Below are 180,987 nucleotides of genomic sequence, written 5' to 3'. Positions count from 1 at the left end.
AAGGGAGCTTAGCTCAGCTGGTTCAGAGCATCTGCCTTACAAGCAGAGGGTCACTGGTTCGAACCCAGTAGTTCCCACTAATAAAAAAACCTTTCAGAAATCTGAAAGGTTTTTTTTATGTTCTGCTGATGTTGATCAATAGTTTTGTATTTTATCGGGTCATGAGGAAAAGTTGTGGGATTAAAAGGTTAAGCATAGATTTTAGCTAATCTGAATAAGAAGAAAGTAGTATCCCTAACACCTCTTGAAGTAGCTCTGAAAGCTTTTATTTTCGCATTAAAAGATTCGGCAGAGGCATTTGTGCTCCTGTTATCAAAGAAATTCAGGATAGATTCATAATGTTGATGAACAGATCTTGCGACGGTCTTAAATGCATCAATTGCGGCATCCTCCACATGATTATACCATAGCGCTAATCTTTTAAAGGCGATTTGCTTGCTTTTGCAGATGGTGAATATATTACCCAATCCTATAGCCAGTTTATAAGCTTTGAGCAGTTCCGGGTATCGTGGAAAAAGCAGATCGGCTCTTTCTTTTTGTGCGGCAGTCCACCTGGACTGATGCTTAAACAACAGGTAGCGGCTTCTGGCAAGCAATTGTTTTAGTGTATCGCCATTGCTGAATAGCTCAGGCTGATAAGATTGCTTGTTTTGCCTGGCTTGTTCAATTGCCCTGCTTTCTGCATCCAGCGCTTCCCACCGATATTTTATACGAGCTTCCTGTAGTGCATCATATGCTAATTTTTGCACATGGAACCTGTCGATCACACGGCTCGCATTGCTAAAACACCTGCGGATAGCTTGATCATGTTTGCCGCCATATCCATCGTCACTTCTTTTACCTTATTCCTTTTACGCAGCGGTATGCGTTCGATAACTTTTATGATCTGCTCCGTTTGTGTGCCCCTTAGCATAGCTACAATTGCCTTCTTGCCACCTTTAGCTTCCTTATTGGTGATAATGGTATAGAGTTCACCATTGCTCAATGCTGTTTCGTCTATGCTTAGCGATGGCCCTATGTTTTGTTCAAACAGCATCCATTCATCTGCATGTTCTTTTTGATCCCAGCTATGAAAATCGCTCAGAAAGTCTTTGTATTGCTGCTGTAGCTGTTTGCCATCAACTGTATAAAGCCGCCCTAACAAATGACAGCTGATCGGGTTATTATCCAAATATACCTTTTAAAAAAGTGCCGAATTCCGTTGTCATTCGCGCTCCTTTTCTAACTAAGTTCCAGTCCCTTGTGATGATCTCACCACTTGCTTTAACTTCCCATCTGCGCCTTTTAATGCAAAGAGCTACTTTGTGGCCCCGGATAGGAAAATCCTGAATAGCCGTCTCCGGTAAGAAGCCTTTTGACTCAAGTTGTTGCTTGCCATAACCTGCTGGCGGAAGATTCTTTTCCTCAAGGTAAATGTTCAATTGTCCGTTCTCAGAGGAAAGGACATCAGTAAGTTCAAAGTATTCCAAAAGCCCTTCGGGCAAGATAAGACGGACAAGGGTTTCGTATGCAGCTGACAAGTGTGGACGTTTTTATTTCTGCCTGCAAAGCAAACACTTTTTTTATTCCCCCACAACTTTTCTGCTTGATCCATTTTATCTCCCCGCAACTCGCTCCTATTGCTGAATAAATGATAACAATTTCGTTTCGGTGACATTATCATCAAATAAAAAAACGGGCATAGTTGTCAGGTAATATATCTTTTGCCCAAATTCAGTTGGATGATGGATATAATCAGCTAAGATATCAGTGTACAGTTTTGTTTGAGGAAGACCTCCAAAAGCCTTATAAATATCTGCAAAAAAACACCCATTTCTTTTGGCTATCTCGTTAAGCTGTAAATTAAAATAAACGGATCGCGGATAGCTTTCATTATTCCATTTAGGGTTTTGCTGTAAAAAACCGACAATAACACAATCAATACCGCTGGCTTTTATGGATTTAACATCAACTTCAATATTATCTAAGTACTCATCCATGTTTTTGCTCCGATCGTGCTCGTTCATTCCAAATTCAATAAAAACCAAATCTGGCTTGTCGGCTTTTATTTTAGTGACGTTGGCAGTTAAAAGTTCACTTGTGGCCCCGCCAACTGCTAAATTTGTGACTGTTACTAAGTTTCCATATAGCTTATTAAGTGCCCTGCCCACAAAATTTGGGTATATTTCGGTTGCCACCTGACCATACCATGTAACTGCGGTATTTGCCCCTGCTGTTATCGATGTACCTATTGAATAAATAGATAAGTCTTTTTTTGACAATATTTTACTTTTCAAGGTATCAGATAAATACAAACTTTGGGAGTGTATTGTGGAATCAGTCTCGATTGTATAGTCAATCATAACTTGCCAAAAAAAAGGGAAGGGTGGATTTTGGGGAGTATAAGAAAACATACCGTTAGAGTCAAAAATTACATTATAGGTAGAGAAATCGGGTATGGCTGAATTAACAGTCCTTTGTATGCCTCCATCCTTAGTCAGTAAATAGTCACTACCTGATTTATAAGTTTTAACAGAGCCCCCGGCACCAATTTTATATACCGATGTTATTTTTGCATCTTTTTTAAGCGGGTAAGAGGTTAGTTGCGATGATAAGGTTATGGTTTCTCCTTTTACAAAAAACATAGGCTTTTCCGGAATCACACTTGCGGTATTTTTACTGCAGCCTTGTAATATTAAAAAAATGAAACTTAGTACATAGACTGTGCTAAACAAGCCCTGGGCTTTCATTGTGATGGTTTGGGTTTAAGATAAAAAGTGCCGGTAATTTGGGCGCAAATATATAAATATTTCTCAGGCCCGGCTGGCGCTTATCCAGCGTATGTGAATACGAGGAAATAATAAAAAGTATTACTCGATTTTATTTTTAAGCTTGAACAGAAAAGCCAGATTTCAGACTAACAATCCAAACAGCTATCAAAAGCCATTTCAATTATTGATCGTATAGTCGTAGTTAATTATCCTTTGAAGAATAAAGAAAAGCTTTAACAGCATTGGCCGTGGTTTGAAAAAATGCCGGCCCGGCAAGTAATGTTATTTGAGTTAAAGGCTTAGCCGAACTCAGCAAGTGATCTTTCAAAAAAGCCTCGGTTTCATAGGCGCTTATAGCGCCTTTAATAATGTTGACAGCAACAACGCCTGTAGGCGAATCAATACCAGCATCCTTTAAATCGCTGGCATGCGAGTAACTGCTTACCCCCAGCCTTAAAGCTTCGCGCATTTCCACGCGGCCAACGCTGATCATTAGTTCGGGATTAAAGGACTTTCGGTCGCCAAGCCCTATGATCAGCAACTTTCCGGCAGGCAAGCTGCCTACTGACGGTGTAATGAGCATTGTTTCCAGGGCCCTGCCTTCAAACCGGCCGCTTTTACGCAATTCGGTGAGTATACCTTTTAAGGCCTCATCTACATGTACAAGGCCGTTAAGATTACGTGGCAATGCGGGCGGCGAATTAAAAATATCGCCCTCCGTGTATTCAAAAACACAAATTACCTGAAGTGGTGTTTGCTGGTTAGAGGGTGATTGAACGGCAGTTGATATTGTTATACCGTCTATTTGGCCAATTGTTGCCGATGTACCGGGAGCGGGTAAAGTTGACGCTTGCGTTTGTGCCCACCCTTTTGTAAAACTTACTAAGCTAATGATTGCCATTGCAAACATCAGCTTTAACAAACCTGTATGCGATTTTATAGCTACTTTCTTGATTATTGTAATATTGTGTTGCATGGATGGCGATGTTTAAATTGATATTATTTATCTCTCTTACTAATACATCAAAAGTGGAGGAAATTGAAAAACAAAAAGATGACGTAGATTAAGAAATAAAAAATCATCTTAAAAGCTAAATCTAAACGCGATCCCACCATATCATATATGAGGCACAACCAAAATGTTAAGCATTTTTTGTTCTTTTGCTTTAGCCTATGCAAACGTTAAAACAGTTACAAAACGGAGAATTAAAAGGAGCAGTATCGCTTAAACTATCAGAAAATCTTTCCCACTTTCCTATTGAAATTTTTGAACTGGCAGATACGCTGGAATATCTTGATCTTTCATTCAATAAACTGGACGCATTACCGTCAGATTTTGGTCGCCTCCAAAAGCTGAAAACCTTTTTCTGTTCAGAAAACTGTTTTACGGTTTTGCCCGAAGTACTTGCCGATTGCCCCTTTTTGGATATCGCAGGGTTTAAATCAAACCGGATAGAAAAGGTACCGCCGGCATCGCTTAATTCAAATCTCCGCTGGCTCATCCTCACCAACAACAGAATTACTGAGTTACCCACTCATATAGGCAACTGCAGCAGGATGCAGAAACTAATGCTTGCGGGTAACAGACTAACAAAACTGCCGGCTACACTCGCTGGCTGTCGTAACCTGGAGCTGCTCAGGATTTCCGCCAATCAGCTAAGTGAATTTCCCGAATGGCTCTTATCTATGCCCAAACTATCATGGCTGGCGTTTTCGGGCAATCCTTTCAGCTATAAACCAACAGTACATTCACTTACAGCGATTGATAGCAGCGAATTGGAAATCAACCAATTGCTTGGCGAAGGCGCATCCGGTGTTATCTCCAAAGCTACCTGGCGGCATGCCGGTGAAACCACTGAGGTTGCGGTTAAAATATTCAAAGGAGCAATTACCAGCGATGGCCTGCCCGAAGATGAGATGAACGCCTGCATTACCGCAGGCAACCATGAGGGATTGGTAGAATTAATAGGCCAAATCGCCAATCATCCCGAAAATAAAAAAGGGCTGGTGATGAAGCTCATACCAGGGAGTTTTTACAATCTCGGCCTGCCTCCCAGCCTTGTTAGCTGCACGCGTGATGTTTTTAAGCCTGATCTGACTCTGACACCCGAACAAGTATTAAAAATTGCAGGTACCATTGCATCCGTGGCGGAGCACCTGCACTGCAAGGGGATTATGCACAGCGACCTGTATGCACACAATATTTTGATTGATGATGAAGCCAACACACTGTTCAGCGATTTTGGGGCCGCATGTTTTTATGATACAGCCAATACAACAGTAGCCGACAAACTTGAACGGCTTGAAGTAAGGGCTTTTGGCTATTTATTAGACGACCTGGCAAGGCTATGCAATGATACAGAACATCCTGATCTTAAAAAGTTATTAGTTTTGAAAGAAAGCTGCCTTAGCGAACAATTAATGAACAGACCCACATTTCAATATTTAAACGCAAAATTTTCCGGATTAAAATAACCAGCCAAACCTGCCGTATTCATCCGAAACGCTACAGCGAATTTCATTTCCCTGACGACCTGTTTTATTTTGGAAAAACAAGCACACGCCCGCAATATTTTTATTTTTTTAGAAAAATTTAAACAAAAAACGATAGTTTTTAATAATCCGTCGATTCATTTAATCTATTCGTCGGTTTTTTTTTGATTTTAGCAATCCATGTATTAGATTTGTAGCTATTTCAATACAAGGTTACCACCTTGATTTGTGATAAGGTTTAGGTTTAAAGCCTCCAAGCAGCGAGTGCAAGGAGGCTTTTATTGTTTAGTCTTATCCATAACGCATCAACTAAAGTTTTAGTATATGAAAAAGTCTAAGTTGAAAGTATTTAGTCGAAAGTATTTATTTGTAACTGCCACCCTTGAGATCAGTGATTTATGATTTAAAATACTGTGGTGGCTCCGGCTGAGCAATGTTGCAATACCTATCCGGGTTTGAACTTACGACTAACAACTCAGGACTTAAGGCTTACTTATTTTCCTTCACCACATCAATAAGCCAGGTTACCAGGCCTATAAAGCCGGCAATAAATAACCCTGCTCCTGCACCGCGCGCGTAATCGTCCCATTTTTCGCCGGGGCCACTGGGAATGGCCATCCCTGCCGAAAACAGAATAATACCTATTAATAAAAGATAAACAGAGCGTTTTGCTTTATTTTTCATCGGCGTAAATTAAAAAAATCATTTTTAATTTCTGTATTTTTGCAACCTCCTAAAAAAGAGGTGAAATTATAGATGTACAAGGAATATAAGCAGTTAAACTTATCGCAAACCGGCAAAGAGATACTGGACTTCTGGAAACAGAAAAATATTTTCGAGAAAAGCATTACCAGCCGTCCGGCAGGTAACCCTTATACTTTTTATGAAGGGCCGCCGAGCGCTAACGGTATGCCCGGTATTCACCACGTAATGGCGCGCTCAATTAAAGATATTTTTTGTCGCTACAAAACCCTTAAAGGCTACCAGGTAAAACGTAAAGGTGGCTGGGATACCCACGGTTTGCCTATTGAGCTTGCCGTTGAAAAAGCCCTGGGCATCACCAAAGATGATATCGGCAAAAAAATTAGCGTTAAAGATTATAACGATGCCTGCCGCAAGGAAGTTATGCGTTATACCGATGTTTGGAACGACCTGACCGAAAAAATGGGCTACTGGGTTGACCTGAACGATCCGTACATCACTTACAAAAACGAATACATTGAAAGCCTTTGGTGGATCCTTAAACAGCTGCACAACAAAGATCTGCTGTATAAAGGTTACACCGTACAGCCATACTCTCCAAAATCAGGTACCGGCCTAAGCTCACATGAGCTTAACCAGCCTGGCACCTACAAAATGGTGAAGGATACCACCATCACCGCGCAGTTTAAAGTTAAACGCGACGGCGATTCGGAGTTTTTGTTCAACGGAATAGATACGGAAGTATTTATCCTTGCCTGGACAACTACCCCATGGACTTTACCATCAAACTGCGCCCTCGCAGTTGGCGAAGCCATTACCTACGTTAAGATCAGCACCTTTAACCCTTACACCTACCTACCGGTTTGTGTAGTTTTGGCTAAAGACCTGATTAAGAAATACTTTAAAGCTGAAGGTGAGAATGCTTCGTTCGCTGATTACAAAGGCGGGGACAAGATCATCCCATGGAAAATTGAGGCAGAAGTAAAAGGCAGTCAACTGGTGGGCATCCACTACGAGCAGTTGATGCCTTATGTAACCAACGAGGATCTGGAGAAAAATGCGTTCCGCGTTATTCCTGCCGACTTTGTTACCACGGAAGACGGTACCGGTATAGTACACACCGCATCTGTTTTTGGTGCGGATGACTTCAGGGCATGTAAGGAAAACAATGTACCATCGGTAATGGTGAAAGACGAGACCGGCAAAGATGTTCCGTTGGTGAACAAACAAGGCCGTTTTGTGGATGAAGTTACCGATTACGCCGGCCGTTACGTTAAGGAAGAATATTATACCGACGCCGAGCGTGCCGAAGAAGGTTTTAAACCGACCGACGTACTCATCTCTATCAAATTAAAAACAGAGAACCGCGCGTTCGACGTTAAAAAATACGAGCACAGCTACCCGCACTCATGGCGCAGCGATGAGCCGATATTATACTATCCGCTCGATAGCTGGTTTATCCGTACCACTGCTGTGAAGGATAAAATGGTGGAGCTTAACAAAACCATCAACTGGAAACCTGAATCAACAGGTACCGGTCGTTTTGGTAACTGGCTGGAAAACCTGGTTGACTGGAACCTATCGCGTTCACGCTACTGGGGCACCCCGCTGCCCATCTGGCGCGAAGAAAATGGAACGGAAGAGATCTGCATTGGTTCAATTGCCGAATTAAATGAAGAGATTGCAAAATCGATCAAAGCAGGTTTCATGCCTGAGGGTTTTAAGTTGGAAGACATGCACCGCCCTTATGTTGATGATGTTGTTTTAGTATCATCAACCGGCAATAAAATGCTGCGCGAGCCTGACCTGATCGACGTTTGGTTTGACTCGGGCGCTATGCCTTACGCACAATGGCATTTCCCGTTTGAAGGTCAGGAAGAATTTAAGAATGCGTACCCGGCAGATTTCATTGCCGAGGGCGTTGACCAAACCCGCGGCTGGTTCTTCACCCTGCACGCTATAGCCGTAATGTTGAGCGAAGCAAGTGACGAGGTGAAAGCTATCAATGAACAGGTTGGCAATAAAGGTATCGCGTTCAAAAACGTAGTATCAAACGGCCTGGTGCTTGATAAAAACGGCAATAAAATGTCTAAACGATTAGGCAATGCCGTTGATCCGTTCGAGACCATCGAAAAATATGGAGCTGATGCCGCCCGCTGGTACATGATCAGCAATGCATCGCCATGGGATAACCTTAAATTTAACGAAGAGGGTATAGATGAAGTTAGGCGTAAGTTTTTTGGTACACTGTATAACACCTATTCATTCTTCACCCTGTACGCTAACATTGATAAGTTCACTTACAGCGAAGCCGAAATTGAAATCAGCAAACGCCCTGAAATTGACCGCTGGATCATATCACTGTTAAACACCCTGAGCAAAGAGGTTGACGGTTACTATGCCGATTTTGAGCCAACCAAGGCGGCCCGTGCTATCCAGGAATTTGTTGATGTGCATTTCAGCAACTGGTTTATCCGTTTAAGCCGCCGCCGCTTCTGGAAATCTGATAATACAGAAGATAAACTTTCCGCTTACCAAACATTATATACCTGTCTCATCGCTATCAGCAAACTAATGTCCCCAATTGCACCATTCTTTGCCGATAGATTATATTGCGATCTGAATGCTGTTACGGGTAAAGAGGAGTTTGAATCGGTACACCTGGCTTACTTTCCTGAGTATGACAGCGCTTTGGTTGATGCCGAGCTTGAAGAGCGCATGCAGCTGGCACAGGATGTTTCGTCATTAACCTTGTCACTTCGTAAAAAGGTGAATATCAATGTGCGCCAGCCATTGAGCAAAATTTTATTGCCAATACTGGATAAAAGCTTTAAATTACACGTTGAGCAGGTAAAAGACCTCATTTTGTCTGAAACTAACATCAAGGATATCGAGTATATTACCGATACCGCAGGGTTCATCAAAAAGAAAATAAAGCCAAACTTTAAGGCCTTAGGCCAAAAAGTAGGTAAGGATATGAAAGTTGTAGCCGAAGCCATCACAAATTTCAGCCAGGAAGATATTGCCGCTTTAGAAACTAACGGTAACATCCCGGTTCTTGATGGCAAATACGAAGTATTAGCTACCGACGTTGAGATCATAGCCGAAGATGTTCCCGGATGGCAGGTGGCAAATTTGGGAAAACTAACCGTGGCTTTAGATGTTACCATAACCAACGAATTAAAACAGGAGGGTATCTCGCGCGAGTTTATCAACCGTGTGCAGAATATACGTAAGACCAAAGGATTTGAAGTAACTGACAGGATAAACGTGCAGGTAAGTAGCACCCCGGCGATCAGAGAGGCCGTGGAAAACAATCTATCCTACATTTGCGCCGAAATTTTGGCCGACAGCATTACGTTTGTGGATAACCTTACCGGGGGCGAACCTGTTACAATTGACGAACAAGAAATATTGATTGCTATTAGTAAAGTATAATGAAACAAGAACAAGAAAAAACCAGATATTCTGAAGCTGACCTGCAGGAATTTAAAGGGATTATCCTGGATAAAATGCGCATAGCCCGCGAAGAATTAAATTCATTGGCTACGTCATTGAGTTCGCCTAATGCCAACGGCACCGATGATACCGCCGGTACTTACAAAACATTAGAAGATGGCTCGGCCACGCTTGAAAAAGAGCAGATAAACCAGTTGGCTGCACGTCAGAAAAAATTTATTGAGCAGCTTGAAGCCGCGCTTGTACGTATTGAAAATAAAACTTACGGTGTTTGCCGCGAAACAGGCAAGCTGATCCCGAAAGAGCGTTTACGTGCTGTTCCGCACACAACCCTCTCTATGGAAGCTAAATTAAAGCAATAAATGAAGGCTGCTTATACCAAACCTTTTTTAACTGCTGCCTTTATTATCCTTGCCGACCAGATCATCAAGACCTGGGTCCGCGCGCACATGCAACTCCAGGACGAAATTCGTTTCCTGGGAAGCAGGGGGATGCTGCACTATACCGAAAACAACGGTATGGCATTTGGTATGGAGTGGGGCGGCGATGCAGGCAAACTGGCTTTAACGCTGTTCCGCATAGTTGCGGTTTGCGGTATAATTTACACCCTTATTTATTTAATTAAACACAAATACCACCGCGGGCTCATCATGAACGTAGCGCTCATTTTAGCCGGTGCCATGGGCAATATTATCGATTCAACCTTTTATGGTATAATGTATAAATATGCCCCTTTATTTCATGGCCGTGTGGTTGATATGTTTTACTTTCCGCTATTGCGTGGCACCTATCCGTCTTGGTTCCCGTTTTGGGCAGGCGAGTCGTTCGAGTTTTTCAGGCCGGTTTTTAACCTGGCCGATGCCTCTATCTGTGTAGGCGTAATTATGATTCTCCTGTACCAGAAGCGCTATTTTAAACACGAAAAACCAGAAGTAGCCAGCCCCAACAGCGAAATGGTTGAAGAATAAAATTATTAAATACTTAATATATTAAAGCCGCGATAAGCGGCTTTTTTGCTTTAACCCAATAATCAGAAGTCATGCTGGACTTGTTTCAGCACCCCACTCGCTAAGCACCAGCATGCTTAACGTCGACTAATTACATGGGGTCCCGAAACAAGTTCGGGATGACGGTAGGTGTTCGTTCCTCAAAAATCCACGTAAACCAACCTGCAAACCTGCTTACTACTCCTGTTGGCATCGGTAACAATCAATGCCCCCTTCTTAAACAGGGCTATACCTTCCCAGTTATTTTTGACACCATCAAATGAACGTACATATTTCCACTGCTTACTTTTACGGGTGTCCAACATCACAATCGCTGCGTAAGGGTTATTATGCAAGTAGTTAGGATCAGTACTCAGTTTATTCCCAAGTTCAGGAATCAGTTTACCCATAGCTGCCTCGGGCTTCTTAACCCAACTGTTATTTAAATAGGCATCATAATCACCATTCCAAAAATAGTTGACACCATAGATCTTCCCATCACCGGCTGCTGCTATGTCCGTGATCCTGAAATACAGGAATGGTGTTGTAATTTGCTGAGGCATCTTACTAAACGAAGTATCTATCAAGTAGCCGCAGCCACCTTTAGACATTGCATTAAACTCATAATAAGCCAGCAATTTGTTTTCTTTAGGGAGATAGGTAACACTTTCAAACCCGGCATTGCTGATGGATGGATATCTTCGCAGGGAAATAAAATGCTCCGGGTCAATTATCACTGCTCCTTTAAAGGTATCTAATTTGCCCTTCAGCACAAAACAGTATGGGTATTTATCGTCCGTTTCGATAGAAAGGAAAACCGTATTATTAGCGATGCTGATAGCTTCAAAGCCTTCATAGTTTGCTTTTACAGAATCGGGGAGCAAGTTCAAATTTTTTACGCTGATGGTTTTAAAGGCTGATAATGCTGTATCCTGTCCGTCAATAACCCTGTTAATACTATCTGCAAGGATACTATACAGGTTAAATGTGCCATCCAATTTTGTTTCTTTATGATCGCCGTATTGCGGTTCGAGGTAAAGGCGACCGCCATAAATGGTCATACCCGAAAATTCTTCGTTTACACCGTTGATGGCTTTTGGCAGAGGGATATTTTTATACCTATTTTGCGCCCTCGCAGCCATTGCCGAAAGGACGGTTATAACCAGCATAAATAACAATCTTCTCTTTTTCATGTCGCCCGGATTATGTTGATTAAAAATAGATAATAAAGTCCGGAAAACTTTAACCTATGCCAATCAATAAAACCCACTTTAACACGTTATATATCACCACAAGCAACTAAATAGTGTATATTGGGACTTAACACGGCCGGATTTAACAATTATTACCAAACATTGTGAGTGTTAAACAGATATATCCGCCGCGATATATAACGATTTAACACTTTTTAACATTTAAGCATGGATTTTAGTTGGCGAAAAATTGAGCGGGTGTTTAAGTTTGCCTACCGAAACAAAAAAAATTAATGGAAGAACAAAATAGTTACACAGGAAATGTTTCATCAGCAGCTCCGGCAGCTCCAACATCGTATTCAACCGATATCAGGGCACTGAATGAAATGATACAAAGGGAAAGCGCGTTTATCGACCTGCTGCTTATGGAGATGGATAAAGTGATCGTTGGTCAGCGTTATATGGTTGAGCGTTTGCTGATCGGTTTACTGGCTAATGGGCACATTCTATTGGAAGGTGTACCGGGACTGGCAAAAACCCTGGCCATCAATACCCTGTCAAGAGCTATTCAGGCTGATTTTAGCCGGATCCAGTTTACTCCGGATTTGCTCCCTGCCGACGTATTGGGTACCATGATCTACAACCAAAAGAAAGAAGAGTTCATTGTGCGCAAAGGACCAATCTTCTCCAACTTTGTTTTGGCCGATGAGATTAACCGTGCGCCTGCCAAAGTGCAAAGCGCGCTGCTTGAGGCCATGCAGGAACGCCAGGTAACTATCGGCGATACCACCTATAAACTGCCCGATCCGTTCCTGGTACTGGCAACCCAAAACCCTATTGAGCAGGAAGGCACTTATCCCCTGCCCGAGGCACAGGTTGACCGTTTTATGCTAAAAGTAGTGATCAAATATCCTAACAAAGAGGATGAGAAAAAGATCATGCGCGCCAATATCTCGCCTTCGGGCATGAATAAGCCAAACGCCATCATCAAGCCAGATGAAATCATCAAGGCTCGCAAAATTGTGCGCGAGGTTTATATGGACGAAAAAATAGAGCAATACATCATCGATATTGTTTTCGCTACCCGTTTCCCCGATCAGTTTAAGCTTGCCAAATACAAAACACTGATCACCTTTGGCGCATCGCCAAGGGCAAGTATCAGTTTGGCGCTGGCAGCAAAAGCATATGCCTTTATTAAACGTCGCGGTTATGTGATCCCCGAGGATGTACGCGCAGTTTGTCATGATGTGTTAAGGCACCGTGTTGGCTTAAGCTACGAGGCAGAGGCCGAAAACATCACCAGTGAGGATATCATTACCGGCATCCTGAACGTGGTTGAGGTACCGTAACCCCACCCAAACCCTCCCCGGAAGGGAGGGCTTTAGAAGCAGGGTATTATTAATTAACTAAAACATTCAAAAGTCTCCCCTACCGGGGGAGATTTAGAGGGGGCCTATGGAAACCAAGGATCTGCTAAAAAAGGTAAGGAAGATAGAGATCAAGACCCGTGGCTTAAGTAACCACTTATTTTCGGGCGAGTATCACTCGGCTTTTAAGGGGCGTGGTATGGCCTTTAGCGAGGTGCGCGAATACCAGATCGGCGACGAGATCCGTACTATCGACTGGAACGTAACCGCCCGCTTCAATGCGCCATACGTAAAAGTATTTGAAGAGGAGCGCGAGCTTACCGTGATGTTATTGATGGATGTGAGCGGTTCTGAAAACTTCGGCACACAAAACCAGCAAAAGCAGGACCTGGCAACTGAACTCTGCGCGGTACTGGCATTTTCGGCCATACAGAACAATGATAAGGTGGGCGTGATATTTTTCAGCGATAAGATCGAGAAGTTTATCCCGCCCCAAAAAGGCCGCAGCCATATCCTGATGATCATCCGTGAGCTGATAGCTTTTCAGCCCGAAAATAAAGGTACCAATGTAGCCGAGGCTTTAAAATACTTCACAAGCGTTATCAAAAAGAAATGTACTGCTTTCGTGATATCTGATTTTATTACGCCCGAATTTGAAAGTGAGCTCAAGATCGCCAATAAAAAACACGATATCATCGCTTTAAAACTGTACGATAAACACGAGGAAGAGTTCCCTAACCTGGGCCTCATTCCGGTTAAGGACGAAGAAAGCGGCCATATCATGTGGGTAAATACCGGTGATAAGGCCGTTCGCGATGCCTTTAAATGGGATGCTGTGAAACGCAACGCCGCCCTGCAGGACGCTTTTCGTCGCTCGGGGGTTGATTATACTACCATTGGCACACATGAATCATACGTTAAACCATTAATGACATTATTTAAAAAGCGGGAAGGCCGGCGGTAAAATATATGAACAGGTACATTAAATACACCCTGGCTATGTTGGTATTGCTTGCAGGCTTTTATCAAACAGGCAGGGCGCAAAACTTTGGGGCTAAAGCTACACTGGATAAAAAATCTATCCTGATAGGCGAGCAAACACAGCTCAACTTAAGCATCCGTTTTCACGCTAAAGACAGCATCGGCTTTCCTAAACTGGCCGACAGTATAGGCAAAATCCAGGTGGTAAAATTTAAAGCTGATACTGCTTTTGACCCGGGCGATAAATCCATCAAAACTGTAACCCGGCATTATACTATTACTGCTTTTGACAGCGGTACTTATGTTATACCGTCATACGTGTTCAAATCGCCGGTAGGTGATTTACCAACGGATACATTAAACCTTGATGTTAAAACAGTTGCGGTTGATACAACTAAAGCATTTTATGATATTAAACAGCCGCTTACCATTAAATATACTTTTTGGGATTGGCTGCGTGATAACTGGAAGCTGATTGCAGGTATACTGGCAGGTTTGATTGTTGGCGGAGGTTCGATATTTTATCTGCTCAAAAAGCCTAAAAAAGAAGTTGTTGTTGAAGAGGTTAAACCCGACATTCCGCTGCATATCCAGGCACTTCAAAAGCTTGAGGAGATCAAAAGCAAGCAGCTCTGGCAGCACGATCAGGTTAAGCAATATTATATTGAACTGAGCGACGTGGTGCGCGAGTACCTCGAAAAAAGGTACACGATACAGGCCCTCGAGCAAACATCCGAAGAAATTTTTGCCAGCTTAAGGCATATGGACATCGCCAGCGAAGACAGGAACCTGCTAAGGCAATTGCTTGTGCTATCGGACATGGTGAAATTTGCCAAAGAGAAACCTGCGGCCCATGAAAATGAAAAGAGCATGGAAAACGCTGTCACCTTTATTAAGGACACACAGCCTCATGCCCAGCCAACCGATGTAAATGTGAAGGGAGATGAGGCAAAATGATTTGGTTTAAAGGAATAGAATTCGCTCATCCAAGCTTTTTCTGGCTGTTCATCAGCATTCCGCTTATGGTGGGCTGGTACATCTGGAAACAAAAGCAGCTGCAGGGTAACCTGGCTATGCCAACTATCAGGGGCTTTGCCATGATCACCAAAAGCATGCTGCCCCGTTTCAGGCATTTGAGCATCATATTACGTTCGCTGGCTATGGCGGCGCTTATTGTTGCGCTGGCAAGGCCGCAATCGTCGTTAAGCTGGCAGGATACTACGACCGAAGGTATTGATATCGTTATTGCATCAGATATCTCGGGCAGTATGCTTGCCGAAGATTTTAAGCCCAACAGGCTTGAGGCCGGCAAAAACATCGCCATCGATTTTATCCAGAACCGCCCTAATGACAGGATCGGCCTGGTAGTTTTCAGTGGTGAAAGCTTTACGCAATGTCCGCTCACCATCGATCACTCGGTATTGGTAAATCTTTATGCCGACATCAAAAACGGGATGATTGAAGATGGAACCGCCATTGGCATGGGTTTGGCAACAGCCGTAAACCGTTTAAAGGATAGCGAGGCCAAAAGTAAAGTAGTGATCCTGCTTACGGATGGTTCAAACAATTCGGGCTCTATCCCTCCGGTTACCGCTGCCGAAATTGCCAAACAGTTTGGTGTAAGGGTTTATACAGTTGGTATAGGTACCAACGGCTATGCCCCCTATCCTGTTCAAACGCCAATGGGTGTACAATACCAGCGCATGAAGGTTGATATTGACGAAGGTACGCTGAACAAAATTGCCACCATTACCGGCGGCAAATACTTCAGGGCTACCAACAACAGCGCATTGAAGGATATTTACGAACAGATTGACAAACTGGAAAAAGCCAAGATTGATGTTACCCAGTACCGCAAAAAAACAGAGCGCTTTTTACCGTTCGCAATTATCGCACTGGCGCTTTTATCGTTGGAATTTTTAACAAGACACACCCTGCTTAAGGGAGCTATAACATAACAGCATGCTACGTTTTGCAAATACAGAATTTTTATGGGGATTGCTTGCTATTCCGCTGCTGCTCTTTATTTTTTTGAGGGTAAACTGGTGGAAACGTAAAGCAATTGCCTCGCTGGGTAATAAGGAGGTGGTGATGCAGCTGATGCCACAGGTATCCTTTTCACGCCCCTGGATCAAGTTCATCTTTTTTATTTTAGCCTATGCGCTTGTTGTTATCGGCATAGCTGACCCTCAGCTTGGTTCAAAAACCGAAGAGGTAAAACGCAAAGGCGCTGACCTGATGATCCTGCTCGACGTTTCAAACAGTATGCTGGCGCAGGATTTGGCCCCTAACCGGCTGGAAAATGCCAAACGTGCACTATCTCAACTGATTGATAAACTGCACGACGACCGTATCGGCATCGTTGTATTTGCGGGCCAAGCCTATGTACAACTCCCGGTAACTACCGATTACGCAGCGGCCAAACTGTTCCTCAATACCATTAACACCGAAATGGTGCCAACGCAGGGTACTGCCATTGGTGCGGCAATTAACCTGGGGATGCAGTCGTTTGATTTTAAGAACGGCACCGGTAAATCCATGATCATTATTACCGATGGTGAAAATCATGAGGATGATGCCGTATCGGCAGCCAAAGCCGCTTTAGCCAGAAATGTTACTGTGAATGTGGTTGGTGTAGGTTCGGAAGAGGGTGCGCCGGTTCCAATTTACCAGGGTGGTAAACAAGTTGGGTTTCACAATGACAGCACCGGACACCCTGTAGTTAGTAAACTTGATGAGGCTATGGGCAAGGAGATTGCCGAAGCCGGTAACGGCGTTTATGTACGTGCCAACAATGCCAACAGCGGCCTTAACATTGTGATGGACCAGATTGCCAAGGTGCAACGCAAAATGACGGATACCAAACAGTTTAAGGATTTTGAAGACAGGTTCCAGTTTTTCCTGGGCATTGCCTTTGTGCTGTTACTGGTTGAGTTCTTCATCTCCATTCGCAAAAACATGCGCTTGAGCAAGATCAAATTATTTGAAGTAAAAAACACATGAAGCAATATATCATAGCCATTTTATTAGTGCTGCAGGCTTCATTTCTTTTTGCCCAGCAGGAAAGAAAATACCTGAGGCAGGGTGACCAACTCTATCAGCAAAAAAAGTATAAAGAAGCCGAAGCCGCGTACCGCCAGGCCATGAGCAAAAAGGCCAAAACCCTGGAGGGTAATTTTAACCTTGGCGACGCCATGTTTAAGCAAAAAAAATATGATGATGCCGCCGCACAGTTCAATAAACTGGCAACTGCATCTATTGATAAAAATGTAAAAGCAGGCGCCTATCACAACATTGGCAACTCCTTTTTAACACAAAAAAAATACCAGGAAAGTATCGACGCCTATAAAAAAGCGCTGGTTAATAACCCTAAAGATGAGGAAACCCGGTATAACCTTGCCTATGCCCAAAAAATGCTGAAAAACCAGCAGAATAAAAATAAAGGCGGCGGGGGCAACAATAATAATAAGGACAAGGACAAAAACAAGGATAAGAATAAAGATAACAAAGACAATAAGGACAAGGATAAAGACAAAAAAGACCAGGATAAAAATAAGCAGGACCAAGACAAGAAGGATCAGGATAAGCAAAACCAGGATCAGAAAGATCAGCAGGGACAGCAGCCAAACCAACTGTCAAAAGATGATGCGCAGCGGATGCTTGATGCCCTCAACAATGATGAAAAGCAAACCCAGGATAAGCTGAAGAATAAAAAATTAAAAGGTGCTAAGGTGCCTATTTCAAAAGATTGGTAAATCTTTGTTGTTTTGTAAATACTAATGAAAATTAAACTTTCCATATTAACGCTGCTGCTGTGTTGCTCAAGCCTGGTTTTTGCACAGGTAAAATTCACTGCGTCGGTAAATAAAACCACTATAGGCACAGGCGAGGTCCTCGAGGTCACCTTCTCCATCAACGCCAATGGCGAGCGTTTTGCGCCGCCTGCTTTTGGCGGCTTCCAGGTAGTTGGCGGCCCCAATGTATCCAACAGCATATCCATGATCAATGGGGTTACTTCGGCAAGCATAGCATATGGGTATGATCTTGTACCAACAAAAGAAGGTGAAATAACCATTGGCCCCGCTACTATTGTAGCAGGCGGAAGGCCTTACAGCACTGCCCCGATTAAAATTAAAGTAGTAAAAGGCCAGGGCGGGCAGGCCAATCAGCAGGCCCAGCAGCAAAGCAGCAACGGGCCCGATAGCCGCAACATTCAAAAAGGGCGTGTAAGCGATATATCCAAATCATTGTTTTTACGTGCCGAGGTTGATAAAACAACCGCCTACATGGGTCAGCAGATCATGATGAACCTGCGCCTATACACCCGGGTTAACATCGCCAACGGCGAACCGGAAAAAATCCCCGATCTTAATGGTTTTTACAGCCAGGAGATCAAAAACACCAATCCAAATGCCCAATGGCGCACCGAAATTTTAAATGGTGTACGGTACAACGTAACCGATATTAAACAAACCGTTCTGTTTCCCGAGCATGAGGGCAATATCACTATTGAGCCTTCTGTCATGAACTTTATAGTACGGCAGCAGGCCGCTTCATCATCAGGCGACCCCTTCGATGCATTCTTTGGCGGATATGAGGATGTGAAGTACAAGATTAAAAGTGCGCCCGTTGTCATTCACGTGAAACCACTGCCATTAGCAGGCAAGCCTGCCGAATTTACAGGCGCTGTGGGCAAGTTTAATATTGAGGCTTCGCTTGATAAAAATGATGTTAAAGCTAATGATGCCATTAATTACACCATAAAGGTAAGCGGCGCAGGCAACCTGAAGTTGTTGAAACCGATAACGCCAACTTTCCCAGCCGACTTTGAGAAGTATGAGCCCAAGATCACCGATACCATTACCATAAATGCCAGCGGGGCATCAGGTAGCAGAAAATACACTTATCTGCTGATCCCGAGGCACCAGGGCGATTTTACTATCGACCCGGTTAAATTCGCTTATTTTAACCCAGCCACCGGCCGGTACGTTTCATTAAGCACCCCGGCATTTCATGTTAAGGTTGCCAAAGGCAGCAGCGATGGCAGTAACGTTACCGCCTTTTCAAACGCCGGCAAACAGGATGTTAAGGTGCTGAGCAATGATATCCGCTATATAAAAACCGGCACTGAATTAAACGAAGTCGGCAGCGATTTTTATGGCTCTGGATTATATTATTTCCTGCTGATCTTGGGTCCGGCAGGTTTCTTAGGCGCTTTGGTTTACGGTAAATGGCGAGATAAAAATAATGCCGACGTGGTTGGTTTAAAAAGTCGCAAAGCAGGTAAAGTGGCAGCCAAACACCTGGCCAGCGCCAAACAGCAACTAAACGATAAAAAGGCTTTTTATGAAAACCTCTTCCGCGGTTTATATGGCTATTTGAGTGATAAACTTAATATTCCTTACGCAGATCTTAACCGTGAAAAGATAGCTTCGGAACTAAAAGCCCGCTCGCTTGATGAAAGCCTCATTAACGAGATGTTGGGCACACTCGATCTTTGCGAAATGGCCCGCTATGCCCCTGTATCAGGCATTACCGAGCAACAGGTATTTGATAAGGCCCAGAACATGATCAATAACATTGAAAATAAAATATAACATGATGAAGCGCATTATATACTTACTGCTCATCATCGTTATGCCGATATCTGCATTAGCTAACGATGAAGCTAACATCCTGTTAAAAAAAGGGAACAACCAATACGCCAAAGGTCAGTATAAGGAAGCCATAACCACCTACCAGAAAATTGTGGACGATGGGCACCAGTCGGCATTGGTTTACTATAATTTGGGCAATGCTTATTTTAAAAATGAGGATGTGCCATCGGCGTTGCTTTACTATGAAAAGGCCCATAAACTTTCGCCGGGCGATGAGGATATCAATTTCAATATCCAGTTTGCCAATCAAAAAACAACCGATAAGGTAGAGGCCGGTACCGAGTTTTTCATTACCAAATGGTGGCACTCGTTTATTCTCCGCTTTTCATTAACAACTTTGGCGGTGATGACGATTCTGTTCTTTATAGCGGGATGTGCATTGCTGATCGTGTACAGGTTTACTAATTCGGTAAGCATTAAAAAATGGTCGTTTTATTCGGCTTTGGTAATCTTACTTTTCGGTTTCGCGAGCATGTTTGTTGCAAGTCGCCAGGATCAATACTTTGATGCCCATCACGGCGCTATCATATTCAGCACGTCTGTTAATGTAAAAAGCGCGCCAACGCCCAACGCTAAAAATCTGTTCCTGATCCATGACGGTACAAAGGTTGAGATACTGGAAAACAACAACGACTGGATGAAGATCAGGCTGGCCAGCGGCAACGAGGGCTGGATCAATGCTTCGGACGCTAAGGAAATATAGTTTTTGAGGAGGTGAAAGGATAAAGGTAAAAGGCGAAAGGTTGCTTTTTAAACTCAATTCTTTCTTTCACTGGTCGAAGTTTAGTGATATCGCAACTTCGTCCTAAAACTGTGGAAGCATTCTGCTTCCGCGGATTATCTATTGCAGATGTTCAGTTAAGCTGAATGGTTACCCATTTTGGGTCCAAGGTTCGCTATCGCTAAACTTAAACCAGGTGTGGCTTGGGCAGCAATTAAACTACGGACATCAAGGAAAATCCAAAAGAATTTTAATATTAAATCAAAATTGATCCCAAAAGTCAGGACTTTGTTGATCCATATCCAAGTCATCATTATAATGCGACCATGATTCATCATTGCTTAAGTCGTTATAATCATAACTAAGAGCTTCACGTTTTCCGTCTTGAATGTCTTCGAAACGATATTTGCCATATAGCACTAATGTTTTTTCAACTTCACGATAGTAACTTAATGAGCCATTCTTTAGTTTATAATTATACTTTAAATTATTAAGAGCCGCTTGACTATTTTCCTGCGAATAATCAAAATCAGGATAAAGATCGCCGATAAAGGCGTCTCCAAAAGTGTCATCCAGAGCTTGATAAGTTTTTATTTCAGAAACCCACTTGTCCCAAAAGTCGATTTCTTCTCTTGAAAAATTTCTAACATCTGGACGATATATATCGACTTTGTTTAAAAAGTAAGCAAACCAATGGCTTAATTCAGGTAATTGATTTTCTTTAAACAAGTCCTGATAGGAGCCTACGTACCCCCGGTCTGTTTCCGGAAGATTGAAAATGCTATCTATCTGTTCAAAAATAAAGCTATCATATTTATTAAAAATGGTTATCATGCTTTAGCCAATTTTTTTTGCTATAAAATCATCTTTAAAGGTATTAAACATGTGCGAGAATAGCTCCATTTGAACATGTTTTCAAACCTTATACTAAAAAATTTAAATAATTGTCTAAAGGAAGCAACACATAAAACCCGCCGTCCGCTGCGTCTAAGGATGACTATTCTATGGCTGTCCGTAGATCTGTCTACGGATTCATAATGCCTGTAGTTTGCAACTACAAGCCATCAATGGGTTGAAGTTCACACTATCGCTAACTTTAGCCAAAGATTTATTTGGTGAATATCGATTCGTTTACTTTTCCTGTACCGGGGTCAATTGTAAATCTAAATCCGCACCAATTAAATGAAACCAATTTCAGATTTTGGATTTCAATACTTATAAAAGGGCAATATCCGATAATGTCAAGATTTTCGCTTCTTTCAATTTGCCATAAAATCTCACCGTTAAAATCTATGGCATACACATTCTGATTAAATTTAGTATCCCCCGAAATATCTAAAAGAACAACAATTTTGCTGTCGAATACCAACGTATCCTGTATCGAAAAATCAAACTCTATGAATTTTCCTGTTTCAAAAATTATCTTCTTTTGGTCTACACGATAGCTTCCTACATTCATAATTTAATATAATTAATGTTAGTAGAATATGGGTGGTCTATTAGTAAGCTCGGTGTTGCCTAAAATAGTTGCAATATCCTATTTTCACGGACTGTGTCAATTGCAGGTATTCAGTTAAGCTTTCAGTTTAATCTATTTTGGGTCCAAGTTACGCTATCGCTAAACTTGAACCAGTATTTGTGTATTTGCTTTGGGCTTAAAGCCTTAAGCTTTCGGCTTTATGCTGTGTTTCGCTAACAGCTCCAGTACATCTTCTTCGGTACCGGTAAAAGGGCCTGATGATTCTATTTTAAAACTGGCCATAGCAGCAGCAAACTCGCCGGCCTCCTGGAAACTCTTCCCTTTGGCGCGTTGGTATAAATAGCCTGCCATGTAAGTATCACCGCAACCAGTGGCATCAACTACTTCAACCGGTTTATACGCCGGGATCTGGTAATAAACACCATCTGTATAAATAACCGAGCCCATACTGCCTAATGTAACCACTACCTCTTTAACGCCCCAGTCATTCAAAACTTTGGCACCTTCATGAATGTCAGTTATACCAGTAAGTACTTCCATTTCATGTTCGTTCACTTTCAGGATGTGGATGTGCTGCAGGGCTTCACGCTTTTCGGGCCAGTCGATGGCTATTACGTTTTTATCTTCTACCTTACGCAGGTAGCCCTGTGCGTCAAGAGAAAGTTTGCCGCGTTGTGCCAAGTTCTTTATAAATTCTACGGAGATATCATCGGCCAGTAAAGGGCCTAAATGATAAACGTCGGCCTGGATCTCGTCAAGCTGTTCAATAGTGAAGGGATCCGCTTTTTGTAACACGCGCTGGGTACGGTGATCCTGGTTAACAGAGTAAATATTTTCAAAGTAAACCGTTTCGCCGCCTGTAGTAGCATGTACTTCGATACCTTTGTTACGGAGTTTTTCAACAACCGGCATTTCGCTCAAAGCAAGCGAGGTAACCAGGGTATAATTCACATCCATGTTACGGATGGCGTTTGAAAAGTAAAAAGAAGTACCGCCAGCCATGTGTTTAACCGCTTGCGGTGTTACCACTTTATCTAACGTAATATGCCCTACACAACAAATATCGTACATGAAATTTCCCTATTATGATTTGATACTCAACCCCTATTATTAAAACAAACGGCAAATGTAAGAAATAGGAAAGGGAGTACAAGAATTGTAGCATATTATAACATCCCCGTTATAATCATTTACTCGCTGTTGAAAGTTGTTGAAGTGTTTTAGCACCCAGCATACCATCCGGAATAAGCTTACAATGTGCCTGAAAAGCCATCACCGCTTTTCTGAATATATCAGATTCTTGCCCGTCTATCGGTCCGGCATAATATCCAAGTGATTTTAACTGCTTTTGCGTTTCGGTTAATAAATCAATCTTTCGATCAGCAGACAGATCGCCCAGCGAGGGTACTTCTCCCGGGTGTTTAATTATTTTGGAAAGCTTAACTCTTAAGCTATCATCATTAACGAGGCCGGTTTGCACTAAAAAGTTCAGGTTTTGCGCAGCTGCCTGTTGATCGCCGTTGGTTTCTATCATTTTTAAAACCAGGTCTGCTTCAAATTTTTGTTTTTCCAGATTTCGATTTGCAACACCCTGTATCCATGCGCCTACTCCGGTACCGAGTAAGGCAAATATCGCTGAGAGGATTATCGGTGCATACTGTGATTTAAGCCACTTATTTTCACTCCTTTTCGACTGATCTTCCTGGTAGTACTTAAAAACTTCAAAGTCAAGCTCTGTTTTTATCTGTGATTTAAACTTGTTAAAACTTTCATCCGGTTGTGTGTCGGCCATAGGTTATTTATTAGCTGTATGATTATAAAATTAGATAATAAAATCTATTTTTTAAACAATCAACTCAGTCGCAAATCTAATAACAAGTTTTTATACTACCCCGCTAAACACATCTACACCTGCCATTTCGGCCAGGTCATCAAAATATACCGATGCCAGATGTTCCCAGCTTAAGCGGCTGCTATATTGGAGGGCCACTTCAATAAACTGTTCCCGCAGGCTTTTACTCTTCAGCAATAATTCAATCCGCTCAACATAGCAGCCGGCATTGTATGGCTCACATTTAAAACCATTAATGCCTTGCTCAATAAAATCTTTTGAACCGCCGCCATTGGCAATAACGCACGGCAATCCGGATGCCATAGCCTCAAGTACAACGTTACCGTAAGCCTCAGATACAGAAGGAAAAAGGAACAGTGTTGACGATGCATACAATACCGAAAGCGTTTTATGATCTACCTTACCGGTAAATACTGCGTTTGGCATTTTTGTCTCACAGGCCTTCCGCGCAACACCATCGCCGGCAATTATGAAGTTAACTTCGGGATTTCTATCCTGCATAATGGTATAGATCTCAAACAGGGTTTCCAGGTTTTTCTCCCAAACCAGGCGGCTCGCAAATAAAATAGTTGGATTATCATTTCCTGTTATCGAGTGCAAACTTTTTTTATGCCTTGGCGAAAACAGCCGGGTATCTATTCCCCTTTGCCATAGTTTCATGCGATAGGTATCAACTCCCATATCAATCAGCTCATCCTTCATAGTAATTGAAGGCACGTATACCTGATCACATTGATTATAGAAAACCTTATGACTCTCGGCCATCATCTGCTTAACCTTATTGATGAGGAAGGGGGTATGTTTCAGGTAATAATCGATGTAGGAAATAAAATGAGTATGGTATATGCTCATAACAGGCAAGCCTTGCTGGGTAGCATATTTTAACGCAAAATTGCCCAAAAGCGATGGCGTGGCGATGTGTACAACATCTGGCGAAAAATTATCAATCTCTTGCTTCAATTCGCCCATCACCAGGGCAGGTATCGCCATAGTGTAACCGGTATTGATCGGCAAGGTCAAAGCCGGCACTTTTAATGATTCAAAACCGGCTATGCTATCCGGCCCGGCACCGTAAACAAACAGAAACTCAAAAATATTACGGTCAATCCGTTTAATGAGCTGATACATGGTACGTACGGCACCATCGAAATCTTCAATAAGTATCTCGGCGAAAAATGCTACTCTAATCTTTTTCATCTTATTGAGTGATTAGTGGTTATTACCTGGTGTTCACCTTCGCGTATCTTACAGGCTCCGGCCCCGTCATCAGGAATTCCCTCAATTCGGCTAATTTATCCGTGTTGATCAGGTCTACCTCACACTCAAGCAGGGCTTTCCATACTTCTTTATTTTCGGGAGAAGCCCACAGGCGCACCCGTTTTTTGTAGTGATGTGCCGTGGCTACATAATCACGAAGCAACTGTCTCTGATCTTCAGGCATCGGACCCTTACCTGTCCAACTGATCAGGCGCGAATATTTGCAGCTGGCAGTTTTATAAACAGTGTTTGAAAGTGTATCGGTATGCACCTGCATCAGGTCTTCATCAATAAAAGCATAGCGTTGCCTTTGTGCCTGAAGCATTTTATAAGGTTTATTGCCGGTTATAACAATTGTTACTTTTCCCTCTATTATTTCGCCATCATTATAACTCGACAGCATAGGCGCATAGCGTTTTAATACTTCCGACAGCTTTGCATAAGTTTTTTCGGCGTCTGATTTAATATCGATCATCAGCGTAACCGGAGAAAGTGGGTATACCACCTCCCTGTTTTTACCCTCGTAACAGTTAAACAATGGCTTTAAATAAAGCTGCTCCAGGGTACGTCTTTTTTGAAAAGCGGGCAGCATATGTGCCACCAGCAATTCGTCATCGCGCAGGTAAATGTCAGCTTCTACGTTTTGAAAACCGTTATCCAGGGCATCGTACAGGGGCCGGTTGTGCCAGTAATCATTATGGGCGAAACCTTTGGAGAGGGGGCTGTTTTGAGCCTGGCAGGTAATGGCTCTGAAGGTAAGAATAACAAAAAACAGAAATTTCAGGTGCTTGTGGCAAAATGCTGCTTGCATCGTAATTTGTATTTGTTGCCACAAATTTATCCTTCAGATATGTACAGGCAGTTATGTCATGGTAAAGTAAAAGCACCAAATGCTTTAATTTATTGTAAATGACTTAACATTTTCATCACATTAAAATATACAAATTGACACCGTTCGATTAAGCTGGAGTCACATTAAATACGCATTTTATAAAGAAGTGTTAATATGCTATGACAAATGGCGAAGAATTGATGCACCGAGCTCCTGCCAGTTACCAGCTTTTTCGGGAAGTGAACAAAGATCTGAGATAAGCATAAATACATCTTCCGCACTTTTGCCTTCCTGCCTTAGATATCTAATCGACGTTGAGCCGGCCGATTTGGATAGCTTTTTACCGTCTTTTTCAAGCAACAGCGGATGATGATAAAATACGATATCATTAAAATCCTGCTTATCCAACACAGCCGCCAACTGGATCTGAGCCAATGTTGACGCCCACAGATCTTCACCCCTCACAATCAGGTCAATGCCATAAAACAGATCGTCAATAACAGAAGTAAGTTGATAAGCCGGGAAACTGTCTTTTTTTTTGACCACAAAATTTTCCATTTCGGCAAGTAGCTGAGTTTGGATAATTTTGCCGGTATAACTTTTCACGAGCAATGTAGCAACGTTATCTGTACGTAAGCGCCAACTCGCTCCAAGGGTATTTAAAGGAATCTGCTTATCTGAGCAGGTACAGCTTCCAATTTCACTCATTTGCTTGCGCGAGCAGGCACAGGCAAATACAAAACCACCTGCGGCTAATTGCTCGAGGGCTTCGTTATACAGATGCATCCGGTGAATTTGTGAAAACCTGGCTTCAAAATCGTCGGCATCCTGCGGTCCTTCATCCCAGGGGATCTCCAAAAATCGTAGCGTATCAAAAATATCAGTCAGGTATTCCCGATTAACCCTTGCCCGGTCGAGGTCATCAATCCTCAATAAAACTTTAGCGCCATGCTTACGCGCCAATGTCGCGGTGATAGAAAAAGACAGCACATTGCCCACATGCAAAAACCCGCTTGGTGTTGGAGCAATGCGGGTTTTATTAAAATGTATCGGGGCACTTGTCAATAGCTTTTAGGATTGATGAATGCTAAGATACAAAAGCTGAAGATTACAGCGATAGTGTGATGAAGATACTTTTTGAGCGACGGCCTGTGCGATTCCCTCACTTGGAAGGGTGTAGGAAGGGGTTTCGTCGACATGCATATACGCTTTAATGACGAACAAACCCCTCCCAGCCACTACGCATTCCCACTACCCCCCTCCCCGGGGGAGGGGGGTAGTGGGAATGCGGAACTCCTCCTATAAACCGTTACGCCAACAAAGTGCCACCGTCGACAACTAAATTGAGGCCCGTTCCAAAGCTCTGTTTCATAAGGTAAACAAAGGCAAGGGCAATATCATCCGCATGGCCAACACGACCAAGCAGTAATGTATCTTTCGCCCAGTTGTAAAGTCCTTCTTTATCTTCGGCAGACATACTGTCCCACAGGTTGGTGTCAATTACCCCGGGTACTACCGCGTTTACACGTATTGGAGCAAGCTCAACGGCAAGTGCCCTCACCAGGCCTTCCATGGCGCCGCAAATACTGCTTGCTATCGACCAGCCGGCAGCTGGTCTTGTTCCCGCCGTGCCACCGGTTAGGTTTACAGAGCCGCCTTTGTTGATGAACGGCACGCCATATTTAACAGCAGCATAAGCTCCCCAGTAGCGCAGATTAAAAAACTTACGCGCAGCCTCGATATCTGTTTGATCGATATTATTCAAATTAAGATTTTCAGCAGCGGTGTAAACCAGGTGATCAAAATTACCGGTCTGCTCAAAAAACGATTTTATATTTTCTTCGTGTGATAGGTCTACCGCGTAGCCCTCAGCATCTTCAGGTAACTGGCTTAAAGCGTTGTTGATCTTGCTTTGATTACCTGAAACTATTATCACTTTAGCACCTTCGTCAGCAGCTGCTTTTGCTGTCGCGAAGCCTATACCTGTACTGCCACCCAATATAATTACCCGTTTGCCCTTTAATGACGATTTACTTTCAATTTGATTGTTCATGATGTTATTCTTTTTTAGACACCACAAATTTCCGCCGTAAAAAATCGGTTCCACTTACCATTTGGTAAAAAGCGATTAGCCTTCAAAATTTATAAATACTAAATTTGAGCTATGACACTTGCAGACCGGATTATCCAATTCAATGAGCAGCTAACCTACACCGGCGATCCTTTACCTGAAGGCATCCGCATTATGAACCCTTTTAAGGAACATCCGCAAACCATGCGTATTGTCGATGAGTTTTACCATAAATATTATAATGATAATCAGCAGCGGCATATCATTTTGGGCATTAACCCCGGCAGGTTTGGCGGTGGCTTAACAGGCATCCCTTTTACGGATCCTAAACGACTGATCTCTGAATGCCACATCAATTACGAAGGCAAAATGTCGCATGAGCCTTCTTCTGTGTTTGTTTATGAGGTGATCAACGCCTTTGGCGGCCCGGAAGCTTTTTATAAACAAATCTATATTAATTCGCCCTGTCCGCTTGGTTTTACAAGTGTTGATGCAAACGGAAAGGAAAAGAACTATAACTATTACGACAGTAAGGAACTAACCAAAGCCGTTTATCAGTTTATGATCGAAAATATCCGCAAGCAGATTGACCTGGGCATTAATACCGAAAAATGCTTTTGTTTTGGTACGGGAAAAAATGAAACATTCCTGCGCAAGCTAAACGATGAATACCATTTCTTTGGCGAGATCATAGCACTTGAACATCCGCGTTTTATTATGCAGTATAAAACGGCAAGCAAGCAATTTTATATTGATAAATATCTTGAAGCTTTTGCAAGTATAGCGGGATAAGTTATCGCCTATTAAACAAAACTTATCAATTCCCCTCTTGAGAGGGGGCGCGAACGAAAGCGCGGTAGCAGGGGTGTGTTTCTGCGGTAGACTTATCAAGCAGAAACACACCCCTCCGCCCCTCTCAAGAGGGGAATCGCTCAATCCCGCACCATTTGTCCCTTATATTAACTATGCAATAAACATCCTCTTGTTTCAGGCTAAAACGCTTATATTGTGTGCTGCAACCAATTAACCTTTAAGCTATGACCCAAAGCAAGTTTTTAGCATTCCTGCTGGTGCTTTTTGTTTTTCCTTTTGTTTCAAAAGGGCAATCAGATGCAAACAATAAACTCATCTCGCCCCGCATCAGGGTGATCATGGATAATGATTTTGGCGGTGATCCGGATGGTTTATTTGCGCTTACTCATCTGGTGCTATCGCCATCGGTTGAAGTTAGGGGGATCATCGGTTCGCACCTGAATGCCAACGATGGGTTCGACAGATCTAAAACCCAGGCGGAGAACGCGGCAAAAAAGGCTGCAGACTTGTTAGCTGTTTTAAAGATTAAAGATCAATTCCCGGTAATAGCAGGCTCTAACACCGCGATGGTAAACGACAGTACCCCGGTAAAAAGTAAAGCTGTCGATCTGATCATTAAAGAAGCATCCCGTACAGACACCTCCTTACCTCTTTACATCCTTTGTGGCGCCGGACTTACCGAAATTGCATCGGCTGTATTAACCGATCCAAAAATTGCCGACAAACTCACACTGGTGTGGATTGGCGGCCCGGAGTACAGCGATCTTGCACTACCCCCACCCAATTACAGCAGCCCCGAATATAACCTCAATATCGATATCAATGCGGCGAGAGCTGTGTTTAACCATTCTCAGCTAAAATTATGGCAGATTCCGAGGGATGGATATCGCCAGGCCATACTTTCCTACTCAGAATTACTGCTTAAAGTAAAGCCGCAAGGCGAAACGGGGAAATATCTGGCTGGCGCACTTGAAAACGTCATGAAGCTCATCCAGCAATATCGTCTTAATTTGGGTGAAACCTATATCATAGGTGATAGTCCGCTGGTGTTGCTTACCGCGCTGCAATCATCCTTTGAAGCCGACCCATCATCAAGTGAATATGTGTTAAAGCCCTGCCCGCTTATTAACGCACAAGGCGGATATGATTACAATGCCCATGGCCGAAATATCCGTGTTTATCGCAGGTTAGATATCAACCTCATGTTTAATGATTTTTTTGCCAAGCTGGAGTTGGCTAAATAAATGCTGCATTTGGCACATTTTTAACCATAAACGGTTTATTTAGTATTACCAAAAGTGCTGTTTTGTAATTATTTTGCATGGTCATAAACCTTTGTTATCATGCTTAAAATAATTGGCAAAAAAACTCAAAATACGCTTCTGCTTACATTACTATTATTTGCGGGGGGTAAAACCCTTGCTCAAACCAATGATACATCGTTACCTAAGCTTATTGAAAAAAATGGCAGGCACGCGTTTTTAGTTGATGGCAAACCATTTTTGATGCTGGGAGGCCAGGCGCATAACTCAAGCGCATGGCCCGCTTTAATGCCAGCGGTATGGAAATCGGCCGGGGTAATGCACCTTAACACGCTTGAAGTACCCATTTACTGGGAGCAGGTAGAGCCACAGCCCGGGAGGTTTAACTTTTCATTAGTGGATACCCTGCTTACCCAAGCCCGGCAGCATAACGTGCATTTGGTATTATTATGGTTTGGCACCTGGAAAAACGGCAGCAACCATTACATGCCCGAATGGATGAAACGCGATGCGGAGAAATATCCAAACATTACTGGTAAAACAGGCAAGCCCATTGACTCGCCTTCACCTCATTCAAAAGCCACTTTAGATGCTGATATCAAAGCGTTTTCGGCAGTTATGCGTTACTTAAAGCAGGCTGATGAGCAACATACCGTAATCATGGTGCAGGTTGAAAACGAACCAGGCTCATGGGACACCGTTCGCGACTATTCAGCCAAGGCGCAAAAACTGTTTGAAGGCGATGTCCCCGCCCAACTGTTAAAACCAGCTGTACTAAAAGCCCTGAATGTATCGGAACACTCAAAAGGCTCGTGGACCAAAGTTTTTGGCGACAGGGCTGACGAATATTTCCAAGCCTGGTCAATAGCCCGGTTCATCGAACAGGTGGCCGCAGCCGGTAAAGCTGAGTATCCGCTGCCATTATACGTAAACGTGGCGCTCCGTGATCCGCTTACCAATCCGCCGGCAACCCATTATGAAAGCGGGGGCGCGACAGATAACGTAATCCCGATCTGGAAAGTAGCCGCCCCATCAATTAACCTGCTTGCTCCTGATATTTACCTGTCGGGCAGCGAAAGGGTGTTGAAAGTAATTGACCTGTATACCCGCGCAGATAATCCCCTGTTTATACCCGAAGCTGGTTTAATTGCTGATAATGCCAAATATTTTTATGATGTTTTGGCCCATGGCGGTATTGGTTTTTCGCCTTTCGGGATAGATGACAATGGCGATAGTTCAAACGATGATCATTTGGCCGAGCTACTTTCCCCTTTTGCGGATAAATATGCCATGGCAGCACCAATGATGCGTGAACTGGCACAATGGGCATTTGAAGATAAGATCAAAGCCGTTGTTGAACATGAAGATGGCGCGGAGCAAAGCATTAAACTTGGTGCCTGGGATGCCATTGTAAAATTTGGCAGCGGTCGGGGTGGTGAACTTAAACCTAATAAAGACCATAACGGTAAAGCCATGATTGTTAGCCTTAATGAAAATAAATTTATCGCGACTGGAACAAACTGTCGCATCACCTTCCGCCCGGCCGGCAGCAACACCGGTACGGCATGGCAATACCTTAAGGTTGAAGAAGGCTGGTATGATCAAGGCGTATTTAAATCGCTTCGCATCCTTAATGGTGATGAAACAGACTGGGGAGGGCCTGCAATTGGCGATAAGCCGAGGGTGCTGCAGATCTCGTTGGTGGTGAGGTAAAATTAATTAATGTAGAGACGCAATTATGCGTCTCTACACGTTAAACCCTCCTATTTCACCTCATAAACCACCGCCTCATACGGCATCAGCGTGCCATTTTTTGATGGCTTTTGATAATTGCCGATTAAAACCGTTGCATTACCCAAATTCATTCCTGTTTGAGCCGGAGCTGTTTTACTTGTAAAATTCAGGAGTACCAGCAGCTTCCTGCCGTTCAACTCCCGGGTGTAGGCATAAGTATCGGGGTTTTGTGCATCGAGCAATGTATATTTTCCGTATACCAGTACCGGGTTATCCTTCCGCAGCTTTACTATCCGCCTGAAATAATTCAACGTGCTATTGGCATCTTTTTCCTGCGCAGCAGCGTTGACACTTTTATAATTGGGATTTACCTTTATCCAGGGTGTACCCGTTGTAAAACCGGCATTGGCCGTGCTGTTCCATTGAAATGGAGTGCGCCCGTTATCACGGCTTTCAAAGGCTATTCGTTTTAAATATGTAGGCAAATCGGCACCAATATTTTTTTGCCGCTGATATTCGTTTAACGTTTGCACGTCACGATAGTCATCAATTGTGCTAAAGCCAGCATTGGTCATGCCCAGTTCGTCGCCATTATAATAGTATGGCGTACCGCGCATAGTCATCAAAAATGTAGTGAGCATTTTTGATGATACAGCCCTGAACTCCGGACTATCATTGCCGAACCTGCTTACCAGCCGGGCCTGGTCATGATTGGCTAAGAATATTGATAACCACCCCTTTGATGCAAAGGCACTATCCCATTTGGTAAATACCTGTTTTAAGTGAACTACGCTATAGCCTTCGGGTTTGGCAATATCCACACCTTCAAATGCGTAAGCCATGTTCAATTCATTTCTGTCGGCATCAACTAAATTATGGCCGTCTTCAAAAGTATTGCCTGCACCTTCGGCTACACTCATTACGTTATATTTACTGAGCACTTCTCTGTTCATTTCCTGCAGGTATCCGTGCAAATTGCCCTGTACGCCGTAATATTGGGTAAAGTTTTTTTCAAACCCTTTCGGAAAGGCCGGAAAGGTAGTATCCTTTGCAGCAAATTGGAAGGCATCCAGCCGGAAACCGTCAATCCCCTTATCAGCCCAAAACTTCATTATGCCGTATACTTCATTCCTCAGTTTTGGATTTTCCCAGTTAAGGTCGGGCTGCTTGTGCGAAAAATAATGCAGGTAATAGGCATTGGTAAGCGAATCATAACGCCAGGCATCGTGGTTTACGTCAAATAAACTGTAGCGATAAGCGGGTTTGCCCTTTTCGGCGTTCCACCAGTGATAATATTCCCGGTACGGATTTTTGCGCGAGCTCCTGCTTTGTTTAAACCATTCGTGCTCATCGCTGCTGTGATTTACTACCAGGTCCATCACCAGTTTTATGCCGCGGGAATGCATGCCTTTCAGCAAAACATCAAAATCATCCATGGTTCCAAAATCCTTCATGATGTTGCGGTAATCGCTTACATCATAGCCATTATCGTCATTAGGCGAGCTGTAAATTGGGTTAAGCCAAACAACATCAACACCGAGGCTTTTGATATAATCAAGTTTGGAGATAATGCCTTTCAGGTCACCAATACCGTCTCCATCGTTGTCCTTAAAGCTTCGGGGATAAACCTGGTAAACTACGGCTTCCTTCCACCATTTGCGGTCAATAGTGTCTGCTCTGCCTTGATTGTTTTGCGCGGCCCCTGAAATGGCAACAAACATAAAAACAATGAAGGCCACAAAACGAATGTAAGGTACGTTCATGATTATAATTGGTTAAGCTTAGCAGGACGAAACAGACTTTCTGTGGTTTCTAACAATAGAATATTAAGATAGCAATATTTAAGCGAAACAAAAAATAATGCAACTAAATCCGTCGGCTTAGCGCCCGTACAAATTTGAAGTTCAAACATTATGCACATTTCGGGGTTTAGAAATGAGCTAACACCAATCACAATTAAACAGTCAGTAAATTGAATTTTTAATATTTATATCCGTTAGCGTGCATCACAAACCACCACATAAAATTTCTACCCTGCTTTTAAAAACAGTTTTATTCATACTATTTACAGGCATATCGGTACATGCTTTCGGCCAGGTACCTGTACCTGCCGATTCGGTAAAAGCCGATTCATTGCGCATTAAAGAAAAAGTAGTAAAACCGGCCAAACCGACCGATACTTTATATAAACAATATGACTTTGGCGATCTGGTGCGTAACATACTTCATCCCGGCCGACCGGCTGCACCTTCTAATAAAAAGTCATCGGGAATTACCATCATACCCAATGTGGCATCCAATCCCACTATCGGCTCACAAATTGGGATCAAGGCTGTAGCCGGAAAAAAATTAGGAAACGATCCAAATACCCTGCTTTCGGTTGCTGCCACATCGGCTTCTATTACTACCAAGGGGATCATCTATTTTTATATCAACCATAACATATATACACCGGGTAATAAATGGAATTTTCAGGGCAGTTTGGTTGCAGCCAAAACGGTATCGCCCGATTATGGTTTGGGAATTGGCCAGGCATCAAGCGGCAGCGAAGCCGACCAGGTGTTGGCCAATCCCGGGCGTAAAGGCAGGGCATTGCATTCGCAATTTTATAATATCCGCGAGAAGGTATACAAAGAAATTGATAAGGGGCTATTTTTAGGCGCGGGCGCTTCTTTTGATATCAGGCGAAAAATTGAGGATACCAAATCAGCAACCGACCTTACCCCATACAATATCTATAGCGACCGTCATGGGTTTGCCCGCGACCATTATGCTGCTAACGGCTTGCTTTTTAACTTACAATACACTACCCGAGACAATCAAAACCGGGCCTACAGAGGGATTTACGTTGATGCCGGCTTCCGCGTTAATCAAAGCTGGATGGGAAGCTCCAAAAACGCGGTGCAGTTCACTACAGATTTCAGGAAGTACTTCAGCCTGTCAGAAACTAACCCCGAACATGTTGTTGCCTTCTGGAACTGGGGATCTTACCTGATCAGCGGTGACATCCCCTACCTTGAGCTGCCCGGCACCGGCAAAGATCCGGGCTTCCGGAGCGGCAGGGGGTATGTGGTACAATATTTTAAGGGTACGCAATACAACTACTCAGAAGTGGAATACCGATTCCCGATACTGCGGAATAAATTTTTAAGCGGCGTGGTATTTGCCAACCTGCAAACAACCAATGATGAATCGGGCACCAAAATATTCCAGGTATGGCAACCGGGTTATGGCGGCGGTTTGCGGGTACTATTTAATAAAGCAACCCGTACCAATCTTTGTCTTGACTATGCCTTTGGCCGGTATGGTTCAAAGGGGTTCTTTTTGGGCTTGAATGAAGCATTTTAAAACGGCCTCTATGTTAATCACGAAGGCCGTTTCGTTAAATCGACTACGATAGTTCTATATAGCTTACTTAGTATAAACAGCGAACTTTGTATTTTTAGCATTGAGCGGTGTCATCCATTTAATATCTTTTCTTTTGATCGTGCCGTTTAGTTGATCTGCAATTACCAATTGTTTTTTATTTATCAATATCGAGTCCTTATCGGAAGATATCACGATCCATCCTGTTTCATCCACCATATAAAACTTATTATCAACCTTAACCAACACATCCTGATTGCCAGCTTTTGCTGCAGATAGTTTATTATCAAATGTTCGGGCGATTTTTATCTGATCAAAATGTTCCAGCGTACTGTGATAATCCAGATCGCCAATCGCCTTGTTTACCAATTTTGAAAACGAGTTTGATCCTGATCCTTTATCTAACCCAAAATACATTAGCGCTTTTGTATTGCCCGGCAAACTGCCCCAATGCTCGCTTTGCATAATGTTATTATAGCCTTTTTTAATGATCTTTAACTTAAACCTCATCTCCCCATCGGCCATAAAACTAAGTGAGATCTTAAAATAGCCCCGCACATCCGTTTTTCCAAGCAGTTTTTCATCAGCCCCGAAAATACCAGCTCCTTCAATTGGCAATAAGGTTTTTGAATCAACAACGAGACCGGCGATGTCTATATTTCTTGTCATTCTGTTATATGTGTTGGCCAATAGCAGAGCCGGGATGAAAAACAGAAGTATCGCAACAAAAGACAACTTTGTTATTAAAAATTTATTCATGACAGTATTTAAGTTTAGGTGAAGATAGGAGTTTAACTAAAGAAAAAAAATACAACATAAAATATCTGTGCTGTTAATTATTATTCTTAATTTTATACTGCAAGCACCTGTAAAACAATCATGTAATACAACTACATGATATTCCTAACCATATCAATAACCGGGAAGCATGGCCAAAAAGAAAACAGCCGATAAAGACAGCATATGGAAAAGCCTGCAATTGAAGCTGGGCGTAATTACTGTTATTTTAGGTTTAATAACTACCGGGTATAATCTGATTAAGAAAGATCCGCCACCGCCGGTTAACCCTGATCTGAAGGCCAGCCTCGAAATTTCGTATATCAGCATGGTCAATGATATTTATGCCCTGGCGGGGGGTGATAGTGCTGTAAGGAAAAAGGATGCCTTTTATCTTGATTATCCCATACTCACTAATGAAATTTCGGATAAAAACCTGCAGAAAACCGATCAGCTTTTTAACGACACCACAGCTAACGATTATGACCTGTTTATCACCTGCCTTATGATCCAGAACAAAGGCAAAGGCGATGCATCAGACATTGAACTTGACGTGAGCAAGCTCAATATTAGCCAGCCGCTTACCATAACTGAAGCCCCTCAAAGCAAAAATGATTATGACAGCCAGATCAGGGCCAAAGGCAACGCTGTGAAACAAATTATAAAACTACCTTCAAGGCTTTCAACCGGGCAAGGAATTTTAATCCCCTTATTCGTGACCTATGATAAACCAAACGCTGTTAATAAAAACAGACAATGGAAAATTGAATCGAAAACCATTTTTCTGCCGGATAATATCCACTATACAGAACCGGCGGATACCGCCCGTAAATCATTAATAATACGAAAAATGCTGAGCCCGGTGAGGCTGGCCGAAGGTGTACAGGGGCGCGGATAGTTCGACAATGATCAGATATTCATAAGAATGGAAAATAACGAAAACCCAGTACCGGCCAAACAACCTAAAAACAGCCTCGCCTTTATCCTGATAGTGGTTGGCAGCGTCCTGATCATTGGCAACCTGTATTTTTATATTGCCCGGCAAAAGCGCAATACTATAAAAAGGCAACAATTAGACAGCCTTGCCAAACAATTGGATACCGCCAATGCAAAATTTGAAATTGGCTATGGCGAAATGAGCATAGCCTCATACAATAAGATGAAAGATGCTGCCGGCCAAAAGGATCACAGCCCTTTAGTTTACCCGGTAATGAAGAACGAAATAGATGATCTTATCGCTGCCGGAAGCTATCACCCCGACTATGGAATCTCTTCCACTTACCTGGAGGAATTTACATCCTTATACAAGAAAAAAAAGCTGAAGCCAATGGGTACGGCAGTTGCCTGCTTAATTATTAAACAAGTTGGAAAAGGCAAAGCAGAATCTGTAAAGCTCGACATCAACCGTTTAAAGCTTGGTGAAGTAAGTGAAATGTTTGACCCTACCGATATCAATAAATTTACAGATCCGGAACGTACAGCTAAATCTTTCCATTCTACTTCCCTGCAAATAGATCTTGGCGCAATGGATACCGGAGACGCATGGCTTATGCCCCTTTACATAAGCGACGGCTTCTTGAGATTAACAGAAGGCGGCGATCCGCCGGGATGGTCGGTTACCGCCGGGCCAATACTTCTCCCGGTTAGTTTAAATTATATCAAAAAAGATAAGCGTATTCAAAAGATCCCGCTGCAAGAAGTACTTAACCGGCCGATAGAGATACTGGATTAAGAAACAGTTGAAGTACGATATGAACTATCTGCCATGGCACTGTATGCCGGTTAAACAAATTTTACAAATAAACAGGCCGCTCTAATCACAAGAAAAGCGGCCTGTTATTTTGTTACTACTGGTTATTGTCCGCTTGTGGCGCTCCAGCCATCACCCCAGCCACTGCCGCCTGCTGCTTTGCTGCCTTTCAAAAGCTTATCATATTTTACTGTTTGTTCTTTAGTTAAAACAGCTTTGATCTTTGAGATGGTAGCTTCCCGTAATGGCTTAATATCAATCATCATTTTCGTGTTATCACCTTTATCAGCAGCTTTGATCTTTTCAAACTTATCGGATGATTCCTGGTATATCACCGCAATTTTTTCGGTTTGTTTATCAGTGAGCTTTAATTGCTTTTGCAGGTCTTTTGATTTTTCAACAGGTTTGGCACCGGGCTTGGTTTGCGCGTTGCCTGCTACAGCCAATCCAATGAACATGCAGCATAGTAATAAGAGTTTTCTCATGGTTAAGATTTATTTTAATTGTTGTTGATATAAATGTAACTATTTTGGTATAAAACCAGAGCTAATATTTTCTATTACAGAAACATGATTTAATTTGTTTTGGCTGCCATTTGCATCGGCATACAACCAGGCATGTTTTTGCTGCGGAAAATCAGTTTTGTTAACTGGGTAGTTTTGTATTGTGCATTACCCTCGGTGATATTTAAGAACTGATTGGGCGCCACATTTTTAAAGTATTGCACAGCGCTGCTGCCTGCCCATTTTATCTCAATCTCATCAATCATCTTTGCCTGGCCAATTCCTATCTCCTGCCGCAAAGGCGACGACCCAAAACTCCCGCCCGAATTAACGTCTTTATAAACAGAACGTTTAACCCCATTTTCGGTAAAAGTGAGTTTGATATGGCTTCCGATGGCTGCATTATTGGCTTTTGTGCCACTCAATTTCAGACTGATCCAATTATTATTGCTTATACCGGGGTTCATGTATAATGAACTGGTGTACGAGTCGCCAATATAAGCCCCTCCCATTTCGGCAAAAATATCCTGATGGCCGTTATTCCTCAAATCGGCAAATGCGATGCCGTGCCCCTTTTGCAAATTACCCGTACGCGATGAAGAAGTGATATCAGCAAAACGTTTACCCCCTATATTTCTGAAAAATTTGTTAGGCACAAGCGATTTAAAATCGGGATTGCCCGTACCAAAATACATATCAGGATAGCCATCGTTATCAATGTCGCCAAAATTGGCCCCCATACTGTAAACTACTTTATCCAGTCCCGCCTCTTTGGTAACATTGGTAAAGGTGCCGTTATGGTTGTTTTTATACAGGTAGATATTACCTGCTTCCGGAACGGGTTTACCGAGGGCGGCGGCGGCGCTGTAAAAACCTAAGGTACGCTCAAAATGGTAATTGGCCACCATCAAATCGGGCCAGCCATCATTATTATAATCATAAAACCAGGTAGTAAAAGTCCGTTGTTTGATCTGGTCAAGGCCCGATTGTACGGTCACATCTTCAAAATCAACTCCGTCTTGGGTTTTGCCTTTATTTCTAAGCAGGTATTTGCGCCCGTCCATGGTTGAAATAAATATGTCGGCAAAGCCGTCGTTATCATAATCGGCAGACGCTACCCCTTTTACAAAAGCTTTGATGCCGCAATGGGCAGCCGTGGTTATGTTGCTGAATGTGCCATTACGGTTATTCATATATAACTGGCAGGTTGATTCATCGGCGTAGTATATCGACTCCGAATTTTCGTTACCAACAAACACGTCCAGCCAGCCATCGTTATTAAAATCGGCCCAGGTTGCGGTTTGAGTAGGGTGAAGCATAAACAAACCACTTATGGCGGTTACATCAGTAAAAGTCCCATCGCCATTGTTGCGCAATAAGGAACTTGGTTGGTTGCCGAAGCCCTTGGTGAGCCATGCGCCACGCAAAACAAAAACATCCAGTTTACCATCATTGTTATAATCCGTTTGCTGGATATTAAGCCCCCCGGTAATCCCTTTTAAACCGGCGGCTTCGGTTCGGTCACTAAACGTGCCGTCCTGGTTATTTTGAAAGTAATGCATCGGATCGCTCAGGTCCCAGCCCGATGTCATGATATCAAGATAGCCGTCGTTATTAAAATCATCAACAATGACCCCGCCTGCCCGGCCGTTGATGTTAAGGCCAAGGCTACCGGCCACATCAACAAAGGGTTTAACCTGTGCTGCAGTATCCGGGTCGGCATTAAGGCCGGGGATTAAGGCATTCCTAGGCACTTTTTGCGGATACTCGCCAAGCGTCATATAGGCTATGTTGATTAACCAGCGCGACTCATAATCATCGGGACGAAGCTTTAACAATGCTTTATACACTTCAATTGCTTTTCTTGAGCCGGTTTGGATCTTGTGTACCCCATCATCTTTAATTGGGAAGATGCACGACGAGCCGGTATGGTTAAGCATACAATTGCTCCGTTCACCCAAACGCATGTAAGCTATGGCCTGTTCAGGCAACGTTTCATCAGTCGACATGAAATCGATGTTATCCATCAGGTACTTATAAATATCAACTGATTGCTGCTCTTGTCCTGCTTTTAATAGCAGTGAGGCCTTTGAAAATAACACCTCGGGGCTTTTGCCAAGCTTTTTGGTTTTAAGCAACGAATCGCAATAAGCCAGCTTCATTTCGGGGTTAAACGGGTTTGAAATGGTATTATTCTTTTTATTTATCTGCTTCAGCACCTGGGCCATCTCCTCATTAGATGAGTTCTGGCATGATGCTATTATGGTAAAGCCGCACAGCAGCACAAGCGCGGCGGTAACTTTTTTCTTTATCATAGGATTTTTATATACCCTCGCGGATAAAATGCCAGGGCTTTTACCCGCGAGATGTGGTATTAAATTGTCAATAGAAATTTCGGACAACACGACCATGGGCATTAAAACAAATGCAGGTCGGTAAATAGACTAAATGGAGAAAATCAGCAGGTTGCTTTGGGTGGTTGTTCGGGAATATCCTGATGAGAACTTACTAACGATTGCACAGGTTGTACAACGTTTTCAGGCAATGGCACTACAGGGCAGTAAAATTCAAATTGCACAAATGAAAGGCTTACATTATCCTTTAAAACCATTTTGCCAAAGGGCACATGCTCTTTGGGAGAAACAGGAGCCCCCTTTATTCCTTTTGCATCAAGCACATTGCTATCGGCAAAGCGGGTAGTTTTATAATTAGGAATGCACATCAGGTGAAGGGCAGTCCTCGTCAATCGCATTTTTACGTAATTGTAGGTGGCGTTTCCAAATGTAACATGCCCCGATATATTTTCAAAAGTTCGCCAATCATGAATAGCAGGTAAGTTAACCGGGATAGAGACTTCGGTAAGGTCATTTACATTATATAAGCCTTTCCCAACCTGTTCATTAAAAAACCGGTCCGATTTATAAACCAGGTATTGATGCAAGGCCAGCTGCCCGCCAATGTTAAGCAGGTAAATATTGAGCAATATTAAAGCAATGGTCTTTTTCAAAGGTTTACAATTATCTAAAGATGAGATTTATAAACGATATTTTCAAGACTTATTTATGCCCATTTAATTTATTATTAAAATCATATAATATCAATGCATAAATCGACTTACACGGTCGGCGCTTCGCCGGACCAGCCGCTTTACCCTTCGGGTGAGAAGGAAAAAGAATCCCCTCTTTGCGCTTGCGTAGAGAGGGGCGACGAGCGTAGCAATCCCGGGTTGAGTTAATACCCATCCTACCCTAATATTATTTAGGCCTTTTTCAGCAGAAAACGATTCTTTAACCACTCCCTAACAGGTTCATCATAGAGCTTGAGGCAGGCGTAGGCGATGGCGATACTCGCTACAAAAAGGTCCAAACCTACAAGCAGCCCTTCTGTCATAGGGATCTTATTATTTGTTACCCAGGCTGTATGAAAATAAATGAGAGGATAATGGGTGATATAAAGCGGGTACGACAGATCACCTATAAATTTGCAAACCCTTACTGAACTTTTACTCTTTAACGTTCCACCGGCGCCGATAGCCACAATTAACGGAAAAACGATAATAATACAAAACGACTCATACAAACCATTCATCCATAAATGTTCGGGCCCTCCTATCCGCGGCACGCATAAAACGGCAATGATTAGAGCACTGCAAACCGTAAATGCGCCTTTAACATGAATGAGCTTACCCATGCGGCACAGCAACATCCCCGCAAAAAAGGGATAAAGCAACCGCGTGAAGCCAATATAGAGTTGTGTTTTATTAACCGACCATCCGCCAATTACATCACCCTGCGGTCCCATTACTGTATAATGGATCAGCAAACAGGCAGATGCAAACACCAATATGGCCAGCAGCGTTTTGGAGAACTTGCGGATCACCAGCGCGTAAAGAATATTAGCTATATATTCAAAAAACAGCGACCAAGCCGGGCCATCCAACGGGTGCATTTCCTGCCAGCCGCGGATATCCATAGAAGGCAGTATCGGTATCAGCGTACAACCAACCAGCATTACCAACAACATTTTCCAAACCGGCGTGTCATGAATAAGCGGAAACACTGCACCGCTTTGCGAGTAAAAAAACAAGGCGCCAATAATTGATCCGGCAATAACCATGGGCTGCAGGCGAATGAGACGGCGCTTATAAAAATCCCATGGGGTCATTTTGCCCCAGCGGTCGTCATAGGCGTAAGCGACTACAAAGCCCGAGAGCAGAAAAAAGAAATCGACCGCCAGGTAACCGTGGTTTATTATTTGATTAAAACGGTTGCCGGAATAAGTTTCAAAAACATGAAAAGCCACTACAAAAAGGGATGCCACACCGCGCAATCCGTCAAGAATTTGATAATGACCTTTTGATTCAAGGTACGTAGGGTTTTTACTCATCAGCAGGAAAAAACAAGTATAATAAATTGGTTAACTCAGCTTCAATAATGCGCAATGCGAACCGGGCGCAATACCATGGCTAAATATCCTTTAATTTATCGGCAAGTCAAAACCCGAAGCTGGGAAAAAAGAAAAGCACCCCGGCAGCCTGAACAAGATTTACGACGTAACGCGCTATAAGCGCGGTTTAGCGGCAAGCACTATCGGAACAGTTTCCACAAGCTCAAGCGATTTAACCATATCTTTTGTGGTGCTTTTGTATTTTTTAAAATGAGCCGTTTGCAAATGGGCCTGGTATGCGGCGGCATCGGCATAGATCTCAAAAACCGTGACCCGGGTTGGATTATTCTTTTCAGCCACTGCGTATAGCGTTAAAACTCCCGGCTCAACTCGTACGGCGGTTTCGGCATGCTCTTTAAGCGCAGCCATATAATTCTGCAATTGAGCAGAATCAATTACAAGTTTGGCTATGCGTACCACATTGTTTTTATCCTGGGCGGCGGCACTATCTGGCGAAGATATCGATAACATAAAAATTATTAAAACTGATAACAACCCACTGCCAAAAGCCGGTATCCAGGCTGTGCGGGTATGTTTTCCTGTTGGTTCTGAAATTTCATTTATAGCTTCCATTTTTTACTTTTTATAAATAACTTAACCACCATTTTCCTTTGTTGGCCTGTTTGTAATCATCATAGCGCTTGCATAAAGGATATAAGGCCATTACTATTCCAATCCAAACAAGATACGCAACCGGTAATGAAAACCCGTAGCCCTTCAGGTTTGTTGTAAACCAGATAGGTTGTTTCAGGAACCAGATCTTCCAGTCCTGCCCGGGCGTAAGCGCCGATGCAATAATTGCTATCAGGTGGATTATATAAATATGAATAAGGTAATAAAACATGGGCACCCTGCCATATACCGAAACTACTTTTACAACAGCTCCTTTTGATTTTTCGGTGAATGACAGGAACAGAAAGGCCGCACCCAGCGTCAACAGGAGGTACAACAACGATGGCGGATATTTATTTACCTTAATAAATGACAGGATGGTAAATAATGTATTTTTCTGTACGCTCCATTTCACCGGATCTCCATATAGATTGGTATAACGTAATACAATAAACAAAGCAATACAAGTGGCGCCGGCTATCCATAAGTTTCTTTGCCTTTTGCCAACCTCATAGCCCGCCGTATACCATCCGCCTAAACAATAACCTAATGACATAACCGCCATTAGAGGTACAATGGGATACCCAACCAATAAAATTTCCTTATGCCAGGTAAAAAACTGCTGGTCATGAAGCAGCGACCAGCCAAAAGCCGGCAAAGTGCTGCCCGGCACATGAACGCCGTCTAAAAGATTATGCCCCAATATGATTATAACGCTAATGCCCAGGATCAATTTTTTAGGCAGATGGATCAATGCCGCCAGTATGATCATGCTTAAGCCCAGCGCCCATATAGTAATAAAGAAAAACATGGGAAACGTGATATTGAAGTTCCAGCCGAAGTTAACCACGAACATTTCGAGAAATATAAGCCACAATCCCCGTTTTACCAGGAATATGGATAACTCTCTTTTAGTTTTCTTTTGCCCGATGAGGTATGCCGATGTTCCGGCAAGCAGCATAAATATCGGGGCGCAAAAATGAGTGATCCACCGGGTGAAAAACAATATGCCGCTTGTTTTTGTAAGGTCAAGCGGATCATAAAAAAATGATCCGGAGTATAAATAGTCCCTCACATGATCAAGTGCCATAATAATCATGATAGTACCTCGGAGAAAGTCAATAGAGGTTATCCGGTTTTTTATAATTGCGCTCATTCAGGTTTTTTATGATGAAGTTACTATTTATATAGATAGATTTTAACGAATGCGTATTTCTTGACATTGGCATTAAGAGCACAATCCATTTTCCGATGCATGATGCATCTTTCCAGTTACCATTTTTATGTAACTATTTTAACTAAAATGATGTCTTGTAGTTATGAAACTACTCCAGGCATTCTTTTTGACCTTATTCACATTGTTGCTACCCGCCGTTTCCGATGCGCAAACCGGAGGTGGTAAAATTTCGGGGATAGTTTTAGATGATGCTAAAAAACCGCTCGATGGTGCAACTATAACCTTGCTTATCGCAAAAGATTCTACGGTTGTAAGTACACTGCTTACCCATCCGGACGGCAGTTTTGCCTTTCAAAATTTAAAAGATGATACTTATCTGGTTAAGGCAACCTACATGGGCTATAAAAATTACCGAAGCGCCCCTGTAGTTCTCAACCAGCAACAACCGGTTAATTTACCGGCATTCATTTTACCCTTAGCGGGCAAAACGTTGAATGAAGTAGCTATAACCGGTAAAAAATCTTATGTTCAGCAAAAAATCGACCGCACAATAGTTAATGTAGGCGCATTGATATCCAATACCGGCGCCAATGCTTTGGAAGTGTTGTCAAAAACGCCTGGCGTGCAAATAGATGCCGATGGCAATATTACCTTTAAGGGGAAAAGCGGGGTGCTGGTAATGATTGATGATAAACCAACTTATCTTTCGGCTGCAAACCTGGCCACGTACCTGCGTTCTTTACCATCTTCATCTTTGGACCAGATAGAGCTGATGGATAATCCGCCGGCTAAGTATGATGCGGCAGGTAACGCGGGCGTAATCAATATCAAAACTAAGAAAAACACCACCAGGGGATTTAATGCGGTAGTGTCTGCCGATTACGCGTTGGGTTTTTATTACCGCAATAATGAAAGTATCAACCTTAATTACCGTTTCGACAAAGTTAACCTGTTTGCTAACCTTGCTTATAATAAACAAAGAACCTACCGAAGGCTTGAAATTGACCGCGATTATTTTGATATGAACGGAGACCAAATCTCCTCGCTAAAAGATATTTCCTATTTCAGGCCGACAAGCAACAATACCAATATTAAAACCGGGATGGATTATTATGCCTCGCCGAAAACAACCTGGGGGGTGGTATTTACCGGCACCTTATCGCACGACCATGACAGCAGCCCTGTAAACAGTTTATTATATGGCAAAAATAGTGAATTAGATTCAACCATTAATACCCTCAATACTTCCAGAAACAGCTTTAAAAGCGGAGGCGTCAACTTAAATTACACCCATAAATTTGATAGTGCCGGCAGGGCGCTCACATTCGATCTGGATTATATCCGCGATGTATCGGGCAGTAATCAATTGTTTGTAAATAATGCCTTTTTGCCCGATGGCACTTTAACAAACTCAACCACGCTAAGTGATAATTTACCAGCTACTATCAATATCTACTCTGCAAAAGCTGATTATTCCCATCCACTCAAAGGCAAGGCAAAGCTGGAGGCCGGCGTTAAGAGCAGCTATGTAAATACGGATAATGCCGCCAATTACTTTAATGTAATTAATAACGTAAGCACTATTGATTATAACAACACTAACCGTTTTTTATATAAAGAGAATATAAATGCCGCCTATGTTAATTTCAATAAAAAATTAGGCCGCTTCGCATTACAAACTGGCTTGCGGTTAGAGAACACCAATGGCAAGGGGCATCAATTAGGTAATGTTCAAAGGGCCGACTCGTCTTTTGCTAATCATTATACAAACCTGTTTCCAACCGCGTATTTTTCCTACAACCTCGATACAGCAGGGCATAAAGTATTAGTTATTTCTTACGGTCGCCGGATAGGCCGGCCGAATTATGGGAGTTTAAACCCCTTTACCTTTTTTGTAGACAAGTTTACCTACTTTTCAGGCAACCCTTTCCTGAAACCACAGTTTACCGACAATTATAAGCTGGCCTATAGTTTCAAAAGCCTGTTTACCGTTGCGGTTGCATACAATTATACCACCGATGTTCAAAATGAAACCATTCACAAAAATGGCAACGTATTCATCAGCACCACCGGTAACATAGGGCAACGGAAAACACTGGATTTTTCTGTCAATACCAATCTTCAGCCAACCAAATGGTGGTCGGTTAATTTATATGCCGAGGTATATAATAACACCTACCAGGGCATGTTTTACTCTGGCTACCTCCATCAGTCTCAAAGCACATTTAGCGGCAATGGCAATAACCAATTCACCTTATCAAAAACCTGGAGTGCCGAATTAAGCGGCTTTTATGATAGCGGCGGCACTTACGGCCAGTTTGTTACGATACCCAAAGGCATGCTCAATGCCGCTATTCAGAAAAAAATATTGAATAACAAAGGTTCAATCAAATTAAATGCACGGGATATCTTTCACTCGTTTCGCCCAAGCGGTACCATTACCAATATTGAAGGAGCACATGCAACCTTCCATAATTTTTTAGATACCCGGGTGGTAACCCTTGCCTTTAACTATAGCTTCGGCAAATTAACAAACGTCCCTAAAAAGCGTGATACCGGCGGTGCGGATAGTGAACAAAACAGGGCGCATTAGTTTCAATATTGCCCGGAAATTAACAAGCGCAGCATATTCTGATCCTGTTAAAAATCATGCTTATTTGCAGAGCGTTTTATTTTACCAAAAAGATAATAAAGAGCCAGGGCAAGCATAGTCCAGTAGAATGCGAACCCGATAAGAAAAAACGGGGGCGGCGTATCCGGCTCTTGCCTTAAAAAGTTAATAAAAGGTATCAAGGGGCCTATCAAAATAACTTTAACAGGTAACAAAACTGTGGAGATCACATTCCTCCAGCCTGTTTCTGATCCCGTTCCCAGGAAAGACTCGCCATTCCCGGGAAAGAGCCTCACTTCCGATAAAGAAAGAGCATTAGTGATCAATTGAAAGGCAAACGCAGAAACGAGGAAGAGCATAACAAACTTTGTTCTTGAAGTTTGAGTTTAACGATACTGTAATTTAATTTAGCTCAATGGAGTTGTTAATAGAAAAAATTAAAAGTTATGTCCCGCTCTCTTTCGATGACGAAGGTATAGCGCGCACTTTATTTCACAAGAAAACTCTTAAAAAGGGCGAGCATCTGCTTAAAGCAGGCGATATTTGCCGCTACGTTGTTTTTATCGAAACCGGGCTTGTGAGATATTATATTAACAATGATGGAGTAGAACAAACCAATTACTTTAACAAAGAAAACGAGTTTGTGTGCGACTATATAAGTTTCCTGCCCCAAACTCCCTCGTACGTTAATATACAGGCACTGGAGGATACCACTATCTGGGTGATCAGTTACGTTGGTATGCAGCAATTTTATAATGAGGTAAAAGCAGGCGAAAGATTTGGCCGCCTGGCAATAGAACAGGTATTTGTAAGTGTAATCAGCCAGATAGGTTCTTTATATACCGATTCGCCCGAAACAAGGTATGCGAAGTTCTTAAGTGAGTATGCCGATATTGCGCAGCGTATTCCTCAATACTATATAGCCTCCTATGTAGGTATTAAACCACAATCGTTAAGCCGTATCCGTAAACGGATCTGGGATAAGCATTAATTAACCTGGGTGAATGGATGGAAGATTTCCATTGCCCAATTTTGTACTGTTAAAAATAACAGTACATGAAAACAATACACGAAACACAGCAATGGGGCATCCGGTCGGCATCCTTTTGGATGACCCTGTTCATTGCAGTGGGCATCATTTTTATTGGTGTCCGCTTTATAATAAACCCTGCCGCCGGCGCTATAGGCTACGGTATTCCCATCATTAATAACGATGATTTACCATTTGGAAGAATAAAAGGCATCCGCGACATTTTTTCGGGAGTGGTCCTGCTACCCCTTTTATTGTTGCGTATGCGCAGGGCAACAGCCTGGGTATTTACATCAGCAATAACTGTTCCGGCAGCCGACTTCCTCATTGTGCTTTCAACAAACGGCCCATCGGATATTTCTCACTTAATGATCCATGGGTTAACCGCAGTTTATATGGCTATCACCAGTTTTTTATTATTTAAATCTTAATTAATTTTATGAATTCCTACACGCTTTTACAAATATGCCTCTTTATGCACCTTACCGGTCTCACGCTAATGGCGGGAACCGATATTGTTGAGTTTGTTGCGTTCAGAAGCATTTTAAAAACCTATCAAACTAATAAAGATGCCGCAGTACACCAAATTGGTATACTATCCAGATTTTCCGTTTTACTACTTATCGGCGGTATATTATTAGTACTTTCAGGAATAGGTTTCCTGATTATTACGCATAATGCCTTCGGCAATCAGCTATGGTTTAAAATTAAGATGATATTTGTACTTGGGCTTGTGCTTAACGGCATGCTAATGGGGCAAAAGAGCGGGAACGGGCTTAAACAAAGTTTGACAACAGGCAACAATGTGAAAGCCCAGCAGGTTGAAGATGCTATCCGTACTATGATCAGGTTTCATTTTATACAGCTTTGCATCTTCTTTATTGTGGTGCTAATGGCCGTTTTTAAGTTTAATTAAGTTGGAAAGTTGCGCCTTCATGCAAAAACAAAAGCCTCAAATCTTTCGACTCGAGGCTTTTGACTTTTTTCTGGTAGCGGGAACAGGACTAATGTCGAACCTTGTGAATGATCTCGAAGCAATATTTAGATTCATGTAGAGCGCCTATTATCAGCATGATACAAACACCTTGATTGAGCGTAAAAAAACAGATGGCATTTTTAGGAAGCGACAGGAATAGAATATTTACAAATACCAAAGTAGACCAAAGATGTTCTCCTTTTATACAGTCAAAGCCAGCGGTACAAAAAAACCGCCGTTGTAAAAAAGCCGATTTTCAGAAAGATTTGTAAGTAATGCAGTCCGCCAATGATTAATCCCGAACTGCCGCTGTAATTGGCGTGCGTTCCCTTGAAGGAATTTTTGAGCCGCAACCTCGCCCCCGCTGTTGAAGGAGTCGGCCAAACCAAAAGCAAATGAAGACATATAATCATTAACCGTCTTCGCCAGCCGGCTATTTAGACCCACGCGTTGTGTTTGAAAACTTAATTGGCCATACAGTTCGGCATTTAATTCTGGTATGGCACGTAGTTCAAAATTCACCTCTAAGGCGTTGTTGGTAATTTTGGTAACCGCGAAAAAGAATTGGACATCTTCTGGCACATCGTCATAATAAAAATGAATAAACCGTTCAGCTGGATCATCACCAGTGACGGCACGTTTTTTATTATTGCATTTATGACAATAAGGAACAAGATTGCTGGAATAAACAGCCAAAGCCTTAAAAACAGATTTTGGCAAATGATGATCAAGCTCGTCCGCTGGCAATATGCCGCAACATGGACATAACCCCGCATTAACTAATAGCCGGTTTCGTAAATCCTCTAAACGATTATTCAGCTGCACTTCGCCATAACCTGCTTCAATGGCTTCTGCCAAACCTATGGTTAAACCAGCGCCTAACAACTTATTATTTGAGACACCTTTAAGCGTTTCATAATTGTCGTAAATTTCCTGAACAATGATTTTATCCGCTGCGGATAAAGGAAACTTGGCTTTCCCATTTTTCAGAGTCAGGGCTGTTTCCAGTTCGTCCAGTGCCGCTTTGTTATCAGGTAATTTTAATTTCCACATTACTTAGCGTACAATTTGGTTAAAATATAGGCCCTGGCCTGCATACTTAATTCCTGGTCGAATATTTTCTCTATCTCTATAATCAATTCGTCGGGGTCGGGCTCCAGAACCCACGAAGTTAAGGCTCCAATAACTTTATCCAGCGTTAAATGATAGTCCGTTATTTCAGAGGAAAGGCCGAAAGCAGTAGCGGTGATTAAACCAATATTTTCTCCAAAAGTCTGAATCTCTGGATGACCGCAGACCAAAGCACTACCCTCACGCCTAACGACGAAAACGTGCCGCTTTAAAGTCTCCTGTAAAACCACTGGTGAATGAGTGGCCACTATCATGAAAGAATTCCGTCTTTCCAATACATGGCGGATCGCCTGCATCAAAACCGCTAAAATGGGTGGGTGCAAATGCGTCTCCGGTTCATCAAACAATAGTAAGGAGCGGGGCGTAGTTAATGCCACGATGGAGGAAAGCGCATGAAATACGAATTTATGCCCGGTACTTAGCTCCATAAAAAAAGCAAAGTTTTCATCCCGCCCCTTTGCCAAAAAGTCAATTTCCGCAATCGTGTGCATAGAAGTTTCCCCGGCCAGGATTTCCATTACTTCCGGGAATAATTCGATCTGTTCAGTCGTACTAATAATGTCCAGGTTTTTGCAAAACTCCTCCGCCAATGTTCGGACGGGTTTTAAAAAAGAATTTTCATGCCTATCTTTTATAATATCCTCTGGCAGTAACTTGCCGTTGTGCCGGGTTTTGAGATTGGGCAAAATATCTTCCAATTCCTTGACTATATCTCTGATGCCACAAAATATATAACGGCCCAAACCCTCCTTCAATTCCTGAACGATCAACTCCTTTTCATTAATATAAATGCCTGGTACCTGGAAACTGTCAAACGCACTGTAAGCTAAATTTATAATTCGGGGAAAACCCAAACCTGCCGGCGAGATGACACCAACCTGTTGCAATGATTTATCGCTACGGTCACTGGCGGAAGCAAAAGCGATCCTTGAAATTTTCGCAAGTAAAGTACTTTTTCCGGAACCGTTTCGCCCAATGATAACCGCGATACGGTTTGGCAAGTGTTTACTATTCCAACCATAGGTTGGGGAATTAAAATCAAACGTTATGGGTTCTGCTAAATCGGGGATTTTAAAATCAAATTGCAGATCAAGGCTTAGTAACTTATTAAAGTCCCGCGAGATCAATAACGGTGCAATGGAGAAGATATCGTCTTTCCGGTTTACAAACCGAAGCAAGGATTTTTCAAACCCCGGCTCCTTATTTAACCCCTCTTCCATATCTGGAAATATTACAATGTCCCGCAACGCAATAAATAAATCATTGCGCAAGTCCTTATCCAACTGGGCAATTCTCTCGTAATAATCCAGCGATTGACCTAAGGAACAAAACCCGTCATCCAACTGTTTCAAGCCGCCTAAGGGAATCAGATAACTTTCCCTTTCCTGCTGGCCCTCCTTCAAAATCTTCAGATGGCCGATCAAAGTATTTTTTCCGCTTTCAGAATGCCTGCCAGATAAATGTAAATAATACGAAGTGCGGTAATGATAGTCGTCCCAATCATCCCGTTCTAAATAAAAGGAAGGCTCCTGACTATAGCTATATAATTTATTATTAGCCCATTCAATAACTTCGATAAACATGATAGGAGGTTTAGAAAGCACTGTTCTATTTTAGCAAGGATAAATATTGTTATTCAAATTCACAAAATATTAAAAACTAATCGTAAACCCTATCGCATTAAAACATTATCAGCCAAAGTCGTTTGTCTGCCGGTCAGCCGACAGATATGAGTCTAACGAGCTACCAACACAGATCAATATAGCTTAAAAAAACAAAAGCCTAAAATCTTTCGACTCAAGGCTTTTGACTTTTTTTCTGGTAGCGGGAACAGGACTCGAACCTATGACCTTCGGGTTATGAGCCCGACGAGCTACCAACTGCTCCATCCCGCACTGTTTTGATAGTGCAAATGTACGATAAGTTATCACATCTGTTTGTCACAAATGGTGGTATACTGTTAATAACTACTTAACATGCTATCACCTAACTCATTAATTTCGTTGACATAAGTCAATTTCTTTCTTACTATAAGTCAATGTGTGGCGTTTGGGTACTTTGCACCTTTGTGATACCCCGACCGATGAACGGACAGGATCATAAAATTTCAAAGAAATGAAAACCGCTAAAGAATTATTGCTCAACTATCTTGAGCAGATCAATAACCCCGATGCAGCTATTGAACTTTTTGCCGACGACGCAGTGTTCGAGCTTCCCTACCTTGCAAGTTTAGGTTTACCCTGGCAATGGAAAGGCCGGGAAGTAATATATAATTTCCTTAAAAACCTGCCCAAAACATTCGGCAACTTTAAATTTCAAAACATCAGGATCCATATTGATACACCTGACCAGGCCTTTGGCGAATATGATGTGAACGCTATAGTCAATTCAACCGGTCGGGTTTATCCGCAAACCTATATGGGACGCGTGGTTGCCGAAAATGGTAAGATCAAGCTCATCCGCGAAGCGCTGGATATGGTTGTAGTGGCCAAAGGAATGTTTCCTGACGGGCTGGCACACTTAGCTTAAAGCTACTTACGAGCCTGGGCCCTTTTATAAAAATTACGCTTTAACCATACCTCTCTTTGTTGTTCAAACCCGCTTTTCTTAAGTTATTACAAAAAAAATGTTTTGACCAACGTTAAAAAGGCCTTAACTAAAATTGTTGAGGCCTTTGCAATAATCAGATACGCTATCATCAATTAGCTACGTCATTATTTTCGATCCCTGTTTTGTTTTTATTGATTCTGTCTTTTAAGCCGCCAAAATTGTAGTTTAAGCTGATGCTGAATGACCTGTAATAGTTCATGCTTTGGTAGGTTTGATTAAATTGAGGACCAAATGTTTTGCTTACACTGTTGCGGTATTTGGTAAACGGATTTTTGATCCCCCCAGAGATACTGAACTTATTTTTTACAATATCCTTGTTGAAATTGAACGCGCTGTAAAAAAAGCCGTTGGTGTGTCCCTGTAAACCTGTAGGATTGCGGCTATTTATACCCAAATCGGCATTCAGGCCCCAGCCATGGTTCAGGCGTACTACGTTTGATAGCGTAGCCCCATACATCAGCACGTTATTGTTCACTACTTTCCCACCGGCCTGGCCCTGCAGCCACAAGTACATCATATTACCATTGAGGCTTACGTTGTAAATTTTAGTTACAGGATAACTAAGGTTAAAATTAACGCCCGCACTGCTGGCCTTGCCTGTATTAGCATAGGTAACTCGTGTAACCTGGGTAGCCCGATCAAAATTAACTACCTGCAAATCGAGGTTGTTCATGAACGAATAGTCGAGCCCGATGTTTACTGATAATTTTTTATTGCTGCCATACCCAAGCTGGATATCGTTCAATAAAACAGGTCTCAGGTTGGGGTTACCGGTAACTTCATAATTAGGATTTGAGCGGTCAACATAAGGGTTAAGCCTGTTGATTCCCGGCCTCCTGATCCTTTGTGAAAAACCGAAGTTGATACTGCTTTCGTCTTTAAATCTTTTACTTACCGAAACAGAAGGAACAATGTTAAAATAGTTTTGATCGGCCACAGATGCTGTACTTATGAAATTGGCACGGATCACAGTTTCTTCAACCCGTACACCGGCATTGATATTCCAGCTGTTTAAAGCCAATTGATAGGAGTTATAAGCGCCAAATACATTTTGGGTATTGGTAAATGCGTTTGACTGCGCTGCATCATGCTCATATAAACCGGTTGTTTCATTTAATGAGCTATAGCTAAAATCGCTGCTGTTATTCCTGAATATAGCTTTAATGCCGGCATCAATGGTCATTTTATTTACCGGGGTAACAAAATCAACTTGTACAGTGTGTTCTTTAAATTTTTGTTTATCGCTTTGTTGAAAATTGGGGCCCGGGAAATTTACCCGGTCAAAAAATTGAACATCGCCATTTTTGTTATTTGTGTTGCTGCTGTACATGTATGAAAATGTAAGCAGCCTGTTTTTAACCCCTTTAAAGCCCAATTCATAATTGATCCCTGCATCAATGCCATAGCTGGTGGCCTTATTATTGTTTTGAAAACGGTATTGCTCAGGCTTACTATCGCCGGTTAGCAGAGACGACTGCCCGTTATGATCGGTTACACGGCTGCCGTTATAATTGAACTGGGCGGTTAATAAATTCAGTGTATCTATCTGCAGGCTTAATTCGGTGCCGAAATAAGCGGTTTTATTATTTGAACGCTGATAACCGTTTTGCGCCAGTGTTGTACCGGCAGCATCAACACGTTTGTTGGTATTATAGGTTTGCGGCGAATTGTTGATGCTGCCACCGCCAAAAGCAGAAACACCAAACTTGCCTTTTTTAGCCGTAACAGAACCTCCGATGCCGGGGCCACCCGTAGGCAAGCTTTCATTGATATTTACAGAACCATTGACACCATCGTTGATTTTTTTGCTGGTGATGATGTTAATGATGCCCGCCAAGCCTTCGGCATCATATTTTGATGGCGGTATGGTAATCACCTCAATCCGCTCAATGGTTGATGCCGGAATGCTTTTTAAAACGGCTTTAAGGTTGCTTTCCAAACTGCCGGAGGGCTTACCATTAATAAGCACTTTAAAGCTTGAATTTCCTTTAAGCAGTAAATTATCATCCCCATCTAATGACAGGTAAGGAATTTTCCTCATCATGCTTAGTATATTATTTCCCTTGCTTTCAGGATCCGCCTTCAGGTCGTAAATTATTCTGTCGGCCTTTTGCCTGATAATCGGTCTTTCGGCGGTTATGGCAACCTCTTTCAGATTGGTCATTACATCACTTAAATAAACCGGTTTTAGCACCAGTATTTGCTGCTGATGCGTAAGATCGAGGGGTATTGTTTTTGAACTGTAGCCAATAGCGTTAATAGACAGCGAATAGTTTGACGGTTGTACCGAAGCAAAACTGAAGGAGCCATCCTCTTTAGTAACAGCAACCATAATGGTTTCATTGGCAGCATTCTTTAGCCGTACGGTTATCAATGACAAAGGTGCTTTAGTTACCGAATCAGCAATATCCCCTTTTACCTGCACCGGGGTTTGGCTATAGCTATTGAGGTTATAAATGATTAACACAGCTATCATCATGATTAACCGTATTGCTATTTGTTTAGTTTTCATATTTGTGAGGGTGTTAGATTTTGGTTGATTTTTTAGGCAAAGGATTCCCGGAGAGAAATTTCTCTCTTTAAAATTTGATGGTACAGGCGGCTAAACCGCCCGCTTAGTACAATAAATCAGGCTGATTATTTAATTCTTACGGCGGCGAAGCAGCAGGTAATAGATTAGAAAGCCGGCTGAGATAAAGATCATTTCAACTCCGTAAGGAACGGGCGAATCTTCGGCACTGTAGGGGATGAATTGCATTACTATAAAACCTATACCGGCGCAAAGAAGGATGAGCCCCCATTTTAAGGCTTCGTTGCCTGAGTTTAACTGGGCCAGAAATTTCACGCTGTTCTCATCCAGCGGCCCCGATTTAATAATGCGTTTTTTCAGCATGTAATTATAAAGGGCAAGTATGAATATAGCAATCAGTATAAAGAATATGATGATTACGATGAATGGCATTAACTGTTTCATGATCTTGTTTGTTTAAGTATTTGCTACAGTAGTCAGCAGATGGCTTGCGCAGGTTGCAATTATTTTAAAATATTTTTTATTCTTTTTTGCAACCGCTAAACCTTATATATTGACTACTGTAATATGTTTAATGAACACGAGGTTGTATCCAGAATATTAAATAAAGATCTCCGGGCTTTTGAACTGCTGGTAAAGCAGTACGAAAAGCTGGTTTTCTTTGTGATAAACCGGCTGGTGCAAGACCAGCAAAACAAGGAGGATATATGCCAGGAAGTTTTCATTAAGATTCACCAAAACCTGCACCGGTTTGAGTTTCAGTCGAAACTATCAACCTGGATAGCACGTATAGCCTACTTAACCGCTGTAAACTATTTAAAAAAGAACAAGAACAATCCCCCTGCCGAATATCCAGAAAATATTGATAATTATCATTTTACAGATGAAAACCCCGAACAGGAACTGATAAAAAAAAATACCGCAGCTTATGTTAACCTGCTTATTGAGCAAATGCCGCATCAATATAAAACAGTGTTAACGCTATACCACCTAAATGAGTTTTCATGTGCTGAGATCGAAGAGATCACGGGTATCCCGGAAGGAACAGTGAAAAGCCATCTTTTCAGGGCGCGGAAATTATTGAAAGAGAAAATTGAAAAAGACCTTAAGAAAGAAAATATATGAAAGAGCTGGATGACGACGAATTACAGGAACTATTGAACAGCGGCTTGGTTCCGGATAACAAAACACTTTCGGAAGAAGATAAGAACGACCTGCTCGCTTATCAAAACTTATTTACCGCACTGGGTACCGAGCCAAAAGAAGGCCTGCCTATGAGTTTTGCCGCTAACGTTAGGAGAAAACTGCAGGAGCAAATCAACCGTAAAAACGATCTGCGCTTTAACTTGTTGGCGCTTGGGATATTTGCAGCGGGTTTGGCCTTGGCCTATGGGTTGCTATCGATAATGAGCCCAGAAAGCGGTGATATGTTTTTAAATGCAATTATCAGCTTTAAATGGCTGTTATTAACACTGGTTGCAGGATTTGTGGGCTATCTTTTTATTGATCAGAGATTGGTAAACAGGAGTTATTAAGAACTGGGAAACGTAGAGATCATCATTGCGGATGAGGGTTAACACAAATCCAGAAACAAACTATCAAGCAACTGATAATCAATTAAATAAAACACAACAGGGGTTACACATCTCACAATGCGCAGAGCGGGCTTACATGTTTTGCAACCTGCAAACGGGAGACGCATGTGATGCGTCTCTACATTAAGATTAACGGGCTTCTTCTAACGTATCAGGAACAGCATCTTCGTCCTCTTCCTGTGGTTGAGGCTCTTCCTTAAACACACGGATGGTTTTAATATACCTGCGCTGGTAACGATCATTCATGGCGGTTTCAGTAACGCCATTTTCATCACCCGATGTAGAATGGATAAACACCAATGGTTCACCAGGTTGTGATATCACAATACCAATATGCCCTGCACTGTGGTAATTGTGACTGCGGGTTCCGGTAAACAAAATCAGATCGCCAAATTTGGCGTCTTTAATATCAATCCCCTTAACCGGCGCAAAATCCGATGAACTGCGGGGAATAGAGATGCCGAAATGAGTAAAAACATAATTAACAAAACCCGAGCAATCAAAACCTTTTTCCGGGTTGCTTGAACCATACCGATACCTGATGCCTTTCAGGGTTTGGGCAAATTCAACCAACTCGTCGGGTGTGGTTTCGCCAGTTTCATAATTGGCCACAACTTCGGCATAATGATGCCTCAACCTTGCATGGCTATGCAATTTTACCGTTTTATTTGCTTTATGTTTTTTTGATGCGTGAAATACGGCAGGCTTTGCCGGCTTCATAAGTGATAAACAAGCTACAAGGAGGAGTTTGGAACCAATTACAACATGCATGTTGTAATGATAGGTAAAAATTTCCACGGATAGTAATCAAAATGTAAAAAAGATGGTAGGGTACTAATACTATTATTTCATCAAAAAAGCAAAACGGGTGTTAAATAACAGCTATTAAAAATCACCTACTTTAGTATGGCCGCGCCAGTAGTAAAACATATCCGTTAAATGATGCACCTGTACTGACAACCAACCAGACCAGTCCTGAAAAATACCTGAAACCTGTTGTCGGAAAATCTCAAACCTTCATTGCGCCTGAACTGATCAGTCCGGCTAAGTTTAAAAACCTGGAACTGATCCCTTTTTACAAATCACATGATGCCCGGTATATGATCTATTGGCACCAGGGGGATTTGAAAGATACCCATTAAGTTATCGTGTTAAGAAGGTTTCATTTTACAATTCCAGCAGGACTAAGCTCAACTCGTCTGTATTCTCATTTGCAAAGTAAAGCATCTTAATTAGCGCTCAAAAAAGGCTTTTTAAAACCAGGATTCCATTACTTGTTTAGGATTATGTGGCTTAGCCTCGTTCATGGCTGTACAAAGGATAAAAGAAGTCGGCATCAGGAAAGTGCTTGGTGCCACTGCTGCCAACTTGGGGTTATGAAGGATATCTACTGATAGTTATTGATTTAACAGGGGCGATTACCTAATTTTAAAACCATAATGGAAACAATCTCCTCAGATAAGTTTTTAACCCTATTTAGCAATGGTCTTGAAGTAATTGATAAAACCATATTGGGGAATATATCGTTAGAAAAAATCAATGTCGAGAATTTATTGGCAGTTAAAAACTGTGTTTTCGAAGGTAGTGTTTCAATAAAAGGAGTCACCTTTAACAATAGTGTAATTTTTGAAAATTGCACTTTAAAAAAAGGGCTGTCATCCACTAATACTATTTTCAACGAGCAATTGACCTGGAACGAATGCAACACCACAAGTGAGATCACGTTTTTTAACACATCTTTTCAAAATTTGCAGTTTAACGGAGGAGAATATAAAGAAATAACATTGAATGGGGCTATTAAATCTCCTGAACATACAACAGGTCAAATACGCTTTAAAAAAGGCTCATACAAGCAACTGAAATTTTCAAGCAGTGATCTTGACTGTTCGATTGAATTAAGAGCGGGCTATTATAACACAGTTTTTTTCGAAAAGAATAAATTAAATCAATATTTTACGATCTCCGAAAATGTCGAAATAAACAATTTTTACATAAGCTCTTCCGAATTTTCAGATAGAGTGGCATTTTCAAATGGAACGATTACCGAAATATTCTGGTTGTCTACAGCTCTTTTCAATAGCCAAGTTGTTGTTGATAAAGAATTTAAAGTAAAGTCCTTCTATTTAAATCATGTATTAGCGAGACAAAATTTCGGAATAAAATATGACGGTAACATCGAAAATTTAAGCATCCATAGTTGCGAGTTTGTCAATAGTTTCAACTGTTATTTTTCAACGGCAATAGAAGCAAAAGAAGATATTTCAGGATTAAGTTTTACCATAGATGGCATAATTAAAGGAAATATTATCCTTGATAATATAACTGTGCCCTCAATTTCCATTTCCGGTGTAAATCTTGGCAACATTATTTTCAAGAAAATAGAAACTCATCTTATAACTATAACTGATTTTTATAACCAAAGTAAATTAACATTTGCAGACTTGAAGTTGGTGTATAAAAATCACGCGCTTATAATTTTCGACTCAAACATTAACACAACGGAGTTTGTAAATGTCGATTTTAGGAAATTTGAAGAACTTGTGATAGCGAAAAGTGAAGTTAGTAGCTTGATTCTTTCAAACTCAGTATTCCCCCCTAAAATTCAAATAGGAACAAAAAATCCTAAATTTGGCTATATCATCAAAGCTGATGAAAAAATTAGTGATAACGTCTACTATAAAGAAACCTATCGTCAACTAAAATTAGCAGCCGATAAACAAGGGAATCGAGCCTCTTCACTTGCATTTAGATCCCAGGAAATGCATTATTTTAGAAAAGAACTTCCATGGGGCTGGGATAAAGTTGTATTATATTTAAACTATCTATCCAATAACCATGGCTTAAGTTGGTCGAGAGGCGTGGTTTTCACGGTAATTATATCTTGGATTCTATTTATTTCTTATGAAGCATCTTTAACAAATCCAGCTTTCTCTTGGACATTCAATGGCTCTTTTAAAGATTTATGTAGTGGTTTTTATTGTGGGCTCCTATCATTTAGTAATTTCTGGGCATCATTTCCGTTGTTCAAAAATTTAGAAAGCGAACACATTACATGGAAAACAAATCTGGTGTTTATTTTAAGCAGAATTTTTATGGGTTATGGAATATATCAAACCATACCGGCCTTTAGAAAATTTGTGATTAAATAGTGGCGGCTGCAAGGAAATCATTCCTCTGCTCAAGAAATTCAGGGAGCAAAACTTCGCCAACCAAAACAAAAAGCCCCAAATCTTTCGATTCAAGGCTTTTCATTTTCTTCGTAGCGGGAGCAGGACTCGAACCTACGACCTTCGGGTTATGAGCCCGACGAGCTACCAACTGCTCCATCCCGCACTGTATTTGTGCTATATATTTGAGATCCGGCCATAACCCCGGAAAGGTGCTTCCAATTATCAAAATGCAAATTTGCACTCCGTTTTAATTGGACTGCAAAGATATAATTCGTTTCTTTGCAGTCCAAATATATTTTTAATTATTTTTTTATGGCTCATCAGGCAGGTTTTGTAAGTATAATAGGTAAACCCAACGCAGGGAAATCAACCCTTATGAACGCGCTAGTGGGCGAAAAAATGTCCATCATCACCCCTAAAGCGCAGACTACACGCCACCGCATTTTGGGTATTGTGAATGACGAAAACTACCAGATCGTGTTTTCGGACACCCCTGGTGTTATCAAACCGCACTACGCCCTGCACGAAAGCATGATGCACCAGGTTGACGGCTCTATTGTTGATGCCGACCTTATTTTGCTGGTTACCGACATTTATGAGGAATATGATGAAGCAGACGTTCTTAAAAAATTGGAGCGTTCATCAGCGCCTCTTGCCGTACTCATCAACAAAATTGACCAAAGCGATGAAGAAACCGTAAAAAAGAAAGTTGAATTTTGGCAGGAAAAATTAAACCCTAAAGCCATCTTCGCCATATCGGCACTGCATGGCCACAACATCAAGGCCATTATGGATTTCGTGATCGAAAACCTGCCGGAGCATGCCGCTTATTACGAAAAAGATGCGTTAACTGACCGTAACGACCGCTTCTTCGCTTCAGAAATGATCCGCGAACAGGTGTTTAAGCAATACAAGAAAGAAATTCCGTACAGCACCGAGGTTATTGTAACCGCCTTTATTGAGGGCGAAAAGCTTTACCGCATCAGCGCCGAGATTATTGTGGAACGCGAATCGCAAAAGAACATCATCATAGGCAAGGGCGGCGAAATGTTAAAAATTACCGGCACCTATGCCCGCCGCGCCATGGAAGACTTTTTTCAGCAAAAGGTTTTCCTGGAAATGTTTGTAAAAGTGATCCCCGACTGGCGTACCAAAAAGAATTACCTCAAACAATTCGGGTACGAATAGAAAGAACAGAATCAAGACTTTTAGAATCAAGATGCAGGATAATCCAACATCTTGATCTATCATTAATAAAAATTAAAAATTTCGTAGAAGCATTTGTTAAGTTAGATAGATTTGTATTCCTGAATCTTGATTTCTTGCATCCTGACTCTTAATAAAAAAGCATGAGTAACATAGTAGCCATTGTGGGCAGGCCCAACGTAGGCAAATCAACATTATATAACCGTTTAACCGAAAGCCGCAAGGCCATTGTTGATGACTTTAGCGGTGTCACGCGCGACAGGCATTACGGCGTTGCCGAGTGGCTTAACCACAATTTTACCGTTATTGATACAGGCGGCTATGTAGCCAATTCCGACGATGTTTTTGAAACCGCCATTCGCGAGCAGGTTGATATTGCCATTGAAGAAGCTTCAGTGATCCTTTTTGTTGTTGATGTTACAACTGGTATTACTGATCTGGACGATGAGATTGCCAACCGCCTGCGCAAAAGCAATAAACCTGTTTTTGTGGTAGTGAATAAGCTGGATAATAACAACCAGGTTGCCGATGCCATGGTGTTTTACAGTTTCGGCCTTGGCGAAATCTACAGCATTTCATCAATGACCGGCTCAGGTACCGGCGAACTGCTCGACGAAGTGGTAAAACACTTTGAAGACGAAGTACTTGAAGAAAACACCCGCCCTAGATATGCCATTGTCGGTCGCCCTAATGTGGGTAAATCATCTATCATTAACGCACTTATCGGTAAGGACCGTAACATTGTTACCCCTATTGCCGGTACCACCCGCGACTCTATCCATATCCATTATAACCAGTATGGTCATGATTTTATGCTGATAGATACTGCCGGGATGCGTAAAAAAACCAAGGTTAAAGAAAACATTGAGTTTTACTCGGTAATGCGCACCATCAAAGCGCTGGAAGAAGCCGATGTAATTATCCTGATGATTGATGCTGTTGAAGGCTTTGAATCGCAGGACATCAATATCTTCCACCTGGCCGAAAAGAACAAAAAAGGCGTGATGATTGTGGTAAACAAATGGGATTTGATTGAGAAGAACAATAAAACCGTCAAAGTATTTGAAGAGCAGATCCGCGATAAAATTGCTCCCTTTAGCGATGTGCCTATTGTATTTACTTCTGTTACCGAAAAGCAAAGGGTACTAAAGGTGTTAGACGTAGCCAACCAGGTTTACCAAAACCGCGCACGTAAAATCCCGACTTCCAAACTGAACGAGGTGATGCTGCCTATCATCGAAAACTATCCTCCGCCATCAATAAAAGGTAAATACGTTAAAATAAAATACATTACCCAAATTGCCGGCACTTCGCCAATGTTTGCCTTTTTCTGCAATTTGCCGCAATACGTAAAGGAGCCTTATTATAGGTTTATCGAAAATAAACTCCGCGAAAATTTTGATTTTTCGGGCGCCCCGGTGCAGGTATGGTTCAGGCAGAAGTAAGAACCTTGATTTTTAGGATTTGAGGATTACCTTGAATTTGATCTATCAAATCCAGACTTACAAAGTTTCACCACCGCGTCATTGCGAGGCACGAAGCAATCTCCTATTTGAAGGTACGCCCTGCTTAGTCCGCGATTGCTTCGTTCCTCGCAATGACGTTTTTTACCCCCTGGTTGTTACGTTTCCATCCCCCGCTCCGTAATACTACTAAACCTCAATACTTTACACTTCATGAAAAAGTTTTACTGTTTAGTACTAATAGTACTGGCTGCTTTTACGGCATGCAAAAAAGGTGAGCTATCGTCTGCCGACGGAGAAGATAATGGCTGCATCAGTCGTGTTAAACGTGATTATAGCGACAGCAACAAAGTTGAGCTGGCAGCAGCCATTAAGCTCCTGCAAAAAAACAACATCCCGGTTAACGGCCTGGTGATATATAGAGTTATTTTAAACGATAGCATAAGCAATAATGGCCCGCTTAATATCTACCAGCATGTTATAGCTTATGAAGAAAGCAAAGGTTTGCCCATCTTTAATTCGGGAATAGGCTATCATTTCAGGAACGAAGTTTTCGCAACTACCATTGGTCGGCGCTATGGCACACTTAGCCTGAATACTACAGCAACGGCTCCGCTGCCCCAAATACGTAAAATTTTTATTGATGCTTTTAAAAAAGATGGCTATACCATTGATAACCATGTTAATGAATCATCATGCCTTAATGCGGAGTTCGGGTATTACAACCTAACGCCGGATACGCCTGACCAGCCTCATTTTGCCAAAGTTTGGAAGGTTACTTTTATGAATTACGATTATCCGGTGGCCTACATTCAGGATGATAACCGAAAACTATTATCCTATTTCAACGGATTATTAACACTGAACAAAACCAATAAAAAATAAAATACCGGCGCAATTGGCATTTCTTTAGCCAGCCGGCCATTCTACTTTGTCAGTTTAAAAACACAAAATGCAACATGGTTGCATTTTGTGTTTTTGTCATTTACCTTTATTCATAATTAACCGCAATATCATATGAAGGATTTTGATGTGATCATTATCGGCGGCAGCAGCGCCGGTTTATCTGCAGGCATGGCTTTGGGCCGTGCCATGCGTAAAGTATTAATTATTGATAGTGGCTTGCCCTGCAACCGCCAAACGCCACACTCACACAATTTTTTTACTCGCGATGGTCAAACTCCACACGAGATTTTGACTATTGCCCGCGAACAAACTTTAAAATACCCAACTATCACGCTGCTCCATAGTGAGGCCACTCAATGTACACCAATAACTAAGGGCTTTGAGGTTAGTACAATATCCGGTGAAACATTCAGCGCAAAGAAAATTATCCTTGCTGCCGGTATTAAAGACCAAATGCCCGATATTCCCGGCTTCGCCGAATGCTGGGGAATATCGATTATTCATTGCCCCTATTGCCATGGTTATGAATACGGTTATCAGCCTACAGGCATATTTGCTAACGGCGAAATGGCTTTTGAGCTGACCAAACTTATTTCAAACTGGACAAAAGATCTCATTCTGTTCACTAACGGAAAATCAACTTTGACAGGAGATCAGCAATCCATTATCAGTCATAATAATATACAAATTATTGAGGGGGAAATAGCAGCGTTTGATCATCATGACGGCCAGATAACTACCATCCATTTGCAAAACGGCTCCGAAATAAAACTTAAGGCATTATATGCGAGGCTCCCATTTGTGCAACACAGTGATATTGCATTACAATTAGGCTGCTCATTTACCGATCAGGGCCATATTCAGGTTGATGCACAGCAAAAAACAACGGTACCCGGCGTTTATGCCGCGGGCGACAGCGCTTCGGGCATTCGCTCCATAGCCAATGCAGTTAACAGCGGCGCATTGGCAGGTGTTATGGCAAATTTGGAATTGATTAATGAGGTTTTCCTACCGGGAAAGTAGCATCAATTCAATTGCAGTGCAGACTTACGAAGTTTTCAAAACTTCGTAAGTCTTTTCCATAATCAGGAAATCCTCAAATCAAGAGAATCAGGGTTCGGATCCTTACTGCTCCAACCCTTTTTTAAAGGTTACATCACCCGTGTTGATCACTTTAAAGTAGGCGTTATCACCCCATTTAAAGCGGGCCGCCTGGGCTTTCAGGATTGTTTTTATCGGCTCCCTGGAGATCTGTACTTCGTGCGAATCCATTTCTTTAATGGTTTGCGAGGCATACAGTATAAATTTATCGACCTCGTCATTACTAACAGCATATTGAGTTAAAAACTCAGCTTCAGTCGGGTATTTTTTAAGCAATTGCTGCTGGCGGTCAACAACGTAAGCGGTAAATAATTGCTGCTGGCTCAGGTCCTGGATAAGCGGGGTGAATTTGCTGGTATCCGCCGGTACAAAAACATCGGGCATAATGCCTCCGCCGCTAAAAACTTTGCGGCCGCTTGAAGTATGGAATGATGGGCTACCTTTAAAAACACTATCATTAAGGTTGGTTTGTTCTGAAAAAAGTTCACCTTTTTGCATGCGCTGGGCAAGTTCATTGCGATAACTGTCAACCCCGTTTTTGTATGATTTCTGGATAGAGCGGCCCGAAGGGGTATAGTACCTGGCCACTGTTAAATTAACTGCTGAACCATCGTCAAAAGCAAACTGCTGCTGTACCAGACCTTTACCAAATGATCGCCGACCAACAATAGTAGCCCTGTCAAGGTCCTGCAGGGCCCCTGCTAAAATCTCACTGGCCGAGGCCGAATATTCATCAATAAGCACGGTAAGTTTCCCTTTCTGAAACATGCCCGAATCGGTGGCAAAGTAATCAGTCCGGGGCTCGTGAATCCCTTTGGTATAAACTATCAGCTTTCCATCAGTTAAAAACTCATCGGCTAATGAAGTAGCAGCATTAAGGTACCCACCGCCATTGCCTCTCAGGTCAAGCAGCAATTTATTCATACCGTCAACTTTTAGCGCCGTTAAAGCCTTTCTGAAATCGAGGTCGGTAGTGGCCGAAAACTTGCTGATCTTGATATAGCCGGTGTTAGCATCGGCCATATAGGCAGCATCAACACTGCTCAGGTCAACATGCCCCCGTTTAACCGTAAGTATTTTTAAATCTTTGCTCAGCGGAGGCACAACACTCAGTTTTATTTCAGCATCCTTTTCGCCCCTGAAAACACTATTTATACGGGTGGCTGTTAGCTTGCTGCCCGAAAACTTTTTATCGTCGACATTGATCACCTTACTGCCCACCAGTAAGCCCGCTTTTTCGGCCGGACCGCCGGCATAAACCTGCGTAATGATCAGTGTATCACGAAGTAACTGGTATTCGATACCGATACCGTTAAAACCACCGTCTAACCGTTCATTGATGGATTGCGCCTGCTGCTGCGGTAAATAAAGCGAATGCGGATCAAGGTTTTGAAGCAGGTTATTTACCGACACGCCTTCAATACTATCGATATTAACGCTGTCAACATAGTTGCGGTCAACCAGTTGCAACACCTTTGCTATTTTACTATTGCTCACAAAGGAGAAGCCAAGGTTATGCGCGGCAAAATCCTTGTTAAGCACCTGGCCTATCATCACCCCTACCAGCAGCAGGATTATTGTCCGGAAAATTACACCCGCGGTCCTCTTCATAACTTATTACACACAAAGTTAATAATTGCAGGGTCAATAATTTTTACCCGCACCCTTGCATTTGATGATTTTTACCGAATTTTGTTATAAATTATTTGAAAATAGGCTATGGAAACCACCACCGAAAGGGAATCGCACTATAAAAACCTCGAAAAACAGACCGTAAGGGAAATTTTAGAAAACATTAATAACGAGGATAAAACGGTTCCGCTGGCTGTGGAAAAGGCATTGCCACAGATAGAGGCCCTGGCAACTATCACCGCAGAAAGGATGAAAAACGGCGGGCGTTTATTTTACATAGGCGCCGGTACCAGTGGCCGTTTAGGCGTGGTTGATGCTTCGGAATGCCCGCCAACATTCGGCGTTCCGTTTGATATGGTGGTGGGCTTGATAGCAGGCGGCGATGGCGCGATCCGCAAAGCGGTAGAATTTGCTGAAGACGATGCTGTACAGGCCTGGAAAGATCTGGAAGCTTTCGACATTAATGATAAAGACGTGGTTATTGGCATAGCCGCTTCGGGCACTACACCGTATGTGATCGGCGGCTTAAAAACAGCTAATGAGCATAATTTAGTTACCGGCTGTATTGTTTGTAACAGCGGCAGTCCGGTAGCGGCTGTGGCACAGTACCCGGTTGAAGTAGTAACAGGCCCTGAGTTTTTAACAGGGTCAACCCGCATGAAAGCAGGCACGGCGCAAAAATTAGTTTTAAATATGCTGAGCACAAGCGTAATGATCCAGCTTGGCCGCGTAAAAGGGAACAGGATGGTTGATATGCAATTGAGCAACCACAAATTGGTGAACAGGGGCACCCGCATGGTAATGGACGAAACCGGGCTGAACGAAGAAGAAGCAGCCGGGTTACTGAAACAATACGGCAGCGTACGAGGCGCTGTTGATCATTATTTAAAAAAATAAACTGAATTTGAAGATGTGTTGATTTGGAAATTTGAAGATGCTTGTATTCGATAAATTCTCAAATTCAAAAAATTCGGGTTCAGACAATTTGAAATCAAAAACATGCACGATATTGAACCATATTACCGCTGGAGAGACGATTACGTGGCATCAGAAGATGAGTTTTCGCCTTTCTACGCGACAGAATACAGCGAGTTTGAATTTGACAAGCAGGTATACAATTACCTGCTGCACCCGCAATGGGACTCATTCGGCTCCAATACCCTTTATTTAAAAGTGCTTTTTGCCGATTATGATAAAGGCTACACTATTATTGAGCTGATAGGTGAATGGAATGACGCCATAAACAACGACATTATGATGCTGAAGCGTGAGCTGCTCGACCTGATGATAGATAATGGCATCAGCCATTTTATCCTGATCGGCGAAAACGTACTCAACTTTCATTCAAGCGATGATTGCTATTACGAAGAGTGGTTCCAGGACGTGGAAGACGGCTGGATAGCAGGCATCAACTTCCGCGAACACGTGATAGACGAATTTAAACACAGCAATATCGACTATTACATCAATTTTGGCGGCGAACTCGATAGCCTTGGCTGGCGTACCCTGAAACCCATACAGGTTTTCAAAAAGGTTGAAGAGCAGTTGATGAGGAGATTGAATTAGGGGTACAGAGTCAAGAAGCAGGAAGAACAGAAATCAAGACTGCAAGAATCAAGAGACAAGACATTTCGGAAAACTTTCCTGTTTCTTGACTCTTGATTCTTGCAGTCTTGCTTCTTCATGCTGTATTCACCTTTTATTTATATATTCGTACTATAATTTTTAACACAAAATGGAATTTAAAGAATCTAAATACAACTTCGATAATGTAATCGAAGTTAGGGATCAATCAGAAGTTGATTCACGCAGGTTTATGGCCGGCGTTTTCAGCTGGATGTTCGTTGCGCTTGGCGTATCAGCAATAACAGTTTATCTATTTTTAAATATGGGCCTGATCAGTCTGATCGTTGCACCAACAGGCGGCCTTACGGGTTTTGGCTATTTTGCGCTGTTTTCGCCACTGGCGTTTTCATTGGTAATGCAATTTGGCTATAACCGAATCTCTTATCCGGTATTGGTGCTGCTTTTCGTAGCTTATGCAACACTTATTGGCATCAGCTTAAGTTTGATATTTCTGATCTACACATCTGCATCAATATTGGGTGTTTTCATTACCGCATCAGTAACTTTCGGTATTATGGGCATTGCCGGTTATACTACTCAGATGGATTTAACCAAATTTGGTTCAATCATGTACATTCTGTTCATTGGGATTTTTGTAGCTTCATTAGCTAATTTCTTTATGCACAGCGAACAAATGAGTTATATTATCAGCTATATTGGCATAGCTGTATTTACCGGATTAACCGCATACTATATGCAAATGTTAAAACGTATTGGCGCTGGTACTGAATATGGCGATGCAAGCTCGAAAAAACTGGCCCTGATGGGTGCGCTAACATTGTACATCACACTAATCAACCTGTTTTTCATGCTCCTCCGTTTATTCGGCAGAAGAAGATAATTTCATTAAGAAATTCAATCAGAAAGCTGCCTCCGCAAAAGGCAGCTTTTTTTGTTTAACAATGTGGCTTAGCTATGATATTTAGCGTACGTTATACACTTGCAAATGATAACTTTATTGCGCAACTTTGCACTGCTTATGGAGAAAGACGGAGGGATTAGACCCTGCGATGTCTTAGCAACCTGTGCTTCACAAGGTGCTACATTCTACCAGGCAGCAATTACGCGCCCGGACAGATAAGCGAAAGTCATAACAACACCCGACTTTTCGAGATAAGCCGTATTTAGATTTAAGATATTAGATTTGAGATTTGAGATAGCCTCGGCTTTTTCCAATTGCTTGTTTAGTATCTTTTTATCAGATATATGGGATTAAAGATTTGAGGATCTGGCAAAGACTTTTTGCCAAGGTCTCACATCTTATATCTCATATCTCACATCTCAAAAAATGGACATTAGAAAAGAATTACAGAAACGCATCCTGGTGATTGACGGAGCAATGGGTACCATGATTCAAAGGTACCAGCTTACCGAGAAGGATTTTCGTGGCGAGCGTTTTCGCGATCATCATAGCGACCTGCAGGGCAATAACGACCTGCTCAATATCACGCGCCCTGATATTATCAAAGCCATTCATGCCGAATATCTTGATGCCGGTGCGGATATCATTGAAACTAACACTTTCAGCACACAGGTAATTTCCCTTGCCGATTATCACCTGGAAGAACTGGCCTATGAACTAAGCTACGAAGGTGCACGCATTGCCCGCGAGGTAGCCGACGAATATACCCGGCGCAACCCTGCAAAGCCGCGTTTTGTTGCCGGTGCCATCGGCCCAACCAACCGTACTGCTTCCTTATCGCCAGACGTTAACGACCCCGGATATCGCGCCGTTACCTTTGATGACCTGGCCGAGGCCTACTATGACCAGGTACGCGGTTTGGTTGACGGAGGATCGCACCTGTTGTTGGTTGAAACTATCTTTGATACACTGAATGCAAAAGCAGCCCTCTTCGCCATAAAACGTTATGAGCTGGAATGTAAAGCTGCAGGTAAGGATTTTCCTGCTTTCAGGGATTCGGGCGGTATCATGATCTCAGGTACTATTACCGATGCTTCAGGCCGTACCCTTTCCGGGCAAACTGTCGAAGCTTTCTGGAACTCGATAAGCCATGCCAACCTGCTATCGGTAGGCCTAAACTGCGCTTTGGGTGCCCGGGAAATGCGCCCGCACCTTGCCGAACTTTCTGAAAAAGCAGGCGTATTTATTTCGGCCTATCCAAACGCCGGCTTACCCAACGAGTTTGGCCAGTACGACGAAACTCCGCATGAAACCGCTCACCAGGTTGATGATTTTATCAAAGCCGGCCTGGTTAATATTGTTGGTGGCTGCTGCGGTACCACACCCGAGCATATTAAGTGCATTGCCGATAAGGCTGCCAAATATCCGCCCCGCCCTATCCCTCAAATTGAGCCGGATATGCGCCTGAGCGGCCTGGAAGCGGTCACCATTAAACCCGAAAGCATTTTTGTAAACGTGGGCGAACGCACCAACATTACCGGTTCCCCTAAGTTTTCCAAATTGATCCTTGCCGAAGATTATGAGGCAGCTCTAAGTGTTGCCCTGCAACAGGTGGAAGGCGGCGCGCAGGTCATCGATATTAACATGGATGAGGGCATGATTGATTCGGAGGCTGTGATGGTAAAATTCCTGAACCTGGTTGCTTCTGAACCGGATATAGCCAAACTGCCTATTATGATCGACTCATCCAAATGGACAGTGATCGAGGCCGGTTTGAAATGCGTACAGGGTAAAGGTATCGTGAACTCCATCTCCCTGAAAGAGGGTGAAGAAAAGTTTAAAGAGCATGCCCGGAAAATCTTAAGCTATGGTGCTGCCACCGTAGTAATGGCCTTTGACGAAACCGGTCAGGCTGATTCATTGGAACGTCGTATCGAGATCTGCAAACGATCATATGAGATCCTGGTGAACGAAGTAGGTTTTCCGCCGCAGGATATCATTTTCGATCCGAACATCCTAACAGTTGCTACCGGCCTGGAAGAACATAATAACTACGCGGTAGATTTTATTGAGGCCACCCGCTGGATCAAGCAAAACCTGCCGCACGCTAAAGTGAGCGGCGGTGTAAGTAACATTTCGTTCTCGTTCAGGGGTAATAATACCGTGCGCGAGGCCATGCACTCGGCATTCCTGTACCATGCCATTAAAGCCGGTATGGATATGGGGATTGTAAACGCCGGCATGCTGGAGGTTTACGAGGAGATTCCGAAAAACCTTTTGGAACTTGTAGAAGATGTACTCCTTAACCGCCGCCCGGATGCTACCGAGCGCCTGGTGGAATTTGCCGACACCATCAAAAGCAAAGGAAAAGAAGTTGTACGCGACGAAGAATGGCGCAAAGGCACCGTTCAGGAGCGCCTCTCCCACTCGCTGGTAAAAGGCATTGTTGAATACCTTGACGACGATGTGGAGGAAGCCCGCCAGGCCTACAGCAAACCACTTGAGGTTATTGAAGGTCCGTTGATGGATGGTATGAACATCGTAGGCGACTTGTTCGGTGCCGGCAAGATGTTTTTACCACAAGTGGTAAAATCAGCCCGTGTGATGAAAAAGGCGGTGGCTTACCTGCTGCCTTTTATTGAGGAAGAAAAAAAGAACAACGTAAATGCCGATCAGCGTGCCAACGCCGGTAAGGTGTTAATGGCCACCGTAAAAGGCGACGTACATGATATTGGTAAAAATATAGTTGGTGTGGTATTAGCCTGTAATAACTTCGAGGTGATAGACCTTGGGGTGATGGTGCCCGCGCAACGCATTATTGAAGAGGCTAAAAAGCAAAACGTTGATATCATTGGCTTAAGCGGATTGATCACCCCATCGCTTGATGAAATGGTGCATTTTGCCAAAGAAATGGAGCGCGAAGGATTTACCATCCCGCTAATCATTGGTGGTGCTACAACGTCGCGCATTCACGCAGCCGTAAAAGTGGCGCCGCAATACTCCGGGGCTGCCATTCACGTTTTGGACGCTTCGCGCAGCGTTACCGTTTGCAGCAATCTAATGAGCAAGGACAACCGGGATGCCTATATCCAGGGCATTAAGGATGAATATGCCAAAGCCCGTGAGGCACATGCCAACAAAAAATCGGACAAGCGTTTTGTAACTATCGAAGAAGCCCGTGCTGGTAAATTCCAGATTAGCCTGGATGGCGATGTGGCGCCGAAACCCGCATTTACAGGCACCAAAGTATTTGAGAATTTCCCGCTGGAAGAGTTGCTGCCTTATATCGACTGGACGCCATTTTTCCATACCTGGGAACTTCGCGGCAGCTATCCGAAGATCTTTGATGATAAGTTTGTAGGCGTTGAAGCCAAAAAACTATTTAACGATGCGCAGGTATTGATGAAACGTATTGTTGACGAGAAACTGTTCACTGCGAAAGGCGTGATAGGTTTCTGGCCTGCCAACGCTGTAGGTGATGATATTGAATTATATACCGATGAAAGTCGCACAACAGTTTTAAATCACATCCATACCTTACGCCAGCAGGCCGAAAAGGTGAAGAATGATCCGTATTATGCCTTGTCAGATTTTATCGCGCCAAAAGAAAGCGGTGTGCCCGATTATTTCGGCGGCTTTGCGGTAACAGCCGGTTTAGGTTGTGATGAATTGGTTGCTGAGTTTGAGGCCGATCATGACGACTATAACAGCATCATGGCCAAAGCCCTTGCCGACCGCCTTGCCGAAGCCTTCGCCGAAAAAATGCACGAGTTGGTACGTAAGGAATACTGGGGCTATGCCAAAGGCGAACAGCTAAGCAATGCCGACCTTATTAAGGAAGAATACCAGGGCATCCGTCCGGCACCGGGTTATCCGGCCTGCCCGGACCATACCGAAAAAACCACCTTGTTTGAATTACTAAAAGCAGAAGACAACGCAAACATGCACCTAACCGAAAGCCTGGCCATGCTGCCGGCCGCATCGGTAAGCGGTTTCTACTTCGCACATCCGCAGACAAGATATTTCGGCTTGGGTAAAATCAGTAAGGATCAGGTTGAGGATTATGCTATCCGTAAACAAATGCCATTGGAGGATGTGGAAAGATGGCTAGGGCCGAATATTAATTATTAGCCCCCCTGCCCCCTAAAGGGGGAGTAAGGGAAGAAACGACAAAGCGAGGGCTTGTGCGGTTCCCCTCTTGAGAGGGGTGGAGGGTGTGTTAACAAAGCGATAATAAACGCCGCATAACACACCCCTGCCAACACACAAATCCACCGCGCCCCCTCTCGAGAGGGGAACTTGAATTGTAATTATAAAACTTAAATAAAAATTCCCCCTTTAGGGGGGGTAGGGGGCAAATGAAAATACCTGAACATATAGCAAACGCCAACGGCAAAACACTTTTTTCTTTTGAACTGATCCCGCCTTTAAAAGGGCAGAGCATCCAGGGCATTTATAATGCTATTGATCCGCTGATGGAGTTTAAACCTCCGTTTATTGATGTTACTACCCTGCGCGAGGACTTTATTTACAAGCAGCACCCAAACGGTTTGCTCGAGAAATTATCGTACCGCAAACGCCCAGGCACTATTGCCATCTGCGCGGCTATCATGAACAGGTATAAGGTTGATACCGTGCCCCACCTGCTTTGTGGCGGCTTTACCAAAGACGAAACCGAGAACGCCCTTATAGAATTAGAGTTTTTAGGTATCGAAAATGTACTTGTGTTGCGTGGCGATGCGCGCCTTGGCGATTCATCATTTGTACCTACGCCTAATGGCCATTGTTATGCTACCGATTTGCTGCAGCAGGTAGTAAACCTTAACAACGGTATTTATTTGCATGAGGACCATGGCAATACAGCCAAAACAAACTTTTGTATTGGCGTAGCCGGTTATCCCGAAAAGCATTTTGAAGCCCCGAACCTTAAAACCGACTTTAAATACCTGAAGCAAAAGGTAGAAATGGGTGCACAGTTCATTGTAACCCAGATGTTTTTTGATATTGGTAAATACAAGGAGTTTGTAAACGGCTGCCGGGCCAATGGTATCAATGTGCCTATTATTCCGGGGCTGAAACCGATCACATCATCAAAACAATTGGTTACGCTGTCAAAGACATTCCATATTGATATCCCGGAAGATTTGAGTGATGCCATCCATGCCTGCGCCACCGAAAAGGATGTTAAAGAAGTAGGTATTGAATGGATGATCAATCAATGTAAAGAGTTGATTGCCTTTGGCGCGCCAGTGCTGCATTTTTATACCATGAGCAACGCCGGGCCTACTAAACGTATTGCTGAAGCGATATTTTAATCGCCGTTAAGGTCGCACACAACCTTCTCAAAGCGTCATTGCGAGGCACGAAGCAACCCCCGACTGTACAGGGCGAACTTGTATCGCTACTCTGTATATTGGGGATTGCTTCGTACCTCGCAATGACGAGAATGATTGGGTAACTGATATTTATAAAAGCAGTATTACTAAAAATAAAACGCTATTTTTATTTTAGTAATAAACTGCCTATGGATACCTTTAGTCACATCAAGGCTGTTATCAGCATTACATTGGGGCTTAGCATTACCCACCTGCTTAAAGGGGCGGCCAAGCAAATTCAGCACCCCGGCCGGGATAAACCTTATTGGGTGCATAACCTGTGGGCGCTTTACGTGTTTATATTGCTGCTGCACTTTTGGTGGTGGGAGATTAGCCTGCACGAAATAAAGCACTGGCTTTTTGCCGAGTACTTTTTCATCATTATCTACATTGTTACTTATTACAGCGTCTGTGCATTGCTCTATCCTGATGATTTAAAAGACTATCAGGACTACAAAGACTACTTTTACTCACGCCGGAAATGGATCTTCAGCATTTTGGGGGCCAGCTATCTGCTTGATATCATAGATACCGAAATAAAGGGGCCAAGCTATGTACATCACTATAACATCGAGTACCCAATCCGCAATATCAGTCATTTTATATTATGTATGATAGCCATTAAAGTAGAGAACCGCAACTTTCACGCGGCATTGGTGATCGTGTTCCTTTTGTACGAGGCCTCGTACATCCTGAGATTATTTTAACGGTTAAAATGAGAGGGCGCCGACATGCAACGGCACCCTCTTCCCCCGTTCACATGCAGGTTACTTGCAAAAGATAACCTGGTTCGTTTTTCCCCAGTCGTTACTTTCGCCGGTGGTTAATTTGCGATAGGTTGTCAGGGTTAGGCTATAGGCGCATGAGGGCCATGCGCTAAAAGGAGGAGTTAAAACAAATGGTGACGGCGAGGCCATGTCAAATTTCTTAGCGTCTCCGCGCGGGGTTGTGCCGCTGGGCAAACCGCTCACAGTACCCGTAGCGTTTGACCATACACCCAGCGACCAGCTGGCAATCAGCTCATGGTCAACTGTGTAATCGGCATGGGCGGTTCCGCTTACCGGAGTGCAGCCACTGCCCCCGCCGGCAAAAAGTTCTTCCAGCTTCAGCAGGTTTACTTCGTTCCAGTTGTTAACATAGATCTTGCCGATAAGCGATTGCGTATTCAGGTTTGGCGAAGCGGCATTAGCCGGATCGTCAGTAGTTTGAAATTGGATGTATAACATTCTGCCGTTTTTCTGATCTGCCACAGGCACAGCTAAACCAGGCGTTAACCCGGCGCTGGCATCGCCGCCTCCAATAATGGTAGTAGTGTTTAAATAAAACAGCGATCCATAAAAACCATTATCCAATGCAGGCTGATCAACACGTACCCAGCCATTGGCGTCAGGGTGCAGCACATGATCCGGGATCGGATTAGGATAATTATCTGCAGGAACGCTATCGGGCACAGAAGCAGGTTTATTGATATCGATCACTACATCCTGAAAGGCAGTTGTACCATTCCAGGTGATTTGCCGGGTGGCAACTTTTAAGGCTGTAGCTTCCATCTGGGCGGTAGTTACCGGGCTGAAGTTCAAGTTATCGGTAGAAAACAAAAAGCGGTAATAAAGTGGGCTGGCCGGCGCGGTGGGCACTTTCTTGGTGGCGTAGCCCCCCAGCTTAACCGAACCAAAGAAACCGTATCCTGTGCCGCCCGCTCCAAATTTGCTCATAAGGGTTTTACCGCTGCCATCAATATCAGATGTAATGCTGAAATTCCCAACCGCGGTAAACCATGGTATATCGCTGGTAATGATGCCGCCGCCTTTAATGCACAGTTTTACGCAGAAACAGTTGTTGGCATTATGCCTGTCGTTCTGGCGGCCCCGGGTACGGTCTTCGGCCAGCAGTACAGTGCCAGATGAACTTTCAACCCTGAAATAATAGTCCGGACCGGCAGGCCATTCTACATTGAGCCATGGCAATAAGGTTTTCCTAAAATTGTCACCGGGATATACGATAGTGAACTTGCCGTTGTTATCGGTATAGGCGTTGCCCAAATAGTCGTCTTGCAGCAGGTCGACATCATAAGCAAAAACCTTAACACCGGGAATTGGCTTTTGGGTTTCACAATCGTTTACATAACCGCAAACTACCCAAATGTCCAATAAGGTAAGGATGCGGCAAAACCATTTGGAATCTATTTTATAATCAAATCTCGCATATTGAGCATTTTCCTGGCTGCTTTTATACAGGGGTTGCAGTGTAGTAATGTGGAACTGTAATAGCGGTTCATTTTTAGGCAGCGGGATTTTGAAAGGTACGTTGCCGCAATACCAGTCTACATCAATACTGCCGCCTTCATAGCCGGATTTGCCGCCATCGATTTCGATAGTAAAATCGCCGTTTCCCTGTACATCGGCCTGTGTAATAAACAACCGCTCTTTCGCTTTCAGTTCATCATCATTTACCTGGTGAAAGGTTTGTTTGGGATCGGCGACAGCAAGCCGGGTTTCATTTTGCTGATCGGAAGGGCGATAAACTTTTACCGATGTGCCTGCAACAGGCAGTTCGCAGTCTGAACATAATAAACCGCGCAGGTTCCCTTTAATAATGTAGTTCATAAGTTTTTGATTAGTATTTGTACCGGCTTACTCTTTAAACTGGATTTTCAGCATACTCCACCGCAAACAAGCTGATGTGCGGCTCATTTGCTGAGTCAAAGTTTGGGCAAAACGGCTGCGCAATCAACGTTGCCAGTACGCTATTATAGCCTGTAGTGGTACGCGATATTAAAACGTATCATCAACATGAACCAAACGTAGAATTACGTTTTAAGGGAAATTTCGGTATAAAAAAGAAAGCGCCTTTCCGGGCAGGAAAGACGCTTTGCAATCACATTTTAGGTTGTTATTGATACAGATATGTTTCGGCGAGATGCTGCATAGCTTCCTGGAACAAGGCAAAAGCAGTTTCCTCATCATTTTGGTTTATCGCGTTAAGCGAAGTAGCAATATATTTATCGTACAGGCCTTTAAATATTGCCCCTTGGTTTGGTGTTTTGTCAATAGCTTCCAGCAGCGATGCAGAAATGGTGTAATATTTCTCAACTTCCACACCACTCAACTTATCGGTTAGTATTTTATCGCGGAACGCGCGCAGTGTATTTAACTGGCCTTCGGCTTCTGTGCCTAACATCGTGGTTGTTATGCGGGTAAGTGCGCATGGATCTTTGCCTGTAGTTGGGCAACCTGTTGAACCTGGACACGGATATGATTGATCTCCGATTAAAAACATATTGCTTTCAGGGTGTATAATTGCTTTATAAGAGTAGTCAGCATCAATACTGTGTCCGAAGTGATAGACCAAGTTATTTACTTTTGTGCTACATACGAGTTCGGTTAATATTTCTCTTCCCATGAACGATCCGCGGTTAATTTGTGTATAAGCCATAGTCGGATCAAGCTTTTTAAAATTCAATACATGATTAAATAATACCTGCCATGTTCTTTCTAATGAAATAACTTCACCAGTGTTAGTCATAAAACCGTGTTGATTAATGATGGAGTTAGGTAAACTGGCAGTTACGGTGTAATTACAAGGAATCAGCACCAACATTCTTGATGAAGGATCATTAGCATCTTCAAGGCCGTTCATAAACTTGATACCGGATACGTTTTCAGCGTTCAAAACAGTTTCAACAACTTTGCGACTAAGCATTACCGATTTAACTTCTGTAGGGAATTTTTGCTGAAAATTTTCGGTTAACTCTTGATAAAAGCTTTCGCTGATGAACTCGCCTACCCGATCAGGGCTGATCTGTGTAATTAGCATTTCTTGTTTCATAAAATTTGGTTTTAGGTTTTTGTAATATTATTATCAAAAGCAATTTAATAAACAATATCCATATTTAGATATTATATTAAAAACTTTTTTTGCATCCTGAAAAACAGGATTATTTAAGCACAAAAGACCTATATAACCAGCAATTTCATGCCACGTAAGATTACAGTTTCTGATACGTAAAAATACGTATAATACAAGCGTGATAAAACGGATTAAATTCACAATCAATTAATAATCAAACAGATAAAAACGAACCGGCAATATATTGTAAGATATATGGCCGGGGCATCTCATTGAAAGAGATACTTATTAGTATTAGTTTTATACAAAACTAAATCCCTACACGCTATTATTTTTTATGGAAACACAAGAAAGAAGACCATCATCACCTATTACCGGAAAAGAAGGCGCACCGATTGATATCAACCTGGCGGCCGAATGGACAAAGAATCACAGGCACCGTAATCCAAAAGATATCATATCACAATTTTTCGGACAGGAAATATTAAACACCATATTAAAGCAGGATGGCTGTATGGGCATCCGTATTTATTATGCCAACGATCAAAAGCTTAATAACTGGCAAAAGTTTTGGGTTTCTGTAAGCAATTTCCTTTTATCTGTTATCGCCGATGTTAGCGGGCAGCAGCATTTTATAATCACTGGGGTAACGGCTGATGGAGAGGATCAACTTCCAGGCAATAAATCAGCAGCGGCTAAAGAGTCTGCCAAAGGTGTTCAAACCTTCGCACTTATGACAGCCGAAAATGACAATATTGTTGGTGAACAGGCCGTGCCATGTCCTGGTACTGCTGGCTGTCCGCAAAATATTTTGACTAAAGACTAATATTAATTATTCTAATCACATGCTTGTAAGCGTTTTATTAATGAATATATCGGTCATGTCCGGTCTATTCCCGTTGCTGGCAGCGGCGCATAACTACAAGCATCTTGACAGCTTAATGAAATTGTTAGCTTTGTTTTTATTGATATCAGCCTTATTTGACTGGTCGATGTGGTTGTCATATCAATTCAAGCCACATACCGGACATCCCTTAAACACTAATCCATTACTCCACGTATATGTTATCCTAACAATAGGATTCTTTGGCTTGATGTATTATAAACTGCTTTCAAAGTCTTTTCTAAAGAAGATAGTTATATTACTCGCAGCTATAACAGTGGCAGTAGTATTATATAACGCCAAAAATTTGTTTGATTATCCATCGGTTTCAAATACAGCATCAAGTCTTTTACTAATAGTATTATCGCTTATATACTTCTATCAACTTTTAAATCCACAAACCTTTATTCATATTGAAAAACAAGGTTTATTTTGGTTTAATTCAGGCGTGCTATTTTACTCAGCAGTCAATATCTTTTTATTTATGCTTTTTAGCAAGATACCTGATAAGGATAAAGCAGATTATTATGTTATCTTTAGCATAACTAATATTATTACGAATCTAATATACTCTGTTGCATTACTTTGCAAGCCACAAAAAAAGGCATAGCAGGTTTGCATATTATGATCATGTATAACAGCCCTATTTTAGAGATAACCCAAAATGGCTTAATCCCGGTACTCATCATCGGGACACTCGTGGTTGTTATATTGATCGGCTTTTTATTCTTCTTCGTGATTATTTACCAGCGGAGGATGCTAAAAAACCAGGCAGAGTTACGCGCCATGCATGATGCACGGCAAACCGACCTCATGAACGCCGTCTTTGAAACCCAGGAAAGTGAACGCAGACGCCTGGCCGAAGACCTGCACGATAGTGTTGGCCAGGTACTTTCAGCTATAAAGCTTAACCTGCACCGGCTGGACAAAAATTGCGTGAGTGAGGTAAGTCAGCCCCTACTGATAGACACCCGTAAACTGGCCGATGAGTGCATCCAGGAGATCAGGAACATTATACAAAATGTGCTGCCTCCTATACTTACCGACTATGGACTACTGATTGCCGTCGAGGCGCTGTGTACCAAGGTGGAAAACAACACCCATATCAAAGTTAATTTCGCTAAAAATTTTGCCGATAAGCGCTTCTCTAATGAAATTGAACTGGCACTGTACCGCATAGCCCAGGAGTTGTTTGGTAATGCTATCAAACACTCGGAAGCTACGATCATAAACCTTAATATGGCCTTACAAGCCGGCTACCTCATTATGGAATTTAAGGATAACGGCAAAGGCTTTAATATGGGCGATGTTAAGCAGGGTTTCGGGCTTAAAAATTTACAAAGCCGCGTGCAACTCATTAATGGCGAAATAAATACGTACAGCAAACCGCTTAGCGGGGCAATCACTATCATTAAATTAAAAGTAGCATAGTTAAAATCAATAGTTTATATTTATTGATAATTTCAATCTTGTTAACAACCTATGGGGCCAATTAAATTAGGTATAGTAGACGACCATAAAATTTTCAGAAATGGTTTAAAAGCTACCCTCGAAGATTGCGGAGGTTTTGAGCTGGTACTCGAGGCTTCGAACGGCAAAGAGCTGATAGGCTTATTGACCGACAAAACCCCCGATGTTATATTGATGGATATTAAAATGCCCGAAATGGACGGCATCCAAACCGCCACCTATGTCCATCAGCATTTTAAGGATATTAAGATCCTTGCGTTATCCATGTTTAATGAAGACAAATACATTGTGGATATGATGAAGGCCGGAGCATCGGGCTACCTGCTTAAAAATGCCGAACCGGAAGAGATCATCGAAGCTGTATCAACCGTTTATAACAAAGGTTTTTATTTTAATGAACATCTCTCTATAACGCTCATCAAACAGCTAGTAGGCAACGATCATGCCGATAATATTCCCAATAACAAAACCGACCTTAACGAGCGCGAAATTGAAGTGCTTAAACTGGTTTGCCAGGAATGCTCCAATCAGGAAATAGCAGATAAAATTTTTCTGAGTGTACGTACTGTTGAAGGGTATCGTGCAAGGCTGTTTGAAAAAACCGGGTCGAAAAATTTAGTGGGATTGGTTATTTATGCCATTAAACGCGGCATTATTAGTGTAAATTAGCCGTAAGCCCTAAGTTGTAAGTCTTAAGCCATTAATTATAAGTAAGAAGTACAAGACCTGACCGACTTCTGACTAAAGACTTCCGACTTAATACTTAATTACGCTGATAACTTTTTATCGCCGGCCAGGTTACGCATAAATCTTTTGCGGTAGTTAAGCGGACTCAGGTTCATTTTGGCTTTAAACATTTTATAAAAGTGCGATACATCGCCAAAGCCGCTCTCATAGGAGATCTCTGAAATAGGCTTATCTGTTTGCACCAGTTGCTGTATGGCATAATTAAGGCGATACTCAATTATAGTTTCCATGAATGTTTTGCGGGTAACTTTTTTAAAGTATTTGCAAAAAGCATTCGGGGTCATATTGGCAATACCGGCCGCTTTATCTAATGATACATGTTTTCTGAAATTTTCAACCAGGTAAGCAAATACCGGGTTAATACGCTCACGCTCGGTATTTGAGCGCTCGCCAATAATGCGGTTCTGATCGAGCAGCACGTACTCTTCTGATGAAGCCATACGGTGCAGGATCTCGAGCAAACCTATCAGCATCCTGAAATTGCTTTTCTCTTCAACCAGGCTAAGCAGCAGTTTGTTAACCTCGGCACGCGTTTCGCCATAAAATGACACCCCGCAACCGCTTTGCTGAAAAAGTTTTTTGATGAGCTGAAGCTCAAATTTGTTAAAAAACTCTTCGCCCAAAAAAGCATCATTAAATTGGATCACCACCGCGCTTGCCTCGCGAAGCACTGTTTCATTGGGTTCAAGTTTCCAGCAATGCGGCAGGTTAGAACCAAGCAACACGAGATCGCCGGACGCAAAATCTTCCATGTGGCTGCCAACATAGCGTTTGCCGGTGCCGCTGATGATACACGTTAATTCATATTCTTCATGAAAATGATAAGGGGCATCAAATGCCAGCTTATCAAATTTCCGTACCAGAAATGACTGCGTATTTGTAGGTTGAAGAACTTCGTACGACGCTTTTATCATTGCATATTTTAACGTAAATAAAATTCTAATTCAAATTACGGATAAAATCATCCATAAATGTACCATTCATTTCATTTTTTTTCAACTAAAGTTAACCTTACTTTGAAATATAAACCTAAAAACTATGGATACACAGATCGCTCATTTACCGTCACTTGATAATTTTATAAAACTATCCAACCACAATATTAATGAATTTCGTGAAAAAGGCCATACCCTTGTACACGAAGTGCTTACAAAAGATGAAATTGCTGCCTATCGCCCCGTAATTGTTGGCGCGGCCGACAGGTACAACACCGAAAAGCGCAAACTGGAAGAGCGCGACACTTATGGTAAAGCCTTTTTGCAGATCATGAACCTTTGGCAGGTTGATGAAGATGTTAAAACCTTTGTAATGGCCAAACGCCTGGCCAAAATTGCCGCCGACCTCATGGGGGTTGAAAATGTACGTATCTATCACGACCAGGCACTCTTTAAAGAGCCCGGCGGCGGCCCTACCCCATGGCACCAGGACCAGTATTACTGGCCCATCGATACCAACAATACGGTAACCCTTTGGATGCCCCTGGTTGATATTGATGTAAACATGGGTATGCTGACTTTTGCCTCGGGTTCATACGTTAATGGCGCTGTATTTAACCATGAAATTTCTGACGAATCGGAATCGGCGTTTGACGATTATGTGAAAGAGAAAGGATTTGAAATAACCCGCGCCCAAACCATGAAGGCCGGCGATGCAACCTGGCACCGGGGCTTCACTATTCACAATGCTCCCGGCAATAACTCAGACAAAATGCGCGAGATCATGACCATCATCTATGTAGCCGATGGTGCACGCGTTACCCCTTACAAAAACGAATGGCAAAAAAATGATCACCATAAATGGCTGATGGGTAAACCAATCGGGGATCTGATTGATTCGGAGTTGAACCCGAAGGTGCTCTGACCTCCTCTAAATCTCCCCCAAAGGGGGAGACTTTAAAATAGCTGTAAAAGCCCCCTCCTTTGGAGAGGGTTGGGTGAGGTCACGCCGCTACCCAAACCGCATCGATAAACCATTTTTTGGTATCAAAAAACTGGCCTACCGGTTGAAAGCCTGTGTTTATGGCTATCTGATCGGTTTGCATAAGGGTGAACTTTTGGGAGATCTCCATGTAGATGTATTCATCCTTCTTGAAATCTATTTTTTCGTTGCCGACGCTTACCTGCTGATCTTGCAAACTGATGAGGTAGCTTTTGCACGCCCCGGTTTCAGGATCGTAGGTTGGATAATGTTCAAACTTGCTTATATCAAAATTAGCATGCAGCTCGCGGTTAATGCGGCGTAACAGGTTGAGATTAAACTCGCGGGTAATACCATCTTTGTCATTATAAGCAGCAAGGATAACTCGCGGGTCCTTCTTCAGGTCCATGCCAATTAACACCATATCCCCTTCTGATAGGTTATTCCTTAGCTCACGGCAAAACTCTATGGCCCCATCAAGTGGCATATTGCCAATGTTTGAACCTAAAAACAGCACCACTTTACGCCTTGGCGAAATAGCGGCGGCCTTTTTCAGCATCTCAAAATATTCGCCATTTAGTCCGGTGATCTTTAAGCCGGGCAAAGTTACGGGCAGGGTTATATTGAGATATGATATTACATTATCTGAGATATCAATAGGCAAATAAGTAAAATCAGCTTTTTTATCCAGCAGATATTTAAGCAGGTAAGAGGATTTTGTGGCATCACCAGCACCAAGTTCTATCAGGTCAAAAGCATCTCCATCGGCAATCAGCGCATCGCAGATTTCAGCGGTTTTTTCTGAAAATATCTCCAGTTCGCAGTTAGTCGGATAGTATTCAGGGCAGTTCATGAGCTCCTGGAACAGCTTATCGCCATTTGCATCATAAAAATACTTTGAATTGAGGTGCTTTGGCTCCGCCTGCAGCCCTGCTACAACGTCGGCATAAAACTGCCTGTTTTCGGCACTTATGTCACAATTTACGGCTGTGGGTGTAAAGGCTTGGTTCATAGATGTGGTGGTGTTTTGTGTCAATTTACCTCGCAAGTCTTATGCCAGTAAATTGCCATCGTAAATTTGTCTGAAAAAAATTGCGATAAGTTGCACGACTATGACCCGGAGGTGTAACTTCTGACGCGCCGCGCAAAACTTTCTGGTTAACCATAAACTTGCCATTGTATTCGCCTATGGCACCCGGTGCTTTGGCAAAACCCGGATAAGGAAGGTAGGAACTTTCTGTCCACTCCCAGCGGCGACCCCAGTTAAATTTCGAGGATACCGCTTCCCATTCAAACTCCGTTGGCAATCTCAATCCTTTCCACGATGCATAAGCGTAAGCTTCAAAATAGCTGATATGTGTAACAGGATCTTTTAAATGCAGTGGTTCCAATCCGTGAAACGTATAGTTATGCCATTCATTATCTATCAAATGCCAATACAAAGGCGCTTCTACTTTATTGGTTTTCACCCAATCCCAGCCTTCGGCATGCCAGTGCCGGAAATCATGGTAACCGCCGCTGTTAATAAATTCCAGGTATTCGGCATTGGTTACCAGTTTGGGACTTATTTCATAGGCATTGAGGTATACTTTATGCCGGTTGAGTTCATTATCAAAACAAAATCCATCGCCGTTAAAGCCTATTTCATAAATGCCTTCATCCATGCTGATAAAAGCATCATCCTCCCCTTCATCAATACGAGGCGCTGTATAATTTTTATTATAGGCAGGAAACAACGGATTATGGCCCAGTATGAATTTAATATCGGTCATTAAAAGCTCCTGGTGCTGCTCTTCGTGGTTAAAACCGAGAATAAGGAGTTCTTTAACATAGTCACTTACTTCGCCGCATAAAAAGCCCTCCATGGCCTCGTCAACATATTTACGGTAACTGTAAATTTCAATAACCGTTGGGCGGCTCAGGTTGCCACGATCTGTACGGATAACGCGTGTGCCAACAGTTTCATAATAGCTGTTAAAAACGTAATTGTAATCGGGATTGTACTCCTGATAGCCCATAAAGTAAGGCTTAAGAATAAAAGTTTCAAAAAACCAGGTAACATGCCCGATATGCCATTTAGGCGGACTAACATCTACCACGGGTTGCACCACATAGTCTTCCGTTTGCAAATACGAACAAATTTTCTCTGTACGTTGGCGTACCTCTTTGTACCGGGCTATTAAATCCATCGATGTTATTTCTTATCCAAAAACTGTTTTAAGTTTGAAATTGTTTTAATCCCCAATTGCCTGGCCTGCTGCTGCCTCATCATTAAAGCGTAAGCATTGTTAAAACCAATGGGTTTAAGCCATTTAATTTGATACCTGCTTTCAAACTGGCGTTGTACATAATTGTATGTGCTATCCCTGTTTACTGTTACCTCATTAACCGTTTTTGGCGATGCCTGTAAAATTGCCAGCAAACCCGTACCTGTGTATTCGGGGTAAAAATCTATCTGGTTATTGGTTAGGGCGTCAAAACAAATCTTGGTGCCTCCCAAACCTGTTTTTGTTGATACATCATGGCCTGTATAACCCTTTATCAGCATGCTGTACATATTAGCCAGGATGTATTGTTCACCAAATATCTTTGAACCTATCCGCACTATACCATCGTTCCCGCCCCGTTCCGGTCGCCATAATTTATTGGCAACCAAAAAATCCTTTGCAACACGTTCGGGGCTTTGGTGAAGATAGTCGGTACGGTAATTTAAAACCGTCATGACTGAATCATTTATTTTGCCCGAAAGCAGATTTAATGTCGGCTCAAGGTCAGGAAATTTTTTCAGGGCATCATCGCGAACAATTGGCGCCGCATAGTATGGCGGAAAAATGTGCTTATCATCATCCAGCACAACCAAATCGTAAGCTTTTAGCCTGCCATCGGTTGAATAGCCACTAATTACATCCAGGTGCTTTTCAAATGCAGCCTTATACATTACAGCATCGCTGATCACGATGGTATGGATCTTTAAGCCGTATTTGCTCCGGAGGCCGAGGTCGCCGTCCTGCCTGCCCATAAATTCGGGCGTAAAACCCGCGGTAAGCTTTCCTTTTGATTTGGCCGGGATGATATAGAACAGGCAGAATACTACCAGCAATACCGGAAAAACATATACCACCCGTTTAAGCTTTTTAAAGCTGACCTTCTGCACCATCGACAGTAATAAATCAAAAACAACAGCAAGCAAAGCCGAAGGGATTGCTCCCGCCAGGATCATGTTGGTATTATTAAGTGAGATCCCACCGAAAATAAACTCGCCCAAACCACCGGCTGCAATGAGCGAAGCCAGTGTTGCCACGCCAACGTTAATCACCGTAGCCGTGCGGATGCCGGCAAATATTACCGGCATAGCCAGGGGCAACTCTACCTTAAACAAGATTTGCCATTTGCTCATCCCCATAGCAACAGCAGCTTCTTTAACCGACGCATCAACCCCTAAAATGCCCGTGTAGGTGTTGCGGATAATGGGTAGAAGTGCGTATAGCAATAATGCAACAATGGCTGGCTTAGGGCCAATCCCCAAAAGGGGGATCATGAAACCAAGCAACGCGATGCTGGGGATTGTTTGTAATACCCCTGCAATCCCTAAAACCGCACCGGCCAATTGCTTTTTCCGAACAATAAGGATCCCCAGCGGCAAGCCCATCAATACAGCAATGCAGAGGGAAATAAAAGTAAGCCCAATATGCTGCAGGGTTTGCTCCTGCAGTTTACCCGCTTGCTGCTGCATAAACTCCCACAAGGTTTGTTGCTGCTCATTCATGGGCCTGATGGTTTTTATATTGATAAAAGGCCGTCATCAGTTGTTCAAAGCTTGCAGTTTTAACCTGGTTTTGATCTTTGCTGATATTAATGGTTTCGCCGTTATTAAATTTAAAACTCTCCAGGGCCTCCCACAGGTTAGTACCAGCATCAAATGACGAGGCTTTTGCTTCTTTGTTCAATTCAGGCAGCAGCTCCCAGAGATCAATCAGTTTAATGGCCTTAAATTCCAGTTGCAGGCGCTGATGTTTTAGAAAATCCTTTACAAAATCGTTAACAGGGTTAAAAAGTAACTGAGCAGGTGTGCCCGACTGTACAATTTTCCCTTTATCCATCAGGCAGATCCTGTCGCCCAATTCAAAAGCTTCCTGTACATCGTGCGTTACCATGATGATGGTTTTACGCTTAAGCTCATCAAGTGCCTTAAATTCGGCGTGGATTTTTGATCGGGTAACATTGTCCAACGCCCCGAAGGGCTCATCCATCAACAGCACCGGCGGGTCCGAAACCAATGCTCTGGCCAGGCCAATGCGCTGCTGCTGGCCACCGCTCAGTTCGTTAGGGTAAATATTCAGATACGAAGCATCGAGATGGAGTTTTTCCATTAGTTCGGCCGTGCGCTTTTCAGTTTTCTGCTTATCCCATTTTAACAGGGTAGGAACAACCGCTATATTTTGAGCAACCGTATAATGCGGAAACAAGCCATTATTTTGCAATACATAGCCAATTCCGCGGCGCAGGATTTCAGGCTGCTGCTCCATGATATTTTTATCATCAATGTAAATGCTACCGGTTGTTGGCTCAATAAGGCGGTTGATCATTTTTAGCGTGGTAGTTTTACCGCAGCCGCTGGTGCCTAACAGGATCAGGTTTTCCTGATCTTTTACCTCAAACGATACGCCATCAACCGCTTTAACTTCGCCAAAATGCTTGCTTACCTTATCAACTTTGATCATGCGCGCCGGTTTAATCCCCAAGGGTCATAAAAAGGTTGTTCAGTGATTCGGAATACAGCGGGTGGGCAAAAACACAATAGCGGATCCTGTCGTAAGTGATCCCACCTTCCATAGCCATTTGCAGCACAGTCATGATTTCTCCGCCCTCGGGGCCAAGTACGGTAGCACCTAAGATCTTTTTTGTATCCGGATCAACAATGGCTTTCATAAAACCACGTGTATCGCCGGTTTCAATAGCACGCGCCACATGGGCCATGGGCAGTTTTGCTACTTTATATTTAATACCCAGCTTTTTTGCCCCCGTTTCATCCAAACCGATCCTGCCCAGTTGCGGATCGGTAAACATGCAATAAGGCACCGGACGATCCTGGATGTTATAATCCGTTTTTTCAAAAAGGTTACGGTAAACAATGGTATAATCGTTGTAGGAAATGTGTGTAAACGCCGGGCCGCCCTTTGCGTCACCAAGTGCATAAACACCAGCGGCTGAGGTTTCCAGCTTATCGTTCACCCTGATATTACCATGCTCATCCGTTTCAATCCCTGCGATGGGCAAATTCAAAGCCCCCGTTTGCGGTTTGCGGCCGATGGCCACCAATACATGGGTGCATTTAATTTTTCGCTCCTCTCCTTTTTGAGCTATCGTCGCTGTTATTTTGCCGCCGGCTTTTTGTTTAAACTTAACAGCCTGAGCATTATTAAGTACCTCGATTTTCTCCAGTTCGAGGATCTTTTGCATCTCTGCCGAAATATCCTCATCCTCATGCGAAACTATCCGCTCCGATTTTTCTAAAATGGTAACCTTGCTGCCAAACCGCCGAAACATTTGCCCAAACTCCAGTCCAATGTAATTTCCGCCAAGCACAAGCAGATGCTCTGGTACTTCTTCCAAATCAAGTATGGTGGTTGAGTTGAGATATTTTATCTCATTCAATCCTTCAATTTGGGGAATCAAAGGCAGCGCGCCGGGATTTAAAAAGATAAGATCGGCAGTAATCGTTTGCTTTTTGCCGCTGTTAAGCTTAACCTCAACCATTTTTTTGCCGGTAAAAGTTGCCTCACCCAACACCACATCGAGGTTCTGTGTTTTTTCGGCAGATTTTAGTCCGCCATTACGCGAGCGTAATACGATATCGTCCTTACGCTTTTTTATGGCAGCAAGATCAACCGAAAACTTTTTTACAGGCACGCCCAATTCATGACTTTTACCGGCCATGTAGGCTGCCTTCGCCGAAGCAACCATGGTTTTAGTAGGCGTACAGCCATCGTTAACGCAAGTACCGCCATAAAATCGTTTCTCAATTATAACGGTCTTTTTCCCGGCATTAGCCAATTTTTTGGCTAATGGGGCGCCGGCCTGACCGGCGCCTATAACAATGGCATCGTATGTTTTCATAGCTTTATTCGGTAATTTTCACGCCCTTCCAAAACGCCACATAGTTGGTAATGTTTTTTGCGGCATCCTTTGGTTCGGGATAAAACCAGGCGGCATCCTGGTTTTCTTTGCCGTCAACTTCGAGGGAATAATATGATGCCAGCCCCTTCCACGGGCATGTTGTATGCACATCGGACGGTTTAAGGTACTCGGCCTTAACACTTTCTTTAGGGAAATAATGATTATTTTCAACAACAATAGTGTCATTGCTTTCGGCAATGACCTGGTTATTCCAGATAGCTTTCATAAAAAGATGATTGATTTATGGAATAAAGATAGCTTTAACCCGGCAAAGTTTGCAAGTTTGAAATCGCAATTTTATTTTATTTAATTGACACACAATCCATTTCGCAGTACTTTTAATTTTTTTTAAAAATTTATTTTTATTTTATCACTTAAACTCTATCTTTGCAATCCCAAAACAAGGGAAACAAAATTAAAAAAGACGGCCCGTTCGTCTAGGGGTTAGGACAGGAGATTTTCATTCTTCAAACAGGGGTTCGATTCCCCTACGGGCTACCAAGCCGCTTTGCGAATGCAGAGCGGCTTTTTTGTTTTTTAATCAAGACACGCAGCACAGTTTATCAGCAAAGCCATTTTTTGTAATACAGAACTATAGACAACCATTAAAATTTTATTCTGTTATTATTATTAATATTAGACCTCGATACCTGTAATAAAATAAAGCTTGTTGTTTTCATTTTAAAGCTTACGTCTATTTTACTATAAGTTATTTTTTATTAATCAATGGATTACTAGCAATCATGACCGATATTCATTCCAAAGATGTAAGAAGTTACAACATGTCGAAGATTAGGAGCAAAAACACAAAGCCAGAACTATTAGTGCGTAGATTTTTGTTTTCAAGAGGCTTTCGATACAGACTTCACGACAGGAGACTTCCCAGAAAGCCGGATATTGTGCTGCCCAAATACAAGACCGTTATTTTTGTCAATGGCTGCTTTTGGCATGGTCACGAAAACTGTCGTTATGCTCCTGTATCGAAAACGCGAATCGAATTTTGGGACGCTAAAATCAAAAGAAACCAAATGAAGGATATTGAAGCAACAAACGAGCTTCAGGTTCTGGGCTGGAACATTATAACTATTTGGGAATGTGAGCTAAAACCTAAGTGTGCAAACCAAACATTAAACAGTTTACTCAAAACACTGAAAAATATACTGCCAACAAACAGTCATGAACTATAAGGCCCTAGAAATTTGCCGCCATTGAAATGAACCAGGTGATCAGGGTTATCAGCTGTCCACACTTCGGTTTCCCATCCTATATCTGCGATGTTTTTCCGAAAATCGCTTTTCGACGTAAAAGCGGTAACGAAAATTAGGTCTGCAACACAATTTTTCAATGCTTTTTTGAGCTCAAGAATACGCTCCTCACTCATGGGGCCCGATGTATAAAAGGCCTCGATAAGAAATATCCAATTCTTCTCAAAATTATATGCGACCACATCTGGCAACGAATCATGCGTAAGCTCAAAGAAGCCGAGTGACCGCAATTTATCATCCTCGCGTAAGAGATATTTATCAGTTGCATCACCGACATACAAAACTTCACACTGACCTGCAAATCGCGGTAAAAATTCCTCTATAATTTCACGCTGAAGTTGATTATGTCCACCTCTTGAGAAATCCAAAATATGCCCTGTCGATAGAGTTACCCGAACTTTTGGCATATCTCTTTTTCGCTGAAGAATCTCGCTTAAACTAGGTCTGTTTTTAGTAAAAAGTTTCAGTTTAATTGCCCAATCTTCCGTTCCGTAATAGGTAACCAGATCTTTAAATTCACTGCTCAACGTATACCCGCGCGTAGGATCATTAGGAGCAGCACTTGGGTTGTTTGCACTGTTAAGTACTAAATCTGCCAGTACTAATAATTTAAGATGTTTACGCCTAACGTCATCATAAGAGCCAGGTGATATATTTTCTTCAAAGTGTTCATTTTCAAATTTGATAATGTCTCTGGTTTTGATGTGTCTATGTTCGTTCTGTCCTTGAGCTTCCTTCCAGGATCGCTTTATACCTGCAACAGCAAGAAAAGCCAGCGCCATACTCTCTAGGCCACGAGGCCCTTTTCCTGAAAAAGGAATACCCACATTATACAAGATATCGAGCGCCTCATTCGTTAGGTCTTTTATACGCTCCGATTTTTTCGATTTAGGCAAATAGTCAATCATATCCTACAGACAAAGTACGGCTAGGCAGCAAATTGAGACGGTTTTTCTTTACAATAGCACTCTTTTACAGCCTGAGCCATTTTATAAGCAAGCATTGGAGGTACTGCATTTCCAATCTGGTTGAATTGGCTAGTTTCAGCACCAGTGAAAATAAAATGATCAGGAAAGCTCTGAAGCCTCGCAGCTTCTCTAAGGAGCAAACGACGGCGCCTGCCATCCGGTAGCCTGACTCTATGCATATCACCGGTAGCCCCGGATAAGTTTCTACAAGTCAAAGTACGTGAAGGCCTATCTGCATATATATCTCGTGGATTTATACACTTAGAGGCTTTCTCATATTTTGCTATATAAATATCTTGAGCTTCCGTCAAAAATTTACTTTCTTGAGGCACTGTATTCATTAAATCAAAAATCGCATCACCGGCTGTGTATTTTTTTAATTCAGGTGCAGGAAAACTAAATTCCGAATTATGTCCCACCAAAAACAGTCTTTCTCGATTCTGCGGAACGCCATAATGAACGGCATTAAGCAGTCTACAGTTTGTTTTATAGCCGAGACTTTCTAATTCCTCAATAATTAATTCAAGATACCATTTATTCGAATACAGCAGGCCCCTTACATTCTCAAATAGAAACATTTTAGGTTTTACTTTGCGAATTGCATCAACAAAAAAGGGAAAACCATTTCTTGAATCATGGATACCGTTTTGATTGCCCCCAACGCTGAATGGCTGACATGGCGGTCCGCCAATCACGATATCCGCAGCAGGATATTCGGTATCCAATGTAAGTTTTTCGGTTCTACAATCCCCTTTTAAATTTGCACGGTAAGTATTTGCTGCGTCAGGATTCATTTCAAAGCCAAGCGTTTCAAATCCCGCGGCTTCGAAGCCCAAGGCCAAACCACCGCAACCTGCAAATAAATCAAGCACCAGCGTTTTTTCTGTAATTTTAGGCGTAAGCAACTGGTTAATTAAATCCAAATAGGCCATGACTGAAGTAATTGCGCAAAAGTAATATAAATACTAATAATAATAGCACCAAGAACATCGCATTTTCTAAGTTATGCATTTAAAATAAAAGGTCCGGTTTATTTTTTTAACCGATTAATTTAAATTAAAAGCAGACTAAAAAGATATAGTGTTTTTGCAATCGTAATTTACTTTCCAAGAGAGTCTTAGAAAAACCAAAGAGAATAACGTCGTATGAGATTTACATCTGACATTAGTAATACCGATAAAAAATTTGTTTAATCATCTAAATAATAGATCAACAATACTGCATAATAACGAATCTATTTATGATCCTATTGTTTGTACCACTAATGCAGATTAACTTGGTCAAAGTTCGCGAACTTTCTGGTTAGTTGTCTTCACCCTTGTAAAAAAAGCTTATATAATTGCCAGTCGGAGCTACGAACAAAGCCGGTTAGCTCTCACTAAACGGCTTTCTTGTTGAAAATCGGGACACTTGATTAAGTAACCCGGTGTACTTTTAAATTTACCCGTTATGATTGGGGATCAAATTCCACAATCCATTCTATACCATACTTATCCCTGAACATACCGGCGTATGTACCCCAGGGGCTATCACCAATCGGCCCTTCAACTTCGCCGCCTGCTGATAATCCGTTAAATATTTTGTCGGCTTCTTCACGGCTTTCGGCGCCCGCATATATTTTAGACCTGTTTTCGTTTTCACTTACCTTCCCTATAAAATCGGGAACATCATTGGCTATCAATACATTGTTTTTACCGAGGGGTAAACCGATGTACATTATTTTGCTTTCTTCACTTTCCGCCACCTGGAATTCAGGGCCAGCTAACTCTTTGAAGCGAATGATCCTGGTGAACTCTCCGCCAAAAACTGATTTGTAAAAATTGAATGCTTCCTGGGCGTTGCCATTGAAGTTGATCCAGGGATTAATTGCTCTCATAATTTTTAGTTTTTAAATTGTTATGTTTTTTGTTTATCTCTTCGGTTATTAATATTCATTTCACCTTATGATTTTTGCGACAAGGTTGAAAACAGATCGTCCAGGTTTTTCAACATCAGCATCATTCCTTTAGTGAAGCCTTCGGTTAAGCGTTCCATTCGTTCAAGCGATTCATTATAAATGGAAATATTCACCGTTGTTATGCCGTCTTGTTCGCTGAAATTGTAATCCCATTCCGAGCCCGGTAATTCGGGGTTTTCATCTTTGTCGGCAAAAGAATTATATAATTGAAAATTGGTTTTGGGGGTAATAGAAGTATATTTCTGCAGCAGCCAGCGTTCTTGTCCGTCGGGGCTTACCATGGCGTAAAATCTTCGTCCTCCAACTTCAAAATTCATGTATTTGGTTTTGGAGCGCATTGGTGCGGGTGCAGCCCATTGGTCAAGTATTTCCTGTTTGGTAAAAGCATCCCATACCAGGTCAAGCCCGGCATCAAACTCGCGGGTTATAAATACCTTTTGCGCTGCTTTATCAACGGTAAAATCAAATAGCAAATCGTTGTTCATATTTTCTGTTGTTTAATTGTTGATAATACTTTATCGAGCTGATTAAACTGCGTTTCCCAGCTTTGCCTGAATTGGGCTAACCAGTTGTCGAGCTCCTGCATTTTCTTTGCATTAAAGTGATAATAAATTTCCCTGCCCGAATGCTCTGGTTTAATCAATTCGCATTCATGCAGTACTTTAATATGTTTAGATACTGCCTGCCGGGTCATATCAAATTTTTCGGCCATTGCATTCGGCGTCAAAGCCTTAATAGCAATTAAAGTTAAAATAGCTCTGCGTGTCGGATCGGCTATGGCCTGGAATAGATCTTGTTTCATTTTAAAACGCGCAACTTTTAAGTTGCGTAAATATATATGCAACTTTTGAGTTGCGCAAATTTATTTGCGATTATCTTTTGGGTGGGGACGAAAGCTTAAAGGTTTGGATATTAGTTAAGGCAAGAAGGTTTCATCACTGAAACAAGGGGATTGATTTTACCGGGGATCGTCGAATGTTGAACAACAATTTAATATTCAAGATATTATAAACAGCTTAAAGCTCCTTCTTCTCGCTGGCATGGGGATGCGACACAAAAGCGAGTGGGCGTACCCGTGACTTATCAAAACTAAGAAGCCACGGGCACTCTACGCTGCATCCCAGCGCTGCATACTCAGGCCGGATAGGATCTATTTCAAGCCCCTCTCGGTCACCAATCTCTCTATTTCCTTATTCCTGACCCTATTCCGCGCCGCTATCGGAATATAAACCAATGGAAGAAAGGTCAACAATCCAAACCCATTTCTGGCAACGCTATAAACGGACACTCCAATTAAAAAACCAAAGATCACGGCATCCATAAGCTTACCAGACTTGATCTTCCTTGCTTCCTGTAATAATTCGTCGTTTGTTAATTCGGCTAATTCTTTTTGTTTCATTGATGTGATATCTGTTAACGGTTAAATTTTAGTAGTTGAAATTGCAGGCTACTATTTCGATTACAAGTTACTAAATAAAGGAAACTACCTGAGAAGTCACGAGTATTTTACTTCGCATCCCTGCGCCGCATACTCACTGCCACACAATAGGTTCGAGATAGTTCCCTACAACCAGGAAAAGACTTTACGAAAGTGAAAAGTAAAGTGGTTTTAATTGGATCTTAGCGCCGCGGCATTCGGTCGCTATCGGCTTAAATATAAAGAAAACTCACCGGCAATATCTTTGTGTCGCGATCCACCCCGCAATTTGTCGTTTTCACACAGCACACAAGCCTAAAATAACTGCCATCTTTGTATTGTCAATCAAAATCGAAACAATTAAACTAACATTCCATGAAAAGAGTATTCAAAGGATCTAATGTCATCCAACCGGTATTAATAATAGCTATGCTTCTTTTTACAATATTTCAATGTAAAGGGCAACAGCTTAAGCCTGCCGCCAGTGGCTATGCACCGGTTAATGGCATCAAAGTTTATTACGAAGTTTACGGCGAGGGAAAACCTATCGTTTTGCTGCATGGCGCTTTTTATACCATTGAGCTGAACTGGGCGCAGTTAATCCCTGAACTGTCAAAAACAAGAAAGGTAATTGCCCTTGAAATGCAGGGGCATGGGCACACGCCATATTCGGACAGAAAATTAGACATTGCTACCCTGGCAAGTGATGTGGAAGGAGTAATGAATTACTTAAAAATTGATAGTGCCGATGTTGCAGGATATAGCATGGGAGGTTCCATAGCTTACCAGTTTGCAGTAAAAAGCCCTAAACGGGTAAGAAAATTAGTGATCATTTCATCTACGTACAAAACTAACGGCTGGCTGCCTGTGGTAAATGGTGGTTTTAAAGGTTTTAAGCCTGAATTTTTTGACAATACTCCGTTAAAAACTGCATATGATGCAGTAGCACCCGACAAAACGAAATGGAGAAAGTTTGTTGAACAAATGATTGTTTTTGCCGGGGTACCCTTTGACGTGGGTGATGCCAATATTGCAAAAATCACCTCGCCGGTGCTGCTTATTTCTGGCGATAATGACGGGCTGGACAAAGTGGAGTTGGCAAAAACATACCAATTACTGGGCGGTGGCGTATCTGCCGATTTGGCACCAATGCCAAAATCACATTTGGCCATTGTTCCTGCACAGGGACATGTAAGCTTAATGCAGCAAACAAAAACGATATCAGATCTTCTGAATGGCTTTTTACAATAATAAAGTGGCAATAATGCAATCTGAAGATACCACCGCAGGAAAAAGAAATTTTATTTACCTATAAACTATTTATAAACAAATGAGAAAAATCAGAATTTTTGAACATATCTCGCTGGATGGCGTGATAGAACATGACGGAGACTATACCTATGGCGCTTGGACAACACCCTATCGCAGTCCTGCCGGGGCGGCAACCCTGCTGGAGGCATACGGACCAAACTTCGACCTGCTGCTGGCCCGCCACACTTACGATATATTTAGCGGCTTTTGGCCTACTGCCGGAGATTTCCCAATGGCAAATGCTATAAATGCCGCAACAAAATACATAGTAACCCACAGGCCCGACAGCCTGGAATGGGGACCAGTAAAGGGTTTGGGCGAGGATATTATCGCGTCTATTCGCGATCTCAAATCAACCGATGGCCCCGACCTGATCGTCGTTGGAAGTTCAACGCTAACTTCTGTGTTGCTTGACCAGGGACTGGCTGACGAGGTTGTGCTCATCACCTACCCGGTGTTGCTTGGCCGGGGTAAACGCTTATTGTCGGACACTATTGACGCCCGTGAACTTGCTTTTGTCGACTCGAAGAGTACGCCCACAGGTTTGCTCATCAACACTTACCGGCACGTCGGCCCGTTGAAAAAATAACTTTTCGCCCTTGGAGGGAAGAATTTCCCAAACACACTACAAAGCCACTTTACAAAAGTAGAGCGGCTTTTTTAATTACTACCGGGAACACAGCACCTACCCTTACAAACTGACATTTGGTAAACCCTGCCAACCGCATTAATTGTTAATTTTGCAACAAATAAAAGTTTAAGAATGTCGATAACTACCGAAGATGAAAAAATTGGAATGCAGCAGGCAAGTGATGCTGTAGCCATTACGCTCAGGAGGATGCGGGAGTACGCCAAACCGGGTATCTCTACAAAAGAACTTGACGAATACGGCGGCGAATTGCTGGCACAGCTGGGAGCAAGATCTGCGCCTTTGTTAACCTACAATTTCCCGGGACATACTTGTATAAGCGTGAATGAGGAAGCAGCGCACGGTATACCTTCGGCCGATAAGATCCTTAAGGAAGGCGACCTGGTAAATATTGATGTATCGGCGGAGCTGAATGGTTACTGGGCTGATAACGGCGGCTCCTTCGTTTTAGGGCAGGATATCCATGGCTATGGCAAACTGGTGGAGGCCTCGAAAGAGATCTTAAAAAAAGCGATCAAAAACATTAAAGGAGGTGTCAGGATCTCGGAGATCGGCAGGTTAATTGAAACTGAAGCTAAAAAAGCCGGCTACACGGTAATAAAAAATCTGACCGGGCATGGTGTTGGCCGCAGCTTGCATGAAGAGCCGCATGAAGTTGCCAACTACTGCGACAGGTATAACACTGCGCGTTTTAAAAAGAATTCGGTGGTGGCGATAGAGACATTCATTTCAACACGGTCGACAATTGCCGATACTCAAGCCGATGGCTGGACATTAATTGGCAATAAAGGAGGTTTTGTTGCACAGCACGAGCACACCATTATGGTAACCGGCGGTGAGCCGGTAATATTTACAGCGCAGAACGGTATTTGGGATTAATTCTTTTGGGGACAGATCAGGCAACACCCCTGAAGTATTTATATTAGATAGCTACTAAGCCGCTTTACGAAACCGAGCGGCTTTTTTGTGCGTGCAATAACAAGCCGAAGGCATACATATCCATTTAAAAACCCCATAAGGCAGAACCGCGTATTTTGGATTTAATTTATCCGTTAACCTGTTATCCATTAGTATTTTATTAATTTGGAGTAGTTATTAACCTCATTCATTCACTTGAAGCCGTATACATTCCATATTACCCTTTATGACGCTGCGTTTTTTGGGATGCTGTTTATCGGCCTCACTTTTATCTTGCTTTTATGGTTCGCCAGGAAAACAAACCAGTCGGCAAACCGGTTTTTGGCGATGGCATTGGCAATTGCCGTTTTGTGGATAGTCCGGATCCTGGGCACCGATATCGGGCTGTCAACCTATATTCATAACTGGGGCCGGCTGCCGCTGCAGTTTTCGCTGGCAATTGGCCCGCTCATTTTCTTTTATGTACTTAAAATAACCCGGCCGGAATATAAATTCACCCGCAGGGACCTGCTGCATTTCAGCCCCTTGTTAGTCGAACTAAGCGCCCAGGCTTTAGAGGTGCTGGAAAGTATAAAAACAGGCCGGGAAACTTACGATACGCTGATCTTTCAGCAATTAAACCCTGTATTACAGCTATTAGCATTTATCTCGGTCATTATTTATCTATACCTGTGCCGCACGCTGATCGAAAACTTTTACCAGGAGCTAAAATTTAACGGAGGCGACCGGTACCGGCACGAGTTGAAATGGATACATAACCTACTAACAGTCTTCGGGTTGTTATGGCTGTTGTGGATCCCTTTTATAGCTGCTGACTATTTATATTATGATTACCAATTAGGCATACAGGCCTACTACCCTTTGTATCTCCTGCTAATGTCTACGCTTATCTGGATGGCGGCAAGAGCATTTTTAAGGCCGGAAGTTACCGTACAGGCAGATAACTTACCGGTTTTAAAACCATTACTACCAGCGGAGCTGAAGCAAAAAGGCGCCTGGTTAAAGCGGGTTGTTAAAGAAAATAATTACTACCAAGATCCTGAATTGAGTTTAAGCTCCCTCGCCGAAAAGCTCGGTATGCATCCCCATGAGTTATCACGAATCATCAATACGGTACTCAAAAAAAGCTTCAATGATTTTATTAACGAATACCGGGTACAGGCAGCTGCGCGGAAAATGCAGGATCCCGCTAATGATCATATCACCCTTTTAGGGATAGCGTTTGAATCGGGATTTAACTCCCAAAGTACCTTTAGCCGCATTTTCAAGCAGGTGACCGGGAAAAGCCCGCAGGAATATAAAAACAACTTAAAAAAAGAGTACCCATCTTATAAGTTGAGAAGCGATACCCAATTTGCGCCGGTAGTTTTGAATCATGAAACCGCTCCTAAATGGTCTCATGATAAAACAAACCGCAACTTTATGTTTAAAAATTATTTCAAAATCGCCTGGCGTAATTTAACACGCAATAAAAGCTATGCCGCTATTAACATTACCGGCCTGGCCGTAGGCATTGCTGTTTGTATGGTAATCTTTATCATTATACAGTTTCAAACAAGCTTTGATAGTTTTCACCCAAAGAAAGACCGTGCCTATCGTGTGCTAACCGAATACCATCACGCAGAAACCGGTGATATTACCTATGGCAAAGATATCCCCTTTCCGTTGCCTTTAGGATTAAAAACGGCTTTCCCCCAAATAGAACAGGTTGCCCCAATTTTTGCAAGCCAGAATGACCAGTTGATTATTCCTGACGAAAATGGGGCCACGATAAAAATGTTTAAGGAACAAAGGGGCCTGTTTTACACCAATCCATCATTCTTTAAAATTTTCAACTTCCCGCTGCTTGCCGGCTCGTACGCTTCATTAAAAGACCCTGACAACGTACTGCTTACCAAAGAGGTTGCTGAAAAGTATTTTGGCGACTGGAAATCGGCAATAGGTAAAACCATTAAATTGCAAATGGGCGGCTTTATGTTTGAGCATGGCACGGACGTATTAAGAGTGTCGGGGGTCCTGGCTACCATTCCTCCAAATTCTGACTTTCAGCTCAAACTTGTTGTTAGCTTTGGGACTGGGTTTACCGGAGACTATTTAGCAAAATCTACAGATTGGAACAGAACGGTAACTGATTTTGGCTGCTATATTTTGTTACCCAAGAACCTTACTGCCGACAATTTTAATCAGCAACTGAGGGCTTATTCACAAAAGGTACAATCTTCTGATAACAAGGACAGTCATATTATACAAGCACTAAATGCCGTTCATTATGATTCCCAAACAGGCAACTACAGCAACCAAACAGCCAGCCATCAGTTGCTCAATGTATTGTGGTTAATTGCCGCGTTCATCCTGCTCATTGCCTGTGTAAACTTTATCAACCTCTCTACCGCGCAGGCTGTTAACCGGGCAAAAGAGGTTGGTGTCAGAAAGGTTTTGGGGAGCAATAAATCGCAATTACAACTCCAGTTCATTGTCGAAACATTTTTGATCGTAGCAAGCGCTGTATTACTTGCAGTTGCTATTACCATGCTTGCATTACCTTATATAAGCCGGCTTTTAGAGTTGTCGCTTTCATTTAACATATTAAGCAATCCTTCAATTATTTTATTCCTTCTGGCTGTAGCAGTTGTTGTAACCGCATTAGCGGGTTTGTATCCTTCTATTGTTTTATCGCGTTTCAATCCTGTTAATGCTTTAAAAAGTAAACTCACAACAGATCCCGCAAAGGGAATTTCATTAAGAAGGGGCCTGGTGGTGTTTCAATTCATCATTGCGCAGGCATTGATCATCGGAACGCTCGTCATTGTAAAGCAAATGGACTATTTTATGGATCAGCCTTTAGGCTTTGATAAAGAAACAATTGTTAATATTCCGTTCCGGGTAGATAGTCTTCGAATGAGCAGGCTGAACTATCTGCGCAACCAGCTATTATCCATAAACGGAGTACAAGCGGTATGCTATAGTTCGAACACCCCGATTGAAAACGGTAATGATACATGGAGCGCAGTCAGGTTTGACCACGCAACAAAAGAAACAGGTTTCAAGGCGATTACCAAATTTGCCGACGAAGGCTATGTACCGACCTACAAGTTAAAGTTGATAGCCGGACGAAACCTTCAGCCATCCCCCTTTACCAGGGAGTTTTTGGTAAACGAATCGCTTGTAAAAAGCTTAGGGATTAAAAACCCCGGGGATATATTGAACAAGGAAATCAGCATATGGGATGGTGTAATAAAATGCCCGGTTGTTGGCGTATTAAAAGATTTTAATGACAGGTCTTTCCGGCACGGCCTTGCACCATTACTTATCGCCACAAACATCACCATGTATAATCAGGCCGGCATAAAGCTTAAAACCACGAATGTTTTTTCGACGATGCAATCCGTTAAACAAGTATTTGAAAAAACATTTCCCAATTTTGTTTATGAATACCGGTTTTTAGATGATAAGATTGCAAGTTTTTACAAACAGGAAAATCAGTTAGCCCAGTTGTATAAAATTTTTGCAGCTATCGCGATACTTCTAAGCTGCCTGGGTTTGTATGGCTTAGCCTCGTTCATGGCTGTACAACGGATAAAAGAAGTCGGCATTCGCAAAGTACTTGGCGCTACGTCAGGCAGCATCGTTTATTTGTTTTCGAAAGAGTTTATTATACTCATTGCTATCGCCTTTGCCATCGCCACCCCCATTGCATGGTATTACATGCACCAGTGGCTGCAAGCTTATGTTTACCGCATTAATATCAGTTGGTGGCTATTTGCGGCGGGTGGAATGGCAGCAATTGTTATTGCACTTGCAACCATAAGTTTCCAGGCAATAAAAGCGGCGAAAGCTAATCCGGTGAAGAGTTTGAGGAGTGAATGATTAAGTGGTTCAGGCAAACAAAGATATTAAATGGATTTGGTTCAATACAATATGTTGAATTATTTACTTTTAACAAATTGAATTCTTTAAATTGATCGCATAAAGAATCTAATTAAACCCTATGCGAAACGCAGCCGCTAAACCTTAACATCAACCTCACATATCAATACAGCCATGATCAAAAACTATTTTAAAGCAGCGCTTCGCAATTTCCGGGCGCACCGTTTTTTTACTTTCGTAAATATAGTGGGATTGGCTATTGGTGTCAGTGCGGCCCTGGCTATTTATGTTATCGTAAGTTTTGATCTCAGTTTCGATAGGTTTCATAACGATAGTGACAGGATTTACAGGGTCGTAACAGACTTTTCATACATGGATAAGGTAGTAGCCAAATTGGGCATGGTAAATGGCCCGCTTCCCGCAATAGTAAAAGCAGAAGCAACTGGTATAAAAACTGCCACCCGCTTTTTAGAAATGAAAAACACTGATGTACAGGTCCCCGATGAAACATCAAGTCCGGTTAAATTCAGAGGTGAAAGTAGTATTGTGCTGGCTGATGATGAATATTTTAATCTGTTTAATTATAAATGGCTGGCAGGTTCGCCAGCTACAGCACTTCGAGAGCCATACCAGGTGGTACTTACCTCTGATCAGGCCAGGAAATATTTCCCCAATGCCCCTTACAACCAATTATTGGGCAAAACGGTTATATATGACAGCATCAAAACAACCGTTTCGGGTATAGTTCAAACTCCCGCTCAAAATACCGATTTTTATTTTAAGGATTTTATATCCTATCCAACCTGCCTGCATAATGCCAATTTGAAAAACATGACCCGTTTAACCGAGTGGCCGGGTGTGGTGTGGCAATTATTCATTAAGATTGATAAACATGCGAATGCCGCTGACATAGAAGAGCGGATCAACGGGTTGCTGAAAAAATACAATAAGGAACTAAGGCCCGGAGACGGCCAGACTGAACATTTACAATCATTCCGCGACCTGCATTTCGACCTGGTATATCCCAATCTTGAAAAAGGGAGGCGGGCGAGCAAGACTACGCTATATAGTTTACTCATTGTTGCCGGATTTCTGTTATTGCTCGGATCCATCAATTTTATTAATCTTTCAACAGCGCAGGCTGCACAGCGGGCCCGGGAAATTGGGATCCGTAAAACTATGGGCAGCAGCAGATGGCAGCTAATTGTACAGTTTTTGAGCGAAACTTTGGTTATCACACTTGTTGCCATCTGCATAGCCATGGTACTGACACCGGTGATACTGAAATTCTTTGCAGATTTTATCCCCCCGGGCGTATCTGTTAATTATTTTGATAGCAACCTGTTGCTGTTTTTATTCACACTCCTAATAACAGTAACCCTACTGGCCGGATTGTACCCCGCAATTATCCTTTCCGGGTACCGGCCGGTATCTGTATTACATAACCTGCCGAACAAAGATACAGGCAACAGCGGCGGAACGTTGCTTAGAAAATCGCTGTCAGTTACGCAGTTTATAATCGCCCAATTTTTCATCATGACAACGCTGTTGGTTAATAAACAGGTTTTTTATGCGCTGCATAAAGATATGGGCTTCAGTAAAGATGGGATCATCAACATAAGTACTCCTCTTAATACGATAAATACTAACAAACAACAGTTATTTAAAGACAAAATAAGTCAGATCCCCCAGATCGATTTAATGAGTATCGGAAGCGAGCCGCCTGCTGATGAAAAGATCGGAGTATGGGAAGTAACTTATAACGACGGAAAAAAAGAAGTTAAAGCAACCCTGCAACAACGAAACGGCGACGAGAATTACCTTAAAGTTTACCGTATAAAATTATTAGCCGGCCGTAACCTGCAACCGGCAGATTCACTGACTGCCGTACTGGTAAATGAAAAGTATACCCATATGATAGGTTTTCAGAACCCCGCGGATGCTGTTGGGGCATCTTTTGATTATGAAGGCAATAAGAGAATGATAGTTGGCGTAGTTGCTGATTTTTATCAGAAATCACTCCGGGACCCAATCATGCCCATGTCTATACAAACCCCGCATTACCGGTTTAATGATCGGTTTTTCCATATCTTGCTAAAGCCTCAAACTACCGGAAATAATGATTGGAGCAATGCCATCGGCAGAATGAGAAAAGCCTGGACGGAGGTTTATCCAGATATTGAATTTGATTATCATTTTTTTGATGAAGAGGTAGCCCGTTTTTATGATAGCGAACAGCGCACATCGAAATTACTTGGCTGGGCAACAGGACTTTCTATATTAATCAGTTGTTTGGGCTTACTCGGGCTAACCATTTTCAATACCAACAGGCGCACACGGGAAATTGGTATCCGAAAGGTACTTGGCGCGTCGGTAACACAAATAGTAAAGTTATTGTCGTCAGAGATAGCCGGATTAATTATTTTATCTTTTGTATTGGTTATGCCATTTGCCTGGTTTGCAATGACCAAATGGTTGCAAAGCTATGCGGACCGCACGGCAATAAGCTGGTGGATATTTGTTCTTAGTGGAATTGGAATGTTGTTTGCCGCATTTTTAACATCAGCTTTTCAAACAATCAAGACAGCCTCCTCAAATCCGGTAAAAAGTTTAAGAAACGATTAAAATGCCGTTTGTAAAAACATTCTTTATTATTCTTTCAAAAAACCAGTTTGTATTTAGTGGTGTCAAGCCACCACTAAAGTCAGAAATTTCTAAGCATTAAACCTTATATACCCTGAAGTAAATGCCGTCGTATTTTACATGGGGGACATTATTTTAACCCCAGCCTGCTGCGCAGAAGATCCCGGTAAGTGCTTCCTATCGGGATTTTTTCGCCGTTAATAATAAGTTGATGCACTTCGATCATGGTAATATGTTTGATGGCCACCACGTATGATTTATGCACCCGTAAAAAATCCGCTGCTGGCACGAGGTCAAAAATATCGCCCATATTCTCACGCACCAGGATATTTCTGTCTTTAAGGTGAATGGTGATATAATTACCGTCTTTTTCCAGATACAAGATCTCATCTACTTTAACCTGGTAAGTTTGCGGACCGCTTTTGATAAAAACGGTGGGCTCATCCTCTTTGCTTACCCCATTTCTTGAAGATAGTGCCGCTGCGGCTTTATTTATAGCTGCAAGAAAGCGCTCAAAAGTAATAGGTTTCAACAGGTAATCGAGGGCGTTCAAGTCGTAGCTCTCTACCGCATAGTGACTATAAGCGGTAGTAAAAATGATCATTGGCCTGGGCGACAAGGTTTGCACCAACTGCATTCCGCTGATATCAGGCATATTAATATCCAGAAAAATAAGGTCTACCTTTTCGCGGTTCAGGAATTCGATGGCCTTCACCGGTTCGCGAAAGGTGGCTTTCAAATCAACCAGGCTGGTTTTAAGACAATAGCGCTCTATCACTTCAAGCGCCTTAGGCTCATCATCAATGGCAATGCAGGTTATCATTCCAGGTCAATTTCGAGTTTAACAATATATTTCCCCCGGTCTTCATTGATCTGCAGGTCATGTTTGCCAGGATACAAAAGATCGAGCCGTCGCTTTACATTCTCGAGCCCGATGCCGCTTTTCTCGTCTTCCATTTTTTTGATGGCGCTATATTTAGTGTTGATACAGGTAAAGGTCAGCTTATGATCTGAAAGAACAATGGCAATATCTATCCCGGATGTTTGCCCAATAGAAACGCCGTGCTTAAAGGCATTTTCAACAAAAGGGATAAATAGCATCGGAGCGACGACGACAGTTCCCGTCTGCGCAGGGTGATCAAATATCACTTTTACCTCATCATCTGCATAACGCAGCTTATTCAGGGTAATACAGTCTTCCAGGTATGCTATTTCTTTATTTAGCGGTACACCACCGGCATTGCTGTCATAGATCATGTAGCGCATCATGCCCGAAAGTTTGGAGATGCCGTCGGCAAGCTCATCATTCCCCTTTTCCTGTGCCATCGAAAACAGGTTATTGAGGGTATTAAACAGGAAATGCGGATTGATCTGCGATTTAAGGAATTTGATCTCGGTACTCAGTTGATAAGCCTCCAGCTGATTGCGTACCAGTTCAGTTCGGGCCCATTCTTTCAAAAAGAAATAGGCTATTGAAAGCCCGGCTGCGGTTAAAAAAATAAGCAGCATGGTGAGCTGCATGTGCACCCAGTTCCCTATTGCAAAAAATGCGCTATGATTTGGTATCAGGTGATTAAGGCCGTCCTTGCCTGCTGCAAAACCAGGGGGCGGAGGCCCAATGGGCAGGCTACTGTTCAATTTAGAACCAACCAAAATATAATTGGCCAGAAAGACCAATATAAACCAGCCTGCCGCGGTAGCGATGCCCGCAAATAAGCTTTTATACCGAAGCGCTTTTTTAAAGATCCAAAATATATTGCCGTAAAACAGCAGGGCCAGAAAAGCGAGTGTAAAGCGGGAATACGGAAAAATGGTGTCCACCTCACTCCTTTCCATGATTTTTCCGTTGTGGTTTACCCGAATCTTGACCGTTGAGCTGGTTAGCGAATTCAGGGTGTAATACACCCCTACCCAGAACGCCAGGTGGATCAGTATCTCGATGATATGTTTGACCTTGATACGGTGCATTCTTCAAAAGTATATTAAGCCCGGCTTATTCATAAATTATTGATGTTAATATAGCGATTTGCCGGCTAAACGGGCAATTTTTGAAATCCGGGCTTAGGGCCACCGGCAGTTTGTTTTCGGCAGAAGCTCAAATAACAAATATCCATTTTACGCCGAAATGAAGACGCTGTTCATACCAAAGTTTTTGGTGGATTTAAAGGGCAAGGTACTATTGTTTAAAAATATCCAAATTATGAAAAAGCGATTTTTATTGTGCACAGCCCTTTTATCATGCACCATTATGGCCCGGGCACAAAAACCGGATACCGCACAAGTGCTGGTACACTACAAGTTTTCCCACATCAGGGATACCGCCAACCGGGAGCACCCCTACACCGAGAACATGGTTTTGATTGTAGGAAAAAATGCCGGGGTTTACAAAAGTTATGACAAGCAGCTGCAGGATGCGCTATTTAAAAAGCAGGTGCAGGAACAGGTAGCCAACTCACCCGATGGGCATGTAAATATCCAGCGGAGATCATCGGGCTCAGGTACAGACTATTACCAGTTCCCGAATGGTAAAAAACTGGCAAGGAAAGAACCGCTCCTGTTCAATAGCTATCTCATAACAGATGCCCTGCCCGCCATAGAATGGGAAATAGGCAGCGATACAGCAACGTTTGGAGGCTTGCATTGCCAAAAAGCAACAGGTCATTTCAAGGGAAGGGATTATACGGCCTGGTTCAGTCCTGATCTGCCGCTGCATATAGGCCCCTGGAAACTCAATGGACTACCGGGGGTGATTGTAGAGGCTTATGATACCAAAAAAGAAGTTTATTTTAAGTTTGACGGGATTGAAAAAGCGGTCATCTCTCCGCAAAAAAGTGATCAGCCGGCCAGCCCGGCCCCGGATAACCAGGGACGGATGGCCGTGATGATAGGCATGGACGACCCGGTTGGCGATCCAAATATCATCCAGCTCCCCACCAATGCCATTAAAACTACCGAAAAGGAGTTTTCCAAATTGCAGGAGGCCATGCGAAAAGACCCGAATGCCTTTGCCCAGTCAATGGTGGCTGCACAGGCGGCAAGTCAGGGCAGGCCAGCCCCAAAAATCGATATCAGGATCGGGCCGCAGCCGGTGATCAATAACCCGATAGAATTGCCTGAAAAGAAATGAGCCGGATTATAAAGTCAGTATGGTTGCTGGTTATAGGGTTACTATTTTCGGCTCCCGGCTTTGGTCAAAGTATTAAGGGCACAGTGAAAGACAGCAGCGGGAAACCGGTGCCTTATGCCACCATTAACCTCAAAAACGCGGCCACTAATAACATTATAAACTATACCATTACCGATACGAAAGGCGCTTACATTTTGCCGGTCCCGGCAGATACACCCGTGAGCGGCCTGCTGGTCGAGGTGCGTTGTATAGGCTATAAAAATCAGAGCAGGGGCATTACGGATTTGCAAGCTCCCGTTGATTTCACTTTGTCTGTTTCCATCAACCAGTTACAGGCCGTAGTGATTAAAAGCAGCCGGCCGGTGTTGCGGACAAACGGTGATACCCTAAGCTATAAAGTATCTGATTTCAGCAGTGTGCAGGACAGGGTTATTGGCGATGTGATCAAAAAACTGCCGGGTATAACGGTTGCCGCTGATGGCAGGATCAGCTATAACAATAAGCCGATCTCCAACCTGTACATCGGTGGTGATAACCTGCTGGACGATAAATATAATATCGCTACCACTACCATTCCCCAAGGGGTGGTAGACCAGGTGCAGGTGATCCAGAACCACCAGCCCGTTAAAGTGCTCCAAAATAAAGTAGTGAGCGACGATGTGGCGCTCAACCTCAGCTTCAAAAAAGGCGCTAAATTACAGATGGTGGGGCAAGAGAGCATCGGCGCGGGCTTACCGGGCAATTATGATATAGATTTGAACGCCATGATGTTTAAGGATAAGTACAAAGCCATTAATTACCTTAAAGGCAATAACACAGGTAACGACCTGCAGCAGGACCTGGTATCGCACAATTTTGCCGATTATATGCAGCGGATCGATAACGATGTGCCGGCCACCATGTTATCGCTTGGTTCGGTGAATGACCCGGCTTTATCACGTAACCGGTATTTATTCAATCGCTCGGGGATCCTCAATCTCAATAACCTGGTCAATTTTAAAAAGAATGTGCAGATGAAGATCAATGCTTACTATTTGCGCGATACCCGGCGGCAGGACTACAGCCAGCACACCACCATCTTTTTACCCGGCGATACGGTACGCTATAATGAAACGCAACGTAACCGCTTCCGCCCCGACATATTGCATACCCAGTTTACGCTGAACATTAACCAGGATAAATATTACCTGAACGATGTGTTGCTGATGGACAACAACCGGTCCACCAATTACTCAAACCTGAATACAAACGGCAGCATGGTAAACCAGGTATTTAAAGATAACGCGCTGAATTTTTCTAATGAATTTAACCTGATCAAATCCTTAAGATCCAACAACATTATCCAGGCTTACTCCTATATCAGTCATTCGACTGAGCCCGAGAGCAGGACAATTGGGCCTGACTATAACAATTCAATATTTAACAATAATGTCCCTTATGCGCAGTTGGTGCAAAATGTAAATGTACCTGCGTGGTATACCAATAACTATATCTCTTTCAAAATACCGTCGAACCTTATCACGCAAAGTTTCAGAACAGGGTTCAGCGTTCAATCACAAAAGTTAAACTCAGATCTAAAAGTTGTACAGACAGATAACACGGTTAACCTTGAATCAGACAGTTCCATCAACCATTTAAACTGGACAAGAAAAAAACTGTACGCCGAAGCGGCTTATGATCTGCCGGGCAGTATCCTCAAAGTGAACCTCACCTTGCCGTTAAGTCTGCAGCAGATCAATTATTCGGATAGCCTGTACGCGCTGCGCAAGGGTTTAACAAGGTTATATTTCAACCCGCAATTAAAGGTAAAATATCAAACCGGTATGGAGAACTACCTGAATTTGCTTTACAGCTACCGCAACGAGTCGGGTACTATAGAAGATATGTACCAGGGCTATATCCTGAAGGATTACCGGACACTTTATGCCAATAATGCCGGCCTTACCGAACGGCAGAACCAGTTGGCCGCCCTTGGATTTAACTACCGCAAAGCGCTAACCCTTTTGTTCGCCAGCCTGAACATTGTTTATAACCATATCGCTTCCAATAATATCGCTTCAGAAGTAATTACCAACACCCTGCGGCAGCGTGTAGTACTGCCATATTCCAACAGTACCGATTCGTGGACGGTGAACGGCACTGTCAGCAAATATTCCTTTGCATTAAAAACCACTTTCAGCGGAGGGGTACAATGGCAAAGTAATAAGTCGGTGCAGATCCAGAATAATGCGCTGCTGCCTTTCAATACCATTTCCAGAACTATAAATGCCGGCGCGGATACCAAAGTGAATGAGCAGGTAAACTTTAGCTATAAAGCTGCATTTACCCAAATCCTAAGTCATTCAGCAGCTGAGGCATCGGCTTATCATATTAACCAGTTGCTTCAGCAAGCATCGTTAAACTATAACCCTGTAACCTATTTGCAGTTCAAATTATCAGGCGAGCATTACTTTACCCGCCAGCAGGGCAATCCTGACCTTAAATATTTTTTTGCAGATGCTTCTGCAAAATTCAGGGTCGAAAAATGGAAGACCGACCTGGAGCTGAGCGCTGCTAATTTTCTGAACGTAAAAACTTATAACACGCTTTATTTATCGGCCAATACATTAACCGCCAGTTCGTATACCCTCCCGGGAAGGGTTACACTGCTCAAAATAATGTTTCATATTTGAGTGGTATCAGGTTTTTTCAGGCAGCCTATCCGGCCTGCTGCTCCTCTTCCGTCAGTTTCAGCAATGTGGTTTCATTTTTTATGCGGATGCTTTTGCCCGATATTTCGATGATCTCCTCGTCGATAAAATCATTTATGGTGCGGAACAGCGACTCATATGCTGCCCCTGTAAATGAGGCCAGATCCTGCCGGGTAAGTTCAATATTGATAAAACCATCTTCGTTAAGTCCGAATTTGTTTTTAAGCGAAATAAAAGCCTGGGCTACGCGGCCCTTAACGGGCATATGCGCCAGATTACGCATCCGTTTTTCGGATTCCTGCAATTCGTTGGCAAAGAAGCGCATCAGCTTAATAACAAAGTTATTGTTAACCTGCAGGGTACTTTCAAAAAAGGGCATTTCGATATAGCAAATTATACCCGCCTCAATGGCTGTGGCCGAAACCGGATAAAACTCAGTACTGCCTAAACCAAGATGCCCAACAATATCGCCTTCGCGGGCAAAACGGAGAATAAGCTCTTTTTCCTTATCCCACTTTTTATGAACCTTTACCGTTCCCGAATAAACAAAGTAAATGCCAGTAACGGGATCACCTTCTTTAAAGATCTGCTGCCCCTTTTTTACAATGATATTTTTCCTGGCGGCACTGATTGCCGGGATCCAATCGGGCAGGCAGTGTGTGCATAAAAAGCAAGTCCCCAAATCGCATTTATCTTTGTTTTTCGCCATTTATTGATTTGTATTTAAGCCGGTACTGTTATAAAAACATGCTAATTTATTAAAAGCGGCGGCCTTTTGGCTGTTCCCAGGTAGCCATGTTAAAAATAACTCCCAAACTTAACAATACCGCACCGCCAAAAACAGGCCATGGAAATGAGCGGATGCCATTGATGTTAATGCTCCACGGATGGGAATCGAAAGGATTAACGGTATTCAGGTTCCTGAATAGCAACAATCCGGCAATGATGCTTGCGGCACCTAAAACAGAAAGAATAATGCTGGTAATTTTCATAATTATTGTTTGTGCAATGATTTTTATTAAAAACTAAGCAAATGTTGAATAAAAACATTGCATGTGCAATATAAAATTGAAAATAAATTTATTTATGCTGCTTTAAGTATTACCTTTGCAAGAAAAATAGCACAGTCCCCTAAAACGGAACGGGACTAATCAAAACATGGAAACAAAACAGAACGCCATCCCGGTTTCACCCTCATTAAATGATCTTTACAATTTTAAATCCGGCTTAAAAGGCACCAGGCAAATGAAAACAAGGCTGATCTTTATATCGGCACTTTGTATTCTTATTGCCGGCCTTATCAGCGTAATAGCCAAAGGCCTTATCTATCTTATTAATATTGTTACCAATATCTCATTTTACGGAACGCTGGATGCCGGCTTTCACAGCCCGGCCAATAACCATTTGGGTTTATGGGTAATTGTTATACCGGCTATAGGCGGCATTATAGTAGGCATTATGGCCCTGTATGGCTCCAAGGCGATCAGGGGGCATGGCATACCAGAAGCAATGGAGCAGATCCTGGTAAATAAAAGCAAAATAAAACCGATTATAACTTTTCTGAAACCCGTATCATCGGCCATAGCCATAGGTACCGGCGGGCCATTTGGCGCCGAGGGACCTATTATTGCAACCGGCGGGGCACTTGGTTCAACCTTTGGCCAGTTATTCAAAATATCGCCCAACGAGCGTAAAATTATTTTGGCAGCAGGAGCAACAGCGGGCATGTCGGCCATATTTGGCACACCCATAGCAGCGGTGTTTTTAGCTATTGAGCTGTTGCTGTTCGAGTTTTCGCCCCGGGCCATATTACCGGTGGCATTAGCTTGTATCACCGGAGCAGCCGGGCACCATCTGTTATTTGAAGCCGGACCTGTATTCCCGATGCCTGATGTAGATACACCTTCAAATACCGCCCTGGCTATTTATAGCATCATTGGCCTGGTCATTGGCTTTATATCATTGGGGCTTACCAAAATAGTTTATTTTATTGAAGATAGCTTTGAAAAACTGCCCATCCACTGGATGTGGTGGCCTGCAATTGGTGGCCTGGCGGTAGGCCTGATAGGTTATTTTGCACCGCACACCCTCGGCGTAGGATATGATAATATTATTACTATTCTTTCGGGCACATTATCATTGATGCTAATTGTGCGTTTGTGTTTATTCAAATTTCTTTCATGGGCTATAGCCCTGGGCAGCGGCACGTCGGGTGGTACGCTTGCTCCCTTGTTAACCATTGGCGGCGCGGCTGGTGCGGCTTTTGGCGCATTGGTACACCTGGTATTTCCTGATGCGGGCATAAGTGTTCCAATAGCTGCGCTTATTGGTATGGCCGCTATGTTTGCAGGCGCTTCAAGGGCTTATTTAACCAGTATCACCTTCGCGCTGGAGGCTACCATGCAATCGCATGCATTACTGCCTTTGCTTGGTGCCTGCACAGCATCGTACCTGGTTTCATTCTTCCTGATGGAAAATACCATCATGACCGAAAAAATTGCCCGCCGTGGGGTATACACCCCTGATTCATACGAACCTGATCTGTTACAGGTATTGACTGTTGCCGACGTTAATAATGAAGTTGGTGAAACCTTAAAAAGCAATAGTACCATAGCCGAAACAAGGGCCTGGCTTACCGGAAATAATATTACCCAAAGTTTTTTTATAGTGATTAAAAATGATGGCAGCTATGCAGGCATGGTTAGCCTGACCGACATTTATAACCATAGTATTTCTGCCGAACTCACCATAAGTAATATAACCAAGGCAAGTAAACAGGCCGTGAGGAGCAATGATCCCCTGAAACGTGTTGTGGAGATCATGGCTGAAGAATCGGCAGAGGTGCTTCCCGTTATTGCCGCCGGAAATACCATAGCCGGGCAAATCTCCTATAAAGAGATCTTAAACACCTACTATCAGTATGTTGCCGAAAACCGGAAGCAAAACACGCAGATCTCCCTTAAACGGCGTAGACTTAAAATTGCCGCCCGTGGCCGCAGCAGGGCTAAATCTTAAAAACAAAAGGCGTTTGAATTAAAAAAGAAACCCCGCGTGACGTAAGATCAGGCGGGGTTTCTTTTTTTCTGAACGTTCCTGTCTCGTAAAAAATTAAATACGCCGAAACTGGGTTATTGCTTATTTATTCTATAGCTTTGATTTATAAAATGTTGCCGCTTGTTTAGCAACGTTTTATCCTCCATTTCTGCCAATTACACCTGTTTGATTTAACGTTGCTGTTGAAAGTAATATTTAACCATTAAATCATATTTTATGAAAAAATTTGTAATTGAAAGGGAGCTGCCCGGCGCCGGTAACCTATCGCCCGAAGAATTACAGGCGATTTCACAGGCATCGTGTTCGGTTGTGAATGAATTGGGTAAGCCCTACCATTGGATCCAATCGTTTGTTACTGCCGATAAGATCTATTGCATCCACATTGCCGAAAGTGAAGATGTTATTCGCGAACATGCCATGAAAGGCGGCTTCCCGGTAAGCAGTATTGCCGAAGTTAAGGCCATCATTGACCCAACAACAAGCACCGCGACAGTTTAATATGATTGTTGTTAAAAGAAGAAAGGCCCATAATTTTATTACAGGCCCTTCTTCTTTTTAATTTGGTATTGGTTAATTCCCGACCGAACCTTGTGAGCCGGTTTTAAACAACGGATCTTCTTTAAAATAAGCACCACCGTTAAAACTAATCACATAATCAGATTTGAAATGCGTACTTTTTTTATAATAATCGGTGCTAATGATCTGTGCACCTGATTTTTGCGCTGCTATAAACGAGCTCATATCATTTGCGCGGGCTTCTTCTGTATCCGAGTCGGCACGGGTACGGATAATGTAACCTTTCTTAACCAGTTTTTGAATGGCTGCCAGGTCCTTTTTAGCATCATTCATAATGTGAATGGCGGCTTCAGGTGTGCCCGGCAATGCATCGGCAAACAATACACGGCCTTTTAACGATGGGTGACCGGCGATATAGGCAGCTCTTTTTTCGCCTTTTTCATCAAGAATAAAAATGAACTTCCCTTTGGCCGCTTTCAACGTCGGCCAGTTGTTATGCAATACGGCAGCTTCAAGGGTTTTGTATGTGCCGCGCACATCATCCGGGGTAATTAAATATTGTTTGCCCAGGTTGTTTAAAATTTCTTTATCCAGATTGTCAAAGGTTTTAGCTGTAAATTTTTCCGGAACAGTGAACCCTGGTTTTTTTGACGGCTCGTCTTTAGCATTCATGGTAATGTAAATGGGATTATGATCAGGATGTTCATCACTCCATTTCTTCAACTCCTGCAGGCAAAGCTTAAAAGTTGCGCAGTTGCTGCGGTAGTCGATATCTTCAATATGAAAAACCTTAAAACCAGGTTCTTTCATTACGCCCCGGGTATCAAACGCCGGCTGTCCCGGCACCCAGTCCAACCCTTTGGGGTGGGCATATCTGCCACCTTTGGTATCAGCATAAACGTCAATTTCCAAAGCGTTTAATCCTAAATTAAGCTGGTCGGTAAGACTGATGTGCTCATAATCTATCTTACTCATACCAACCGAATCGCGCTTTTGCAAAAAACGGAATAGTTTGGGATCAATTGCCTGCTTATAGCTGTTGTGCGATCCTATTACCTGGAAATGGTTCATTTTCTGGTCGCCTGGGTTGCTCAATAGCGCTGATGCTGAAAGAATAATGCCCCCGATTAATCCGCCTGTAAGTTTCATTTTGGTAAATATATTATTGGTTTAACAAAACAAGCGCAAAAGGCCTGGCTTTTGCGCTTGTATAAAAAATGTTACTAATTAATAACCCGGGTTCTGTTTCAGGTTAGGGTTGGTTTTTAATTCGGTTGATGGAATCGGATATAACCTACGGGTTGGATCGGTGTTCATTTTCAGGTCGTCCGTTTTGCCGCCCATAACCGGTAGTGGATATTCTTTCTCAAACAAACCATAGCGGATCAGGTCATTACGGCGCCATGCTTCCCATGAAAGCTCACGTGCGCGCTCATCCAGCAAAGCATCCAGGTCAATTGATGTAGCAAGCTCCGCGTGGGCACGGCTGCGTAGTTTGTTTACCAAAGTAAGCGGAGTTTGTGCGTCACCGTTTATGGTAGTAGGGGCAGCACCACGTAATATAGCTTCAGCTTTCATCAGGTAAATATCGGCCAAACGGAATACCGGTACATCGTTACTGTTTAAACGGGTAGCCTGGATGATGTTAACGTCAGGATAGTATTTAATTGAACGTACCCCTTCCGATTGCGAAGTTGTCACATCATTACCCAAATCCATTGGTTTTAAACCGGTAAGGGTTAGTGTTGGGATAATGTTAATTTGCTTGGTTGCGTTCGGGGCCGGGTAATAAACCGGTTGATTGGTGAAGCCGCCATTGCCATCAGGATAATATTGCGGACCGGCCAGCCATGTTTTGCTACGGTCATCGCCGGGAATATTAAAGCGGTTATAAAACTCGGGGGTGGTGCTCATGGCTATACTTAAGCCTACGTTAAAACCGTATGCCTGGGCCAGGTAATAAAAAAAGCCGAAACGGGTAAACTGGTTGCCCGGGATCTGCTGATCGTAAGGGACCGCGAAGATGGTTTCATTAATTGCAGGGCCGTTTGTTGGCAAAAATATATCCCTGTATTTAGCATCCAGGAAATAATTGGTGTTAGCCTGTACGCTATCACACATGGTAACGGTTTCCTGGTAACGGGTGGTGCCTGTATATATACCAGAGTTCAGGTACATTTTTGCAAGCAGGGCAAACACCATGCCTTTTGTCGGGCGGCCGTACTGGCCTACGTTTGTTGCTGCGTTGCTGGTTTTAGCGGGCAATAACGGCAAAACGCTTTTAAGCTCGCTTTCAATAAACTCATACACTTTTGCGCGTGGCTGATTGGTAGGTTGCGTAGTTACCGGAAAGTCGGTGATGATAGGAACGTTTCCATACAGGTCCATCATGAAGTAAAGGTACAAAGCGCGCATTGCTTTAACCTCGGCAATTGATGACGCTTTTTTTTCCGCTGTTGATGATGAGGCATTGATAACGGTGATAATACGGTTACAAGTGTTGATACCGCCGAAACCCCACTGCCATACGCCGATAACGTTAGGATGGTCAAAGGTCCAGGTGTGGTAGTGTAACTGGCGGTACTGGCCACCGTCGTCGAAGTTACCGTCGCGGGCAGGCAAAATAGCCTCATCGGTCGACATATCCTGCATGCGCCAGTATGGTACTGCGTAACTTGACGACAGGTTTGAATAAATGGTACCCAGTAATGCCGTATAATCGGCATCAGTAACCGGGAAGTTTGATTTTACATATTGTGATTCAACAGGTACATCTAATTTTGTACATGAATATGTGCCAATCATGGTAGCGAAAGCGGCACATGCTAAAAATATCTTTTTCATCTTTTGTCTTTCTGGGTTTATTAGAATTGTGCAGTTATACCTAAGCTGAACGTGCGTGTTTTAGGATAGAAATCGCGGTTATCGATACCCGGGGTTAAACCGCCGATATTAACTTCGGGATCAACACCACGGTATTTTGTGATGATAAAAATGTTGTTACCCGATGCATAAAAACGCAGGCTTTTTATAGCCTGGATGTGTGGCTTAACGGTATAGCCCAAAGTAGCATTATCCAAACGCAGGTATGAACCACTTTCAAGGAAACGATCAGAGATTAGGTAGGCGTTGATATCCTTAAATGATTCGCCCAAAGTGAACCTTGGGATGTTCTGCAGTCTCGCGTCGGCCGGGTTGTTCAATGAGGCAAGCGTTGCATTCAGTATCTTGTTGCCATATACGCCGCGAACCAGGAAATTAAGATCAAAGTTTTTATAGAAGAAGCTGTTGCTCCAGCCATAAACCAATTTGGGCTGGGCATCATATTTTATAAACTGATCAGAAGTTAAGGGCTGGGTTGCCACTACCGATCCATCTGCTTTTTGGTAGGTACTTACACCATTGGCGTTTTTACCCATATAGTGCCACAGGTCAAAAGTACCAATAGCATAACCAGGCTGTATGATCTGGCTGTAATTGCCTGATTGGCCTTTACCGCCCAACTGGGCCGTTTGAATAAAAGGAAGCGTGAACCGGCTGTTTGATAAACTTTCAACAACGTTTTTGTTATGCGAAACGTTGAATGAAGTGCGCCATGTAAAGCTTTGCGATTTTACCGGTATCGCGTTTATGACAACCTCAATACCGTTGTTTTTAATTTTACCTACGTTGGCTGTATAAAACGGATAGAAATATAAAGTAGATGAAACCGGATAGGTAGCGATCAGATCGGATGTTTTTTTAACATAGTAATCAACCGAACCGGTAATGCGGTTATTCAATATACCAAAATCCAAACCGATATTGGTTGTACCGGTACTTTCCCATTTCAAATCGGGGTTATCATTACGTACCGGGCCGATAGGATTAACAATGTTACCATTGCTTAAAAATTTACCACCACCAGGAGGCACACCATAAATCAGGCGGGCAGTAAAGGCATCGAAGCCTAAGCTGTTACCCGAAACACCATAACCTGCTCTTAATTTCAGGTCGCTGATAACCGGGATCGATTTCATAAAATCCTCGCTGATAATCTTCCATCCGACAGATACAGCAGGGAAGTAACCGTGACGGGTATTTAAACCAAATGCAGATGAACCGTCTTCCCTGATTGAAGCCTGCAGCAAGTATTTATCAGAAAACTGATATTGCGCACGGGCATAAAACGATATCAACCTTAAAGTTGAGATATAGGTAATAGCCGGAGCATTAGAGTTTATAGCATAATTAGGATTAAAAATTATTTGCGAAAGCTGGGTAGGATTAGAGAACGGCAAATAATTGTAGGTTAGGGCATCGTTTGAAAAGTTTTGGGTTTGTACGCCAAAACCATCATTGTTACGATCTTGCTGATAAGAGTAACCGCCCAATAATTTCAATGAGTGCTGGCCAAATACCCGGTCGTAGTTAAAATAAGCTTCTACTACGTTACTGGTATTAGTGTAAGCACTGCGGCTGGCCACGCCATGAGCGTTAACAAAGATGCCCGATTGGCTTGTTGAGTAAATGTTAACGTTGTTCTGCTCTTTTTGGGTTGACCCGGTTAAGGTGAATTTCAAGCCTTTTAAAATGTCAACCTGTGCCGACCCGTTTATTAACGTTTTGTTGTTTTCTGTTCTTATAAAGTTATTATCAATTAATGATAAAGGGTTTAACGGGCCACTGCCTGTACGGGTGTAATTTTCTTTATAAGTACCATCGGGGTTAAACGGGCTTACTGTTGGCAGATAAAATAAAATGCCCGATAACACCTGGCTTTGATATATGTCATTGTTTTTAGTAGCGCTATTGGTTAAATTAATGCTCAGTTTTAAACGGTCATTAAAAAAACGCTGATTGATATAACCTTTGTAAATGGTACGCTCAAGGCTGGTATTTTTTAATATACCATTGTTTTTTAAATAATTGACACTTGCCCCATATTCCGAATTGGTACCCGCACCACCGTATGAAAGGTTATGGTTTTGCGAATAACTGGTTTTTTCGGCTAATTTTTGCCAGTTGGTGTTTGAGCCATCGTCGTCTGTTGGCTTTGAAAGCGCGGCTACACCATTGTCGGCGAGGTATTTGCGAAGTTCGTCGGCGGTAAGTACGTCAATGTTTTTTGATACTTTTTCAACAGCGCCATAGCCGCTGTATGTTAACCTGGTTTGGCCGGTTTTAGCTTTACGGGTAGTAACAATGATTACACCATTTGACGCGCGTGAACCGTATATAGCGGTTGATGACGCGTCCTTTAATACATCAATGCTTTCGATATCGGCAGGAGCCAAAAGATCTATTGACGCGCCGGGTACGCCGTCAATCACATAAAATGGTTGCTGTGCAGCACCTTCACGAAACGTTGACGGCCCCCTTAAAATGGTGGCAGGCTGTTTGTTAGGGTCACCGCTTTTGGTAATGTTTAAACCGGCAACTTTACCCTGCAATAGTTCGGCAGGAGTAGTTAAAACGCCGTTGTTAAATTCTTCGGCTTTTACCGAGGTAATAGCGCCTGTTACATCTTTACGGCTGGCTGTGCCGTAACCAATTACCACAACATCTTTAAGCTGTTTGGTATCGGTAACCATCGTAACATTTACCGTGTTCTTTTCGCCAACAGTAACCTCCTTTGGTACCGAACCTAAAAAGGTAAATTTAAGTACATCGCCGGCGCCGCTTGTTTTTACGGTATAGGCACCGTTAGCGTTGGTTGAGGTTGATCGCCCCGAACTTTTTACGGTCACCACTACGCCGGGTAAAGGAAGATTACTTTCATCGGTAACGGTACCCTTTATAGTGCCGTCCTGTGCAAAAACCGCTGACGAGGCCATAAGCATCAGCATAAAAAGACAAATCGTTTTACCCGATCTGTGCCATAATCTAAGAATAGATCTGTAGTTTTTTTCCATAGTTTTTAATTAAAGATAAACTCCTGTTTTAATAGTTGCCCAAGTTGAGATAGTAGGGCGATAATTGGTGCAAAGCAACGGTAGTTTTATTATCAGGAAATAAATATAGGGTTAACTTATCTATTAATTAAAATCAATATTGTTTTTCTTATTTATGCTGTTTTTGGCTGGTTTTCAGCTTTTTACTATTGATTAATAATCGGGCTTTGTTAACCCGGGATTAACAATGTTTAAATTTTGGCGTTTTGTAAAAAGGGTGTTATGAAGCGCCTGCTAAAAAATTTGACTTTTTTAAAATTGATGGAAAAAGACACGTTTAGAGCAACGGCCCAATTTACCGGTTGGCCAGCGAGATCATTGTGTAGGCTCCATTGGTTTGAATAGTAAACATAAACTCGCTGTTTTGGTAAATCTTGCTTCCGGGTTTTCCATAAATTATGTCCCTGAAGTCGTGACTTTCAAGATAGTCCTGGAATGAATGATCGTGCAACACAGGACACATGTACAGGAGTTGTTCCATCCTGATGGCGAGGGCCGTTTTTCGTTTTTTATTTTCCCATCTGTCTTTATCCTGGTTAAAAGTCCATCCGCTGCTGATTTTATTGAGTTCGGTAGTATAAACGCCCGGCCCGGCTTTCATAAGCCGGATCATATCGGCAGGGGTAATTTCTCTTTCTGCTGTGTTTGATTTGCGCCATGGATGAAAAGCAAGCAATAATATCAATAACGTAGCCGTTAGAAGGCCGATCCAAAGGTAATTTCGGCTTTTTGAAGGTTCGGGGGGCAGCGGATATTCGTGTGGGAACAATTCATTTTTGACCACAGAAAGTGTATACTTTGCTTCAGTCCGGGCAACGCCTTCTGCAACCAGTAAAGCTTCAATTTCATGATCCGAATTACCATCGGTTATCATCCATTTTATCTGCTCAATAATTTGTTGCTTCTCCATTGGTAATGATAACAGGGTTAGGTTTAGTTTTGAAACTCAAGATACATATTTTTATAAAGGCAACATAACGGGAATTAAAAATGCAGGTGGCGTTTCCTGAACGGGATACGCAAGGTAAAAGCGGTACTATTTTTTTAGCGTACAGTTTATAATTATTATTGCACCGCTATAGTTCTTCAAAACCAAATGAAACGTATCCTCCCGGTAATCGTACTCTCCCAGTTTTTTTGCACTTCACTGTGGTTTGCAGGCAATGCGGTTATGGGCGATATAGCCAAACAATTACAGCTTGAACCATCTTATCTGGCTTACTTAACAAGCGCGGTTCAGCTTGGCTTTATTACCGGCACCCTTGTTTTTGCCATCCTTGGTATTGCCGACAGGTTTTCGCCAGTAAGGGTGTTTTTTACCTGTGCGCTTATTGCCGCAGCTGTCAATGCGTTGGCATGTTTACCCGGAACAGATGCTGCGATAATATTAATGCTAAGGTTTACCATAGGTTTTTTCCTGGCAGGGATTTACCCGGTGGGCATGAAGATAGCCTCAGACCATTATCCGCAGGGATTGGGAAAAGCTCTCGGTTTTTTGGTTGGAGCATTGGTTTTGGGCACAGCGTTGCCGCACCTGCTTAAAAACCTGATGGCCACGTTGCCATGGCGGTACGTTATCTTGTCGACATCGATATTAGCCGTTTTGGGCGGATGTACGATGATATTATTGGTACCCGACGGTCCGGAAAGGAAGCAGGGAGTGGCGCTTAATCCGGCTGCGTTTTTACAAAGTTTTCGAAACAGGCAATTCAGGGCAGCAGCCTTTGGTTATTTTGGCCACATGTGGGAGCTTTATGCTTTTTGGGCTTTTGTCCCCATGATGCTAACCGCCTACAATAATCGGTTCTCAAATGCAGTTTTGAATGTCCCCTTATTGTCTTTTCTCATTATTGGGATGGGCGCTTTGGCCTGTGCAGCCAGCGGTATCATATCGAAATATCTGGGTGTGAAAAAAGTAGCTACCATCGCGTTGACAATTTCTTGCACCTGTTGCCTGGTATCGCCGCTATTTTTATTTACCGGCTCGACATGGATATTGATTTCATTTTTATTGATATGGGCTATTGCAGTCATTGCCGATTCGCCGTTGTTTTCAACATTGGTTGCGCAAAATGCCTATCAGCAATCAAGAGGAACCGCGCTAACCATTGTCAATTGCTTCGGTTTTGCTGTTACCATTGTAAGTATTCAACTGATCTCGGCTTTACGAACGGCCGAAAACGCGCGATATATTTACATGCTACTGGCCATAGGGCCGGTTTGGGGATTAATGGCACTGATAACAGGGCGGAACACTCACCAAGGATAGAAAAGAGAAAAGCTCCGGATCATAAACCCGGAGCTTTTCTCTTTATTGCTTAATTATTAAATGCTTACCTGAATTTAATATTAACACTTCCGCCCGATGCTTCGGCTTTAACCGGGATGCCGCCGCCATTGTATTTACCGTTAACCCGTTCCTTTTCCCATTGTCCGTTAAATTTAGCAACAGATGATGGCGACACGCCTTCACCTCGCAGGTCGAGGTCGTAGCCCTGGTTTTGCGGAAGTTCGATATCAACGTTACCGGCGCTTGATTCCAGTTTAAGATATTTGCCAACTTTTAGCATTTGAGCGTACAGACCACCGCCGCTGGTTTGCGCGCTAATACTCCCTGCCATGCGTTTAAGATCAATGCTGCCTCCTGATGTGCTGGTGATGAGCTCACCACTGATATTATTGCCGTTAACACCGCCACCACTGGTTTCGGCGTTAATATTACCCTTTAAATTTTCTAAAGTTATACCACCGCCACTGGTTTCAAGCCTGATCCTGCCGTTACAGTTTTTAGCCTCAATACCGCCTCCGCTGGTTTCAAGCGAAATATCATCGCCCGAATTGGAAACATGAATGCCGCCGCCCGAGGTGTTACCGCGGATGGTACCGTAAAGCCTGTCGATAGTTAAACCGCCGCCGCTGGTGCTAAATTTTTCGTTGCCTTTTAAGTTATCAAGACCAATACCGCCGCCGCTGGTTTCCAGGTCGGTTGCGCATTGCTGCGGTACATAAATACGAAACGAGATGCTCAATGAGCTTCTCCAGTTAAAAAAGTTTTGACGCTTGCTTTTTGCAATGGCCCTAACTTCATGTCCGCTAACAGATATATCAAGTGTATAATCCTTATCAAGGCGTTTTTTGATCTCTTCCTTTGAAAGATCATTCCCGTTGTTGCCTTTAATATAAACTTCCACCCGCGGAGCTTGCCCGGCCTGCCCGCTAACTACGATACCTCCGGCCGATGTACGTACCACGGCGCTGGTAATAGCATCGTTAGCCAATGATTTGGTAAGATATAACGAACGGCTGTCGCCATCTTGCGCTGCCGCCACTGCGGTTTGCCCGGCAAGCAGAAGAAGTAAAATATAATTTTTCATAAAAGGGGTTTTAATCGTGATACAACTATGACCACACTTTACCCCCATACGTTACAGGTGTTTTAATTTTTATTTAGGCAGTTCAACCCAGCAAATCCCATAAATTACCAAAGGGGTCTTTAAAAACTGCAACTGTACCATATGATTCAACCTGGGGCTCACGAACGAATTCTATGTTCTCGTTCTTCATCGCATGGTAGTCGCGCCAAAAATCATCGGTCCTTAAAAAAAGGAATACACGGCCACCCGTTTGCTGTCCTATCCGACTTTTTTGTTCATCACCTACGGCCTTTGCTAACAGCAAGCTACACTCAAATGCTCCCCTGGGTCTTACCAACACCCATCTTTTATTTTCGTTGATCAGGGTATCTTCAATTAAGTCGAAATTCAATTTCTCCGTGTAAAATTGAATTGCTTCATCGTAGTTATCTACAACTACAGTAATATGTGCTATAAATTGTTTCATGAATCAGATTATAACCGCCATTTAAACGCCATGCTGTCGATAGCCCGCATCGTACATAAAATTCCGTTTAAATGATCGTGCTCATGCTGCATCAGTTCAGATAGGGCATCCGTCATTACCCACTGCTGTTGCTGCCAGTTTTCGTCAAGGTAATTTACGGTGATGGTTTTATGCCTTTTAACTTTCACCAGCAGGTTAGGAAAGCTCATGCAATCGTCCCAAAGTTCAAAAAGTTCATCGCTGGCGTCCTGTATTTCGGGGTTAATGAAAACTACAGGCTTGTCAATATTCATGTAAACGAGGCGTTTCATAATGCTCAGTTGGGGAGCAGCGATAGCCCGGCCAAAGTTGTATTTTTGCCTGATCTCCTGCATTACATGGTGCATATCTTCAACCCAACCGCTTACCAGCGGCAATTCGTTTCGTAATACCGGCGGGCAAACCTGGTAAAGACGCTCATCGCCAAGCAGCAAAATATCGTTCAATTTTTTCATTCCATAGTAAAACGTAAATTTATCACTTACGGAATCACATTAATCCCTCATGAATTGCTTTAACTTTATATCAAGACCCAAATAAGCGGAAATGCCGGAAAGTTAAACATTGACTTTCTTATCCAAATAAAGTTTTTTTGTAGTTATTTTTATCACATGCAGCCAAAAGAAATTTTAAAAGAACACGTAAGCAAAACCGCCTCCCTAACCGACGAGCAGTTCGATTATTTCTTTTCGCATTTTACCTACAAAACATTCAAAAAAGGGCAAACTATAATCGGGGAGGGTGATAAAGTAGACTGTGAGTATTTCGTACTTTCGGGCTATCTGAAGTCGTTTTTTATTAACGACGACATGAAAATGTTCATCCTGCAGTTTGCTATGCCTACCTGGTGGGCTTCAGATTATAACGCGCTTTACAGCGGCGAGCGCGCTACAATTAGCCTGGATTGTATTACGGATGCCGAAGTACTTTGCCTCACCGGTCACGATCGCGAAAAGCTTTGTAATGAAATTCACGCAAGCGAGCACTTTTTTCGCTGGCGTACCAACAGGGGCTATGTAGCTGCTCAAAAAAGGCTGCTGTCATTTATGAATAACAACGCCAGGCATCGTTATGAAGAGCTGCTGGCGCAGTACCCTACCTTGTACAATGTGGTTCCTAAACAATTAATAGCCTCATACTTAGGCGTTTCAAGGGAAACATTGAGCCGTTTATACCATTCTTAAAATGTGACGTACATCACATAAATAAAGCGGTGTTTCAATTGTGATGTAGGTCACATAGTTTCCAGGCCATTAGTCCCCAACTTTGTATCGTCATTAAAGACATAACAAAATGGAAACTCAAAAATTTGAAATCATCAGCGCAAAAAGTAACATCGACTGGATTGGTCGTAAGGTTACAGGCGCACACAATGGTACCATCGCTATAAAAGAAGGTTCTTTAACTTTTGCAGATGGACAATTAACCGGCGGTAAATTCGATATCGACACCACCTCTATTAAAATTCTTGACATAACTGACCCGGCTACCAACGCCCAGTTTGCTGGCCACCTTGCTTCCGACGACTTCTTTAATTCAGAAAATTATCCCGAAGCCCAATTTGTGGTTACTGCGATCAACAAAGGTAGCAACGGCACTTATCGGATCACCGGCGACCTGACCATAAAAGGCATCACTCATTCCGTAAGTTTTGACGCGCAGGTTGCTACCGCAGCCGATACGGTAAGCGCAACCGGTAAAGTTGTGGTCGACCGTACCAAATATGGTATGAGGTTTCGTTCCGGAAACTTTTTTAAAGACCTGGGCGATACACTTATCTACAATGATTTTGACCTGAATGTAAACATAACCGCAAAAGCTGTTTAAAACAGCTTTTGCTTAAAAACTAAAGCCATGCCATACGTAAAAATTGAACTGACCCGCGAAGGTGTTACCCGCGAGCAGAAACAAATCCTGATAAAGGGTGTAACCGATTTAATTACCGATACCCTGAACAAAGACCCGCATTTAACCCATGTAGTGATCAGCGAAATTGAGCTGGATGATTGGGGATATGCCGGCGAACAGACATCAGTATTAAGAGAAAGAGGCATCACTGCCGACAAGAAGTAAAACAATGAAAAAGCAAACAATAATCGTTACCGGAGCATCATCCGGTATCGGTAAAGAAATAGCCCGTTATTTTTTAGAAAAGGGCGATAACGTAGTCATTAACTCAACAACTGCCGATAAACTGGAAGCTGTTTACCAGGAGTTGGGGGCTGGCGATAACCTGGCCATGGTTGTCGGAAACGTAAGCGATAAAGCCACAGGCGAAAAGCTGGCCCAAACAGCTCTTGATAAATTTGGAAGCGTAGATGTGCTGATTAACAACGCCGGTATTTTTGAAACCAGGCCGTTCCTTGAAGTTGATGAAGCCTACCTCGACCGTTTTTTAAACACCAACCTTAAAGGTACTTACTTCACCACCCAGGCCGCGATTCCGCAAATGCTTAAACAGCATGATGGTGTGGTGATCAATATAGGTACGCCATTGGTTAACCATGCCCTTGGAGGTGTGCCCATTACAGCACAAATGGCATCAAAAGGCGCTATACACGCGCTTACTATACAACTGGCCGGTGAGTTTGGTAAAGATAATATCCGGGTAAATACTATTGCGCCCGGTACTATCCGTACCCCAATGCACGGTGATGATGCCGACCAAAGCGCAGGATTACACCTGCTGAACCGGGTGGGCGAAGTTGAGGACGTAGCCCAAATGGTGTACGCCGTTGCCAAAAACAATTTCATCAGCGGGGCCATTATCAATGTTGATGGAGGCATGGCGGCAGGCCATAATTTAAATTGAGTGTAAAATTCTTTTAGCAATTGCATTATGCCTTGCTTAGCGGCAGGCATAATGTTTAATTTATCAATAAAAATGGAAACTAACGATCAAAGCAAAGCTGCCATTGAACAGGCGCTTGAAAATTACTACTTCAAAGGGATTTATGAAGGTAATTTAGATTTGTTAAACCAGGTAATGAATACCGGCACCTTGCTTTTTGGCGATGCAAAAGGACAGCCTTATGCCAAAACATTGGATGTTTATTTGGATGGGGTAAAAAACAGGGTAAGCCCTAAGGATTCGGGCAAACCATTTAACGGGAAAATCATTTCTGTTAAAGTGGTAAATTCAATTGCCGTTGCCGAAGTACAGGTAAAAATGTATGATTTTAATTACCATGAGTTTTTGTCATTCCATAAACTCGGCGGCAAGTGGCTCATTGTAAATAAAATGATCAGCGATACGAATTAATTTCGTTTCAGTGATAAATTGACCTATGGTCTTCCGTCAGAAGTTGTAAGCTCTAAGTGCAGAAAAAGAAAATCAGACTTGTGACTTCAGACTTAGTACTATCCACTTAATACTAAAATCATGTGGTATAACACAAAAGCATCGGAAATGCTGGGTATTGATTACCCGATTTTACAAGGGCCTTTTGGCGGTAATTTATCGTCGGTTGAATTGGTAGCCGCGGTATCAAATGCAGGCGGACTGGGCGGTTATGGGGCTTATACCCTAAATGCCCCCGAAATCGCGGCGGTTGATAAACAGATCAGGGCCGCAACCAACAAGCCATATAATATCAACCTGTGGGTTTCGGAAACAGACGCGCCGAACGGTGAAGCTACTGATGAGCAGTTTGAACAGGCAGCACAATTGTTTAAACCTTATTTTGACGAAGCCGGGATCCCGTTGCCCGCTAAACCGGCTCCGTTTAAATTACGATTTGAAAACCAGTTGCAGGTGATCTTTGATCTGCGACCAAAAGTATTCAGCTTTATGTTTGGCACCCTACCTGCGGATGTTTTGGAGCAATGCCGCAGACTGGGTATTGTTACTGTTGGTGCTGCTACCACATTGGATGAAGCTATAGCTTTAGAAGCCACCGGGGTAGATATGATAATTGCGTCGGGCTTTGAGGCGGGCGGCCACAGACCATCATTTCTCGCCCCTGCCGAAGCTTCAACTACAGGCACTTTTGTGTTACTTCAGCTGATAAAAGATAAAGTTAAAACACCTGTTATTGCCGCCGGTGGCATTGCCAGCGGCAGAGGAGTAGCAGCAGCTTTAACATTAGGTGCCGATGCTGCACAGATAGGGACTGCTTTTTTGGCCGTTGATGAATCGGGTGCACTTCCCGTCCACAGGCAAATGCTGTTCTCAGATGCAGCGAAATATACTACCTTGTCCCGCGCGTTTACAGGCAGGCTTGGCCGGGGTATTACCAGCAGGATTGCTAAAGACCTGGCCGGAAAGGAAGCCGGATTTTTACCCTTCCCCCTCCAAACAACTTTTATGTCGCCGTTAAGGAAAGCCGCGCTTGAGCAGCAAAAATGGGATATGATTTTGTTTTGGGGCGGACAGATAGCGCCAATATTAAAACACACCAAAGCAGCCGCGTTGATGCAATCATTAATTGAAGACACTACTAAAATTATGAACCCATGAAAAGCGAAGTTAATGTAACCTACCTGGGTGGACCAACCATCATTTTGGAGATCGGCGGCTTAAGGCTTATGACCGACCCTACGCTTGACCCCGCGGGTGAGCAGTTCATGATCAACGATAAGCCTGCTTACCATAAAACCGAAGGCCCGGCTACTACCGACATCGGTAAAATAGATGTGGTTTTACTAAGCCATGACCAGCACGGCGATAATCTTGACCATGCCGGCCGGGAACTGCTGAAACAGGTTGATAAAACATTAACCACCCAAATAGGAGCCGAAAGATTAGGCGGCAATGCCCTTGGCCTGGCTCCATGGGAAAGTATTGCGCTTAACGATGAAGTAGTTATAACCGGCACCCCTGCAAGACACGGCCCGGCAGGCAGCGAAAAACTTACCGGTGATGTAACGGGTTTTATTATAACTATTGCCGGGCTCCAGATCTATATTACCGGGGATACCGTGTTTTATGATGGCGTAAAGGAGGTTGCAGAAAAATTTAAACCTCAATATGTATTCATTTTTGCCGGGGCAGCCAAACCCCGCGGCCCGTTCAACGTAACTATGGGTACTAATGATGCTATTGATACCGCCTTTGCCTTTCCTGATGCTACAATCATTCCGGTGCATTTTGAGGGCTGGTCGCATTATACCGAAACGGGCGAGATGCTGCAGCAATCATTTAACGCGCTGGGCATTGGCGGTCAGCTCAGGATTTTACAGCCGGGCGTAAAAACAAATTTATAAGCAATTACTGGTATCATTCCCGCTCGTGGCCGGTAATTTGGGGTTCTGATAAAATTTCGGGTTCTTCAATTGATGCAACCACCTTTTTAGCGGCGCGCTCTGTAGCAAATGATGCAACCACGCAGGTAACCAGTATCAATATAATGGTGCCGTTCAGGATATTGTCGTCAATAATCTGCGCCTTGTATCCCACTAAAATAATGGCAAGGGTAGCCGCGGCATGTGCACTGCTTAAACCAAAAATGAGGTTACGCTGTATGCCCGAATATTTGAATATTTTTTGGGTAGATAATGCCGCCAGCCATTTACCCAGCAAGGCTCCAAGCGTTAAGCTTACTGCCACAATGGTAGCCTGCGGTCCGCGGCCCAGCACACGCAAATCAACCAGCATACCTACACTAATCAGGAAGAATGGAATAAATATGGTATTACCCACAAAATCGATCCTGCTCATTAAGGTTGATGACTGCTGTACCGCTTTATTTAAAGCAAGCCCCGCCACAAAGGCCCCAATAATGGGTTCAACCCCAGCCAGCTGGGATAAAAAGGCCGACACAAACACAATAAAAAGCACAAACACATATGGCAGTGTTTTACTATCGCGATAGCGGTTAAAAAACCAGTTTGCCAGCGGCGGGATCAGCACAAACATGATGAACGCGAATATCGAAAGCGAAATCATCAGCTGCAGCCAGAAGCCGAACCCCAGTCCCCCATCCTTAGCGCCCATAATTACAGGCAGCAAAATCAGTACGGCGGTATCGGTCAATATAGTGCCCCCTACACTTATGGCGACGGCCTCATTTTTTGCGACGCCATATTTGCTCACTATGGGATAGGCCACCAGTGTATGCGTGGCAAACATACTGGCCGTTAAGGCCGATGTTATTAACGAATAACCGAGCGCATAATAACAAATAGGAAAACCGATGAGTATGGGAATACAGAAAGTAAAGAAGCCAAACACAAAGCTTTTATGTTTCTTCTGCTTAAACTCGTTCAGATCAAGCTCGATGCCGGCAATGAACATAATATAGAGCAGCCCGATGGTAGAGAACAGCTCAACCGCCGAGTTTTTGGTGAGCAGGTTTAACCCATGCGGACCAACCGCTATGCCAGCCATAATAAAACCCACAATACCCGGAATTTTGAACTTGCCCATGATGATTGGAGCAAGTAATATGATCAACAATATCAGCGAAAAAACAAGTACCGGGTTACTAAACGGCAGCTCAAGCTGTTGTGTTAACCGGCCCAGGATATCGGCATTATGCATGCCGCAAATTTAACACATAATAGCTTATTTTCTTCGGTCGATAAATTTAACCGGCTTGCGTACCGCTTCAGGGAATTGTAGTTTCTGCATTTCGTCGGCTTTAAGATAAGTGATATGCGGGCTTACCCTTAAGCGGGCCTGCAAATTAGCGCGGATCTTACGGTCACATTCATCAGTGTAATTGACGGGTAGCAGATGCAGCAGCACTTCGTCCATACCTATCTCATTCGAGTACACTTCGGCTACAAAATCTTTGATCTCTTCCATGCCATTCAGCAAATCAAACAACGCCGGAGGGTAAAGTGTAGTACCTTTAAACTTGATCATCTGCTTTTTACGGCCAACGATAGATGACAGCCTGATACTGGTACGCCCGCAGGCACAGAGCTCATCAAAATAATGGCAGATATCTCCTGTTTTATAGCGCAGCAGCGGCATCCCTTCAACGCCAAGCGTGGTAATGGTCACCTCCCCCGATTCACCCGGAGCAACGGGGTTGTTGTGCTCATCCAATACCTCAACAATCAATAGCTCCGGTTGATGATGGCCGCCCCTGCCCTCGCCGCATTCTGTAAAGGCAGTTTGCATTTCCGTAGAGGCATAGGTTGAATACAGTTTGATATCCCAGGCTTCGGTGATCTTTTGACCTAAAATATTCAGGCTGAAATCAGTATTGCGGATATTCTCACCAATACAAACCGCCTTTTTAACTGACGATGCATTGATATCGATGTGATGCTCCTGTGCAAACTGGATCAGCTTTAAAATGAACGATGGTACGGCTACGATTGCTGTAGGTTTTAACCTCAAAATAGTTTCCCATTGTAACGATGGCACACCCGGTCCTAAACGGATAATGCCCGCCCCTATTTTGCGGATGCCCGAATAATAGGCCATTCCGGCCATAAACTGCCTGTCGAGCGTGAGCATGAGTTGGTACAGGTCAGCCGCCGAGCCATCGGCACAGGTAAAAGAATTGTACTCGTTATAAGCTAAACGCTCAAGATCATTTTCAGTAAGGGCAATAGTTACCGGGCTGCCTAAAGTGCCGGAGGTGGAACTGTACTCAATGATCTTGCCCCTATCCACACATAAAAAATCGTCGTTGCGTTTTTGCAGGTCTTCTTTGGTGGTGGTGGGGATCAAACGCAGGTCATCGAGCGTTTTGACCTGGTTGATATCAATATGATGCTGTGCAAACAGGTCTTTATAAAAAGGCGAATTTTGGCTGAGGTAAGTCAGCAACTCTTGCAGCTTTTGCTCCTGGTATTTTACAACCTCATGTTTGGGTTGGAGTGCTAATGGTTCAAGGTGTTGTGTTATCACTGTTCAATAATTACCACGGCCGATGCCATTGTTTTTAAATGGGTTAATGATACGGAAATTTTTAACGGCCCGTTACGGTTAATCACTCCCGCGCTTTCGCCGGTAGGTTCTAAAATGGGCTTGCCGTTTTCATCATTGCTGATCTCAATTTCGCTAAAAGCGGTATCTTTTAGCCAGCCCGTACCTAATGCTTTAAAAAAAGCCTCTTTAGCGGCGAAGCGGGCGGCATAATGCTGATACTTATTGGTCTTGCTCTCACAATAGGCTATCTCCTTTGCCGAAAAAACCAGCTCACGAAAACCTTGTTCTTTAGCAATACTGCTTTGCACACGCTCCACCTCTATCATATCAATACCTACACCTAAAACTGTCATGAGCTTAACTTTTTAGTACATTTTTCAACCTGCTTTTTGATATAGTTTTCCTCGTTTACGGTGGCAATTACTTTGGTTAAAGCCGTTTTGTAATACCCGAGGGCTTTTTTATACTCGTTATGTTTAAACGAATAATCACCGGCAATCACATACGCGTGGTAAAATTGCGGATTGCTGGCCACCACGCTATCGGGGTTAATCTCTTCACCGTCAAAAGCTTTTTGCTTCAGCGTACGATAGGTTATAAAATTACGATAAGCCCGGGTGTTCAAAAACGTATCGGGCTTAATGGTAAGCGCGGTATCCATAATTTCATGATCGGTTTGCATGCCTTTCATGGCGAAGATTTTTTTTAAATCATAAGCAACAAACTCACCCAGCTGCCATGGCGAAGTGGAAACCCAAACCAGCAGCTTTTGCGGCTCGAACACTACCGAATGGTGCGCTATCAATTGGTTCAGCGCTTTCTCGTTGCCCATACCAATATCTTCACCGTGCAGGCCCTGGCGGTCGCGCAAAATATCAACTGTTTTTTGCACGGTGTTCTTGCCTTCGGCATTCAGCAGTTCCATTAAACGCTGGTAACGATAGGGCGAAGCGCTATTGCTTAGTTGTACCAGGTTTTCTTTAGAGTGTGCCAGTCCTTTGCTTTGAAAGTGGTTGGCGCAAACAATATAGTTTTGGCGAGGATCATACACATCCAGCGTATTCGGTGTTTTCTCGATCACTACGGCCTTGTTATCTTCGGCCGAAGCTACCAGGAAAGATTCGGACACAAACATTTTGCGTTTTTTGGCGATCGCGATGGCCTCTTTAATGTTTTGGGCGTATTGCAAGATCTCACGGGCTACTAAAGATACCGGTGTGGCCGAACCCGATGGGATATTGGTCTTGTCGGCATTGATGGTAACGCTCAGGCCTTTTTCGTTCATGCCGGATACCGCGCCTACGAAGCCGCCCCAGGTTATGGTCATGAATTTATGCCCTTCAGATGGATTGAAGAATGCCACTATTTTATCATGCGCAAAATTATCGCCTACATAAAAATCAAAGTTCCGACCTACGATCATGGTACCATCGGCCGAGCGATCGTTCCAGGTACCAAACGAGGTACATCCCACCAAGGCCATGCTTTGCAGCGCGTGACCGATATCATGCGCGGCGTGGTAATTCAGGATGCGCTGATAATTGGAGCCGATATACTGGTATTTATCTGATGCTGATTTGGAGATGCCGTAGATCTCCTCTTTATATTCTTCGCTTACGTTCTTAGCCAAATCGCGGTTAAACCAGGCTATAAAATATTTCAGGAATGACAGGTAGGACTGTGAGGGGATGATCTTATTGATCTGATCGGTAAAATAAACCTCCTGGTTTACCACCAGCTCTTTGCTCAGTTTGCCATTAATTACCCCGCGCTCAAAAGGCTTACCCTCTACATACATCTCAAACAAACCACTCTTACTTTTCCGGAACCAGTTGTTATTAATGGTATAAAACGCCGGCGAAGGTTCCTTTCGTTGTAATTGCAGGCTGCTCAAGTCGGCAGGTTTGGGCGGGTAATCGATAGCTACGCAGTACAGGTAAATAAAGCCGATCAGCAGCAAGCCCACAAACACAAGGCCTGTATACAACACCCTTTTCCCAAACCGCTTCCAGCTAAATTTACTGTTACGCATTTCTTATTTTATCTATCAGATCATCATTACCTAATAAGGCGCAACAGGTTACTATCCCGCTCATGGCAGCACCCAAAATGCCATGTAAATTAAGGTTTTGCCCCGTGAAGTACAAATTAGGCAATTTTGTACGAGGCGAAATGAACGTTTTCAGCGGGTGTTTATAATCCTTGGCAATACCATAAAGCGAACCATCATCATTGCCAATATAATCACGATATGAAAGTGGCGTGGCGGTGTAGTACGAATAGATCTTTTCCCGTAAACCCGGAAATTTCAGTTCCACATCATCCAGTAAAACTTCGACTTTGCGCTTTTTAAATTGCTCGTAAGTTTCTCCCCGATAGGCTTCGTCAGATACCGTATTAAAGGTATCCTCCCAAGGCTTCACTTCCTCATAACGCATATAAGCCAGGATGGTCATGCCATCGGCGTATTCCTTATTTTTTGATGATGGCGTCATGAACACGGCATAGCCCAGCGGCCAGTTTTGCTCCGTGTAATCGGCCATGTGCCATACCTGCCCGTCCTTAAAACTATAAACGTTATGGCTAAAGTATTTGAATGTATCTTTCTTAAACACAATATTGATAGTGAACGATGACACCGAGTTTTCCAGGCTTTTTAACCGGTTCCTGTATACGTTCTTGATCACTGATGAGTCCGTCATTTCCAATGTTTTCACCGGGTGAATGTTGGATATAAAATGACCGGCATACAGCTTTTCGCCATGCTGCAGTTCAACATACGCTATTTTACCATCCTGTTCTACCAGTTTTTTCACGGCTTTATTCCGGATAATAACGCCGCCCCTGTTGCGGATATTGCGGGCAATCAGTTTAGCAATCTGCGAACCGCCGTCAACACATTTCCAGGAGCTTTCAATGTAGCTGTTAAGGATAAGCGCATGAACGTAGAGCGGTGTTTTATCGGCCTGCCCGGCATATAAAGAATTGTTACCGGCCAGTACCTGCTGCAATTTTTTATTGTTGGTGATAGATGCCAGAAAAGCCTCCGTGTCCACCTCCAACACATCGGCCTTTTCATAAAAATCATCCGACGAACGCAAATTATACAACGGAAACTTATCGCAAACCTCTTTCAGTTTATCGCAATAGGCCCGTAACGCTGGTTCTTCATCCGGGAAATAAACCAACAGCTGTTTGATGAAATTATCATAGCCCTGAGCCTGGGGATATTCAACCGGATCGTTATCAATCATGATCTTATCAAAGGCATCGAGGCTTTGTTTTTCCAGTTTCAGGTTATCGATAATATCTATATACTTAAAGATCTGGTATAGATTTTGGCCCTTATCGAGCCCACCAAGATAATGAACACCTGAGTCAAAGATCACCCTATCGCGTACGTAGGTTTGCAGCGAGCCGCCAAGCTGCTTGTTTTTTTCAACAACACAAACCCGGTAACCTTCACGACCGAGCATATCGGCGCAAACCAAACCGCCCATACCGCTGCCAATGATCAGTACATCAAATTTATCGTTCATTTAAACCGGCTGCCCTTCTTTTTTAAGCACAAAAATAATATTTGAAGTGTATTTCGTGTTGTCAATCTCGGCGACTGAAAGATCATTCACTGCCGCTATATCCCGCAGCATTTTCCCCGAAAGGAACGAAAGACCATTTGCTCCTGTTTTATTAAAACCAAGCAACTTGGTCGAAAAAGTTTCGGTGAGCTCCGTTCCCTTATGCCTTTCCTCCATATCCTTATTGCCATCCCTGATGATGAGCTTGCCGCTGGGATTTAAATTGGCAATACATTTTTCAATCAATTGCTTTTGCTCCCCGGGCGGCAAATAGTGCAGCATATCGGCCATGATAATGGCATCATACCGCTGCATTTCAAATTGCAGGGCATCGGCATAAACAAAATTGATATTCTCCGTTTTTCCAAAGCAATTGGCTGCCACCTCTATCTTTTCCTCATCATAATCAACCCCGGTAAACTTGCGCCCCGGCGCTGCAAAATGCAGCATGTAGGGCATAAAGCCATAACCGCAACCCAAGTCAAGCATTTTTCCCTGGTTAGGCAGCAGCTCATGAAATACCTGGTAATTTTTTTCCAACCGTACTTTAATGCGCATATACCATTCCAGCACCGGGCCTTTATACAGGTAGTTATAAAACAGTTGTTCTTTATGATAGGCAGGCTGTTCAATTTCAGCACTTAGATTTTGGTATTCATCCTTAAAATAACGGCTGATGTTTTTGGTACGCTCCGCATAGCCTGTACCGAATGAAGCATCACCGGCAGCAATACGAGGCAGGTATTTTATGGTTATTGTGCCATTCTTCAGCAGGAAATCACCTTTGGTCATATTGTAGCCTATTCCGTGCAGTATAATGGGCAATATGTCCATACCCAGTTGCTCGGCCAAAAAGAAAGCCCCTTTATGAAAACGCTTCATTTTGCCATCAGGCGAACGGCTGCCTTCCGGGAAAATCACCATCGAGTATCCTTGTTTAACTTTTTCGGCCAGTTCTTCGATATTCTGCTCCACTCCTTCGGCCACTGGGAAGTAGCCCGCCATCCGCACCACTGCGCCAAATACCGGCGAATTCCATACCCAGTGATTGGTAAACAAGATCAGTTTAGGGTGCTGCATGATCAGTACCAGGATATCTAAAAACGATTGGTGATTACTGATCACCACAGCAGGTTTCTCAAAACTGTCTTTATCCACTACACGCTTACGCAGGTTAGGCATAATGTACATCATCGACCAGCAAAACTTTGACAGGATAGCATGATAAACATATTTGCTCCTTGGCCCTTTAAACGGGTTGAGCTTGATAAGCAGCAGACCAATAAGACTTGATAACAGGCAGCCGCTCACAAAATAAGTGAACGCGAAAACAGAGATCACAAAGCCGCTTAATGTCCATGGAAAGTGTTTTTTCTGCACCCTGTTTCTGATCAGCAAATTGAATAAAAATGGGATTAAAATCTGCGCCATCACCCCCACGCAAACTATCCCAATGATGGAGATCAACGCGATGGATCGCAAGGCTGGGTGTTTGGCAAAGATCAGCACGCCCAAACCCACAACTGTTGTAATGGCCGATAGAAAGATGGATGACTTGTATGACGATAAATTCTTTTTGCCCGTTTTATATTCCTGCAGCAACCCATCCATAATAAACAGGCTATAGTCATCTCCCAAACCAAATATCAGTGCCGATATAATAATGTTGACGATGTTAAACTGAATGCCCAGCAACCCCATCAAGCCCAAAATCCAGATCCAGGAAATAAACATCGGAATAAAAGAAACCAACGTAAGTTCGATACGCCCGTAAGTAAGCAGCAACACCGAAAACACCAGTAAAGATGACATGACAGCGATACTGGTAAAATCATTATTAATGATACCAACAAAACGGTTTGTTAAGTATTGCTTATCAACAACAGTAACATTTGGCGAATTTTCGAACAGGTTGTACAATTTGGCTTTATCAGCTTGTGAGATCTTAACCAATGTAATTACACCGGCCCTGCCCGGTCGCTCGGTTATGTAATCATCCAACAAACTTTTGCGGATGCCGGCCATTTCATCCTGGCCAACTGGTTTAAAGTTTTTATTGATGAGTTCGTAAAAATGATCAAAAGCAGATAGTTTAAAACCTAAGGCAGCGCCTTCATTAACCAATACAGCCATTAACTGCTGTTTTTTTGCAGGTGTCCAGTAGTTATTCCAACGGGCAATTCGGGCTTTTTGCAGCGAATCGGAAATAATTAGCGATGATACGCCGGAGTGTTTTTTGACGATGTTTTTTTCTTTCAATAATTCTATCTGTGCCGAGAGCTTTTCGTTAGTCCGGAGAGCATCATCCAATGTTTTGCCTTCGGCCAGGAAATAAACCGATTGCAGGGCGTATTTATTAATAGCGTTCAGTTTGGCTTCGGATGCTTTGAGTTTATCGGTCATGAAATTCATGCGGTTCATATCCGTTTCAAAGCTTACGTTCCGGGCTGTATGGCTGAATACTGCCGTAAGGATTATGATAGCGGAAATAATAAACTTATTATACTCGGGGTTATAGGCCGATAGCCTATCAATCCACGAAAGCTGGGCCGTATGTTGATCCTGTTCTTTTTTTGAGGCGATAAAATGCGGCAGGAACACCAGTGAGCAAAACGAAGCACCTATCAAGCTAAAAGCCGCAAACAGACCAAGATCTTTCAGCATTTCCGACTTTACAAACTCAAGGCACAAGAAACCGCCAATGGTTGTAAAACTGCCCACAGTAAGCGGCATAGCCAAATCGCGGATCACCTGCTCAATACTGCGGGTATGCCTGTAATGGTTAAACACGTGCAGCGAATAGTTAACCGCAATCCCCAACACCACCGAACCCGTACCCAAGGCTATTACAGAAATACTGCCCTTCACAAAGTAAACCACAGCGAGCGAAAACAATGCACCAAACAAAACCGGCACTAGTATCACCGCAGGAGCCCGCTTTTTCTTAAAATAAAATCCCAGGAACACGATCAGGAAAACAACGGTAATACCCTGCGTAAACATGGAATCCCTTCGCAATTGCAGGGCGTTACCTACCGATACAGCTGTGGTGCCGAAATAGCTGCAATCAACCGTTTTAAAGTTTTTAGTTTGTAAACTATCGATAACCTTGTCGATGCCTTTAAGCATTATCGCGTTCTCGCCGGTGTTATTGGGCGAATATTTTGGCGTAATAAACAGCAGCAGGTTTTTGTGATCTTTGGTCATCACATAGCTATCGTACAGTTCAAAATTTTCGTCGTATTGCAGCTGTTGTAATTTTTTGAGACCGAGATACGAGATCCCAACCGGATCGCTGCTGATCATGCTTTTCAGCGCCAATCCAGCAGGCGAGGTTAATGTGCGCAAATCGCGGGCAAGGGTTTCTTTTACCTGATCGGGGCGGATAAGTGTGTCAATATTTAAATAGTCACGCTCGGTAAGATAAATAGGCAGGTTTTTATTAATAGTGCCGAAAAGCGCCAGCACCAACCCCTCATCAACCTTTGCATTGATCTTACTTACATACCGTGGAAGTTTTTGCTGAACGGTTTCGGTAAAATTATCGGCAAAGGCGATAAGGCTATCGGGCTGCTGTTGTGTGGAATCTTTTAACGATACCATCACCACCAGCTTATCAACAAACTTGGAGTTTTGAAAAATATAGTTGAGTTTCTCTATCTTTTTATCCTTCGGCAGTATTTTGGAAATATCCTCCTCAAACCTTATCCGCGAAGCAAAAAAACCGATAAGCACAAAACTTAATGCAAACACAGTATAAAACAGTGGCTTGCGGATATTGAAATAATTATAGATGCCTACCAGGATTTTTTCCATGAATTACAGCGCGGGGACAGGCCTCCGCTTAAACAGCTTTAGTAACGCAAAAGTGAGCAATCCTGCTATAATACCTGCAAAAATTGCCAGCGAAATGCTGCCGTAAAGATATTGTTCCAAATGTTCGCCAATGGATTTAAGCGAAATTTTATCCAAAGGAATATCCACATCCCTGCCGCCCATCCAAAGACTGCCGGTTTTATAACTCAGAAAAATGATAACCGGGATCATGGGCGCAACGCTGATGTGGGCAGCCGTAACCACGATGGCCTTGTTGAGCCTGAACAGGAAGGCCAGCGAAATAGCCACCAACAACTGGAAGCCCCAGATAGGCACAATCCCCATAAAAACGCCAAAAGCTACAGATTTAGCTTTTAACTGATGCGAGTGTTCAGGGTTAAAGAACAGATTTTTGAGCATCTGCTTCGCTTTTTTTTTATCAAAAAGCGTTCTGAAAAAATCGCGGGGTTTGATGTATGCGAAAGTTATGATAACCAGTACAGTGTTGAGTACACTAATGCGCGAAAAATCCTGAAAAGGGCGAAAATGCGATACCCGTATTTCTTTCGGGGCATAATAAACCTTTACCGGAACCCAATCTATCTTGATACCTTTCCAGGCGGCACGAACTATTACCTCTATTTCAAATTCGTATTTCCGGGTGATGAATTTACTGGTTTTTAGCAGGTGGATAGGATACAGCCTATAACCCGATTGCGTATCCGGGCATTTAATGCCTGTCTCCACCCAAAACCAAAAGTTAGAAAACTTATGCCCGAAACTGCTTTTACCCGGCACCGACGATTGCTCCATATTACGCGAACCAATAATCAGCGAATCCGGTTCCTGTTCCAGTTTTTCAATAAAAGCAGGCAGGTCGGTAGCAAAATGTTGCCCGTCTGAATCGATAGTGATAGCATGTTGATAACCCTGTTCGGTTGCAAATTCAAAAGCTTTGCGTAAGGCCCAGCCCTTGCCTACATTCTGGGTATAGCTAACTGATTTTATTTGCGGGAATGATTGGATAATGGCAGGAGTACTATCGGTCGAGCCATCATTTACCACAATAACCTGATCGGTAAAAGCTAACACATCGGTAATAACAGCGGCCAGCGTACCCTGGTTATTATAGGTGGGTATAATAACGCATACCTTTAATTGTTTAAACTTTGCCTGTATAATTTGTAAGTTATCCGTCATATATCAATCGCACGTACCGGCTTCAGTCCAGGTTTTTATCAATGGGTTTTGTGGGTTTACGTTTAATGCTTTACAAAGTTATTGTTTCGGCTTAAATTAAACGTTAAATTTTTGTTGGGAGTATTTAATAAACTATGTATTAAATGTTGAAGTATTACCTCCTACGCATCAAGTAACTATTACGATTGCACAAAATGTATAAACATGTTTAATAACACACTGAGAGGAAGGTAAATCCACATAATGAAGCAATATAAAGTACGAAAAGTACATAATCAGTAGTCGTGTTCTCGATGAAATCGGAAACTCCACCTTTAGCAGGAGCAACAAAATCCCTATCCTGACACTTTCTGCTAAGAAATCTTAAAAATTGAAAAAGCAATAGTAAAGGGATCGTGTTTAGAAGAAGCCTGGAGGCGTTTCCATTTGGCAATTCCAAATCATAATCCCCCTTAAAATATAGGTAGAGAATAACATGTATTGCACCAAAACATAACCAGATCAAATATGATCTAAAATTTCTTAATGACACATATAGAAAAATGTATAAAAACAACTGTGTTAGCATGGCGTAGAAAATGACTGCTACTTGCCTGCTTTCTGTTCCTAAAATAAACCGCGACAGCGCAATACATAAAGTTATTACTGCATAAATCATTATTAAAACTATTTCCCAAGGCTTTAGTGGTTCATAATGAATGAATGGTTTTTGCACTTTGGCTTTTCTCATTTTGCAATAAGGTAAGAGATCAAAGTTATTAATTCTCTCCTCTTATTCACACACCGTATATCATTGCCAGGGGGAACGACGAAACGATCGCATGCGATACAGGGCGGCCCTGCTTCCGTGCGATTGCCGCGCTGCGCTCGCAATGACATGATTTTGGCATATCGTTCCACACAATACCCCCCACCCAGAAACCGTTTAATACTCGTTCCTAAATCCGAACATTTACCTTATTTTCGCCCTGATTTTGTGGAAAAGAGTGATCAAACCTTATTAAATAAAACTACTGTGCCCATACTACAGGTTGGAGGAAAAGCCCTTACACTGGATGATTTTTACCAGGTAATTTTCAATAACGCCATGATTGCCCCTGACGAGCAGGCGCTGCAAAAGGTAGAAGCCAGCTTTACTTTTCTTGGCAATTTTTCATCCAACAAGCTCATTTACGGCATTAACACCGGCTTTGGCCCAATGGCGCAATATAAGGTAAGTGATGAAAACCGTTTGCAATTACAGTATAATCTCATCCGCAGCCATGCTTCGGGCGGTGGCAGTTTGATGCGGCCCCAGTTGGTAAAAGCCCTGATGCTTGCCCGGCTTAACAGTTTTATGCAAGCCCATTCCGGTGTACACCCCGAACTGGTGAACCTGCTTGCCGAACTCATTAATAAAAACGTTACTCCCTGTATATTTGAACATGGCGGCGTAGGTGCCAGCGGCGATCTGGTACAGTTAGCCCACCTTGCACTGGTTTTAATTGGCGAAGGCGAGGTGATTTATAACGACGAAGTACAACCAACAGCTTCTGTTTTTGAAAAACTGAATATTAAACCACTGCAAATCCATATCCGTGAGGGACTGGCCATTATCAACGGTACTTCGGCCATGACGGGGATCGGTTTGCTGAATATTATCCGTGCTAAAAAATTGCTAAACTGGTCGGTGATGTTATCGGCCATGATCAACGAGGTTGTAGCGGCTTTTGATGACCATTATTCGCACGAGCTAAACAGGGTTAAACATCACACAGGGCAAAATGCTATTGCCGCGCAATTGAGGGAAATCCTGAAGGATAGCCAAATGACCCGCAGCCGCTCAGAGCATTTATACAATCCCGAAAATATCGATCAGGAGGTTTTTGAGGATAAAGTTCAGGAATACTACTCGCTTCGTTGTGTAACGCAAATTCTCGGTCCGGTGTATGATACCATTGCCCAGGCAGAGCATGTGGTTGTTGATGAGCTTAACTCGGTAAACGACAACCCGGTTATCGATCATGAAAGTCACAATATTTTCCACGGCGGTAATTTTCATGGTGATTATGTATCGCTGGAAATGGACAAACTCAAGATAGCTGTTACCCGTTTATCGATGCTATCAGAAAGGCAGTTGAATTATTTACTGAATGATAAGCTGAACCAGAAGTTTCCGCCGTTTTTGAATTTAGGTGTATTAGGCTTCAACTTCGGAATGCAGGGAATGCAGTTCACGGCTACCTCAACCGTTGCCGAAAACCAAACCCTTTCGTACCCCATGTACGTACACAGTATCCCAAACAATAATGATAACCAGGATATTGTAAGCATGGGTTGTAATGCGGCATTGTTAACAAAAAAAGTGATCGATAACAGTTTCGAGGTACTGGCTATCCAGGCTATGACGCTGCTGCAGGCTGTCGATTACCTTGATTGCGCAAACAAGCTATCTACCCAAACCAACAAAGTTTATACCGGCTTGAGGGCTATATTCCCTACATTTATTGAGGACAAACCCAAATACCAGGATCTGCAGCAAGTAAAAGCTTATTTTGAAACGGCCGAAATATTTCCTGAATTTATTAAACCTTTTAACACCAAAAATATCATATGAAATGTGCATTAGTAACCGGCGGCTCAAGAGGAATTGGCAGGGCCATTTGCTACAAAATGGCCGCTATGGGTTATTATGTGCTGGTAAACTACAAAGGCAACATCGACGAAGCCAACAATACCCTCGCCCAGATCAGGGAGAACGGCGGCGATGGTGAACTGTTACAATTTAATGTAGCCGATAAGAACGATATCCAACAAAAATTAGGCGGTTGGATAGAAACCAATACCGAAAAGTACATTGAAGTTTTAATAAACAACGCCGGCGTTAAAGACGATGGCCTGATGATGTGGATGACAGACCAGCAATGGGATGGCGTAATAAATACGAGCCTAAGTGGCTTCTTTTACGTTACGCGTTTAGTCCTTAACGGAATGCTGGTTAAAAAATACGGCCGGATTGTGAACGTGGTTTCGCTTTCGGGGTTGAAGGGCTTGCCAGGACAGGTAAATTATTCGGCAGCCAAAGCAGGTGTCATCGGTGCAACTAAGGCATTAGCGCAGGAGGTTGGTCGCAGGGGGATTACGGTAAATGCTGTAGCACCGGGGTTCATTGCTACCGATATGACTGCCGGGCTTGATGAAAAGGAACTTAAAGCGATGGTGCCATTAAAAAGATTTGGCACACCGGAAGAGGTTGCCCATGCGGTAGGATTTCTGGCTTCGCCGGAAGCCGCTTATATTACAGCTGAAGTGCTTTCGATAAATGGTGGGCTGTATTCATAAAAAAGAAAGCAACCTAACCTTGCGCTCGTTTGCAACGAGCGTTTAACATGGTTTGGCGATTGCATCGCCAATATCGCGTTACAAACGCTATCCCTGTTCTTGCGCTCGTTTGCAACGAGCGCAAGAACAGCAGTAACAAACACAAGAGTAATTAACTCTTAATATAAACTTAATTATAAGCTATTAAGATACAGGTATTTTGATAGCCGAAATTTGGAACATTAAACGAGCGCTATACATACAAAAACCAGATTAAGTTCTATTTTTTTGTATTTTTATCACATTTTGTTGACTATGTACTATCAGTTTTTGCTCAAATATGAATAGGGTTGTGATAACAGGGATGGGTATCTATTCGTGTATTGGGAAAAATCTTGATGAAGTTAAGGAATCCCTTTATACCGGCAGGTCGGGCATTGTATATGATGCTATCCGTAAAGATTTTGGCTACCGCTCGGGCCTTACCGGCGCGGTTGAAAAGCCCAACCTTAAAGGTACGCTTGATCGCCGGGCGCGTATCATGTTGCCCGAGCAAGGCGAATATGCATATATAGCTACCACCGAAGCATTACAGCAGGCAGGTATCGATGCTGATTACATCGCCAAAATTGATGTAGGCATTTTATACGGTAATGATAGTACTGCTAAGGCTGTTATTGAAACTACCGATATTATCCGCGAAAAAAAAGACACTATGCTCATTGGTTCGGGGGCAGTTTTTCAAACCATGAACTCCACCGTTACCATGAACCTGGCAACTATATTTAAACTTCGCGGGGTTAACTTTACCATCAGCGCGGCTTGTGCCAGCGGCTCGCATTCGATCGGCATGGGCTATCACCTAATCAAAAGCGGGATGCAGGATTGTATTATCTGCGGCGGCGCACAGGAACTCAGTCATTATTCGATGGGCAGTTTTGACGCGCTTTCGGCATTTTCAGTACACGAGGCCGACCCGGCAAAAGCATCCCGCCCGTTTGATCGTGACCGCGACGGCCTGGTTCCAAGCGGCGGTGCAGCTACCGTGATTTTGGAAAGCCTGGAATCGGCCCTGAAACGAGGCGCTACCATTTTGGGCGAGGTTATTGGTTATGGCTTTTCATCAAACGGCGGGCATATTTCAAACCCAACGGTTGAAGGGCCGGTACGCTCGTTGAATATGGCATTAAAAGATGCCGGCATACAGGCTTCTGAAATTGACTATATCAATGCTCATGCCACCTCTACCCCTGCCGGTGATGCCAGCGAGGCTAAAGCCATTGATGAGGTTTTTGGCGATTATAAGCCCCTGGTAAGTTCAACCAAATCCATGACCGGTCATGAGTGCTGGATGGCGGGTGCAAGTGAGATCGTTTATTCCATGCTCATGATGCAAAACTCGTTCGTGGCGCCTAACATTAACTTTGAAAACCCCGACGAGGATTCGGCGAAACTTAACATCGCTACCGAAACCGTCGAAAAAAATATAGATACATTCCTGTCAAACTCGTTTGGGTTTGGCGGCACCAATTCGTCCCTGATTATTAAAAAATATATTTAAACTAAGCCATTATGCAAATTGAAGAGATCATAGAAAAAATCAACAGCTTCCTTGCCGAAGAATTTGAGGTTGATGCAGATAAAATGGTGCCCACAGCAAATCTGAAAGAAACCCTCGACCTTGACAGTCTTGATTATATCGACCTTGTTGTAGTAATTGAAAGCAACTTTGGGTTCAAAGTAAAACCCGAAGATTTTACGGGCATTGTTACCTTCCAGGATTTTTACGATTACGTACTATCGCGCGTACAACCTGAGGAGCTTGCATAATGCCCGCCTGGCAGGGAAAATCAAAAGGCAATACCCTTGGCTATCGCATTTTTGTAAGCGTTTTAAAAACAGCCGGTGTAATGCCGGCCTATTTTATGCTGAGGTTTGTGGCGCTTTATTACTTCCTGTTTTCGTGGCAAACATCAAAAGGAACATATTACTATTTCCACAAGCGGCTCGGTTTCGGCAAAGTAAAATCAATATTCAAGCTTTACCGCAACTATTACCTGTTTGGGCAAAGCATTATTGACAAAGTGGTGATCATGTCGGGTATTCCCAACAAATTCACTTTCAACTTTGACGGGATCGACAACCTACGGCAGATTGCCGCCATGAACAAGGGCGGATTACTGCTTAGCTCGCACATTGGCAGCTGGGAAATAGCAGGCGAACTGCTTGATCATATAAACACCCGCATTAACATTGTAATGTTTGATGGCGAAGACAGGCAGATCAAGCAATACATGGATTCGGTAACCGGCGAGCGGAAAATAAACATCATTGTCATCAAAAACGACCTGTCGCACATATTTAAAATAAACGCGGCATTTCAGAACAATGAGCTGGTTTGCATGCATGCCGACAGGTATATCGAGGGCAATAAAACCATAACAAGGGAGTTTTTAGGTGAGGATGCGAAATTCCCGGCAGGGCCGTTTGTAATGGCCGAAAAATTTAAAGCGCCGGTAACGTTTGTTTACGCACTAAAAGAAAGCGCGTTGCATTACCACTTTTTCGCCAGTCCGGTAAAGGATTATTCGGATTGGGGCAGAGGCAAAGGCATGGAACAACTGGCAAATGATTTTATAACCAGCTTTGAAAACAAGGTAAAAACGTACCCTGAGCAGTGGTACAACTATTATAATTTTTGGCAATGATCTTACCAACACAGGATATTTTACCGTTGATACCACAGCGGTCGCCATTTGTAATGATTGACAAGCTGTTGTCATCAACTGATGACAACACGGTAACCTCGCTTCAGGTAAAGGCTGATAACGTTTTGGTAAGCGATGGCGAATTAAGCGAAGCCGGACTGACCGAAAACATAGCCCAAACCGCCGCCGCTGGTGCCGGATATGCCGCTCAGCAATTAGGCAAACCTGTACAGCCGGGCTTTATCGGTGCGGTAAAAAACCTGGAAGTATTTGCTTTACCAAAAGTTGGCGATACCATAGAAACCGAAGTAAAAATTGAAAACCAGGTTTTCGATGTTACCATCATCAAAGGAAAAATTACTTGCAAAGGCATAACGATAGCCCAATGCGAAATGAAAATATTTATTCAACCACAATAATATCAACCATGAAAAAAAACGCAATTAAACTGAGTTTACTGATACTTTTATTAACCGCGTTCTTAAAACCGGCATCTGCCCAAACCAAAGCAGAGGTATTCGATAAAAAAACCCCGATAACCTGGTTAGGTATGGATTTTTCACAAATGAAATTCATTGGTTCGGAAGAAGCTTACAGACGGGAGGTGATCAATGCCGAATTTGTTGGCAAATACATCCCCCTATGGGAAAATTTCTTTCTAAAAGAACCTAAAAAATATAACCCAGCCAGGGCGGTTCACCGCGATACCGTTCATTTTGCAATGAATGTTACCGAAAAAGTTAACAACGCGCTTACCAAAAACTTCTTTGATACTGATCCCGGTCATTTCAAAACGCTGACCGAAAAAGATATTGATGCATTGATTAAAAACTATGATTTTTTAGGTAATAAAGGCATCGGTATGTTGCTGATTGTTGAAGGCATGGATAAAGGGCGGGCGCAAGGGGGCGCCTGGGTAACTTTTGTTGATATGGATAAGAAAACGGTTTTATATACCGTTTTCCGCACCGGCAACAGCCGTGGATTTGGTTTCAGAAATTACTGGGCACACCCATGGCCGGTAATCCTGGACGATTTTGGCGCTGATTTCGATCTTTTCAAAAAATACTAAGCCCCTAAGGTTTTGCAGCAATCGCTAATAAATACTATTGAGATTGAAGTCAAATTCAGTGACGTGGATATGCTGGGCGTGGTTTGGCATGGCAACTATATTCGATATTTTGAAGATGGCCGCGAGGCGTTTGGCAAGCAATATGGCCTGGGTTATATGGATGTATATAACGCGGGCTACGTTGTGCCTATAGTTAACGTAAATTGTGATTATAAGCGCTTTTTGCGGTACGAGGATAAGGTGATCGTCGAAACCACCTACACCCCTACCGAGTCGGCAAAGATCAATTTTACTTACAGGTTACTCAACGCCCAAACCGGCGAACTTATCGTTAAAGGATCGACAACACAGGTTTTTGTTCGCCGTGATAATTTTGAACTGCAACTTACCAACCCGGATTTTTTTCTGGATTGGAAACAACAACAAGGTTTGATATAACAGAACGCCGTGATGAAGAAGGTTTACCTTGTTGCCGATAATGTTTACTCGCCGTTAGGGGCTACCACCACTCAAAACTTTGAGCACCTGGTTAACGGCGTTTCAGGCGTGAGGCAACACGACGACAAAGCCCTGTCTGACGATCTTTTTTTCGCATCGCTATTTGAAAAAGTATATTTTCAAACCGATGAATACTGCACCAAATTCGAGCACCTTCTCATCGCTTCGTTAACCGAAACCTTACATGGAGTCGATAAAAATATATCCGATAAAAAAACTGTTCTGATTATTTCCAGTACCAAAGGCAACATCAGTCTGCTGGAAACGGAACAAGCGGGCCCTGAACTGGATGAGCGCATTGCCCTGCATTCATCAGCAAAAAAAATAGCCCGACATTTTGGTTTTGTAAACGAGCCAATAATAGTTTCACATGCCTGTATTTCCGGACTTGTTGCTATGATCACCGGGATGCGATTGATCCAATCAGGGCAGTACGACCATGCGGTTATAGCCGGAGCAGATGTGATTTCAAAATTTGTGCTTTCGGGCTTCCAATCTTTTCAGGCCGTCAGTCAGGGATTATGCAAACCATTTGATGCAGATCGTGACGGTATCAATTTGGGCGAGGGCGCGGCTACGGTTATTCTATCGACAGACAAACCAACCGGAGAAGCTATTGAATTAGTTTCGGGTGCAATAAGCAATGATGCCAACCATATTTCAGGCCCTTCACGCACCGGCGAAGAATTATATTACGCCATCAATAAAGCGATGGATGCTGCCGGTTTAAAGCCTGAGGATATTGATTTTATATCTGCCCATGGTACAGCGACCGTTTATAACGACGAAATGGAAGCAAAAGCTGTAACGCTGGCCGGTTTGCAGCATGTTCCACTCAATAGTCTGAAAGGGTTTTACGGGCATACTTTGGGCGCTTCGGGATTGATAGAGGCCATCGTTTCTGCTCAATCATTAAAGCAAAATACCATCATTCCTACCAAAGGCTTTAGCAAACAGGGCGGTGCTAACCCGGTAAACGTTTGCAGCCAATTGATATCAACGCCACTTAACCGTTGCCTCAAAATAGCCTCTGGCTTTGGGGGATGTAATGCAGCCATAATTTTAACCAAATCACAACAGGATATTTGATAATATGAATACAGAACAGGTAGATGTATTGGTAATAGGCGCCGGTCCGGCGGGCACGGTGGCCGCTTCTATCGTACACCAGGCAGGCTTTAAGGTAAAAATTGTAGAGAAACAGCTTTTCCCGCGGTTTGTGATTGGCGAAAGCTTGCTGCCACGATGCATGGAAGCGCTAACCGAAGCCGGCTTTGTAGATGCCATAAGCGAAAAAGGCTTTCAGCAAAAAAATGGGGCTAAATTTGTGAAAGATGGCAAGATCTGCGATTATCAATTTGCCGACCAATTCACTCCCGGCTGGAACCGGACCTGGCAGGTACCCCGTGCCGATTTTGATAAAACCTTAGCCGATACTGTTGAGAAAATGGGCGTTCCTGTTCATTACGAAACTACCGTTACTAATATTGTTTTCAACGGCCAAAACTCGGTAACTACTTTGGAGGATAAAGATGGAAATCAAACAGAGATTTCGGCTCGTTTTATCATCGATGGCAGCGGTTATGGCAGGGTGATCCCCAAACTATTTAACCTCGACAGGCCATCGACCCAAGTTCCGCGTAAGGCGCTTTTTGTGCATACGGTGGATAAAAAACGCTCTATGGCCGATGAGCCAAACCGCATTACCATCGTAGTGCATCAGCCTGGCGTTTGGATCTGGATCATTCCTTTCGCCAACGGTATTACCTCCTTAGGTTTTGTGGGCAATCCTGAGTTTTTTAAGCAACATGAAGGCTCCGACGAAGAGATTTTGCGTGGATTGATAGCGTCGCAACCATATTTCAGCGAGCGTTTTGAGGATGTGGAATTTACTTTCGCACCGAGAGTTTTGGAATCATGGTCGGCCACTACAGATAAGTTTTATGGTAATGGCTTTGTACTTACCGGTAACGTAACAGAGTTCCTTGATCCGATATTTTCATCGGGCGTAACGCTGGCTACGGTATCGAGCCAAACAGCAGCCAAACTGGTGATCCGCAAGCTTAACGGCGAAACTGTGGATTGGGATAAAGAATACATGCAGCACATGATGCAGGGTGTAAATACCTTCCGCTCCTACGTTACCGCATGGTATGAGGGCGTGCTCGACACGATATTTTTTGCCAATAACCAGGACCCGCTTGTTAAAAGTCAGATCTGCTCGGTATTGGCCGGTTATGTTTGGGACCTCGATAATCCGTATGTTAAAAATCACGAAACAGCTTTGCATAAACTGGCACGTACTATTACCCTAAGAGATTTAGTAGCAGCCGATAAAAGCTAAAGGCAGGATCATTTAACCATGTACGAATTGAAAAACAATAAATGAAAATTTTTCACACTAATTTTTACGTATTAATCGAATTACACGAATTGAATCAATTTAAGATTCGTGTAATTCGATTAATTGTGGAGCGCTTGCAAAGCATTTGTGTAGAAATTTTTCAGTATGAGATTAGTAAAACTATAAATTGAAGAACCAATATTACATATCAGCTCACTGCAGTATCAGCGATAACATTGTTCGTTATAATAACGAAGTCGTATTTGCGGGTACAGAGAATGATATTCCCGGTTTTTTTCTGTCGGTTTACCAGCATCTTGGGGTAAAATACCCTAAGTTTTATAAGATGGATAACCTGGCAAAACTGGGTTGGCTTACTGCTGAAGTTTTGCTGAAAGATTTCGACAAGGCGAAATATCAGCCGACTGACATCGGCGTGGTGTTAACCAACGCAAACTCCAGTCTTGATGCTGATAAGCGGTATTATGATTCGATGCAGGAGATAGCAAGCCCTGCATTATTTGTTTATACGCTACCCAACATTGTTATCGGCGAGATCTGCATCCGTCATCATTTTAAAGGCGAAAACGCTTTTTATATTTTTGACCGGTTTAATGCAGATTTCATAGCAAGTTACGTTTACAACTTGCTCGATATCAGGCAATTGAATGTTTGTATTTGCGGATGGGTGGAGCTGCTTGGCGATGAATATAAAGCAGTTTTGTTTTTGATAGAAAAGGACGGTGTAATGCCCTTCAAAACAGAAAATATTAATAAAATTTACAACCCCACCCAAACCCTCTCCGAAAAGGAGGGCTTTTAAAAATGTGTTTTTTTAAGTCTCCCCTACCGGGGGAGATTTAGAGGGGGTAATTATAAAACTTACAATATGGATAAATTAATGGCCGATCTGAAAGAGCAGATCATTGAGCAGTTGAACTTACAGGATGTAAAGCCGGAAGATATCGGTGATGACCAGCCGCTTTTTGGTGATGGCCTTGGTCTGGATTCGATAGATGCCCTGGAACTTATTGTACTGCTGCAGCAAAAGTATAAAGTAAAACTTTCTAACGCTGAAGACGGCCCTAAAATCTTCCGCTCAGTGCGTACCATCGCCGAATTTATTGAAAGCACCAGGATCCCGAACGCCTAAACAATGGAGCAACCTGTTTTTATAGCCGGCCTTGGGGTAATTTCGGCCATAGGTAATACTGTGGCTCAAAACCTGCTGTCGCTTGAGCAGGAAAAAACGGGCATTGCCCCTATCCAATACCTTGATACTGACCACCGGGATGAGTTTCCGGTTGGTGAGGTTAAACTGAGCAATGCTGAACTTGCGGAATTATCGGGATTTAAACATGGTATCAGTCGCACGGCTATGCTAAGCTTAATTGCCGCTAAAGAAGCTTTAGCCGACACCGAACTTGCTAACCTTGCAGGACTAAGAACAGGTTTTGTCTCAGCCAATACCGTCGGCGGCATGGATAAAACAGAAGATTTCTTTCGGGATTTCTTAGCCGATAACACCAAAGGGTGTTTACGCAATGTGGTAAATCACGAGTGCGGCGCGGTTACCAATTTAGTTGCCGATCAGCTGGGCATAAGGCATTATGTAAGTACTATTAGTACGGCTTGTTCTTCATCAGCCAATGCCATCATGTATGGCGCAAGGCTCATCAAAAATAATATGCTCGATGTGGTTATCGCCGGCGGTACCGATGCCCTTACCCGCTTTACCCTCAACGGTTTTAACACCCTCATGATATTGGATAAACAGCCCTGCCAGCCTTTTGATGCCAACCGCCGTGGCCTTAATCTTGGTGAGGGTGCAGGGTATGTGGTGCTGGTATCTGCGCGAATAGCATCATCGCTTAAAAAAGAGATGTATTGCACCTTCAGCAGCTATCATAACGCCAATGATGCCTATCATCAAACGGCTTCATCGCCCGAAGGAACCGGATCATTATTGGCCATGGAAGGCGCGCTTAAAAAAAGTGGCTTACAGCCTGCCGATATCGGTTATATTAACCTGCATGGTACAGGCACACAAAATAATGATAGTTCAGAAGGCACAGCCATCAGCAAGCTATTTGCAGGACATTCTCCAAAAATGAGCTCTACTAAAGCATTCACGGGGCACACGCTCGGAGCAAGCGGCGGCATTGAAGCCGTGTTTTCAGCATTGGCGGTGCGGCGCGGTTTGATATACCCTAATCTGAGGTTTGAAACGCAAATGGACGGCTTTCCTTTTACACCGGAGACCCATTTTTCAACGCAGCCGGACGTCAAACACGTATTATCTAACTCTTTTGGGTTTGGCGGAAATTGTTCATCATTAATATTTTCAAAACTATAGGCGATGTACATCAGGGCAGCAAGCAATATATCGCCACAAAATACCTTCGGTAATCAGCGGTTCCTTTCAGAACTGGCAGGATATACCGGCGACGGGCTGACATGCATCGAACCGGAATACAAAACCCTGATCGATCCCAAACTTATTCGCCGCATGAGCCGCATCATTAAAATGGGAGTGGCCGCCGGAATGGATTGTTTGCACCAGGCCGGAATCAATGCCCCCGATGCCATCATCACCGGAACCGCTTACGGCTGTTTAGAGGATACCAACACTTTTCTCACCAAAATGGTGCAGCAAAACGAAGACGCGCTATCCCCCACGGCTTTTATTCAATCTACACATAATACCATCAGCGCGCAGATAGCCCTTTTGCTGCAATGCCATCAATACAACAACACCTTTGTAAATGGCGGCGCTTCGTTTGAAAACGCCCTGCTTGATGCTATGATGCTTTTGTATGAGGGCGAAGCGGCCAATGTACTGGTTGGCGGTATCGATGAAATCACCACTAATAGTCATGCTATTTTAAAGCGCATAGGCTTATATCGCCGGGAACCGGTATCAAACTTTGATCTGCTTAATACTCCCGGCAAGGGGACAATGGCTGGCGAAGGATCCGCGTTTTTCATGTTGAGCAGGGAAGCCTCGGATAATGACTGGGCTAAAATTGATGGCGTATCCAGCTTTTATAAACCGCGCAACACGGCCGAAATAAAACAACAGATCGGCATTTTTTTGCAAAGCCAAAACGCCAATATTCATGAGATTGACCTTATATTAACAGGTAACAACGGTGATTTAAAAAATGATGCCGTTTATGAGCAATTGCTAAAATATGATTTTGCTAATGCGCCTGTTATCAATTACAAAGCCCTCTGCGGCGAATATCCAACCTCATCGGCATTTGCAACGTGGCTGGCGGCGCATGAAATCAAAGCTGGGGGCTGTTCATTTGTACCTGAAAGCGACCAAACTTCGTTAAAAAAGGTATTGATCTATAATCATTACCAAAATATCCACCACTCCTTAATCCTGCTTTCGGCATGTTAAATTTCAGGAATACCAATATCCTTTTTGCCGGGCTGCTGGGGTTGATAATCTGGCAGGATATTACAGAAGGGGTATCCTGGTGGAGTTATCCAGTGTTGATCTTTATTTACTCGCTGATATTATTTTACGGGTGCTATTACATCGGCTCTAACTTTTTTATGCGGGTGATGTGCTCACTCAAAACCAACAAAAAGATCATCGCTATAACTTTCGATGACGGACCTGACGCTATCGCCACGCCACAGATTTTGGAGATCTTAAAACAACAAAACATCCCGGCAGCATTCTTTTGTATTGGCAATAGAATCTCGGAGAATGAAACCATCATAAAACGGATCCACGAAGAGGGCCACATCATCGGCAACCACAGTTTCTCGCATTATTTTTGGTTCGATCTGTTTTCTTCAGCCAAAATGCTGGATGATATACTTCAAGCGAACCAGCAGGTAAGACACGTGATTAATTTAAGTCCGCTGTTGTTCAGGCCTCCTTACGGGGTGATCAACCCCAACGTCAAAAAAGCCATTTTAAAAAGCAGGATGGAGCCCATAGGCTGGAGCGTGCGCTCGATGGACACGGTAATCAACAATCCTCAAAAACTATTAAATAAGATAACGCGCCGCTTAAACCCCGGCGCTATTTTCCTGTTTCATGATACAGGAGTCGCAACAATTTCAGTATTGCCTCGGTTTATTGAACAAGCCAAAGCACAGGGATACGAAATAGTACGACTGGATAAAATGCTAAATTTACAGGCTTATGCGTAGATTGATTGAAAATAAAATATTAAAAGCTGAAGCAGGGGCTGTGCGATTCCCTCCCTCGGGAGGGTTTAGGGAGGGGTTTCATCAGCGTTTAACCCCTACCTCCTCCTTCCCCAAGGAAGGAATCGCGCGGGCCGCCACACTTTTATCATGTACTAAGTCTCTGTTGATTCTTTTGATAATCACCTGCGCGGCCATCTCTGCCCAAGCCCAGCACGCAGGTTATACCCAACTATCTGATCTTACCAAATTCAAACAGCAGTTTGCCGAAGTTGCTGCAAAAACAAACAGCATTAAAAGCGATTTTACCCAGGATAAAAATCTGAGCATGCTTTCAGAAAAGATCACCTCTAAAGGCAAATTCTGGTACCGCAAGCCCAATATGCTGCGGATGGAGTATACCCAGCCATTCAGCTATCTCATGATCCTGAACAAGGACAATGTGTACATTAAAGATGGACAAAAAGAAAACAAGGTATCCACCCGCTCCAACAAAGTATTTAAGCAGATCAACAAAATCGTTGTCGATTGTATACAGGGAACGGCACTCAATAGCGGCGATTTTAAATCGGCGGTATACGAAAACAAGGGCACCTATTTAGTTTCTCTATCCCCTGTCAATAAACAACTGAGTGACTTTTTCAAAACCATCGAGATCACTGTTGATAAAAAAGATTATTCGGTAAACACCATCGAAATGCTGGAAGGTACGGGCGATAGCACTACCCTGCATTTCACCAATAAAGAGATCAATGCCAATATCCCGGATGCGTTTTTTGCTATTAAGTAGCTGCCTGCTAATGCTGGCTGGCTGCTCATCGGTTTACAAAAACCTGAAGCCGGCCGAAGGCAATGTACGCGGGATCAAAAAATTCGCACCCGATTTTACCAACGTGCTTTATAAAACCGAAGTAGACGTAATTGGCGGTCACCATTTAAGCGGCTTATTGCTTATTAAAACCCTTCCCGATAAAAGCGTGCGTATGGTGTTCAGTAATGAAATGGGGTTTAAATTTTTCGATTTTGAGTTTAAGCCAGATGGCGGCTTCAAGGTGTATTATATCATAAAGCAAATGGATAAACGCCCGGTGATCATCACCCTGCAAAAAGACTTTGAACTGGTGATGATGCGTAAGCAAAACCCCGAAACAGGTTATATGCGCAAAGATGATAACTATCTGTATTATGTTTTCCCGCAGGAAAAAGGCGCCAACTATTACATCACCAATAAAACCGGAACAGAGCTAATCCGCATGGAACGCTCATCCGACAGGAAACCCGTGGTGCAGGCCATTATGCATGGCTTTCACAATGGCATCCCTGATACCATTGGCATCAGCCATAAAAACTTTAAATTTAATATCGGTCTTAAACGTTTGGAAAGATAGATGCTCAACAATACTTTTTTCAGTTTTACCACTCCCACAACTGATGGCGACTTGCTCAAAACAACCATCAGCCTTAACCCTGCGCATGATATTTTTAAAGGGCATTTCCCAGGCAATCCCATTGTGCCGGGGGTGTGCATGATGCAGATGGTCAAAGAGATTCTGGAAAATCAGCTCGGCAAAAAGTTAAGACTTGTTAAGGCTGATAGTATCAAGTTTCTGTCGTTCATCAACCCTAATGAATACCCCCAGGTTGGGTTGGAGATAAAGATGAGTACCGTTGATGAGCAGGTTAAGGCAGATGCGCAACTGGTAAATGAGGGGATTGTGTTTTTGAAGTTTAAGGGAGTATTCTCTTAAAAATAAAATTGTCATTTCGAAACGAGGAACGAGTGAGAAATCTTATACGCCTTGTTTAGCGAATGACCAGTCCGGCCATGCATGGTGTACAAGATTTCTCTTTCGCCCCGGCGCACCATCCCCACAGCTCTATCGAAATGACATTTTTTTTAGATTTTATATCAATTCTGCGCAACAGTCTTCGCGCTTTTTCCTAACCTAATGGCTGCCAATAAATAGTAAAAAGCACCAAAAGCCGAATATCCTGCCAAATTCGCAATCCCCATATTAGGCGAGTGCGCCATTGCTATAAATGATACACCAGCAAGCATAGATTGCCCCCCACTTAATATCATTGGCCATTGGCCGCCAAACTCTTTACGTCTTTTTAAGCCCAATACCAATTGGATCAATCCTGTTAACAAAGCCCATCCACCAAATACAATTAACGCGGCAGGCACTCCTTTGGTTATAGCAAAAGCAACCGATAAAGTTGTAACAATACTAATAGCTGCATTTACATATTGAGGTGTTACCGATGTTCCGTTGCCTTGATTAGCACGGATATCAAGGAATGTACCTACAACATCCCATAACGGATAGATCACAAGCAGTATGGTAGCTGCGGTAAATGAAGTTTTAGCCAATAACGATACCAATATTACCCAGGTAACTGAAAATGCTACCCTTGTAAAATAAAGTTTACGCAACTCGCGGGCTGTATTAGCCGCGGCTGAAGTTTCTATGATCAATGTTTTATTTGCTGACATGACTTTCAATTTTTATTTCGTTTTGTTTGATAAAGCAAAGTTGGGGACAAAACGTGGCGGCAATTTTCACTTAGGTGAAAATCGGGAGGGGCATTTGTCAGCAGAGTTTCGTTTTTAAGGCTTTTGCTGTGATAGTCGCTTCTTGATGCGGGTAAGAGATGGGTTTTTAATGCCCAAATAAGATGAAATATGATATGCGGGAATGCGGCTTACGATATTGGGATGCTGCGTTATCATTTTCAAATAACGCTCTTCGGCTGTATTAAATAAAAACTCTTCGGTACGGGCTTGCGATTGGTTAAAGAATAATTCGGCAACCAGGCGACCGAAGCGTTGCCAGCCGGTTGGCGTGGAGTAAAGATATTGAAGATCATTATAGTTGATGGAGATGATCTCGGCATCCTCCATCGCCTGGATATAATATGCGCAAGGGTATTGATTGATAAAACTGCGGAATGATACCAGGAACTGCCTTTCCGAAAAAAAGTAGATGTTCTTTTCTTCCTGCGTTTCGGGGTGTACGTAGTAGATCCGGAATAGACCTTTGTTAATAAGCGCAAGATCGGTACATACAATGTTCTGCATGTTAAAAAAATCGCCTTTCTCAATTTTACGGGTGCGCCAATACGGCAAGCTAACCGCCACATCGTTTTCAGACATACCGGCAAAATTGCCAAGAAGTTCGTTTAATACCTGTTGCTTATCGGCCATAACTAACAAAGTGCAATAAGGTTAAATATCGGCACAAAAATCATACTAATTTTCACCTGGGTTAAAAACAACTGATTTTATTTTCTTATTTTACAATCAAACTAAATTGAATAAAAAACAATCATTAAATCAATCAACACAATGAAGCATATAAATACATCTCCCCATGTTAGTGAGTTTGATAGAGATCACCCTGTTCCTGACGGTTATTATATTGGCCGTTTCAGGTCCCCGGAAAAGAAAAAAGAAAGACAATAACATCAACCCGGATGCCCTTCTGCGTTCCGAATACCACATTACCGAAAACGGGGGATTAGAACACGTAAAAAGCGAAATCTAATACCAAACCTACCTTCAGAAACATAATGAAAATAAAATGGAACCGTCGCTAAACAATTAGCGGCGGTTTTTTATTTAATTTACGGAATTATAAACCTCATCCCCGTCCCGGCTTGAAACATATCTGCAGCTTTTTATTTTTTAGTTTAATTTATAGCAGCCTGTTTGCACAGATAAAAGTTAGCGGTAAAATTGTCGACAATTCTAAAGTTCCTGTGGCCTTTGCTGTGGTTAACCTGCAACAGCAAAATTCAGAGCAAACAAGGGTAGTGCAAACCGATTCCATCGGGCTATTTAGTTTTACTGACGTTGATAAAGGCACCTATCATTTAACTATCACCTTCACCGGCTATCAAAAAACCAAACTTAAATTAAACTTGCAACAAGATACTTCGGTATCTATTACCCTCGCTGATAATACCACACAGTTGAACGAAGTAACCGTAACAGCAGGCAAAGCCTCTGTTGAAAACAAGGGCGATAAGCTGGTTTACAATGTATCCACCAGTGCCACATCGGCAGGAGCTGATGTACTTACGGTTATTGGTCGCGTGCCGGGTATAAAAGTTGGTGATAATGACCTGAGCATTGTTGGTAAAGGCAGCGTTAAAGTTATGGTGAACGAAAGATTGGTTCAACTGGCTGGAACCGACCTGCTTCGTTACCTGCGCTCATTATCTGCAAGCCAGGTAGGCAGTATTGAGGTAATTAAAAATCCGGGAGCTGCTTATGATGCTGAGGGCAACGCCGGATTGATCAACATCACGCTCAAACATAGCAAAAAACATGGCTATACCGGCAGCGTACAAATTAATGATAAACAATGGATGCATAGCCCGGCCCCGGTTTATGGTACCAGCAATTACTGGTGGTTAAATGCCAGCGGCGATATTAACTACAATTCGGCCAAACTCTCCGCATATGCCAGTGTTAATGTTGATCATGACCACGAACTGGAGGGCTTTGAAACCGATATTTACTATCCTAAGCAAGCCTGGCTGCAAACAGATACCGGCAACTATCGCTATCATAATTTAAACTTCATTGCCGGTGCCGATTATAGGTTTAGTCCAAAAGTAACTGCCGGGGTAAATTACCAGGGAGGTAAGAATACCTATGACGGATCCGACCATGTGAATAACCCCATCATTAACAACACTACCGGTGCTATCGATTCAACATTAAGAACCTATGCCACCTATCACCCGGTGGCTATCAGTAATGCGGTTAACCTGCATAGCACCATCAGCCTGGATACATCAGGTGCTAAACTGGTACTTAATGCCGACTATTTTAACTATTACCGCACCGACAGATCGGACTTTGAGAGCAACACTTACCTTGCTGACAGATCATTGAATGCAGCCAGTCGTAATCGCTACCATGATACCAATAAGCAGGACATCAACATTTATACATTCAAGGCCGATGCGCTTTTGCCAACCAAATATGCCCGCTTTGCTTTTGGCGGCAAACTGAGCTTTATCAATAATTACAGCAACGCTTTTTATTATAAAAAGGCAACCAACAATTCGCTAAAGTATGACCCGAACTTAAGCAATGAATTTACCTATACCGAAAATACCCAATCTGTTTACTGCAGCATAAACCGCGAGGATGGTAAATGGAAGTACCAGGCCGGCTTGCGGGCAGAGCACACCGAAACCAAAGGCTACTCGCACACGCTTAACCAAACTACCATTAATAATTACACAAGGTTGTTTCCATCAGCAACGGTGAGTTACCAGGCAGCTGTTAATCACAGCCTATCACTAAACTTTGACAGGCGGGTTAACCGGCCAACTTTCTGGAATCTTAACCCATTCAAGAGCTTGTTTACAGCTTATAGCTATGGCGAAGGCAACCCCTATCTTCAACCAGAATATAATACCAATTTTGAGCTTTCGCATACCTATAAAAACAGGCTTACTTCGGCTATATTTTTAAACGTTACCAACAATGGTTTTAACAACGTAACCATTGCCCGGCCAGATACTAATTTGGTTTATACCACGCCCCTTAATTTTATTAAAACTTACCGGGTAGGTATTTCCGAAAATTATTCGATGCAATTGCTTAGCTGGCTTGATAATAATAACCAGTTCACTTTTTATCATACCGATGCAAAATCGGCATTGGCTGTAGTAAATGGGAGCAGCGGCTTCGGGGCGTATATTGCTACTAACAACAACATCTATTTTAATGCCGATAAATCATTTTCAGGTGCGGTGAATTTTTGGTACCAGTTCCCGGAGGTAGATCATATAGGCAGAAGTAATACTTACTACAAGCTCGATCTTGGTATTAAAGCTTCGGTTTTAAAAAAGAAGGTTGATGTTTCATTTGTAATGAACGATGTTTTCAGGAGCAGCGCATCGGCAGTTACTACAATTGTTAACGGGGTAAGACAAAAATACACCAACTTCCAGATTAACAGGTATGCTCTTGTTGGCATCAGTTACCGCTTTGGCAATAGCCAAAACAAAACCGAAAAGCAGGATACCGGCAACCAGGAAGAGAAAAGCCGGATCCATTAAAAGCAAAAAGGGGCTTTTACGGCCCCTTTCAAACAATTACAAAACAAAAGCAAGGTTACATTTTACCTGTGCTGTCTTTCCCCATTTTGCCTTTACCCATTTTACTTTTTGACATTTTATCGTGGCTCATTTTATCCGAACCCATTTTGTCTGATGCCATTTTATCATGGCTCATTTTGTCCTTGCTCATTTTATCAGTACTCATTTTGCCTGAAGCCATTTTATCGTGGCTCATTTTGTCTTTGCTCATCTTGTCCTTTTTCATTTTACCGGTGTCGCTTAGCATAACGGTATTATGCGCAGGATTTAATGTTTTAGCCTGTACATTAGCTGTAATGCCGGCAATAGCAAGGGTGGCGATAAAGGCGCCCGAAATAATTGATGTGATTTTCATGTTTGATTTTTTAGTTGGTATTTGCCGCTTAGTCGGGTTGATAAATGAAACCTTACAAAATATTTTCATTTTATTTAGAAAGCCATCCGGTAGGCTATCAATCAAAAAAATTCGTGAAATTCGTGCACACTCAATTCGACCACATTAAAGCTACTTTATGGAGATCAGCCAGGCACAGCAACTTGTAGATAACTGGATAAAAACAACCGGCATCAGGTATTTTAACGAACTTACCAATACCGCTATTTTAATGGAAGAGGTTGGCGAAGTAGCCCGGATTATGGCGAGGCAATACGGCGAGCAATCATTCAAAAAATCAGATACAGAAGTTAACCTGGCCGATGAAATGGCCGACGTTCTTTTTGTACTTATTTGCCTTGCCAATCAAACCGGCATCGACCTAACCGAAGCCCTGGAAAAGAATATGGAAAAGAAAAGCATCCGGGATGCCGAACGTCATAAAAACAATGAAAAACTGAAATAAATAAAATTTAATTTCCCATTAAACACAAATACAAAATTAAATTCTTTGTATATTAAATTAAACACAATTTAATAAGGCAAAAAGCGTTTAATATAAAACAATTAAACAGCCTTATTATGAAAACCTATTTTTTCCTGTCGATAAGCTTTTTGCTTGTATTGACCTCATGCGAACGTCAAAAAGAACAAAAAGCAACAATTGCCGATGTAACGTTAATCCCGCCTGCTCCCGAAGAAAAAGCTGAGAGTATGGCTTTTAAAGCGCCGGTTGTTGTCGAAGACGACCATGGTTCCCGCAAGACAACAATTACCGACACCGCCAAAAAGATCATCAAGGAAGGAGATATCCGTTTTGAAACCGGTAATCCTAAGGCAGCTAGGCAAAACATTGTTTCGTCGCTCAAAAAATTAGGCGGTTACCTTGCCGAAGAAAATGAGACCAACAGCGGCGAAACCAATCAAAAGGAATACAGTCTCAAGATCAGGGTTCCCTCTAAAAACTTTGATGCTTTTTTAAGTAGCTTAACTTCCAGTGCAGATCATATCGACTCCAAAAACATTCACATCAGGGATGTGACAACGCAATTCATCGACGTTAAGGCACAAATCAACAATAACAAGCAGTTAGAGCAGCGTTATTTGCAGTTGGCTGCTAAAGCCACCAAAATGACCGACCTGCTGGCTATTGAAGATAAGCTTGCCGCTATCCGTACCGAAATTGATTCGGCACAAGGGCAGTTGAACTATTTAAGCAGCCAGGTTAGTTACAGCTCGCTGGATATCAGCTTTTACACCAGGCAGGCCAACCTTGTTAACAACGGCAACGGTTTTGGCTATAAGTTTGAAAACTCATTGAGCACTGGCTGGGATACCATGCAAAACATGTTTTTTTCAATAGTATCCCTATGGCCTTTAATATTTGTCGCTTTAATTATTTACCTGTTAATCATCCGCTGGAAAAAACGAAGGAGAGCAAATGTGTTAACAGAGGCATAAAAAATATCGTTAAAGTTAATTTAATATTTAAATTATAAAAAGGCTGATGCAAAAAGGTATTAGTTGATGAAGATTTAATTAAAAGGGTAGAAACTTTACTAAATTATTTAATAAATGCTTGATAAGTAGAAATTTAACACCTAATTTTAAGCACCTAATTATTTGATCATGATCCGTGTACGGTCTAAAGTTGTACTGTTGGTTGCCCCCCATGTAGTTGGCCTTGAGGTATTGCCTAATAACAAGGTTTTTAAACATATTTCAGCTATTCCGGCTATTTTTCCATCCATACACGATATCAAACCCAACCTGCTCATACTTGATTACGACTATCTTGTTCAGGACATCGAAAAGATACTTCGCCGTTTAAGGGCAAACATTGCATACAAAAACATCAGGATTTGCTGCTATAAAAATAAATGGCACTCCAAGGTTGATCCTTTCCTGAAAACATTAGGCGTTGACCATATTTTTTATGCTGAAGATATGCAGGACGAAGTCACCAGGAAAAGTGCATTTGACGCCATTGGCAATGTTATAATGGACGGGACGTTTTTTAATTTATTAAAACCGGTGCATTGAGCGCCCGTTTCTCTCAAATATCATTGCGGGCGCGGTGTGGCAATGACCTGTTTTTATTCTTATATCATGGCTCTTGCCATCCTGATTCTTAATGTCCTGATTCTTGATCTCTTGTTTCCTGATTCTTGATCTTTTGTCTCACCCTTAAACAACTATATCTCCCTCAAAAACCCTAACAGCCGGCCCTTCTAAAAAGATCTCCGTAAAAGCGCTGCCGTCATAATCAAAACGGATATTGAGGTTGCCCCCCAATACTCTTATAGGTGTGGTAATATGCCCGGTTTGTTGTTTGTGCTGCGCCATGGCCAGCGCAACGGCAGTTACGCCCGTTCCGCAGGCAAAGGTTTCATCCTCCACCCCACGCTCAAATGTGCGTACAAAGTAGCCCTCCTTCATTGGTTCAACAAAATTTACATTAATGCCGTTTTTGCGGTAAGTGGCATTATTACGGATAGCATGGCCTTCCTGGTAAACATTGCGCTGTTCAAGCCCGTCTACCAATTTTACATAATGTGGGGAGCCGGTGTTGAGCACATAAGCATCGGCATCGGTATTAACTTCGTTTACATCAATCATTTGCAGGCTTACCCAATCGCCTTCGTCTGAAATTTTGGCATAATGCGGGCCATCTACCGCCAAAAATTCAGTTTCCGATTCAATAACGCCTAAAAATTTGGCAAAGGCCACAATACAGCGCCCGCCGTTGCCACACATACTGCTTGGCTGGCCGTCAGCATTGTAATAAATCATCTCAAAATCGTATCCTTCCTTGTTTTGCAACAGCATCAAGCCATCGCCTCCGATACCGAAACGACGGTCGCACAGGCCCGAAATCAGCCTGGGATTATGATGATCAACGCTGTTATCGCGGTTATCAATCAAAATAAAATCGTTGCCTGCGCCCTGGTATTTATAAAAATGTATCTTCACAATTATCCTGTTAATATCAGCCCCTTTAATCTTCAACAAAACCCGTGCTAACAATTAAAATAGCCGATGTTTATCTATTTAACAAATTTTAACAAAAAACGGGATAACTAATCATTGATTATCTCGTCTATATGGTATTAAATTTGATCTGTAAAATAAGTAAACTTAATAATAAGAAAGGCAAATAATAAATGAAAAAGATTGGTTTAACACTATTAACCGCTTTTGTTGGAGGTGCGATGGCCTTAGGAGTATATAAGGTTATCGAAAACAAATACTCCGACAACCTGAGCTTTGAAGACAAGCAAAAGGTATATTTTACAAGCAACCCCTCGGCTCCGGTTTCATCAACCGGCGACCTTGATTTCACTCAGGCAGCGGCGGCGGCTACCCCGGCGGTGGTTTACATCCGCACAACCTATACTAACAAAGGCAGCGGCGGACAGGACCAACTGGAGCAAATGTTTGGTGATATGTTTGGTCAGCGGGTGCGTCCGCAAGGCCCACAGATGGCATCAGGCTCTGGTGTTATCATTTCGCCCGATGGCTACATTGTAACCAACAACCACGTGGTTGAAAAGGCCGATAAAATTACCGTTTACTCTAATGACCACCGTACTTTCAGCGCCAAAGTTATCGGCACCGATCCAAGTACAGATCTTGCCCTCATTAAAGTTAGCGCTAATAATCTGCCAATTGTAAAATTAGGCAACAGCGATGACGCTAAAGTTGGCGAATGGGTTTTAGCTGTGGGTAACCCCTTTAATTTAACATCAACCGTTACAGCCGGCATCATCAGCGCTAAGGGCCGTAACATTGGTATCATTGGCAGCGAAAACAGTGATGACGACAACCCGTTCGGCCGTACCCGCAACCAGTCGACTCCTAAGCTGAACAAAGCTATCGAGTCGTTCATCCAAACCGATGCGGCCATTAACCCTGGCAACAGCGGCGGTGCCCTGGTAAATACCCGTGGCGAACTGATTGGTATTAACGCCGCTATCGCTTCGCACACCGGTTCATACGAAGGCTATGGCTTTGCCATCCCGGTTAACCTGGCTAAAAAAGTACTGAACGATATTAAGAAATTCGGTACAGTAAAACGCGGTTTTGTGGGTGTAACTTTCACCGAACTTAACCCGGACGTAGCCCAAAAACTCGACGTAACAACCACCAACGGTTTATACGTGAACGACCTTGTACCGGGCGGCGGTGCCGAGCAGGCAGGTTTACGCAAAGGCGATATCATTGTTAAGGTTGAGGGTCAGCCGGTTTATGAATCATCTGATCTGCAGGAACGTGTAGGCCGTTTACAACCCGGCGATAAGATCAACGTTACCGTACTGCGCGATGGTAAGGACAAAGATTTCGCGGTAACGCTTAAAGGAGATGCCGTAGCACCATCAAACCGTATCGCGGCGTCTAAATCGGCCGAAGAGCTGTTTAACAAACTGGGCGCAAGCTTCCACGCTTTAACCCCTGCCGAAAAGAACAGGCTGCATGTTAACGCAGGTGTATTGGTTACCCAGGTACGTGAAGGCGGTTTATTTGACGCTGCCGAAATACCTGAAGGCGTTGTGATCACCAGCATTAACAAACTGCCGATCAGCAGTATCGAAGATATTGACAAGGCAATTGTAAAACCTATCCAGGGCAATATCATTATTGCCGGGATCTACCCCGATGGTTCGCACTTCAGCAGCGCTTTCCCGGCTCAATAAGCTTTTTTTAAGTGATTTCGCATACGGAAGCTCCGGTCTCTTTTGAGATTGGGGCTTTCTTTGTATGTGGGGTTTTAGGGATCAAATGGGCCTTTTGTGGTAATTAACTTACATCGTCGCCCTCTTGGCCGGGCGGAGGCCAGTCACTTTTTCCTTGATGAAAAAGTAACCAAAAAATCAAGACAAAAAAATGCTTCTCCCCACGAGGCCATGCTCCCAGGCCCGCTTTTTTGTCGAGCCGGCGCACTTTTGTTTTGGAGATTATAATAACTTTTTCCCCTTATTAAACCCAACGTCTTCATCTTATTTCTTGACTCTTACCGTCTTGCTTCTTTCCCCTTACTGTCTTGCTTATATCCCTTCCCGTCGGCGATTGAGCGGGCCAATGTTGGTCAAATACAACTAAGGCCTGTTATCCGCCAACACATCTTAAAACAAATTAACCCCAAAACTCCATCCAACCCAACCGCTCCAGTTCCTGTTATCACGGATAAAAGAATGATGCAGGTCCCGCGCATAGGCGTAACCATCTACCGGGGTGCGCTGATCTGAATATAGGAAATTTAACGATGGGCCTGCAAAAATTGAAAACTTACGGCTTACCTTATAAGTAAAATCGAGGTTGAACTTGTTAAGCTGATTGGTTTTTAACCAGGTACCCTGGTACAGGAAACTTGAACCTATTTCGGTGTTGATAGCCAGGTGCTGCCCCAGTCCAAACTCCCGTCCGAAACCCAAACCAAAGGAATATAGTTTGCTGTTACCATCAACCCGCATGCCGCCCTGCCAAATGGTGTAGAGCTTACTGTTGCCGTTTTTGAAGGCGAGGTTGATATTTTGAGTTTCGTTAGTGGAGATAGTTAGTTTATGGTAACCGCTGTTAATAATATTCAGCAGCCCGATACTAAATCCTGATGAGGTATCGGCAATATTTACCAGCGCCAGTTGAACACCGGTGAGATGTTTGGCATAGTTAAACAATCCCGCCACCTGCAAGCCGCCAAACTTTTGCTGTGCTATATTACCAATCCCACCCAGTTGTAACGCGTCGGAATTTTTGCCTGCAATATTGCCTATCGCCCCTAACTGAATGCCCCTGACTGATCCGCGGGTATGGTTGTAAAGGGCTGACAGCTGCAAACCATTCATGTTTTGTTTTACACTGTTATGGAGCAGGGCCAGCTGAATGCCCCGCACATTACCCAGCACGTTATTGTACAAGCCGCCAAGCTGAATGCCATTTACTGAGCCGCCCACCACATTAAAGATCCCGGCTATTTGTACCGCACCAACATCGCCTTTATCCAAATTGAAAATAATGCCCATTTCAAAGCCATCAACCCCGGCATTATAGCCACCTACAGCATTGAGGGAAACCACATTTACTACCTGTCCGCTGAAATTGCCGTGAGTGCTTACCCCCGGTATGGCCGAAGCCTGGAAGGGGGCCTGTGCAATCAGCCCGCCGAGATTGGCCGCCTGGATTTGCTGTTTGGTGGAAAGGAACAACCTGCCCAGCGAAGTATTTTCAACACCCGAATAATCGTCACTAAGAATATACCCCAGCAGGCTGCGTTTTTTTTTCAGGGAGGTGTCGGTGCTCCTTACATTAACATCTGCTAAAAAAGTAACCGTAGTATCCTTATAAAATTCCCGGCTGATGGTGAGGGTGATCGGCTGGCCTTCGTTATGCAGGCTAATATCAAAATGACCTTCCTTATCGGTCAGTACCGATTGCAATTGCTCGTGCGAGTATACACTGGCATTGGGCAGGCTATGGCCGGTTTGCTCGTCGGTTACGGTACCGCTGATGTTGTAATTGTCGCCCTCGGTAGCCGCCTTGTCGGTAACTATGGTGAGTTGGAGGGGTGCATATCTCAGGATAATAAAATTCTTCGATTCGCGGTACTCAAAGCGATAGCGAAGCATGTGGTCAAGCACTTCTTTGATTGTCCAGTTATCGGCATTGATGGTAACCAGGCTGTCGGTTTTTACAATATTGCTGTTGTATGAAAAGTAGAAGTTGCCTTTTTGTTCGATAGTTTTAAGCACCGTGCCCAGTCGCATTTCGGTTACATGGACGGATATGTTTTTGGAAAGGATGGAATCGGCATGAGCGGTTAAGGCTGTAAGGAGCAGCAGGCAGATGGTATAGTTTAGGTAACGATGTAGTTTATACAACATAAAAAATCTAACGTGTATATTAAGTTATGTCATTGCGAGTGAAGCGTGGCAATCCCGTAGCAATTATTCCACCACATCATTGCCTTGACGGCTTCCAAACGGGCTGTCATGCTGAGCCTGTCGAAGTATGGCGGGCAAGCCTCTGCGCACGAGTCTTCGACAGGCTCAGACTGACAGGCCCTCTTTGTCATTTCACCTTCAGAGGCTCCGGATTTAAATCACTAAGCATGACAGCGTACCATATACAATGTCCCTACCTCAACACAATCCCCTTTTTCCCGCGCTCTACTTTGATCTTGAATGTTTCGGAGATCACCAGCAGCACCTGATCTAACGACTGATCTTTAAACACCGTAGTGATAGGCAGGTTGGCAATGGCTTTATTGCCTATAACAATGTGCGCCCCGTACACTTCGTTTAATGAGCCAACCAGCTCATTTAGCGGGGTTTCATCGCAAACCAGTTCATGGGTTGCATAATAGTTATATAAACGCCCTTTGATGCTTTCTTTAGCCTGCAGGCCATCCTTCCCGGTAACCAACACCTTTTCGCCGGGATTGAGGTTTACGCTTTTTTTCTTTTCGCTTACGTTAACTATGCCCGTTTCAACAATAACCTGCGTTTTGCCGTCGCGGCTCTTTATATTGAATGACGTGCCAACCACCCTAACCGTTACACCGTTCACCCTAATTATAAAAGGTTTGGTTTTATCGGGCGTAACTTTAAAAAACGCTTCGCCCAGCATAGTCACCGGGCGGATTTTGCCGGTAAATTTTTCGGGGTAAATAAGGGTACTGTGACTGTTCAATGTAATCACCGAACCATCGGGCAGGGTTTGCGAACGGGTTTTCCCTTCGCTATCTACCTTAACAAAAGCGATAGCCTTGTTATCGTAATAATGGCTAACCGTTAGCCAGGCTACAGTACAAATCAACAGTAATGATGCAGCTATACCTATCGACCAGCTTGTTTTCATTTTGTGCTCCCGGGCCGGTTGGGTTGTAATTGAGGCAGCATTATTCAGTCTTTTTTGCAGGCGGAGGTAAGCGGCATCTTCATCCAAAGTCTTAGTTGAAGCAATTTGCCGGCTCTCATCCCAGATCAGTTTAAAATTATCATATTCCAGCCTGTTAGCAGGCGAAGCGGCAATCCAGTTCTGTATAGCCTCCACCTCGTCAGGCGTAGCTTCGCCAACCAGGTATTTCACCAGCAAATCATCATCTATGGGCATACCGGTATAGCTCATACAAACCAATTAATTAGTAACAATAAAACAATGGGTAAAAACTCGGCCAGTTTTTGGCGCATTACCCGCAGCGCCTTGCCCATCTGGTTTTCAATGGTTTTGATCGATAAACCCATATGATCGGCAATTTGCTGGTATTTCAACTGCTCAAACCTGCTCAGCTGAAAAATGATACGGCATTGCTCGGGCAGTTCGCTTAGGGCTTTTTCAATGTGCTTCTGCAGCTCGGCCGTGAGCAGTTTTTTTGAGGCCAGTTCATCGCTGCCAACCTGCTCCATTTCATCGGCATAATAAACGCCAAAGCTGGCACGCACCTTCTGGTGTTTTAAGTAGTTCAAACTTTCGTTATGTACCGAGCGGTACAGGTAGGCCTTGATACTGCCATCGGTTTTAAGCTGATCGCGTTTTTCCCAAATGCGGCAAAATACGTTTTGTACTACCTCTTCGGCCATTTCATCATCCTTTAAAAAAGTGTAGGCATAGGCGTGCAGACTTTTAAAGTGATCTTTAAAAAGCCGCTCAAAAGCCTTCTGGCTTCCTTGTTTAATTAAACCAATGGCCGTGCTATCGCTGTATTCCACTTTTAAGGTGTAGATGTTAGCGCTAAAGATAGCTTGTTTGGCCGTTAAATTCATAGTACCCAAATGTTAAAAATCAATCAGGCCAGTTGGATCTGGATAGTGTATAACGAATGATGGATATCCACTTTGCTGCACACCCCATTGGTATAGCTGTAAAAATTGTAATTACCATCGGGCAGATCGATGCGGTACACATGGGGGCTCACCTGTTTAACCTGCAAAAACTGCTGAAAGTTATCGGAGTACACCTGCGCCTGGTCGGCCGGTTCATGGCAGTACAGCAGCATGAGGTTGGCGGCAATTTGTTTTTGATCAACCGTTTTGCCGCATTTGCCTTCGGCGATGGTTTGATAGCCCGAGGCTACGGCTTTGGTTTGACGGTTGCATTTTTCTGAACCATTAACATTTCTGCACACCTGCGAACTCATGAGCTTGCCATTGTTAAAAGTGCTCTCCTCCTGGATCTCCACCTTGATGCTGAAAATGAAGCGCATTTTAACCTCGGAGATCATTTTGAGGTACAGCTCATCTCCCTGGCGCTTTTGGTACAGGTTCATGTGGCCAACCAACTTGCCGCTGTGCAGCACATTGTATTTAACCGTTTGTTCCTGCGCCAGGGCACCCACAGCGAGGCACAGCAAGGCCACCACCATAGCCGCCCATTTTAGCGGACCGAAGATATTGAAGGTTGGGAAAGTTTTATTTTGGAGGGCAGGCCGGATATATTTTTTAAATAACCAAATTATTAAAGCGGGTATCATGGGTTGTCATATTAAAGTGATTGAATAAAGCTTTTAACGCGTTTACTTTATTACAACACTGTAAACTTTTACCCCTATGCCTTTGCATTATTTTGTTCGATTAATTAAATTACTACTATGCCTATATGCATTATATAATTTCAAATATAAGTAAAAAAACGGGTGTCCCAATTTTTTGATTCCCCACGAAAAATTGAAAAAAGCACACCGCCCGTTTTTGCGAAAATGAGCGTGTTCCAATTTTTGAGTGTGAAAACGCGGAACATCTTTTTTATGAAACACGCTGATAATCAAATAATTAATATTTCAACTGAAACAATAATAAAACATTGACTGTCAATTAGTAAAACTTTTAAGAGTAAAATATGGCCTTAATTGAGGTAGCGCCCACAGAGGGATTTTGTCGGTGTTTTTTTGATGTTTTTTCAACGAAAATGAGGTTAGGCGGTGTAGGATAGCTGGGGTACTGACAATATAGCGCCACCATCTGGGCAATATTTAAGAACTATTTTTTTATAACCATTTTGCTGATGTCGGCAAAATGGTTAGCGACTATGTGATATTTGCAATCGTTTGAAGAATGTACATAAACGAAGCCAAATCCATTTCGCTATCGGCGGCCTTATCTGTGTACTCCACATTTTCAAATTCGTGGAAGGTATGGTCAAGTTCGTTATCCCATGAGCCGAAATGGAGATCGGGCACTTGCCACTGGTCTGCGTAAAACCAGTGGTGAGATATGAGTTTCGAGCGGATTAAATCATTCAACGCTGATAATTCAATATTTTGCGGGTTGTTAAATACAATGCTGTTGAAGTTTTTATAGTTGCCGCCATCACGGTAGAGATAGTTGAATTTGATGTTGGGCATCCGGCAAGTTATGCCGAATGAGGGTGTTTGTCAATCGGAAATAAGTGAACTTTAGGGTTTAAATAAACCGTTGTGAACTTTCAAAAATTCAACGTCCGGAAAAAACTTTTGAGGCTCGATCAATAATGAGCCATCATAGTCTATAAAATTGTGTTTGATTGATAGGACGTCCTTGCTTTTCAAAAAGCTTGATGATACTTTGATCTTTAGGTCTTCGGTAATGGTAATGAGTCCGCAATCAAAGGCCTTATCGTGCAGCGTGTTTAAGGCCAAGCCATTTTTAGGATTTAGGCGGTTGCCCTTATCTTTGCTCCATGGTAAAATATGACTTGCTACGATCAGTTCCGGCTGGGTGATGCCCGTGATACAGCATTTGTTGTTAAAGTTAGTGAGTACGATTTTACGAAAGAGTGATTGGTTTACCCTCACGGTTACCAAGCGTTGTCTTTCCTGTCCTTCAACATCGGGCAAATTACTCAGATCGATATAGCTGAACCCTTCAATTGTTGTATGTTTCTTTTTGGCGAGGAGTTTTTCACTTTCAATAAACTGTTCGTCCCAATTATGCATATACTCTTGCCAAACTTGTTTATCCAGTTTGCTGGCGTTTTCCAATCCTTTGACACCTCTTTGCTGAAGCTTTGGGTCGAAACTGGCAAAATTCCCAAGTTTACGGGCTATAGAACTCGGCGACCTGTTGATTAAAGTGGCCAATTCAATAACTTCTGCGTTGCGGGAATGCATCTGGCCGAATGGTATTTTGCAATACAAGTTAATTGCTAATACGCATTCTTCTTTAGTCCAGAGTTTTTGACCTTGTTTCATTGGGTCTTTGTTTTAAATCGTGAAAACGGCTTGTAATCGCACCTCATATAAACAGTAAGATTATTAAGCTGGCATTAGAAAAATTGCTATTAAGCGAGACGATAAGCAGATAAGGTAAAGCGCGCTAAGGTTCTCGGTTAATGCTATTTTACAAACTTCTTATATTTTATCTAAGTTGTCATTTAGCTTTTCAAGAAATTCATAATATTCTTCTTTTATCTCCGATGGTTTTAACGTATCGAAAATTGCACTTTTAAAATCATTAGTAATTTTTGCGCTTTCTAACTTGTCATTAATGCCACATTTAAATATCCAGTTTTCGACATCCTTCATCACCCCATTTTTGCCATTTAGAATAGGCATATCAATCAATCTTTTTTCATTAACCTTGATTTTTGCTAATGCTGAACTAATACAGTCCATAGTAATATAATCTTCTCCAGTCTTTATCGTGGAGTTACTATATATTTCATCATATCGTTTCCATATGCCATACATTCTTTCCGCTTTAAATTCCTTTTGCTTTTCTATGGCTGGTTTATCATTATCGCTAATTACTAAACATTTCTTATTACTCAATTCAAATAAAGGTGTAATGAATTTTAAACTTTTAACACCTGTAGAATTGCTCACTCCGATTTGGCTTAGAGAATCTTTTAATATTTTTCTTTCTTTAGATAGCCCTTTTATTGCCGTTTTAAAAAGCTTTTTATCTCTCCATCCTTCAAATAAGATATTTTTTTCTTTTAACTCATCGTAAATACTGTAACCAAGTGCTTTATATAATACTTCTTCTTCTACTATATTGTCTTCTGCACTAACCTCAATTTCAGTTACTTCATCTACTTTTTTTACAATATAATGTCTCGATATGTTGTGTTTATCTATCAAAAATATTGAATGCGTGCTCGCAACTACTACGTTATTATCTGAGATAGTAATCAATTCATCTCTAAGGCTTCTTACCCCGCTCGGATGCAGGCCAATATCAGGCTCATCAATTACAATTACTGTATTCGATAAATCTTTATTCTTTGCATTAACGGAGAGGCTTAATAAAAAGGTTACAAATCGTTTGAAACCATCGCTTCGCTGGTTGAGACTAAAGGTATTCTTTTCTTTAATGCCTGCGTCAATTTCACTCCCATTTGGGGACAAAAAGAATGAAATGTAATCATATTCCTTCCAGACACTCTTAAAATGCTTTGTTGCATGATCGGCAACACGATCCAAAAGATTTCTAAGTTTATTTCTATTACCGCTTTGCGCGTTTATAATGTCTTCAGTGATATTTATTATTCCTGCTATCTTAAATAAATTTTTTAGCGGCAAGCATATATCAGGGTCAGATGCAAAAGCATCAATATTTATTGAAGCTGGCAACAAATTAGCTTCATCATACTGCCAATACATTAAGTTTGGAAGGCTTTCTTTTATCAGAGATTTTATCTCTGTACCAATCAAGGTGTGTAGCTCTCCGATACTTACATCTGTGTATTCATCAGAATTGAAGTCTAATATAGGCTCTATATTAATAGCAAATAGGTTATCAGCGGACTTTGTTTCGCCTTGCACATACTTCTTGTATGTTTTTTTTCTTTTGAAATTAGCTGAAATTTTAAACTTCGTCCCCAACGCATAATAGGTAGCGGTTTTGGTTTGTTTAATAATATCAACTTGATATATCCCTTGATTTATTAATCTGCAAAATTCTTGCAAATTATAATTCACGCTCCCATTTGTTATAAACTTCTCCGATTTATCTTTTAAATAAATACTGGACTCTATCGATTTATAGATATTTTGAATTTCATGCTCTTCGATTGTAAAAATAAATCTCACATAAGATTCGTCGATTGAGCTTTCATCTGGCAAAGGCTCTCGAACATCCTCTAAATTTGGCTCAATCGTAGATGACAAAAGAGATAGAGCCTTTAATATATTCGATTTTCCACTTTCGTTTTTTCCAACTAATAGTTTGAAATTATTATCGGTAAAACTTATTGTTAAGTACTGAATTGATCTAAAATTCTTAATAGCAACGGATGTCAATTTCATATTATAAATATAGATTTGTTAAATCAAACTCGTATATAATATTTAACAATCGCCACATCCGCCTCCGCCCAATCCAAAGCTAATAATTCGTCTTTAGGCAGCCATTTAAAATCAAGATGTTCTTTTAACACAATCCGCCCCGAAGTAATTCTACAAACAAAGGGAATTAGCTGTATGGTAACGTTAGGATATGGGTGCGTATTGGCCGGCAAAGCGGCTACTATTTCAACATCCACATGAAGCTCTTCCTTAATCTCGCGGATGAGGCAGGCTTCGGCGGTTTCGCCGGGTTCTATTTTACCGCCGGGGAACTCCCATTTTAAAGGCAGGCTCATGGTGGCGCTTCGCTGGGCAGCGAAGACAAGTCCGCCAGTATTAACAATAATAGCGCATGTTACTTTGATCACGTTTCTAAGATAAGAGTTTGGGGAAAGAAACAAGACGACAATGTGAAGAAGCAAGACAGTAGAAGGAAAGAAGCAAGACGGTAAGAGTCAAGAAGTAAGATAAGAACCATGACATATTGTTATCAAGCCCAAAACAAAAGCGCGCCGGGCCGACAAAAAAGCGGGCCTGGGAGTATAGCCTTGCGGGTGGAAGCATTTTTTTGTCTTGATGTTTGGTTAATTGCATCTAAGGTAAAGTAAAGTACTCCGTACGGCCAACATAGCCGTTAACTTAAGGAAAAAACTCTTCAAAGCGAGGGAAGGTGCGACTCCCCTCTTGAGAGGGGTGGAGGGGTGTGTTATTCTACGTGCAGCTTATCGCTTGTATAACACACCCCTGCTCCCGCTCTTTCCCACTACGCCCCCTCTCAAGAGGGGATTTTAAAGCGCATGTGCTAAATTAATCTCTTAGGTTAATGGCCCTCGCCCAGCCAGGAGGGCGACGATGTTTGTTAGTTACAACAAGGTTTAAACAGAATGATGTATACCAATTTACCATGTCCTTTTCCCACCTCACAAAACCAGAGCTTAGGGTGTATGCCCCAAAACACTAAATTATATTCCCCGTTTATACCATATATTTTATTTACCATGGTATAACTTTGGTATATCAAACGAATACATCGAATATGAAAGCAATAATTTTAAAAGACTTTGGCGGGGTTGAAAACCTGGTGTCCGCCGAAATACCTGTACCAACCATAGCTGATGATGAAGTGCTGGTAAAACTGAAAGCCATCAGCATAAACCCTGTGGATGTTAAAACCCGCTCGGGAAAAGGCGTTGCAGGGCTTATTAAGGACGAGTCGCCGATTATTTTGGGCTGGGATATTTCGGGCGAGATCACCGAAGTGGGCGCGGATGTTACCGGCTTCAAACCCGGCGACGAGGTTTTTGCCATGATAGATTTCCCCAAAACCGGTAAAGCCTATGCCGAATATGTTAAGGCAAAAGCTAATGAGCTTGCACTGAAACCAGCCGGCGTCAGTCATGAGGAGGCTGCGGCGGCTACACTTGCCGCGCTTACCGCCTGGCAGGCTTTCCACAGCAACGCGCCTGTTAACCCCGGCGACCGGGTATTGATCCACGCCACATCCGGAGGGGTTGGTCATTACGCTGTGCAGATAGCTAAACATTTGGGCGCCTATGTTATCGCCACTTCTTCGGCTGCCAACCGCGATTTTGTGTTAGGTCTGGGTGCCGATGAGCATATCGACTATAAAGCGCAGCCCTTTGAAACAGCAACCAACAATATCGATTTTGTGCTTGACACCATTGGCGGCGAATATATTGACCGCTCGCTGCAGGTGATGAAAAAAGGCGGCACCATTATAAGCATCGTTTCCGGCATGAACGAAACCGTTACCCCCAAAGCCAACGCGCTGGGCATTAACGGCCACAACACCCGGGTAAAACCCAATGCCGAAAACATGGCCACCATTGCCGGATTACTGCAAAAAGGGATCATTAAATCGCACATATCCAAAGTGTTTCCGTTTGAGCAAATGGCTGAGGCGCATTTGCAACTGGAAAGCGGGAGAACTGTTGGGAAAGTGGTATTGGTGTTTTAAATAAAAATATGTCTTGCGAGTAGGTAAAATCCAGAGGCCTCTCAAGGTGAAATGACAATAGATGTGGAGGGCTTGTCATCCTGAGCTTGTCGAAGGACGCGCGCAGAGGCCCACCCCACTATGCTTCGACAGGCTCAGCATGACACCCATTTTTTAATTATGTCATGGGTAGCGATAGCGTGGCAACCGCTTGCTGTACAGAGCCGGGCGTCAAGTCCGCTATTGCTCTTTTAAAAAACCGTAGTTGTATTTAACTAACATCGACCCGCTCAATCGCCGCGGGTTGGCTGTTACGTTTTTCGCGATTGTTTATTTTTTTTTGAGCTCAAGAGGGCTTGGCCGTTTGTCTTGACACAAAAGTAACCAAAAAGTCAAGTCAGCAGATAGGTTTCTTTGCGCTCAAGGCCTTTACCCTGCAAAGCGGGCAGAACCACGGGCTGCAATTATTTTGCCCTGCTTCGCCCGCTCATTCCCTGGCTTCTGCAAAAACTTGCTATGCCCCTGCAGCCGCACCACCCACCATTGTTCTGCCCGCTTTCGCCCGAAGCTTACCTGCTGACAGTTTGGGAAAAGAAGCAAGACTGTTAGAAGTCAAGAAGCAAGACGGTAAGAGTCAAGGAGTAAGATAAGAACCGTGACATATTGTTATCAAACCCAAAACAAAAGTGTGCTGGCCCGACAAAAAAGCGGGCCTGGGAGTATGGCCTGCGGGGAGAAGCATTTTTTTGTCTTGATGTTTGGTTACTTTGCATCTAAGGTAAAGTAACTGGCCTCCGCGGCCAAGAGCGGACGATGTAAGTTATAAAACCACAAAGCTCGTCCCTGCCCCAATGCACATCCCACCAATGAACAAATGAACTATTGAACAAATGAACCAATCAATCCAAATCCCCATTCCCAAAAGTATCTCCCTGGTTAATATCCCCGGTGTCGAAACCTTTTTTAAACCAGTACATGCGCTGGGCACTGGTGCCATGGGTAAAACTATCGGGTTCTACATGGCCCTGTGCTTGTTTTTGTAATCGGTCGTCACCTATGGCGTTGGCCGCGTTCAGGGCTTCTTCAATGTCACCTTTATCAAGCACGTTTTTCATGGTTTTTTCGTAATGTGCCCAAACGCCGGCATAAAAGTCGGCCTGCAGCTCCAGTTTTACAGAAAGCTTGTTGTATGCGCGTTCGCTCAATCGCGACCGTGCCTGATCCATTTTTTGGGAGATCCCCAACAGGTTTTGTACATGATGGCCAACCTCATGCGCTATCACATAGGCCTGCGCAAAATCGCCGGCGGCACCGAAACGGTTCTTCAACTCATCGTAAAAGGAAAGATCAATATATACCCGCGAATCGCCGGGGCAATAAAACGGGCCGCTTGCCGAACTCGCCATACCGCAAGCCGATTTAGTATAATCCCTAAATAAAGCCAATCGCGGTTTTTCATAGGTTTTACCCATATCATTAAACAGCTTCGTCCAGATATCTTCGGTATCGGCCAAAACCACGCGCACAAATTTCTTGCCCTCATCTTCGGGGCCGTTATTAACGGTTTGCTCCTGCCGGGCCGGCTGGTTGGTTGCCACCTGGTTAAACAGCGCCGAAGGATCGACTCCGGTAAAAAAATAAATAGCGGCCGCTATAATACCAAGTACGCCACCGCCAATGGCTAACCTGCCGCCGCCACCGCCGCGTTCATCATCTACGTTATCGCTTTCGCGTCTGCCAAACCATTGCATATTTGTCGCCCTCCGGCCCCCTAAAGGGGGGGAGCCTCTAAGCACAATAATAAAAAAAGGCCTCGTTTGTTTGAACGAGACCTAAAGTTTTTTACTCCCCCTTTAGGGGAACCGGGGACGAGATTATTTCACAATCTCAAACACGGCCTGGATCTGGAAACTTAGTTTGATGTTTTTGAAACTGATATCTGAGTCGCCAACATTGCTATCTGCCGAAGCTTTGAATGTCATCATATTGGCGGCATACATGCGCGGCTGCGGGAAGCTGCTGTTATCGCTTTCGGTAATATTGATAGCGCCGCCCAGCTTTTCACCAAGGGCAGCCAACAGGTAAGTTGCTTTATCGCGTGCGGCCAACAGGGCTTTGATTTTAAGGTCGCGTTTTAAATCAGCCATTTTTGAATAGTCATAACTTTCAATATTGGTAGCCTGAATCCCTTTAGGATCAATTTTCGACATGATCTGGTTAAACTTGTTCAGGTCGCGCACACGCAGGCCGTATTGTTTGCTGGCCAAAAAGTCGGGTGCTTTTTTCTTTTGATAGGTATTGTTCCAGGCAGATACATTGTTCACCGTAAAATCTGACGATGGAATGCCGGCGTCTTTAACGGCTTTTTCCAGCTGGTCTTCCAGGTCGTTAATGGCAATGTGCTTTTTGCCGTCCATATATTCCTGTAATGATATGGTCACGTTTATAATATCAGGAGTAACCTCCTGCTCGGCAATGCCGGTAACTTCAATTTTACGCCTAAGGTCAACGTTTTGGGCAAATGCGCCAATGGTAGTTGCTAATAGTGCGGCAAGGATAAATAGCTTTTTCATGTGTATATTATTTGATGTTATGACTAAGGTAACGTGTATTTAGTTTAATGTGTAACAGTAAGGCTACAATTATTTGCTAAGCCACTGGTATGCTTGTAAATAAACCGGTGGGTGGTTTTGTTTGAGGGGTGAAGTTAATTCCCTCCCTGGGAGGGCGCGTTGAAATGGCGGTTGCAGGGAGGGGTTTCTTCGCTATGCGTTAATAAAAACGGTCTAAAGCCCCCCCCCTTCCTACACCTTCCCCAGGGAAGTAATCACACGCGCCCTTTCTTTTTATATCTTTTCAATACCCAAACCCTTTATCTTTTTAATAGTTATACTACAACGCACTAATTTATTTGGTTATGAGATCGATATGGAAAGGTTCGATAGGTTTTGGGCTGGTGAGCATCCCTGTTAAATTATATTCGGCAGTACAAACCAGTTCGCTTGATTTTGATATGCTGGATAGCCGTGATCATGCACGCATCCGTTTTCAGCGGGTAAACGAAAATACCCATAAGGAAGTTCCCTACGATAAAATTGTAAAAGGCTATAAGCTTGATGAAGATTACGTGATCATGGACGAGCAGGACTTTGAGGATGCTGCCCCCGAAAAAAGCAAGGTAATTGAAATTGAAAGCTTTGTAGATATTGCCGATGTAAACCCCATGTTTTACGAAACATCATACTATACCGAGCCCGACACCAAAAACAACAAAGCCTATGCCCTGCTTATCCAGGCACTTACGCAATCAAAAAAAGCAGGGCTGGCCCGTTTTGTACTGCGCAGCACCGAAAGCCTTTGCATCGTTCATCCGCTTAAAAATGTACTGGTGGTAACCCGCATCCGTTTTGGACAGGAAATTCGTGGTACGGAAGATCTTAACCTGCCCGATAAGATTGATGTAAGTAAAAAGGAGCTGGATATGGGCCTCACCCTGATCAACCAGTACGCCGAAGATTTTGATGTATCTAAATTTAAAGATGAGTATAATGATGAGCTGCTCAGGATCATCGAAGCCAAATCAAAAGGCAAACGCGCCAAAGTTAAAAAGCTTAAACCCCGTAAAACAGGCAGTGACGATTTGTACGACCAGCTGATGGCCAGTTTAAAAAGCAAGAAAGGAGCCTAATGAAGCCGGAAGTACGGAGTTGAAAGTTTTAAGTCTGTAATTGAATTATTCCTCAAAAAGAGTCAACGTGTGTTGTTTTCAGAACTCATGGTTGGAAATGTTTGGAAAGCTGTTTTTTTAAGAAGATAAAATCCTTCAGACAATACGATTAAATTATCCTAATAATTAATTTTATTTTTAAAAGAATAAGTTTTGGCTTTGTGTTTGTAGTGTTTCTCTCACAAAAAACATTAAAACATCTATCATGGCAACTACTAAAGTAAAAACACCCGAACAAACTAATGATGTGCAGGAATCGGCACTGAATGAATTATTTATTGATGAATTAAAAGACATTTACTGGGCCGAAAAACATCTTACAAAAGCACTGCCTAAAATGGCTAAAGCGGCAACATCCGATGAATTACGCTCGGCTATCGAAAACCACCTGGCCGAAACCGAGCGGCAGGTGATTCGTTTGGAAGATGCATTTGCTTCCATTGGCCAAAAAGCCGTGGCTGTAAAATGTGAAGCGATGGCTGGCCTCATCAAAGAAGGTGAAGAAATTATATCAGAAACCGAAAAAGGCAGTATTACCCGTGATGCCGGTATTATTTCGGCTGCTCAAAAAATTGAGCACTACGAAATAGCATCATATGGCACCCTCCGCACGCTGGCTGGCGTACTGGGCTATGACCATGCGGCCGAACTGCTTGATTCAACCTTGCAGGAAGAAAAAACCTGCGATAGCCTGCTCACTCAAATTGCCGAAGCCGGTATCAACCAGGCATCAAAAGCCGAAAAAGCTTAACGTTTATTAGTTTTTTAAGAGCGGTCGTGGGGGAATTATTCCTCGCGGCCGTTTTTTATTTGAGCGTGTTGTCGCTAATCGATGAACGTAGCGCACAAGATTTCTCCTCGTTATTCGTCGAGATGACATTTCACGTTATATTAAGCAGCACCAACCGTTAATTACATATTAATTAAAGCATTTCCACAAACAATAAGCGGCAAACACGGTTTACCAACAAAAAACCGACGCCCTATGAAACAATTCCTCCTGGCACTATTCGCCTTTTTATTTTGCTTTTACGATAATGTTTTTGCCCAGGATAAATTAGATGGCGTTTATGCCGGATGCGAGTTTTCGCCAAGTCCGATATTTGGAGGGGGCATGAACAGAACTGACGTTGCTATATTATTCAGACCTGATGGTACTTTCAATTCTTCGCTTAACAGTGCCGACTGGCAAACCAGCGTAAGCGGGCATTACACCATAATTAGAGGGGAAGTAACACTTAAATATACTAAAAGCTCATCTGTTTATGGCATAACCAAATATGGAAGCCTTTCCAATTATGCACATGAACTGTTTAAACTTCAGGGGAACATTATACCTCCGGGCTATTACTCGTTCATCAGCGCTATGGGCGGTGGCGGCGCGGCCTATGGTACAACTTATGTAGGCGCTTTAAGCACACAGGGATTGAATTTCGACGGCAAGGGGCATTTTAGCAATTCGCGCTATTCGGGCTCAATGGTAGCCGGCGAAAATGTTGGCGGCGGCAGCTCAAGCAGCCGGGACGGCAGCGGCACCTATAAAATAAACAAAGGTGTGCTTACACTTACCTATACCGATGGCCACACTGAACTACACAGCTTTTTTTGTGATATGGGCGGTAAAACCCGCATGGCTGTAGTTGATGGGCGGGTATTTTTTGTAGACAATGATGACAATACCACCGCTAACAATACCAAATCATCAGCCGCGGCTAAAAAAACTTCCGAAA

At 43.0% G+C, this 180,987-nt stretch carries 162 protein-coding genes, 4 tRNA genes, 2 pseudogenes and 1 riboswitch (1 of these 169 cut by a window edge); of the genes and pseudogenes, 90 read left to right on the top strand and 78 right to left on the bottom strand.

Annotation, left to right across the window (positions count from 1 at the left end; genetic code table 11):
- The first annotated feature begins 2 nt into the window (after positions 1–2).
- Positions 3–77, top strand: a tRNA-Val gene (locus BLP33_RS23675).
- A 111-nt stretch (positions 78–188) separates the two neighbouring features.
- Here BLP33_RS23675 and BLP33_RS23670 read toward each other — a convergent pair.
- The 4 genes and pseudogenes from BLP33_RS23670 to BLP33_RS23655 all read right to left on the bottom strand — a co-directional run bounded on the left by BLP33_RS23670 (position 189) and on the right by BLP33_RS23655 (position 3,726).
- Positions 189–1,036, bottom strand: a pseudogene (locus BLP33_RS23670) (transposase).
- A gap of 127 nt (positions 1,037–1,163) precedes the next feature.
- Complete coding sequence (locus tag BLP33_RS23665) at positions 1,164–1,520, bottom strand: ISAon1 family transposase N-terminal region protein (RefSeq protein ID WP_090533812.1); 357 nt, start codon at positions 1,518–1,520, stop codon at positions 1,164–1,166.
- A gap of 96 nt (positions 1,521–1,616) precedes the next feature.
- Positions 1,617–2,729: an SGNH/GDSL hydrolase family protein gene (locus BLP33_RS23660; RefSeq protein ID WP_090533810.1), complete on the bottom strand. Its 1,113-nt coding sequence runs from the start codon at positions 2,727–2,729 to the stop codon at positions 1,617–1,619.
- Between the two features lie 223 nt (positions 2,730–2,952).
- A complete protein-coding gene (locus BLP33_RS23655; RefSeq protein ID WP_254780232.1) occupies positions 2,953–3,726 on the bottom strand; it encodes a M17 family peptidase N-terminal domain-containing protein in 774 nt (257 codons plus the stop codon).
- A gap of 197 nt (positions 3,727–3,923) precedes the next feature.
- Between BLP33_RS23655 and BLP33_RS23650 the strand changes: the two genes are divergently transcribed.
- Positions 3,924–5,225: a leucine-rich repeat-containing protein kinase family protein gene (locus BLP33_RS23650; protein WP_090533808.1), complete on the top strand. Its 1,302-nt coding sequence runs from the start codon at positions 3,924–3,926 to the stop codon at positions 5,223–5,225.
- Positions 5,226–5,732: 507 nt separating this feature from the next.
- On the opposite strand, the gene BLP33_RS23645 is transcribed toward BLP33_RS23650, so the two are convergent.
- Complete coding sequence (locus BLP33_RS23645) at positions 5,733–5,927, bottom strand: hypothetical protein (protein ID WP_090533806.1); 195 nt, start codon at positions 5,925–5,927, stop codon at positions 5,733–5,735.
- 72 nt (positions 5,928–5,999) lie between these two features.
- Here BLP33_RS23645 and ileS point away from each other — a divergent pair, with 72 nt between their 5' ends.
- From ileS to BLP33_RS23630, 3 genes are read left to right on the top strand one after another with little or no spacing between them, the layout of a single operon-like run.
- Complete coding sequence (gene ileS, locus BLP33_RS23640; protein ID WP_090533804.1) at positions 6,000–9,383, top strand: isoleucine--tRNA ligase; 3,384 nt, start codon at positions 6,000–6,002, stop codon at positions 9,381–9,383.
- On the top strand, positions 9,383–9,766 hold the full coding sequence (locus tag BLP33_RS23635; RefSeq protein ID WP_090533802.1) for a TraR/DksA family transcriptional regulator: 384 nt from the start codon (positions 9,383–9,385) through the stop codon (positions 9,764–9,766). The genes ileS and BLP33_RS23635 overlap by 1 nt, the downstream gene beginning before the upstream one ends.
- Complete coding sequence (locus BLP33_RS23630; RefSeq protein WP_090533800.1) at positions 9,767–10,372, top strand: lipoprotein signal peptidase; 606 nt, start codon at positions 9,767–9,769, stop codon at positions 10,370–10,372.
- Between the two features lie 179 nt (positions 10,373–10,551).
- Here BLP33_RS23630 and BLP33_RS23625 read toward each other — a convergent pair whose 3' ends face one another.
- The gene (locus BLP33_RS23625) at positions 10,552–11,583 is read right to left on the bottom strand and encodes a hypothetical protein (protein ID WP_139160056.1); all 1,032 of its coding nucleotides are present in this window, start codon (positions 11,581–11,583) and stop codon (positions 10,552–10,554) included.
- A gap of 389 nt (positions 11,584–11,972) precedes the next feature.
- Here BLP33_RS23625 and BLP33_RS23620 point away from each other — a divergent pair, with 389 nt between their 5' ends.
- The 8 genes from BLP33_RS23620 to BLP33_RS23585 all read left to right on the top strand — a co-directional run bounded on the left by BLP33_RS23620 (position 11,973) and on the right by BLP33_RS23585 (position 20,291).
- The gene (locus BLP33_RS23620) at positions 11,973–12,932 is read left to right on the top strand and encodes an AAA family ATPase (RefSeq protein WP_371328328.1); all 960 of its coding nucleotides are present in this window, start codon (positions 11,973–11,975) and stop codon (positions 12,930–12,932) included.
- Between the two features lie 106 nt (positions 12,933–13,038).
- On the top strand, positions 13,039–13,914 hold the full coding sequence (locus BLP33_RS23615) for a DUF58 domain-containing protein (protein ID WP_090533794.1): 876 nt from the start codon (positions 13,039–13,041) through the stop codon (positions 13,912–13,914).
- A gap of 5 nt (positions 13,915–13,919) precedes the next feature.
- The gene (locus BLP33_RS23610) at positions 13,920–14,888 is read left to right on the top strand and encodes a hypothetical protein (protein WP_090533792.1); all 969 of its coding nucleotides are present in this window, start codon (positions 13,920–13,922) and stop codon (positions 14,886–14,888) included.
- The gene (locus BLP33_RS23605; protein WP_217633220.1) at positions 14,885–15,889 is read left to right on the top strand and encodes a vWA domain-containing protein; all 1,005 of its coding nucleotides are present in this window, start codon (positions 14,885–14,887) and stop codon (positions 15,887–15,889) included. The genes BLP33_RS23610 and BLP33_RS23605 overlap by 4 nt, the downstream gene beginning before the upstream one ends.
- A 4-nt stretch (positions 15,890–15,893) precedes the next feature.
- Positions 15,894–16,934: a vWA domain-containing protein gene (locus BLP33_RS23600; protein ID WP_090533789.1), complete on the top strand. Its 1,041-nt coding sequence runs from the start codon at positions 15,894–15,896 to the stop codon at positions 16,932–16,934.
- Positions 16,931–17,686: a tetratricopeptide repeat protein gene (locus tag BLP33_RS23595; RefSeq protein ID WP_090533785.1), complete on the top strand. Its 756-nt coding sequence runs from the start codon at positions 16,931–16,933 to the stop codon at positions 17,684–17,686. Before BLP33_RS23600 ends, BLP33_RS23595 begins: the two co-directional genes overlap by 4 nt.
- 24 nt (positions 17,687–17,710) lie before the next feature.
- Complete coding sequence (locus BLP33_RS23590; RefSeq protein ID WP_090533783.1) at positions 17,711–19,528, top strand: BatD family protein; 1,818 nt, start codon at positions 17,711–17,713, stop codon at positions 19,526–19,528.
- 1 nt (position 19,529) lies between these two features.
- Entirely contained in the window at positions 19,530–20,291 is a 762-nt protein-coding gene (locus BLP33_RS23585; RefSeq protein WP_229701712.1) for a tetratricopeptide repeat protein, read from the top strand.
- A gap of 279 nt (positions 20,292–20,570) precedes the next feature.
- Here BLP33_RS23585 and BLP33_RS23580 read toward each other — a convergent pair whose 3' ends face one another.
- From BLP33_RS23580 to BLP33_RS23545, 8 genes are all read right to left on the bottom strand, one after another.
- A complete protein-coding gene (locus tag BLP33_RS23580) occupies positions 20,571–21,143 on the bottom strand; it encodes a hypothetical protein (RefSeq protein ID WP_090533781.1) in 573 nt (190 codons plus the stop codon).
- A 274-nt stretch (positions 21,144–21,417) separates the two neighbouring features.
- Positions 21,418–21,768 (bottom strand): DUF7957 family protein, encoded by a 351-nt coding sequence (locus tag BLP33_RS23575; protein WP_090533780.1) that lies wholly within the window; start codon positions 21,766–21,768, stop codon positions 21,418–21,420.
- A gap of 204 nt (positions 21,769–21,972) precedes the next feature.
- Entirely contained in the window at positions 21,973–22,860 is an 888-nt protein-coding gene (locus tag BLP33_RS23570) for a PfkB family carbohydrate kinase (RefSeq protein WP_090533779.1), read from the bottom strand.
- A gap of 115 nt (positions 22,861–22,975) precedes the next feature.
- Positions 22,976–23,581 (bottom strand): peptidoglycan-binding domain-containing protein, encoded by a 606-nt coding sequence (locus BLP33_RS23565; protein WP_090533777.1) that lies wholly within the window; start codon positions 23,579–23,581, stop codon positions 22,976–22,978.
- Between the two features lie 90 nt (positions 23,582–23,671).
- Positions 23,672–24,838, bottom strand: coding sequence for a glycosyltransferase family 4 protein (locus BLP33_RS23560; RefSeq protein WP_090533775.1), 1,167 nt, complete (start codon positions 24,836–24,838; stop codon positions 23,672–23,674).
- A 22-nt stretch (positions 24,839–24,860) separates the two neighbouring features.
- Positions 24,861–25,709 (bottom strand): phosphatidylinositol-specific phospholipase C/glycerophosphodiester phosphodiesterase family protein, encoded by an 849-nt coding sequence (locus tag BLP33_RS23555; protein WP_090533773.1) that lies wholly within the window; start codon positions 25,707–25,709, stop codon positions 24,861–24,863.
- Positions 25,710–25,907: 198 nt separating this feature from the next.
- Positions 25,908–26,795 carry a glutamate--tRNA ligase family protein gene (locus tag BLP33_RS23550; RefSeq protein ID WP_090533771.1) on the bottom strand — a complete coding sequence of 296 codons (888 nt, stop codon included), beginning with the start codon at positions 26,793–26,795 and terminating at the stop codon, positions 25,908–25,910.
- Between the two features lie 244 nt (positions 26,796–27,039).
- The gene (locus BLP33_RS23545) at positions 27,040–27,783 is read right to left on the bottom strand and encodes an SDR family oxidoreductase (RefSeq protein ID WP_090533769.1); all 744 of its coding nucleotides are present in this window, start codon (positions 27,781–27,783) and stop codon (positions 27,040–27,042) included.
- Positions 27,784–27,894: 111 nt separating this feature from the next.
- Between BLP33_RS23545 and BLP33_RS23540 the strand changes: the two genes are divergently transcribed.
- The 3 genes from BLP33_RS23540 (at position 27,895) to BLP33_RS23530 (ending at position 31,589) form a co-directional block, all read left to right on the top strand.
- Positions 27,895–28,593: an SMUG2 DNA glycosylase family protein gene (locus tag BLP33_RS23540; protein ID WP_090533767.1), complete on the top strand. Its 699-nt coding sequence runs from the start codon at positions 27,895–27,897 to the stop codon at positions 28,591–28,593.
- Between the two features lie 245 nt (positions 28,594–28,838).
- On the top strand, positions 28,839–29,858 hold the full coding sequence (locus tag BLP33_RS23535; protein WP_090533765.1) for a nucleoside hydrolase: 1,020 nt from the start codon (positions 28,839–28,841) through the stop codon (positions 29,856–29,858).
- A 99-nt stretch (positions 29,859–29,957) separates the two neighbouring features.
- On the top strand, positions 29,958–31,589 hold the full coding sequence (locus BLP33_RS23530; protein WP_090533763.1) for a GH35 family beta-galactosidase: 1,632 nt from the start codon (positions 29,958–29,960) through the stop codon (positions 31,587–31,589).
- A gap of 50 nt (positions 31,590–31,639) precedes the next feature.
- Here BLP33_RS23530 and BLP33_RS23525 read toward each other — a convergent pair whose 3' ends face one another.
- Positions 31,640–33,373: a glycoside hydrolase family 13 protein gene (locus BLP33_RS23525; RefSeq protein WP_217633219.1), complete on the bottom strand. Its 1,734-nt coding sequence runs from the start codon at positions 33,371–33,373 to the stop codon at positions 31,640–31,642.
- A 238-nt stretch (positions 33,374–33,611) separates the two neighbouring features.
- Between BLP33_RS23525 and BLP33_RS23520 the strand changes: the two genes are divergently transcribed.
- Positions 33,612–34,958 carry a BamA/TamA family outer membrane protein gene (locus tag BLP33_RS23520; RefSeq protein WP_254780230.1) on the top strand — a complete coding sequence of 449 codons (1,347 nt, stop codon included), beginning with the start codon at positions 33,612–33,614 and terminating at the stop codon, positions 34,956–34,958.
- 63 nt (positions 34,959–35,021) lie between these two features.
- Here BLP33_RS23520 and BLP33_RS23515 read toward each other — a convergent pair whose 3' ends face one another.
- Positions 35,022–35,645 (bottom strand): hypothetical protein, encoded by a 624-nt coding sequence (locus BLP33_RS23515; protein ID WP_139160055.1) that lies wholly within the window; start codon positions 35,643–35,645, stop codon positions 35,022–35,024.
- A 259-nt stretch (positions 35,646–35,904) separates the two neighbouring features.
- On the opposite strand from BLP33_RS23515, the gene BLP33_RS23510 reads away from it, so the two are divergent.
- Both BLP33_RS23510 and BLP33_RS23505 read left to right on the top strand, forming a co-directional pair.
- The gene (locus tag BLP33_RS23510) at positions 35,905–36,651 is read left to right on the top strand and encodes a hypothetical protein (RefSeq protein ID WP_090533759.1); all 747 of its coding nucleotides are present in this window, start codon (positions 35,905–35,907) and stop codon (positions 36,649–36,651) included.
- A gap of 27 nt (positions 36,652–36,678) precedes the next feature.
- Complete coding sequence (locus tag BLP33_RS23505) at positions 36,679–37,485, top strand: hypothetical protein (RefSeq protein ID WP_090533757.1); 807 nt, start codon at positions 36,679–36,681, stop codon at positions 37,483–37,485.
- Positions 37,486–37,607: 122 nt separating this feature from the next.
- Here BLP33_RS23505 and BLP33_RS23500 read toward each other — a convergent pair whose 3' ends face one another.
- From BLP33_RS23500 to BLP33_RS23475, 6 genes are all read right to left on the bottom strand, one after another.
- Positions 37,608–37,988, bottom strand: a complete 381-nt coding sequence (locus BLP33_RS23500) for a hypothetical protein (RefSeq protein ID WP_139160054.1) — start codon at positions 37,986–37,988, stop codon at positions 37,608–37,610.
- Between the two features lie 89 nt (positions 37,989–38,077).
- On the bottom strand, positions 38,078–40,321 hold the full coding sequence (locus BLP33_RS23495) for a CRTAC1 family protein (RefSeq protein WP_175490100.1): 2,244 nt from the start codon (positions 40,319–40,321) through the stop codon (positions 38,078–38,080).
- A gap of 143 nt (positions 40,322–40,464) precedes the next feature.
- Positions 40,465–41,013 carry a hypothetical protein gene (locus tag BLP33_RS23490; RefSeq protein ID WP_090533750.1) on the bottom strand — a complete coding sequence of 183 codons (549 nt, stop codon included), beginning with the start codon at positions 41,011–41,013 and terminating at the stop codon, positions 40,465–40,467.
- A gap of 251 nt (positions 41,014–41,264) precedes the next feature.
- Complete coding sequence (locus BLP33_RS23485) at positions 41,265–42,392, bottom strand: acyltransferase family protein (RefSeq protein WP_090533748.1); 1,128 nt, start codon at positions 42,390–42,392, stop codon at positions 41,265–41,267.
- A gap of 174 nt (positions 42,393–42,566) precedes the next feature.
- A complete protein-coding gene (locus tag BLP33_RS23480; RefSeq protein WP_090533746.1) occupies positions 42,567–43,025 on the bottom strand; it encodes a putative quinol monooxygenase in 459 nt (152 codons plus the stop codon).
- Positions 43,026–43,035: 10 nt separating this feature from the next.
- Positions 43,036–44,220, bottom strand: a complete 1,185-nt coding sequence (locus BLP33_RS23475) for an acetyltransferase domain-containing protein (RefSeq protein WP_090533744.1) — start codon at positions 44,218–44,220, stop codon at positions 43,036–43,038.
- Between the two features lie 163 nt (positions 44,221–44,383).
- Here BLP33_RS23475 and BLP33_RS23470 point away from each other — a divergent pair, with 163 nt between their 5' ends.
- The 4 genes from BLP33_RS23470 to BLP33_RS23450 all read left to right on the top strand — a co-directional run bounded on the left by BLP33_RS23470 (position 44,384) and on the right by BLP33_RS23450 (position 48,798).
- Entirely contained in the window at positions 44,384–46,834 is a 2,451-nt protein-coding gene (locus BLP33_RS23470; protein WP_090533742.1) for an outer membrane beta-barrel protein, read from the top strand.
- Between the two features lie 433 nt (positions 46,835–47,267).
- Positions 47,268–47,843 carry a Crp/Fnr family transcriptional regulator gene (locus tag BLP33_RS23460; protein ID WP_090533738.1) on the top strand — a complete coding sequence of 192 codons (576 nt, stop codon included), beginning with the start codon at positions 47,268–47,270 and terminating at the stop codon, positions 47,841–47,843.
- Between the two features lie 65 nt (positions 47,844–47,908).
- The gene (locus BLP33_RS23455) at positions 47,909–48,313 is read left to right on the top strand and encodes a DUF4267 domain-containing protein (protein ID WP_090533736.1); all 405 of its coding nucleotides are present in this window, start codon (positions 47,909–47,911) and stop codon (positions 48,311–48,313) included.
- 8 nt (positions 48,314–48,321) lie between these two features.
- On the top strand, positions 48,322–48,798 hold the full coding sequence (locus BLP33_RS23450; protein ID WP_090533734.1) for a DUF2214 family protein: 477 nt from the start codon (positions 48,322–48,324) through the stop codon (positions 48,796–48,798).
- Positions 48,799–49,059: 261 nt separating this feature from the next.
- On the opposite strand, the gene BLP33_RS23445 is transcribed toward BLP33_RS23450, so the two are convergent.
- From BLP33_RS23445 to BLP33_RS23435, 3 genes are all read right to left on the bottom strand, one after another.
- Positions 49,060–49,911 (bottom strand): HNH endonuclease signature motif containing protein, encoded by an 852-nt coding sequence (locus BLP33_RS23445; RefSeq protein WP_090533731.1) that lies wholly within the window; start codon positions 49,909–49,911, stop codon positions 49,060–49,062.
- Positions 49,911–51,572 carry an AAA family ATPase gene (locus BLP33_RS23440; RefSeq protein ID WP_139160053.1) on the bottom strand — a complete coding sequence of 554 codons (1,662 nt, stop codon included), beginning with the start codon at positions 51,570–51,572 and terminating at the stop codon, positions 49,911–49,913. The genes BLP33_RS23445 and BLP33_RS23440 overlap by 1 nt, the downstream gene beginning before the upstream one ends.
- A 236-nt stretch (positions 51,573–51,808) precedes the next feature.
- Positions 51,809–51,884 (bottom strand) — tRNA-Met (locus BLP33_RS23435).
- A gap of 220 nt (positions 51,885–52,104) precedes the next feature.
- On the opposite strand from BLP33_RS23435, the gene BLP33_RS23430 reads away from it, so the two are divergent.
- Positions 52,105–52,518, top strand: coding sequence for a nuclear transport factor 2 family protein (locus BLP33_RS23430; protein ID WP_090533727.1), 414 nt, complete (start codon positions 52,105–52,107; stop codon positions 52,516–52,518).
- Positions 52,519–52,687: 169 nt separating this feature from the next.
- Here the strand turns inward: BLP33_RS23430 and BLP33_RS23425 are convergent, their stop codons facing one another.
- Both BLP33_RS23425 and BLP33_RS23420 read right to left on the bottom strand, forming a co-directional pair.
- On the bottom strand, positions 52,688–55,111 hold the full coding sequence (locus BLP33_RS23425; RefSeq protein WP_090533725.1) for a TonB-dependent receptor domain-containing protein: 2,424 nt from the start codon (positions 55,109–55,111) through the stop codon (positions 52,688–52,690).
- Between the two features lie 129 nt (positions 55,112–55,240).
- A complete protein-coding gene (locus BLP33_RS23420) occupies positions 55,241–55,573 on the bottom strand; it encodes a DUF6249 domain-containing protein (protein WP_090533723.1) in 333 nt (110 codons plus the stop codon).
- A 123-nt stretch (positions 55,574–55,696) separates the two neighbouring features.
- Between BLP33_RS23420 and BLP33_RS23415 the strand changes: the two genes are divergently transcribed.
- Positions 55,697–56,254, top strand: coding sequence for an RNA polymerase sigma factor (locus BLP33_RS23415; RefSeq protein WP_090533720.1), 558 nt, complete (start codon positions 55,697–55,699; stop codon positions 56,252–56,254).
- Entirely contained in the window at positions 56,251–56,664 is a 414-nt protein-coding gene (locus tag BLP33_RS23410) for a hypothetical protein (RefSeq protein ID WP_090533718.1), read from the top strand. Before BLP33_RS23415 ends, BLP33_RS23410 begins: the two co-directional genes overlap by 4 nt.
- Before the next feature lie 189 nt (positions 56,665–56,853).
- Here BLP33_RS23410 and BLP33_RS23405 read toward each other — a convergent pair whose 3' ends face one another.
- On the bottom strand, positions 56,854–57,444 hold the full coding sequence (locus BLP33_RS23405) for a C40 family peptidase (protein WP_175490099.1): 591 nt from the start codon (positions 57,442–57,444) through the stop codon (positions 56,854–56,856).
- A 206-nt stretch (positions 57,445–57,650) separates the two neighbouring features.
- Between BLP33_RS23405 and BLP33_RS27900 the strand changes: the two are divergent.
- Both BLP33_RS27900 and BLP33_RS23395 read left to right on the top strand, forming a co-directional pair.
- A pseudogene (locus BLP33_RS27900) lies at positions 57,651–57,866 on the top strand (DUF4986 domain-containing protein); the annotation flags it as partial.
- 297 nt (positions 57,867–58,163) lie between these two features.
- Positions 58,164–59,873 carry a hypothetical protein gene (locus BLP33_RS23395; RefSeq protein ID WP_090533713.1) on the top strand — a complete coding sequence of 570 codons (1,710 nt, stop codon included), beginning with the start codon at positions 58,164–58,166 and terminating at the stop codon, positions 59,871–59,873.
- 111 nt (positions 59,874–59,984) lie between these two features.
- Here BLP33_RS23395 and BLP33_RS23390 read toward each other — a convergent pair.
- Positions 59,985–60,057, bottom strand: a tRNA-Met gene (locus BLP33_RS23390).
- Between the two features lie 149 nt (positions 60,058–60,206).
- On the opposite strand from BLP33_RS23390, the gene era reads away from it, so the two are divergent.
- The 4 genes from era to BLP33_RS23370 all read left to right on the top strand — a co-directional run bounded on the left by era (position 60,207) and on the right by BLP33_RS23370 (position 64,492).
- Positions 60,207–61,082 carry a GTPase Era gene (era, locus tag BLP33_RS23385; protein WP_090533711.1) on the top strand — a complete coding sequence of 292 codons (876 nt, stop codon included), beginning with the start codon at positions 60,207–60,209 and terminating at the stop codon, positions 61,080–61,082.
- 161 nt (positions 61,083–61,243) lie between these two features.
- On the top strand, positions 61,244–62,545 hold the full coding sequence (der, locus tag BLP33_RS23380; RefSeq protein WP_090533709.1) for a ribosome biogenesis GTPase Der: 1,302 nt from the start codon (positions 61,244–61,246) through the stop codon (positions 62,543–62,545).
- A 231-nt stretch (positions 62,546–62,776) separates the two neighbouring features.
- Entirely contained in the window at positions 62,777–63,448 is a 672-nt protein-coding gene (locus BLP33_RS23375; RefSeq protein WP_090533707.1) for a hypothetical protein, read from the top strand.
- 132 nt (positions 63,449–63,580) lie between these two features.
- Complete coding sequence (locus BLP33_RS23370; RefSeq protein WP_090533705.1) at positions 63,581–64,492, top strand: NAD(P)/FAD-dependent oxidoreductase; 912 nt, start codon at positions 63,581–63,583, stop codon at positions 64,490–64,492.
- A 102-nt stretch (positions 64,493–64,594) separates the two neighbouring features.
- On the opposite strand, the gene BLP33_RS23365 is transcribed toward BLP33_RS23370, so the two are convergent.
- A complete protein-coding gene (locus BLP33_RS23365; RefSeq protein ID WP_090533703.1) occupies positions 64,595–66,181 on the bottom strand; it encodes a S41 family peptidase in 1,587 nt (528 codons plus the stop codon).
- 108 nt (positions 66,182–66,289) lie between these two features.
- On the opposite strand from BLP33_RS23365, the gene murQ reads away from it, so the two are divergent.
- The 6 genes from murQ to BLP33_RS23335 all read left to right on the top strand — a co-directional run bounded on the left by murQ (position 66,290) and on the right by BLP33_RS23335 (position 74,772).
- On the top strand, positions 66,290–67,099 hold the full coding sequence (murQ, locus tag BLP33_RS23360; RefSeq protein ID WP_090533701.1) for an N-acetylmuramic acid 6-phosphate etherase: 810 nt from the start codon (positions 66,290–66,292) through the stop codon (positions 67,097–67,099).
- 102 nt (positions 67,100–67,201) lie between these two features.
- Positions 67,202–67,768 carry a hypothetical protein gene (locus BLP33_RS23355; RefSeq protein ID WP_090533699.1) on the top strand — a complete coding sequence of 189 codons (567 nt, stop codon included), beginning with the start codon at positions 67,202–67,204 and terminating at the stop codon, positions 67,766–67,768.
- Positions 67,769–67,937: 169 nt separating this feature from the next.
- Entirely contained in the window at positions 67,938–68,669 is a 732-nt protein-coding gene (locus tag BLP33_RS23350; RefSeq protein ID WP_090533697.1) for a Bax inhibitor-1/YccA family protein, read from the top strand.
- Positions 68,670–68,802: 133 nt separating this feature from the next.
- Positions 68,803–68,912, top strand: a riboswitch (SAM riboswitch).
- A gap of 204 nt (positions 68,913–69,116) precedes the next feature.
- Positions 69,117–72,821: a methionine synthase gene (gene metH, locus BLP33_RS23345; protein ID WP_090533695.1), complete on the top strand. Its 3,705-nt coding sequence runs from the start codon at positions 69,117–69,119 to the stop codon at positions 72,819–72,821.
- A 227-nt stretch (positions 72,822–73,048) separates the two neighbouring features.
- Positions 73,049–74,005 (top strand): methylenetetrahydrofolate reductase, encoded by a 957-nt coding sequence (locus BLP33_RS23340; RefSeq protein ID WP_090533693.1) that lies wholly within the window; start codon positions 73,049–73,051, stop codon positions 74,003–74,005.
- Between the two features lie 209 nt (positions 74,006–74,214).
- Positions 74,215–74,772: a hypothetical protein gene (locus BLP33_RS23335; protein WP_090533691.1), complete on the top strand. Its 558-nt coding sequence runs from the start codon at positions 74,215–74,217 to the stop codon at positions 74,770–74,772.
- 60 nt (positions 74,773–74,832) lie between these two features.
- Here BLP33_RS23335 and BLP33_RS23330 read toward each other — a convergent pair whose 3' ends face one another.
- Positions 74,833–76,671 carry a hypothetical protein gene (locus BLP33_RS23330; RefSeq protein ID WP_090533689.1) on the bottom strand — a complete coding sequence of 613 codons (1,839 nt, stop codon included), beginning with the start codon at positions 76,669–76,671 and terminating at the stop codon, positions 74,833–74,835.
- Between the two features lie 286 nt (positions 76,672–76,957).
- Positions 76,958–77,893: a hypothetical protein gene (locus BLP33_RS23325; RefSeq protein ID WP_090533687.1), complete on the bottom strand. Its 936-nt coding sequence runs from the start codon at positions 77,891–77,893 to the stop codon at positions 76,958–76,960.
- Between the two features lie 358 nt (positions 77,894–78,251).
- On the opposite strand from BLP33_RS23325, the gene BLP33_RS23320 reads away from it, so the two are divergent.
- The 4 genes from BLP33_RS23320 to BLP33_RS23305 are packed head-to-tail and all read left to right on the top strand — an operon-like array spanning position 78,252 to position 80,936.
- Entirely contained in the window at positions 78,252–78,740 is a 489-nt protein-coding gene (locus BLP33_RS23320; RefSeq protein WP_090533685.1) for a hypothetical protein, read from the top strand.
- Between the two features lie 19 nt (positions 78,741–78,759).
- Positions 78,760–79,407: a hypothetical protein gene (locus tag BLP33_RS23315; RefSeq protein WP_090533683.1), complete on the top strand. Its 648-nt coding sequence runs from the start codon at positions 78,760–78,762 to the stop codon at positions 79,405–79,407.
- Positions 79,383–80,228 carry a sensor histidine kinase gene (locus BLP33_RS23310; RefSeq protein WP_139160052.1) on the top strand — a complete coding sequence of 282 codons (846 nt, stop codon included), beginning with the start codon at positions 79,383–79,385 and terminating at the stop codon, positions 80,226–80,228. The genes BLP33_RS23315 and BLP33_RS23310 overlap by 25 nt, the downstream gene beginning before the upstream one ends.
- Before the next feature lie 51 nt (positions 80,229–80,279).
- Positions 80,280–80,936: a response regulator transcription factor gene (locus BLP33_RS23305; protein WP_090533679.1), complete on the top strand. Its 657-nt coding sequence runs from the start codon at positions 80,280–80,282 to the stop codon at positions 80,934–80,936.
- 98 nt (positions 80,937–81,034) lie between these two features.
- Here BLP33_RS23305 and BLP33_RS23300 read toward each other — a convergent pair whose 3' ends face one another.
- On the bottom strand, positions 81,035–81,928 hold the full coding sequence (locus BLP33_RS23300; RefSeq protein ID WP_090533677.1) for an AraC family transcriptional regulator: 894 nt from the start codon (positions 81,926–81,928) through the stop codon (positions 81,035–81,037).
- A 124-nt stretch (positions 81,929–82,052) separates the two neighbouring features.
- Between BLP33_RS23300 and BLP33_RS23295 the strand changes: the two genes are divergently transcribed.
- Positions 82,053–82,874 (top strand): phytanoyl-CoA dioxygenase family protein, encoded by an 822-nt coding sequence (locus BLP33_RS23295; RefSeq protein ID WP_090533675.1) that lies wholly within the window; start codon positions 82,053–82,055, stop codon positions 82,872–82,874.
- Between the two features lie 79 nt (positions 82,875–82,953).
- Here BLP33_RS23295 and BLP33_RS23290 read toward each other — a convergent pair whose 3' ends face one another.
- From BLP33_RS23290 to BLP33_RS23265, 6 genes are read right to left on the bottom strand one after another with little or no spacing between them, the layout of a single operon-like run.
- Positions 82,954–83,943, bottom strand: coding sequence for an L-histidine N(alpha)-methyltransferase (locus tag BLP33_RS23290; RefSeq protein ID WP_090533831.1), 990 nt, complete (start codon positions 83,941–83,943; stop codon positions 82,954–82,956).
- 25 nt (positions 83,944–83,968) lie between these two features.
- On the bottom strand, positions 83,969–85,120 hold the full coding sequence (gene egtB / locus BLP33_RS23285; RefSeq protein WP_090533673.1) for an ergothioneine biosynthesis protein EgtB: 1,152 nt from the start codon (positions 85,118–85,120) through the stop codon (positions 83,969–83,971).
- A 5-nt stretch (positions 85,121–85,125) separates the two neighbouring features.
- Positions 85,126–86,697, bottom strand: coding sequence for an ABC transporter permease/substrate-binding protein (locus BLP33_RS23280; RefSeq protein WP_090533671.1), 1,572 nt, complete (start codon positions 86,695–86,697; stop codon positions 85,126–85,128).
- Positions 86,690–87,652, bottom strand: a complete 963-nt coding sequence (locus BLP33_RS23275) for an ABC transporter ATP-binding protein (protein ID WP_090533829.1) — start codon at positions 87,650–87,652, stop codon at positions 86,690–86,692. Before BLP33_RS23275 ends, BLP33_RS23280 begins: the two co-directional genes overlap by 8 nt.
- A gap of 10 nt (positions 87,653–87,662) precedes the next feature.
- Entirely contained in the window at positions 87,663–89,048 is a 1,386-nt protein-coding gene (locus tag BLP33_RS23270) for a mercuric reductase (protein ID WP_090533669.1), read from the bottom strand.
- Positions 89,049–89,052: 4 nt separating this feature from the next.
- The gene (locus tag BLP33_RS23265; RefSeq protein WP_090533667.1) at positions 89,053–89,334 is read right to left on the bottom strand and encodes a DUF427 domain-containing protein; all 282 of its coding nucleotides are present in this window, start codon (positions 89,332–89,334) and stop codon (positions 89,053–89,055) included.
- A gap of 200 nt (positions 89,335–89,534) precedes the next feature.
- Between BLP33_RS23265 and BLP33_RS23260 the strand changes: the two genes are divergently transcribed.
- Together BLP33_RS23260 and BLP33_RS23255 are read left to right on the top strand one after the other, a co-directional pair.
- Positions 89,535–89,609, top strand: a tRNA-Glu gene (locus BLP33_RS23260).
- Between the two features lie 242 nt (positions 89,610–89,851).
- Positions 89,852–90,295 carry a very short patch repair endonuclease gene (locus BLP33_RS23255; protein WP_090533665.1) on the top strand — a complete coding sequence of 148 codons (444 nt, stop codon included), beginning with the start codon at positions 89,852–89,854 and terminating at the stop codon, positions 90,293–90,295.
- On the opposite strand, the gene BLP33_RS23250 is transcribed toward BLP33_RS23255, so the two are convergent.
- The 6 genes from BLP33_RS23250 to BLP33_RS23225 form a co-directional block, all read right to left on the bottom strand.
- A complete protein-coding gene (locus BLP33_RS23250) occupies positions 90,283–91,281 on the bottom strand; it encodes a BsuBI/PstI family type II restriction endonuclease (RefSeq protein WP_090533663.1) in 999 nt (332 codons plus the stop codon). The genes BLP33_RS23255 and BLP33_RS23250 overlap by 13 nt on opposite strands.
- Before the next feature lie 20 nt (positions 91,282–91,301).
- Entirely contained in the window at positions 91,302–92,273 is a 972-nt protein-coding gene (locus tag BLP33_RS23245; RefSeq protein ID WP_090533661.1) for a DNA cytosine methyltransferase, read from the bottom strand.
- Positions 92,274–92,788: 515 nt separating this feature from the next.
- Positions 92,789–93,217, bottom strand: coding sequence for a VOC family protein (locus tag BLP33_RS23240; protein ID WP_090533659.1), 429 nt, complete (start codon positions 93,215–93,217; stop codon positions 92,789–92,791).
- A gap of 65 nt (positions 93,218–93,282) precedes the next feature.
- Positions 93,283–93,783 carry an SRPBCC family protein gene (locus BLP33_RS23235; RefSeq protein ID WP_090533657.1) on the bottom strand — a complete coding sequence of 167 codons (501 nt, stop codon included), beginning with the start codon at positions 93,781–93,783 and terminating at the stop codon, positions 93,283–93,285.
- Entirely contained in the window at positions 93,780–94,100 is a 321-nt protein-coding gene (locus tag BLP33_RS23230; RefSeq protein WP_090533654.1) for an ArsR/SmtB family transcription factor, read from the bottom strand. The genes BLP33_RS23235 and BLP33_RS23230 overlap by 4 nt, the downstream gene beginning before the upstream one ends.
- A 348-nt stretch (positions 94,101–94,448) precedes the next feature.
- Positions 94,449–94,697, bottom strand: a complete 249-nt coding sequence (locus tag BLP33_RS23225; RefSeq protein WP_090533652.1) for a hypothetical protein — start codon at positions 94,695–94,697, stop codon at positions 94,449–94,451.
- Positions 94,698–95,090: 393 nt separating this feature from the next.
- Between BLP33_RS23225 and BLP33_RS23220 the strand changes: the two genes are divergently transcribed.
- The 5 genes from BLP33_RS23220 to BLP33_RS23200 all read left to right on the top strand — a co-directional run bounded on the left by BLP33_RS23220 (position 95,091) and on the right by BLP33_RS23200 (position 104,085).
- The gene (locus BLP33_RS23220; RefSeq protein ID WP_090533650.1) at positions 95,091–95,966 is read left to right on the top strand and encodes an alpha/beta fold hydrolase; all 876 of its coding nucleotides are present in this window, start codon (positions 95,091–95,093) and stop codon (positions 95,964–95,966) included.
- A 79-nt stretch (positions 95,967–96,045) separates the two neighbouring features.
- Positions 96,046–96,615, top strand: coding sequence for a dihydrofolate reductase family protein (locus BLP33_RS23215; RefSeq protein ID WP_090533648.1), 570 nt, complete (start codon positions 96,046–96,048; stop codon positions 96,613–96,615).
- Between the two features lie 174 nt (positions 96,616–96,789).
- The gene (gene map, locus BLP33_RS23210) at positions 96,790–97,554 is read left to right on the top strand and encodes a type I methionyl aminopeptidase (RefSeq protein ID WP_090533646.1); all 765 of its coding nucleotides are present in this window, start codon (positions 96,790–96,792) and stop codon (positions 97,552–97,554) included.
- Between the two features lie 234 nt (positions 97,555–97,788).
- The gene (locus tag BLP33_RS23205; protein WP_090533644.1) at positions 97,789–101,460 is read left to right on the top strand and encodes an ABC transporter permease; all 3,672 of its coding nucleotides are present in this window, start codon (positions 97,789–97,791) and stop codon (positions 101,458–101,460) included.
- 174 nt (positions 101,461–101,634) lie between these two features.
- Positions 101,635–104,085, top strand: a complete 2,451-nt coding sequence (locus BLP33_RS23200; protein WP_090533642.1) for an FtsX-like permease family protein — start codon at positions 101,635–101,637, stop codon at positions 104,083–104,085.
- A 148-nt stretch (positions 104,086–104,233) separates the two neighbouring features.
- On the opposite strand, the gene BLP33_RS23195 is transcribed toward BLP33_RS23200, so the two are convergent.
- Entirely contained in the window at positions 104,234–104,926 is a 693-nt protein-coding gene (locus BLP33_RS23195) for a LytR/AlgR family response regulator transcription factor (protein ID WP_090533640.1), read from the bottom strand.
- Positions 104,923–106,071 (bottom strand): sensor histidine kinase, encoded by a 1,149-nt coding sequence (locus BLP33_RS23190; RefSeq protein WP_090533638.1) that lies wholly within the window; start codon positions 106,069–106,071, stop codon positions 104,923–104,925. The genes BLP33_RS23195 and BLP33_RS23190 overlap by 4 nt, the downstream gene beginning before the upstream one ends.
- Before the next feature lie 232 nt (positions 106,072–106,303).
- On the opposite strand from BLP33_RS23190, the gene BLP33_RS23185 reads away from it, so the two are divergent.
- Positions 106,304–107,230: a GLPGLI family protein gene (locus BLP33_RS23185; protein WP_090533828.1), complete on the top strand. Its 927-nt coding sequence runs from the start codon at positions 106,304–106,306 to the stop codon at positions 107,228–107,230.
- On the top strand, positions 107,227–109,902 hold the full coding sequence (locus tag BLP33_RS23180; protein WP_090533636.1) for a TonB-dependent receptor: 2,676 nt from the start codon (positions 107,227–107,229) through the stop codon (positions 109,900–109,902). Before BLP33_RS23185 ends, BLP33_RS23180 begins: the two co-directional genes overlap by 4 nt.
- Before the next feature lie 25 nt (positions 109,903–109,927).
- Here the strand turns inward: BLP33_RS23180 and BLP33_RS23175 are convergent, their stop codons facing one another.
- Positions 109,928–110,629 (bottom strand): Crp/Fnr family transcriptional regulator, encoded by a 702-nt coding sequence (locus BLP33_RS23175; protein WP_090533634.1) that lies wholly within the window; start codon positions 110,627–110,629, stop codon positions 109,928–109,930.
- 49 nt (positions 110,630–110,678) lie between these two features.
- Positions 110,679–110,912, bottom strand: coding sequence for a hypothetical protein (locus BLP33_RS23170; protein ID WP_090533632.1), 234 nt, complete (start codon positions 110,910–110,912; stop codon positions 110,679–110,681).
- 166 nt (positions 110,913–111,078) lie between these two features.
- Between BLP33_RS23170 and BLP33_RS23165 the strand changes: the two genes are divergently transcribed.
- Both BLP33_RS23165 and BLP33_RS23160 read left to right on the top strand, forming a co-directional pair.
- Positions 111,079–112,935 carry a chloride channel protein gene (locus tag BLP33_RS23165; RefSeq protein ID WP_090533630.1) on the top strand — a complete coding sequence of 619 codons (1,857 nt, stop codon included), beginning with the start codon at positions 111,079–111,081 and terminating at the stop codon, positions 112,933–112,935.
- A gap of 255 nt (positions 112,936–113,190) precedes the next feature.
- Positions 113,191–113,472 (top strand): DUF4242 domain-containing protein, encoded by a 282-nt coding sequence (locus BLP33_RS23160; RefSeq protein WP_090533628.1) that lies wholly within the window; start codon positions 113,191–113,193, stop codon positions 113,470–113,472.
- A 72-nt stretch (positions 113,473–113,544) separates the two neighbouring features.
- On the opposite strand, the gene BLP33_RS23155 is transcribed toward BLP33_RS23160, so the two are convergent.
- From BLP33_RS23155 to BLP33_RS23140, 4 genes are all read right to left on the bottom strand, one after another.
- The gene (locus tag BLP33_RS23155) at positions 113,545–114,639 is read right to left on the bottom strand and encodes a phosphatidylinositol-specific phospholipase C1-like protein (protein ID WP_090533626.1); all 1,095 of its coding nucleotides are present in this window, start codon (positions 114,637–114,639) and stop codon (positions 113,545–113,547) included.
- Positions 114,640–114,717: 78 nt separating this feature from the next.
- On the bottom strand, positions 114,718–116,334 hold the full coding sequence (locus tag BLP33_RS23150) for a RagB/SusD family nutrient uptake outer membrane protein (RefSeq protein WP_090533624.1): 1,617 nt from the start codon (positions 116,332–116,334) through the stop codon (positions 114,718–114,720).
- Between the two features lie 20 nt (positions 116,335–116,354).
- Positions 116,355–119,384 carry a SusC/RagA family TonB-linked outer membrane protein gene (locus BLP33_RS23145; RefSeq protein WP_090533621.1) on the bottom strand — a complete coding sequence of 1,010 codons (3,030 nt, stop codon included), beginning with the start codon at positions 119,382–119,384 and terminating at the stop codon, positions 116,355–116,357.
- A 334-nt stretch (positions 119,385–119,718) separates the two neighbouring features.
- The gene (locus BLP33_RS23140; protein ID WP_090533619.1) at positions 119,719–120,333 is read right to left on the bottom strand and encodes a hypothetical protein; all 615 of its coding nucleotides are present in this window, start codon (positions 120,331–120,333) and stop codon (positions 119,719–119,721) included.
- A gap of 186 nt (positions 120,334–120,519) precedes the next feature.
- Between BLP33_RS23140 and BLP33_RS23135 the strand changes: the two genes are divergently transcribed.
- Positions 120,520–121,692 (top strand): MFS transporter, encoded by a 1,173-nt coding sequence (locus BLP33_RS23135; protein ID WP_090533617.1) that lies wholly within the window; start codon positions 120,520–120,522, stop codon positions 121,690–121,692.
- A gap of 64 nt (positions 121,693–121,756) precedes the next feature.
- Here BLP33_RS23135 and BLP33_RS23130 read toward each other — a convergent pair whose 3' ends face one another.
- From BLP33_RS23130 to BLP33_RS23120, 3 genes are all read right to left on the bottom strand, one after another.
- Positions 121,757–122,797, bottom strand: coding sequence for a DUF4097 family beta strand repeat-containing protein (locus BLP33_RS23130; protein ID WP_090533615.1), 1,041 nt, complete (start codon positions 122,795–122,797; stop codon positions 121,757–121,759).
- An 82-nt stretch (positions 122,798–122,879) separates the two neighbouring features.
- Positions 122,880–123,263, bottom strand: coding sequence for a VOC family protein (locus BLP33_RS23125; RefSeq protein WP_090533614.1), 384 nt, complete (start codon positions 123,261–123,263; stop codon positions 122,880–122,882).
- Positions 123,264–123,271: 8 nt separating this feature from the next.
- A complete protein-coding gene (locus BLP33_RS23120) occupies positions 123,272–123,757 on the bottom strand; it encodes a peptide deformylase (protein WP_090533611.1) in 486 nt (161 codons plus the stop codon).
- A gap of 156 nt (positions 123,758–123,913) precedes the next feature.
- Between BLP33_RS23120 and BLP33_RS23115 the strand changes: the two genes are divergently transcribed.
- The 7 genes from BLP33_RS23115 to BLP33_RS23085 all read left to right on the top strand — a co-directional run bounded on the left by BLP33_RS23115 (position 123,914) and on the right by BLP33_RS23085 (position 128,507).
- Entirely contained in the window at positions 123,914–124,486 is a 573-nt protein-coding gene (locus BLP33_RS23115) for a Crp/Fnr family transcriptional regulator (RefSeq protein WP_090533609.1), read from the top strand.
- A gap of 109 nt (positions 124,487–124,595) precedes the next feature.
- Positions 124,596–125,129 carry a YceI family protein gene (locus tag BLP33_RS23110; protein WP_090533607.1) on the top strand — a complete coding sequence of 178 codons (534 nt, stop codon included), beginning with the start codon at positions 124,596–124,598 and terminating at the stop codon, positions 125,127–125,129.
- Between the two features lie 27 nt (positions 125,130–125,156).
- Complete coding sequence (locus BLP33_RS23105; protein ID WP_090533605.1) at positions 125,157–125,375, top strand: tautomerase family protein; 219 nt, start codon at positions 125,157–125,159, stop codon at positions 125,373–125,375.
- A gap of 4 nt (positions 125,376–125,379) precedes the next feature.
- Positions 125,380–126,114 carry an SDR family NAD(P)-dependent oxidoreductase gene (locus BLP33_RS23100; RefSeq protein WP_090533603.1) on the top strand — a complete coding sequence of 245 codons (735 nt, stop codon included), beginning with the start codon at positions 125,380–125,382 and terminating at the stop codon, positions 126,112–126,114.
- A 72-nt stretch (positions 126,115–126,186) separates the two neighbouring features.
- A complete protein-coding gene (locus tag BLP33_RS23095) occupies positions 126,187–126,564 on the top strand; it encodes a nuclear transport factor 2 family protein (protein ID WP_217633218.1) in 378 nt (125 codons plus the stop codon).
- Between the two features lie 120 nt (positions 126,565–126,684).
- On the top strand, positions 126,685–127,761 hold the full coding sequence (locus tag BLP33_RS23090) for an NAD(P)H-dependent flavin oxidoreductase (protein ID WP_090533599.1): 1,077 nt from the start codon (positions 126,685–126,687) through the stop codon (positions 127,759–127,761).
- Positions 127,758–128,507, top strand: a complete 750-nt coding sequence (locus BLP33_RS23085; protein WP_090533597.1) for an MBL fold metallo-hydrolase — start codon at positions 127,758–127,760, stop codon at positions 128,505–128,507. The genes BLP33_RS23090 and BLP33_RS23085 overlap by 4 nt, the downstream gene beginning before the upstream one ends.
- A 13-nt stretch (positions 128,508–128,520) precedes the next feature.
- Here the strand turns inward: BLP33_RS23085 and BLP33_RS23080 are convergent, their stop codons facing one another.
- From BLP33_RS23080 to BLP33_RS23045, 8 genes are all read right to left on the bottom strand, one after another.
- Entirely contained in the window at positions 128,521–129,783 is a 1,263-nt protein-coding gene (locus BLP33_RS23080; protein WP_090533596.1) for a cation:proton antiporter, read from the bottom strand.
- A 24-nt stretch (positions 129,784–129,807) separates the two neighbouring features.
- Complete coding sequence (locus BLP33_RS23075; protein WP_229701715.1) at positions 129,808–131,109, bottom strand: flexirubin biosynthesis putative acyl-CoA ligase FlxY; 1,302 nt, start codon at positions 131,107–131,109, stop codon at positions 129,808–129,810.
- Positions 131,106–131,483: a holo-ACP synthase gene (acpS, locus tag BLP33_RS23070; protein ID WP_090533594.1), complete on the bottom strand. Its 378-nt coding sequence runs from the start codon at positions 131,481–131,483 to the stop codon at positions 131,106–131,108. The genes BLP33_RS23075 and acpS overlap by 4 nt, the downstream gene beginning before the upstream one ends.
- Entirely contained in the window at positions 131,480–133,162 is a 1,683-nt protein-coding gene (locus BLP33_RS23065) for a C45 family autoproteolytic acyltransferase/hydolase (protein ID WP_090533592.1), read from the bottom strand. The genes acpS and BLP33_RS23065 overlap by 4 nt, the downstream gene beginning before the upstream one ends.
- Positions 133,155–134,669 carry a phytoene desaturase family protein gene (locus BLP33_RS23060; protein ID WP_090533590.1) on the bottom strand — a complete coding sequence of 505 codons (1,515 nt, stop codon included), beginning with the start codon at positions 134,667–134,669 and terminating at the stop codon, positions 133,155–133,157. Before BLP33_RS23060 ends, BLP33_RS23065 begins: the two co-directional genes overlap by 8 nt.
- Positions 134,670–138,524, bottom strand: a complete 3,855-nt coding sequence (locus tag BLP33_RS23055; protein ID WP_090533588.1) for a trifunctional MMPL family transporter/lysophospholipid acyltransferase/class I SAM-dependent methyltransferase — start codon at positions 138,522–138,524, stop codon at positions 134,670–134,672.
- A gap of 3 nt (positions 138,525–138,527) precedes the next feature.
- Positions 138,528–139,724 (bottom strand): DUF2062 domain-containing protein, encoded by a 1,197-nt coding sequence (locus tag BLP33_RS23050; RefSeq protein ID WP_090533585.1) that lies wholly within the window; start codon positions 139,722–139,724, stop codon positions 138,528–138,530.
- Between the two features lie 208 nt (positions 139,725–139,932).
- Positions 139,933–140,454 (bottom strand): hypothetical protein, encoded by a 522-nt coding sequence (locus tag BLP33_RS23045; protein WP_090533583.1) that lies wholly within the window; start codon positions 140,452–140,454, stop codon positions 139,933–139,935.
- Positions 140,455–140,739: 285 nt separating this feature from the next.
- Here BLP33_RS23045 and hutH point away from each other — a divergent pair, with 285 nt between their 5' ends.
- The 18 genes from hutH to BLP33_RS22955 all read left to right on the top strand — a co-directional run bounded on the left by hutH (position 140,740) and on the right by BLP33_RS22955 (position 155,567).
- Positions 140,740–142,320: a flexirubin biosynthesis tyrosine ammonia-lyase FlxA gene (gene hutH, locus BLP33_RS23040; protein ID WP_254780228.1), complete on the top strand. Its 1,581-nt coding sequence runs from the start codon at positions 140,740–140,742 to the stop codon at positions 142,318–142,320.
- Positions 142,317–143,045, top strand: a complete 729-nt coding sequence (fabG, locus tag BLP33_RS23035) for a flexirubin biosynthesis SDR family reductase FlxB (RefSeq protein WP_090533581.1) — start codon at positions 142,317–142,319, stop codon at positions 143,043–143,045. Before hutH ends, fabG begins: the two co-directional genes overlap by 4 nt.
- Positions 143,046–143,364: 319 nt before the next feature.
- Positions 143,365–144,585 (top strand): beta-ketoacyl-[acyl-carrier-protein] synthase family protein, encoded by a 1,221-nt coding sequence (locus BLP33_RS23030; protein ID WP_090533579.1) that lies wholly within the window; start codon positions 143,365–143,367, stop codon positions 144,583–144,585.
- A gap of 11 nt (positions 144,586–144,596) precedes the next feature.
- The gene (locus BLP33_RS23025) at positions 144,597–144,854 is read left to right on the top strand and encodes an acyl carrier protein (protein WP_090533577.1); all 258 of its coding nucleotides are present in this window, start codon (positions 144,597–144,599) and stop codon (positions 144,852–144,854) included.
- Entirely contained in the window at positions 144,854–145,732 is an 879-nt protein-coding gene (locus BLP33_RS23020; protein WP_090533575.1) for an LpxL/LpxP family acyltransferase, read from the top strand. Before BLP33_RS23025 ends, BLP33_RS23020 begins: the two co-directional genes overlap by 1 nt.
- Complete coding sequence (locus BLP33_RS23015) at positions 145,729–146,151, top strand: hotdog family protein (RefSeq protein ID WP_090533573.1); 423 nt, start codon at positions 145,729–145,731, stop codon at positions 146,149–146,151. Before BLP33_RS23020 ends, BLP33_RS23015 begins: the two co-directional genes overlap by 4 nt.
- A gap of 8 nt (positions 146,152–146,159) precedes the next feature.
- Positions 146,160–146,804: a hypothetical protein gene (locus tag BLP33_RS23010; RefSeq protein WP_090533571.1), complete on the top strand. Its 645-nt coding sequence runs from the start codon at positions 146,160–146,162 to the stop codon at positions 146,802–146,804.
- Between the two features lie 12 nt (positions 146,805–146,816).
- Positions 146,817–147,242 (top strand): acyl-CoA thioesterase, encoded by a 426-nt coding sequence (locus tag BLP33_RS23005; protein ID WP_217633217.1) that lies wholly within the window; start codon positions 146,817–146,819, stop codon positions 147,240–147,242.
- Positions 147,243–147,254: 12 nt separating this feature from the next.
- The gene (locus BLP33_RS23000; protein WP_090533566.1) at positions 147,255–148,391 is read left to right on the top strand and encodes a beta-ketoacyl synthase N-terminal-like domain-containing protein; all 1,137 of its coding nucleotides are present in this window, start codon (positions 147,255–147,257) and stop codon (positions 148,389–148,391) included.
- Between the two features lie 4 nt (positions 148,392–148,395).
- Complete coding sequence (locus BLP33_RS22995) at positions 148,396–149,646, top strand: NAD(P)/FAD-dependent oxidoreductase (protein WP_090533564.1); 1,251 nt, start codon at positions 148,396–148,398, stop codon at positions 149,644–149,646.
- Positions 149,647–149,833: 187 nt separating this feature from the next.
- Entirely contained in the window at positions 149,834–150,469 is a 636-nt protein-coding gene (locus BLP33_RS22990; RefSeq protein WP_090533563.1) for a hypothetical protein, read from the top strand.
- A 66-nt stretch (positions 150,470–150,535) separates the two neighbouring features.
- Positions 150,536–150,799: a phosphopantetheine-binding protein gene (locus BLP33_RS22985; protein ID WP_090533560.1), complete on the top strand. Its 264-nt coding sequence runs from the start codon at positions 150,536–150,538 to the stop codon at positions 150,797–150,799.
- 3 nt (positions 150,800–150,802) lie between these two features.
- Positions 150,803–152,002 (top strand): beta-ketoacyl-[acyl-carrier-protein] synthase family protein, encoded by a 1,200-nt coding sequence (locus BLP33_RS22980; RefSeq protein WP_090533559.1) that lies wholly within the window; start codon positions 150,803–150,805, stop codon positions 152,000–152,002.
- Between the two features lie 3 nt (positions 152,003–152,005).
- Positions 152,006–153,055: a beta-ketoacyl synthase chain length factor gene (locus BLP33_RS22975; protein WP_090533557.1), complete on the top strand. Its 1,050-nt coding sequence runs from the start codon at positions 152,006–152,008 to the stop codon at positions 153,053–153,055.
- A complete protein-coding gene (locus tag BLP33_RS22970) occupies positions 153,049–153,822 on the top strand; it encodes a polysaccharide deacetylase family protein (protein WP_090533555.1) in 774 nt (257 codons plus the stop codon). The genes BLP33_RS22975 and BLP33_RS22970 overlap by 7 nt, the downstream gene beginning before the upstream one ends.
- Before the next feature lie 172 nt (positions 153,823–153,994).
- Positions 153,995–154,609 (top strand): flexirubin biosynthesis/transport protein LolA2, encoded by a 615-nt coding sequence (locus BLP33_RS22965; RefSeq protein ID WP_217633216.1) that lies wholly within the window; start codon positions 153,995–153,997, stop codon positions 154,607–154,609.
- Positions 154,587–155,207: a flexirubin biosynthesis protein LolB2 gene (locus BLP33_RS22960; protein ID WP_139160050.1), complete on the top strand. Its 621-nt coding sequence runs from the start codon at positions 154,587–154,589 to the stop codon at positions 155,205–155,207. Before BLP33_RS22965 ends, BLP33_RS22960 begins: the two co-directional genes overlap by 23 nt.
- Entirely contained in the window at positions 155,208–155,567 is a 360-nt protein-coding gene (locus tag BLP33_RS22955) for an ApeI family dehydratase (protein WP_090533549.1), read from the top strand.
- Between the two features lie 161 nt (positions 155,568–155,728).
- On the opposite strand, the gene BLP33_RS22950 is transcribed toward BLP33_RS22955, so the two are convergent.
- Entirely contained in the window at positions 155,729–156,316 is a 588-nt protein-coding gene (locus BLP33_RS22950; RefSeq protein WP_090533547.1) for a DUF308 domain-containing protein, read from the bottom strand.
- 114 nt (positions 156,317–156,430) lie between these two features.
- Positions 156,431–157,027: a Crp/Fnr family transcriptional regulator gene (locus BLP33_RS22945; protein WP_090533545.1), complete on the bottom strand. Its 597-nt coding sequence runs from the start codon at positions 157,025–157,027 to the stop codon at positions 156,431–156,433.
- 166 nt (positions 157,028–157,193) lie between these two features.
- Between BLP33_RS22945 and BLP33_RS27575 the strand changes: the two genes are divergently transcribed.
- Both BLP33_RS27575 and BLP33_RS22940 read left to right on the top strand, forming a co-directional pair.
- Positions 157,194–157,367, top strand: a complete 174-nt coding sequence (locus BLP33_RS27575) for a hypothetical protein (protein WP_175490098.1) — start codon at positions 157,194–157,196, stop codon at positions 157,365–157,367.
- Between the two features lie 112 nt (positions 157,368–157,479).
- Positions 157,480–159,903, top strand: coding sequence for an outer membrane beta-barrel family protein (locus tag BLP33_RS22940; RefSeq protein ID WP_090533544.1), 2,424 nt, complete (start codon positions 157,480–157,482; stop codon positions 159,901–159,903).
- A gap of 55 nt (positions 159,904–159,958) precedes the next feature.
- Here the strand turns inward: BLP33_RS22940 and BLP33_RS22935 are convergent, their stop codons facing one another.
- Positions 159,959–160,297 carry a pentapeptide MXKDX repeat protein gene (locus BLP33_RS22935; RefSeq protein ID WP_175490097.1) on the bottom strand — a complete coding sequence of 113 codons (339 nt, stop codon included), beginning with the start codon at positions 160,295–160,297 and terminating at the stop codon, positions 159,959–159,961.
- A 157-nt stretch (positions 160,298–160,454) separates the two neighbouring features.
- Here BLP33_RS22935 and BLP33_RS22930 point away from each other — a divergent pair, with 157 nt between their 5' ends.
- The 3 genes from BLP33_RS22930 (at position 160,455) to BLP33_RS22920 (ending at position 162,358) form a co-directional block, all read left to right on the top strand.
- Complete coding sequence (locus BLP33_RS22930; protein WP_090533542.1) at positions 160,455–160,781, top strand: nucleotide pyrophosphohydrolase; 327 nt, start codon at positions 160,455–160,457, stop codon at positions 160,779–160,781.
- 116 nt (positions 160,782–160,897) lie between these two features.
- Entirely contained in the window at positions 160,898–161,776 is an 879-nt protein-coding gene (locus BLP33_RS22925) for a DUF4349 domain-containing protein (protein WP_090533540.1), read from the top strand.
- A gap of 168 nt (positions 161,777–161,944) precedes the next feature.
- Positions 161,945–162,358 (top strand): hypothetical protein, encoded by a 414-nt coding sequence (locus BLP33_RS22920; protein ID WP_090533538.1) that lies wholly within the window; start codon positions 161,945–161,947, stop codon positions 162,356–162,358.
- A 144-nt stretch (positions 162,359–162,502) separates the two neighbouring features.
- Here the strand turns inward: BLP33_RS22920 and dapF are convergent, their stop codons facing one another.
- A complete protein-coding gene (gene dapF, locus BLP33_RS22915; protein WP_175490096.1) occupies positions 162,503–163,288 on the bottom strand; it encodes a diaminopimelate epimerase in 786 nt (261 codons plus the stop codon).
- 191 nt (positions 163,289–163,479) lie between these two features.
- On the opposite strand from dapF, the gene BLP33_RS22910 reads away from it, so the two are divergent.
- Positions 163,480–165,009 carry a Do family serine endopeptidase gene (locus BLP33_RS22910; RefSeq protein WP_090533536.1) on the top strand — a complete coding sequence of 510 codons (1,530 nt, stop codon included), beginning with the start codon at positions 163,480–163,482 and terminating at the stop codon, positions 165,007–165,009.
- Between the two features lie 429 nt (positions 165,010–165,438).
- Here BLP33_RS22910 and BLP33_RS22905 read toward each other — a convergent pair whose 3' ends face one another.
- The 8 genes from BLP33_RS22905 to BLP33_RS22870 all read right to left on the bottom strand — a co-directional run bounded on the left by BLP33_RS22905 (position 165,439) and on the right by BLP33_RS22870 (position 173,941).
- On the bottom strand, positions 165,439–167,193 hold the full coding sequence (locus BLP33_RS22905) for a carboxypeptidase-like regulatory domain-containing protein (RefSeq protein ID WP_090533534.1): 1,755 nt from the start codon (positions 167,191–167,193) through the stop codon (positions 165,439–165,441).
- A gap of 253 nt (positions 167,194–167,446) precedes the next feature.
- On the bottom strand, positions 167,447–168,439 hold the full coding sequence (locus tag BLP33_RS22900; RefSeq protein ID WP_090533532.1) for a FecR family protein: 993 nt from the start codon (positions 168,437–168,439) through the stop codon (positions 167,447–167,449).
- Positions 168,436–169,074 carry an RNA polymerase sigma-70 factor gene (locus BLP33_RS22895; protein WP_090533530.1) on the bottom strand — a complete coding sequence of 213 codons (639 nt, stop codon included), beginning with the start codon at positions 169,072–169,074 and terminating at the stop codon, positions 168,436–168,438. Before BLP33_RS22895 ends, BLP33_RS22900 begins: the two co-directional genes overlap by 4 nt.
- A gap of 23 nt (positions 169,075–169,097) precedes the next feature.
- Entirely contained in the window at positions 169,098–169,781 is a 684-nt protein-coding gene (locus BLP33_RS22890) for a DUF6134 family protein (protein WP_090533528.1), read from the bottom strand.
- Positions 169,782–170,333: 552 nt separating this feature from the next.
- Entirely contained in the window at positions 170,334–170,651 is a 318-nt protein-coding gene (locus BLP33_RS22885; RefSeq protein ID WP_090533526.1) for a hypothetical protein, read from the bottom strand.
- 51 nt (positions 170,652–170,702) lie between these two features.
- A complete protein-coding gene (locus tag BLP33_RS22880; protein WP_090533524.1) occupies positions 170,703–171,476 on the bottom strand; it encodes an HNH endonuclease in 774 nt (257 codons plus the stop codon).
- Between the two features lie 159 nt (positions 171,477–171,635).
- Positions 171,636–173,534 (bottom strand): AAA family ATPase, encoded by a 1,899-nt coding sequence (locus BLP33_RS22875; RefSeq protein WP_090533522.1) that lies wholly within the window; start codon positions 173,532–173,534, stop codon positions 171,636–171,638.
- Positions 173,535–173,557: 23 nt separating this feature from the next.
- Positions 173,558–173,941, bottom strand: a complete 384-nt coding sequence (locus tag BLP33_RS22870; RefSeq protein ID WP_217633215.1) for a (deoxy)nucleoside triphosphate pyrophosphohydrolase — start codon at positions 173,939–173,941, stop codon at positions 173,558–173,560.
- Positions 173,942–174,609: 668 nt separating this feature from the next.
- On the opposite strand from BLP33_RS22870, the gene BLP33_RS22865 reads away from it, so the two are divergent.
- Entirely contained in the window at positions 174,610–175,551 is a 942-nt protein-coding gene (locus BLP33_RS22865; RefSeq protein ID WP_090533519.1) for an NADP-dependent oxidoreductase, read from the top strand.
- An 878-nt stretch (positions 175,552–176,429) separates the two neighbouring features.
- Here the strand turns inward: BLP33_RS22865 and BLP33_RS22855 are convergent.
- Positions 176,430–177,281 (bottom strand): KPN_02809 family neutral zinc metallopeptidase, encoded by an 852-nt coding sequence (locus BLP33_RS22855; RefSeq protein WP_090533515.1) that lies wholly within the window; start codon positions 177,279–177,281, stop codon positions 176,430–176,432.
- A gap of 123 nt (positions 177,282–177,404) precedes the next feature.
- Entirely contained in the window at positions 177,405–178,103 is a 699-nt protein-coding gene (locus BLP33_RS22850; RefSeq protein ID WP_090533514.1) for an SIMPL domain-containing protein, read from the bottom strand.
- Between the two features lie 344 nt (positions 178,104–178,447).
- Here BLP33_RS22850 and BLP33_RS22845 point away from each other — a divergent pair, with 344 nt between their 5' ends.
- The 3 genes from BLP33_RS22845 to BLP33_RS22835 all read left to right on the top strand — a co-directional run.
- Positions 178,448–179,218: a non-homologous end joining protein Ku gene (locus BLP33_RS22845; RefSeq protein WP_090533511.1), complete on the top strand. Its 771-nt coding sequence runs from the start codon at positions 178,448–178,450 to the stop codon at positions 179,216–179,218.
- A 244-nt stretch (positions 179,219–179,462) separates the two neighbouring features.
- Entirely contained in the window at positions 179,463–180,008 is a 546-nt protein-coding gene (locus tag BLP33_RS22840) for a YciE/YciF ferroxidase family protein (protein WP_090533509.1), read from the top strand.
- 234 nt (positions 180,009–180,242) lie between these two features.
- Positions 180,243–180,987: the 5' portion of a hypothetical protein gene (locus tag BLP33_RS22835; RefSeq protein ID WP_090533507.1), read on the top strand. It continues 650 nt past the right edge of the window; only the first 745 of its 1,395 coding nucleotides appear in the window; the start codon lies at positions 180,243–180,245; the stop codon falls past the right edge of the window.

Source organism: Mucilaginibacter sp. NFR10, assembly GCF_900100445.1.
Classification (GTDB): Bacteria; Bacteroidota; Bacteroidia; order Sphingobacteriales; family Sphingobacteriaceae; genus Mucilaginibacter; species Mucilaginibacter rubeus.
Note: the sequence above shows the minus strand (reverse complement) of the source record. Positions and strands in the feature narration are given on the sequence as shown.

Excerpts from the sequence above, each read along its gene's own strand:
- BLP33_RS23415 (WP_090533720.1), top strand. The coding sequence starts at position 55,697 with ATGTTTAATGAACACGAGGTTGTATCCAGAATATTAAATAAAGATCTC.
- BLP33_RS22960 (WP_139160050.1), top strand. The coding sequence starts at position 154,587 with ATGCGTTTTTTGCTATTAAGTAGCTGCCTGCTAATGCTGGCTGGCTGC.
- BLP33_RS23195 (WP_090533640.1), bottom strand. The coding sequence starts at position 104,926 with ATGATAACCTGCATTGCCATTGATGATGAGCCTAAGGCGCTTGAAGTG.
- BLP33_RS23145 (WP_090533621.1), bottom strand. The coding sequence starts at position 119,384 with ATGGAAAAAAACTACAGATCTATTCTTAGATTATGGCACAGATCGGGT.
- BLP33_RS23190 (WP_090533638.1), bottom strand. The coding sequence starts at position 106,071 with ATGCACCGTATCAAGGTCAAACATATCATCGAGATACTGATCCACCTG.
- BLP33_RS23060 (WP_090533590.1), bottom strand. The coding sequence starts at position 134,669 with ATGAACGATAAATTTGATGTACTGATCATTGGCAGCGGTATGGGCGGT.
- BLP33_RS23625 (WP_139160056.1), bottom strand. The coding sequence starts at position 11,583 with ATGAAAAAGAGAAGATTGTTATTTATGCTGGTTATAACCGTCCTTTCG.
- BLP33_RS23515 (WP_139160055.1), bottom strand. The coding sequence starts at position 35,645 with ATGACAAGAAATATAGACATCGCCGGTCTCGTTGTTGATTCAAAAACC.
- BLP33_RS23000 (WP_090533566.1), top strand. The coding sequence starts at position 147,255 with ATGAAGAAGGTTTACCTTGTTGCCGATAATGTTTACTCGCCGTTAGGG.
- BLP33_RS23510 (WP_090533759.1), top strand. The coding sequence starts at position 35,905 with ATGGCCAAAAAGAAAACAGCCGATAAAGACAGCATATGGAAAAGCCTG.
- BLP33_RS23500 (WP_139160054.1), bottom strand. The coding sequence starts at position 37,988 with ATGAGAAAACTCTTATTACTATGCTGCATGTTCATTGGATTGGCTGTA.
- BLP33_RS22890 (WP_090533528.1), bottom strand. The coding sequence starts at position 169,781 with ATGATACCCGCTTTAATAATTTGGTTATTTAAAAAATATATCCGGCCT.
- acpS (WP_090533594.1), bottom strand. The coding sequence starts at position 131,483 with ATGACAGTTTTAGGTGTAGGTATTGATATGATAGAGGTGGAGCGTGTG.
- BLP33_RS23545 (WP_090533769.1), bottom strand. The coding sequence starts at position 27,783 with ATGAACAATCAAATTGAAAGTAAATCGTCATTAAAGGGCAAACGGGTA.
- BLP33_RS23645 (WP_090533806.1), bottom strand. The coding sequence starts at position 5,927 with ATGAAAAATAAAGCAAAACGCTCTGTTTATCTTTTATTAATAGGTATT.
- BLP33_RS22985 (WP_090533560.1), top strand. The coding sequence starts at position 150,536 with ATGGATAAATTAATGGCCGATCTGAAAGAGCAGATCATTGAGCAGTTG.
- BLP33_RS23335 (WP_090533691.1), top strand. The coding sequence starts at position 74,215 with ATGGATACCTTTAGTCACATCAAGGCTGTTATCAGCATTACATTGGGG.
- BLP33_RS23330 (WP_090533689.1), bottom strand. The coding sequence starts at position 76,671 with ATGAACTACATTATTAAAGGGAACCTGCGCGGTTTATTATGTTCAGAC.
- BLP33_RS23095 (WP_217633218.1), top strand. The coding sequence starts at position 126,187 with ATGGAAACTAACGATCAAAGCAAAGCTGCCATTGAACAGGCGCTTGAA.
- BLP33_RS23480 (WP_090533746.1), bottom strand. The coding sequence starts at position 43,025 with ATGGAAGCTATAAATGAAATTTCAGAACCAACAGGAAAACATACCCGC.
- BLP33_RS23160 (WP_090533628.1), top strand. The coding sequence starts at position 113,191 with ATGAAAAAATTTGTAATTGAAAGGGAGCTGCCCGGCGCCGGTAACCTA.
- BLP33_RS23630 (WP_090533800.1), top strand. The coding sequence starts at position 9,767 with ATGAAGGCTGCTTATACCAAACCTTTTTTAACTGCTGCCTTTATTATC.
- BLP33_RS23175 (WP_090533634.1), bottom strand. The coding sequence starts at position 110,629 with ATGGCGAAAAACAAAGATAAATGCGATTTGGGGACTTGCTTTTTATGC.
- BLP33_RS23220 (WP_090533650.1), top strand. The coding sequence starts at position 95,091 with ATGAAAAGAGTATTCAAAGGATCTAATGTCATCCAACCGGTATTAATA.
- BLP33_RS22880 (WP_090533524.1), bottom strand. The coding sequence starts at position 171,476 with ATGAAACAAGGTCAAAAACTCTGGACTAAAGAAGAATGCGTATTAGCA.
- BLP33_RS23130 (WP_090533615.1), bottom strand. The coding sequence starts at position 122,797 with ATGAAAAATTATATTTTACTTCTTCTGCTTGCCGGGCAAACCGCAGTG.
- metH (WP_090533695.1), top strand. The coding sequence starts at position 69,117 with ATGGACATTAGAAAAGAATTACAGAAACGCATCCTGGTGATTGACGGA.
- BLP33_RS22875 (WP_090533522.1), bottom strand. The coding sequence starts at position 173,534 with ATGAAATTGACATCCGTTGCTATTAAGAATTTTAGATCAATTCAGTAC.
- BLP33_RS23580 (WP_090533781.1), bottom strand. The coding sequence starts at position 21,143 with ATGATAACCATTTTTAATAAATATGATAGCTTTATTTTTGAACAGATA.
- BLP33_RS23165 (WP_090533630.1), top strand. The coding sequence starts at position 111,079 with ATGGAAACAAAACAGAACGCCATCCCGGTTTCACCCTCATTAAATGAT.
- BLP33_RS22920 (WP_090533538.1), top strand. The coding sequence starts at position 161,945 with ATGATCCGTGTACGGTCTAAAGTTGTACTGTTGGTTGCCCCCCATGTA.
- BLP33_RS22855 (WP_090533515.1), bottom strand. The coding sequence starts at position 177,281 with ATGCAATGGTTTGGCAGACGCGAAAGCGATAACGTAGATGATGAACGC.
- era (WP_090533711.1), top strand. The coding sequence starts at position 60,207 with ATGGCTCATCAGGCAGGTTTTGTAAGTATAATAGGTAAACCCAACGCA.
- BLP33_RS23525 (WP_217633219.1), bottom strand. The coding sequence starts at position 33,373 with ATGAACGTACCTTACATTCGTTTTGTGGCCTTCATTGTTTTTATGTTT.
- BLP33_RS23270 (WP_090533669.1), bottom strand. The coding sequence starts at position 89,048 with ATGAAAACATACGATGCCATTGTTATAGGCGCCGGTCAGGCCGGCGCC.
- BLP33_RS23370 (WP_090533705.1), top strand. The coding sequence starts at position 63,581 with ATGAAGGATTTTGATGTGATCATTATCGGCGGCAGCAGCGCCGGTTTA.
- BLP33_RS22995 (WP_090533564.1), top strand. The coding sequence starts at position 148,396 with ATGAATACAGAACAGGTAGATGTATTGGTAATAGGCGCCGGTCCGGCG.
- BLP33_RS23275 (WP_090533829.1), bottom strand. The coding sequence starts at position 87,652 with ATGATCAAAGTTGATAAGGTAAGCAAGCATTTTGGCGAAGTTAAAGCG.
- BLP33_RS23505 (WP_090533757.1), top strand. The coding sequence starts at position 36,679 with ATGGAAAATAACGAAAACCCAGTACCGGCCAAACAACCTAAAAACAGC.
- BLP33_RS22970 (WP_090533555.1), top strand. The coding sequence starts at position 153,049 with ATGTTAAATTTCAGGAATACCAATATCCTTTTTGCCGGGCTGCTGGGG.
- BLP33_RS23395 (WP_090533713.1), top strand. The coding sequence starts at position 58,164 with ATGGAAACAATCTCCTCAGATAAGTTTTTAACCCTATTTAGCAATGGT.
- BLP33_RS22955 (WP_090533549.1), top strand. The coding sequence starts at position 155,208 with ATGCTCAACAATACTTTTTTCAGTTTTACCACTCCCACAACTGATGGC.
- BLP33_RS23045 (WP_090533583.1), bottom strand. The coding sequence starts at position 140,454 with ATGAGAAAAGCCAAAGTGCAAAAACCATTCATTCATTATGAACCACTA.
- BLP33_RS23460 (WP_090533738.1), top strand. The coding sequence starts at position 47,268 with ATGGAGTTGTTAATAGAAAAAATTAAAAGTTATGTCCCGCTCTCTTTC.
- der (WP_090533709.1), top strand. The coding sequence starts at position 61,244 with ATGAGTAACATAGTAGCCATTGTGGGCAGGCCCAACGTAGGCAAATCA.
- BLP33_RS23660 (WP_090533810.1), bottom strand. The coding sequence starts at position 2,729 with ATGAAAGCCCAGGGCTTGTTTAGCACAGTCTATGTACTAAGTTTCATT.
- BLP33_RS23495 (WP_175490100.1), bottom strand. The coding sequence starts at position 40,321 with ATGATAAAGAAAAAAGTTACCGCCGCGCTTGTGCTGCTGTGCGGCTTT.
- BLP33_RS22865 (WP_090533519.1), top strand. The coding sequence starts at position 174,610 with ATGAAAGCAATAATTTTAAAAGACTTTGGCGGGGTTGAAAACCTGGTG.
- BLP33_RS23530 (WP_090533763.1), top strand. The coding sequence starts at position 29,958 with ATGCTTAAAATAATTGGCAAAAAAACTCAAAATACGCTTCTGCTTACA.
- BLP33_RS23020 (WP_090533575.1), top strand. The coding sequence starts at position 144,854 with ATGCCCGCCTGGCAGGGAAAATCAAAAGGCAATACCCTTGGCTATCGC.
- egtB (WP_090533673.1), bottom strand. The coding sequence starts at position 85,120 with ATGGATTTAATAGCCCGGTACAAAGAGGTACGCCAACGTACAGAGAAA.
- BLP33_RS23365 (WP_090533703.1), bottom strand. The coding sequence starts at position 66,181 with ATGAAGAGGACCGCGGGTGTAATTTTCCGGACAATAATCCTGCTGCTG.
- BLP33_RS23575 (WP_090533780.1), bottom strand. The coding sequence starts at position 21,768 with ATGAATGTAGGAAGCTATCGTGTAGACCAAAAGAAGATAATTTTTGAA.
- BLP33_RS23450 (WP_090533734.1), top strand. The coding sequence starts at position 48,322 with ATGAATTCCTACACGCTTTTACAAATATGCCTCTTTATGCACCTTACC.
- BLP33_RS23590 (WP_090533783.1), top strand. The coding sequence starts at position 17,711 with ATGAAAATTAAACTTTCCATATTAACGCTGCTGCTGTGTTGCTCAAGC.
- BLP33_RS22925 (WP_090533540.1), top strand. The coding sequence starts at position 160,898 with ATGAAAACCTATTTTTTCCTGTCGATAAGCTTTTTGCTTGTATTGACC.
- BLP33_RS23615 (WP_090533794.1), top strand. The coding sequence starts at position 13,039 with ATGGAAACCAAGGATCTGCTAAAAAAGGTAAGGAAGATAGAGATCAAG.
- BLP33_RS23115 (WP_090533609.1), top strand. The coding sequence starts at position 123,914 with ATGCAGCCAAAAGAAATTTTAAAAGAACACGTAAGCAAAACCGCCTCC.
- BLP33_RS23015 (WP_090533573.1), top strand. The coding sequence starts at position 145,729 with ATGATCTTACCAACACAGGATATTTTACCGTTGATACCACAGCGGTCG.
- BLP33_RS23410 (WP_090533718.1), top strand. The coding sequence starts at position 56,251 with ATGAAAGAGCTGGATGACGACGAATTACAGGAACTATTGAACAGCGGC.
- BLP33_RS23135 (WP_090533617.1), top strand. The coding sequence starts at position 120,520 with ATGAAACGTATCCTCCCGGTAATCGTACTCTCCCAGTTTTTTTGCACT.
- map (WP_090533646.1), top strand. The coding sequence starts at position 96,790 with ATGTCGATAACTACCGAAGATGAAAAAATTGGAATGCAGCAGGCAAGT.
- BLP33_RS22850 (WP_090533514.1), bottom strand. The coding sequence starts at position 178,103 with ATGAAAAAGCTATTTATCCTTGCCGCACTATTAGCAACTACCATTGGC.
- BLP33_RS23080 (WP_090533596.1), bottom strand. The coding sequence starts at position 129,783 with ATGCATAATGCCGATATCCTGGGCCGGTTAACACAACAGCTTGAGCTG.
- BLP33_RS23105 (WP_090533605.1), top strand. The coding sequence starts at position 125,157 with ATGCCATACGTAAAAATTGAACTGACCCGCGAAGGTGTTACCCGCGAG.
- BLP33_RS23100 (WP_090533603.1), top strand. The coding sequence starts at position 125,380 with ATGAAAAAGCAAACAATAATCGTTACCGGAGCATCATCCGGTATCGGT.
- BLP33_RS23295 (WP_090533675.1), top strand. The coding sequence starts at position 82,053 with ATGGATACACAGATCGCTCATTTACCGTCACTTGATAATTTTATAAAA.
- BLP33_RS23120 (WP_090533611.1), bottom strand. The coding sequence starts at position 123,757 with ATGAAAAAATTGAACGATATTTTGCTGCTTGGCGATGAGCGTCTTTAC.
- BLP33_RS23535 (WP_090533765.1), top strand. The coding sequence starts at position 28,839 with ATGACCCAAAGCAAGTTTTTAGCATTCCTGCTGGTGCTTTTTGTTTTT.
- BLP33_RS22975 (WP_090533557.1), top strand. The coding sequence starts at position 152,006 with ATGTACATCAGGGCAGCAAGCAATATATCGCCACAAAATACCTTCGGT.
- BLP33_RS23030 (WP_090533579.1), top strand. The coding sequence starts at position 143,365 with ATGAATAGGGTTGTGATAACAGGGATGGGTATCTATTCGTGTATTGGG.
- BLP33_RS22845 (WP_090533511.1), top strand. The coding sequence starts at position 178,448 with ATGAGATCGATATGGAAAGGTTCGATAGGTTTTGGGCTGGTGAGCATC.
- BLP33_RS23425 (WP_090533725.1), bottom strand. The coding sequence starts at position 55,111 with ATGAAAACTAAACAAATAGCAATACGGTTAATCATGATGATAGCTGTG.
- fabG (WP_090533581.1), top strand. The coding sequence starts at position 142,317 with ATGAAATGTGCATTAGTAACCGGCGGCTCAAGAGGAATTGGCAGGGCC.
- BLP33_RS23375 (WP_090533707.1), top strand. The coding sequence starts at position 62,777 with ATGAAAAAGTTTTACTGTTTAGTACTAATAGTACTGGCTGCTTTTACG.
- BLP33_RS23445 (WP_090533731.1), bottom strand. The coding sequence starts at position 49,911 with ATGTGGAAATTAAAATTACCTGATAACAAAGCGGCACTGGACGAACTG.
- BLP33_RS23595 (WP_090533785.1), top strand. The coding sequence starts at position 16,931 with ATGAAGCAATATATCATAGCCATTTTATTAGTGCTGCAGGCTTCATTT.
- BLP33_RS23155 (WP_090533626.1), bottom strand. The coding sequence starts at position 114,639 with ATGAAACTTACAGGCGGATTAATCGGGGGCATTATTCTTTCAGCATCA.
- BLP33_RS23265 (WP_090533667.1), bottom strand. The coding sequence starts at position 89,334 with ATGAAAGCTATCTGGAATAACCAGGTCATTGCCGAAAGCAATGACACT.
- BLP33_RS23585 (WP_229701712.1), top strand. The coding sequence starts at position 19,530 with ATGATGAAGCGCATTATATACTTACTGCTCATCATCGTTATGCCGATA.
- BLP33_RS23010 (WP_090533571.1), top strand. The coding sequence starts at position 146,160 with ATGAAAAAAAACGCAATTAAACTGAGTTTACTGATACTTTTATTAACC.
- BLP33_RS23200 (WP_090533642.1), top strand. The coding sequence starts at position 101,635 with ATGATCAAAAACTATTTTAAAGCAGCGCTTCGCAATTTCCGGGCGCAC.
- BLP33_RS23560 (WP_090533775.1), bottom strand. The coding sequence starts at position 24,838 with ATGAAAAAGATTAGAGTAGCATTTTTCGCCGAGATACTTATTGAAGAT.
- BLP33_RS23150 (WP_090533624.1), bottom strand. The coding sequence starts at position 116,334 with ATGAAAAAGATATTTTTAGCATGTGCCGCTTTCGCTACCATGATTGGC.
- BLP33_RS23600 (WP_090533789.1), top strand. The coding sequence starts at position 15,894 with ATGCTACGTTTTGCAAATACAGAATTTTTATGGGGATTGCTTGCTATT.
- BLP33_RS22895 (WP_090533530.1), bottom strand. The coding sequence starts at position 169,074 with ATGAATTTAACGGCCAAACAAGCTATCTTTAGCGCTAACATCTACACC.
- BLP33_RS23325 (WP_090533687.1), bottom strand. The coding sequence starts at position 77,893 with ATGAAACAAGAAATGCTAATTACACAGATCAGCCCTGATCGGGTAGGC.
- BLP33_RS22885 (WP_090533526.1), bottom strand. The coding sequence starts at position 170,651 with ATGCCCAACATCAAATTCAACTATCTCTACCGTGATGGCGGCAACTAT.
- BLP33_RS23065 (WP_090533592.1), bottom strand. The coding sequence starts at position 133,162 with ATGCGTAACAGTAAATTTAGCTGGAAGCGGTTTGGGAAAAGGGTGTTG.
- BLP33_RS23230 (WP_090533654.1), bottom strand. The coding sequence starts at position 94,100 with ATGAAACAAGATCTATTCCAGGCCATAGCCGATCCGACACGCAGAGCT.
- BLP33_RS23090 (WP_090533599.1), top strand. The coding sequence starts at position 126,685 with ATGTGGTATAACACAAAAGCATCGGAAATGCTGGGTATTGATTACCCG.
- murQ (WP_090533701.1), top strand. The coding sequence starts at position 66,290 with ATGGAAACCACCACCGAAAGGGAATCGCACTATAAAAACCTCGAAAAA.
- BLP33_RS23610 (WP_090533792.1), top strand. The coding sequence starts at position 13,920 with ATGAACAGGTACATTAAATACACCCTGGCTATGTTGGTATTGCTTGCA.
- BLP33_RS23430 (WP_090533727.1), top strand. The coding sequence starts at position 52,105 with ATGAAAACCGCTAAAGAATTATTGCTCAACTATCTTGAGCAGATCAAT.
- BLP33_RS23245 (WP_090533661.1), bottom strand. The coding sequence starts at position 92,273 with ATGGCCTATTTGGATTTAATTAACCAGTTGCTTACGCCTAAAATTACA.
- BLP33_RS23290 (WP_090533831.1), bottom strand. The coding sequence starts at position 83,943 with ATGAACCAAGCCTTTACACCCACAGCCGTAAATTGTGACATAAGTGCC.
- BLP33_RS23185 (WP_090533828.1), top strand. The coding sequence starts at position 106,304 with ATGAAAAAGCGATTTTTATTGTGCACAGCCCTTTTATCATGCACCATT.
- BLP33_RS23025 (WP_090533577.1), top strand. The coding sequence starts at position 144,597 with ATGCAAATTGAAGAGATCATAGAAAAAATCAACAGCTTCCTTGCCGAA.
- BLP33_RS23180 (WP_090533636.1), top strand. The coding sequence starts at position 107,227 with ATGAGCCGGATTATAAAGTCAGTATGGTTGCTGGTTATAGGGTTACTA.
- ileS (WP_090533804.1), top strand. The coding sequence starts at position 6,000 with ATGTACAAGGAATATAAGCAGTTAAACTTATCGCAAACCGGCAAAGAG.
- BLP33_RS23225 (WP_090533652.1), bottom strand. The coding sequence starts at position 94,697 with ATGAAACAAAAAGAATTAGCCGAATTAACAAACGACGAATTATTACAG.
- BLP33_RS23655 (WP_254780232.1), bottom strand. The coding sequence starts at position 3,726 with ATGCAACACAATATTACAATAATCAAGAAAGTAGCTATAAAATCGCAT.
- BLP33_RS23635 (WP_090533802.1), top strand. The coding sequence starts at position 9,383 with ATGAAACAAGAACAAGAAAAAACCAGATATTCTGAAGCTGACCTGCAG.
- BLP33_RS23455 (WP_090533736.1), top strand. The coding sequence starts at position 47,909 with ATGAAAACAATACACGAAACACAGCAATGGGGCATCCGGTCGGCATCC.
- BLP33_RS23555 (WP_090533773.1), bottom strand. The coding sequence starts at position 25,709 with ATGCAAGCAGCATTTTGCCACAAGCACCTGAAATTTCTGTTTTTTGTT.
- BLP33_RS23250 (WP_090533663.1), bottom strand. The coding sequence starts at position 91,281 with ATGATTGACTATTTGCCTAAATCGAAAAAATCGGAGCGTATAAAAGAC.
- BLP33_RS22980 (WP_090533559.1), top strand. The coding sequence starts at position 150,803 with ATGGAGCAACCTGTTTTTATAGCCGGCCTTGGGGTAATTTCGGCCATA.
- BLP33_RS23470 (WP_090533742.1), top strand. The coding sequence starts at position 44,384 with ATGAAACTACTCCAGGCATTCTTTTTGACCTTATTCACATTGTTGCTA.
- BLP33_RS23235 (WP_090533657.1), bottom strand. The coding sequence starts at position 93,783 with ATGAACAACGATTTGCTATTTGATTTTACCGTTGATAAAGCAGCGCAA.
- BLP33_RS23440 (WP_139160053.1), bottom strand. The coding sequence starts at position 51,572 with ATGTTTATCGAAGTTATTGAATGGGCTAATAATAAATTATATAGCTAT.
- BLP33_RS23215 (WP_090533648.1), top strand. The coding sequence starts at position 96,046 with ATGAGAAAAATCAGAATTTTTGAACATATCTCGCTGGATGGCGTGATA.
- BLP33_RS23355 (WP_090533699.1), top strand. The coding sequence starts at position 67,202 with ATGCACGATATTGAACCATATTACCGCTGGAGAGACGATTACGTGGCA.
- BLP33_RS23315 (WP_090533683.1), top strand. The coding sequence starts at position 78,760 with ATGCTTGTAAGCGTTTTATTAATGAATATATCGGTCATGTCCGGTCTA.
- BLP33_RS23605 (WP_217633220.1), top strand. The coding sequence starts at position 14,885 with ATGATTTGGTTTAAAGGAATAGAATTCGCTCATCCAAGCTTTTTCTGG.
- BLP33_RS23140 (WP_090533619.1), bottom strand. The coding sequence starts at position 120,333 with ATGGAGAAGCAACAAATTATTGAGCAGATAAAATGGATGATAACCGAT.
- BLP33_RS23280 (WP_090533671.1), bottom strand. The coding sequence starts at position 86,697 with ATGAATGAGCAGCAACAAACCTTGTGGGAGTTTATGCAGCAGCAAGCG.
- BLP33_RS23255 (WP_090533665.1), top strand. The coding sequence starts at position 89,852 with ATGACCGATATTCATTCCAAAGATGTAAGAAGTTACAACATGTCGAAG.
- BLP33_RS22910 (WP_090533536.1), top strand. The coding sequence starts at position 163,480 with ATGAAAAAGATTGGTTTAACACTATTAACCGCTTTTGTTGGAGGTGCG.
- BLP33_RS23475 (WP_090533744.1), bottom strand. The coding sequence starts at position 44,220 with ATGAGCGCAATTATAAAAAACCGGATAACCTCTATTGACTTTCTCCGA.
- BLP33_RS23110 (WP_090533607.1), top strand. The coding sequence starts at position 124,596 with ATGGAAACTCAAAAATTTGAAATCATCAGCGCAAAAAGTAACATCGAC.
- BLP33_RS23570 (WP_090533779.1), bottom strand. The coding sequence starts at position 22,860 with ATGTACGATATTTGTTGTGTAGGGCATATTACGTTAGATAAAGTGGTA.
- BLP33_RS23170 (WP_090533632.1), bottom strand. The coding sequence starts at position 110,912 with ATGAAAATTACCAGCATTATTCTTTCTGTTTTAGGTGCCGCAAGCATC.
- BLP33_RS23405 (WP_175490099.1), bottom strand. The coding sequence starts at position 57,444 with ATGAAGCCGGCAAAGCCTGCCGTATTTCACGCATCAAAAAAACATAAA.
- BLP33_RS23650 (WP_090533808.1), top strand. The coding sequence starts at position 3,924 with ATGCAAACGTTAAAACAGTTACAAAACGGAGAATTAAAAGGAGCAGTA.
- BLP33_RS22935 (WP_175490097.1), bottom strand. The coding sequence starts at position 160,297 with ATGAAAATCACATCAATTATTTCGGGCGCCTTTATCGCCACCCTTGCT.
- BLP33_RS23055 (WP_090533588.1), bottom strand. The coding sequence starts at position 138,524 with ATGGAAAAAATCCTGGTAGGCATCTATAATTATTTCAATATCCGCAAG.
- BLP33_RS23125 (WP_090533614.1), bottom strand. The coding sequence starts at position 123,263 with ATGAAACAATTTATAGCACATATTACTGTAGTTGTAGATAACTACGAT.
- BLP33_RS22930 (WP_090533542.1), top strand. The coding sequence starts at position 160,455 with ATGGAGATCAGCCAGGCACAGCAACTTGTAGATAACTGGATAAAAACA.
- BLP33_RS22945 (WP_090533545.1), bottom strand. The coding sequence starts at position 157,027 with ATGGCCGATAAGCAACAGGTATTAAACGAACTTCTTGGCAATTTTGCC.
- BLP33_RS22900 (WP_090533532.1), bottom strand. The coding sequence starts at position 168,439 with ATGAGCTATACCGGTATGCCCATAGATGATGATTTGCTGGTGAAATAC.
- BLP33_RS23300 (WP_090533677.1), bottom strand. The coding sequence starts at position 81,928 with ATGATAAAAGCGTCGTACGAAGTTCTTCAACCTACAAATACGCAGTCA.
- BLP33_RS22905 (WP_090533534.1), bottom strand. The coding sequence starts at position 167,193 with ATGTTGTATAAACTACATCGTTACCTAAACTATACCATCTGCCTGCTG.
- BLP33_RS23485 (WP_090533748.1), bottom strand. The coding sequence starts at position 42,392 with ATGAGTAAAAACCCTACGTACCTTGAATCAAAAGGTCATTATCAAATT.
- BLP33_RS23320 (WP_090533685.1), top strand. The coding sequence starts at position 78,252 with ATGGAAACACAAGAAAGAAGACCATCATCACCTATTACCGGAAAAGAA.
- BLP33_RS22950 (WP_090533547.1), bottom strand. The coding sequence starts at position 156,316 with ATGTCAGCAAATAAAACATTGATCATAGAAACTTCAGCCGCGGCTAAT.
- BLP33_RS23305 (WP_090533679.1), top strand. The coding sequence starts at position 80,280 with ATGGGGCCAATTAAATTAGGTATAGTAGACGACCATAAAATTTTCAGA.
- BLP33_RS23565 (WP_090533777.1), bottom strand. The coding sequence starts at position 23,581 with ATGGCCGACACACAACCGGATGAAAGTTTTAACAAGTTTAAATCACAG.
- BLP33_RS23340 (WP_090533693.1), top strand. The coding sequence starts at position 73,049 with ATGAAAATACCTGAACATATAGCAAACGCCAACGGCAAAACACTTTTT.
- BLP33_RS23240 (WP_090533659.1), bottom strand. The coding sequence starts at position 93,217 with ATGAGAGCAATTAATCCCTGGATCAACTTCAATGGCAACGCCCAGGAA.
- BLP33_RS23350 (WP_090533697.1), top strand. The coding sequence starts at position 67,938 with ATGGAATTTAAAGAATCTAAATACAACTTCGATAATGTAATCGAAGTT.
- BLP33_RS23050 (WP_090533585.1), bottom strand. The coding sequence starts at position 139,724 with ATGACGGATAACTTACAAATTATACAGGCAAAGTTTAAACAATTAAAG.
- BLP33_RS23085 (WP_090533597.1), top strand. The coding sequence starts at position 127,758 with ATGAAAAGCGAAGTTAATGTAACCTACCTGGGTGGACCAACCATCATT.
- BLP33_RS23540 (WP_090533767.1), top strand. The coding sequence starts at position 27,895 with ATGACACTTGCAGACCGGATTATCCAATTCAATGAGCAGCTAACCTAC.
- BLP33_RS27575 (WP_175490098.1), top strand. The coding sequence starts at position 157,194 with ATGTTAGTGAGTTTGATAGAGATCACCCTGTTCCTGACGGTTATTATA.
- BLP33_RS23420 (WP_090533723.1), bottom strand. The coding sequence starts at position 55,573 with ATGAAACAGTTAATGCCATTCATCGTAATCATCATATTCTTTATACTG.
- BLP33_RS22840 (WP_090533509.1), top strand. The coding sequence starts at position 179,463 with ATGGCAACTACTAAAGTAAAAACACCCGAACAAACTAATGATGTGCAG.